The 230,686-nt window shown below is 38.4% G+C and carries 184 protein-coding genes, 3 tRNA genes and 1 pseudogene (2 of these 188 only partly in view); 113 read left to right on the forward strand and 75 right to left on the reverse strand.

Going from position 1 to position 230,686, the window contains the following annotated elements:
- The 3 genes from moeA to dbpA form a co-directional block, all read left to right on the forward strand.
- A protein-coding gene (gene moeA, locus A3Q33_RS11825; RefSeq protein WP_081180117.1) for a molybdopterin molybdotransferase MoeA crosses the window boundary here: on the forward strand, positions 1 to 386 show its end. 850 nt of this gene lie to the left of the window's left edge; the window shows 386 of its 1,236 coding nt (coding positions 851-1,236); its start codon lies beyond the left edge, outside the window; the stop codon is at positions 384 to 386.
- Between the two features lie 41 nt (positions 387 to 427).
- Complete coding sequence (locus tag A3Q33_RS11830; protein ID WP_155866763.1) at positions 428 to 1,177, forward strand: alpha/beta fold hydrolase; 750 nt, start codon at positions 428 to 430, stop codon at positions 1,175 to 1,177.
- Positions 1,178 to 1,284: 107 nt separating this feature from the next.
- Complete coding sequence (gene dbpA, locus A3Q33_RS11835) at positions 1,285 to 2,676, forward strand: ATP-dependent RNA helicase DbpA (protein ID WP_502687189.1); 1,392 nt, start codon at positions 1,285 to 1,287, stop codon at positions 2,674 to 2,676.
- 114 nt (positions 2,677 to 2,790) lie between these two features.
- Here dbpA and A3Q33_RS11840 read toward each other — a convergent pair whose 3' ends face one another.
- Positions 2,791 to 3,141 (reverse strand): DUF3718 domain-containing protein, encoded by a 351-nt coding sequence (locus tag A3Q33_RS11840; protein WP_081180120.1) that lies wholly within the window; start codon positions 3,139 to 3,141, stop codon positions 2,791 to 2,793.
- A gap of 463 nt (positions 3,142 to 3,604) precedes the next feature.
- On the opposite strand from A3Q33_RS11840, the gene A3Q33_RS11845 reads away from it, so the two are divergent.
- The 10 genes from A3Q33_RS11845 to A3Q33_RS11890 all read left to right on the forward strand — a co-directional run bounded on the left by A3Q33_RS11845 (position 3,605) and on the right by A3Q33_RS11890 (position 15,266).
- Positions 3,605 to 4,000 carry a YebG family protein gene (locus tag A3Q33_RS11845; RefSeq protein ID WP_081180121.1) on the forward strand — a complete coding sequence of 132 codons (396 nt, stop codon included), beginning with the start codon at positions 3,605 to 3,607 and terminating at the stop codon, positions 3,998 to 4,000.
- 111 nt (positions 4,001 to 4,111) lie between these two features.
- Entirely contained in the window at positions 4,112 to 4,840 is a 729-nt protein-coding gene (locus A3Q33_RS11850; RefSeq protein ID WP_196797950.1) for a M48 family metallopeptidase, read from the forward strand.
- An 800-nt stretch (positions 4,841 to 5,640) separates the two neighbouring features.
- Complete coding sequence (locus A3Q33_RS11855) at positions 5,641 to 6,006, forward strand: response regulator (protein WP_081180123.1); 366 nt, start codon at positions 5,641 to 5,643, stop codon at positions 6,004 to 6,006.
- Positions 6,003 to 6,611: a chemotaxis protein gene (locus A3Q33_RS11860; RefSeq protein WP_081180124.1), complete on the forward strand. Its 609-nt coding sequence runs from the start codon at positions 6,003 to 6,005 to the stop codon at positions 6,609 to 6,611. Before A3Q33_RS11855 ends, A3Q33_RS11860 begins: the two co-directional genes overlap by 4 nt.
- 2 nt (positions 6,612 to 6,613) lie before the next feature.
- Positions 6,614 to 7,558: a diguanylate cyclase gene (locus tag A3Q33_RS11865; RefSeq protein ID WP_081180125.1), complete on the forward strand. Its 945-nt coding sequence runs from the start codon at positions 6,614 to 6,616 to the stop codon at positions 7,556 to 7,558.
- A gap of 264 nt (positions 7,559 to 7,822) precedes the next feature.
- Positions 7,823 to 10,279, forward strand: a complete 2,457-nt coding sequence (gene thrA / locus A3Q33_RS11870; RefSeq protein WP_081180126.1) for a bifunctional aspartate kinase/homoserine dehydrogenase I — start codon at positions 7,823 to 7,825, stop codon at positions 10,277 to 10,279.
- Positions 10,279 to 11,253 (forward strand): homoserine kinase, encoded by a 975-nt coding sequence (gene thrB, locus A3Q33_RS11875; protein WP_081182552.1) that lies wholly within the window; start codon positions 10,279 to 10,281, stop codon positions 11,251 to 11,253. The genes thrA and thrB overlap by 1 nt, the downstream gene beginning before the upstream one ends.
- 39 nt (positions 11,254 to 11,292) lie before the next feature.
- Complete coding sequence (thrC, locus tag A3Q33_RS11880; protein WP_081180127.1) at positions 11,293 to 12,579, forward strand: threonine synthase; 1,287 nt, start codon at positions 11,293 to 11,295, stop codon at positions 12,577 to 12,579.
- A gap of 234 nt (positions 12,580 to 12,813) precedes the next feature.
- The gene (ung, locus tag A3Q33_RS11885; protein ID WP_081180128.1) at positions 12,814 to 13,506 is read left to right on the forward strand and encodes a uracil-DNA glycosylase; all 693 of its coding nucleotides are present in this window, start codon (positions 12,814 to 12,816) and stop codon (positions 13,504 to 13,506) included.
- A 227-nt stretch (positions 13,507 to 13,733) separates the two neighbouring features.
- A complete protein-coding gene (locus tag A3Q33_RS11890; RefSeq protein WP_081180129.1) occupies positions 13,734 to 15,266 on the forward strand; it encodes an aminotransferase class V-fold PLP-dependent enzyme in 1,533 nt (510 codons plus the stop codon).
- Positions 15,267 to 15,352: 86 nt separating this feature from the next.
- On the opposite strand, the gene A3Q33_RS11895 is transcribed toward A3Q33_RS11890, so the two are convergent.
- Complete coding sequence (locus A3Q33_RS11895; RefSeq protein WP_081180130.1) at positions 15,353 to 15,919, reverse strand: GNAT family N-acetyltransferase; 567 nt, start codon at positions 15,917 to 15,919, stop codon at positions 15,353 to 15,355.
- Positions 15,920 to 16,024: 105 nt separating this feature from the next.
- Between A3Q33_RS11895 and A3Q33_RS11900 the strand changes: the two genes are divergently transcribed.
- On the forward strand, positions 16,025 to 17,362 hold the full coding sequence (locus A3Q33_RS11900; RefSeq protein WP_081180131.1) for an NAD(P)/FAD-dependent oxidoreductase: 1,338 nt from the start codon (positions 16,025 to 16,027) through the stop codon (positions 17,360 to 17,362).
- Between the two features lie 64 nt (positions 17,363 to 17,426).
- On the opposite strand, the gene A3Q33_RS11905 is transcribed toward A3Q33_RS11900, so the two are convergent.
- The 3 genes from A3Q33_RS11905 to A3Q33_RS11915 all read right to left on the reverse strand — a co-directional run bounded on the left by A3Q33_RS11905 (position 17,427) and on the right by A3Q33_RS11915 (position 20,030).
- Complete coding sequence (locus A3Q33_RS11905; RefSeq protein WP_081180132.1) at positions 17,427 to 18,380, reverse strand: D-2-hydroxyacid dehydrogenase; 954 nt, start codon at positions 18,378 to 18,380, stop codon at positions 17,427 to 17,429.
- 91 nt (positions 18,381 to 18,471) lie between these two features.
- A complete protein-coding gene (locus A3Q33_RS11910) occupies positions 18,472 to 19,677 on the reverse strand; it encodes an NnrS family protein (protein WP_081180133.1) in 1,206 nt (401 codons plus the stop codon).
- Between the two features lie 107 nt (positions 19,678 to 19,784).
- Positions 19,785 to 20,030: a DUF2164 domain-containing protein gene (locus tag A3Q33_RS11915; protein ID WP_081180134.1), complete on the reverse strand. Its 246-nt coding sequence runs from the start codon at positions 20,028 to 20,030 to the stop codon at positions 19,785 to 19,787.
- Between the two features lie 233 nt (positions 20,031 to 20,263).
- Here A3Q33_RS11915 and iscX point away from each other — a divergent pair, with 233 nt between their 5' ends.
- The 12 genes from iscX (at position 20,264) to A3Q33_RS11975 (ending at position 33,888) form a co-directional block, all read left to right on the forward strand.
- Complete coding sequence (iscX, locus tag A3Q33_RS11920) at positions 20,264 to 20,464, forward strand: Fe-S cluster assembly protein IscX (protein ID WP_081180135.1); 201 nt, start codon at positions 20,264 to 20,266, stop codon at positions 20,462 to 20,464.
- Positions 20,465 to 20,615: 151 nt separating this feature from the next.
- On the forward strand, positions 20,616 to 22,310 hold the full coding sequence (locus A3Q33_RS11925; protein WP_081180136.1) for an NAD-dependent malic enzyme: 1,695 nt from the start codon (positions 20,616 to 20,618) through the stop codon (positions 22,308 to 22,310).
- A gap of 258 nt (positions 22,311 to 22,568) precedes the next feature.
- Positions 22,569 to 23,000 (forward strand): nucleoside-diphosphate kinase, encoded by a 432-nt coding sequence (gene ndk, locus A3Q33_RS11930; protein WP_081180137.1) that lies wholly within the window; start codon positions 22,569 to 22,571, stop codon positions 22,998 to 23,000.
- A gap of 277 nt (positions 23,001 to 23,277) precedes the next feature.
- Positions 23,278 to 24,423 (forward strand): dual-specificity RNA methyltransferase RlmN, encoded by a 1,146-nt coding sequence (rlmN, locus tag A3Q33_RS11935; protein WP_081180138.1) that lies wholly within the window; start codon positions 23,278 to 23,280, stop codon positions 24,421 to 24,423.
- 42 nt (positions 24,424 to 24,465) lie between these two features.
- Positions 24,466 to 25,818: a type IV pilus biogenesis/stability protein PilW gene (gene pilW / locus A3Q33_RS11940; protein ID WP_155866764.1), complete on the forward strand. Its 1,353-nt coding sequence runs from the start codon at positions 24,466 to 24,468 to the stop codon at positions 25,816 to 25,818.
- 12 nt (positions 25,819 to 25,830) lie between these two features.
- A complete protein-coding gene (locus A3Q33_RS11945; RefSeq protein WP_081180140.1) occupies positions 25,831 to 26,817 on the forward strand; it encodes a RodZ domain-containing protein in 987 nt (328 codons plus the stop codon).
- Positions 26,818 to 26,864: 47 nt separating this feature from the next.
- On the forward strand, positions 26,865 to 27,983 hold the full coding sequence (ispG, locus tag A3Q33_RS11950; RefSeq protein WP_081151774.1) for a flavodoxin-dependent (E)-4-hydroxy-3-methylbut-2-enyl-diphosphate synthase: 1,119 nt from the start codon (positions 26,865 to 26,867) through the stop codon (positions 27,981 to 27,983).
- Positions 27,984 to 28,145: 162 nt separating this feature from the next.
- Positions 28,146 to 29,420: a histidine--tRNA ligase gene (hisS, locus tag A3Q33_RS11955; protein ID WP_081180141.1), complete on the forward strand. Its 1,275-nt coding sequence runs from the start codon at positions 28,146 to 28,148 to the stop codon at positions 29,418 to 29,420.
- A gap of 9 nt (positions 29,421 to 29,429) precedes the next feature.
- Positions 29,430 to 30,068, forward strand: a complete 639-nt coding sequence (locus A3Q33_RS11960; RefSeq protein WP_081180142.1) for a YfgM family protein — start codon at positions 29,430 to 29,432, stop codon at positions 30,066 to 30,068.
- Positions 30,069 to 30,082: 14 nt separating this feature from the next.
- Positions 30,083 to 31,291, forward strand: coding sequence for an outer membrane protein assembly factor BamB (gene bamB / locus A3Q33_RS11965; RefSeq protein WP_081180143.1), 1,209 nt, complete (start codon positions 30,083 to 30,085; stop codon positions 31,289 to 31,291).
- A gap of 145 nt (positions 31,292 to 31,436) precedes the next feature.
- On the forward strand, positions 31,437 to 32,912 hold the full coding sequence (gene der, locus A3Q33_RS11970; protein ID WP_081180144.1) for a ribosome biogenesis GTPase Der: 1,476 nt from the start codon (positions 31,437 to 31,439) through the stop codon (positions 32,910 to 32,912).
- A gap of 292 nt (positions 32,913 to 33,204) precedes the next feature.
- Positions 33,205 to 33,888: a flagellar brake domain-containing protein gene (locus tag A3Q33_RS11975; protein ID WP_081180145.1), complete on the forward strand. Its 684-nt coding sequence runs from the start codon at positions 33,205 to 33,207 to the stop codon at positions 33,886 to 33,888.
- On the opposite strand, the gene xseA is transcribed toward A3Q33_RS11975, so the two are convergent.
- Positions 33,885 to 35,222: an exodeoxyribonuclease VII large subunit gene (xseA, locus tag A3Q33_RS11980; protein ID WP_081180146.1), complete on the reverse strand. Its 1,338-nt coding sequence runs from the start codon at positions 35,220 to 35,222 to the stop codon at positions 33,885 to 33,887. The genes A3Q33_RS11975 and xseA overlap by 4 nt on opposite strands.
- 190 nt (positions 35,223 to 35,412) lie before the next feature.
- On the opposite strand from xseA, the gene guaB reads away from it, so the two are divergent.
- The 4 genes from guaB to A3Q33_RS12000 all read left to right on the forward strand — a co-directional run bounded on the left by guaB (position 35,413) and on the right by A3Q33_RS12000 (position 41,388).
- Positions 35,413 to 36,885 carry an IMP dehydrogenase gene (gene guaB / locus A3Q33_RS11985; RefSeq protein WP_081180147.1) on the forward strand — a complete coding sequence of 491 codons (1,473 nt, stop codon included), beginning with the start codon at positions 35,413 to 35,415 and terminating at the stop codon, positions 36,883 to 36,885.
- Between the two features lie 339 nt (positions 36,886 to 37,224).
- A complete protein-coding gene (gene guaA / locus A3Q33_RS11990) occupies positions 37,225 to 38,802 on the forward strand; it encodes a glutamine-hydrolyzing GMP synthase (RefSeq protein WP_081180148.1) in 1,578 nt (525 codons plus the stop codon).
- A gap of 234 nt (positions 38,803 to 39,036) precedes the next feature.
- Positions 39,037 to 39,390, forward strand: a complete 354-nt coding sequence (locus tag A3Q33_RS11995; protein WP_081180149.1) for a RidA family protein — start codon at positions 39,037 to 39,039, stop codon at positions 39,388 to 39,390.
- A gap of 33 nt (positions 39,391 to 39,423) precedes the next feature.
- The gene (locus tag A3Q33_RS12000) at positions 39,424 to 41,388 is read left to right on the forward strand and encodes a RecQ family ATP-dependent DNA helicase (protein WP_081180150.1); all 1,965 of its coding nucleotides are present in this window, start codon (positions 39,424 to 39,426) and stop codon (positions 41,386 to 41,388) included.
- A 79-nt stretch (positions 41,389 to 41,467) separates the two neighbouring features.
- On the opposite strand, the gene A3Q33_RS12005 is transcribed toward A3Q33_RS12000, so the two are convergent.
- Together A3Q33_RS12005 and ygfZ are read right to left on the reverse strand one after the other, a co-directional pair.
- Positions 41,468 to 41,956, reverse strand: coding sequence for an FKBP-type peptidyl-prolyl cis-trans isomerase (locus A3Q33_RS12005; protein ID WP_081180151.1), 489 nt, complete (start codon positions 41,954 to 41,956; stop codon positions 41,468 to 41,470).
- Between the two features lie 8 nt (positions 41,957 to 41,964).
- A complete protein-coding gene (gene ygfZ / locus A3Q33_RS12010) occupies positions 41,965 to 42,930 on the reverse strand; it encodes a tRNA-modifying protein YgfZ (protein ID WP_231295654.1) in 966 nt (321 codons plus the stop codon).
- 197 nt (positions 42,931 to 43,127) lie between these two features.
- On the opposite strand from ygfZ, the gene A3Q33_RS12015 reads away from it, so the two are divergent.
- On the forward strand, positions 43,128 to 43,379 hold the full coding sequence (locus A3Q33_RS12015) for an FAD assembly factor SdhE (protein WP_081180153.1): 252 nt from the start codon (positions 43,128 to 43,130) through the stop codon (positions 43,377 to 43,379).
- Between the two features lie 133 nt (positions 43,380 to 43,512).
- Positions 43,513 to 43,812 (forward strand): hypothetical protein, encoded by a 300-nt coding sequence (locus A3Q33_RS12020; protein WP_081180154.1) that lies wholly within the window; start codon positions 43,513 to 43,515, stop codon positions 43,810 to 43,812.
- Positions 43,813 to 43,844: 32 nt separating this feature from the next.
- Here the strand turns inward: A3Q33_RS12020 and nadB are convergent, their stop codons facing one another.
- Entirely contained in the window at positions 43,845 to 45,443 is a 1,599-nt protein-coding gene (nadB, locus tag A3Q33_RS12025) for an L-aspartate oxidase (RefSeq protein ID WP_081180155.1), read from the reverse strand.
- A gap of 220 nt (positions 45,444 to 45,663) precedes the next feature.
- On the opposite strand from nadB, the gene rpoE reads away from it, so the two are divergent.
- The 12 genes from rpoE (at position 45,664) to A3Q33_RS12085 (ending at position 55,336) form a co-directional block, all read left to right on the forward strand.
- Positions 45,664 to 46,242 carry an RNA polymerase sigma factor RpoE gene (gene rpoE / locus A3Q33_RS12030; RefSeq protein WP_081180156.1) on the forward strand — a complete coding sequence of 193 codons (579 nt, stop codon included), beginning with the start codon at positions 45,664 to 45,666 and terminating at the stop codon, positions 46,240 to 46,242.
- A gap of 106 nt (positions 46,243 to 46,348) precedes the next feature.
- Positions 46,349 to 46,942 carry a sigma-E factor negative regulatory protein gene (locus A3Q33_RS12035; protein WP_081180157.1) on the forward strand — a complete coding sequence of 198 codons (594 nt, stop codon included), beginning with the start codon at positions 46,349 to 46,351 and terminating at the stop codon, positions 46,940 to 46,942.
- Entirely contained in the window at positions 46,939 to 47,901 is a 963-nt protein-coding gene (locus tag A3Q33_RS12040; protein ID WP_081180158.1) for a MucB/RseB C-terminal domain-containing protein, read from the forward strand. The genes A3Q33_RS12035 and A3Q33_RS12040 overlap by 4 nt, the downstream gene beginning before the upstream one ends.
- Positions 47,898 to 48,374 (forward strand): SoxR reducing system RseC family protein, encoded by a 477-nt coding sequence (locus A3Q33_RS12045; RefSeq protein ID WP_081180159.1) that lies wholly within the window; start codon positions 47,898 to 47,900, stop codon positions 48,372 to 48,374. The genes A3Q33_RS12040 and A3Q33_RS12045 overlap by 4 nt, the downstream gene beginning before the upstream one ends.
- A gap of 88 nt (positions 48,375 to 48,462) precedes the next feature.
- The gene (gene lepA, locus A3Q33_RS12050) at positions 48,463 to 50,253 is read left to right on the forward strand and encodes a translation elongation factor 4 (RefSeq protein ID WP_081180160.1); all 1,791 of its coding nucleotides are present in this window, start codon (positions 48,463 to 48,465) and stop codon (positions 50,251 to 50,253) included.
- Positions 50,254 to 50,327: 74 nt separating this feature from the next.
- Positions 50,328 to 51,248, forward strand: coding sequence for a signal peptidase I (gene lepB / locus A3Q33_RS12055; RefSeq protein WP_081180161.1), 921 nt, complete (start codon positions 50,328 to 50,330; stop codon positions 51,246 to 51,248).
- Between the two features lie 2 nt (positions 51,249 to 51,250).
- Entirely contained in the window at positions 51,251 to 51,940 is a 690-nt protein-coding gene (gene rnc, locus A3Q33_RS12060) for a ribonuclease III (RefSeq protein WP_196797951.1), read from the forward strand.
- A gap of 31 nt (positions 51,941 to 51,971) precedes the next feature.
- Positions 51,972 to 52,883: a GTPase Era gene (era, locus tag A3Q33_RS12065; protein ID WP_081180162.1), complete on the forward strand. Its 912-nt coding sequence runs from the start codon at positions 51,972 to 51,974 to the stop codon at positions 52,881 to 52,883.
- Positions 52,884 to 53,048: 165 nt separating this feature from the next.
- Complete coding sequence (recO, locus tag A3Q33_RS12070; RefSeq protein ID WP_081180163.1) at positions 53,049 to 53,735, forward strand: DNA repair protein RecO; 687 nt, start codon at positions 53,049 to 53,051, stop codon at positions 53,733 to 53,735.
- A gap of 78 nt (positions 53,736 to 53,813) precedes the next feature.
- Complete coding sequence (gene pdxJ, locus A3Q33_RS12075) at positions 53,814 to 54,551, forward strand: pyridoxine 5'-phosphate synthase (protein ID WP_081180164.1); 738 nt, start codon at positions 53,814 to 53,816, stop codon at positions 54,549 to 54,551.
- 24 nt (positions 54,552 to 54,575) lie between these two features.
- Positions 54,576 to 54,956, forward strand: a complete 381-nt coding sequence (gene acpS / locus A3Q33_RS12080) for a holo-ACP synthase (RefSeq protein WP_081180165.1) — start codon at positions 54,576 to 54,578, stop codon at positions 54,954 to 54,956.
- Between the two features lie 134 nt (positions 54,957 to 55,090).
- Positions 55,091 to 55,336, forward strand: coding sequence for a hypothetical protein (locus tag A3Q33_RS12085; protein ID WP_081180166.1), 246 nt, complete (start codon positions 55,091 to 55,093; stop codon positions 55,334 to 55,336).
- An 82-nt stretch (positions 55,337 to 55,418) separates the two neighbouring features.
- Here the strand turns inward: A3Q33_RS12085 and barA are convergent, their stop codons facing one another.
- Positions 55,419 to 58,280 (reverse strand): two-component sensor histidine kinase BarA, encoded by a 2,862-nt coding sequence (gene barA / locus A3Q33_RS12090; protein ID WP_231295656.1) that lies wholly within the window; start codon positions 58,278 to 58,280, stop codon positions 55,419 to 55,421.
- Positions 58,281 to 58,334: 54 nt separating this feature from the next.
- Between barA and rlmD the strand changes: the two genes are divergently transcribed.
- Positions 58,335 to 59,651 carry a 23S rRNA (uracil(1939)-C(5))-methyltransferase RlmD gene (rlmD, locus tag A3Q33_RS12095; RefSeq protein WP_081180167.1) on the forward strand — a complete coding sequence of 439 codons (1,317 nt, stop codon included), beginning with the start codon at positions 58,335 to 58,337 and terminating at the stop codon, positions 59,649 to 59,651.
- Positions 59,652 to 59,688: 37 nt separating this feature from the next.
- The gene (gene relA, locus A3Q33_RS12100; RefSeq protein ID WP_081180168.1) at positions 59,689 to 61,890 is read left to right on the forward strand and encodes a GTP diphosphokinase; all 2,202 of its coding nucleotides are present in this window, start codon (positions 59,689 to 59,691) and stop codon (positions 61,888 to 61,890) included.
- A gap of 199 nt (positions 61,891 to 62,089) precedes the next feature.
- Here the strand turns inward: relA and A3Q33_RS12105 are convergent, their stop codons facing one another.
- Positions 62,090 to 62,530, reverse strand: coding sequence for a hypothetical protein (locus tag A3Q33_RS12105; protein ID WP_081180169.1), 441 nt, complete (start codon positions 62,528 to 62,530; stop codon positions 62,090 to 62,092).
- A gap of 209 nt (positions 62,531 to 62,739) precedes the next feature.
- On the opposite strand from A3Q33_RS12105, the gene mazG reads away from it, so the two are divergent.
- Together mazG and A3Q33_RS12115 are read left to right on the forward strand one after the other, a co-directional pair.
- The gene (gene mazG, locus A3Q33_RS12110) at positions 62,740 to 63,546 is read left to right on the forward strand and encodes a nucleoside triphosphate pyrophosphohydrolase (protein ID WP_081180170.1); all 807 of its coding nucleotides are present in this window, start codon (positions 62,740 to 62,742) and stop codon (positions 63,544 to 63,546) included.
- A 67-nt stretch (positions 63,547 to 63,613) separates the two neighbouring features.
- Complete coding sequence (locus tag A3Q33_RS12115; RefSeq protein WP_081180171.1) at positions 63,614 to 64,414, forward strand: enoyl-CoA hydratase-related protein; 801 nt, start codon at positions 63,614 to 63,616, stop codon at positions 64,412 to 64,414.
- A gap of 148 nt (positions 64,415 to 64,562) precedes the next feature.
- Here A3Q33_RS12115 and ltaE read toward each other — a convergent pair whose 3' ends face one another.
- The gene (gene ltaE / locus A3Q33_RS12120; RefSeq protein WP_081180172.1) at positions 64,563 to 65,582 is read right to left on the reverse strand and encodes a low-specificity L-threonine aldolase; all 1,020 of its coding nucleotides are present in this window, start codon (positions 65,580 to 65,582) and stop codon (positions 64,563 to 64,565) included.
- Positions 65,583 to 65,749: 167 nt separating this feature from the next.
- Positions 65,750 to 66,481, reverse strand: a complete 732-nt coding sequence (locus A3Q33_RS12125) for a YebC/PmpR family DNA-binding transcriptional regulator (RefSeq protein WP_081180173.1) — start codon at positions 66,479 to 66,481, stop codon at positions 65,750 to 65,752.
- A 287-nt stretch (positions 66,482 to 66,768) separates the two neighbouring features.
- On the opposite strand from A3Q33_RS12125, the gene A3Q33_RS12130 reads away from it, so the two are divergent.
- Positions 66,769 to 67,464: a hypothetical protein gene (locus A3Q33_RS12130; RefSeq protein ID WP_081180174.1), complete on the forward strand. Its 696-nt coding sequence runs from the start codon at positions 66,769 to 66,771 to the stop codon at positions 67,462 to 67,464.
- Here the strand turns inward: A3Q33_RS12130 and glsB are convergent.
- The 3 genes from glsB to A3Q33_RS12145 all read right to left on the reverse strand — a co-directional run bounded on the left by glsB (position 67,451) and on the right by A3Q33_RS12145 (position 70,460).
- Entirely contained in the window at positions 67,451 to 68,362 is a 912-nt protein-coding gene (gene glsB / locus A3Q33_RS12135) for a glutaminase B (RefSeq protein ID WP_502687190.1), read from the reverse strand. The genes A3Q33_RS12130 and glsB overlap by 14 nt on opposite strands.
- 452 nt (positions 68,363 to 68,814) lie before the next feature.
- A complete protein-coding gene (locus A3Q33_RS12140) occupies positions 68,815 to 69,327 on the reverse strand; it encodes a hypothetical protein (RefSeq protein WP_081180176.1) in 513 nt (170 codons plus the stop codon).
- Positions 69,328 to 69,587: 260 nt separating this feature from the next.
- A complete protein-coding gene (locus A3Q33_RS12145) occupies positions 69,588 to 70,460 on the reverse strand; it encodes a LysR family transcriptional regulator (RefSeq protein ID WP_155866851.1) in 873 nt (290 codons plus the stop codon).
- Positions 70,461 to 70,949: 489 nt separating this feature from the next.
- Here A3Q33_RS12145 and A3Q33_RS12150 point away from each other — a divergent pair, with 489 nt between their 5' ends.
- The 8 genes from A3Q33_RS12150 (at position 70,950) to A3Q33_RS12185 (ending at position 83,520) form a co-directional block, all read left to right on the forward strand.
- A complete protein-coding gene (locus A3Q33_RS12150) occupies positions 70,950 to 73,415 on the forward strand; it encodes a S8 family peptidase (RefSeq protein WP_081180177.1) in 2,466 nt (821 codons plus the stop codon).
- A gap of 163 nt (positions 73,416 to 73,578) precedes the next feature.
- Complete coding sequence (locus tag A3Q33_RS12155) at positions 73,579 to 74,412, forward strand: DUF6689 family protein (protein WP_081180178.1); 834 nt, start codon at positions 73,579 to 73,581, stop codon at positions 74,410 to 74,412.
- 36 nt (positions 74,413 to 74,448) lie between these two features.
- Positions 74,449 to 75,351, forward strand: a complete 903-nt coding sequence (locus A3Q33_RS12160) for an FHA domain-containing protein (RefSeq protein WP_081180179.1) — start codon at positions 74,449 to 74,451, stop codon at positions 75,349 to 75,351.
- Between the two features lie 23 nt (positions 75,352 to 75,374).
- A complete protein-coding gene (locus A3Q33_RS12165; RefSeq protein ID WP_081180180.1) occupies positions 75,375 to 78,719 on the forward strand; it encodes a serine/threonine-protein kinase in 3,345 nt (1,114 codons plus the stop codon).
- On the forward strand, positions 78,709 to 79,431 hold the full coding sequence (locus tag A3Q33_RS12170; RefSeq protein WP_081180181.1) for a sensor histidine kinase: 723 nt from the start codon (positions 78,709 to 78,711) through the stop codon (positions 79,429 to 79,431). Before A3Q33_RS12165 ends, A3Q33_RS12170 begins: the two co-directional genes overlap by 11 nt.
- The gene (locus tag A3Q33_RS12175) at positions 79,428 to 80,066 is read left to right on the forward strand and encodes a response regulator transcription factor (protein ID WP_081180182.1); all 639 of its coding nucleotides are present in this window, start codon (positions 79,428 to 79,430) and stop codon (positions 80,064 to 80,066) included. The genes A3Q33_RS12170 and A3Q33_RS12175 overlap by 4 nt, the downstream gene beginning before the upstream one ends.
- Positions 80,067 to 80,221: 155 nt before the next feature.
- Positions 80,222 to 82,681 carry a S8 family serine peptidase gene (locus tag A3Q33_RS12180; protein ID WP_081180183.1) on the forward strand — a complete coding sequence of 820 codons (2,460 nt, stop codon included), beginning with the start codon at positions 80,222 to 80,224 and terminating at the stop codon, positions 82,679 to 82,681.
- Between the two features lie 167 nt (positions 82,682 to 82,848).
- Positions 82,849 to 83,520, forward strand: a complete 672-nt coding sequence (locus A3Q33_RS12185) for a PEP-CTERM sorting domain-containing protein (protein WP_081180184.1) — start codon at positions 82,849 to 82,851, stop codon at positions 83,518 to 83,520.
- Between the two features lie 338 nt (positions 83,521 to 83,858).
- Here A3Q33_RS12185 and A3Q33_RS12190 read toward each other — a convergent pair whose 3' ends face one another.
- The 5 genes from A3Q33_RS12190 to A3Q33_RS12210 all read right to left on the reverse strand — a co-directional run bounded on the left by A3Q33_RS12190 (position 83,859) and on the right by A3Q33_RS12210 (position 91,837).
- Entirely contained in the window at positions 83,859 to 85,487 is a 1,629-nt protein-coding gene (locus A3Q33_RS12190; RefSeq protein WP_081180185.1) for an AMP-binding protein, read from the reverse strand.
- A 144-nt stretch (positions 85,488 to 85,631) separates the two neighbouring features.
- Positions 85,632 to 87,047 carry a coniferyl aldehyde dehydrogenase gene (locus A3Q33_RS12195; protein WP_081180186.1) on the reverse strand — a complete coding sequence of 472 codons (1,416 nt, stop codon included), beginning with the start codon at positions 87,045 to 87,047 and terminating at the stop codon, positions 85,632 to 85,634.
- Positions 87,047 to 89,395: an efflux RND transporter permease subunit gene (locus A3Q33_RS12200; RefSeq protein ID WP_081180187.1), complete on the reverse strand. Its 2,349-nt coding sequence runs from the start codon at positions 89,393 to 89,395 to the stop codon at positions 87,047 to 87,049. The genes A3Q33_RS12195 and A3Q33_RS12200 overlap by 1 nt, the downstream gene beginning before the upstream one ends.
- Before the next feature lie 10 nt (positions 89,396 to 89,405).
- Positions 89,406 to 90,539 (reverse strand): WD40/YVTN/BNR-like repeat-containing protein, encoded by a 1,134-nt coding sequence (locus tag A3Q33_RS12205; RefSeq protein WP_081180188.1) that lies wholly within the window; start codon positions 90,537 to 90,539, stop codon positions 89,406 to 89,408.
- 269 nt (positions 90,540 to 90,808) lie between these two features.
- The gene (locus A3Q33_RS12210; protein WP_081180189.1) at positions 90,809 to 91,837 is read right to left on the reverse strand and encodes an AraC family transcriptional regulator; all 1,029 of its coding nucleotides are present in this window, start codon (positions 91,835 to 91,837) and stop codon (positions 90,809 to 90,811) included.
- A 160-nt stretch (positions 91,838 to 91,997) separates the two neighbouring features.
- Between A3Q33_RS12210 and A3Q33_RS12215 the strand changes: the two genes are divergently transcribed.
- From A3Q33_RS12215 to A3Q33_RS12235, 5 genes are all read left to right on the forward strand, one after another.
- Positions 91,998 to 93,839 (forward strand): DUF1302 domain-containing protein, encoded by a 1,842-nt coding sequence (locus tag A3Q33_RS12215; protein ID WP_081180190.1) that lies wholly within the window; start codon positions 91,998 to 92,000, stop codon positions 93,837 to 93,839.
- 53 nt (positions 93,840 to 93,892) lie between these two features.
- A complete protein-coding gene (locus A3Q33_RS12220; RefSeq protein WP_081180191.1) occupies positions 93,893 to 95,254 on the forward strand; it encodes a DUF1329 domain-containing protein in 1,362 nt (453 codons plus the stop codon).
- Positions 95,255 to 95,376: 122 nt separating this feature from the next.
- Positions 95,377 to 97,347, forward strand: a complete 1,971-nt coding sequence (locus tag A3Q33_RS12225) for an alkyl/aryl-sulfatase (RefSeq protein ID WP_081180192.1) — start codon at positions 95,377 to 95,379, stop codon at positions 97,345 to 97,347.
- Positions 97,348 to 97,387: 40 nt separating this feature from the next.
- Positions 97,388 to 99,013 (forward strand): GMC family oxidoreductase, encoded by a 1,626-nt coding sequence (locus A3Q33_RS12230; protein WP_081180193.1) that lies wholly within the window; start codon positions 97,388 to 97,390, stop codon positions 99,011 to 99,013.
- A gap of 15 nt (positions 99,014 to 99,028) precedes the next feature.
- Positions 99,029 to 99,319 carry a DUF1145 domain-containing protein gene (locus A3Q33_RS12235; protein ID WP_081180194.1) on the forward strand — a complete coding sequence of 97 codons (291 nt, stop codon included), beginning with the start codon at positions 99,029 to 99,031 and terminating at the stop codon, positions 99,317 to 99,319.
- Positions 99,320 to 99,531: 212 nt separating this feature from the next.
- Here the strand turns inward: A3Q33_RS12235 and A3Q33_RS12240 are convergent, their stop codons facing one another.
- Positions 99,532 to 101,673, reverse strand: a complete 2,142-nt coding sequence (locus A3Q33_RS12240) for a putative Ig domain-containing protein (protein ID WP_081180195.1) — start codon at positions 101,671 to 101,673, stop codon at positions 99,532 to 99,534.
- Between the two features lie 617 nt (positions 101,674 to 102,290).
- Here A3Q33_RS12240 and A3Q33_RS12245 point away from each other — a divergent pair.
- The gene (locus tag A3Q33_RS12245) at positions 102,291 to 103,052 is read left to right on the forward strand and encodes a substrate-binding periplasmic protein (protein WP_081180196.1); all 762 of its coding nucleotides are present in this window, start codon (positions 102,291 to 102,293) and stop codon (positions 103,050 to 103,052) included.
- A 131-nt stretch (positions 103,053 to 103,183) separates the two neighbouring features.
- Here the strand turns inward: A3Q33_RS12245 and A3Q33_RS12250 are convergent, their stop codons facing one another.
- From A3Q33_RS12250 to A3Q33_RS12275, 6 genes are all read right to left on the reverse strand, one after another.
- Positions 103,184 to 104,524, reverse strand: coding sequence for a M24 family metallopeptidase (locus A3Q33_RS12250; RefSeq protein ID WP_502687191.1), 1,341 nt, complete (start codon positions 104,522 to 104,524; stop codon positions 103,184 to 103,186).
- Positions 104,525 to 104,807: 283 nt separating this feature from the next.
- Entirely contained in the window at positions 104,808 to 105,998 is a 1,191-nt protein-coding gene (locus A3Q33_RS12255; RefSeq protein WP_081180197.1) for an alginate export family protein, read from the reverse strand.
- 334 nt (positions 105,999 to 106,332) lie between these two features.
- Positions 106,333 to 106,668, reverse strand: coding sequence for a nitrite reductase small subunit NirD (gene nirD, locus A3Q33_RS12260; RefSeq protein ID WP_081180198.1), 336 nt, complete (start codon positions 106,666 to 106,668; stop codon positions 106,333 to 106,335).
- Positions 106,669 to 106,697: 29 nt separating this feature from the next.
- Positions 106,698 to 109,241: a nitrite reductase large subunit NirB gene (gene nirB / locus A3Q33_RS12265; protein ID WP_081180199.1), complete on the reverse strand. Its 2,544-nt coding sequence runs from the start codon at positions 109,239 to 109,241 to the stop codon at positions 106,698 to 106,700.
- A gap of 224 nt (positions 109,242 to 109,465) precedes the next feature.
- Positions 109,466 to 111,238, reverse strand: coding sequence for a bifunctional protein-serine/threonine kinase/phosphatase (locus tag A3Q33_RS12270; protein ID WP_081180200.1), 1,773 nt, complete (start codon positions 111,236 to 111,238; stop codon positions 109,466 to 109,468).
- Positions 111,239 to 111,244: 6 nt separating this feature from the next.
- Positions 111,245 to 112,717 carry a NarK family nitrate/nitrite MFS transporter gene (locus A3Q33_RS12275; protein WP_081180201.1) on the reverse strand — a complete coding sequence of 491 codons (1,473 nt, stop codon included), beginning with the start codon at positions 112,715 to 112,717 and terminating at the stop codon, positions 111,245 to 111,247.
- Positions 112,718 to 113,759: 1,042 nt separating this feature from the next.
- On the opposite strand from A3Q33_RS12275, the gene A3Q33_RS12280 reads away from it, so the two are divergent.
- Positions 113,760 to 115,163 (forward strand): NAD(P)/FAD-dependent oxidoreductase, encoded by a 1,404-nt coding sequence (locus A3Q33_RS12280; RefSeq protein WP_155866765.1) that lies wholly within the window; start codon positions 113,760 to 113,762, stop codon positions 115,161 to 115,163.
- A 139-nt stretch (positions 115,164 to 115,302) separates the two neighbouring features.
- Entirely contained in the window at positions 115,303 to 118,017 is a 2,715-nt protein-coding gene (locus tag A3Q33_RS12285) for a nitrate reductase (RefSeq protein ID WP_081180202.1), read from the forward strand.
- Between the two features lie 215 nt (positions 118,018 to 118,232).
- On the opposite strand, the gene A3Q33_RS12290 is transcribed toward A3Q33_RS12285, so the two are convergent.
- On the reverse strand, positions 118,233 to 118,979 hold the full coding sequence (locus A3Q33_RS12290; protein ID WP_081180203.1) for a DUF4197 domain-containing protein: 747 nt from the start codon (positions 118,977 to 118,979) through the stop codon (positions 118,233 to 118,235).
- A 151-nt stretch (positions 118,980 to 119,130) separates the two neighbouring features.
- Positions 119,131 to 121,059, reverse strand: a complete 1,929-nt coding sequence (locus A3Q33_RS12295) for an AsmA family protein (protein WP_081180204.1) — start codon at positions 121,057 to 121,059, stop codon at positions 119,131 to 119,133.
- 304 nt (positions 121,060 to 121,363) lie between these two features.
- Between A3Q33_RS12295 and htpX the strand changes: the two genes are divergently transcribed.
- Together htpX and A3Q33_RS12305 are read left to right on the forward strand one after the other, a co-directional pair.
- Positions 121,364 to 122,236 (forward strand): protease HtpX, encoded by an 873-nt coding sequence (gene htpX / locus A3Q33_RS12300; RefSeq protein ID WP_081180205.1) that lies wholly within the window; start codon positions 121,364 to 121,366, stop codon positions 122,234 to 122,236.
- A 136-nt stretch (positions 122,237 to 122,372) separates the two neighbouring features.
- Positions 122,373 to 123,416 carry an oxidoreductase gene (locus A3Q33_RS12305; protein WP_081180206.1) on the forward strand — a complete coding sequence of 348 codons (1,044 nt, stop codon included), beginning with the start codon at positions 122,373 to 122,375 and terminating at the stop codon, positions 123,414 to 123,416.
- A gap of 57 nt (positions 123,417 to 123,473) precedes the next feature.
- Here the strand turns inward: A3Q33_RS12305 and speB are convergent, their stop codons facing one another.
- Both speB and speA read right to left on the reverse strand, forming a co-directional pair.
- Positions 123,474 to 124,400, reverse strand: a complete 927-nt coding sequence (gene speB, locus A3Q33_RS12310; RefSeq protein ID WP_081180207.1) for an agmatinase — start codon at positions 124,398 to 124,400, stop codon at positions 123,474 to 123,476.
- An 11-nt stretch (positions 124,401 to 124,411) separates the two neighbouring features.
- Positions 124,412 to 126,322 (reverse strand): biosynthetic arginine decarboxylase, encoded by a 1,911-nt coding sequence (speA, locus tag A3Q33_RS12315; RefSeq protein ID WP_081180208.1) that lies wholly within the window; start codon positions 126,320 to 126,322, stop codon positions 124,412 to 124,414.
- 723 nt (positions 126,323 to 127,045) lie between these two features.
- Here speA and A3Q33_RS12320 point away from each other — a divergent pair.
- Complete coding sequence (locus A3Q33_RS12320; RefSeq protein WP_231295658.1) at positions 127,046 to 127,855, forward strand: RMD1 family protein; 810 nt, start codon at positions 127,046 to 127,048, stop codon at positions 127,853 to 127,855.
- A gap of 535 nt (positions 127,856 to 128,390) precedes the next feature.
- Here the strand turns inward: A3Q33_RS12320 and A3Q33_RS12325 are convergent.
- Together A3Q33_RS12325 and A3Q33_RS12330 are read right to left on the reverse strand one after the other, a co-directional pair.
- A complete protein-coding gene (locus A3Q33_RS12325; RefSeq protein ID WP_081180209.1) occupies positions 128,391 to 129,425 on the reverse strand; it encodes a homoserine dehydrogenase in 1,035 nt (344 codons plus the stop codon).
- 51 nt (positions 129,426 to 129,476) lie between these two features.
- Positions 129,477 to 130,913: an aldehyde dehydrogenase family protein gene (locus A3Q33_RS12330; RefSeq protein ID WP_081180210.1), complete on the reverse strand. Its 1,437-nt coding sequence runs from the start codon at positions 130,911 to 130,913 to the stop codon at positions 129,477 to 129,479.
- A gap of 155 nt (positions 130,914 to 131,068) precedes the next feature.
- On the opposite strand from A3Q33_RS12330, the gene A3Q33_RS12335 reads away from it, so the two are divergent.
- The gene (locus A3Q33_RS12335) at positions 131,069 to 131,545 is read left to right on the forward strand and encodes an Lrp/AsnC family transcriptional regulator (protein WP_231295660.1); all 477 of its coding nucleotides are present in this window, start codon (positions 131,069 to 131,071) and stop codon (positions 131,543 to 131,545) included.
- A 284-nt stretch (positions 131,546 to 131,829) separates the two neighbouring features.
- Here A3Q33_RS12335 and A3Q33_RS12340 read toward each other — a convergent pair.
- From A3Q33_RS12340 to mutY, 4 genes are all read right to left on the reverse strand, one after another.
- Positions 131,830 to 131,905: transfer RNA gene (locus A3Q33_RS12340), tRNA-Thr, on the reverse strand.
- Between the two features lie 113 nt (positions 131,906 to 132,018).
- A tRNA-Phe gene (locus tag A3Q33_RS12345) sits at positions 132,019 to 132,094 on the reverse strand.
- 362 nt (positions 132,095 to 132,456) lie between these two features.
- Positions 132,457 to 132,729, reverse strand: a complete 273-nt coding sequence (locus A3Q33_RS12350; protein ID WP_081180211.1) for an oxidative damage protection protein — start codon at positions 132,727 to 132,729, stop codon at positions 132,457 to 132,459.
- Between the two features lie 44 nt (positions 132,730 to 132,773).
- On the reverse strand, positions 132,774 to 133,856 hold the full coding sequence (mutY, locus tag A3Q33_RS12355) for an A/G-specific adenine glycosylase (protein WP_081180212.1): 1,083 nt from the start codon (positions 133,854 to 133,856) through the stop codon (positions 132,774 to 132,776).
- A 129-nt stretch (positions 133,857 to 133,985) separates the two neighbouring features.
- Here mutY and A3Q33_RS12360 point away from each other — a divergent pair, with 129 nt between their 5' ends.
- Together A3Q33_RS12360 and trmB are read left to right on the forward strand one after the other, a co-directional pair.
- On the forward strand, positions 133,986 to 134,324 hold the full coding sequence (locus A3Q33_RS12360) for a YggL family protein (RefSeq protein WP_081180213.1): 339 nt from the start codon (positions 133,986 to 133,988) through the stop codon (positions 134,322 to 134,324).
- A gap of 150 nt (positions 134,325 to 134,474) precedes the next feature.
- Positions 134,475 to 135,200 (forward strand): tRNA (guanosine(46)-N7)-methyltransferase TrmB, encoded by a 726-nt coding sequence (gene trmB / locus A3Q33_RS12365; RefSeq protein WP_081180214.1) that lies wholly within the window; start codon positions 134,475 to 134,477, stop codon positions 135,198 to 135,200.
- Positions 135,201 to 135,494: 294 nt separating this feature from the next.
- Here trmB and A3Q33_RS12370 read toward each other — a convergent pair whose 3' ends face one another.
- The 3 genes from A3Q33_RS12370 to A3Q33_RS12380 form a co-directional block, all read right to left on the reverse strand.
- Positions 135,495 to 135,839: a hypothetical protein gene (locus A3Q33_RS12370; RefSeq protein WP_081180215.1), complete on the reverse strand. Its 345-nt coding sequence runs from the start codon at positions 135,837 to 135,839 to the stop codon at positions 135,495 to 135,497.
- A gap of 138 nt (positions 135,840 to 135,977) precedes the next feature.
- Positions 135,978 to 136,454 (reverse strand): methylated-DNA--[protein]-cysteine S-methyltransferase, encoded by a 477-nt coding sequence (locus A3Q33_RS12375; RefSeq protein WP_081180216.1) that lies wholly within the window; start codon positions 136,452 to 136,454, stop codon positions 135,978 to 135,980.
- 49 nt (positions 136,455 to 136,503) lie between these two features.
- A complete protein-coding gene (locus A3Q33_RS12380) occupies positions 136,504 to 137,940 on the reverse strand; it encodes a DNA-3-methyladenine glycosylase 2 family protein (protein WP_081180217.1) in 1,437 nt (478 codons plus the stop codon).
- 508 nt (positions 137,941 to 138,448) lie between these two features.
- Between A3Q33_RS12380 and A3Q33_RS12385 the strand changes: the two genes are divergently transcribed.
- Complete coding sequence (locus tag A3Q33_RS12385) at positions 138,449 to 139,948, forward strand: sensor histidine kinase (protein ID WP_081180218.1); 1,500 nt, start codon at positions 138,449 to 138,451, stop codon at positions 139,946 to 139,948.
- 345 nt (positions 139,949 to 140,293) lie between these two features.
- Here the strand turns inward: A3Q33_RS12385 and A3Q33_RS12390 are convergent, their stop codons facing one another.
- Positions 140,294 to 142,018 carry a Na+/H+ antiporter NhaC family protein gene (locus tag A3Q33_RS12390; protein WP_081180219.1) on the reverse strand — a complete coding sequence of 575 codons (1,725 nt, stop codon included), beginning with the start codon at positions 142,016 to 142,018 and terminating at the stop codon, positions 140,294 to 140,296.
- A gap of 328 nt (positions 142,019 to 142,346) precedes the next feature.
- On the opposite strand from A3Q33_RS12390, the gene A3Q33_RS12395 reads away from it, so the two are divergent.
- The 9 genes and pseudogenes from A3Q33_RS12395 (at position 142,347) to A3Q33_RS12435 (ending at position 154,740) form a co-directional block, all read left to right on the forward strand.
- Positions 142,347 to 143,024 (forward strand): GntR family transcriptional regulator, encoded by a 678-nt coding sequence (locus tag A3Q33_RS12395; protein WP_081180220.1) that lies wholly within the window; start codon positions 142,347 to 142,349, stop codon positions 143,022 to 143,024.
- 282 nt (positions 143,025 to 143,306) lie between these two features.
- Positions 143,307 to 144,863, forward strand: coding sequence for a SulP family inorganic anion transporter (locus A3Q33_RS12400; protein ID WP_081180221.1), 1,557 nt, complete (start codon positions 143,307 to 143,309; stop codon positions 144,861 to 144,863).
- A 92-nt stretch (positions 144,864 to 144,955) separates the two neighbouring features.
- A complete protein-coding gene (locus tag A3Q33_RS12405) occupies positions 144,956 to 145,261 on the forward strand; it encodes a DUF1289 domain-containing protein (protein ID WP_081180222.1) in 306 nt (101 codons plus the stop codon).
- A gap of 254 nt (positions 145,262 to 145,515) precedes the next feature.
- The gene (locus tag A3Q33_RS12410) at positions 145,516 to 146,898 is read left to right on the forward strand and encodes an amidohydrolase (protein ID WP_081180223.1); all 1,383 of its coding nucleotides are present in this window, start codon (positions 145,516 to 145,518) and stop codon (positions 146,896 to 146,898) included.
- Between the two features lie 10 nt (positions 146,899 to 146,908).
- Positions 146,909 to 148,168 carry an amidohydrolase family protein gene (locus A3Q33_RS12415; protein ID WP_081180224.1) on the forward strand — a complete coding sequence of 420 codons (1,260 nt, stop codon included), beginning with the start codon at positions 146,909 to 146,911 and terminating at the stop codon, positions 148,166 to 148,168.
- 823 nt (positions 148,169 to 148,991) lie between these two features.
- On the forward strand, positions 148,992 to 149,744 hold the full coding sequence (locus A3Q33_RS12420) for a gamma-glutamyl-gamma-aminobutyrate hydrolase family protein (RefSeq protein WP_081180225.1): 753 nt from the start codon (positions 148,992 to 148,994) through the stop codon (positions 149,742 to 149,744).
- Entirely contained in the window at positions 149,741 to 150,397 is a 657-nt protein-coding gene (locus A3Q33_RS12425; protein WP_196797952.1) for a TVP38/TMEM64 family protein, read from the forward strand. The genes A3Q33_RS12420 and A3Q33_RS12425 overlap by 4 nt, the downstream gene beginning before the upstream one ends.
- A 162-nt stretch (positions 150,398 to 150,559) precedes the next feature.
- Positions 150,560 to 153,270: pseudogene (gene acnA / locus A3Q33_RS12430) on the forward strand (aconitate hydratase AcnA).
- A 570-nt stretch (positions 153,271 to 153,840) separates the two neighbouring features.
- On the forward strand, positions 153,841 to 154,740 hold the full coding sequence (locus A3Q33_RS12435; protein ID WP_081180227.1) for a D-hexose-6-phosphate mutarotase: 900 nt from the start codon (positions 153,841 to 153,843) through the stop codon (positions 154,738 to 154,740).
- A gap of 237 nt (positions 154,741 to 154,977) precedes the next feature.
- On the opposite strand, the gene A3Q33_RS12440 is transcribed toward A3Q33_RS12435, so the two are convergent.
- Together A3Q33_RS12440 and mutH are read right to left on the reverse strand one after the other, a co-directional pair.
- Positions 154,978 to 156,414 carry a sensor domain-containing diguanylate cyclase gene (locus tag A3Q33_RS12440; protein ID WP_081180228.1) on the reverse strand — a complete coding sequence of 479 codons (1,437 nt, stop codon included), beginning with the start codon at positions 156,412 to 156,414 and terminating at the stop codon, positions 154,978 to 154,980.
- Positions 156,415 to 156,531: 117 nt separating this feature from the next.
- Positions 156,532 to 157,143 (reverse strand): DNA mismatch repair endonuclease MutH, encoded by a 612-nt coding sequence (gene mutH, locus A3Q33_RS12445; protein ID WP_231295857.1) that lies wholly within the window; start codon positions 157,141 to 157,143, stop codon positions 156,532 to 156,534.
- Positions 157,144 to 157,425: 282 nt separating this feature from the next.
- Here mutH and rppH point away from each other — a divergent pair, with 282 nt between their 5' ends.
- From rppH to A3Q33_RS12475, 5 genes are all read left to right on the forward strand, one after another.
- Complete coding sequence (gene rppH, locus A3Q33_RS12450) at positions 157,426 to 157,932, forward strand: RNA pyrophosphohydrolase (RefSeq protein ID WP_081182575.1); 507 nt, start codon at positions 157,426 to 157,428, stop codon at positions 157,930 to 157,932.
- Positions 157,933 to 158,141: 209 nt separating this feature from the next.
- On the forward strand, positions 158,142 to 160,421 hold the full coding sequence (gene ptsP / locus A3Q33_RS12455; RefSeq protein WP_081180230.1) for a phosphoenolpyruvate--protein phosphotransferase: 2,280 nt from the start codon (positions 158,142 to 158,144) through the stop codon (positions 160,419 to 160,421).
- A gap of 45 nt (positions 160,422 to 160,466) precedes the next feature.
- Complete coding sequence (locus A3Q33_RS12460) at positions 160,467 to 161,261, forward strand: sulfite exporter TauE/SafE family protein (protein WP_081180231.1); 795 nt, start codon at positions 160,467 to 160,469, stop codon at positions 161,259 to 161,261.
- Between the two features lie 200 nt (positions 161,262 to 161,461).
- Complete coding sequence (locus tag A3Q33_RS12470; RefSeq protein WP_081180233.1) at positions 161,462 to 162,295, forward strand: thymidylate synthase; 834 nt, start codon at positions 161,462 to 161,464, stop codon at positions 162,293 to 162,295.
- Positions 162,296 to 162,786: 491 nt separating this feature from the next.
- Positions 162,787 to 163,626 carry an HDOD domain-containing protein gene (locus A3Q33_RS12475; RefSeq protein WP_081180234.1) on the forward strand — a complete coding sequence of 280 codons (840 nt, stop codon included), beginning with the start codon at positions 162,787 to 162,789 and terminating at the stop codon, positions 163,624 to 163,626.
- Between the two features lie 89 nt (positions 163,627 to 163,715).
- Here the strand turns inward: A3Q33_RS12475 and rdgC are convergent, their stop codons facing one another.
- Together rdgC and A3Q33_RS12485 are read right to left on the reverse strand one after the other, a co-directional pair.
- Positions 163,716 to 164,636, reverse strand: a complete 921-nt coding sequence (gene rdgC, locus A3Q33_RS12480) for a recombination-associated protein RdgC (RefSeq protein WP_081180235.1) — start codon at positions 164,634 to 164,636, stop codon at positions 163,716 to 163,718.
- A gap of 114 nt (positions 164,637 to 164,750) precedes the next feature.
- A complete protein-coding gene (locus A3Q33_RS12485; RefSeq protein WP_081180236.1) occupies positions 164,751 to 166,502 on the reverse strand; it encodes a sensor histidine kinase in 1,752 nt (583 codons plus the stop codon).
- A 331-nt stretch (positions 166,503 to 166,833) separates the two neighbouring features.
- Here A3Q33_RS12485 and A3Q33_RS12490 point away from each other — a divergent pair, with 331 nt between their 5' ends.
- The 4 genes from A3Q33_RS12490 to A3Q33_RS12505 all read left to right on the forward strand — a co-directional run bounded on the left by A3Q33_RS12490 (position 166,834) and on the right by A3Q33_RS12505 (position 171,268).
- Positions 166,834 to 167,760: a porin gene (locus A3Q33_RS12490; protein WP_081180237.1), complete on the forward strand. Its 927-nt coding sequence runs from the start codon at positions 166,834 to 166,836 to the stop codon at positions 167,758 to 167,760.
- A gap of 263 nt (positions 167,761 to 168,023) precedes the next feature.
- Positions 168,024 to 168,725, forward strand: a complete 702-nt coding sequence (gene phoB / locus A3Q33_RS12495; RefSeq protein WP_081180238.1) for a phosphate regulon transcriptional regulator PhoB — start codon at positions 168,024 to 168,026, stop codon at positions 168,723 to 168,725.
- Positions 168,726 to 168,735: 10 nt separating this feature from the next.
- Complete coding sequence (gene phoR / locus A3Q33_RS12500; RefSeq protein ID WP_081180239.1) at positions 168,736 to 170,031, forward strand: phosphate regulon sensor histidine kinase PhoR; 1,296 nt, start codon at positions 168,736 to 168,738, stop codon at positions 170,029 to 170,031.
- A gap of 277 nt (positions 170,032 to 170,308) precedes the next feature.
- The gene (locus A3Q33_RS12505) at positions 170,309 to 171,268 is read left to right on the forward strand and encodes a PstS family phosphate ABC transporter substrate-binding protein (RefSeq protein ID WP_081180240.1); all 960 of its coding nucleotides are present in this window, start codon (positions 170,309 to 170,311) and stop codon (positions 171,266 to 171,268) included.
- 330 nt (positions 171,269 to 171,598) lie between these two features.
- On the opposite strand, the gene A3Q33_RS12510 is transcribed toward A3Q33_RS12505, so the two are convergent.
- The 5 genes from A3Q33_RS12510 to A3Q33_RS12530 form a co-directional block, all read right to left on the reverse strand.
- On the reverse strand, positions 171,599 to 172,096 hold the full coding sequence (locus A3Q33_RS12510) for a glycine cleavage system transcriptional repressor (RefSeq protein ID WP_081180241.1): 498 nt from the start codon (positions 172,094 to 172,096) through the stop codon (positions 171,599 to 171,601).
- Positions 172,097 to 172,132: 36 nt separating this feature from the next.
- Entirely contained in the window at positions 172,133 to 172,492 is a 360-nt protein-coding gene (locus A3Q33_RS12515; protein WP_081180242.1) for a PilZ domain-containing protein, read from the reverse strand.
- A gap of 106 nt (positions 172,493 to 172,598) precedes the next feature.
- Positions 172,599 to 174,278 carry an energy-dependent translational throttle protein EttA gene (gene ettA / locus A3Q33_RS12520; RefSeq protein ID WP_081180243.1) on the reverse strand — a complete coding sequence of 560 codons (1,680 nt, stop codon included), beginning with the start codon at positions 174,276 to 174,278 and terminating at the stop codon, positions 172,599 to 172,601.
- 128 nt (positions 174,279 to 174,406) lie between these two features.
- Positions 174,407 to 175,699 carry a sensor domain-containing diguanylate cyclase gene (locus A3Q33_RS12525; RefSeq protein ID WP_081180244.1) on the reverse strand — a complete coding sequence of 431 codons (1,293 nt, stop codon included), beginning with the start codon at positions 175,697 to 175,699 and terminating at the stop codon, positions 174,407 to 174,409.
- A gap of 462 nt (positions 175,700 to 176,161) precedes the next feature.
- On the reverse strand, positions 176,162 to 176,653 hold the full coding sequence (locus A3Q33_RS12530; protein WP_081180245.1) for a CBS domain-containing protein: 492 nt from the start codon (positions 176,651 to 176,653) through the stop codon (positions 176,162 to 176,164).
- A 346-nt stretch (positions 176,654 to 176,999) separates the two neighbouring features.
- Between A3Q33_RS12530 and A3Q33_RS12535 the strand changes: the two genes are divergently transcribed.
- The 6 genes from A3Q33_RS12535 (at position 177,000) to A3Q33_RS12560 (ending at position 184,638) form a co-directional block, all read left to right on the forward strand.
- Positions 177,000 to 179,129 carry an ABC transporter permease family protein gene (locus tag A3Q33_RS12535; RefSeq protein WP_081182577.1) on the forward strand — a complete coding sequence of 710 codons (2,130 nt, stop codon included), beginning with the start codon at positions 177,000 to 177,002 and terminating at the stop codon, positions 179,127 to 179,129.
- Between the two features lie 15 nt (positions 179,130 to 179,144).
- Entirely contained in the window at positions 179,145 to 180,782 is a 1,638-nt protein-coding gene (gene pstA, locus A3Q33_RS12540) for a phosphate ABC transporter permease PstA (protein WP_081180246.1), read from the forward strand.
- Positions 180,783 to 180,881: 99 nt separating this feature from the next.
- Entirely contained in the window at positions 180,882 to 181,718 is an 837-nt protein-coding gene (gene pstB, locus A3Q33_RS12545) for a phosphate ABC transporter ATP-binding protein PstB (RefSeq protein WP_081180247.1), read from the forward strand.
- Between the two features lie 44 nt (positions 181,719 to 181,762).
- The gene (phoU, locus tag A3Q33_RS12550; RefSeq protein ID WP_081180248.1) at positions 181,763 to 182,467 is read left to right on the forward strand and encodes a phosphate signaling complex protein PhoU; all 705 of its coding nucleotides are present in this window, start codon (positions 181,763 to 181,765) and stop codon (positions 182,465 to 182,467) included.
- A 185-nt stretch (positions 182,468 to 182,652) separates the two neighbouring features.
- Positions 182,653 to 183,333 carry a TIGR00153 family protein gene (locus tag A3Q33_RS12555; RefSeq protein WP_081180249.1) on the forward strand — a complete coding sequence of 227 codons (681 nt, stop codon included), beginning with the start codon at positions 182,653 to 182,655 and terminating at the stop codon, positions 183,331 to 183,333.
- Between the two features lie 9 nt (positions 183,334 to 183,342).
- Positions 183,343 to 184,638, forward strand: a complete 1,296-nt coding sequence (locus A3Q33_RS12560; protein ID WP_081180250.1) for an inorganic phosphate transporter — start codon at positions 183,343 to 183,345, stop codon at positions 184,636 to 184,638.
- Between the two features lie 455 nt (positions 184,639 to 185,093).
- Here A3Q33_RS12560 and A3Q33_RS12565 read toward each other — a convergent pair whose 3' ends face one another.
- A complete protein-coding gene (locus A3Q33_RS12565) occupies positions 185,094 to 186,110 on the reverse strand; it encodes an IS110 family RNA-guided transposase (protein ID WP_081178157.1) in 1,017 nt (338 codons plus the stop codon).
- Positions 186,111 to 186,558: 448 nt separating this feature from the next.
- Between A3Q33_RS12565 and A3Q33_RS12570 the strand changes: the two genes are divergently transcribed.
- The 6 genes from A3Q33_RS12570 (at position 186,559) to A3Q33_RS12595 (ending at position 190,971) form a co-directional block, all read left to right on the forward strand.
- A tRNA-Phe gene (locus A3Q33_RS12570) sits at positions 186,559 to 186,634 on the forward strand.
- 166 nt (positions 186,635 to 186,800) lie between these two features.
- A complete protein-coding gene (locus A3Q33_RS12575; protein ID WP_081180251.1) occupies positions 186,801 to 188,039 on the forward strand; it encodes an integrase domain-containing protein in 1,239 nt (412 codons plus the stop codon).
- 88 nt (positions 188,040 to 188,127) lie between these two features.
- Positions 188,128 to 189,252, forward strand: a complete 1,125-nt coding sequence (locus A3Q33_RS12580) for a hypothetical protein (protein ID WP_081180252.1) — start codon at positions 188,128 to 188,130, stop codon at positions 189,250 to 189,252.
- A gap of 131 nt (positions 189,253 to 189,383) precedes the next feature.
- On the forward strand, positions 189,384 to 189,647 hold the full coding sequence (locus tag A3Q33_RS12585; protein ID WP_081180253.1) for a helix-turn-helix transcriptional regulator: 264 nt from the start codon (positions 189,384 to 189,386) through the stop codon (positions 189,645 to 189,647).
- A gap of 1 nt (position 189,648) precedes the next feature.
- A complete protein-coding gene (locus A3Q33_RS12590) occupies positions 189,649 to 190,083 on the forward strand; it encodes a hypothetical protein (protein WP_081180254.1) in 435 nt (144 codons plus the stop codon).
- Positions 190,084 to 190,395: 312 nt separating this feature from the next.
- Positions 190,396 to 190,971 carry a YagK/YfjJ domain-containing protein gene (locus A3Q33_RS12595; protein ID WP_081180255.1) on the forward strand — a complete coding sequence of 192 codons (576 nt, stop codon included), beginning with the start codon at positions 190,396 to 190,398 and terminating at the stop codon, positions 190,969 to 190,971.
- A gap of 8 nt (positions 190,972 to 190,979) precedes the next feature.
- Here the strand turns inward: A3Q33_RS12595 and A3Q33_RS12600 are convergent, their stop codons facing one another.
- Both A3Q33_RS12600 and A3Q33_RS12610 read right to left on the reverse strand, forming a co-directional pair.
- Positions 190,980 to 191,492, reverse strand: coding sequence for a hypothetical protein (locus A3Q33_RS12600; protein WP_081180256.1), 513 nt, complete (start codon positions 191,490 to 191,492; stop codon positions 190,980 to 190,982).
- 474 nt (positions 191,493 to 191,966) lie between these two features.
- Complete coding sequence (locus A3Q33_RS12610; protein ID WP_081180258.1) at positions 191,967 to 192,524, reverse strand: superinfection immunity protein; 558 nt, start codon at positions 192,522 to 192,524, stop codon at positions 191,967 to 191,969.
- A gap of 162 nt (positions 192,525 to 192,686) precedes the next feature.
- Here A3Q33_RS12610 and A3Q33_RS12615 point away from each other — a divergent pair, with 162 nt between their 5' ends.
- A complete protein-coding gene (locus tag A3Q33_RS12615; RefSeq protein ID WP_081180259.1) occupies positions 192,687 to 192,929 on the forward strand; it encodes a hypothetical protein in 243 nt (80 codons plus the stop codon).
- 19 nt (positions 192,930 to 192,948) lie between these two features.
- Positions 192,949 to 193,560: a hypothetical protein gene (locus tag A3Q33_RS12620; protein ID WP_081180260.1), complete on the forward strand. Its 612-nt coding sequence runs from the start codon at positions 192,949 to 192,951 to the stop codon at positions 193,558 to 193,560.
- 404 nt (positions 193,561 to 193,964) lie between these two features.
- Here the strand turns inward: A3Q33_RS12620 and trhO are convergent, their stop codons facing one another.
- Positions 193,965 to 194,939, reverse strand: coding sequence for an oxygen-dependent tRNA uridine(34) hydroxylase TrhO (trhO, locus tag A3Q33_RS12625; protein ID WP_081180261.1), 975 nt, complete (start codon positions 194,937 to 194,939; stop codon positions 193,965 to 193,967).
- A gap of 344 nt (positions 194,940 to 195,283) precedes the next feature.
- Here trhO and fahA point away from each other — a divergent pair, with 344 nt between their 5' ends.
- A complete protein-coding gene (gene fahA, locus A3Q33_RS12635) occupies positions 195,284 to 196,606 on the forward strand; it encodes a fumarylacetoacetase (RefSeq protein ID WP_081180263.1) in 1,323 nt (440 codons plus the stop codon).
- 630 nt (positions 196,607 to 197,236) lie between these two features.
- On the forward strand, positions 197,237 to 199,804 hold the full coding sequence (locus A3Q33_RS12640; RefSeq protein ID WP_081180264.1) for a TonB-dependent receptor plug domain-containing protein: 2,568 nt from the start codon (positions 197,237 to 197,239) through the stop codon (positions 199,802 to 199,804).
- Positions 199,805 to 199,958: 154 nt separating this feature from the next.
- Here the strand turns inward: A3Q33_RS12640 and A3Q33_RS12645 are convergent, their stop codons facing one another.
- Positions 199,959 to 201,224 carry a multifunctional CCA addition/repair protein gene (locus A3Q33_RS12645; RefSeq protein WP_081180265.1) on the reverse strand — a complete coding sequence of 422 codons (1,266 nt, stop codon included), beginning with the start codon at positions 201,222 to 201,224 and terminating at the stop codon, positions 199,959 to 199,961.
- Between the two features lie 146 nt (positions 201,225 to 201,370).
- Between A3Q33_RS12645 and A3Q33_RS12650 the strand changes: the two genes are divergently transcribed.
- A complete protein-coding gene (locus tag A3Q33_RS12650; RefSeq protein WP_081180266.1) occupies positions 201,371 to 203,008 on the forward strand; it encodes an AAA family ATPase in 1,638 nt (545 codons plus the stop codon).
- Positions 203,009 to 203,172: 164 nt separating this feature from the next.
- Here A3Q33_RS12650 and leuD read toward each other — a convergent pair whose 3' ends face one another.
- The 4 genes from leuD to leuA all read right to left on the reverse strand — a co-directional run bounded on the left by leuD (position 203,173) and on the right by leuA (position 207,997).
- Entirely contained in the window at positions 203,173 to 203,769 is a 597-nt protein-coding gene (leuD, locus tag A3Q33_RS12655; RefSeq protein ID WP_081180267.1) for a 3-isopropylmalate dehydratase small subunit, read from the reverse strand.
- 1 nt (position 203,770) lies between these two features.
- Positions 203,771 to 205,189 (reverse strand): 3-isopropylmalate dehydratase large subunit, encoded by a 1,419-nt coding sequence (leuC, locus tag A3Q33_RS12660; protein WP_081180268.1) that lies wholly within the window; start codon positions 205,187 to 205,189, stop codon positions 203,771 to 203,773.
- A gap of 1 nt (position 205,190) precedes the next feature.
- Positions 205,191 to 206,303, reverse strand: coding sequence for a 3-isopropylmalate dehydrogenase (leuB, locus tag A3Q33_RS12665; RefSeq protein ID WP_081180269.1), 1,113 nt, complete (start codon positions 206,301 to 206,303; stop codon positions 205,191 to 205,193).
- 86 nt (positions 206,304 to 206,389) lie between these two features.
- Complete coding sequence (gene leuA, locus A3Q33_RS12670) at positions 206,390 to 207,997, reverse strand: 2-isopropylmalate synthase (RefSeq protein ID WP_081180270.1); 1,608 nt, start codon at positions 207,995 to 207,997, stop codon at positions 206,390 to 206,392.
- Between the two features lie 473 nt (positions 207,998 to 208,470).
- Between leuA and A3Q33_RS12675 the strand changes: the two genes are divergently transcribed.
- A complete protein-coding gene (locus A3Q33_RS12675) occupies positions 208,471 to 209,235 on the forward strand; it encodes a glycosyltransferase family 2 protein (protein ID WP_081180271.1) in 765 nt (254 codons plus the stop codon).
- A 61-nt stretch (positions 209,236 to 209,296) separates the two neighbouring features.
- The gene (locus A3Q33_RS12680) at positions 209,297 to 210,340 is read left to right on the forward strand and encodes a CDP-glycerol glycerophosphotransferase family protein (RefSeq protein ID WP_081180272.1); all 1,044 of its coding nucleotides are present in this window, start codon (positions 209,297 to 209,299) and stop codon (positions 210,338 to 210,340) included.
- Between the two features lie 42 nt (positions 210,341 to 210,382).
- Here A3Q33_RS12680 and A3Q33_RS12685 read toward each other — a convergent pair whose 3' ends face one another.
- From A3Q33_RS12685 to A3Q33_RS12700, 4 genes are all read right to left on the reverse strand, one after another.
- Positions 210,383 to 210,778 carry an FAD synthase family protein gene (locus tag A3Q33_RS12685; RefSeq protein ID WP_081180273.1) on the reverse strand — a complete coding sequence of 132 codons (396 nt, stop codon included), beginning with the start codon at positions 210,776 to 210,778 and terminating at the stop codon, positions 210,383 to 210,385.
- Positions 210,775 to 211,797 (reverse strand): CDP-glycerol glycerophosphotransferase family protein, encoded by a 1,023-nt coding sequence (locus tag A3Q33_RS12690; RefSeq protein ID WP_231295662.1) that lies wholly within the window; start codon positions 211,795 to 211,797, stop codon positions 210,775 to 210,777. Before A3Q33_RS12690 ends, A3Q33_RS12685 begins: the two co-directional genes overlap by 4 nt.
- Before the next feature lie 511 nt (positions 211,798 to 212,308).
- Complete coding sequence (locus tag A3Q33_RS12695; RefSeq protein ID WP_196797953.1) at positions 212,309 to 213,817, reverse strand: capsule assembly Wzi family protein; 1,509 nt, start codon at positions 213,815 to 213,817, stop codon at positions 212,309 to 212,311.
- 61 nt (positions 213,818 to 213,878) lie between these two features.
- Positions 213,879 to 214,478: a TIGR04211 family SH3 domain-containing protein gene (locus A3Q33_RS12700; RefSeq protein ID WP_081180276.1), complete on the reverse strand. Its 600-nt coding sequence runs from the start codon at positions 214,476 to 214,478 to the stop codon at positions 213,879 to 213,881.
- Between the two features lie 218 nt (positions 214,479 to 214,696).
- On the opposite strand from A3Q33_RS12700, the gene A3Q33_RS12705 reads away from it, so the two are divergent.
- Positions 214,697 to 216,220 (forward strand): CYTH domain-containing protein, encoded by a 1,524-nt coding sequence (locus tag A3Q33_RS12705; protein ID WP_081180277.1) that lies wholly within the window; start codon positions 214,697 to 214,699, stop codon positions 216,218 to 216,220.
- Between the two features lie 157 nt (positions 216,221 to 216,377).
- Entirely contained in the window at positions 216,378 to 217,262 is an 885-nt protein-coding gene (locus tag A3Q33_RS12710) for a L,D-transpeptidase family protein (protein WP_081182579.1), read from the forward strand.
- A gap of 96 nt (positions 217,263 to 217,358) precedes the next feature.
- Here A3Q33_RS12710 and A3Q33_RS12715 read toward each other — a convergent pair whose 3' ends face one another.
- The 9 genes from A3Q33_RS12715 to A3Q33_RS12755 all read right to left on the reverse strand — a co-directional run bounded on the left by A3Q33_RS12715 (position 217,359) and on the right by A3Q33_RS12755 (position 224,478).
- Positions 217,359 to 217,619: an Lpp/OprI family alanine-zipper lipoprotein gene (locus tag A3Q33_RS12715; protein WP_081151975.1), complete on the reverse strand. Its 261-nt coding sequence runs from the start codon at positions 217,617 to 217,619 to the stop codon at positions 217,359 to 217,361.
- Positions 217,620 to 217,837: 218 nt separating this feature from the next.
- A complete protein-coding gene (locus tag A3Q33_RS12720) occupies positions 217,838 to 218,326 on the reverse strand; it encodes an ion channel (protein WP_231295663.1) in 489 nt (162 codons plus the stop codon).
- Positions 218,327 to 218,382: 56 nt separating this feature from the next.
- Positions 218,383 to 218,712, reverse strand: coding sequence for a hypothetical protein (locus A3Q33_RS12725; protein ID WP_081180278.1), 330 nt, complete (start codon positions 218,710 to 218,712; stop codon positions 218,383 to 218,385).
- A 2-nt stretch (positions 218,713 to 218,714) separates the two neighbouring features.
- The gene (locus A3Q33_RS12730) at positions 218,715 to 219,353 is read right to left on the reverse strand and encodes a hypothetical protein (protein WP_081180279.1); all 639 of its coding nucleotides are present in this window, start codon (positions 219,351 to 219,353) and stop codon (positions 218,715 to 218,717) included.
- Positions 219,354 to 219,448: 95 nt separating this feature from the next.
- Positions 219,449 to 220,138 carry a PspA/IM30 family protein gene (locus tag A3Q33_RS12735; RefSeq protein WP_081180280.1) on the reverse strand — a complete coding sequence of 230 codons (690 nt, stop codon included), beginning with the start codon at positions 220,136 to 220,138 and terminating at the stop codon, positions 219,449 to 219,451.
- A gap of 23 nt (positions 220,139 to 220,161) precedes the next feature.
- On the reverse strand, positions 220,162 to 220,575 hold the full coding sequence (locus tag A3Q33_RS12740) for a YjfI family protein (RefSeq protein WP_081151981.1): 414 nt from the start codon (positions 220,573 to 220,575) through the stop codon (positions 220,162 to 220,164).
- Between the two features lie 177 nt (positions 220,576 to 220,752).
- On the reverse strand, positions 220,753 to 222,459 hold the full coding sequence (locus A3Q33_RS12745; protein WP_081180281.1) for a polyamine aminopropyltransferase: 1,707 nt from the start codon (positions 222,457 to 222,459) through the stop codon (positions 220,753 to 220,755).
- 97 nt (positions 222,460 to 222,556) lie between these two features.
- On the reverse strand, positions 222,557 to 223,459 hold the full coding sequence (locus A3Q33_RS12750; protein ID WP_081180282.1) for a DUF350 domain-containing protein: 903 nt from the start codon (positions 223,457 to 223,459) through the stop codon (positions 222,557 to 222,559).
- A gap of 8 nt (positions 223,460 to 223,467) precedes the next feature.
- Positions 223,468 to 224,478 carry a hypothetical protein gene (locus A3Q33_RS12755; protein ID WP_231295664.1) on the reverse strand — a complete coding sequence of 337 codons (1,011 nt, stop codon included), beginning with the start codon at positions 224,476 to 224,478 and terminating at the stop codon, positions 223,468 to 223,470.
- Between the two features lie 113 nt (positions 224,479 to 224,591).
- Here A3Q33_RS12755 and glnE point away from each other — a divergent pair, with 113 nt between their 5' ends.
- A complete protein-coding gene (gene glnE / locus A3Q33_RS12760) occupies positions 224,592 to 227,489 on the forward strand; it encodes a bifunctional [glutamate--ammonia ligase]-adenylyl-L-tyrosine phosphorylase/[glutamate--ammonia-ligase] adenylyltransferase (RefSeq protein ID WP_231295665.1) in 2,898 nt (965 codons plus the stop codon).
- 36 nt (positions 227,490 to 227,525) lie between these two features.
- Here the strand turns inward: glnE and A3Q33_RS12765 are convergent, their stop codons facing one another.
- Positions 227,526 to 228,224, reverse strand: coding sequence for a TcpQ domain-containing protein (locus tag A3Q33_RS12765; protein WP_081180284.1), 699 nt, complete (start codon positions 228,222 to 228,224; stop codon positions 227,526 to 227,528).
- Between the two features lie 53 nt (positions 228,225 to 228,277).
- Complete coding sequence (gene lpxL, locus A3Q33_RS12770) at positions 228,278 to 229,216, reverse strand: LpxL/LpxP family Kdo(2)-lipid IV(A) lauroyl/palmitoleoyl acyltransferase (protein ID WP_081180285.1); 939 nt, start codon at positions 229,214 to 229,216, stop codon at positions 228,278 to 228,280.
- Between the two features lie 69 nt (positions 229,217 to 229,285).
- On the opposite strand from lpxL, the gene hldE reads away from it, so the two are divergent.
- A protein-coding gene (hldE, locus tag A3Q33_RS12775) for a bifunctional D-glycero-beta-D-manno-heptose-7-phosphate kinase/D-glycero-beta-D-manno-heptose 1-phosphate adenylyltransferase HldE (RefSeq protein WP_081180286.1) crosses the window boundary here: on the forward strand, positions 229,286 to 230,686 show its 5' portion. The gene runs 27 nt beyond the window's last position; only the first 1,401 of its 1,428 coding nucleotides appear in the window; its start codon is at positions 229,286 to 229,288; the stop codon falls past the right edge of the window.

Raw genomic sequence — 230,686 nt, forward strand, 5'->3', positions numbered from 1 at the left:
GCAAGCCTTTTGCTTTTGGTAAACTGCCCAACAGTGTTTTTTTCGGCTTACCGGGCAATCCTGTCTCCGCTATGGTAACCGCCGATTTATTAGCCATACCCGCGTTGATAAAATTACAGAACTGCCTGGCAGTGCCCTTAATAAAGTTAAAAGCCAAAACGCTGACAGATTTAAGAAAGTCCCCCGGGCGCATGGACTTTCAACGCGGTGTAATTTCTTATGACAATAACGGCGAATTAATAGTTACTAGCACAGGTAGTCAAGGCTCTGGTATTTTAACCAGCATAGCGTCGGCAAATTGTTATATTGTTTTACCTGCTGAGCAAGGTAGAGTTCAGGCCGGAGAAATAGTTAACATTCGTTTGTTTGAGCGTTATTTTTCCTGATGATTCACCTAAAGTGGTTTGACAAAAAACAGGGATAACTGTTGTTGAAAACTATTTATTTTATTCCTGGCACTATGTGCACTCAAGATTTATGGCTGCCTGCTTGGCAGCTACTGCGTCAGCAATACTCTCAAGATTATCAGTTAATACCTTTGGTGATCCCAAGTAGTGGCAGTATGGATGAGGTTGTAAGTTCACTTTCAGACCAAGTTGTTGACCATGAAGCAATATTAGTCGGCTTTTCATTGGGCGGCTACATTGCTAGTGCCATCGCGTTAAAGCTTAAAAATAAACTAAAGCATTTATTGATCGTGTCTAATTTTCCGAAAAATTTGCCATTAGCGGAAATTAAACAGCGTAAACGTACCATTGATTGGATAAATCAGCGCGGTTATTTGGGTATTCCCAATAAGCGAATTGATGATTTACTGCACCCAAATATTAAGCAATTTAACCCCCAGTGTTATCAAGATATTAAGCAAGTCATTGTCGCCATGGATCGTGAGCTTGGCGTTGACATATTATTACACCAGCTAAGTGTTTCGATGCATCGGCCAAATTTATTACCCTTATTAACTCAGTTAACCTTACCTGTGACGTTGCTTGTGGGCGATGAAGATAACTTAGTTGATCTTGTTTCATTGAGACAAGAGTTGAAACAAGAGTTGAGACAAGAACTACATGGCGCAAATAACATTGTGCTAAAAGAGGTCACTAATACCGGGCATATGTTACCGTTAGAATCACCGCAAGCTTTAGCGACAATGCTGTTGTCTTTATTGGCTAGTTAACCCTACTTTTCCTTATTAAACTGCGGATAATAATATAATTGCGTAAAGCTGTGTTTGCGTGAGCGAAAGCGTGTAAAATAGCGACAATTATTTTTTACGTTAGGACTTTGACGTTGAGCGACAGCAAATTTTCATCACTTAGCTTACAACCCGCAATTTTAGATAACCTTTCATCACTTGGTTACCATGAGATGACAGAAATACAAGCTAAAAGCCTACCGGCTATTTTAGCGGGACAAGATGTCATTGCCCAAGGTAAGACCGGCTCAGGTAAAACAGCGGCATTTGGTCTTGGCCTTTTGAATAAACTACAAGTTAAAAAGTTTAGAATTCAAACCTTGGTACTATGCCCTACACGCGAGTTAGCCGACCAAGTAGCGAAAGAAATTAGAAAGCTTGCTAGAGCGGTTCATAACATAAAAGTGCTTACCTTATGTGGTGGTACACCGTTTGGACCACAAGTAGGTTCATTGGAGCATGGCGCGCATATTATTGTTGGCACACCAGGGCGAATAGAAGATCATTTAGGCCGTGGGACTTTATCATTAGAACACGTGGACACCCTGGTTTTAGATGAAGCTGACCGCATGCTGGATATGGGGTTTCAGGCAGCTTTAGATAACATCGTTGCTAAAATGCCAAAGCAACGACAAACGTTATTATTTAGCGCTACGTTCCCGCAACAAATTCAAAAAATAGCGAATAGTTATTTGCAAACACCTGCTGTGATTAAAGTAGAGTCAAGCCATGAAAGTAGCACTATTTCACAGCACTTTTATCAGGTAGAAAATGATGAAGATCGCCTAACCGCTATCCGATTACTGCTACTAACTCATCAACCCGAGTCGAGTGTAATCTTTTGTAATACCAAAATAGAAACGCAGAATGTGGCGAATAAATTGGCTGCTTATGGTTTTGGTGTCGTAGCATTGCATGGTGATTTGGAACAAAGAGATCGTGATCAAACATTAGTGCGCTTTTCTAACAAAAGCGCCTCAATACTGGTTGCTACTGATGTTGCCGCCCGTGGTTTAGATATTGAAGCGCTTGATGCGGTATTTAATTACCATATTGCGCATGACAGTGAAGTGCATATACACCGCATAGGTCGCACCGGTCGTGCAGGCAGCACAGGTTATGCATTTTCATTATTTAATAAAAAAGATAGCTATAAAATTGGCTTATTGGAAGATTATTTAGAGCGAACTATTGAAGGTGAAGAGTTACCGAGTAGTGAAGCTTTAGAGCGAAATGTATTTACGCCAAAAATGACCACGATTCAGATCGATGGTGGTAAAAAACAAAAAGTCAGACCAGGCGATATTGTTGGTGCACTTACGGGTGAAAATGGCATAACATTTGAACAAGTGGGTAAAATTCAATTAGGCGCTAATTGGGCATATGTAGCGGTAGAAAAATCGGTAGCGAGAAAAGCGTTAAACAAGTTAACGCATGGCAAGCTAAAAGGCCGTACTTTTAGGGTTAAAGAATTAAAGTAAGTAGTTACTAAGTTTAATGCCATAAGTTATAAAAAATAACATCACAGGTGCCCAGCTGAAAATTGAGCATCTGCGGTGTTACATTATTAATTTTAATACCAACCTCCTTAATTTTTACAACTGAAAATTAACCTGTATCTTTTCAATTTTAGCGACATCAATTATCTTAACGTTACCGATAACACTGCGTTGTAAGCGTGCCGCGGTTTTATTTGCGCCGTGTTTTTGTGCGAAACTGATAATATCTTCGCCGTTACACATCACCTTCATTGCGAGTATTTTGTTTCGTAAATTATAAGAGTCAGCTGTTTTTTGAAACTGATTAACGTTATTAGTTAATGTAGATTTACAGACGTCAATAAGGGCTGTTTCAATATATTTATCCATGGCATAGCTATTAAAACTGACAATTGATAAAACTGAACAGGTGATCGCGGTAGTAGTGAATAATTTGAATGTGTTCATTTGGCTCTCCGTATACAATTAAAAATTTATTTACGCTGTGTACACTTTTAATAGTGACGTATTCGCGATAAAAAGTTGTAAAGAAGAGCGGACTGAATGTAAAAGTTAATCACTAGCAATAGTGGCTAGTACCTATGGTAATATTTTGTTTTTATAACATAAAATTTTTATAGTAAACCGGTTTGATGACATTAACTCTTACATCTATGGGTGAACTTTGAAACATTATCGTATAGACATGTTATATATCGTAAGATGGAACACATGAAATTTATGTTGGCAGCTAACATTTTCTGGTAATTTTATAAAATCAGGGTATGATACTGGTAATATGTACAGTCTTTACTGGCCTGAATTGGCATACTTTTATAATTTAGAGCTTAGAGCTTAGAAATTAGAATAGGTCTGCTTTTAGTTGGGCAGTAACGAATTGAATTTGGTAAATAGTAAATAAGGGATAACAATGGCAGTAGAGAGTCGATTTGTCGTCATAAGACAAGGTGTGGAGGTAGAAACATTCATGGATAAAAAAGCCGCAGACGAATATGATAAAATGCTCGATATGGCAGATAATTTATCTGAAATGTTTGAACAAGCACCTGTCGAGCTTTCTGAAAGTATTCGTGAAGAACTCAGTGTTTATTTAGCCCAAAATCGTGATGACGTGCTGGTAGCTTTACAAGCTAAAAAAGCTAAAGCAACGAACACTAAAGCCGTTGTTAGTAGCCCGAAAAAGACTAAAGCAGAAGTGGCCGATGAGGTTGTTGAAGCCGACAGTGTGAATACAACTGAGAAAGTAAAAAAGGCCAAATCGCCTAGCGCTAAAGCAAGTAGTAAAACTAAACCTGTGGTAGCTTAAGCTTATATTTAGATGCTGGTCAGCGAAAAGTTAGCTAGTGTTTAACCTTGTTTATCCCTAATCGAGGTTGTTTTTTTCATTTGTTATTGGTTAATTTTTTATGGTGGTGTTTTGGAATATCAGCTAATACGAAGCGCGCGGAGAAAAACTATTGCCTTGCAAGTAAGCAATGCACAAATTATTGTTAGGGCACCAAAGTTTGTCAAAACAGCGTACGTTGAAAGCCTTATACAATCTAAATTGTTGTGGCTAAAACAAAAGGTTGCAGAACAACAGCACCATACCTTATTAAACCCTACTTTTACTCAACAACTTAGCAACGAGAATGCTCATAACAAACCATCAATCTATATTGATGGTTTGCCGCATAATATTGTCATTGCTTACGGGCCACAAAATGTTATTCATAATAAGCAGGATCAAAGCTTAACCGTGGTGCTCAATGCTCGTTATGCATCATACAGTTTGCACTCAGAACTTACGGTAACGAAAATTAAAACGCAAATTGAAGGCTGGTTTAAAGCGCATGTTGAAGATTATATTCAGCAAAATCTTATAGGTTTTTCTAATAAAATGTCGCTATATGCGTCATCGTTTAAAGTGAGAAAATATAAAGCACGCTGGGGAAGTTGTAATAGTCGTAGCGAATTAAGCTTTAATTACTTATTGAAAATGCTGCCAACCTGGGTGGTTGACTATGTCATCATCCATGAGTTATGTCATATCAAACACATGGACCATTCGACAAAATTTTGGCAACTAGTTGCCGTATATTGCCCTGAATATCAAAACGCCAAAAGTTGGATGCAAGAACACCAACCTGACCTGAAATGGTCGTAACCTTCCTCTTGCATAACAGGCATAACAGGCATAACAGGCATAACAAAAGCTATCTCTTTCATATTTAATCAATAATTATTATGTCTAAGCTAATTAATCAACTTTTTATAAACTAATTGGCACGAGACCTGCTTGGTATATTTACTGCTTTGTGACTTAAAAAAATAATAAAACGATTAATGTCCAATAGCATCAATATATATGCAAACTGCCTTTTGATAGCATTGGCATAAGGGGATAAATATGAAATTAACTCACTATAGTTGGAAGGCAATATGTATTTATTTATTGTCTGCTGCTATGTCTATAACCTTTATTGAGCTATTAATAAATTTATAGCCAGCAAATACCAATCTCACGCATTATTTAATCCTATATATGGGTTAAATAAGCCACTATTACGTTAGTCATTACCGTTATATGGATGCCGCTTATTCGACGCCGTAGGAGCCTACTGTCCTGAACCATATGTTATTAACATAAATATCTTATATTTGCCCATTACTCATGCGCATAAAATAGGCCACTTAACTTAACTTAACTTAACTTAATCTAATAAAATTAAATTGATCGGGGAATATCTCACTTTCTGATTAATCCGTGAATGTTGGTATATCAACACCGCCTCATTTATCGTGCTTATTTTTGCAATAAATTTAGGTTTAAAGATGCCCTTTAAGTCTACTTTCAAACCATTAAAATGGAAAAAAATGTTGGGTTATTAGCATTAGCAATTAACAGCAGAACAAATTTAAGGTAAATTAGTTGTTAATAAAAAAATAATTAAGGAATAGCGCCAAATGAGTACAAATGTTCTTATTTGTGATGACTCTAACTTAGCCCGAAAGCAAGTACTTAGAAGCCTTCCCGATAACCTATCAATAAATGCGCAATTAGCCAAAGACGGCCAAGAAGCACTAGATATTTTACGCAATCAACATATTGATATTCTATTTCTTGATTTGACCATGCCAATTATTGATGGCTTGGGCGTATTAAAAGCATTGAAAGATGAAAGTATTAATGTACCTGTGTTTGTTATTTCAGCAGATATTCAACCTGAAATGCAAAGTCGAGTATTGGAGTTAGGTGCAAAAGCATTTTTGCGTAAACCTATAGAATTAGATACATTAAATGAACACTTAAGAAATCATGGTTTCCTATGAATGCATCTGACTTAACTGAAGATCAACACGACTGTTTACAAGAGTTGATTAATGTCGCTATGGGTCAAGCAAGCGATCAACTCGCACGTTATTTAGATACCTTTGTGTATTTAAAAGTGCCGAGTATAGAACAAGTGCGCTCAGAGCATTTATTTGACAGTCTTAACCATGACTTAAAAGCAATGGCAATTGTTAGCCAAGGCTTTTTTGGTTATGAAGGTATTCGTGGTGAAGCACTATTGATGTATCAACCGCTAGATTCAAACCGTTTGGCTGACTTACTCGGTTATGAAGCCGATGAACTTTCATTTGACGAGCAAATTATAGATTTAAGTTCTATTTTAACCACCACATTTCTAAATGTGTTTGCCAGACAAATAGACAACCAGATGTCATACAGTGCCCCAAGGCTATTATCTACTAATTTGAACAAGGTAAATGAGCACTTACAACAGCAATCTTTTAATTGGGATTATGCATTAAAAGTTAAAATTAGTTATCAAGTAACTGACTACTCATTTAATTGCGATATGGTGCTGCTTATTCCTGAGGAAGCTATTATTAATATTAAAACTGTTATTGATCGAATACTGGCAGACTTTTAAAAATGTTAGATACCCTTTGTAGTGATATTTTAAATCGCTTAAATACAGGAATCTTAATTCTAGATAAAAATTTTAATATTCTAATGTGGAATCGATTTCTGGAAGTGCATGCCAACAAAAGCGACAAACAAGTTATCGGCAAAAGTATTTTTGTTGTTTTTCCAGAGTTACCTAGAAAGTGGTTTGAACGTAAATTATCGAGTGTTATCCAATTAAAAAACCAGTCTTTTTGCGGCTGGGAGCAACGCCATCACCTATTTGAACTTTCCCATTCTCGCCCTATAACAACAGACAGTGACTTTATGGCACAAAACTGTACTTTTTTACCTGTTGAGGTAGAAGGAGAAGTTGAGCGTATCTGTATTTTAATTGAAGATGTTACTGATGTTTGTCATTACCAAACTCAATTAAACAAGGTTTTGCAGGAGCTGGCTTTATCGAGTCGTATAGATGGTTTGACCCAAACCTTTAATCGTAAGCATTGGGAAGAGTGTTTTGCTGCTGAGTTTTCTCGAGCTCAGCGCTATAAACAAGAACTCGCCTTAGTGATGCTAGATTTAGATCAATTTAAATTATTGAACGACACCTATGGCCATCAAGGTGGTGATAAAGTGTTAATTGATACATCAAAAGCTATTAATGAAATGCTTCGGATGGGCGATTTGTTTGGCCGCTATGGTGGTGAAGAATTTGCGGTGATATTGCCAAACACCGACCTAAAAGGGGCTGAAGATGTTGCAGAGCGTATTCGTAAAACCATTGAAGGTAATGCTATTCATTATCAAGACCAAGTCATTACTGTTACTGTCAGTATTGGTGTTGCTGTTATGGATGAGAGTGACGCCCGTTATGAAAACCTGATAAGTCATGCCGATATAGCATTATATAAAGCGAAGGGGGCAGGGCGTAACCGAGTTTGTTTAGCGCAAAAACCGAGTGTTTCATGAATATTTTAATCAAATATTCAATCTTCCTAACTTTTATACATATATTAGTTTTTTTTATTCATAAAAAGCAGTTGACAGAAAAATTCATATCAGGCACTTTATACCTCATGAATATTCTACAACGTCGCAACATTATTATTATCACCACTACCACCCTCACCGGGATGGTGGTCATTGGCTGACGTGTAGAATTTAGCAATTTTATAAAGCCCGTGACCATTTAGGTTACGGGCTTTTTTTATATTTAGGGTTTAAGGGGTAAAAATGCGTGTATTAAAATTTGGTGGTTCGTCTTTGGCTTCGGGTCAGCGCTTTATTGAAGTGGCGAACATTATCAAAAATAAAAGTCAGTCTTCTCGACTTGCTATAGTCGTTTCTGCGCCACAAGGCGTGACTAATCATTTAGTGGCGATGGCAGAAAATATCTCTAATGAAGAAAAACTGCAAAGTGACTTGTTGCATTTTAAACACGCTATTGAAAACATTATCCAAGACTTGTCGGCGAGATTGCCGAGTTTTAGCTCGCAACACAGTGAGCAAGTACTTGCGACGTGGGAACATCAATTAAGCCGATACTTGCATGGTGCAACATTACTGTCATTTTGTCCTGAACATGTGCGTGCACGTATTATTAGCATAGGTGAGCGTTTGAGTGTGGCACTTTTGCAGTCAGTATTGTCAGCCGATGCAATCGAAGTGAGTGTTATTGAACCCGAAAAATTCCTTCGCACCAATGATGTTTCGATGAATGCCGTGGCAGACTTAGTGTTATGTAAAGAAAGATTTCAGCATGTTTATAACGAACTTAACACGATTGCCCTTATGCCAGGTTTTATCGGTGTTGATAGCCTTGGTAATGTTACAACATTAGGTCGCAATGGTTCAGATTACTCTGCTGCGGTATTAGCGGTTTGTAGTGAGGCTGAGTATTGCGAAATTTGGACGGACGTTGACGGTGTATATAACGCAGATCCTCGCCTAATAAAAGAAGCACAATTATTAGATTATTTATCTTACCAAGAAGCGATGGAGCTATCTTATTTTGGTGCGAGTGTTTTACATCCAAAAACAATCGGTCCTATTGCTCAGCATCACATTCCTTGTTTGATTAAAAATACCGGTAATCCTGAAGCAGCAGGAACGTTAATCGCTAATGAAAATGATCAGCAAAAGCGTGTTAAAGCGATTTCAAATTTAGATGACTTAACCATGGTGAATGTTTCTGGCCCTGGTATGAAAGGCATGGTTGGTATGGCGAGTCGTGTTTTTGCTACCATGAGTCGCGAAAACATCTCTTTAATTTTAATCAGCCAGTCTTCAAGTGAATATTGTATTAGTTTTTGTATTTATTCGTCTGATGCAGATAAAGCTGAGCAAAGCTTACAAGAAGAATTCGAATTAGAATTGTTAAACGGTTTATTAGAGCCGTTAACGTTAACGCATAAATTATCCATTGTGTCTTTAGTTGGCGATGGTATGCATCATCAACAAGGTGTTGCGGCTAAATTTTTCAGTTCACTTGCGCAAGCACGTGTGAATGTTGTTGCTATTGCTCAAGACTCGTCAGAGCGCAGTATTTCTGTGGTTATCGAAAGCAGAAAATGTACAGACGCTATGAAAGTTAGTCATCAAAACTTCTTTTCTCACAAGCCAACAATAGATGTATTCTTGGTTGGTTGTGGTGTTGTCGGTAGCGAGTTACTGGCTCAAATAGCCCGCCAGCAGGCAAAACTTACTACAGACAATATTTCACTGAAAGTTTATGGCTTGGCTAACAGTAAAGGCATGGTATTTAACAGTGAAGGTATCGATGTTGCTAATTGGCAAGAAAATTTAGGCCAAGAAGCTTTGCCGGTTACTGTTGAAAATATTAAAAACTTTGTTCGTGCAAACCATTTAATTAACCCGGTATTAGTTGATTGTACTTCTAACGAAGCACTTGCTTTGCAATATGTGGATTATTTAGAAGCCGGCTTTAATGTTGTAACGCCTAATAAGAAAGCGAACACAGATTCTTGGGAATATTATCAAGCATTACGAACGGCAGCTCAAAAAACTAACCGTCGATTTTTATACGAAACAACGGTTGGCGCTGGCTTACCGGTTATTGATACGTTGCAAAACTTGCTAAAAGCGGGTGATGAGCTGGTAAAATTTGAAGGGGTATTATCAGGTTCTTTATCGTATATATTCGGTAAACTTGATGAGGGTATGACTTTATCTCAAGCAACAACGTTAGCTAAAGAGCAGGGCTTTACAGAGCCTGATCCTCGTGATGACCTGAGCGGTATGGACGTAGCGCGTAAGCTGCTTATCATGGCTAGAGAAGCGGGTATGCCGTTAGAGTTAACTGACATCGAAATCGAACCGGTTTTAGCCGAGTCGTTCGATGCAAGCGGTGACGTAGCAACCTTTATGAGTAATTTACCATCGTTAGATCAGGCATTCGCTGAGCGCATCAATGTAGCTAAAGCAGAAGGTAAAGTGCTGAGATACATTGGTAATATTGTTGATGGAAAATGTCAGGTGGCTATTGAAGCTGTCGGCGTCGGTCATCCACTTTATAGCATTAAAGATGGCGAAAACGCGTTAGCGGTTCATAGTCGTTATTATCAACCGTTACCTTTTGTTTTACGTGGTTATGGCGCTGGTGCTGCAGTTACCGCAGCAGGTGTTTTTGGTGACGTATTAAGAACATTAGCATGGGAGCAACAGCACTAATGAGTGTTTCAGTATTTGCACCAGCATCAATTGGCAATGTTAATGTTGGTTTTGATGTTTTAGGTTTAGCAGTTAAGCCCGTCGACGGTACATTATTAGGTGATGTTATTACGGTTACCCATAGTAATGACGGCGACCAATTAGACGTTATCGGTAATTTTGCTAATAAATTACCAAGCGATGTTAAGCTAAATATTGTTTGGGATTGTTTACTTTTATTTAATAAAGAACTCCTTGCCAGTAAGCAAACTATTGCTGAAGTCAAAATTACCTTAGATAAGCGTATGCCGGTAGGTAGCGGATTAGGCTCTAGTGCTTGTTCTGTGGTGGCGGCAATTGCGGGTTTAAATGCTTTTTATGAAAAATACCATGAGTTTAGCTTTTCGGAGCAAGCACTGTTAAAAATGATGGGGCAAATGGAAGCAAAAATTAGTGGTAGTCTACACTATGATAATGTTGCACCATGTTTTCTAGGTGGTATGCAGTTAATGGTGCCAGACTCAGATATAATTGCGCGAGATTTACCACAATTTGATGATTGCTATTTTGTGATGGCATATCCAGGGATTGAAGTCTCAACCAAAGCGGCAAGAGATATATTGCCAACATCTTATTCGCGGGCAGATCTAATTAGCTTTGGACAGAATTTAGCGACCTTTGTCGATGCTTGTCATCGCGGTGATAAAACGCAGGCATTCTCGGTATTAACCGATGTAGTGGCTGAACCTTATCGCAAAACAATTTTACCTGGTTACAGCGATGCAGCGAGTTACTTAAGACAGGAAGGTTGCTTAGCTGTTGGTATTTCGGGTTCAGGTCCAACACTTTTTTGTGTTACTGACGATGAAGCGAAAGCTAAAAAGTTTGCCAACTGGTTAAGCGACAATTATTTACAAACATCATCGTCCGGCACAAGTGAAGGTTTTGTTCATATTTGTCAGGCTGATGCTCAAGGTGCAGTAAGTTTACCTTAGCGAAAAATTAATAGATTAAACCCTATATAGGAATTAAGTGTGAAATTTTATAATTTAAAAGAAAACGATGAACAAGTCAGTTTTGCTTGTGCGGTAAAGCAAGGTTTAGGGCGTAACCAAGGGTTGTTTTTCCCTGAAGAATTACCTCGTTTTGATAATATTGAAGCCTTACTTGCGCTGCCAATGGTTGAGCGCAGCGTTAAGGTATTATACCCGTTTGTGAGTGAAGATTTAACTGAAGACCAGTTAACTGAAATTGTAACTGATGCCTTCAATTTCCCAGCGCAAATACAGCCTATCAGTGAAAAACGTGCAATATTAGAATTATTCCACGGTCCAACACTGGCTTTTAAAGACTTTGGCGCTCGCTTTATGGCTAAATGTTTACAAGCGTTCAGTGAAAATAAAAAAGTCACTATTTTAACGGCAACATCGGGTGATACTGGCGCTGCGGTTGCCCATGCATTCCACGGTATTGATAACATCGATGTGGTTATTTTATATCCGAAAGGCAAAATCAGTTTACTGCAAGAAAAAATGTTTACTACCTTAGGTGGTAATATTCGAACTATCGCAGTAGAAGGCACGTTTGATGATTGTCAGTCGTTAGTTAAACAGTCTTTTGAAGATAAAGAACTGAAAGAAACTATCGGATTAAACTCTGCAAATTCAATAAACATTAGTCGTTTGTTAGCGCAAATTTGTTATTACTTTGAAGCAGTTGCTCAGCTTTATCGTCAAAAAGGTAATGATGCCTTAAAAGATATTGTTTTTTCAATTCCAAGTGGTAATTTTGGTAACTTAACCGCCGGACTATTTGCTAAAGCATTAGGTTTACCGATTAAGCGTTTTATTGCGGCAACGAATGCTAACGATACTGTACCTCGCTACTTACAAACTGGCGAATGGACACCTAATGACACGGTAGCAACTATTTCTAACGCTATGGATGTTAGTAACCCTAACAACTGGCCACGTGTTGAGCATATGCTACAAGCCGGCTTAGTTGAGCAAGATTGCGTTAGTTCAGTATCAATTGATGAAGAGCAAACTCAAATGGCTATGATCCAGTTGGCAAAACTTGGCTACATAAGTGAGCCTCATGCAGCAGTGGCTTACAGAGCATTGCAATATAATGCCACGGATACTGAATTCGGTGTATTTTTGGGTACCGCTCATCCAGCGAAATTTAAAGATATTGTTGAAAGTACTTTAGGCCAGCCAATAGGCTTACCAAAAGAGCTTGCCGATTGTGCTAGTGAAACTATTTTATCTACTACAAGTACAACTGATTTTGCCGAGCTTAGAGCTTACTTAATGGCATAGTAACTTCGCTCGTTAAAGGAATCTCAGGTTTATTATAAAAGGCAGTTTTTACTGCCTTTTTTTCGTTTGATTGTTCGCTGTAGGTCAACATTTAAGCCGTCATATAGTCAACCCAAGTTCATATGGCCGCTCAGCGCTTTGTTCCAGACAAATACTCAGTATCTACCCATGACATTCATGTATTTAATACCGCATAATATACCCACGATATTAAATACATGATCACTACAGAATATGACTCAGATAAAACCTCAATGGCAAAAAATAATTACCCATGAGCAACAACAAGATTACTTTCAACAATTATCTAAAGCAGTTGCTCAACAACGAACGGATGGCGAAGTAGTATTACCGCTTGAAGAAGATGTATTTACGGCATTTTCTACTGTTGATTTGTCAGATGTGAAAGTGGTTATACTTGGACAAGACCCATATCATGGTTTGGGTGCAAATGGTCAATCACAAGCGCATGGTCTAGCTTTTTCGGTCCGTAAAGGCATTAAAGTTCCGCCTTCGTTAGTCAATATATATAAAGAGCTTAGCCAAGATATAACGGACTTTGTTACACCAAAACATGGCTACTTAACGGAGTGGGCTGAGCAAGGAGTATTGCTGCTAAATACCGTGCTTACCGTTAAGCAAGGGCAAGCACATTCTCACGCGAAATTAGGCTGGGAAACATTTACCGATAAAATTATTGCTGAATTAAATCAGCATAATGGCGGTTGTGTATTTATGCTCTGGGGCAGCCATGCGCAGAAAAAAGGTAAAAATATTGATCAGCAAAAGCACCTTGTTTTAAGCGGTCCACACCCATCACCACTTTCTGCTTATCGCGGATTTTTCGGTTGTCGGCACTTTTCTAAAGCCAATACCTGGTTACAAACGCAAAATAAAACCATTATTAATTGGCAAATTAGCGATTAAAAAGTAGTGATTTTTGGTCACTTTAAAGAAAATCATTTCAATATAGCTAGATTACTAAAATTTATTTTCATATTTAGCTTTATATAAACTGTTATTGGTAAGTATGTTCATTATTATGTGATATTTTGGATTTATTTTGCTATTAATGCTGGTTTGTTGGTTTTATATTTTTCAAAAGTCGAATAATGCTAGTATGTTTTTATTATAGACGTTAAGAGCAAGCTAGTATGTCATTGGAAAGTTATTTTTTACCATTTCGGCACCATGTTATTGGGCAAAATCTTCAGCATAAAATTAATGGTCAAACGCTTGATATTATTTATGCCGATTGGACCGCCAGTGGTCGACTATATCAACCTATTGAAGATTACATTACCAATGAATTAGGGCCTTATGTCGCTAATACACATACTGAAACTAATTTAACCGGTAGTGCCATGACTCACGCCTATCACGATGCTCAACATGTCATTAAACGCCATGTAAATGCTTGCGATAATGATGTTTTGATCACTGCGGGTGCCGGTATGACCGCAGTGGTCAACAAATTCCAACGTATTTTAGGTTTGCGCATTCCTGAGCGCATGCAAGCGCAAGTTAGCTTTTTAGAAAATGATAGACCTGTAGTTTTTATAACGCATATGGAACATCACTCTAATCAAACATCTTGGTATGAATGCGATGTGACGCTTGAAATTGTTGATCCAGATAGCAATGGCTTACCTTCTTTAGAACACTTGGCGCAGTTGTTAGAAAAATACCAAGACCGGACAGTAAAAATAGGCTCATTTTCTGCCTGTTCAAATGTTACGGGTATAAAAACGCCTTATTATCAACTTGCTGAAATTATGCATCAACATGGCGGTTTATGTTTCGTCGATTTTGCTGCTTCTGCACCTTATGTTGATATTGACATGCACCCAAGTAACCCAAAACAAGCATTAGATGCTATCTATTTTTCACCTCATAAATTTTTAGGTGGTCCTGGCAGTTCTGGAGTGCTGGTATTTAATAAAGCGCTTTATAAAAACAAAGTGCCTGATCACCCCGGTGGCGGAACGGTTACTTGGACCAATCCTTGGGGTAAACATAGTTTCTTTAATAATATAGAGATGCGCGAAGATGGTGGCACACCAGGATTTTTACAATGCATAAAAGCCGCGTTAGCGATTAAAGTAAAAGATGCGATGGGGGTTGAAAATATACAGCAACGCGAAGCTGAAATAACTCATTATGTGATGGACAGTTTAGCTAAAAATGAACATGTTGTGATGCTTGAACCCAGTGTTCGTGACCGTCTCGCTATTGTTTCGTTTTATGTACCAGGCGCGCATTATAATTTAATTGTACGACTACTCAATGATAAGTTTGGCGTGCAAACTCGCGGTGGTTGTTCATGTGCGGGTACTTATGGCCATATTCTTTTAAATGTTGATCAAGATACTTCGTCAAAAATTACTCAACAAATAGATTTAGGTGATTACGCCGAAAAGCCAGGTTGGATACGAGCGTCATTTCACCCGACTACATCGGACAAGGAAGTTGCTTATGTGGTGGACGCGATAAATCAAGTGACTGAAAATATAACTGTCTGGAGCAAAGAATATCGCTTTAATCCAGCAACGGGTGATTATGAACACGGTAAACTCGATGTTGAATACCCAAGTTTATCTAGTTTTAAAGCCTTGCCAGAATGTTTACCAGTGGGTATTGATAATTTGATAGAGAAGCCTTCTATATTACGTAAAATATTTGGCTAATTGTCTGGGATATATCGGTTATTAGTGGCACTAATAACCGAGTTTTTTGCTAACAGCTGTCCGTTGCAATAAGAATGTATTAAGGCTTATTGAAAAATAATCATCATTTCTGCGGCTTCGCAATGACAGTCATGATGACATATCGGACAATCATAGCCAGCTAAGCTAATTTCATGCCAGCGGTCTGGGTGATCTTTAATTAAGATGCCACCGCATTTTGTAAAATATTTGACGGCACTATTGCCCGGGCTTGGTCTCCATAAATGGCTAACACCAGCCAGAGCTCCTTGTGCTTTAGTTGCGGAAATTGAGCGTTTTAAAAGTTCGCCACCAACGCCGTGGCCACGATAGTGCTCATCAACCGTATTACATTTGAAATAGCAAACTTGTTCAGCAGGTACTGGCCAGAGTTCAGTTGAGCACCATTTGTCTATCTGCCACTGTTGTGCAGCATAAGTAATTCTAAAACCGACCAATTTTTCATCATGATAAACAACAAAGCTAGCGTTAATGCCATTTTTAATGCCTTTATCATACCAAGCTTGCATACTGGTTTTATCAATATAACCCTCGCCATGTACCTCGGTAGCTAATTGAATAACAAGGTCAAAGTCAGCAGGTGTTAAGAGTTGATAGTTAAGCGTAATGGCCATAATGTTGTTTTTACTTAGTTAGTTATTACAGTATTGTACTGTTTTTTCTGAGATACTTTAAGCGCGCGTGTGCTTAAAAATAATTTAAAAATTTTGGAAGTGAAAATGTACGATCCTTTGCATGATTTATCACCGGGCTGTAATGAAGCCTACCCCGAAAGTTATTGGGCAAATGTATCAGGCATAGCGCCTGAACATGATGGCGCTGTTATTGCGGATCTTGATGTTGATGTTGCCATTATTGGCGCTGGCTATACCGGTTTATCTTGCGCATTACATTTAGCGCGTGAACACGGCATTAAAGCCCATGTCTTAGAAGCTAACCAAACGGCTTGGGGTTGTAGCGGTCGCAATGCCGGTTTTATTTTAAAGTCTTCTGGTCGAAAGTCCTATGGTCAAATGGCTAAACAATGGGGCGAAGAAGTTATGCGCGGCATTTACCAAGAGATGGCGGCGGGTGTTGATACCGTTAATTCATTGATTGGTGAAGGGATTGAATGCGATAAGCAAAGTGCAGGTTACATTAAGGTTGCACATAAACCGAACAAGTTAAAAGAATTGGTTGAGTTGGCAAAACTTCAGCAAAAAATGTTTGGTTATGATGTGGAAATACTTTCGCAAAACCAAGTGCGCGAACAATACATGGACGACCGTAATGCCTATGGCGCAATTCGTTATCAAGATGGTTTTGGTTTAAATCCGTTAAAACTTGCTTGGGGTTATCAAAAATTAGCACGCGAAGCTGGCGTTAAAGTACATTGTGCGTCCCCGGTTACTCAGTGGCAATCGCAAGATAACAAACAAAAACTGCATACTCCTAACGGCATTGTAAGCGCACAAAAAGTGGTGATAGCCACTAATGGATATACCCCAAAAAACTTTCACTCGTTAACAACCGACAGAACCTTACCGGTACTTTCGCAAATTATTGTTACAGAGCCATTAAGTGAAGCACAAATAGCCGCCTGTAATTTCTTAACCTCAAATGTTGTGATGGACACCCGAGCGCTTAAATACTATTACCGCAAGTTGCCAGACAATAGAATATTGTTTGGTGGTAGGGGCGCTATAACAGGTAAAAGTGCTGACGATCCCTATTATGCTCAACGCTTACTCTCAGTACTTAAAACAAGCTTCCCTGCACTGGCTAACATAAAATATAGTTATGCGTGGTCTGGCTGGATTTGTATGGCATTGGATGACTTGCCACACATATACCAAAATGATGAACAATCCGTATTTTATAGTATGGGCTATTGTGGCAGTGGCGTAGCATTCTCAGTACAAGCAGGCAAACGCTTAGCTGAGAAAGTGGCTGAAAAACCTGTGCCTAATTTACCTTTATACAATAAAGCGTTGCCAAAATTTCCCTTTGCGCCATTAAGACGCGTAGGGCAATGGGGCTATTTTCATTATGGCAAAGTTAAAGACCAATGGTTTTAGACCGAAGCTATAGCTCCACGCTTTAGCCCTTTGTACCAAGTTATATGGTTTTCGCTTAAAAGTATTAATCGATGCGATTAGTGCGATTGCCTTGCTTAAATGCCGTTATGTTGTTGGCGACTAAATTAAGTAAGGTTTGCTGTGCTTGTTGGCTGGCCCAAGCGATGTGCGCGGTTATTTTCAATTTAGTTGATTGAGCTTCTAAAAGAATATGATCTTTTGGCGGTGGCTCTTGCTCTAATACATCTAAAATTGCACACGCTAATTGGTTATTATTTAATGCATTTAATAAGTCATGGTTATTAATTAAAGCGCCTCTGGCGGTATTAATGAGTACAGCGCTACTTTTCATCGCTTTGAATACTTCTTCGTTGAAAAAACCTTCAGTTTCCGCGGTTTGTGGACAATGTAAGCTAATAATATCGGCTTGGGCAACGACTTGTTCAAAAGCGACTCTGTCTTTACGTATGTTCAGGGCATTAGGTCTTTCGGCTATTAATACTGTCATGTCAAAAGCGCGGGCAATGGTCGCCACTTTACTACCTAATGCACCATAACCAACAATACCAATGGTTTTACCGGTTAATTCATCGCTACCCACACCGTGTAAGCAAAATGTTTCACTCGTTTGCCATTGTCCATTACGGGTATTGTTATTGTGACTTTCGACTTGGCTGTAATAGGCCAATAGTTGGGCAAATACATATTGTGCAACGGAATTTTTTGCATATCCGCTGACGTTAGTTACCGCTATACCCAACTCACGTGCGGCAACAATATCAACATTATTATAGCCGGTAGCGGTTATACATATTAATTTTAAATGCGGTAATTTCTTTAGTGTGTCGCTATCAATAACTACCTTATTACTCAATATAATTTCAGCGTTTGCACAGTGTTGCAATATTTGGCTTGGTGCTGTTGTGGCATGTAAATCTAGTTTACTAACTACCTGATTAAGCGCAGATAAGTCAAGGGAAGGGCTAAAAGTTTGATAGTCTAAAAATACCGCGCGCATGTTGCTCACTCAAAATGAAAAATTTTGCTAAGTTTATATCACTTTATGCTGATGAGCGACCCAATAAATACTGATTTCTAATCAATATAGCCTAACCAGGGCGGCCATCAGTGCGCGCTTTTAATAGCATAGGCCCGTAAAAAACAATAAAAAGCGTAAAACTCACTATCCAAAGCGAAGCACTAATATCAATAAATAACAGGGTTTTTGTTGGCATTAGCCAAGGACCAAAACTGCGCAATATACTCGCTAGCACTATAGTTAAAAAAGCTAATGACATAAGCTTAGGGGCTTGTAATGGTCTGCCTGTATGGCCTAAAGACACCCGTGAGATCATCGCAAGAATTACACCACCAATACCACCAATAGTGAGTAAATGCCAAATATGATTAGAAGGAATTTTAGGGGTTAAATAACTCAGGCCAAGCAATATCAAACCAAAGGCTAAGACTTTGATTGTGAGGTGCAATGACCATAGTAATGGTATCTCTAGGGTGATCCAAGGGCGCCACCTGAACCAACGAATTGTTTGAAAAATGCCAGCAAAAATGAAAATTATACCGATATAAAAATTGTTCATACCAATAAAGGGGTGTAACAAGAGGAGAATAGTAATAAGAGCAAGTGAACCATTGGTCAGTTTATCAAGCCAAGGTAGTGCTGATGCTTTAGCTGTTTTAGTACCATTAGCGGTAAACATCGGGACTACACGGCCTGCCATAATTGAAATAAGCAATGTAACTAACATTACACTGGCGTAACCCGCAGTTTGTGGAGACACTGAACTTGGGTAATAAATACTGGCGTGCATTTGTACGTTAGCGATGGTAAAAAATGCCAATAAAGGCACGAAGAATAAATTCCGATATTGTTTAACTGCCAGTATTGGTTTCGCCAATATAAAAGCCACAGTGGGTAAAAATGCTAAATCGACTAGTGTGGTAAACGCTGTACCCAGTAAACCAGGGGACATAACAAGCACTCGTCCTATTAACCACAAAATAAATAAAGCGGTAAGCGTTTTTCCTTGCACAGCGGGTAATCCAGTCCATGTTTGTACTGCGGTTAAAAGAAAACCCGCAATAATCGCACAGCCAAAACCAAATATCATTTCGTGAATATGCCACCAGTAACCACCACCTAAAGGTTGAAAATTTAACACTCCGCTGTAAAGCAAAAGCCATATCAGCATGGTGAAAACACTAAATAAGGTGCCACCGAGAAAAAAAGGACGAAAGCCAAGCCTAAATAACGGCGCTATTTGTTGGGTCTTTTCTGTGTCGGGAACTTGCATCATAATGCAACCTTTACTATTTATGTTGTGGTGATAATAACGTCATAAAAAATAATAACTTTGCTTTAAATCAAATAATAGCGCGTTATTACACTCATTATTAATAGCGCTTAAGATACCGGTAATTCTAATTCAACAATTTGCTCTGAAATTAACTCAATTTTTTCTGCCATAAGGGCTTGAGCGTCATATAAACCACGATTGTAATATACTGCACCTAACTCTTCAGTAAAAAAGTCGAGTAAAAAATCAGCATCAAACTGCCCAAGCTCCTGATCTAATTCTTTAGTAAAATAACGTTGTAGTTTGTCGATCAATAGGGACTTTTCGGTATTAGTAAACTTTATCGGGGACATAAATGCACTTTCCTTGCATGAATCGTGTTCAATTAATTGGTAGTATACTCTGCATATGAAAACTTATTTAAGTAATAAACTGTGAATAAATCGTCGTTGAAACAATGGTGGCAAACCGACTGTCAATTTTGCCGTAAATCACGAATGATTATTTTGTGGTTGGTGTTGATGTTAATTGCTGATAGTTTGTGGTTTGGCTTGATTATTAATTAACAAAATTAAAAGGTAATACTATGACTTATCGTTGGACAGACTCACTTGAAATAGCACTTGATCTAATCGAAGAACATCCGGATGTAGACCCGCTGAAATTACACTTTCCTGAGTTAATGCAATGGGTACTAGCGTTAGAAAACTTTGACGATGACCCTAAACACTGTGGTGAACGCGTACTGGAAGCTATCCAGCTAGCCTGGATCTCTGAAGCTGATTAAGACACGGTCTAAACATCTTTAGCTGGCAATTAAAACTCAGCGATTGTGGGTTATCACTTTTCAAAAAGTGATATTTGGTTATACTGTGCGCATGATTATTATGATGATGAATATTCGTCATTCACTTAAAATATAAAGACCATACTTCACTATGACAACTGAAAAAAATCAACGTCCATTATATATTCCACACGCGGGCCCAAGTTTGCTCGAAACGCCATTATTAAATAAAGGCAGTGCTTTTAGTGAGGAAGAACGCTCTCATTTTAATTTAACTGGCTTATTGCCACCACGTTTTGAAACTATTGATGAACAAGTTGAACGTGCCTATATGCAGTATCGTAGTTTTGAAACTAATTTAAATAAGCATATTTATCTTCGCGCTATACATGACAATAATGAAACCTTGTTTTATAAGTTAGTTCAGGCGCATTTAGCTGAAATGATGCCCATTATTTATACGCCTACAGTTGGCGATGCTTGCGAACAGTTTTCAGATATTTATCGAAGCTCTCGGGGCTTGTTTGTGTCTTATGATCAACGCCACCAGCTTGATGATATTTTACGTAATGCGACAAAAAACAAAGTCAAAGTCATTGTTGTTACCGATGGCGAGCGAATTTTAGGTTTAGGTGACCAAGGTATTGGTGGTATGGGGATCCCAATTGGAAAACTATCACTTTATACTGCCTGTGGCGGCATTAGCCCAGCCTACACTTTACCTATGATGCTTGACGTTGGTACTAATAATGAAAAACTATTAAAAGATCCTATGTACATGGGGTGGCGTCATCCTCGTATTGCACAAGATAAATACGATGAGTTTTTAGATATGTTTATTAACGCGGTTAAGCGCCGTTGGCCAAATGTTTTATTACAGTTTGAAGATTTTGCACAACCCAATGCCACACCGCTGTTAACTCGTTATCGTGATGAAATTTGTTGTTTTAATGATGATATACAAGGTACTGCTTCAGTTACCGTTGGAACATTATTAGCAGCATGTCGTACTAAAAAAGAGCCGCTATCAGCACAGCGTGTCGCATTTGTTGGTGCTGGCTCCGCCGGTTGTGGTATTGCAGAGCAAATTATTTCACAAATGGTCAGTGAAGGTATTTCTGAGCAACAAGCACGTAGCCAAATATATATGGTCGATCGTTTTGGGTTATTAACAGATGGGATGCCTGGCTTACGAGATTTTCAAGAGCAACTTGTGCAGCAAAAGTCTGCAGTAGAACTCTGGAATACCGAAGGTGATTACGCTTCTTTACTTGAGGTAATGCATGGCGCTAAGCCGACTATTTTAATTGGCGTTTCCGGTGTGCCAGGTTTATTCACTGAAGCGGTAATTAAAGCGATGAAACTACACTGTAATACGCCGGTAATATTCCCGCTTAGTAACCCAAGCCGACAAGTAGAAGCTACGCCTGAACAAGTGATTAACTGGACGGAAGGTGAGGTTATTATTGCCACGGGTAGTCCGTTTGATCCTGTTGAATACAAAGGTGAAATTTTTCCTATTGCCCAGTGTAATAACAGCTATGTATTCCCAGGAATTGGTTTGGGTGTCGTGGCAGCAAACATTAATCGTATTACCGATGAAATGTTAATGGCAGCAAGCGCCATGCTAGCGCAAGCATCGCCATTAGCAAATACAGGTATGGGCGAATTACTACCTCCTTTAGTCGAAATTGCTAATTTGAGTAAGAAAATAGCTTTTGCGGTTGCTAAGGTCGCTTTTGAGCAAGGGTTAGCATTACCATTATCAGATGAACAACTGGTGGAAAATATAGATCGTAACTTTTGGACACCACAATATCGTCAATATCGTCGAGTGAGTATTTAACGGTTATTAATAACTAAAAAATTTAATGAGTTATAATTAGTTACCTTATAAACGCTCACATTGATGAGCGTTTTTTTATATTTTCTTATCACTCGTAAACTGGAACTAAAAGGTTAAACACTGACAAGTTTCGGTTGAAATATGCCTGCTAATAACTCTCAGACTAAAATGATAACCCTAGGCATTTGCTTTTAATTCGTCTATAATCGCGCCAAAATTTATACCGTATTTTAATTCTAATTTATTATAAGGGCTATCATGGCTATCGAACGTACTTTTTCTATCGTAAAACCAGACGCAGTTGCTAAAAACTTTATTGGTCAAATCTACAACCGTTTTGAAACTGCTGGTTTAAAAATCGTTGCTTCTAAAATGATTCATTTATCAAAAGAAAAAGCAGAAGGCTTTTACGCTGAGCACAGCGAACGTCCTTTCTTTGGTGCTTTGGTTGAATTCATGACTTCTGGTCCAGTAATGGTTCAAGTTTTAGAAGGCGAAAATGCTGTTCTTAAAAACCGTGAAATCATGGGTGCTACTAACCCAGCTGAAGCACTTGCTGGCACTATTCGTGCTGACCTTGCTGATTCAATTGACGAAAATGCAGCTCACGGTAGCGATGCTTTAGAATCTGCTGCACGTGAAATTGCTTATTTCTTCGCTGACGAAGAAATTTGTTCACGTACACGTTAATTTTAAATTTAACTATTAGGCTGTCTGATTAAGAACAGCCTCATGTAGTTTAAAAATTAATTTGAAGGATTTTACTGATTAATCGGTAAAATCCTTTTGTCTATTTTAAGACCATATAAAATTGAGTGTTTTTACCAGTGTACATACTACTGAGAACATTGACTTTTATTTAGTTTAAGTCCTTTAAAGATTTAAAATAGAGCCACTAAATTGTTTGTTTTGCACAAAAAGCGTACAATTTGTTCTGTAATTTTTGTAGTTTTGAGAAGCTTTTATCATGAGTGACGTAACCGAAGTAGTAACCCCAGTGAAGAAAAAAATTAACTTACTCAACCTAGATCATCAAGGTATGCGAGAGTATTTTGCTTCAATCGGCGAAAAGCCATTTCGTGCTGACCAAATTATGAAGTGGATGTATCATTTCGGCTACGATGATTTTGAGTTGATGACCAACTTAAATAAAAAATTACGTGAAAAACTGCAACGTGATACCGAAATTAAAGCACCTGAAATTTCAGAAAAACAAGTATCTAGCGACGGCACTATAAAGTACTCATTAAGCCTAGAAGGTGGTCAAGAAATTGAAACCGTATGGATCCCTGAAAATGGCAGAGCCACACTTTGTGTTTCGTCTCAAGTAGGTTGTGCATTGGAATGTACTTTTTGCTCAACAGCACAGCAAGGTTTTAACCGTAACCTTTCTATGGCAGAAATTATTGGTCAAGTATGGCGCGTAGCTAATGATATTGGTGCCACACGCATTGCAGGCACACGCCCTATAACTAATATAGTGATGATGGGCATGGGTGAGCCATTGCTTAACATGAAAAATTTGATCCCAGCATTAGATACCATGTTAAATGATTTAGGCTACGGTTTATCGAAACGTCGTGTAACGGTTAGTACCTCAGGTGTAGTACCGGCCTTAGATATGTTAAAAGAAAAAATTGACTGTGCATTGGCAATATCTATTCATGCGGGTAACAATACCTTACGTGACGAATTAGTACCGATTAACAAAAAATATCCATTAGAAGAGTTTATTGCAGCTGCCGGTCGTTATATCGACGGGTCAAAAGCTAATAAACAGGCGACAATCGAATATGTAATGCTTGATCATGTAAACGATAGTACAGATCAAGCACATGAATTAGCGCATGCTTTGAAAGATTTACCGAGTAAAATTAATCTTATTCCATTTAATCCTTACCCAGGTTCGCCATATAAACGTTCGAGTAATTCTCGTATTGACCGCTTCGATAAAGTGCTACAAAGCTATGGCCTGACAGTGATTACGCGTCGTACACGTGGTGACGATATTGATGCCGCATGTGGACAATTAGCAGGTGATGTTTTAGACAGAACCAAGCGGACAGGAAAAAAAGAGGTGAAAGCTGAGTCAATTTCAGTAAAGATGGTTTAATTGCTTTTAAATCAAAACTTACTAAGTGACAGCTCCTTAATTATGAAAAAATTATTACCGTTATTTATCGCGTTGCTAACGACAAGTATATTAACTGCCTGTGTGACGAAAAATTATGGCAATGATAAAGATACGCCGTTAATTGAAAATGAATCCAGTAATAATGAAATAGCCATGACCCGAATATCTCTCGGGTTAGGTTATTTAAAAATGGGTAATACCCAACAAGCTAAATTGAATTTAGAAAAAGCGAAGCGTTTTTCGCCTAACTTAGTACAAGTTCATACAGCGTTTGCTCATTATTACGACACCGTTGGTGAGCCAGTTTTAGCGACTAAAGCCTATGAACATGCACTAAGCATTAATGATCAAGATGCTGATACACTCAATAATTATGGTGTATTTTTATGTCGAAATGAAAAATATGCTGCGGCTGAAAAACAGATGCTGCGAGCGATAGCCATTCCTAGCTATATTTTAGTTGCACAAAGTTATGAAAACTTAGCTTTATGTCAACTCAAAGCCAATCAGTTCGATAAAGCCCAAACATATCTTGAAAAGGCGATAGCTCATAGTCCCAACAGAGCGAGTTCTCTGTTGCAAATGATGCGTTTGCAATATGCAAAAAGCGATTATAAATCAGCGCAAAGTTACCTTCACCGCTATGAAAAATCAACACGTCGATTTACTCCTGATGCCCTAGCCTTAGCGTTCAAAATCTTTGCTAACCAAGGTAATAAGCGTATTTCTGTAAATTATGGCAATATGCTCGTTAAAATGTTTCCAAACTCTTTTGAAGCAAAACAATATATTTTAAATGAACTTTATCAGATTGATGCGGACAAACTAGCTGAAGAATATCGCGCTTCACTTTCTGACAAAAGCACTAGAAAAAGTAAAAAGCGTGTGGTGGTATTATCTCCGAAAGTAACAACTTCGCCAGAGAAAGACAGTTTAAGTCGTCATGGTTTAAAGCCTATTATGGCTAATTCTGTTATGCCAACAACCGAGCAAGAAGCAGAATCGAAAGTAAAGTCGAACGTAAAGTCTGAAGAAATAAACGACGAAAGTAATGACACTGAAAGCTATAGACAACAAGTTGCGGCTAAAGAAGCGCCGATACAAAAACCGGCTATACAAACGCCAACTGATGAATTAATAAAGACTGAAAAATCGGCGGCAGAAGCAGCGGTTAAATCAGAAGTAAATAGAACACCTATGGTGTCATTACCTATACATGTTGTTATAAAAGGCGATAGCTTGTTCGCTATCTCTAAGCATTACAATATTGTAATGAGAAGTTTAGAGCGTTGGAATAAGTTACGCCGCCCTTATCTTTTAAAAATTGGTGATGTTCTCTATCTCGCAGATCCAAAGTCAGCGACTAAACGCTAAGAGAAACGCTTGATGAAGCAAGAGCTTAATACATTGAAAAATGAACATAATGACGCTGCAGAAATTGCAGAAGAGTTAGACGTAGTGGGTCCTGGGCTTATGCTCAAAGAAGCGCGAGAATTGCGCGGGTTAAGTGCAGAACAAGTTGCTGAAAAACTTAACTTTAGAACCCGCTTAGTACAAGATATTGAAATTAATAAATTTGACCGTAGTTTGCCTGAAGCTTTTAATCGTGGTTACCTTAAGAATTACGCTAAGTTGGTTCATATTGCAGAAGCCGATGTTTTAAACAGTTACGACCAATTAGCGGTAACACAGCGCGAATGTGCTGGCATGCAAAGCTTTTCTAAAGGCACTGCAAAACAAGCTGAACATAACATGCTAATGTGGATCACTTATCTGATTTTAGCGATATTATTTACAGCAACCGTAGTTTGGTGGCTTCAAACACCATCTGAGCAACCAGAGCCGATAGTGGTTGATGCCTTAGAGATGTCAGCGTTAGATAATAGTGCTATTGATCAAGTTAATGTAACTAATGAAAACAGTTCAACAGATGTAAGCACTGAGCAAAATGGCGAGTCCGTTCTTAGTGAAATTAACGCTATTAAAGCTGAAACAAGCGTAACTGCTGAAAATATCGGCAAAAAAGCTCTGGTTAAAGTTGAAGATATATTATCTAACAGTGACTTAAGCGACGCTAAAATTGGCTTGGAGAATGATAAAGTTGTTGAGCAGAGTGTATCTACTGTAGCGGCTAATGTGGTCTTTACTTTCTCTGGCGACTGTTGGGTTAATATATATGATGCTACAGGTGAAAGAATTGCTTGGGGCGTAAAAAAATCAGGCTATATAATGCGAATTTCAGGCCAAGCGCCTTTTTCGATTACTTTAGGAAAACCTGAATTAGTACAAATAGATTACAATGACGTCCCAGTTGATTTAGCTGTATATAATGCTGGGAATATTGCCAAATTTTCATTACCACTAGCGCCTTAATACGGTAAAGTTTTGTTTAATTAACGTAACAATATTGAAGTTTTATTATGTTTAAAGAATCTCCTATTATTCGTCGAAAGTCCCGCCAAATTATGGTCGGCAATGTTCCTGTTGGTGGCGATGCGCCTATTACGGTGCAGTCAATGACCAACACGCTAACCACTGATGTTGCAGCAACGGTTGCTCAAATTAATGCACTTGAAGCAGTAGGTGCCGATATTGTTCGTGTAAGTGTACCTACAATGGACGCTGCTGAAGCCTTTCGTGAAATAAAGCTACAAACTAATATTCCGTTAGTTGCTGATATTCATTTTGATTATCGTATTGCCTTAAAAGTTGCGGAATATGGTGTTGACTGTCTACGTATAAACCCAGGAAATATTGGCCGTGAAGACAGAGTTCGCTCTGTTGTTGAGTGTGCTCGTGATAATAACATCCCAATCCGCATTGGCGTTAACGGCGGTTCTTTAGAGAAAGATATTCAAGAAAGATATACCGAACCAACTCCAGAAGCCTTGTTAGAATCAGCCATGCGCCATGTCGATATTCTTGACCGCTTAAACTTTGATCAGTTTAAAGTTAGTGTAAAAGCTTCGGATGTTTTTCTTGCCGTTGGTGCTTATCGCTTATTAGCGAAACAAATAGATAATCCTTTGCATTTAGGCATTACAGAAGCCGGTGGTTTACGCTCAGGTTCAGTTAAATCATCTGTTGGGCTTGGATTGTTACTTGCCGAAGGCATTGGCGATACCTTGAGAGTTTCATTAGCGGCTGATCCTATAGAAGAAATTAAAGTCGGTTTTGATATATTAAAGTCACTTAAGCTGCGTAGTCGCGGCATAAACTTTATTGCTTGCCCAAGTTGCTCGCGTCAAGAGTTCGATGTTATCTCAACAGTAAATGCCTTAGAGCAACGAGTTGAAGACATTATGACGCCTATGGATGTTTCAATTATTGGTTGTATTGTTAATGGTCCAGGTGAGGCGCTAATCTCTGATTTAGGCTTAACCGGCAGCAGTAAAAAAAGTGGCTATTACCTTGATGGTATTCGCCAAAAAGAGCGCTTTGATAATAATAATCTCGTAGACCAGCTTGAACAACGAATTCGCGCAAAAGCTAAAATGCTCGATGCGAGTTATAAAATTGCGATACAAGAGATCGATTAATAAGGCTTAATTCATTACGCTATCGCACTGTTATTTACGTTTGATAGCAAACTGCCTATACTATGCGCGCGGTAAAATATGTTTGCGCGCGCGATAAAATTATTCTTTGTATAAGCAATGAATAGATAACTGAATAGATAAACACTAGCGAGAAAATGATACGTGAGTAAAGCACTACAAGCAATTAGAGGTATGAACGACTGTTTACCTAACGAAACAGGTATATGGCAAATGGTAGAAGCGGTATTGCGCCGAGTTGCCAGTAATTACGGCTTTGCTGAAATACGTATGCCGATTGTCGAGTCAACGGCTCTATTTAAACGCTCTATAGGCGAAGTTACCGATATTGTTGAAAAGGAAATGTATACCTTTGAAGATCGCAATGGTGACAGCTTAACATTACGACCAGAAGGTACTGCAAGTTGCGTGCGTGCTGGTAATCAACATGGATTACTGTATAACCAAGAGCAGCGCTTATGGTATATGGGACCGATGTTTCGTCATGAACGTCCGCAAAAAGGTCGTTATCGTCAATTTCACCAATTTGGCTTAGAGGCCTTTGGTATAGCAACACCAGATATTGATGCTGAAATCATTATGTTAACTTCTCGACTTTGGCGGGAACTTGGTATTAATGAATTTGTCACACTAGAACTAAATTCATTGGGTTCGAACGAAGAGCGTGGAAAGTATCGTGATGCGTTAGTGATATTCTTAACTGAAAAAGAACACCTTTTAGATGAAGATAGTAAGCGTCGTATGCACACCAATCCATTGCGCGTTCTGGACAGTAAAAATCCAGATGTGCAAGCCGCCTTGGTTGGCGCACCTAAATTAGCGGATTATTTTGGCGAAGAGTCTAGTGAACATTTTGCCTCTGTTTGTCAGCGTTTAGATGCGGCGGGCATAAAGTATGTGGTTAACGATCGTTTAGTGCGCGGATTAGATTATTATAATCGCACGGTTTTTGAATGGGTGACATCTAGCTTAGGCGCTCAAGGCACTATTTGTGCTGGTGGCCGATATGACGGTCTAGTTGAACAACTCGGTGGTAAATCAACACCAGGTTTTGGCTTTGCTTTAGGCATTGAACGTTTAGTGTTAATGCTGACCAGTTTAGAAAAAGCTAATAATATTAGAGCTCAAGTAGATGCTTACGTTATTATGCTAGGAAATGACGTTGAAATCACCGCTAACGGTTTAGCAGAACAATGGCGAGATTTAGTGCCAGATATTCGCTTACAATCTCACTGTGGTGGTGGCAATATGAAAAAACAAATGAAGCGTGCAGATAAATCGGGAGCCCAAATAGCATTGATTCTTGGTGAAGATGAAATAGCTCAAAAAACGGTAACCGTAAAATATTTGCGCGGACAACAAGAACAACAAAGTTTGCCACTTGATCAAGTGCCAAGTCTTTTAACAAATTTACTTTAAGGGTTAGTTTTGGATATACATCAAACAGAAGAACAACAAGTCGAAGCAATCAAAAGTTTTTGGAGTAACAATGGAAATGCAATTATTGCAGGTTTAGCCATTGGTTTTTCAGGGTTTATTGGCCTTAATTATTATAACGACCATAAATTGCAACAAGAGCTAAACACTTCAGAAGCTTATCAAACGATGATTGAAGCCGCGACTGAAGATAGCGCTGCCTTTGAAGCCGCGGGTAAAGCTTTTATTGCTGAGAATGACGCATCAAGTTACACCATGCTAACGGCGATTGCTTTAGCTAAAGAAGCTGCTGAAAAACAAGATTGGGAGCAAGCTCACACGTATTTAAGCACAGCTATCGACAAATCAGTTGATGACGGTATTAAAGCAATTGCTACCGTGCGTTTAGCTCGAGTGCAGTTACAGTTAGAGAAATATGAAGCAGCGCTAGCGACATTAACGCCAAAATTACCCGCTTCATTTGACGCTAGCGTTGAAGAAATTAAAGGTGATATTTACTTTAAACAAGGTAAAACAGAGCTAGCGCGTAATGCGTATCAAGCGGCGATTGATGATGCTACTGATGGCACTAACCCTGCTTTGCAAATGAAATTAGATAACTTAGCGCAAGTCATTAACTTAAACAAATAGAGAGTGGTGTAGGCATGTTTACCAGTAAACGCTTTAACAAAAGCCTTCTTGCTATCTGTTTTTTAGCGGTAGGTATTTCTGCGTGTTCATCAACCGATGATGAAGATGAAGATCTAAGGGTCGCCGAATTAACCGAAATCGAAGCATTGTTTGAACCCGTTGTAAAATGGGATGTAAGTGTAGGTGATGGTGTAGGGCGTTACTTCTCTCGCATACAACCTGTTGTTGCATACGGAAAAGTTTTTAGCGCAAGTCGTGATGGTGAAGCCTACGCATTTGATGAAAATACCGGTGAAAAAATTTGGTATGCCGACTTAAGCGACGTTGAAAATAAACGTGGTTTTTTCGACGATAAAGTACCAGCTTTAATTAGTGGTGGTGCTGTTGCTGGTATTAATAAAGTCTTTTACGGTAGTGAAAATGGTGATGTTATTGCCCTTGAAGCTGAAAGTGGCAAGTTGTCATGGCAAGGAAAAGTTAAAGGTGAAGTGATTGCTGCGCCAGCACTCGATTCAGGCAAGCTAGTCGTGAATACTGCTTCTGGTGTTATGAAGGCATTTAATGCTTCAAATGGCCAAGACGACTGGCAAGTTGAACAAGATGTACCGCCTCTGACTTTACGTGGTATTAGTGCGCCGACCATTGCGGGTGGCGGTGTTATTGTTGGCTCTGCTGACGGTTCATTGTCCGTATATTTACTTGAGCAAGGTCGTCAAGGCTGGACTGTAGATATTGGTGAAGCGGCTGGCTCTACAGAACTAGAACGTGTTATCGATGTTGATTCAACGCCATTGGTATACGGTGATAATATTTATACTGTATCTTCGCGTGGTAATTTAAGCGCAGTTGAATTACGTTCAGGCCGAGTGTTATGGCAGCGCCAATATTCATCATATAATGAAATATCGATCAGTGGTAATAGCTTGTTTTTAACCGATGTTAAAGGTCACGTATATGCTATAGATCGCAATAACGGTTTAGAGCTTTGGAGCCAATTATCGTTTACCAACCGTGGTGTAACGGGACCTGTTCCGTTTGGTAACTATGTTGTAATAGGTGATTTTGAAGGCTATTTGCATTGGTTAGATCAATCTACAGGTGAAGTAGTTGCTCGTCATCATGTCGACAGTAGTGGGATTCATGCTACACCAACGGTTGAAAATAACGTTTTGTATAGCCAAGCGCGTAACGGTGATTTAGAAGCGATTACTATTTCAAAATAAGATATTCGAGTAGCCAGTTAATAAATGTTGGCTAGTTAAATATTTAGGCTAAAATTATAAACGGCTCCAGTGCAAAATGTGCTGGAGCCGTTGTTTATTAATAAAACTAATATTATATTAGTTTAAAGAGAAATTTGAGGTGAACATGCTTCCTGTAGTAGCACTTGTTGGGCGACCTAATGTCGGCAAATCAACATTATTTAATAGACTAACGCGCAGTCGAGACGCCTTAGTTGCAGACTATCCAGGGTTAACTCGTGATCGCCAATACGGAAAAGCGGAAGTTGAAGAACATCCCTTTATCGTAATTGATACCGGTGGTATTGAAGGCAACGAGAAAGGTATAGATGCCCTAATGGCAGAACAATCATTAATTGCTATTGATGAAGCCGATGCCGTGCTGTTTATGGTTGATGCAAGAGCGGGTTTAACCTCTGCTGATGTAGGTATTGCTAGCCATTTACGTAAGCAAGATAAAAAAGTATTTTTAGTGGCTAATAAAGTTGATGGCATAGATGCTGACTCTGCGGTTGCTGACTTTTATTCTCTTGGTTTAGGCGATACTGTACATCAAATTGCAGCTGCACATGGCCGTGGTGTTACGCAACTATTAACGCTGGCTTTAACTCCTCATATTGAAGAACTTGGTAAACCCAAAGCTCAAGAAAATGATGAATTTGACGGTGATTATGACGAAACTGTTGATCACGAAGCGCTAGACCAAAAAAATATCGACGAAGCCCCAGAAGAAACTGACACCATCAAACTTGCTATTATTGGTAAGCCTAACGTTGGTAAGTCAACGTTAACTAACCGTATTTTGGGTGAAGATAGAGTTGTAGTATTTGACATGCCAGGTACAACACGTGACAGCGTTTACATTCCAATGGAACATAATGGCCGTCCTTACACCTTAATTGATACTGCAGGTATTCGTCGTCGTAAAAATGTTACTGATATTGTCGAGAAGTTTTCAGTTATTAAAACCTTACGTGCAATTGAAGATGCTAACGTTTGTTTATTAATTATTGATGCGCAAGAGGGTATTAGTGACCAAGATTTAAGTTTACTTGGTTTTATTCTAGAAGCAGGTCGCTCTTTAGTTTTAGCGGTAAATAAATGGGATGGTTTAGATGACCATGTTAAAGATCGTATAAAGTCTGAATTAGATCGTCGTTTAGGTTTTATCGATTTTGCCCGTATTCACTTTATATCGGCGTTGCACGGTACGGGTGTCGGTCATTTGTACGAATCTGTTGAAGAAGCTTTTGTTTCAGCGACTAAACGTATTTCGACTTCTATGGTGACTAAGATTTTAGATATGGCAGTGTTTGATCATCAGCCTCCTATGCATCACGGTCGTCGCATTAAACTGAAATATGCTCATGCTGGTGGCTATAACCCACCTATCATTGTAATTCATGGTAATTTAGCGAAAAATTTACCACTGTCTTACAAACGTTATTTGATGAACTACTACCGTAAATCATTAAAAATTATGGGTACGCCAATTAGAATAGAATTTAGAGAGACTTCGAATCCATTTGCAGGTAAGAAAAAACTAACCTACACCGAGCAAAAGAAAATGGCACGTGCAACACAAGGTTATAAGAAAGACTAAGTGGTTAATGTGTAATTGGTCGTAAGAATCTAAAATGAAAAAAGCTGATCATAATATCAGCTTTTTTTATATCTAAAACTTCCCTCTAACTTTTACTCATTCAATAGCTACTGATTGGATACTTTATATTCAGCGAAAGGGTTAAGTAATAATTGATAGTGGAATGATAATAGTGATAAATGATATTGCTTTAACCGTAATATTCCGCTAATGTTAAAATCGCTAAGCAGTTTATTTAACAGTATTATTTTGTATTTTTTCGTTTCATTTATGTTAAACCTTTTGGAAATTTATGTCTGATAATTCTACAAAAATGGATACGGTAGGCCGGTTAAATAACAATTTGGCTTTGTTGCACCCTGGATCTGTAGTGACACTAGATATGTCTACCCCCGCGGGCCAACGCGGTAAATTCAGGTCAACTTTTATTGGCTATTTGAAAAAAAACTATGTCTTAGTACAATATCCCGACAGCACAAAAATGGGCAGCTTTGCAAAATACATTGCACCAGGCATGGGTGTTACAGTGCGGGGATTAATTGAAGGTCATGAAGGTGCTGTAGTCGCGTTTGTGTCAAATGTTAAGCAATCAATTCAAATACCATCACGAATTTTAGTACTTGAATTTCCTAGAGAAGTTAGTTTACAAAATTTACGTGCTTCAATGCGTATTGAAACACATATTAAAGCTAAAACTAAGATAAAAGATGAATACTGGTCGTCAGTTATATCTGATATTTCTGTCTCAGGTTGCAAGCTAATGATTAATAACGGTGAAAAACTGACCTTAACAGATGATAAGCCAGTTGAAATTATCATTGAAGACTTTCAAAGTTTAAAAAACCTCAAGCTAGAAGCTGATATTTGTAACAGTAAAATCCAAGCGGGTGGTGTGATGCTTGGTGTTAAATTTAGTGACACATGTAAAGCTGAAGTAACTAAACTTTTACAGGAAGCGGTTATTTTACCAAGCTAATTTACTTCTACATCTATAACTTTAGCCTCTATTACCCCGTCTGAAACTTCCACTTTAATATGAGTGTCTATATTAATATCATTAATACTTTTAATCATTTTACCCTCAACATCACGGGTGATGCTGTAACCCCGAGCAATCGTGGCTAATGGACTAACCATATGAAGCTGTTCACATTGATGAGCAAAACTTTCTCGTTTAGCGCTTAATAAGCGCTGTTGTGCGCTAATAAGTTTCGCCTTGAGAATAATAGCTTGCTGTAGGTTTTGCTTTATTTGATTTGATGGTGAGGCATTGAGTAAACGTTGCTCAAGATATTTAGGCTTATGCTTAAGTTGGTTTAACTCCCGGTTAATAAGCCCATGTAACCGTATACTCAATTCATCAGATTTTTGCTGTTTATTTTGTAATTGCTGTTCTGGATGTACTTGGCTTAATCTATGGTTCAAACTGGTTAAGGTGTGAGTCGAACGTTTTAATTGTTGCTTTAGCGCTAAGTGCGCACGATTAAATAGCTCGACAATTTTATTGATACGCTCATCTACATCAGCAGAAACGAGTTCTGCCGCCGCAGATGGCGTAGGGGCTCTTAAATCAGCCACATAGTCAGATAACGTTGTATCTATCTCATGCCCAACGGCACTAATGGTGGGTAATATTGATTGGAAAATAGCGCGCGCAACTAACTCTTCGTTAAAAGCCCATAAATCTTCCAGTGAACCACCGCCACGACCTATTAATAATACGTCAACTTCATTGCGCTGATTAGCCAAGGCTATTGCATGTGCAATATCATATTTAGCTTGTTCACCTTGTACTAATACCGGATAAATAATAACTTTTAATAAAGGGTTTCTGCGGTTTAATACTGTGATGATGTCTTTTACTGCTGCACCGGTTGGAGAAGTGATAATACCAACCGTTTGAATAAATTTAGGTATAGCTTGCTTGTGATGAAGCTCAAATAAGCCCTCGTTATGCAGTTTGTCTTTTAATGCTTGGTATTGTTGTCGTAATAATCCTTCACCCGCTGAGTCCATTTGTTCGATAATCAGTTGGAAATCGCCTCTGGGTTCATATAATGAAACCTTTGCCCTTACTAATACTTGTTGGCCATTTTGTGGTTTTATTCTTACCCTACGATTATTACCTTTAAACATGGCACAGCGAACTTGTGATTTTTGATCTTTTAAGGATAAATACCAATGCCCGGAGCTTGCGGCAATAAAATTGGATATTTCTCCACATAACCAGACCGTATTTAACTCACTTTCTAAGATAAAACGTACTTTTTTGGTGAGTTCACTTACTTGTAGAATATGCTGTTGAGCCATAAATGCTTTACTTTTTCTATTGTTAAGAGGTACTAAAGGACTAATTACTACTTATTATATATTTGTTTAGACAATCATCGACAGTTTATTTTCGTTTAATTGCAATTTTAAGTTTACCTTAGCTGGGAAAGCGGTTAAAATTCTGCCGCAATATTTCCTCCCTAACCACTCATTTTAGAGAGATGTTGCGATGCTAAGAATTGCCCAAGAAGCGTTAACTTTTGACGATGTTTTACTAGTACCTGCTCATTCTACGGTACTGCCCCATACTGCCGATTTAAAAACCAAATTAACTCGAAAGATCAATTTAAATGTTCCTATGATCTCTGCGTCGATGGACACAGTAACTGAAGCGCGTTTAGCCATTACCTTAGCACAAGAAGGTGGCATAGGTTTTATTCATAAAAATATGACCATTGCTGAACAAGCCAAAAATGTTTCTCAAGTAAAGAAATATGAAAGTGGTATTGTTTCAGACCCAGTAACCGTTAACCCTAGTGCAAGTATCCTAGATACTATGCGTTTAGCGGATGAGCTTGGTTTTTCTGGTTTCCCTGTTGTTGATGAAAAAAATAAATTGGTCGGTATTATTACCGGTCGTGATTTACGTTTTGAAACTGACTTAACAAAACCAGTATCAGCATTGATGACCAAAAAAGATAAATTAGTCACCGTTAAAGAAGGTGCATCGCGTGAAGAGATTTTATGTTTGATGCATGAACACCGTATTGAAAAAATTCTCATGGTTGATGATGCCTTTACCCTTAAAGGCTTAATTACCGTAAAAGATTATCAAAAAGCGGAAAGTAAACCTAACGCCTGTAAAGATGAACTAGGTCGTTTACGTGTTGGTGCTGCGGTTGGTGTTGGTGCGGGTACAGATGAACGTATCGACGCGCTAGTGGCTGCAGGTGTTGATGTATTATTAATTGATACTTCTCATGGGCATTCCCAAGGTGTACTTGACCGTGTTGCAGAAACGCGCGCTAGGTATCCTGACTTACAAATTATAGCGGGTAATGTTGCTACTGGCGCCGGTGCTAAAGCACTGGCAGATGTTGGCGTTGACGCGGTAAAAGTTGGTATAGGTCCAGGTTCTATTTGTACTACTCGTATCGTTACGGGTGTAGGTGTACCACAGTTAACCGCTATTTCGAATGCGGTTGAAGCCTTAAAAGGTACAGGTATTCCGGTTATTGCCGATGGCGGCATTCGCTTTTCGGGCGATATTGCCAAAGCCTTAGTCGCTGGCGCACATTGTGTCATGGTTGGCAGCATGTTGGCGGGTACAGAAGAAGCACCCGGTGAAGTCGAGCTTTATCAAGGTCGCTACTACAAATCATATCGTGGTATGGGTTCTTTAGGTGCCATGAGTCAGAAAGAAGGCTCAAGTGACCGTTATTTCCAAAAATCAGATGGCGAAGCAGACAAGTTAGTGCCAGAAGGTATTGAGGGTCGTGTCGCTTATAAAGGTCCTGTTGCCGCTATTATCCATCAACAAATGGGTGGTTTGCGTTCATCAATGGGCTTAACGGGTTCAGCAACGATAGAAATTATGCGTACTAAACCAGAATTTATGAAGATTACTTCTGCAGGTATGGGTGAGTCGCACGTGCATGACGTCACCATTACAAAAGAAGCACCTAACTACAGAACAGGTTAGATACTGTTGAATTATTGCCGCCCATTTTAGTGTTGTAAGTGCTTAACGAGCAAATTAAGCTCGGCGCTACGGACTTGAATAAAACGGCAATACATTCAATTGCAATACATTCAATTGCAATACATTCAATTGCAATACATTCAATTGCAATACATTCAATTGCAATACATTCAATTGCAATACATTCAATTGCAATACTTTCAATTGAATGTTGATAGAAATTACAAAATAGATGAAAGAAAACCTTCATCTACAAAATTCAAATAGGCTGAGCTGTAACTCATCATGAGAAAAGCTCAGCCTGTTCATTTTATAGTTAAATAAAAGTAGGAAAACAACATGAGTAAAGACATTCATGATCACCGCATACTGATATTAGATTTCGGTTCGCAATATACACAACTTATCGCGCGTCGTGTTCGAGAAATTGGCGTATATTGTGAGTTATGGGCTTGGGATGTTACTCAAGAACAAATTGAAGGTTTTAACCCAACCGGTATTATATTAGCTGGCGGACCTGAGTCAGTTACTGAACATAATTCTCCTCGCGCACCTGAATATGTGTTTAATGCTGGAGTACCCGTATTAGGTATTTGTTACGGTATGCAAACCATGGCCGAGCAATTGGGCGGCGGTGTTGAAGGCTCTGAGCATAAAGAATTTGGTTATGCCGCGGTTGAAGTTATTGCCAAGTCAGCGCTCTTTAATGCTATTGAAGACAATGTTAGCCAAAACGGCAATGCTTTGTTAGATGTTTGGATGAGTCACGGCGATAAAGTATCAGCTATTCCTGAAGGTTTTGTTACCGTTGCACAAACCCCTAGCTGTAAATATGCGGCTATGGCGAATGAAGAAAAGCAATTTTACGGTGTGCAATTTCATCCAGAAGTTACGCATACTAAGCAAGGCTTGCGTATTCTTGAGCATTTTGTTGTTGATATTTGTCAATGTGAAAAGCTTTGGACGCCAGCGTCAATTATTGAAGACGCAATCGAGAAAATGAAAGTACAGGTTGGCGATGACGAAGTCGTGCTTGGCTTATCTGGTGGCGTTGACTCATCAGTTGTAGCTATGCTTCTACACCGCGCGATTGGTGATAAGTTAACTTGTGTATTTGTTGATAACGGCCTGTTGCGTTTAAACGAAGGACAGCAAGTTATGGATATGTTCGGTGACCATTTTGGTCTGAACATCATTCATGTTAATGCTGAGAATCGTTTCTTAGATCGTTTAGCTGATGAGAATGATCCTGAGAAAAAACGTAAAATTATTGGTAATGTTTTTGTTGAAATATTTGACGAAGAAGCCAATAAACTTAAGAATGCTAAATGGTTAGCGCAAGGTACTATCTACCCTGATGTGATTGAATCTGCGGCGTCAGCTACCGGTAAAGCGCATGTGATCAAGTCTCACCACAATGTTGGTGGTTTACCTGAGCATATGAAACTTGGTTTAGTCGAGCCATTACGTGAATTATTCAAAGATGAAGTACGTAAAATCGGTCTTGAATTAGGTTTGCCTTACGATATGTTATATCGTCATCCGTTCCCTGGTCCAGGTTTAGGCGTACGAATTTTAGGTGAAGTGAAAAAAGAATATGCTGACTTATTACGTCGCGCTGATCATATTTTCATTGAAGAATTACACAAGCATGACTTATACAAGAAAGTAAGCCAAGCATTCACGGTATTCTTACCCGTACGATCAGTAGGCGTAATGGGCGATGCACGTAAATATGACTGGGTTGTAAGCTTACGTTGTGTTGAAACTATCGACTTTATGACGGCTCGTTGGTCGCACTTACCTTACGATTTCTTAGGATTAGTATCTAATCGCATTATTAACGAAATTGATGGTATTTCTCGTGTGGTTTACGATATATCAGGGAAGCCGCCCGCGACGATCGAATGGGAGTAACTTTGTCTTAAACTGGTTATAACATTCAACTTCTGCGTTGGAAGTACTCACCTAGTAAACTAGGCTCCGTGCGACCGCCTTGAATTTGAATGTTCTTCCTGCGTTTAGAAGTTAAGTTTATTAGAATTTGAATGTTTATTTGTAGTTATGAACAAGTAATTTCTAAATGAAAATTATAAAACCCTGAGGCTTAAACCTTGGGGTTTTCTATTTAAAACTATCAAGGAAATCATGATGAATATTGAAAGATTAGAAACTAAACCTCGTATGAGTCGCATTGTTAAACACAATGGTACTATTTATTTGTGTGGACAGGTTTGTGCCGATGCTACTCAAGATATTACCGAGCAAACGCAAACCATGTTAGATAAGGTTGAAACCCTACTAATAACGGCGGGTAGTTCAAAGCAACATATGCTTTCTGCAACCATATATTTAAAAACTATGGCTGATTTTGCCCAAATGAATGCCGTTTGGGATGCTTGGGTTCCTGATGGTTATGCACCAGCGCGTGCTTGTGTCGAGGCGGCAATGGCAAGAGATGTGCTTTTAGTTGAAATAAGTGTGGTTGCTGCTGAAATACAGTAAGCTAATGATAGATTTAAATTAAATAGGCTCTATATGTCGACGTTACAGCAATCATTAAAAACTATCTTTGGCTTTGACGACTTTAGAATCGGCCAAGAGCAAACCATCACGCAATTGCTTAATGGCGATTCTTCATTAGCTATTTTTCCTACCGGTGCAGGTAAATCACTGTGCTATCAATTAGCTGCAATTAACTTACCGCATTTAACGTTAGTAGTGTCACCGTTATTGGCTTTAATGAAGGATCAATTGGCATTTTTGCATACTAAAGGCATTCCAGCGGCCAGTATCGATTCAACACAATCATTTGAAGAGAGCCAGCAAATTAACCGAGAGGTTCGCGCAGGTAAAATTAAAATTTTAATGGTGTCGGTTGAACGTTTCAAAAACGAACGCTTTCGTCAGTTTATTGAATCCATCGCTATCTCTATGTTGGTAGTCGACGAAGCCCATTGTATTTCAGAGTGGGGGCACAATTTTCGACCTGACTATTTAAAGTTACCGCGTTACCGACAAGAGCTTAATATTCCTTTGGTGCTTTTGCTTACGGCGACTGCTACTAAACAAGTTAAGCTTGATATGGCTAATAAGTTTGCCATAAATCAAGAGCACATAGTACAAACGGGTTTCTATCGCAGTAATTTAGACTTATCTGTCTTGCCGGTAGCGGAAGTCGCAAAAAATCAAACGCTAGTCGATTTAATTCGACAGCAAAATGGCTGCGGTATTATTTATGTTACCTTGCAACAAAGTGCTGAAAAAGTAGCTGACTTTTTACAGCAACAAGGCATATCAGCCAAGGCCTATCATGCCGGTTTTAAAGATGATGTGCGTAAGCAAATTCAGCAAGATTTTATGCAGGGGAAAACCCCAATAATCGTCGCGACTATCGCCTTTGGTATGGGAATTGATAAATCTGATATTCGCTTTGTTATACATTACGACTTACCAAAATCAATTGAAAATTACAGTCAAGAAATTGGTCGTTCAGGCCGAGATAAAGGCAATGCCGAGTGCTTTACCTTAGCTAACCTTGATGGGATTCACACGGTAGAAAACTTTGTTTATGCCGATACTCCTGAGCGTGCAAGTATCGAGTATGTTTTGCAAAACATACGAAGTGAGGTACAAAATAGCCAATGGGAATTACAAGTACTGAGTTTGTCAAATGCTAGTAATATTAAGCAACTACCGCTGAAAACCTTGCTGGTTCAGTTAGAGTTACTCGGTGTTATTGACGCTAAGTTTAGTTATTTTGCTGATTTTAAATTTAAATTTGTTACGCCAAAAGAGCAGGTTGTAAATTTATTTAATGCGGATCGAAATGAATTTTTAGCACAAGTATTCAGTTGTGCAAAAATGAAAAAAATCTGGGGTGAACCTGATTTCGAACTAATGCATTCTCGCTATAATGCACCAAGAAAAAGGATTGTTTCCGCCTTAGAATACTTAGCAGAACAGCAACATATTGTCCTGGAAACTAAGAAGGCCACTGAAGTCTTTAGTGTCAACATGGCAGCGTTAGACAATAGTGAGTTGGTCGACACGCTTACTCATTACTTTCTTGAAAAAGAACAAGCCGAGATAGCGCGAATAAGTAAGTTAGTTGCATTCTTTCAAAGTGATCGCTGTTTAACCCAACAACTCGCACAATACTTTGATGATCAACAAGCACCGATAAACTGTGGACATTGTTCGGTTTGCCGAGGGCAGGTGGCAACACTCCCTTATTCGAGTAAACATCAAGCAGTGAATCCAGACACTACTGGGCTTGCTATTTTGCAGCTGCAACAGCACTTTGCTGGGTTAAAATCTACTACAGCACAGCCTGCGGATATGTTATCTATTGACACTATTTGTCGATTTTTATCGGGTATGAGTGTACCGCTGTTTACCCGTGCTAAAGTACGGCAGCTAAGTTATTTTGGCGTTTGTCAGTATATGCGCTATGCAGAAATTAAAGCACAAGTCGTCAATTGCTTAAAAGTAAAAAGCTAGATCAAAAAAGGCACTTTCTCAGTGCCTTTCGTTTTTAATCTTGTGTCTAGTTTATAAAACTAAAACTAGAGTTCAAAAGTTAGTGACTATGGCCACAACCGCCTTCAGCATGAACATGACCGTGTTCTAATTCTTCTTCAGTCGCATCGCGAACTTCTAAAATTTCAACATCAAATTTTAAGTCAATACCTGCTAATGGGTGATTACCGTCAACCGTAATTTCGTCTTCTTGTGCGTCAATCACTATAACGGTTTGCTCACCATCGTCAGTAGTGGCTCGTAGTTGACTGCCGACTTCTAGATCTTCAATACCAGCAAACATAGCTTTTGGTACGGTTTGCACAAATCCATCTTCACGTTGACCATAAGCATTATCTGCACTAACTTCAACTTCGAATTTATCACCTGCCTCGTGATCAACTAACGCTTCTTCCAAGCCAGGAATAAGGTAGTTAGAGCCTTGAATAATGGCCAATGGGCTATGATCATATGAACTATCAATTAAGGTGTCTTCGCTATCAGATACCGCGTAATGCAGTACAACAACTTTGTTGTCGGTAATTTTCATATTATGTCCTATTCAATGTCTGTGTTTAATTTATAAGGTAAAGGTAATAAGGTTAAATTTGAGGTTTGTGCTTTAATTCTGAGTTCGGTAGCATCATCAATATCGTTCGCTAAAACGCCTTGAATATAGCTCTGTTGATCACTTGCTTGATAAGTGGCTAATACGTCACCGGCTTTTCGCCAATTTTCACCGAGTTTTTTCTCGATAATATCACCTACACTAGCCTCCATATCTTTGCCTGTAAGTGCAAATAGAGCGCGTTTGTTTTTACCTAGGTATTGCATACGCGCAACCGTTTCTTGACCTAAATAACAGCCTTTAGTAAAGCTAATACCATTAATTGCTTGCAGGTTTAGCATTTGTGGCACATATTCCGCAACATACTGCTGGGATAATAGTGGGAAACCGGCGGTTATCTCGAGTAAATTCCAAACTGCATCGTTATATACCGGGCAATCTAATGTGGCGGTAAAGGTCGATAATTTCGCCGCATTATCAATAACAAGGTAACGGTCAATATTGCCAGCAATGTAAACCAAGGTGGTATTATTTTCATGTATTACTGGCGATAGTGCGTCAGGTACTTGTTGAAATAACGCCGCCATTTTTACGGATGCTTGTTGGCCTGCAATCGCGAGATAAGCCAGTTCAGTGTCTTCTACAATTTCAACCTTTGCGAATACACCAAACTTTTTTAGCTCTGCTAATGATTGTGTGATTGAACTTATCGGCTGTATTAGGAAAAATTTATTGTCGCGCTCGAGTAAACGAAATGCAGAAAATACTTTTCCTTTCGCATTACAATGAGCACCATTGAGTAACTTTTCATTCGCCAGGCTAGCTACGTCACAGGTTACTTGACCTTGGAGATATTTAATTTGTTCTTCACCGGCTAACGTAATAGCGCCAATACTATTAAGGTTAATGGCAAATACTTCTGGTAATTCGTCATAACTTGGTAAGTTATTATTCATTATGTTCATCATCCGCAATAATGCTGAAAAAAGGCTATTAACTTCATAGGTGAGGACATTTATTCAAATTACAACCACATGTGCTATTTTTCTGCTACTTTAATACTACAAACCTAGCTAATTTTATGATCAATTCGTGGCTATTTTAACTTTGGTTTTGATAGAATACGACGATATTTTATTAATTAGGGTTATGTATGACATTAACAGACAATAAACCTCGACTTCGCTGGGCTTGTCGACGCGGTATGCTAGAGTTAGATGTACTTTTTATGCCATTTGTTGAAGAAGCGTACGATGAACTATCCATTGAAGATAAAGCGGCTTTTGAGCGTTTATTAGTGTGTCAAGATCCTGAATTATTTGCATGGTTTATGGGACACGAAACTTGTGAAGATAAAGAACTCAACGCCATGGTGCAGCTTATATTACAGCGAGTTAAGGTATAATATTAACATATCGCCTTCTGCGCATAGGGCGATATTTAACTTATTATTTTATGTTGGCTTTAGCTATATTGCTTTAACGATTTTTATTGGTTTTAAGCTCTGGCTTGGACTATTAATTACACTGGTATTAGTTTTGTTTATTTTTTTATTTCAGCAACTCCCTGTGCTAGTGATAAATAAATGGCTTAAGTTGTTTACCTCAAGTGAAGACAAAAACGCAACGAGTTTTGTTTTATCAGACACCGGCGAATGCCAATTTAGCGGGCAAGCAGCCCTGCAAATATCGGCGAATTCACAGATTAATTTGTGGGGTTATTGGTTAGTGTTCAGCGCGAATAATTTTGCTGATACTCAATACTTTATTTTTAAAGACAGCTTGTCTTGTGAAGATCAGGCGCGTTTGGCCCGCAGCATAATGCGGGCGCAAAGGTAACCTAAGCAAAAATCATCAAATAAACCTAAGGTTTATAAAGGATTAAGAATAGTTATTTCCGCTTTGGGTAATAGGTCCGGATAATCAAGCGTATAATGCAAACCTCGACTTTCTTTACGACTTAATGCTGACCTTATGATCAATTCAGCCACCTGCACTAAATTACGTAATTCTAATAAGTTATTACTGACTCTAAAATTACAATAATACTCTTCAATTTCACTTTGTAAGAGTTCAACTCGGTGCAAAGCTCGCTCTAATCGTTTTGTGGTTCTGACAATACCAACAAAATCCCACATAAATAATCGTAGCTCGTGCCAGTTATGTTGTATGACAACTTCTTCGTCAGAATCGGTTACACGGCTTTCATCCCAAGGCGGTAGCTGTATAGAGGGCTTTGTCAGGTCAAGATGTTTTTCGATATCAATGGCTGCAGCTCTTGCAAATACGAGACATTCTAGTAGTGAATTACTTGCCATACGATTAGCGCCATGAAGTCCGGTATAAGCAACTTCTCCGATAGCATATAAGTTTTCAATATCGGTTTGACCCTGTTGATTAATCATTACACCACCACAAGTATAATGAGCCGCTGGAACAACAGGCATAGGCTGTTTGGTAATGTCGATACCTAGGGCTAATGTGCGTTCATAAATTGTCGGGAAGTGCTGCTTAATAAAGTCACTTGATTTGTGACTGATATCTAAATACATGCAATCAGCACCAAGACGCTTCATTTCGAAATCAATCGCGCGGGCAACAATATCACGTGGGGCTAATTCAGCGCGCTCATCAAAGCTGGGCATAAATCGACTGCCATCAGGGCGAAGTAATATTGCGCCTTCGCCTCTTAGTGCTTCGGTTAATAAAAACGTACCGGCTTCAGGGTGAAATAAGCAAGTTGGATGAAACTGATTAAATTCCATATTGGCGACGCGACAACCGGCACGCCATGCCATGGCAATGCCATCGCCACTCGCAACATCTGGATTTGACGTATATTGATAGACTTTACTGGCACCGCCTGTTGCTAGAATAATCTTCTTAGCAAAAACGCGTTCGACATGTTCGTCATTACGGTTCCAAACATAAGCGCCTATGCATTCACGCTTGGCACTTATTTGGTTTTCTTGGTAAACCAAATCAATCGCGTTATATCGTTCAAACACCCGAATACGACTATGGTTCTTAACTTGTGATACGAGTGTCGTTTGTATCGCTTGACCCGTAGCATCAGCAGAGTGCAAAATTCTACGGTGACTATGACCGCCTTCTCGAGTTAAGTGATAGCGAATATCACCATTGGCAGCAGGAATATCTTTATCAAAATTAACGCCCTTATCAATCAACCACTCTAAACAATCTTTAGCGTTTTCAACCGTATATTGCACCGCAGCTTCGTCACATAAGCCTGCACCTGCTATTAAAGTATCGGTAACATGCGATGCAACACTGTCATTTTCATCGAAGACGGCTGCTATGCCGCCTTGTGCATAAAACGTTGAACCATCGTTAATTTGGCCTTTACTAAGGATGATCACGTCGGCATTTTTAGCAAGATGCAAGGCAAGTGTTAGTCCTGCTGCACCACTACCGATAATTAAAACGTCACAATTGTGTTGTTGATTCATATATTCTTGAAATTAATGTACAATAATTGATAACTCAATATTAGCTTTTATTGTAGTTACAGAACAGCATAAAACTATTTTTATAAATAAATTTTAATTTTTTTCAATATTTATCGAACTTTTTAACACAAGGCTAGTCCTACTTGTTGCGTTTGCTATGAGCCAGATGTAAACCAGATGTAGATAAGTTAAATAATGGTGAGTAGGAGATACGGCTCAAATGAGCGAACAGAACGTTGACCAAAAGTTGGTTGAGCGGGTGCAACGTGGTGATAAAAACGCATTCAACCTGCTGGTAATTAAATATCAACATAAATTAGCAAATTTGGTTTCACGCTATGTTAAAAACCATAGTGATGTACCTGATGTAGTGCAAGAAGCATTTATTAAAGCTTATCGAGCTTTACCAAATTTCAGAGGTGATAGTGCTTTTTATACCTGGTTATACCGCATAGCAGTCAATTGTGCGAAAAACCATTTAGTTGCCGGAGGTCGTAAACCTCCAGGCTCAGATATTGAAATTGAAGATGCAGAAATGTATGACTCTGGTGATGCCTTACGTGAAAATGCCTCACCAGAAAAGTTATTACTGACAAATGAAATAAAAGAAGTTGTGTTTAAGACTATAGAGCAATTGCCGGAAGATTTGCGTACAGCGATCAACCTAAGAGAGCTAGAAGGCTTAAGTTACGAAGAAATTGCAACGATTATGGAATGTCCTGTTGGTACGGTGCGTTCGAGAATATTTAGGGCACGTGATGCCGTAGATAAAAAAATCAGACCATTATTACAACAGTAACAAGTTAAATAGTCATTAACGTAGCAATAGTAAATAGTGTATTACCTGACAAAATTTTGTTTTTTGTTGAGTAATTAATGAAGTGTTAGAATTCTAAGGTGTCTTTATGAGTGAAAATAAGTTTGAGACAGTATCGTCGATTGTTGATAATTATCAGCAAAATGATGAATTATTTGAGGAAATGCTCAATGACTCACACTTGTCAGCGACATGGCAACGTTACCATTTAATGGGTGATGTAATGCGCGGTGAAACTTCTGATGTTATTAATCTTGATCTATCGTCGAAAATAGCCGAAGCGATTGCAGATGAACCAACGATTTTAGCACCTCGTGCTAGCAATAATTTTGCTGGTAAACTAAAAGCGAAAGTAGTGCAGTTTGCGAAACCATTTGGGCAAATGGCTATTGCAGCATCAGCGGCTGGTCTTATGGTCATGGGTGTACAACAAAATACTGCCGATACCGATACTTTGTTACCCGCAAGCCAAGTAGTTAAAACTATGCCGTTTGGTGGTATTGCAGAACCGGTAAGTTTAAACTTTCAGCAAACTAGCCGCACTAGCGAAAAACAAGCCTTTATTGAACAACAAAGACGTTTTCAAGCGCTATTATCCGATCATCAACTACAAGTAAAATTAAGTTCAGTTGATGTGAAAAACACTGCCCAACAAGATAAGGCTGAAGAATCAGCTAAATGAAATTAATATCTAGTCTGCTGCTATTGGTTACCATTAGCACATCAGTAGCGGCCAATGAAAACGAACCAGCCGAACCTTGGCTTGATCGTCTCGCCAAATCTCTACAAACACTTAACTTTAGCACTTCTTTTGTTGTCGTGAAAAATAACCAAGCTGAGCCTTATCACTGGTTTCATGGCGTCGATGACAGTGGCAACGAATTAGAAATTCTTTCTTTGCTAAATGGACCGCGAAGAGATGTCCTTCGAAAGCATGATGTTGTCAGCTATATTGAGCCAGAATTACCTCCTTATTCAGTCTCTTCACAACAAATAACCGGTCCTATTCCTGCTGTTTTACGTGAAGGTGCAACTCAACTTGCCCAAACCTACGATTTTCTTTCTGTCGGACGAAGTCGCGTTTTAGGGCGTCCTGCGCAATTAATTCGTATTGTATCTAAAGATGTCTATCGTTATGGACATTGGCTGTGGTTAGACCAAAAAACCGGTATGTTATTAAAACTTGCCTTGGCTAATCGTACCGGGCAATTATTAGAGCAAATACAGTTTACCCATTTAGATATTACAACTGATTTAAGTGAAAGTTTACTGCAATTGCAACAAACAACACTACCGGCCGTTATCGAAATTCCAGAAGGGTATCAAGAACAGGCCTTACAATGGCAAGTTAAATGGTTACCTGAGGGATTTCAACGACTAAATGCCAATCGTCATCGTATGTCTGCGACTAAAAAACCCGTTGAGTTTATGCTTTTTAATGATGGTTTAGTCGATGTTTCAGTCTATGTAAACCAGAGTGAAGAGCGGCAACGTGCAACAGATTATGTTATGGACGGTGCAACCGTTGTGTTGAATCAAGTGGTGAATGGTGTTGAAGTGAGCGTTGTGGGTAAAATACCAGCGAAAACTGCAAAAGCTATTGCTGACTCTGTTGTTTTAACGCCTAAGGCCACCCCATGATAGAAGAACAAGCCACCGTTGTCGCAATTGATCATGACAATGTCACCGTGACCAGTTTGATAAAATCGGCTTGTGGTGGTTGTCAGCAAGTAGATAACTGTGGCAGTGGTCAAGTCGCAAAAGCTTTTCCGCAAAAAAAATTGTCGTTAACCTTAAAATCATCATTAGCGTTAGAACTTGGCGACAAGGTTGTTTTAGGGTTAAATGAAAGCGCACTTTTACAATCAGCATGGCAAGTGTATTTATGGCCGATATTAGGTTTGCTCATTGCTTCTTGGTTTGGACAATGGCTTGTTATTAATACTATTCTGCCACATGAAATTTTCGCAATTATACTCGGAGTTATGGGTGGTTTCGGCGGTTTTACTTTAGCTAAAAGACAACAAATTAAAAGTGCAACATGCGCAAAACTCGCCCCTAAAATTATGCGTAGAGAAAACCAAAACATCATGATTACAGAAATCACTGATTGAATCGCAACAAAAGATAGCCCCAGAGCGCTAAATTAGCTAAAATCTCGCCATTATTGAATTAACTACAAGCTTATTTGACTTTCCATTTATGAAACATATTCGAAATTTTTCTATTATCGCCCATATTGATCACGGTAAATCAACGCTATCAGATCGCCTAATACAACATTGTGGTGGTCTACAAGAACGTGAGATGGAAGCCCAAGTACTTGATTCTATGGATATTGAGCGCGAACGTGGTATCACCATTAAAGCGCAAAGTGTTACCTTGGACTATAAAGCGAAAAACGGTGAAGTGTACCAACTCAACTTTATCGATACGCCTGGTCACGTTGATTTCTCTTATGAAGTGTCCCGTTCATTAGCTTCTTGTGAAGGTGCTTTGCTAGTGGTTGACGCTGGTCAAGGTGTTGAAGCACAAACAGTTGCAAACTGTTACACGGCTCTCGAAATGGACTTGGAAGTTATTCCAATTCTAAACAAAATTGATTTACCACAAGCTGATCCTGAACGTGTTAGTGAAGAAATTGAAGATATTATCGGTATCGATGCTACCGGTGCCGTTACATGTTCTGCGAAAACGGGTTTAGGTATTGAGGATGTTTTAGAAACTATTGTTGAAAATATTCCTGCGCCAGAAGGTGACCCCGATGCGCCGCTGCAAGCACTTATTATCGATTCGTGGTTTGATAATTACCAAGGCGTAGTGTCATTGGTTCGAATTATGAATGGCCAAGTTAAAAAAGGCGATAAAATGGTGGTTATGTCGACAGGACAAAACCATATAATCGACAAAGTTGGTATTTTTACGCCTAAACAAAAAGACACGGGCATATTAAAAGCTGGTGAAGTAGGCTTTATTATTGCGGGTATTAAAGAGATTCATGGTGCACCTGTAGGTGACACGATTACTATCTTTAAAAAAGAAGCTGACAAGGCTTTACCTGGCTTTAAAAAAGTGCAGCCACAAGTTTACGCCGGTATTTTCCCGATCAGCTCAGATGAGTACGAAAACTTCCGAGATGCTTTGAATAAACTTAGCCTAAATGATGCATCGCTATTTTTTGAACCTGAAAACTCATCTGCATTAGGTTTTGGTTTCCGTATTGGTTTCTTGGGCATGTTGCACATGGAAATTGTACAAGAGCGTCTTGCTCGTGAATACGACCTTGATCTAATCACGACAGCCCCGACCGTAAATTACGAAATTGCCTGTACCAACGGTGATGTTATCTCAATTGATAACCCTAGCGACTTACCGGCAACAAATAATATTGAAGAAATTCGTGAACCAATAGTACAAGCCAATATTTTGGTACCACAAGAGCATTTAGGTAATGTTATTACCTTGTGCATAGAAAAACGTGGTGTCCAAAAAGATATTATTTATCACGGTAACCAAGTCGCGGTAACGTATGAATTACCCATGGCTGAAGTGGTCATGGACTTCTTTGATAAATTAAAGTCGACCAGTAGAGGTTATGCTTCATTAGATTATCACTTTGTTCGTTTTGAAACAGCAGACATGGTACGTGTTGACGTTATGATCAACGGTGATAGAGTTGATGCTTTAGCCATGATCACGCATCGCGCAAACTCAGTTGCCCGTGGTCGTATGCTGGTTGAAAAACTAAAAGAACTGATTCATCGTCAAATGTTTGATATCGCTATTCAAGCGACCATTGGTAACAATGTTATCGCGCGTACTACGGTCAAACAGCTTCGTAAGAACGTAACCGCAAAATGTTATGGTGGTGATATTTCTCGTAAGAAAAAATTACTACAGAAACAAAAAGATGGTAAGAAACGTATGAAGCAAGTAGGTAATGTAGAAGTGCCACAAGAAGCGTTTTTAGCCGTGCTTAAGTTAGATAAATAATTATCCAATTTGACTCATTAAAAAAATAGTACACTTAATGAGTCAAATTAGTATTACTAAACAACAGGAATAATATGGCAGTTTACTTTTCAATATTTTTAGTCATTGTTACCGCGATTACCGGTATTATTTGGCTAGCTGATAAATTTTATTTAGCGCCGCAAAGGCAGTTAAAGCTGGCGGCTACGCAAGCACAATGCGAGGGAGAGTTAAGCGACGACGTTGTTGATAAAATTCTTGATGCACCTTACTTTATTGATACCCCCGTGCAAATTTTCCCCGTTATTGCTTTTGTATTGATATTACGTTCATTTATTTACGAACCTTTTCAAATACCGTCTGGCTCTATGATGCCAACATTACTTGACGGTGACTTTATTTTAGTTAATAAATTTAACTATGGTTTACGCGATCCTGTCGTACGTAACAAGTTTATTGAAGTTGGCCTGCCTGAACGTGGTGATGTTGTGGTATTCAAATATCCACAAAATCCACAAATTGATTACATTAAACGCGTGGTCGGTTTACCGGGTGATAGAATTATATATAAAAATAAAATTCTATATATCAAACCCGCGTGTTTAGCTTCAGACGAAAAATGCCCTGACTTTGAACAAGTAGAACAAACATTTAAAAATAAAACTGATTATAACGATCAAGGCATGCCTTTATCGCGTTACACCTCAACTATGGGTGAGAAAACCCATGACTTATTAGTTAATGAGCAAATACTGCCGCGTATACAGCATTATTTTAAGCAAGGTGGTACACAAGCGAATGAGTTTGCTGTCCCTAAAGGGCATTACTTTGTGATGGGTGATAATCGCGACAATAGCTTAGATGGTCGCTTTTGGGGCTTTGTTCCAGAAGAAAACTTAGTCGGTGAGGCGGTTGCGATCTGGATGAGTTTTGATTTTGATCGTGCACCTGATAGTTTCTTACCACGTTGGATACCAACAAGCGTACGTTTTTCTCGAATTGGCGGAATTGAATAACTGTGTTACATACTCCTGCCGCTATCGCACGGCTATCAAAAAAAATTGGCTATAGTTTTAAAGAGCCTAAGTTATTATTACAAGCGCTAACGCATCGAAGTGCTAAAGGTGCGCATAATGAACGTTTAGAGTTTTTAGGTGATTCTATTTTAGGCTTTGTTATTGCCGAATCCTTGTATCAAAAGTTCCCAAAACAAGCCGAAGGCGACTTAACACGCATGCGGTCAAGTCTGGTTAGAGGTGTTACTTTAGCAGAGGTTGGTCGCGCGTTTGATTTAGGACAATATTTGATTTTAGGGCCAGGTGAGCTTAAAAGTGGTGGGCATCGCAGAGATTCGATCCTGGAAGATGCCATAGAAGCTATCATAGGTGCCGTTTATTTAGACTCAGACTTGCCAACTTGTCAGGCACTTATTCTCAGCTGGTTTGAAAAACGCTTAACCGATATTAAACCCGGTAACGAACAAAAAGACCCAAAAACACGTTTACAAGAATACTTGCAAGGACGAAAAATTCCTTTGCCACAATATGATGTAATTAACACCACGGGGCAATCACATAATCAGCAGTTCACGGTACGTTGTACAACAAGCGTGCTTGAGAATGAAGTGATTACTAAAGGCAGTAGCCGACGTAAAGCTGAGCAATCAGCCGCTTTGCAGGTTTTAGCATTAATCGAACAAGTTAAATAGCTTGTTTGACAATTAAGTTGATAATTTAATCATGACTACAGAACAAACTCATTGCGGTCTTATTGCCATTGTTGGCCGTCCGAATGTTGGTAAATCAACATTACTGAATACTCTACTTGGCCAAAAAGTTAGTATTACGTCACGTAAGCCACAAACGACTCGACACCGTATATTAGGCATTTTAACTGAGGGTAATAATCAAGCTGTGTTAGTTGATACCCCAGGCCTTCATTCAGAAGAAAAACGTGCGATTAACCGCCTAATGAACCGTGCAGCCAGCAGTACCTTGGCAGAAGTTGAAACGGTAGTTTTTTTAGTGGAAGGTACTCATTGGACATCTGACGATGAAATGGTACTAACAAAAATAAAAAACAGTGGTGCGCCATGTGTATTAGTGGTCAATAAAATTGATAATATACAAGATAGAGACACTTTACTGCCACATTTACAGAAGCTAGGTGCAATGCATGACTTCGCTGATATTGTGCCAATTTCAGCCAGTAAAGGTGAAAATGTTGATGCTATCAAGAAGATTTGTTTCAATGCATTACCAGAAGGCGACTTTTGGTTTCCTGAAGACTATATAACCGATCGCTCAAGTCGATTTATGGCCTCTGAAATTGTCCGTGAAAAGTTAATTCGCTTTACGGGCGATGAATTACCTTATTCAACTACTGTGGAAATTGAACAGTTTAAGATTGACGATAAAGGTATCTTGCATATAAACGCGCTAATATTAGTAGAAAGAACAACTCAAAAGCGTATGGTTATTGGTAATAAAGGCGAGAAACTCAAGGTTATCGGCCAAGAAGCTAGACGAGATATGGAAAATCTATTTGAACGTAAAGTCTTTTTAGAAACGTGGGTTAAGGTTAAATCAGGCTGGGCAGATGACGAGCGCGCATTAAGAAGCTTAGGCTACGGCGATGATTATTCGGGTTAATTTTAAAATTTTCGACTCGTTACTTTTTTATATTATAGTTATTCAGGCTTAGCCCATACCAAAATAGGTGCTTGGTTCATTCATGAACTTGGCACCTATTGTTATTAATCTTCAAATTCTCGCTAAGTGATCAGTTCGTTATAATTGGACCAACTTGGATTGTAGATGCAAGAAATTACCCAGTCAGCTTTTGTTCTTCATACTCGACCTTATCGAGAAAACCAGCTGTTAGTTGACTTGTTAACTGAGCACGACGGTAAGCTGGCGGCGTTAAGCTATGTCGGCCACTCAACAAAATCGAGTCGTAAGGCGTTATTACAGCCTTTCTTACCGATTAGCGTTACTTTAAAAGGGCAGCAAAGCCTAAAAAGCTTGATTCGTGTAGAGCCGATTGGAAAATCTTTTCTTTTAAAAAAAAATGCTTTATTCAGTGCGTTTTATATTAATGAATTATTGGTTAAATTGCTGGGCGAAAATATTGCCTGTGGCGAGCTTTTTCAACAATATATAACTTGCTTAACGTCTTTAGCTGAGGCGAGTAATATTGAAATTTGTTTGCGAGAATTTGAATTGATGCTAATGGAAGAGTTGGGAATTTCTTTTGATTTTTCATTAGTATTTGAGCATAGTGCTCAGGGTTTCTATTATCTTCCAGATGAGGGCTTTATACCCGCTTACACACAGCTAAAGCAGCCTTGTTATGACCGACTGCATCTGCAAGCTATTGCACAGCAGGACTTATCGACACCCGAAGTACTCATCACATTTAAAAATTTGATGAGGCAGGTCATTAACCACTTACTCAATGGCGTGCCGTTGAATAGCCGTAAATTATTTAGTAAGAAAGCATAACCAAGCTTAAAGCTTAGCAGCATAGCTTTGAGAAATTTAAACGTTAAAATATAAACAAAAACATGATTAGGATTGAATATGAAAGATATTTTATTAGGCGTAAACGTAGATCATATTGCCACATTACGACAAGCGCGGGGTACTAATTATCCTGATCCTGTCTATGCAGCGTCTGTTGCAGAACATGCAGGAGCGGATGGTATTACCGTGCATTTACGTGAAGATCGTCGTCATATCCAAGACCGAGATATTTATGTATTAAAAGAAACGTTACATACACGTATGAACTTTGAAATGGCCGTTACCGATGAAATGTTGGATATTGCCTGTGATGTAAAACCGGTATTTTGTTGTTTGGTGCCAGAAAAACGTGAAGAACTAACCACTGAAGGTGGTTTAGATGTGGCTGGTCAACAAGATAAAGTTAATGCAGCAGTAGCTAGATTAGCTGGGGCAGGGATACAAACTAGTTTATTTATAGATGCTGATAAAAAGCAAATTGATGCTGCGCTGATCAGTAAAGCAACTTATATCGAAATTCATACTGGGCAATATGCTGAAGCAAAAAATGAAGAAGAGCAACAACTAGAGCTTGCTCGCTTAGTTGAAGGTATTGAGTATGCACATTCTTTAGGTTTAAAAGTTAATGCCGGTCATGGACTTAATTACTTCAACGTGAAGCCAATAGCAGCAATACCTGAAATAATTGAGCTTAATATTGGCCATGCCATTATCGCCCGTGCGGTAATTGATGGTTTAGATAAAGCCATTAGAGATATGAAACGTTTAATGCTTGAAGCTCGTGGCTTAGCGTAACTTAGCGTTTGAGAGGGTTAAAATTTGTCAGTTGTGGGAATTGGTACCGATATAGTTGATATTCGCCGTATTGCAAACATGGCTGACAATGCACAGCAACGTCTAGCGAAGCGAATTTTAACAACTAAAGAATACCAGCACTATTTAACGTTAAAACAGCCTGAACGTTTTCTTGCTAAGCGCTGGGCAGGTAAAGAAGCTGCGGCTAAAGCACTAGGTACCGGTATTGCTAACGGAGTGTCATTTCAACATTTTGATATCGTCTCGCTATCGTCTGGACAACCGACCCTTGAGCTCAGCGCAAAAGCGTTAACGCTAGCCGAAAGTTTAGGGGCAAGTACATGGCATATATCGCTTTCAGATGAAGTGAAATATGCAACAGCCTTTGTCGTGCTATCAAAGTAGTCCCCCTCAATAAGTATGATATTTAGCGTTATTTAATAACGCTAAAAAAATTATGACCTAGCAATAATATATGTTCTATACTTGAATGAAGCTGATTGAATGTATAATCCGCAGTTGTAGAGTTGGGAGTTGTAATGCAGACACAAAAATATCCTATTGTAGATAGGCGTCAAGAACCACCAGAGCAATCAATATGGTGGACTAAGCTCTCGTTGGCGCAAAAATTTTCTGCTAGCAGTTTAGGTAAATTTGGTTATGAATTAAGTTTTGTACGCAATGAACGTGGGCACAGTCTCGCGGTGTTAATGTGTGATTCAGGCGTTGCTGTGATCACTGAAGACGGTGATATTAATACCTCTCCAGATATAAAAATACGTTAATTTTTAATTACTGACAGCGTTAAAGGTTGGCTTTAAACTATACTGATTTCAGTTGTATTGACCTCAAGTACAACGGTTTATACTATATTTTTTTGATAAACTCTTCCGCATCCTTCAGTACTAAATCTATTTGCTCAAAAAACTCAAAAAATTCTGGCTGTAAGTCATCTAAGCCAATACCTCTTTTTAATTCCGTTTCAAGCTCATGCGTTACCTTGCCTAAGCTGGGTACACCAGAATAACAGCAAGCACCGTTTAGTTTGTGTATTAACACTTTTAGTTGTTCAATATCTTGCGAGATAAGTGCTTCAGAAATATTTGCTTTGGTTTCTGGTAAGCTATTAACTAAGCCAATAAACATGTCTTTGGCTAAGGTTTTTTTATGTCCTGCTCGTTGTAATGCAAGCTTCCAGTCAATAATTTGAGGTCTAGAACTGGTAACAGGTCCAGGCAGGGGTACAATCAGTTCAGGGCGATTAGCGAGCAATGTCGAGTCACAATACTCATAAATACTATGATGAAGCATACCTTCATCAATCGGCTTTGTAATAAATGAGTTAAAGCCATTGTCGAGTAATTTATCTTTTTCTTCTCCAAAGACGTGTGCGGTCACAGCAATTATTGGCGTGTGCTCATTAAGTGTTTGTTGACGAATAATAGACAAAGCAGAAATACCATCAAGTACAGGCATCTGTATATCCATAAAAATAAGTGCAAATTTTTCATTGCGGCATAAATCTACCGCTTTAGCGCCGTCAGTAGCTGTGGTGACATCATTTACTTGCTCAAGCAGTAATTCTTTTATTAATTTTAAATTGGCTTCATTATCATCTACTGCAAGGACCTTAATCGGAACTTTTTGCTCTGAAATTTCAATCAGGGTATTACGTTCTGGCGTTGCTGTTGGAACAAGTGTTTTACTTAAACGCTGTATTGTTATTGGTTTGCTGATACAAGTTTTAGCACCGCTTGAAATTAAGGCTTCATGTAAACTGGGTGAATTGCTGTTAATGGCTAAATGTATCGACGGAATAATATCTTTAAGGGTAAAAACAAATTTTTTCACGTCGTTTAGCGCTGATGGTGTCACATCGTGACCTATTAAGGCAAAGTCGAATGACGCTAGCATTTTTTTATTTGCTAGTAGATCGTCCATCTCACTTCGTTGACTAATACAAGTGAGTTTCATTTGCCAACTTGCCAGTATTTCACTTGTTGCTAAACGACTTGCGGGATTAGGCTCATAATACAATATTGATTTACCACTGAGGCTTTCTGGAATGGGTAACTGTACCGTTGGTATTGTGTTTAACTCACATTGGAATGTAAACCAAAAGGTGGAGCCTTCATTTTCAATACTTTCAAAGCCAATATTGCCTTGCATCTCAGATGCCAAGCGTTGTGAGATAACTAACCCTAAGCCTGTACCCCCATAAATGCGGGTAACACTTCTATCACCTTGACCAAAGGCTTCAAAGATTGAATTTTGTTGCTGACTTGGAATGCCAATACCCGTGTCTTGGACTGTGACTCTAATTTTGTAGAGGTTTTTGCCAATAAGGCTGCCTTCAAGGTTGATGTCTACGGAGCCCTTATCTGTAAACTTGATAGCATTACTGGCTAAGTTAACCATAACTTGTTTGATCCGCATGGCGTCACCGATGAGAGAATCAGGCAACTGAGGACTAACGCGTAATGATAATTCTATGTGCTTTTTATGGGCACTAGGTGCCAGTAAAGTTAAGGTTTCTTCAATGGATTCACGAATTGAAAATGGAATATTTTCAATAATCATTTTACCCGCGTCAAGTTTAGAGAAGTCTAAAATATCATTAATAATAGATAAAAGGCTGGCAGCAGAACGTTCGATAGTTTGTAAGTGATCGCGCTGTGAATCGCTTAAGGGGGTTTTTAATACTTGTCGAGTAAAGCCGATAACACCATTGAGCGGTGTCCGTAATTCATGACTCATATTGGCTAAAAATTCAGACTTTACTTTATTGGCATCCTGAGCTTTACGTTTAGCAATATCTAACTCGACGTTTTGTATCTCAAATTGCTCTAAACTTTCACGTAGATCTATCGTAGCCTGGTCAATGCTTCGTTGCATTTCATCTTGATAATCGCCCAAAGACTGCGCCATGGCATTTACACCATTTTTTAAAAAGTTTAATTCGCCAACAAGCTGACCACTGATACGGCTTTCTATTTTACCTTCTCTAATACGGTCAATGGCTAAGACCATTGATGATATCGGACGAGTGACGCTATTGATGAGCTTATAGGCAAAAAATGCGCTGATGATAAAGCCTGCAAGTAAAATGAAAAATACAGTAACTAGCAGATGTTGTTGAGCGTACTTAATCGTACTCTTATCAATTTGTATGGCGATATAACCAATAATATTCATGTCTAAGGCGGTATTATTAGTATGAGTTGTAAACTCGTCAATAATGGGCGCGCGATAGATGAGATAGTCACCGTGATCATCATACTGAATACGTTTGGGCAGACTTTGCCCTGCTTTGATTCGCATGGTGTGGGTATCACCGTGATAAGCACTGGTGACGAAAATTTGATTGTCGTTAGTAAAAATGGCTATGCTTTTGATAATGTCAGACTGACTACGATGGCTAAAGCCTATCAAGGTCCTTAAGCTATCTCTTTTTTTCGCTAATAAAGGCTCAGCACTACTAATGGCAAGGGGAGATATAATGCTAGTAGCACGTTGATAAATAAACTGATCGAGTTCGTTATAGCGACTATAAGATAAGTAGCCAGCTACAGTGAAGCTGATTAATGTGGTCGGAAAGATAGTAAGTAATATGACCCAATCTTTCAGGCTTTTTTTATGCATTTTTTGCTGAGCTTTAGTGTGAAATCTTTGGGTTAATAACGCTATAATGGCACAATTGAGACTAATACCAAATAGATAATCGTTCACCACAGCAGCTAATAAGTAATTTTTGCTGCTCTTTGATGGCAAACTAAGACAGTTATGGCAAATTTTTTTAAAGCAAGCCCCAAAAAAACGCAAATACAACAGCAGTTGACCGTTAATATTCGTCATCTTGATCAGCAAGGCTGTGGAGTCGCTTTTCAGGGGAAAAAACCAATTTTCATTGAAGGTGCGCTGCCCAATGAAACGGTTGAAGTTAAGCTGTATGAGCAAAAAAGTAAGTTTTCAAAAGCGAAGTTATTAAAGGTTATAACGGCTAGTCCTAATCGCGCAGAAGTTATGTGCCGTCATTATTTTCAGTGCGGTGGTTGCAACTTGCAGCACATGGACTATCAGTCGCAGTTAACTTATAAGCAAGATAAAATAACAAAGTTATTTTCTCGCCAAGCACTCAATGAGCTTATGCCTTGGCAGAACCCTATTGTTAGTGATCCATGGCACTATCGACGTAAAGCAAGAATTGGCGTGCAATATAATAAACGTGGGGAGCCCATTGTTGGCTTTCGCCAACGTGAGAGTAACCACTTAACTGAAATTAAATCTTGCCCTGTACTTGTTGAAGCATTTAATAATATATTTGCTGAACTAAAAGATATTCTAGCTAAAGTGTCAGGCAAAAATGCAATCGGTCATGTTGAGATTATTGCAGCCAATGAGAATGTGGTTTTGGTGCGTCAATTAGTCAAACTGACAGCGCAAGATAAGCAGTTGTGGCAAAGCTTTTCCAGTAAAAATGAATGGTTAGTTTACTTTGATGACGGTAAAAGCCTAACCCCATTAATGGAAGATAAAACATTATCTTATTCATTAACTGATGCAATAAAAATTGAATTCTCTGTCGATAACTTTATCCAAGTAAACCATCTCGTCAATAATAAAATGGTTGAGCAAGCCCAAACATGGCTTATGCTAAATGAAAACGATGTCGTATTAGACTTATTTTGTGGTTTAGGTAATTTCAGTTTACCTATTGCTCAAAAGGTATCTTCTGTTGTTGGCATCGAGGGAGTTATGTCTATGGTTAACAAAGCACAAGAAAATGCCCAAAAAAATGGCATAAGTAATTGTCAATTTTACCAAGCCGATTTGAACAGTGATTGGCAAAATGAACTTTGGGTGCAGCAGAAATATACTAAGGTATTACTTGATCCTGCTCGGGCTGGAGCCTATCAAGCATTAACGCAATTACTGACGTGTAAAGTTAGCAAAATTCTTTATGTTAGCTGCGATCCTGCATCTCTGGCTCGTGATGCAAAATTACTTATTGATCATGGTTATAAAATTGAAAAAATTGCCTTAATGGACATGTTTTCGCAAACAAAGCATGTTGAAACTATGGTAATGTTTAGCTTATAAGTGTTGGCAGGAAATTGAATCAGAGGTAGGGAGTTCCATGGTTTCTGTACGTAAGTCGCATCAAATGTCGCAAGCAAGTTTTGAACAATGGCTAGTTGCGCTTGAATTAGATGATGACAAAAAAGCGGCGTTAGAAAAGTTGTATCTAAAAGTCAGCGATTTATTTGATGACACAACGCCTTGCCGAATTAAATCTTTAGAGATGGTGGAAATTCTCTCCGCATTAAATCTTGATACCGACTCATTATGTGCAGCCTTCATCTGTCCTTTGTATGAATTCAAATGCATTAGTTTGGAATATATTGAAGAAAATTTCTCTAAGAAAATATACTTGCTTTGCAAGGGCGTAGGGCAAATGGAGGCAATTAAAGCCTTACATCAATCACAGTCGAGCCAAGTTAGCGCTAATCAAATTGATAATGTTCGCCGTATGTTATTGGCTATGGTAGAAGATGTTAGAGCGGTTGTTATCAAACTTGCAGAGCGCTTATGTCACTTACGTTTAGTGAAAAATAGCGATGAAGAAACTCGCGTATTAGCGGCTAAAGAAACCAGTAATATATACGCGCCTTTAGCTAACCGTTTAGGTATTGGGCAGCTAAAGTGGGAATTAGAGGATCTTTCGTTTCGCTATTTGCACCCCGATGTATACAAAAAAATTGCTAAGCAACTTGATGAAAAGCGTCTCGACAGAGAGCGTTACATGACCGATTTTGTTGATAATATCTCGCAGCAATTAAAGTCGTCGGGTATAAAAGGTTGTGTATATGGACGACCAAAACACATTTATAGTATTTGGAAAAAAATGCAACAAAAGTCGCTGGACTTTGAGCAGTTATTCGACGTGCGAGCGGTGCGCATTATTGTAGATGAACTTCAAGGTTGTTATGGCGCATTAGGTTTAGTTCATACCAGTTGGAAGCATTTATCGAAAGAATTTGATGACTATGTTGCTACGCCAAAAAGCAATGGCTATCAGTCAATTCATACGGTTGTTGTTGGACCAGAAGGTAAAACAATAGAGATACAAATTAGAACTCAGCAAATGCATGATGACGCTGAGCTCGGTGTCGCAGCGCACTGGCGTTACAAAGAAGGTAATGCTAGTGGTAAAACCTCAGGTTTTGATGAAAAAGTTAGCTGGTTAAGAAAAATTTTGCAGTGGCAAGAAGATGTCTCAGAAAGTGGCGAGCTACTTGATGAACTGCGCAGCCAAGTGTTTGAAGACCGTATTTATGTATTTACGCCTAATGGAGATGTGGTTGATTTACCAAGCGGTGCCACGCCACTCGATTTTGCCTATTATATTCATTCTAATGTCGGACATACTTGTATTGGTGCAAAAGTGTTTGGCCGAATTGTGCCCTTTACTCATACATTACAAACGGGTGATAAAGTTGAAGTACTGCGCAGTAAAACACTAAACCCAAGCAGAGATTGGTTAAACCCAAGCTTAAACTACCTTCATACATCTCGTGCGAGGGCTAAAGTTCAACACTTTTTTAGGCTACTTGATCGAGACAAAAACCTTGCTGCTGGCAAAGAAATGTTAGAAACAGCGCTAGGAAAATTACAGTTATCTTTAGCTAAGGTCGATTTGTCTGCGGCAATTGAGCGTTTTAACTTTACTACCAAGGATGATTTACTTGCTGCGATAGGCTCTGGAAATACTCGTTTGCTTCAAGTGGTTCATTGTTTACAACAAGAGAATGAAAAATCAAAACCTGAAGAAGAAATTGATCCACAAAGTTTAATCCGCCAACCTCAACAAGCTGACACACAAACCGGTGATAACAACGGCATTACTGTTTCAGGTGTTGGCAACTTATTGACCCACATGGCTAAATGTTGTCAACCTGTGCCAGGTGATGACATTTCAGGTTTTATTACTCAAGGACGGGGTATTTCGGTACACCGAGTTGACTGCGAGCAACTCGCAAACGCATTGAACCAACAACCAGAACGTGAAGTGGAAGTTCAGTGGGGCATAGATAACAAAAAAAGTTATCAAGTCAGTATCAACATTATTGGCGGTGATCGTCAGGGGCTTCTCAGAGATATCTCGACGATTATTTCCAATGAAAGAGTCAGCATTATTGGTATTGAAAGTAATACCGATAACGCCAAGCAAAGCATGAGCATGACAATTAAAGTAGAAATAGCCAATAACGAAGCCTTAACGCGATTATTAGCCAAATTAAAGCAGTTAGATGATGTTGCTGAAGTTAAACGATTATAGCTAGTAAGTTTAGCTATATTAATCATAAAAGTTGAAAAGATAGGCTTAGGTTTAATGATTGAGCAACGCAACCCTGAAATGGGTTGCTATTGCATTTTCAAGAAAATTTCTCGTCGATATACCCATCAAATCAAAGCAAAAAATGGGCTGATACCGCCACTATTTAACTATTTAACTATTTAACTATTTAACTATGTAACTATTTAATATCCATAGGGTGGTAACCTATTACGTGATTACTCCTTTGGATTAAACTATTAAATTCATCTCTAATTTCTTTCGATTTCTCTTCGCCTTCCTGTTTGTTGAATGCTTGCATCCACTTTATTCCTTCAGGAGATATTTCCCATTCCATCGATGAATAGCCTTCCTTTAAAGTCCATGCTGTCGCCATATCCCATTCACCACTTTGCAGCCTGACAATATAAGGAACTTGAGTGCCTGCAGTTTTAGACGCTGGGAAATAATGATCTTTAATTATTTCCATCGCGCGATCAGCTTTTCCGGGTTTAAAATCGGTATAAGTGATAGATAGATATTGAACGTTCTCTAGTTTTTTAGGTTTTTGTTCTGCTGCATCAATCATAAACGGCATTACAGTTAACAAAAAAGCTAAGCTAGAAATAATAGCCTTCTTCATAATTAATTTCCTTTTGTAAAGTTTATGTTTTTTACTGCATATTTAAATCACCCCACAAGCTTAGTACAAAAAACATACAATCACGAATAACCAATATCTTAAACAGAAGGAATGTAATATATTTGCCTACTATGATGAATAGGCTGTTACGTTAGTTTCACAAAGTAGTGAGTAGAGACGGCTAAGATAAATAGGTAAGATAATTAACAATGTTGAACGATAAACCCTCAATAGAAAAACTTCGTTGGATCATGTCTGAGTTGCGTAACCCTGAAACCGGTTGTCCTTGGGATTTAAAGCAAACTTTTACCTCTATCATTCCTCACACCATCGAAGAGGCTTACGAGGTAGTTGATGCGATTGAACAAGAAGATTTTACGGAGTTGGAAAAAGAGCTTGGTGATTTACTGTTTCAAGTGGTGTTTTATAGCCAACTTGGCGCGGAAGAAAAGCGGTTTGATTTTGACAGCGTGGTTAGCGCGATTTGTGAAAAATTAATCCGTCGTCATCCGCATGTTTTTTCCAGTAGTGATTTTCAATCTGACGCTGAAGTTAAAGCCAATTGGGAAAATGAAAAAGCTAAAGAACGTCAGCAGAAAAACAATGACAGCAATTTAAGTATTTTGGCTGATATTCCACGCAACTTGCCGGCATTGTCACAAGCAGCAAAAATTCAGAAACGCTGCGCGCATGTCGGCTTTGACTGGCACAATATTGATGATGTTTTTGCTAAAGTTGAAGAAGAAGTTTTAGAAGTTAAAGCAGAATTACATCGTGATGATACTGCATTAGCGGAAGAATTAGGTGATTTGATGTTCGCAGTGGTTAATTTATGTCGACACGCTAAGCAAGATCCTGAAGCGTTATTGCGCGAAGCTAACAATAAATTTACCAAAAGGTTTTATGGTGTTGAAGCACAAGTGAATAATAGTGATAAAAGCTTTGAGCAACATTCTTTAGACGAACTTGAAGCCTTTTGGCAACAAGTGAAAATTTCTGAAAAATCCAAATATTAATCCAAATATTAATTTAAATAAGAACCAATTATTAATAAAGTTTATTAAATAGCAACGTGAGGTAAAAATGAGTTCTCTACCTATATTAGTCGACAGCAAAATAACGCTCAGTAATAAAGTGGCTACCTTGACGTTTAATCGCCATGACGTCCGAAATGCGTTAACGGGCACGGCAATAGCCGATGATATTGTGAATACCGTCGAATGGATCAACCGAACACCTGAAATTGCAGTGCTGATTATTACCGGTGATGGTTCGGCGTTTTCTTCTGGCGGTAATATCAAAGACATGGCAGAGCGCGTGGGAGATTTTGCCGGTGACGTGCAAACCCTAGAAAGACGTTATCGAGAAGGTATTCAACGCATTCCATTAGCATTACATAAATTAGAAGTTCCGGTGATCGCTGCAGTAAACGGCCCTGCCATAGGCGCAGGTTTTGATATTGCCAATATGTGCGATATAAGAATAGCCTCAACAAAAGCTAAGTTTGGTGAAACCTTTGTTAACTTAGGTATTATTCCTGGTGATGGCGGGGCATGGTTTATGCAACGCTTAATTGGTTATCAAAAAGCGGCCGAGTTAACTTTTACGGGGCGTGTAATTGATGCTGCAGAAGCAAAAGAAATGGGTGTTGTATTGGATGTTGTTGAGCCTGAAAATTTAATCGAAAGAGTGAATGAACTTGCCAATGATATAGCGACCAAGCCTGTGGCTTCATTGCGATTAACAAAACGTTTAATGAAATTAGCACAACGTACTGAATTGCCTGATTTTCTTGATATTTGCGCGGTTTTTCAGGGCATGTGTCATAACAACCCTGAGCATTTAACCGCGGTAAATACCATGATTGAAAGACTGGCAAAATAAATGCCGCTAGTGATATTCAATGCGACTTATAAGGGTTAACTAAGACGATAACGCTTATTAATATCTAAGCGTTAAGCCAATGTTTTACATGTGTATTTACACTAGGTAATTAACCATGAAAAGCATTTATAAGCTTGCTTTAGTGGCATTATTTACCTTGTGTTAAAGCGCTGCTTAAGTGTTTAATGAAGTTATCGATATCCGCTTTATTAATATCTAGATGCGTAACTAGTCGCATAGGGTTGCCCATAGTTAGCAATATACCTTGGTGCTTAAGCTGTTCTACTATGTCTGTCACATCAACTTCTTCAGTGAACGTCGCGAATACCATATTGGTTTCAACTTGGGCTATGTTTACTGAAATGTTATCTAGCTGATTTAAAGCATTGGCTAAATACTTCGCATTATCATGATCTTGCTGTAGTTTTTCTGGATTTTGTTCTAGTGCTATTTTTGCTGCTGCGGCTATAATTCCGGCTTGGCGCATACCACCACCGACCACTTTTCGCCAACGCTTAGCACTTTTTATTAACGCTTCTGAGCCCAATAATATTGAACCTATCGGCGCACCAAGGCCTTTTGATAAGCAAATAGACATCGAATCTACGTGTTGGCAAATCTCTGTAATATCTACATTTAATGCACTGGCAGCATTGTAAACTCGTGCTCCGTCTAAATGTAATGCTAGGTTGTTTTGCTGAGTAAATTCTCGCGCTTGTGCCATATATTCCAACGAAAGCACTTTGCCGTTAATGGTATTTTCAATGCTCAGTAATGTAGTGCGAGCAAAGTGAGAGTCATCAGGCTTGATGGCTGCAGCCAGTTTTTTAAAACATAACGTTCCGTCTTTTTCGTTCTCAATCGGCTGAGGCTGAATGGAGCCTAAAATAGCTGCGCCACCACCTTCAAATTTATAGTTATGCGCTTGTTGACCGCAAAGGTATTCGTCGCCGCGTTGGCAGTGTGCCATTAGCGCTAATAAATTCGCTTGGGTGCCCGAACTACAAAACATGGCATTCGCAAAACCATGGCGTTTTGCCGCCCAAGACTCAAGTTCATTAACAGTAGGGTCGTCGCCATAGACATCGTCACCGACTTCGGCATTTGCCATCGCATTGCGCATTACTTTACTGGGGCGAGTTACTGTATCTGAGCGAAAATCAATCATGGTCAACCTTTTTAATTAACTTGGAATAAATAACTTGGAATAAACAAATTTTTAATAGCATGAAAATAACATTACTTCACACGCATGTGGTCATGGAAAAACCTTCATTCCAAATATAAAAAAGGCATCCAATAAGATGCCTTTAAGTCATAAGTGTTTAATGAATATTATTCTTCTTCAGGTAGTTCTGCGTTGTGATAAATATTTTGCACGTCATCACAATCTTCTAGCATATTGATGAATTTTTCGAAATTAGCCAAGTCATCTTCACCAGAAATTTCAGTATAGGTTTGTGGAACCCAAGTGATTTCTTCAACTTCTAGCTCAACATCAGCCATGTTTTCGGCAAACTCGGTTTTAAGTTTAAAAAATTCAGTATGAGGGGCATAAACTGTAATAATGCCGTCTTCTAGCTCAACCTCAGTAACATCGATGTCAGCCATCATTAAATTTTCTAATACCGTTTCATCGTCTTCACCTTTAAAGGCAAAAACAGCTTGATGATCAAACATGTGTGAAACTGTGCCAGATGAACCAATTTTTGAATAAGTTTTAGTAAAACATTGGCGGACATCTTTAATCGTACGATTACCGTTATCGGTTAAACAGTCAATAATTACCATACAGTTACCAGGGCCAAAGCCTTCGTAGCGTGACTCTACGTAATCTTCACCGCCGACACCTGTAGCTTTTTCTAATGCTTTTTCAATAACGTGTGTAGGAACTTGATCTTTTTTGGCTTTTTCAATGGTACGACGCAACGAAAGGTTGCCATCGGGGTCAACACCGCCATTTTTTGCTAGTACATAAATTTCTTTACCGTACTTTGAATAAACTTTAGTTTTTTGGCCCGCAGTTTTAGCCATTGATAACTTACGGTTTTGGTATGCTCTGCCCATCTGAATACGTCTCGTTGCTGATAATTAAAATTTCTATGCGCTAGATTCTAACGGGTAGCGCCGGCTATTTCTAGTACTTAGCCCATTTGAGCTTTCAAATTGTAAAAAAGCGTGCAAATATCTACCATAATTAAAGCTGTGATTTGCTAAAATTATTTTCCAGCTAGGCTATTAGTCATTATTTATTGGCATTGTGCTTATTGGCATAGCGCTTATTAGCACAGCGTTTATTGGCATAGCATTTATTAGCATAGCGCTTATTGGAATAGTATTAATGGAGTGGTGAGTTGAATATAATTTTTGTCGCTGATATTTTTGGCTTAACTGATGAGTTTGAACACTTTTGCCAGCAAACTATAACGCATGTTAAACAATTACTGACAGAAGCAGATTCACTTGCTGTTAAGTGCCATATGATTGGCCCGTATCAAAAACAACCTGCGCTATTTTCCTGTGAGCAAGATGCTTATCAATATTTTACTAAAAACATGACTTTAGACGGTTATGTTAAAAAGCTTGAACAAAAATTGTTGGCAGTAACTGGCAGTAAGCTATTAGTGGGTTTTAGTGTTGGCGGCAGTGCCATATGGCAATTGTACTCTCAAAATAATAATCAAAATAATAATCAAAATAATAATCAAAATAATAATCAAAATAATAATCAAAATAATATTGAAAAAAGTTTAGGTGCTATTTGTTTTTATAGCAGTCAAATTCGGCATATGACCCGATTAACTCCACATATACCAATAAGGTTGATTTTACCTAGTGAAGAGCAACATTTTTCAGTCCAGGAGCTACGAAAGTCGTTACAAAAAAATCCAGCTGTAACATTAGAACAAAGCGCCTACTTACATGGTTTTATGAATAAATTATCCGCTAACTTTCAGCCAAGTGGCTATCGTGACTATTGTAAAAAAATTGCTGAACTCTTGTCTCAGCAATGTTCAAAAAATATAAACGAACAGGTTAATGGTAAATAGATAATCCTAACTCTTGGGCTAGGCTAGCCACTAAATTTGTGCCAATAACTGAGTTACCAAAAGTATTTAAAGGAGGACTCCACGTACAAATAACGCCATAGTTTGGCACTATCGCAATAACACCACCGCCGACGCCACTTTTCGCTGGTAAGCCAATAGAAAAAGCAAATTGCCCCGACTGATCATACATACCGCTGGTTGATAATATCGCGTTAACGCGGTGAGCATCTCTTGGTGTACAAATTACTTTTTTAGTGAGTGGGTCAACACCTTTGTTGGCTAGAAATAATAAGCTGGTTGCCAACTGTTCACAACTCATTGCAACGGAACATTGGGTAAAGTAATGACTCAACAATTCGGGTATTTCTGACTGTATATTACCAAAACTTTTCATTAAATATGCTAAAGCAGCATTTCTATTGCCGTGGGCTAATTCTGACTGATAAACATGATTGTCGATGTATACAGTGTCATCATGTGCCAACTTACGTATAAAGCTTAAAAAAGCTAATTTACTTGAAGAAAAATGACTTGTTAATACGTCAGCAACCAACAATGCGCCGGCGTTTATAACCGGGTTTCGTGGAATACCTTTTTCCCATTCTAATTGGATAATAGAGTTAAATGGCTGCCCAGACGGTTCCATATTCACACGTTTCCACAAATCATCACCAATGCGCTTCATTGCCATGACCAAGCCAAATACTTTCGAGATGCTTTGAATGGAAAAAGGTTCTTGATAGTCGCCAGCGCCAGCAGTTTTACCGTCAATGGTCGTAACACAAACGCCCATTTTTTGAGCGCTAACTTCGGCTAAGGCAGGAATATAGTCGGCTACTTTACCTTGAGTATAAAAGCCTTGTTGCTCTGCTAGTAAGGTTTGTAATTTGACCTGCAAGTTGGAAATATCTTTTATCATATATAGCGGGCTTGTTTATCTGTAAAGTAGCTGCAATAAAGCATGAAGAGGCGTTCATTATGCATAAAAAATGATATATGCCCAGTGCTTTGTCTATCTAGATATGTTTGGTCCGGTAAAATTTTTACTGCAGAGTATGGTTACATTCGATTTTATAACAAAAAGGCACTTTATTTTAGTTGCTTACAACGTTAGCTAAATAGATTTATTGTAGATTTTATTTAGCTAAGTTGTTATTGAGTGAGGTGACATTATTCATAAAACTGCCAATATGCTCATAAGCTATCGTAATGAATAATGCCGTCTTGTTATTCAACGTCCCACTGACTAATTGAGATATGCTTAATTTCAAATATAAAGCTCATCGTTGAGTTGATTGTGCTGATAATATTAATAATCATGTCAAACTCCTGGCTTGAATAGTCAGCGGATTAATCAGATAACTCTATTGCAGTATCTACTTGTTCTGTAGGTAAAAGGCGTTTGAATTTTTGTAAATTTCCGACAGTAATGGGGTTATCATCAATTTCAACGGCAAATTCAAAATCTTTTAATGCTGCAGTTAGCTGACTTTTTCTAACTCTAGCAACACCACGGTTACTATAATTTAGAGCGGTTAAATAACGAACTTTACTACTTTGATGTTTTACAGATTCTAAACTGTCGATAGCTTCTGTACAGGCCAACTCAGATTTATCGCTATGCTCAGACTTAGATTGCAAATAAGCAACGCACAGATTCATTTTGTTGGCATAAAAACTTTTGCTTTTGTCACTAGCCGTTAATTTTTTTATGCCTGACTCTACTTTACCTTCAGTGAGGTCTAGCGTTCCAATTGCACCTTTGACAACGGCAACTTGAAAAATGGAATCGTCAGCTAAAGTAGCACAAGAAGTACTTAATAATGTGGCTAATAGTGTGCTTTTAAAAATTGATTTATTCATTTTGTTTTCTCTATATTAGTTTCGTATCAAGTTGATACAAGGCTAATATAGAGAGAACCCCGATAGCTGACAAACGATTAGAATACACCCATCAAGTGAATAAAATTCATTTATACTTCAATGATTTAAATTTTCAAGTTCAGGCATTGAGTTTGAGAAAAAATTAGAAACACTGATAAGACTCTTTGCTATAGCGAGCAGGTGAATAATGTCGATGTTTACCTTCACCATTAAATCATTAAGGATTAAATGGTGAAGGATTAAATAGTGAATGTCTCCTTTACCCATTTAGCGAATAAAGTTAGCTCTGCATGGTTGTCCATATTTTCATGTTGAATAAGATAATATTTATCGTTGGTATTTAATTCCTCGTCAAATAACTTGACCAAAAGTTGCTCACTGAACCAGGCTTTACTCATGGGTAATGGCACCAGTGCTATTCCCATACCTTGTTGTGCAGCTCTTGCGACACCAAACATGCTGTCAAATTGGATAATCTGCTTAGGGTCAAAATCATCAACACTATTCTTATCGGCCCACTGATGCCAAGACCATGGACGAGATCTGTGTAATATTAACGGCGTGGTTTTTAATGCCGAAAAACCTGAATTTTTTAACTTTTTATAAAGTTTTTTGTTACAAGCTGGCGCATAACGAATAGGAAATAGCTCTTGCACTATTTTTGCGTTCGGTTTGCCATTAGCCAGCACAATAGACAAGTCTGCCGATTGTGACGGCTCGCTACCGGATTTTACAGTTTCAAGCTGTAGGTTAATGGTTGGGTTATTTTCAGACCATTGAGATAAACGAGGAATAAATAATTCGCTGGCAAAAAACTCCGGCAAGCTAATGACAATAGTTTGGTTTTGTTGTTTATGCGTAAATTCGGATATGGTCGATTCTAACTGATTAATGAGTGGTTGAATTGACTGATAAAACTGTTTGCCTGCACTGGTAAGTTCAATGGTTCTGGTACCTCGATTGAATAAAACGATCCCTAATTGCGTTTCAAGTTGTTTTATTTGATGACTGACTGCTGAAGGAGTTAAGAATAATTGTGATGCTGCATGTTTAAAGCTTAAACATTTTGACGCTACGCAAAATGAGCGTAGGCCACGTATAGGTGTTTGTATTGACATAGTTAACATTTTTTAGTGAAGACAAGACTTAGTTGCAAAACTTAAGCCGTAATTTAACCTGTTGTTTTTATTTGTTTTATTTTAATTATTGGCCTTTTGGGGGATTTTGGGTGCACCATGGCAGTGTGTTTGCACCAAAATAATATGGCGGGTATAAAATAAAGAAAAAAAAGGACATCAAAAGATGTCCTTGAAATAAAACAAATTAACTATGTAAAAATGTTATGGAATCGGGGGAGATTCAAAACAAGTTCATCTTAAGGTCATTTTCTGTCGGCAGCAAACGAGATAAATTCATTTAATAGCTGAATTAATTTCATTTATTACATTTACTATATATGGAGAATATTTTAAATAAAAATTCTCTCTAGGGGTTTTCCCCTGCATGTACTAGGGACTGATCCTAATAGTAACTCGCATCCAAATCCCGTCCAATGAATGATGTAAATAAAACATTATTTCAGAGATGGGTGGATACAAAAGATGAAAACATTAATTAAAAATATGGCATTAACCATGTCAATCGCAGGTATCAGTCTAAACGCAACAGCCGCAGCTGTTATCGGCTCTCAATTAGAACAACAACTTCAAAATATGACTGCCTCAGATAGTGCAATGGTAGTGGTTTCTTATGATCAACTCGACGCACTAACTACGTCGCAATTACAAAACTTATTAAATATAGGCTTGGCGCAAGGCGTTCAATTTAAATCATTACCCATTATTGGTGTAATGGCGAGTCCTGTTCAGATTAATCAATTAGCCGCAATGCCAGGTGTGCGTTCAGTTTTTGCAAACCGTACACTTGAGTACTTTAACGCAGAAGCACGTGAGATAACTGGTGTGGAAAAGCTGCAATCAGACAGCTTTGTAGCTAAAAATGGTATTAAATTTACCGGGAAAGGCGTTACCGTTATTGTTAACGATTCAGGCATCGACGCGACATTAGATGATTTAGAATACGGCGCTAAAGTGGTTGAAAATGTACAAGGTGTTACCCACGCACAAGCTATTTCATTAACGGGTGTTGATGGTATGTGGATTGAAGGCCAACGAAATACCGATTTAAATGTCGGTCACGGGACGCATGTTGCCGGAACTGTTGGTGGTTGGGGCTCTCACTCAGACGGCAAATACAAAGGCGCTGCTACAGGTGCTGATATCATAGGTTACGGCTCTGGAGCTGGTCTTTCTATTTTAGACGCCTTGGGTGGTTATGACTATGCGATTACCCATATCTGGGATTTTAATTCTCCTATTCGTGTGATGAGTAACTCTTGGGGTTCAAGTGGTAAGTATGAGCCCGCAGGTCCTATTTCATTGGCGTCTTTTAAAGCCCATAAATTAGGTATGATTTCAGTATTTGCTGCTGGTAACAGTGGTGCAGGCGAAGACACACATAACCCTTATGCACAAATTCCATGGGGCATGTCAGTAGGTGCAGGTACTAAAGCTGGTGATTTAATCGACTTTTCATCTCGTGGGAAACGTGGCGAAACAGGTGACTTTACTATGCCAGACGGTTCACCTTGGACCTATAAAAACGAAGTGACAATTATTGCACCTGGTGTAGATATTATTTCGACTCGTGCTAAAACGAACATAGCCTCAAATGGTGGTGCAGCCGATGTTGGCGTGATAGAAAATGAGTACTTACCTTTTTATACTATGATTTCAGGTACTTCTATGGCAACACCGCATGTTGCCGGTATCGTAGCGCTTATGCTAGAAGCCAACCCGAATTTAACGCCTTTACAAATCAAGCAGATTATTCAAGAAACCGCCACCAATATGCCAGGTTACCAATCTTGGGAAGTAGGTGCAGGTCATGTTAATGCTTATGCTGCAGTAGCGGGAGCATTAGGCTATGACGAACAAAATAGTGCGACGGTAAACAATCTCAATGAATTTAATGCTAATGCCATCATTATTGATGATACTGCACCAGAAGCCTTTGAAGTGCTATTTTCACCAGTGGGTGAACCTGAAGTACATGTATTTAACGTTGCTGAAGATGCAGCTTGGATCAGCGCTTCGTCGGAAACACTGGCTAATTTAGTTAAGCTTAAATTAGAAGCGCCTGACGGCACGGTATATTTCGGTAACTTAACCACGCCAGTACTAAGCAGCACTATGCGTGTTTCTGCCCCTGCACAAGCTGGTGAATGGAAGCTATCTGCTTTCGGTATAACCTCACTTTCAGGTGTACAAGCAGACCCAACAGGAACCTCAAATGGCCCAGGTTTACCTGAGTATGTCAGTGGTGAAATTTCAATATTGACTTCTGGTGGTTATGAAGGCTTGGACGATATTGCCGGCCATCCAGCTGAAAAAGCGATTGAGTTTGCTGTAAGTGAACGTTTAGTTGATAGCAAAAACGACCGTGTTTATCGTCCAGATGCAAACTTAAAGCGTCAAGACTTAGCTAAATTCTTAGTAATGGGTCTGTCGATTAGACAACACCGTGATTTATTAAATGAACAAAAAACAGTGTTCACTGATGTAAGTAGTGAATATGCACCTTTGGTTGATGCGGTAACTACGCTTGGATCAGCACTAAAAGACCGAGTACAAAACCAATGGCCGGTAATGTTATCTCATGGTAGCGAGTTTGGTCCGCGCAACAATGTTAGTAAGCAAGAACTCGCTTATTCATTAGTGCAAGGTCTTGGTCTAGAAACGCAAGCATTAAGCTTCTCTGGTGAGTTAACGGTTGAGTTTAATGGTGAACGTGTTGCCGTAATGGACTCAGATTCTGTCACACCTGTGTTAAAAGGTTATGTGCAAGCAGCCATTGACATGTCATTGATGGGCGTACGTTTCGCACTAGAGCAAGGACCTTATGATTTAACACCGAAAGTTGTGGCTTACTTTGAGCCAGCTAATAATATTAAACGTGGTGATTATGCCGTGATTATTGGTAGAGCATATGACAACTACTTACGTTAATACCTAGCTATCGGAAGAAAAAACCAACCTGATAGCAGGTTGGTTTTCTCGCTACTAAATGAGTCTAAATACTTGCTAATTTTCTCATTTCAACGTAGTTTCTTGTAGAACGATGTATCAACGAACAGCGTAAATGAGTAGGTTCGTACCCAGAGGAAAAATCATGTTGCATATAAAAAATATAACGATCAAAGTGATGGCAGCAACTGCCATTTTGTTTAGTACCTTATCTTTCGCTTCTGAGCCTTTATCGGTTAATGTACAGGGTAACAAGGTAGAAGTTTTTATTCACTTGCCAGGTAATATCTCGGCTGACCTTACCTTACAGTTTGAAAATGCAGTCGGCCTCACAAAAGAAAGTTTAGGATTAACTGCTGAATTAATTGATGTTAGCTCTTTAGACATTATTGACCGCTTACCTAATGGGCTCAATATTTCTCCTGCAGCGGCCTTTCCAATGATGATTACTATTGAACCTAAGCCAAATACGGGCTTTTCATTTTCAGGTGTTGCGACAGTCGATCTGCATACTCATAACCTAGAATATACCGCAGGTACACCTTTACGTTTATTTAAAGCACCATTAAATGGTGAATTTAAAGATATAACTACAACTATGGGGTCTGGTAGTTATAGAGTGCGCGGTACAACTGGAAAATTCTCTCAATTCATTATTGTGGCAGATTTACGTGCACATTTAGTGGTGGTTCAACAAAAGCTTAATGATTTACAAATCGCGCTAAATGAATTTTCTCCGCAAATAAATGCCGCGGTTTATTCTGAGTTATTGCAAGATGTTAACGACATTAGTCAGTTGATATCTGCACAAGATTACACTATGGCAAGCAATAAGCTTAATGCGTTTAATCGCCGTATTAACGACAACCGTGGTATTAATATTCCAGATGTATGGCGCTCAAGTCGTGATATTCGTAATATTGCCGGCGAGTTGATGGCATTCTCAAAAACCTTGCGATTTAGTTTGCGTTTGATTTAGTACCGCGCATCCATTTGTACTACCAGGGGTATTGTCATGCCAGCAAGAATTACCGTTTGTTATCCTAACCAGCCAGCAGTAGAAAGTTTTCTATATGAAGATAGTGGTTACCGCTTAGGGCGCTCAAATGAATGTGAACTTTTATTAGATCACCCTACGGTTTCTCGTCAACATGCTAACGTTGCGCATACCAATAAAATTTGGCAACTTAAAGATGAACGTAGTCGAAACGGCACCAAAGTCAATGGTATTGCGATTACACAGTCGACATTACAAACTGATGCGTTAATTTCTATTGGTGAGTTAGATTGTTTATTTGAAACCAAATCATCTGAACAACTTGATGCAATTATTACCCATAATCAATGGCGTTTATCGAGTAGCCAATCACCCATTGAAATTCCTTTAACAGCGCATTTGCAACAGAACTTATCAGCACAATTGCAAAATATCATTATGTTAACCGGTACCCAGCGAGGCATAATTTTATTGGGTGACACTTTACAAAGCTTAAGTGTTAGCATTGCTCATGGTATGCAATTAGCCGATTTTAAATTAGCGAAATTTGAAGGTAGTGTTGGCGCTATAACACGCTGCTTTGAGTCTGGACAAGCAGTTATTGCAATGGATGTTACTCGCCATGAACTTTTAAGTGCACGTAAGAGTATCGAAACTAAACAAATTTCTTCGTTAGCTTGCATCCCCTTATTTTATGAAGATAAAGTTGTTGGGGTGGTTTATACTGACAGTAAAATATCTGATAAAGTATTAACTGAATTAGATATCGAAATTTTAAGTACGATGAGCCAGCAAATTCAAGCATCAGTTCAAGCAATCTTGCTACAGCAGTCGATTGATTCGTTGCAACGTATTCTTGATGTAAACGCGATACGGATATCAGGTAAAAAAGCTAATAATTTGCTTAATTTGTGCCATTAATTATTTATTAATAGCTAGGTTGTATGAGCACTCCTGAAAAACCAAAAATAACTAAATCTGTTGATGTATCGCAACAGACTACGCAAATTATTCAACCAGATAATTCACTCACAATAGGTGAGTGCCTAGTTGGACGTTTTATCATAAAAAAACTTCAAGGTAGGGGGCGTTACGGCTGTGTATACAGCGCGTATGATCAGCAACTCGATGCTGTTATTGCGATTAAAGTGCTTGATAAATCCTTTAGCCAGAATGCAAAAAATTTAACTGATTTTAAAAATGAACTGTTATTAGTTCGACAACTTAGCCACCCCAATATTATTCGTGTTCATGAGTATTACCAGCATCAAGATCTACATTTTTTAACCATGGATTGGATAGAGGGTAGTAGCTTAGAAGATGTTATCGCTAGTCAATCTCTGTCTGTCATGCAAGTTCAACGTATTATTGAGCAATTACTAAGTGGTTTAGCTTTTGCGCAGCAGGCTGGCGTAACTCATAAAGATATTAAGCCCGAAAATATCATGATAGACACCTCAGGCCGGCTCTTTATCGCTGATTTTGGCCTTTCGGTACTGAATAAAGAAAGTACCTCGGCAAGCGTGTTGGGTACACCGCACTATGCGCCGCCTGAATACCTTCAATCAGGTAAAATCAATGACAGCACAGATTTATATGCTGCTGGTATCGTTATTTTCCAACTTTGTTGCCAATGCTTACCGTACTCGGGGGATTCTATTGATGAAATTATACAGAATAAGTTACTCAATAAGCCTATTTTTACTCCAAAAAACACTGAACTTAATACGCTTAAATCCTGGCTGTTATCGTTAATTTCAGCTCATAGTGCATCACGCCCAGCAAATATCGCACAGGCAGAACAACAATATGTAGCGTTAACAAGTAACAAAAAGTCGTCCAGTAAAAAATCGCTATTTTATGGACTTTTTGCACTCTTGCTCGTTGGTGTTTTTATTACTCTTTGGTTTTATAATCTACCTAAGGCAATCAAGTCTTCGGCTAAAAGTCACTACGCTGTTGCCATCTTACCAACGTCGACCAAAGACAAAGATTTTGATGAAACATTTGCCAATTATTTAAATTATCAATTAAGTGAAATTACGAACTTACGAGTAATAGAACAGTCGAGACTTAAGCAATTATTAGCGCAACTCGGCATAAAATTGCCATTAGATGAAAACAAAATTGAGTTAGTTACTGACCTTCTGCAAGTAGATATGCTGATTAGCCCACAAACTTTTGTAGCGGGTTCGCAGGCGACAGAGATACAGTTTGAACTGATCTTTGTTGATGGCTTTAATATCCATCGTGAAACGATACTTAGGCAAAGTTTTGACGAGAATAACTGGCAAAGTACGTCGGTTAATTTTCTTGATAACTTTAAAAGTCGTTTGGCTTTAGAATCTAACGCCACACCTGTTTTGTCATATGATCCTAACCCGCTGATTGACTTGTTTGCCATTAAAAGTTTTATTGCACAAGGTGATTTTGACAGCGCACAACAAGCCCTCAGCCCAATATTGACTAAAAATCCTGAATCTGCGCAAACTTGGTTGCAACAAGGTGAACTTAATCTGGCCCAAAATTTAATAATTGAAGCGGAGCAAGCTTACGGTAAGGCTGCAGAGTTTAGCAGAGCTAATTCTTTTACGGCAAAACTAGCCAGTGCTCGGTTAAATGACTTAGCAGGTAAAGTTGAGCAAGCGCAAACCGACTACTTAACCTTAGTAAATGCCTTTCCTTATAACACTGAAATTAAAGTGATGTTGGCGGAGTTTTATTTTTTAATTGAGCAACATAAAAAAATGGAATCTCTATTACTCGACGTAGTGAACATTGATGCCAATCACCCTAAGGCATGGTTTATGTTAGGCAGAGCGGCATTTTTACAGGGAGATTTTGAAAAAGCATTAAATGAATATTTTGTTAAAGCACTTATAACAGCAAAGAAACTAAAAAATAAGTATAAAGAAGGTGAAGTATTAAATGCCTTTGGTGTAGTAAATGAGCAGTTAGGTGAAACCACATTAGCCTTTGATTATTATCAAGAAGCGTTAAAAATAAGAAAAATGGTCGGCGATTTGGCTGGCGCTGCTACGACGATGACCAATCTTGCCCCTATGCACCTTGCGATAGGCGAGTATCAAAAAGCCGAACAATACTTAAATCAAAGTTTAGATATTTATCAGCAGTTAAACGATCAAGAAGGACTCTCCAATACTTTCAATGAGCTAGGGAATTTGGCGGACGAGCAAGCTTTTTATCAAGTGGCTTTGGAAAATTATCGCCAAGCTTTAAATATTCGGGTCGATTTAGGTAATTTAATGCTGCAAGCAGAGAGTATGAATAATATAGGCTATAGCTATTTTATGTTGCTCGATCCTGAGCATGCTTTGGTTTATTGGCGACAAGCTGAGCAGTTATATCAACAGATTCAATTTCCAATCGGCATTATTCATGTTAGACAAAACTTAGGTCAATTAGAACTGGCAAAAGGTAATTGGCGTAATGCCTATCATCTTTTTAATAACAGCTTAGCTGATGCTAATCAGCTTAATAGTACCGAAGAATCTATAGTTGCACAAAGCTACTTAGCCAGATTGGCTTTTTTACAAGGTAACTTTCAATCGAGCATTACAGAATTATTGGCAGTTTATGAAGAGGCCGCTGATTTACATGACGTTAGAGCTATGGCGCAATTTGGACTTTGGTTAGCTGATTGGTCACTGCAGTTGGGTAATATTAAAAAAGCCGAACAATACTTGGTGAAAATTAGCACAATAATTTCGTCATCTGGTAATAAAGAATATAAAGCAACTTACCAGTTTTTAATCAGTCAAATTCAAACTAACGTTATACATTCAATACCAGTAGATGAGGAAGTTGTTGCCGACCACGCTCATCAAGTTATTTATATCCGTCAGTTAATACAACAAGCACGACAATCCTTGCGCGGTGGGAGTAAAGATATTCGTGTGAGTTTGAAACTGTTAGCTGAGATAGATTTTAGTCTTTATCAATATGAGTATATAGAGTATTTAGAGCTATTAGCTGTGCAACAGTATTATTCACAAGCCTGGACGGACTTAAAAAGTACCTTACGAGAAGCGGATCTTTTATTAAGAAAAATGGGCGACTATTGGCGCAGTTTTCAATTTGACCGTTTACGTGCGCAATTAGCGATTTCAGAGCAAAAAAATCCTGAAAGGTATCATGAAACTGTCCGTAAAAAGCTTAAAAACTTGATGACAAATTTACCCACAGAAATGTCCACAAGCTTTTTAAAAAAGCAAAATTATTATCAATTAACTGACTCGCTACAGGAATTACTGCGTTATGAGCAATAATACGGATATGACTAAGTTGGTGGCACAACTTAATGAAAAGCAGAAACAAATATCTCAACAGTTATATTTTGGCAATGAGCAAATGCGAGGTTTAGCCAAACGTGTTTGGCGAGTTCAAGAAGATGAACGCAAGCATATTGCCAGAGAATTGCATGATGGCGTGGGACAACTTTTAACGGCTTTGATCAATCAATTACAACAAGTGCAAAAGGGTGAGCCGACTATAGCACTGAGTGAAAGTATTGATTTAGCGCGCCAAGCCTTGTCTGATACTAGGGTGATTTCTCGCCTAATGCGGCCAAGAATTTTAGATGACCTTGGCCTAATTCCCGCTTTAGAGTGGTTAGTGAGAATAATGGGCGAGCCAGAAGAGGCCGAGATTGAATTTCATCATCAGATAAATGCCGATATAGATAGCGACACGCAAACCTTAGCTTTTCGTGTCATTCAAGAGGCCTTAACGAATGCTATTAAGCATGCCAAAGCGAAGACCATTATCTTAAATGTAATCGCAACAAGTAAACTGTTAATGATTAAAATAAAAGATGACGGTATCGGTATGCCTCAAGGTACAGAAGATAATCCTGATGGTTTTGGCTTAGGGGCTATGCGTGACAGAGTCAGTGCTTTTGGTGGCCAATTAACCATTAATTCATCACCTAATCAAGGTTGCGAAATCAAGGTTTTAGTGACAGGAAGAGAAATGTCATGATCAGCGTACTTATTGCCGATGACCATACTATATTACGCCAAGGTCTGGTCAGTTTATTAAGCAAGGATGAAAATATTCGCGTGGTGGCTGAGGCTGCAGACGGCGTAGAAGCGATTAAAAAGGCTTTGGATTTAAAGCCAACTGTGATTGTTATTGATATCAGCATGCCAGAAATGAATGGCATGGAAGCAGTTAAACGCTTGCATGAGCAATTGCCAGAGGTCAAAGTGTTAGTGCTTACTATGCATGAAGAGCAAGAGTATGTCATACATATGGTCAGAGCAGGGGCATCAGGTTACTTGTTAAAAGACAGTGCAAGTGATGAGTTAATTGATGCGGTTAAAGCCTTAGCAGAAGGTAAAACCTATTTTAGCCAATATGCCGCCAGTGTTTTAGCCACGCAATATAATAAACCCGCCGAAAGTTGGCAAGACCCTTATAAAAACCTAACTAATCGTGAACGTGAAGTATTTCATTTGATTATAGAAGGTAAAACGACAAAAGAAATCGCTCGTTCGTTAGATATTAGTGTTAAAACTGCTGAAAACCATAGAGGCAAAGTCTTAGACAAACTAGATGTCGCTAATGCTGCAGAATTAGTACGTTATGCCGCTAAACACCATTTACTCATGTAATACGATTTTACAGTTCTATAGCTAATTTTTTCCACATGAATCAAGTTATTATAAATCAGGTGTTTTACCTTATCCCTTCTAGGGGTTTATCCTGATTCTTTAGCGCCTTGTTGTTTGACATGCTAATGATGTCGAAACAACTTAGGTTACTCCCAATGCTTAAAACTACACTAAAAAATAAATTGCTGATCGCTGGCCTAATGGGGGCAGGTTTACTGTCTTCTAGTCTCTCTGCTAAATCTTTTGGACCTGAATTACAAGGCTTGATGTCAACAGCCGCAGTCCATGATGTCTTCGAAGTTATTGTTACATTTGAAGGTGAGGGTGCAATAAATACTGAACGTTTAAATATTATAGAATCTGCTGGTGTCATCGGCGGTGTTAGCTTTAAGCAATTACCAATTGTTGGTATTAACGCAACAAAAGCGCAAATTGAACAAATATATGCCTCAAATAAAGTGCGTTCTGTTTGGTATAACGCGCCACTTTCGTTAGAGAATGATGGCGCGACACAAATTACTGGCGTTGACCGTTTACGTGCTGACTCAACAATGAGAAACCAAGGTACGCCATTTTCTGGTCGTGGTATCGGTGTTGTCGTTAACGACTCAGGTGTTGATGGTACACACAGCGATATTAAATATCCAAACCACGTTGTACAAAACGTATTAGCGCAAACTAACTTACATTCATTGTCAGATATTTTACCGATTACTTATCAAGAAGACACAGCCAACACTGATATTGCTGGCGGCCACGGTTCACATGTTGCCGGTATTATTGGTGGCAATGGTGCGATGTCCATTGGTAAATACCAAGGTGTAGCTCCTGGTGCAAAAATCATTGGTTACGGTTCAGGTGCTGGTCTCTTCATTTTAGATACGATTGGTGGTTTTGATTATGCATTAACCCACCAATTTGATTATAACATTCGCGTTATATCGAACTCTTTCGGCAGTACCAGTGATACCGGTACTGATTTTAATCCTGATCATCCAACTAACGTCGCCACTAAAGCTTTATCAGATAATGGTGTCATTGTTGTTTTCTCTGCTGGTAACTCAGGTAGTGGTGAAGCGACTATCACAGGTAACTTTAAAAAAGCACCATGGGTGATCACCGTTGCAGCAGGCGATAAAGAAGGAAAATTGGCTGATTTTAGTTCACGTGGCGTCAAAGGCAAAGGCGGCGAAGTAATGGTTGACAATGAAATTTTTCATTGGGAAGACCGTCCAACGATTACAGGACCAGGTGTTGATATTATTTCTACACGTGCATCTTTATCGAGCTTAAGTGCGTTAAGTATTGGCGATGACAGTGAAGTCATGGCACCTAACCATGTACCTTATTACACTTCTATGAGCGGCACGTCTATGTCAGCACCTCATGTTGCGGGTATTGTTGCTTTGATGTTAGAAGCTAACCCGAACCTATCATGGCGTGAAGTAAAAGCAATTTTACAAGAAACAGCAACTAACATGCCGGGTCGTGAAACGTGGGAAGCCGGTGCTGGTTATGCGAACGCATATGCTGCAGTAAAATCTGTTGTAGATGAAAGCTTAAATTTTGGTAGTACAACAAAAGTTGAGCGAGATTTTAATGCTAAAGCACTAACGTCGGTTCAAGCAGAATACGGTGATACGGTTACCTTTAGTCCTGTAGGCGATAGTGAAGGGACTGTTATACCAGTGAAAGCTGATGCTTCTATGGTAATGGTACGTGCAAATATTGATGATAATACGGTTGGCTTATCATTAACTAGCCCAAGTGGTAAACGTTACGGTTCTAGTATTGCTTTACCTGTTTTAGGGCAAAATATTGCGGTAACGGCTCCTGCTGAGGCAGGAAACTGGATATTGAAAGCAAATGGTATTGGTGGTATTTCAGGTGTAACGCTTGACCCAGCGGGTGTTACTAACGGTTACGCGGTTCCAGGTGATATTGCAGTATCAATTAAAATTATTAAAACTGACGGCTATACAGGGCTTGGCGATGTGGAAAACCATCCTGCAAAATCATTTATTGAATATGCGGTAAGTGAAGAATTAGTTGATGCAAATGCCGATGGATTTGAACCTAATGAAACCTTAACACGTCAAGAATTAGCTGACTTTTTAACCTTAGGCGCAGGTATTCGTCAATCAAACTTAGCAACTACAAGTGCCTTTAACGATGTGAGTGGCCAATATAGTGCAGCGATTAATGCGGTTAATTCACAAGGTGCAGCATTACGGAATACGGCACAAAATCAAGCGCCGGTATTAACAGGCTCTGCAAGTAGTTTTAATCCTGAGCAAGCTGTTGATCGCACGCAAGTAGCGTACTCTTTGGTGCAATCACTGGCATTACAACCTTTAGCAGAAAGCTTTAGTGGTGATATAACAGCGATTTTTCAAGACCAACGCGTAGTACTAGCGGATCAAGCAGAAATTCCTGCTGAATTAAAAGGTTATGTTCAACTGGCATTAGATTTAGGGATATTAAATGCACACTTTGACATTCAACAAGGCCCCTATGATTTAGAGCCAACTATTATTGCTAACTTTAACGGTGACAATGTAGTAACTCGCGCAGATTATGCGGTAGCCGCGACAAGATTTTTTAATAACTATTAAGAGTTGTAGACCTCTGGAAGCAAAGCCCACCATTTTGTATTAGGTGGGCTTTTTATTAACAGCAATAACGTTAAAAGTATTTTAATAAAGATTAAGCATTATTTAATCTGATTGGTTTAACGATTCGCTGCCCAAGTTATAAGCAAATAAACAAAAGGTATAATCCCATGAAATTTAAATCTATAAACCGTTTACTTATTGGTTCAGTGTTGTCTTTAAGTTGTTTAGTGAGCTCGGCACAGGCTGGCTTGATCACTATTGGCGCGCTAACCAGTAATAATGATGGCTCTACTACCGTAATTAACGATACGCTAAATAATCTTGAATGGATGCGATGGAATGAATCAGCTAATTTTAATTATGCTGAAGCTTTATTGCAGAGTACGTCAGGTTGGACAATAGCTGGTGCAAACCAAGCTAATTTATTCCTCGATGCGTTATATAACGGTATTAGCCACGGATGCTCTGATAACACCCCAGATCTTTTATTTTGCACAGACAATGGTACTTTCACCAGTGCACAATACACCGCATTGTTGGGCGATTCTTCAACACGAGATTTAAGTAGTGCTGATGCAGCATGGTTCTATGATGACGAAATTACCGATGGTAAAGCCGGTTTTTTAAACTTAACCTCTGGAACAAGCAACCAAAAGTATAATACTTATGGCACTATTGCTACAACTGAAGAACATAGACTGTTGAGTGATGGGACGATTGGTTGGTTAATGTATAGAACAACGTCAGTGCCAGAGCCTACGACACTGGCTATATTTGCATTAGGCATTATCGCTTTAGCCTCACGTCGATTTAAGAAGCAAGTTTCACTGCAAGATTAACAAGCTTTGTTGTCTATAACTTTTATCTTAGATGATTAATCAAAGTTAATAGCTATCGAGCAGTTTTCATTAAGTTATTATATAAATAAAGAAAATAAAGAAAATAAAGAAAATAAAGAAAATAAAGAAAATAAAGAAAAAAAAGGACATCAAACGATGTCCTTAAAATGAAACAAATTAACTATGTAAAAACGTTGTGTGAATCGGGGAAGATCCAAAAACAAATCTATATTAGTGTCATTTAATAGCGCCGGCAAACGAGATAAATTCATTTAATAGATGAATTTTTTTCATTCGCTCAAGCAAGTTATGCGTTTTAATTTTTAATCAATATACGCTTACCTTAACTCTCTTCGCAATAATTTACCTACGGTTGATTTTGGAATTTCATCAAGAAAAACCACCTGTTTAGGTACTTTATAAGCAGTGAGTCCTTGGCGACAATAATCAATAATATCTTGCTCAGTGATACTTTGCTCTGCCTTAACAACAAAAAGCTTCACAGCTTCACCCGTTCTGTCGTCTGGCACGCCAATGCAAGCTGACTCTAATACACCTGGCATTTTGGCAACTTCAGCCTCAATTTCATTTGGGTAAACATTAAAGCCAGAAACATTAATCATGTCTTTTTTACGATCAACAATATGGAAAAATCCACCATCATCAAGCATGGCAACATCGCCCGTTTTAAAGTAACCGTCTGCTGTCATAGACTCGGCAGTTGCTGAGGGGTTATTCCAGTAGCCTTGCATTACTTGTGGACCCTTAACGCACAATTCACCAGATTGGCCTTGCTGCACTGTATTGCCACTATCATCTCGAATAGAGATATCAGTATTAGGTAAAGGTACACCTATACCTGAAATATACTCACTTTGATCACGATTACCAAAATTTAAGGTTACAACTGGTGAGGTTTCCGATAAACCATAGCCTTCATATAATCTAGCGCCGGTGACTTCTTGCCATTTATCTGCAACGGCTTGTTGCACTGCAGCACCACCACCAACACAAACTTTCAACGCTGAAAAGTCTACTTGATCAAATCCAGGTGTATGCAGTAAACCGTTGTATAAGGTGTTTACACCGGTGAAAGTTGTTGCACGCGTATTTTTCCAAACTTCAACAAAGCTTTCCATATCGCGTGGATTTGTTACTAAAACATTTTTAGCGCCAAAACAGAAATAAGCTAAGGTGTTCGCCATTAAAGCAAAGATGTGATACATCGGGATCGCAGTAATAATGATGTCATTACCATGGTCAATATGATTTTTAGTAAATTCTTGATATTGCAAAATATTGGCAATTAAATTGCCATGACTCAACATCGCACCTTTAGACAAGCCAGTAGTGCCACCTGTGTATTGTAGATACAATAAGTCATCGTGACTCAATGCCGGTTCAGACAACTTAAGCTTTTCACCTTGAGTTAAAGCATCGGTAAACTTAATCGTATCAGTCAAACGTTCGTCAACAGGTACACAAGGTAAACCTTTATTGACCAAGTCGTCTAAGTCGATAGTAATAATGTTTTTTACATCAGTTTTATCAAGTATGTCAGCGAGCATTTTGCTTGATTGAGCAAATATAATGATGGTATCAACTTGAGCGTCGTTAAGTTGATGTGTTAGCTCTCTTGCTGTGTACATGGGGTTTACGTTTACTTGCACCGCACCAACACGAATGATTCCCCACATAGCGACAGGGAAGCATAAAGTGTTAGGACACATTAGGGCTACACGCTCACCTTGAACAACATTGAGCTTATTTTGCAAGTAAGCGGCAAAGCATCTCGATAGCTCTTCAACTTGTTTGAAGGTAAGCTCGGCACCAAAATTACTAAAGGCGGTTTGCTGCTCATATTTAGTGGTCGTTTGATGAAATAAATCTATTAAAGAATCATAACGATTTAAATCGACTTCATGAGCCACGTTTTCTGGATAGTTTTTCATCCAAGGTTTAGTCATTTTATTTCCTTTAGCATTAGCTGCATTGATGCTTGAAAAATAGAGTCGTACAAGCAAAGTAGATTGAAACTCTACATTGAGTCAAATTTTTATTACTCATTAAGTCACTTAACAGGTCATTTAACAAATCACTTAACTAGCCAATTAACGAATAAATAATTTAAATAAAAGTTCATGTGTTTTATTACCAAAAGGTGGGAATAATAATGAGCCTAAGCTTATTTTTCCTCGTGACAATACTGATTTCCCATGCGAAAAAGTTTTAAAACCTTCACTGCCGTGATATTGCCCCATGCCAGAAGCACCAATACCTCCAAAAGGTAAATCATCAACAGCCACATGAAAAGCAGCGTCATTAATACAAACACCGCCAGCATGAGTATTTAATAAAACCTGCTGTTGAAATGACTTGTCAAAACTACAAATGTATAAAGCAAGCGGACGAGGTTTACTATTGATATAACTAATAGCTTCGTCAATGTTGTCATAGCCAATAATAGGCAATAACGGGCCAAAAATTTCTTGCTGCATAACGGTCATGTCATCATTTACATCAGTTAGCAGCGTTAAAGGCATTTTTCTCGACGCACTATTATCACGGTCTTTTGATAAAGGTATTATCGTTGCCCCTTTTGCTTGCGCATCGGCTAATAAACTATCAAGACGAGCTTTTTGTGCATCATTAATGATACAACTGCAGTCATCATTCTCTTCAATATTAGGATACATGCTTTGATAAGCGCTTTGAAAAGCTTGGGTTAACTCTGCTATTTTGCTTCGTGGGCAAAAAATATAATCAGGTGCAACGCAGGTTTGTCCGGCGTTAAGGGTTTTACCTAAAATTAAACGGCTAACGGCAGTTTTTATATCTATATCGTTATCAATAATAGTGGGTGATTTCCCGCCTAACTCTAACGTAACAGGCACTAAATTTTCTGCCGCCGCTTTCATTACTAATCTACCTACGCCCGTAGAGCCAGTAAAAAATAAGTGATCAAAAGTTAGCCCTGAAAATGCAGCCGCCATGTCAGACTCACCACAAATAATCGCCACTTTATTACGAGGGAAAATATCAGTAATTAACTTGGCTAATAAAGTGTTGGTATTAGGGGTGTACTCACTCATTTTTATCATCGCAGTATTACCTGCCGCTAATGCTGTAGTTAATGGCCCCAAAGTTAGAAAAATAGGATAATTCCACGGGGCAATAATACCGATAACCCCTTTTGGTTGAAAAACCACTTCTCCCTTTGCCGGTTGAAATAAAATTCCGATGTGCTTCTTTTCGGGTTTCATCCATTTTTTAAGTTTCTTTATCGCATAGTTAATGCCCATCACAGTGGTGAGAATATCGCCTATTCTCGAGTCTGTAGCACTACGATGGCCAAAATCTTGACTCATGGCCTCAATAAAAGCTTCTTGGTTATCAATAATAATAGCTTTTAACTTTACTAAGTCGCTTATGCGCTCTTGATAGCTAGGATAAGTATTACTCGCAAAATATTCTTTTTGTTGTAAAAAAGTATCAGTTAGTGCTGTTTTTGTTGTTATTTCGGTCATTACTTCTTATCCTTTTTAGAACCTATCTTGAGTAACCATGCAATAGCTGGAATCAGCGTTAGCGCACCTAGCATGTTAAAAATAAACATGAACGTGAGCAATATGCCCATATCAGCTTGGAATTTAATCGGTGAGAATACCCAAGTAGCAACACCAATGGCTAAGGTTATACCGGTAAAAGCAACGGCTTTACCTGTTTGATTTAATGCGTAGCGATAAGTCATATATAACGACTTACCTTGGGTAAGAGCCTCTTTAACTTTACTGAAAATATAAATACCGTAATCAACACCAATACCAACACCTAAGGCAATTACGGGTAAGGTGGCAACTTTTACGCCGATACCTAAAACGCCCATTAAACCTTGGCTCATAATACTGGTTAAGAGTAGTGGTGTAATAATACAAATAACAATGCGACCACTTCTAAAAGTGATTAAACAAATAATAATAACGATTGAATATACCCATACCAGCATTTCAGTTTGTGCGTCTTCAATTACCATGTTTGTGGCGGATTCTATACCTGCATTGCCTGCAGCCATGAGAAACTCTATATCATCAACCGGGTTTTCAGCTTTAAACTCTTCGACAGCTTTTACAACATTGTCGAGAGTTTGTGCTTTATGATCATTAAGAAAAACCAGTACGGGCACCATTGAGCAATCTTTGTTCATCAAGCCTTGTGGTGTTTTTGACAATGATGCGTTGGTCATTAATTGGTTGCGATTTAAGCCGTACCATTTAAGTGATCCTTCATTCATACCAAATAGACCAAATTTAGATACGTCTGCAACAGACTTAACCGCTTGCACACCCGCAACGTTACGTAAATGCCATTGAAATTGATCAACCCACACTAAGTTCTGATATTGAGCACATTGCTCAACGTTTGTTTTTACCATGATGACAAATAGGTCGGTACTGGTACTGTAATTATCAACAATATAAGCATTGTCTAAGTTATAGCGTGAATCAGGTCTTAGTTCCGGGGCACCGGCGTCTAAATCACCTATTTGCATAGCTTGAGAGAAGTAAAGCCCCAAGCCGAAAAGGATTATGCCAACCGCTATGGCAATTTTTGCTAGTGGTGGTTTGGCAAAGTTTTTAAACAAACGTTCAACAATACCTGTTTTATGAGCCGTCTTTTGTGCGTATTTTAAACCAGCAGGTGAAACACCGATGTAACTCATTAGAATAGGCAGTGCAATTAAATTAGTGACAATAATAATAGCAACACCAATGCTCGCGGCTATGGCTAATTCTCTAATGACTTCAATATCAATCACCATTAAAGTGGTAAAACCGATAGCATCGCTCACTAGCGCAGTAATACCAGCAATGTAGAGTGAGCGAAAAGCAAGTTTAGCTGAATCAATTTTATTCGCGCCAGTAACGCTATGGTGAATAATTGAATTAATAATTTGTACGCCATGGCTAACACCAATAGCGAAGACTAAAAAGGGCACTAGCATTGAATATGGATTAATACCAAAGCCAAGTAAGTTTAAGATACCGAGTTGACAACATACGGCAAAAATTGAAAAAACTAATACCGAAACTGTGCTGCGAATACAGCGAGAATAAAACCATAATAATATAAAGGTAATAACCACGGCTAAAACGAAGAATGCGACAACCTGTAGAGCGCCATCGATTAAATCACCGACCACTTTTGCAAAACCAACAATACGAATAGTCACCGTGTCACTGCTGTATTTATCGCGTATTTTTTCTTCTAAAATTGAAGACAACTCGCGATAATCAAGCGGCAAGCCTGTTTCAGGGTTTATATCTTGTAAAGGGGCTAAAATAATGGCAGATTGAAAATTATTAGCCACCAGTACACCAATTTGGCCTGATTTGAATATATTCGCTTTCACGCGTTCAATCATCTCGTCAGAGCCGTCGTAACCGTCAGGAATAACTGCACCACCAACAAAACCTTCTTCGGTGACTTCTTGCCAGCGAACATTGGGAGTCCATATTGATTTAAGCCCGTCGCGACTTACGCCGGGAATATAGAATACTTCGTCAGTAACTTGCTTTAAGGTTTGTTGAAAGTCGGCATTAAAAATATCACCCTGATTAACTTCAACCACTATACGAACAACATTACCTAAGTCAGCTAGTTCTTTTCGATAGGTTAAAAAATTGTTGACGAACGGATGGTCGCCGGGGATCATTTTAGTAAAGCTAGCCTCAGGCTGAACTTTAACGGCTTGTATGGTTAACAAAGCGATACAAATGACAACGATTGCCATCACTAATGCACGATGACCAAAAACAAAGTTTTCTATCAGTTGTTCTAATTTGGTCGGTGAATGAACGGTTTTATTCTCTGACATAAGCTTGCCCTTACTTCTTAAGTAACCAAGTTGAAATGCCGAATTGTCCGGCGAGAACTAATGAGTTTTCTTGTACTAAAACACTAGAGAGAGCTGCACCTGATGGGTGCTTATTGATTTTTAATGTTGCAAGGTTGTCAGGTGATAAATCAACAATTAATCCGCCATGACCTACTAGGTATGCTCGGCCTTGCTCAGAGAAGTCGCCACCTAGTAAGCTTGCACTAGTCGGCAGTTTTTTGTGTTGCCAATCTTCGCCACCATCAAGCGATACCATTAAATTACCTTGCAGACCAAAAGCTACAAGCTGCTCGGGTTTTTCAGCGTTTGCAATAATGCCAAATAAGCTGCCGTAATAAGGCATAGCCATCGTAGACCATGTTTCACCTTGGTCAACAGAGTGAAAGCCCATGCCATTTTCGCCAACAATATAAAGCTGCCCATTAGTCGTGGAGACAATAGAGTTGAGGTGGAAGTTATCAGGGTTGTCGAGTTTTTTACTGATTAAAGTCCAAGTTTCACCCTTGTCTTTACTGGTCAGTAATGTTCCGTATGCTCCAGTAGCAAAAATTGAGTCATTAGCGGTTTGGGTAACAGATAATAACGGTTTGTTCGGCCCCGATTTTAATTCTATTTGGTTATCTTCAAGAGCAAAGACAAAGTCTTCAAGTAGGAAGGTTAGCTCTTCTAGTACATCTTCATCTTGTGTTTCGCTTATCACAATTTTTAAAGCTGCATGCTGCTTAGTGAGTTGTGCTATTTTCAACTTTGTTAATTCAGCGCCGGTAAATACTTTACGCCATGTGTTGCTGTTATTTTCAGTTTTTAGAATAACGCCATCATGGCCAACCGCTATTTTACTGCCGTCAGATAAAACCGTGACATTGGTGAGAGAAACGCTAACCGGTGATTGTTGCTGCTGCCAATGGTCTTTATTTTCCCAACTTATAATATGCCCACGCTCGCCAACAGCTAACACCGTATCTTTCATGGGTGTTATCGCCATTAAAACACTTTTGCTTGCTAACGAGCTCTGTTTTGCCGGTAGCTCAAGTAAATCTAAGCTTCCGTTTGCTACGGCGAGATTGATATGGGTTAACAAAAACAAATTTATCACGCCGAACGTAATATGAGATAAGCGCATAAAAATCCTAATAAGTTGAATATGTCTACTTACTAGTATTGATGAAAAAAAAATAATTGAGAGGTGTTAAACGTGCCAAATGATTATCTTTGCGACACAGGGTATTTTAAAAGGGCTTTTTTTAAGCAGATTTAGTCAAAAACCATGTAAGTAAAATTAATTTAATTTTATTATCTTCAATGCTTTAAATGATTATGATGGATATATGGTTAACCTAAAATTTCAATACTTTATGCTTTAGGGCATCTCGGAATACCCTATTATTTATTTTAATTGCTATTACCACTTTGGCGATAATCGCCTGGTGTTTGCGTTGTCCAACGTTTAAATGCACGATTAAAATTACCTACGCTTGAAAAACCAACCAAGTAGCCAATTTCACTCAAGCTTAAATGTTTTTGCACAATGTAATTCATCGCTAACTTTTTACGTGTACTTTCTAAAATTTCTTTATAGCTTGTGCCTTGATCATGTAACTTGCGTTGTAAATTTCGCAAGCTCATACCTAGATATTCTGCAATTTCAGTTTGTGATGGTGCTCCAAGTGGCAGTAATTCAAAAATTTTGCTTTTAATAACATGGCTTAAATCATTCTTATCAACTCTGGCCATAAAATCATCGAGCATTTTTTCATGGCTGCTAGTAATTAAAGGGTTACCACACATTAGTTTTTCTTTGGTTTGTTTTAAATCAAATACAATTGATGTATGGCTGGCGTTAAACTCAACTTCACAATTAAAAAAATCACTTAAGTAAGTAACATCATGACTTGGGGTTGGATAAGCGAAGCAAACTTTTAATGGTGCAAAATCTGTTGAAACAAGTTCGCGAGAAAATCTGATTATAGTAGCTAAAAATGTTTCTACTGATTCTAAAGGCAAAATGGGACGATTGGTTGACTCATAAGTAAAAACGTTCATGTCAAACACTAAGTGTTCATTGCGCTCATAATTAATTAATTGGCATGTATTAGATACAACGCGTTTATAGTGAGCAATTCGCTCTAAAGCGTCATATAAGGTATTAGATGACATCATGGCATACCCTAAGGCGTGAAACATGCCTGGGTGAAATTGTTCTGCTACTAATACAGAAAAATCATGGCGATTTAGCGCTTTATTGCAATATTCGAGTAAATTGTTAAGTTTTTCGGCAGCAATGCGAGATTCTTGATCTTTCATTACATCTTGCGAAATTTCACATTCTTTTAACGCTTTAGAGATATCAATGCCATGGGCGTCCATAACCCTTGAAACGGGGATCATCCAACCAGTCAATGTTGAGTAATAATCTTGCACTGCATTACCTAAATTTTTGAGGGTTTCCCATTCTACGAGATTTGCACGAAATGACAATAGGTTGGCGCATTTAGCGAAATATTAATTAAATCATTGGCGTAATGTAATTGTAAGACTACTATTACATTACGTTTTACTAGACAATAAATAGGCGAATAATATGCTAAATAATAACTATAAAATCAAGCCAATAGCCATGGTGGTTGCCTTGGTTTTGGGGACGTCGTCAGTAAATGCTGTTGATTTTAACCTAGGTGAAAACGAAGACATTTTATTGCAAATAAACTCTCAACTAGACATTGGCTCTAGCTGGCGACTTGGCGATGCCGATCCTAGATTTATTGGTAAAAGCAATGGTGGCACAGGTGGCACATCAACAACCGATGATGGTAACTTAAACTATGATAAAGGAGATGCATACTCGCAAATTATTAAAGGTGTGCATGATATTCAATTAAGTAAAGATAATTTTGGTGCCTTTGTCCGAGTGAAATATTGGTATGACTATGCTCTTAAAGATAAAGACGTACCACACGGTAATTCTAACAATGGCTACACACCCAATACACCACTGAGCGATGATGGCTTTGAAGATAATACTAAGTTTTCAGGTATAACGTTATTAGATGCCTACGTTTATGCTTCATTTGATGTAGGTGACTCTCCTGTTGATGTTCGTTTAGGTCGACAAGTTGTGAGTTGGGGAGAAAGTACATTTATACAAGGTGGCATGAATTCATCAAACCCATTTGATGTTGCTGCTTTAAGACGCCCAGGTGCTGATTTAAAAGAAGGTATTCTTCCGGTTGGCATGTTGTACGTTAACGCTGGTTTAACCGAAAACCTCAGTGTCGAAGCTTTTTATCAATACGAGTGGGAAAAAACTCAAATTGATGGTTGTGGTACCTATTTTTCAGGGGCAGATTTTGCAGCAACAGGCTGTAATTTTGTTTCAGTTGGTCCATTGGGTGATCAAGCCGGTTTAGCCGCTGGTTTAGCTGCTGAGCGACAAGCCGATGTGGAACCCGATGATGGAGGCCAATATGGTTTAGCTGCACGTTATTATTCAGAAGCTTTAAATGATACTGAATTTGGTTTGTATTACTTGAACATTCATTCGCGCCTACCGTTAATTAATGCCATTCGAACCAGTATTCCACTTGCTACGGGTAGTGCTACCCCCGTTTTTGTTCCTAAAGCTTTTGACCCTACCGGTGGAGCATTAGCGGCATTAAACCCAGCGTATAATATTGAGTTCCCTGAAGATTTAAAGTTTTATGGTCTAAGTTTCGCGACTAATGTTTCTGGCGTTGCCTTATCAGGCGAGCTTTCGTACAAACCTGATACTCCTGTGCAAATCAGTGGTCCTGAAATCCTAAATGGCGTGTTATCTGAAGCACCATTTTTACGTTACACCTCAAGAGTAACAGGTGTAGGTTACGGACAAGAATCACAAGGTTGGGATGAATTTGATGTTACCCAATTCCAAATGACCGCAATTCAGTTCTTTGATAATGCTATGGGAGCCTCACGTGTTACTGTTATCGCTGAAGTTGGTGTAATTTTAACCGACGGTGTTGAAGACTCGAACCAACACTATGGCAGAAACTCTGTCTTTGGTTTAGGCGATTTTGATGCTGGAGGCGGCATAAACTGTACTAATTTAGTTGCTGGAGGGAACTTGTCTGGTGATTGTAGCGCCGATGGCTTTACCACTGATAGTGCTTGGGGATATCGTCTTCGCAGTGTTTGGGAATATTCTGATGTATTTGCCGGCGTTTCATTAAAACCTACTTTATCTTGGTCGCATGATGTTAGCGGTTATTCACCAGATCCAGGTCAGCAATTTCACGAAGGTCGTAAAAACTTAGGCTTTTCACTACAAGCTGCATATCAGCAAAAATATACAGTAACACTGGGTTATAACAATTACTCAGGTGGTAGCCACAATATTTTAGAAGATAAAGATTTAATCTCGTTGGCTTTAGGCATTTCATACTAATTTAAACCTGCTATTTATGAAGGTTTAATAAAAGTTACTAAAAGAGAATTATAATGAATAAATATATAACGACAGCAAGTTTACTGATGTTAACTATGGCATCAAGCTCAGTTTTAGCAAAAGTTAGCCCAGAAGAAGCAGCTAAGTTAGGTACTACGTTAACCCCTTTAGGTGCCGTAATGTCTGCTAATGCCAAAGGCACTATTCCGGCTTGGACCGGTGGGTTAAATAGTAAAAACTCAACTAAAAGTGAAGACTCTGGCCGACCTGCACATCCTTTTGCAGCAGATAAGCCAATGATGGTTATTACCTCTACAAATTATAGTGAATATAAAAACAATTTGAGCCCTGGCCAAATTGCTATGTTTGAAAAATATGCTGATTATAAAATGCCTATTTATAAAACAAAGCGCACCGCGGCATACTCAAGTGACTTATATGAGAAAGTAAAGAAAAATGCTACTACTGCCGAGTTAGTACAATCGGGCAATGGTATTATAAATTTTGATACTGCTATCCCTTTTCCAATTGCTAAAAATGGCTCAGAAGTCATTTGGAATCATATAACTCGCTATCGAGGAGGCACGGCTAAACGCTTTTTAACCACGATCCCTGTGCAATCAAATGGTTCATTTGTGCCAGTAAAAATGAATGACCAACTGGTTTGGCCTGAGTTTTTAAAAGAAGGCCGTGATGCAGATAAAGATGACAATATTTTATTCTATTATCTACAGGAAATTACCGCACCTGCACGCTTAACGGGTACCGCATTATTAGTTCATGAAACGATTGACCAAGTTAAAGAAGCACGTAAAGCTTGGGTTTATAATGCCGGTCAACGTCGTGTGCGTCGTGCACCCAATGTGGCTTATGACGGCCCAGGCGCAGGTACTGATGGTTTAAGAGCGACAGATAACTACGATATGTATAATGGTGCGCCAGATCGTTACGACTGGAAATTAATTGGTAAAAAAGAGCTTTATATTCCATATAACTCTTATAACTTACTTGATACCAACGCAAAATATGAAGACATAATACAAGAAGGTCATTTAAATGCTGATTACTTAAGATACGAGTTACACCGTGTTTGGGAAGTTGAAGCAACCTTAAAAGAAGGCGCGCGACATATTTATGCTAAGCGTACGTTCTTCATCGACGAAGATACTTGGGGCGCATCAGTGATTGATCAATACGACGGTCGCGGTGAGCTATGGAAATTATCAGAAGCCCACAACATTCAGTTTTATGACGTTGATACACCGTGGATGGTTGCTGAAACCTTACATGACTTAAACTCTGGCCGTTATTTGGTTACAGGCTTAAGTAATGAAGAGCCAACGTTTATGATCTTTGGTGAAAAAGTTAAGCGAACTGATTTTTCTACATCAGCACTTAGACGCTTAGGTCGTTAATCACAGTACAACATAGCAAAACTTAGCTGATTAATATTGTTGAATTTATTTCAATAGTTTTAATCAGCTTTTTTTGTCACTTTTTTTTGTCAATTTTTTTTGAAATTTCAGAGGGTAACTCTATGTTAAAACGTAGTTTATTATTAGGAATTTTAACGTGTTCAGTATTAGCTTTTACCGCTTTAGCTAATACTAATGTCGAGTTAAAATCTGCCAGTAAATATACCATTGCACATCAAACTGAGTTACTGAAAAACTTACCTTTTAGCGATAAACTTGATTTTTCTTTGGCTGAGAAAGGTTTAATTAAACGACCAGAAAAGCTCATTATTAAAGACAAAGCGGGCAATGTTGTGTGGGAGCTAGGCAATTATCAATTTTTACTTGATAACCAAAATATTGACAGCGTAAACCCAAGTTTATTGCGCCAAGCTAAGTTAAATATGACTTACGGTTTATATCAAGTAATCGATCGTATTTATCAGGTCAGAGGTTACGATCTGGCTAATATTACTTTTATTAAAGGTGATAGTGGTTGGATTATATTTGATCCCTTATTAACCGCCGCTACTTCTCGAGCCGCACTCGCCCTTGTAACTCAAGAGTTAGGCCAGTTCCCCGTAAAAGCTGTGGTATATAGTCACGCCCATGCCGACCATTTTGGTGGTGTAAAAGGTGTAATTAGCCAAGAACAAGTTGATGCAGGTGAAGTAGAAATTATTGCTCCACGTGGTTTTATGGAACACGCCATTAAAGAGAATGTATTAGCAGGTAATGCGATGACACGTCGCGCTACATATCAATACGGTAATGCGCTTGCAAAAGGTGCGAAAGGCCAAGTTGATGCTGCCATTGGTAAAGGCATATCTACCGGATTAATCAGTTTAATTGCACCCACTAGAGTAATTTCGGCTGACGAAGAAACCATTATTGTTGATGGCATTGAAATGGTCATGCAAAACACTCCAGGAACAGAGTCTCCTGCGGAAATGAATACTTATTTCCCACAATTTAAAACCCTTTGGTTAGCTGAAAATGTAACTGGCACACTACATAATATTTATACCCTACGTGGCGCTGAAGTACGTGATTCGCAAGCGTGGAGTAAGTTTATAAATAAAGTTATTTACCGTTTTGCTCATGACAGCGACGTGATGTTTGCCTCGCACTCTTGGCCGAGATGGGGCAAAGAATACATTATTGAAGTATTAGAAAAACAGCGAGATATGTACGGTTTCCTACATGACAAAACCTTAAATCTTGCTAATAAAGGTGTCACTGTTAATGAGATACACAATCAATTATCGGTGCCTGACGTTTTAGCACATCAATGGTACAACCGCGGTTATCATGGCTCTTATTCTCATAATGTTAGGGGGATTATAAATAAATACTTAGGTTTTTATGATTCCAACCCAGCCAACCTTAACAAGTTAAGTCCGACTGAATCATCGGTTAAATATGTTGAGTTAATGGGCGGCGCAAAAAATGTATTAACCCAGGCGAGCAAAGCATTTAATAAAGGCGAATATCGCTGGGTAGCTGAGTTATTAAATCACTTGGTTTTCGCACAGCCAGACAATGAGCAAGCAAAGAACCTTCAAGCTGACACCTTAGAGCAATTGGGCTATCAAGCTGAAAATGCTGGCTGGCGTAATAGTTATTTAGCTGCAGCGTTTGAATTGCGCCATGGTATACCAACCACAGCTAAAGCCACGAAAGGTGGCCCAGATATGATCAGAGCAATGAGCAGTGAGCTTATTTTCGATTACCTCGGCGTGCGGTTAAATACCGACAAAGCCTTGGCTCATCAGTTTAAAATTAATGTTATTTTCCCTGACCGCAATGAAAAATTCTTATTAGAATTGAAAAATGCCCATTTAAATAATATTGAAAATGTACAAGACAAACACGCTGATTTAACCGTAACGATCAACCGAAAAGATTTAAACCTTTTATTGTTAAAGCAATTGTCATTTGTGCAATTGGTTCAATCAGGAAAAATGCAGCTCGATGGGAATGGTCAAGTGTTCGGTCAATTATTAATGATGATGGATGAATTTCCATTCTGGTTTAATATCGTCACGCCGTAATCTAATGAATTGGTCGATTGTTATAATAGAGGTGGTTTTTATGCAAACTCAAGCAAGCACAAGTAATGAATATGATTACGTTATTGTCGGTGGCGGCTCTGCGGGCTGTGTGCTAGCCAATAGATTAAGTGAAAGTGGCAAACACAGTGTTTGTTTATTAGAAGCGGGCAGCGATAACAATAGTATGTTAGTTAATACGCCTAACGCTTTTCCAATCTTTATGTTTTTGAAGAAATTCAATTGGAGTTTTAATGCTAAACCTAAACGAGATATTCGTAATGGCGAAGCACTTTTTGTGCCTCGTGGTAGAGGATTAGGCGGTAGCTCTGCAACCAATGCCATGCTTTATCTTCGAGGACAAAAACAGGATTATGACCATTGGGCTGAACTAGGTAATGACGGTTGGTCGTTCGATGATGTTCTACCTTATTTTAAAAAATCAGAAACTAACGAACGTGGTAACACAGAATTTCATGGTGGTAGTGGACCATTACAAGTAACAGACCGTCCTGTTTTTTATGACATTAGTAAACGCTATATTGAGGCTAGTGAACAAGCCGGCTTTAAGTTTAACGATGACTTTAACGGTGGCGATCAAGAAGGTGTTGGTTATTATCAGTGTACGATAAAAGATGGTAAACGTTGTTCTGCTGCACATGCTTATTTATTGCCGATTCTTGCCAGAGAAAATTTAACCGTTTTGACCGATGCACAAGTCAGTAAAGTGCTAATTAAAGATCAGCAAGCTTATGGCGTTAATGTTTTTATTAAAGGTGAACAGCGCATCATAACCGCCAACAAAGAGGTGATTTTAAGTGGTGGTAGTATTGCTTCTCCTCAGTTATTAATGCTCTCTGGTATTGGTGATAAAACTGAACTTAACCAGCATGGAATTACTTGTGTACATGAACTTAAAGGTGTTGGAAAAAACCTACGAGAACATGTTGATGCCTGTGTATTAGTCAAGAGTAAAAAAACAGATGGCTTTACTGCATCAGTGTCAGGTTTACTGAAAATGCTACCAGATGTTATTAAATATATCAGTAGTAAAAAAGGCAAGCTTGCCAACAGTATTGCGGAAGCGGGTGGTTTTATTAAATCGCATGATGGTATAGAAAGGCCTGATATTCAATTACACATGTTGCCACTGTTATATGACGATAATGGCAGAGATTTAAAACTTTTATCACAGCATGGTTTTTCATGTCATGTTTGCGTGCTTCGCCCAGAAAGCACGGGTACGGTATCGCTAAAATCAGCTAATTATAAACATGCACCAGAGATCGATTTTAACTTTTTTTCTGATGCCGAAGGAAAAGACCAAGCAGTATTAACTAATGGTATGCGTCAGCTACGTAAAATATTAACCGCGCCAGCATTAGCACAATATTATGATAACGAAGTGCATCCAGGTAACGCTTTTGAAACTGATGAGCAAATTTTTGCTAAAGCAAAAGAGCGTTTAGGTACGGTATATCACCCGGTAGGTACTTGTAAAATGGGTCATGATGAAATGGCTGTGGTCGATAATCAGTTAAAAGTTCATGGTATTGAAAATCTTCGAGTGGTTGACGCTTCTATTATGCCAACACTTGTTAGTGGTAACACAAACGCGCCAACAATGGCGATTGCCGAAAAAGCTTCAGATATGATTTTGGCTCATTAATTTAGGAAGGTACAGATGTTAAACGTAGTTATATATAGTCTAAAAGCTTTACTGACGGGTTTATGGATTTTCGCAATATTAGGTCTATTGTCCTTGTCACCGTTGCCAACAGAAGTTCAATTTTATGTTTCACTGCTAGCTTGTGTTGCTCTTTTAGTTCACTTTATTGAGTTTTTTGCCATGAAAAATAAATTTAAAAACCAAAGTGGCTTAGCAATGAACTTTCTACAAACTATGCTTTGGGGATTTGGTTATTGGCTGCCGATATTGAAGCACGCGGCTAAAGACTTAGATCAGAGAAAATAACTACGGGTGTATCATCAATATTAATAACGACCACATTTAGGAAACTGACTGTGGTTTTTTCTTGTTGTTAAAATCAATACCAAGCAGGTCAATTATTTAATCTATTAGGTACTTTTCTCAATAGCTCGAAGTGAATATTACCGCTTAAAGAAAGGGGTACATATTGAATGTAACCCCTTCTATCAATTAAAACCTATGACAATAATCTAGCACTATTCGAAACGTCCAAAAGTTATATTGTCGAAGTAGTTCACGGTATCAGCAGCTCTGCCATCCATAAAGTCAGGGAAAACTATCACCGAATCAATATTAATTGTTTCCGCTGAGCCAATGCGGCTAGTGAAATCAAAAGTAAGCTCTTCCCATTCATTAATCTTAGTATTAGCTACTTTAATTTCAGGTTGTGCCGCTGCGCCAACAGAGAACTTCAAAGCCACATCGCTGATCACAGACTTATAGACCATGATTTTAACAATGCTATTTGTAGCATCCATAGTGAAAGGCGTAGTATTCGCCGCTGTGGTTTCAGTTCCTGCCCATGGTTGACCTGCCATTCTAGCGGTAAACATAGCAACTGTAGTTGAATCGTTAGCTGTTGATGGTGCTGGATTAGCAACAAATTCTAATGCAGGATTGTCTTCATTTTCAAAAACAGCCCAAGTAAAGTCACTACCTAGTCCGGCAACTTCGAAATTATACGGGGTACCTTCGGCTACAAAAGTTTGTTCTGGAGCTTCTTGGGCTGCGGGGGTAGTAAAGTCATCAAAATAGAAAGTCCAATTAGCCGCATCAGCTTCAGCATCACCCATGACACCATTATCAAAAATTAGGGTGAGTCTGGTCTCACTAGTACTCACGGCACCTGTGAAATCAAAGCTTAATTCTTCCCAGCCTGAGCCCGTATGAGAGACCGTTCTTTCTGCATTTACGTCGTCAAATTTAACCAATACTGGCACAGCGCGTGATGACCAAACTTTCATTGTAATCATACTGTTTGCTGGGATTGCCACTGGTGTAGGCAATGTAAGGGTAGAACCACCCCAGGTTTCGCCAGCAAATTTTTGCATTTGTCCAACTTGAGTACTTGTATTAATGCCGGTTGACTGTGGGTTAGCAACAACCATTGCCATGCCGCCATTAAAATCACCAAATGTATAAGTGTCAGAGGCTGCTTCAAAGTCATTTACAACGGTAGAACCTGGTGTAGTAACGACTTCTGGCGCAGCTGGGGTAGTGAAATCATCGAAATAGAAAGTCCAATTAGCCGCATCAGCTTCAGCATCGCCCATTATGCCATTATCAAAAATTAAGGTAAGTCTACTCTCTCCAGTACTCGTGGCACCTGTGAAGTCAAAACTTAACGCTTCCCAACCTGAACCAGAATGCGTAACTGTTCTTTCAGCGTTCATATCGTCAAACTTAACGAGTACATCGACCGAACGTGATGACCAAACTTTCAGGGTAACCATGCTGTCTGCGGGGATTGTTACGGGTGTAGCCAATGTTAGGGTAGAACCACCCCAGGTTTCGCCGGCAAATTTTTGCATTTGTCCCACTTGTAGACTGGTATTTATGCCAGTAGCTTCTGGGTTTGCAACAACCATTGCCATGCCGCCATTGAAGTCACCAAAGGTATATGTTTCAGGCGCATTTTCAAATGAAACAACATCTACTGTAGCTACCGTACCTGCATCCTCAACCATAATGTTGAAGGTTTGTGCTGTATCGTCAGTTCCATCAGAAACAGTTAAGGTAATCGCTGTAGTGGCAACATCACCAGATGCTGGCGTACCTGACAATATGCCGGTTGCTGCATCAAAGGTTAACCAAGAAAGCTCGCTAGGTATAGTGGTCGACATGGTTAACATATCATTGTCAGCATCGGTTGCTATCAATGTATAAGTGTAGACTTCGCCAACGGTTGCATTGGTTATTGCTGTGCTGGTGATTACAGGTGCATTATTTTCTGCAATTGGCAAGGTAACTGAAATGGTAAAAGATTGCGTTACCTCTAGCGTGCCATCACTCACCGTTAATGTTATTGCATGGTCACCTGAGTCGCCTTCTGCGGGTGTGCCGCTTAATATGCCCGTTGCACTATCAAATGAAAGCCACGTCGGTAAATTGGTCGCTGAAGATGTTAACGCGTCACCGTCCACATCACTTGATACCAATGTATATGAATATAGAAAACCCGCTACCACCGTATTCATTCCAGTGCTAGAAATTACTGGAGCTGAGTTTTCGACTGGATCTGGTGCTTTTTTTGAATCAGAGCCACCACAAGCACTCAGGGCTAAGCCTAAGCTTAGGGTAATAATTGTTTTGACAAATTTATTCTTAGATTTATTCATTTGCTTTCCCAAAAATGAATAGAAGCTTCTTTATTGTTATCATTTAATTATTTGTATATTTATATGATTTATATAAAGAATATCTGCTATTGTTAGTGTAATTATAATTATGAAATAGCGAAGTTTAAGGTGTTCACATTGCAGTATCACAAGCGTAAAACTCGAACTAGGGCTGAAATTCACAGTACAGTATTTGACCACTTAAACCATGAGGATTCGGTGAAGGGGTATATTTATCTAGATGAAAAGGTGAAGCGTTACATAAACAAGTTGAGATGATATATCAGTTTATTGATAAGAAATTTTAGGTGACTAATTCGAGCTGGAATTTAAAAAAATGGTGTAATGTGATCACATGAATACAATTAAACGCGAAGGTTAATTTTGCGTGTTGAGGATATAGCTGAGGCTATTGTTGGGGGGTATAAGAAGAGGGCATTACTATCTCTGTTCTATAAGCGATGCAGATTTATTTTGAGGTTAATTAACTAGCTGAATTAATTCAACTATGCTTTTAGAAGAGCAGTGTACTTTATCCCAATGCACAAGTAGCTTATGCCACTTGTGCATTGGGATAAGGTAATTCGACTGTTATTATTTGATTATAAGGCGGTTATTTGAATAACGTTAACGAAAGAGACTTATGCTATACATTCACGCTAAAGTTGTCGATATGGGCACTGTTTTTCGGCTTTTCTTTAAATGTACAAGCAGAAATAGCACACGCAAAAATTCGCATTGTCACCGAGCATTTAGCGCCGTTCCAAATCAGTGATAATCATGAGTTGGTCGGTGGTATTGTTGGCATCGAAATACAGCAACTATTAGATAAAATTTTACCTGAAAACATTATCGAAGTTTTACCTTGGGCACGTGCATATCAAATTGCATTAGAAAGGCCAAATACTATTATATTTTCTATGGTTAGAACGCCAGATCGAGAAGATAAGTTTATTTGGATCGGTAAAGTAGCCCAAGTATCCACAGAGCTGATAGCTTTGAAAACTAGTCAGTTAAAGCCTATTGAACTACTGTCAGAGCTTAGTGGTATTCAAATTGGGGTTAAACGTTACGATGCCATTGCTAACTTTCCTGTTGATAAAAGATTTGAATTTGATAAGAATTTAGTTGAAATTATGAATACTTTTTCGACGCTGAAGATGTTAGAAAAGCGCAGAATAGACGTCATTCCGTCTAACCAGCCGGTAATCGAATTTTATTGTAAACAAAGCGGATGTAAAAATTCAGACTTTAAAACGATTTACACCTTAAAAGAGCTCTCAGAAGAGTTCTATCTAGCAGTAAGCTTAGGCACAGAAGAAAGTTTAGTTAAACAACTCCGAGCTGAATTTCCTACGTTAGGCTTCCCTGTTCAATAACAATTATAACTGTAACTTTGAACCAACCAGCCAGTGTAAATACTCAGCGCTACTATTTCGAGACTTATACTAGACTCTAGCTACGCACTAAAATCCATTTCAGTGCGGCATTGATTTACCTTTCATTCTACTTACTTGGGTTTAATAAGTAATAATGCAGTTTGCCGACCATTGAGATACCAGACACCAGATTGATCAAATATTGCATCTTCCTCGAGCATTATTCTAATTTTTTTTTGCCATGGCTCGATGTACACCGCATTGTTCAACTCAATAGAATAGGCGGTATTTAAATGCAGAGGATAGTCACCAGTGCCCATTACACCACCTTGAGAATCCCACATACCCAATGTTGTGCCTGCCGCATGACCATGATAGCCAAGAGGGTGAGTGTAAATAGTAGGTTTTAAGCCTTGTGAAATTGCGCTTTTACGAGCACGTTTTAATACTTCATTTCCGGTGCGGCCCAGCAAAAACTGTTCAGTAAACAGATCTTGCAGTTGATTGCCTGAGGCGAATGCTTGTTGCAAAAATACCGGCGCTTTATTTTCGCCAGTTTTAAGTACATAAGCATGTTGTTGGGTATCAGTGTTAAGTCGTAAATAAGTAATACCAAAATCTACATGCAGAAGATCTCCAGGGGTAATAATTTGTTTATCATAGCCATTAGTAAAGCTAGATTCATGATCAAATACGACCGCATCACTACGTTGTATCGACACACTTGGGTGGAACCAAGTTTGTAGTTTTAGCTCTCTAACACGCTCTCTAAGCCACCAAGCTACATCATCTGTTGTGGTTTGATTCGGTGTTATTACTTTATTTGAAAACGCTTCTGCTATTATGTCATGGGCTATTTTTACAATGCCTTTGTATGCCGCAATTTCAGCAGGGATCCGCTGTTCTAGCCAAGCAACAGCTAACGGCTCAGCCGAAACCAGTTTTGTTTTATATTGGCTGGGTAAATGGGCGAGTAAATTTTCTTTGTCGGTTGCGACAAGTCCATCAGCATGCGCCCAATGCGTTGACTGGTTTATACCAATAGTGTTGGGATTATATTTAGCAATTAAATCGACCAGTGCTAACCATTGATTCGGTTGTTTTGCTTTATCCCAAGCTTTTTCGAAAACACTACCAACCTTGTAAGGGGCTATCGCATGTGCGCCAACGCTACCATCTTTCTTACGGGCAAAAACAAGTATGGTGGTACGACGAGCTGATATCCATGTCGCAGGTAATAGGGTTTTAATAATGGGGTCTTCATTGTATTCGCGGCTGATAATAAGCCACATATCGATATTATGTTCATTCATCAACTTTGGTAGCAGTTGTTCGACACGCTGACTAGTTATGTGGTCGATAAATTCAGCTCGTTCGCGCATCGGCAATATCGAATCTGCTAAATTTGATGCGTTAGCGGGTAGAGTAAAGCTGATTATATTGATTAAGAAAACTATAAAGAGATAGCGCAAAATTAACTCCTATTAATAATTAGGCTGATATTGGTAAGCGTTAAGTTACTTTTTTTATAGATAATTTACCAGTAAACCTAAAATGTTTATCAAGTGAGGCATGGTATAACTCAGTAGTATTATGGCCATTTTAGATTTCGAAATAACACGCTATACAAAGCCTGAATGATCTTAATTAATGATTGGTTTAGCAAATCTAGCTTGCTTTTTTCAGTTGTCTAAAAGTACTTAGCAAGGCCATGCTTGAAGTTAATCTAGCTTGGCCTAAGCCGTGACCGTTGCTTTAAAACTTAGCGCCAACCCAAAGCCAAACTTTATCCGTGTCAACTTTTCCTGCAGTTGAATCACCTGCTGAATAAGCCGCGTACTTTATACCCGCAGTATATTTTTTCGCAAACTTCTTCGTGTAAATCGCGTTAATTTCGGTCCCTAAATCATCAACGCTCTCTGTTGCTTCGTCAGCAGAAAAATCATGTACGGCAACTGTCCAGCCGCCGCCAAATGCTTTACCCGAAATTGAGGCATATAAATCGACCAAGCCTTCTTGCTGTGTGCCTAAAAACTGATCTGACCAACCATTGAATTTATGCAGTGTCGCTAGTGGTGTCGAAAAACCGTACATTGCATCATCACTACCCAGTATTTCAGCGCCTAATTTAAGCGTTACAGTGTCAAAATTGTATCCAGCTTCAACAGCTATATAGCTTGCAGAATAGTCAGTTGCTCCACTTTCAAAGTCTTGAGTGGCAAATTCAGCATAATATGAAAGCTTATCTTTTTTACCTTTAAAGCTGACACCAAAAGTGTCTAAACCGTTTGACGTGCCTTCATCAACTTCTAATAAATAGCTGTAGGCTGTTAGTTGGCCAACACTGGTTTTGTAGCTAATGTTAAGTAGGTGATCTTTAGCATGCAGATCTTTTACATCGGCAAATATACGATTACGTTTATTAATATAGCTATAGTTTACTTTTATATTTTCTGATGCGTTATAGAGCAGTGTTGCGGCATCAAAGGTTTGTCTGTCTTGACGCCAACCAACATGGCCGACATAGCGATGATTATCTAAAGTTAGCACTTGGCGACCAAGTTTAGCGATAAATTTACCTTGTTTGTATTGCACATAGGCTTGGTCTAATTCTGTGGTTTCTGGATCAGCAATTATCGAGTATTGCGTATTGCTACCTACAGTGTCGTTATAGTCGTTTACGCCTGCTATTTGTCGAGAATCTTCAAACTCTACTACACCCGAAAAACCATTATAATTTACACTGGTGTAATTTAACCGCGTTCGTAATGTTAAAGCTGAGGCATCTTTACTGCTATTATCTTGATCAACTGCTTCATAGCGTAAGTTCAGGTCTATATTGGTTCTAGCTTGGTTTTCAAGCTCATTGTATGCGTTGGCGTTAACACAAGTGCCTGCTAATAAAATCAGCGCAGTTCGCGTTGAAATCTTTACTACTGATTGCATGGTTTATCCCTTAATTTTTTATTCTCAATGTAGGCTAATGAATTAAATAAAATGGTACATGACCGTAAGGTAGCAGCATTCATGCCACTATATAAAAGCTATGCTTATCAGTTTATTATGAATTTTTTGCTGTTAAATTAAGGTGTGGATTGTAATGTTTTGATGCAAGGCTGCCCCAATATAAACACTGAGTTTATTTGGCCTTTTTAGGGCTAGTTAGTGCTTTATATAAAAATGAATGGAGAGTTAACTTTTTCATCTGATTTTTGTCATAAAAAAACCTCAACTCAGTCGCCCAAATTGAGGTGTTTAAAGCATTGTATCTGTTAAATACTTAACCAAATATTTCTAGCTTTCCATCAGCTATACGTGTTTCGTATGTCTGAATGGCGAAGTCATCGTTATCTAAACAGGCACCAGAGTGTAAAACAAAACGTTGTTTTAATAATGGTGAGGCTACGTAAATATCGCCTTTAGTTTCACCAATTAACCCACGATATAAAACATTTGCTTTACCGAAGGGGTCAAAGTTAGAAACGGCATATACTTTGTCATTGCCAACCTGAAATAAAGCGACTTGCTCTTGGTTTGCTAATAACGCACAAACGCCTGAATTTTTCACTAAATCGCTTGTTGGGCAGATGGTTTGCCAGCTATTTTCTGTTGTCATGGTATTTTCCTTTCTCGTTCGTAAACTTTTTATGCAAGCGTTAAGTCAACTGCTTGGATTTTAACACCGTATTTTTTCTCTTCATCCTTAGCCGGACGAATTTGCTCACGCTCAGTAACGAATTCAATATTGCCATCGATAGCATCTGAGTTTACAAATTGGCGGAAACGTTTTAATTGTTCTTCACTTTCAATGGTGGTTTTCCACTCACATTGATAGGTGTCGACAACATTTTGCATTTGCCTTTCTAACTCATCATTAATACCTAAATGGTCATCTTTAACAATTTTTTCCATATAAGGTAAACCACCCTCTAGGTTTTCTAACCAAACTGAAGTACGGGTTAATCGATCGGCTGTGCGTACGTAGAACATTAAGTAGCGGTCAATATATTTAATCAGTGTTTCATCATCTAAATCAGTGGCAAATAAGTCACCATGGCGAGGTTTCATACCACCATTACCACTAACGTATAAGTTCCAGCCATTTTCTGTCGCGATTATGCCAATATCTTTACTTTGCGCTTCAGCACACTCACGAGTACAACCCGAAACAGCAAACTTAATTTTGTGTGGTGAACGCAAGCCTTTATAACGATCTTCTAATCGAATAGCCATGGCCATGCTGTCTTGTTGGCCATATCTACACCAAGTGCTACCCACACAAGATTTAACCGTACGCAACGATTTACCATAGGCATGACCTGTTTCCATGCCTGCATCAATCAAGCGTTTCCATATAGCCGGTAGTTGGTCGACACGTGCACCAAATAAATCAATACGTTGGCCACCCGTTACCTTAGTGTAAAGGTTGTATTCTTTAGCTACTTCACCAATAACAATTAATTTATCTGGTGTTACTTCACCACCAGGCATGCGAGGAACAACAGAGTATGTGCCGTCTTTTTGCATGTTGCCTAGGAAGATATCGTTGGTGTCTTGTAGCGAAACATGGTCTGGTTTTAAAATGTAGTCGTTCCATACCGAAGCAAGAATAGAGGCAGCAGCCGGTTTACATATTTCACAACCTAAACCTGAACCGTGTTTTTCAACTAACACGCCAAAGTTTTTAATTTGTTCGGCTTGCACAATATGAAATAGCTCAACACGGCTGTAGGCAAAATGCTCACAAAGATCTGTGCTGATTTCAACGCCACGTTTTTCTAGCTCGTGATCGGTAACTTTCTTTAATAAGGCAGCACAACCACCACAACCTGTAGCGGCTTGTGTTGAAGACTTAACTTGACCAACATCAACTGCACCACAATCAATTGCAGCAATAATGTCGCCTTTAGTGACGTTTAAGCATGAACATATCGTTGCGGTATCGGGTAAGGCATCAACACCTAATGTAGGCTTTTCACCTGAACTTGGTAAAATTAACCCGTCTGGGTTTTCAGGTAGTTCAATACCATTTAAGGCGTATTGTAATAATGAGTCGTATTCACTGGTATCACCAACTAATACCGCACCGATTAATTCTTTACCGTCTGGGCTAACGACAATTTTTTTATAAATTTGGTCAGGTTGGTTAGAGTAAACATAGCTTTTACATCCTTCGGTTCGCGCATGAGCATCGCCAATTGACCCTACGTCCATCCCCATTAACTTCAACTTAGTGCTCATATCAGCACCGGTGAATTGTTGCACTCCGCCAATAATGTTATCGGCAGTAACCTTGGCCATGGTGTAACCTGGTGCAACTAAACCGAAAATGAAGTTATTCCATAAAGCACACTCACCAATGGCGTAAATGCTGTCGTCAGAGGTTTTACAGTTGTTATCAACAACAATACCGCCACGTTCGCCAACCGCTAAGTCAAATTCACGTGCTAAGTTGTCGTATGGGCGAATACCCGCAGAAAATAAAATAACGTCAGTTTCTAAATGCGTGCCATCAGCAAAATTCATCCGGTGAACACATTCTTCGCCGTCGACAATTTCGCTGGTTGCTTTTTGGGTATGCACCTGAACACCAATGCCTTCGATCATTGAACGAAGTAAAGCGCCGCCGTCTTGGTCTAATTGAACGCCCATCAGTTGTGGAGCAAATTCAACTACGTGTGTTTGTAAACCTAATTCTTTAAGTGCGTTAGCGGCTTCTAACCCTAATAAACCACCGCCAACCACAACACCGACTTTACCGGCTTTAGCTGACGCTTGAATATCGTCCAAATCTTGAATAGTACGATAAACCAAACAATGCTCACGTTCTTTCCCTGGAATAGGTGGAACAAAGGGATATGAACCCGTGGCCATTACTAGCTTGTCGTAAGCGTAAGTTTCGCCAGCTTCAGTGGTAACCGTTTTCGCTGCTTTATCAATGTTAATGACTTTCGCGTTAGTGAAAAATCTAACACCAATTTCGTTGTAATATGCAGGCGAGGTCATAGCTAAATCTTCAGCAGTTTTTCCAGAAAAATACTCTGATAAATGAACACGGTCATAAGCTAAACGATCTTCAGCTGATAATACTGTAATTTCATAGCCTTCATGTTTAGCCATTTCATCAACAAAGTGATGGCCAACCATGCCATTACCAACGACGACGATTTTTCGAGGTTGTGTGTTCATATTTTCCAATCCTATTGCTTTAAATTACCGCTGTATTAGCGGAACTAGATAATGACTTAGTGATTGCAATAAACGAACCAGATGTTTTTTATCAATATATTCAATGGAATAGGAGTTTTTGTTCTTTCCAGGGGAGAGGTTTTGCACTATCGTGAAGAAGTTAGCGCACCAAGGGTGTGCGCTATAAGTATAAGCAGTAAGGAGGTAAGTTAACGTGCGCTAGGTTAGTTGGTCAAAGCTATAATCAGCCCAATAAACAATAACGCTGATACAGATTGCCAAAACAATATGGGGTTACGTTGTAATAAAGGCTGATTTTTATATTCTTCAATAGCGTTAAGTCTTGGGTTACTTAAATCAGCAAAGAATTCTGAAAAGGCTTGATAACGCAATTTTGGATTTGCTTCTGTTGCTTTTTGTAAGCTTAAATCTAACCATAACGGTAACTCAGGTCGAAACTGTTTAATGCTGCGATATTGCATATCTTTATAATCTTTAATCGTTACTTCAGCCCGTTGCATTGGTTTGTATGGCAGTTCACCTGAAAGCATTTCATAACAAATAACGCCCAACGAGAATAGGTCACTTTGATTATCTGCTTGCATGTGTAATAAAGTTTCAGGCGCAATATAGTTTAACGATCCGAAGGGTACTTCTGCTTTAATTGTTTCTTGGTTTTCATCCAGTGACGCAACAAATACGGTGCCATAATCAATTAATTTAATGTGACCATATTGATCGATCATTATGTTGTCTGGTTTTAAATCTCGATGCACTAAATCTAAGCGTTGAAACGCTCGTAATGCGCTAATAACTTGTTTCATTATATCGCGTACTTGTGCAACGTTTGGTTTGGGGTTGTCATGCAACCATTCACCTAAGGTTTGCCCTTCAAGGTATTCACAGACATGATATAAAAATTGGCTATTTTGTCTGCCAGGTAGAACACGCATTACGTTACCATGCCTAATGCGCTCGCCAACCCATGCTTCACGCATAAAGCCTTGCAAATAAATAGCATCGTCTGAAAAATTAGCTGATGGCGCTTTTAAAACATAAGGTTTATCTGTTTCAACATCGACTACCAGATACAAATGTGAACGAATGCTAGCGTGGATCACTTTTTTAACTAAGTAGCCATCTAGCTTCTGGCCAACTTTTAATGCCGGAGGAATTGCTTTTGCACTAAAATCACGTTGAATTTCGGCCAGTTTACGGTTGGGCACTGCCTTAACGTATACTAATAAACAAGTGACATTGTCATTGCTTCCACGTTCAAGTGCAGTTTCAACAATTTTTTTAGACAGGGTTTCTAAATCAGACTTTTCGGGCGATAACGGCAATGTATCAAAGAGTGCTTTAAAAATAGGTTTTGTTATATAGTCATGAATACCATCACAACTTAGCATATATAAATCGTGCAACTGTAAATCAACTTGATGCACATCAACTTCTAATCGATTGTCGGCACCTAAAGCGCGTGTTAATAAAGCCTGTTGCCCCATTTGTTTACGATTATGATCACGTGTAATGACTTCCAACTGGCGATGACGATATTTTGTTATTCGGGTGTCACCAACATGAAAGATATAACCCGTGGTTGATTTGGCAATTAGCGCTGAAAATGTCGTTAACCATTGCGGAGATTTTTCATCGGCTAAACCTTCAACAAAGCCACTTTGTGAATATAACCAGTTATTTAAGCTGGTTAATACTTTTGCTGCAGATTTTTGTGTTGACCATGTTTCAGGCGTGGCGAGATACTCTTGAATAAATTGAGTTACGGCAAGTTGTGAGGCCTCTGCAGCTTTATTCGCGCTGGAGAGTCCGTCAGCAATGGCCGCAACTGCGCCTTTAGCCCGTAACTCATGACTTTCAGGAACAATAGCAGCGAAAGCGTCTTGGTTTTCTGCTTTCAAACCTTTAGTAGAAAAACCGCCGATGCACAATTGCAGATCTGCAACCGTGCTTTGGCATGTTTGAGCTTTACTGATCATGTTTTACTAATGACCTACATTAATTAATTCTACAGTGCCATCTTCACGTACTTCGGTAATAGTACCTTTTGGCTCTTGCATAAATAGTAATGTAGTAAAGCCTATCACAGCAGTACCTGCTATCACCATAAAGAAGGTTGAATAATCAACCATGGTTAATACGGTTAAGTAAACTACAGCGCCGACGTTACCGTAAGCACCAGTCATACCAGCAATTTGACCCGTTAAACGACGTTTAATGAGAGGCACAGCCGCAAATACGGCACCTTCACCTGCTTGCACGAAGAATGAACAAGCCATTGCCGTTACAACCGCTAATGCTAAAGGCCATTCACCGGTGATTTCAGACATGGCGAAATAACCAACAGCTAAACCTGCAGTTAAAATTAATAAGGTTTTCTTACGACCATATTTGTCTGATAACCAACCGCCACCCGGACGAGACATTAAGTTCATAAAGGCATACGTTGAGGCTAACATCGCTGCGTAAACCATGCTTAATTCGAAGGTTTCAGCGAAAAATAACGGTAACATTGAAACCACGGCTAATTCTGAACCAAAAGTCGCAAAGTAAAGAATGTTTAATACGGCCACTTGTCTGAATTTATAACGGTGAATTTCTTCTACTGGCTTTGAAAATAAATGACCGTTTACTTTAATGGTTTGCCTTACTTCAATAGCAAATAAAACCACTAAACTTAGATAAGCAATGATGGCACTTTGTGCTGATAATAAGCTTACGCCAGCAGGTGATAATTTCCAGGTAAGTAAAGCTAAAGCACCGTACATTGGCAGCTTCATAATTAGTAACAGAAAGAAGTCACCTGTTGAAGTAACTTCCATTGCACCTGTTTGTTTAGGCTTGAAGTAGGTTGAACCTTTAGGGGTATCTGTTACGTTTTTATACCAGATAACACTGAAAATTAAGCTTAATGCACCGGTAAAGGCAACCGCGTATCTCCAGCCGTCTTCACCACCAAATGCTAATGCAAGCGTTGGTAAGGTCATGGCAGCAGCAGCCGAACCAAAGTTACCCCAGCCACCATAAATACCTTCAGCCGTGCCTAATTCGTTAGCAGGGAACCATTCAGATACCATACGAATACCGATAACAAAACCCGCACCGATAAAGCCTATTAAGAAGCGAGATAATGCCGATTGTTCAAAGGTAGTGGCAAAAGCAAACATAAAACAAGGGATACTACATACGGCAAGTAATACCGCGAAGGTTAAGCGAGGGCCGTATTTATCGGTAAGCATACCAATGACAACACGCGCCGGAATGGTTAACGCTACATTTAATAGCATTAATGTTTTTATTTCAGCATTTGTTAACCCTAATGAGTCAGCAATTACTGACACTAAAGGTGCAAAGTTAAACCAAACAGCAAAAGTAATAAAAAACGCTATCCAACTCATATGTAAGGTTTTCATCTTACCTTTGAAAGAAAATATATTGAGACTATCTTGACCGCTCATGCGACAACTCCTAAAAATTAAATGTTTGTTTTTTTATTAACGGATGACATTTTTTTTGTCTGTTAATAATAAATAATGAGTTTTCTATTAAATTAGTCGTAGAAATAAGTTTATTGAACAGTGAGTTGCAAATGTAATGCCATTCGTATGGTCATTATCTATCTTTATGATTATATTGGTTTTAGTGTTTTTTTTATGCGAGAAAATAACTGCGGAATGTTTATTTATGCACAATAGAATAACGATTACGCACACATTGAGTGCATAAAAAAAATAAATAGTCATAGCATTATTTAAAAAAGCCTCACCTAAGCAAAAGTTAGTCGTAACGGATAAATGCAATACAGTTCGCTATAGGCAGGATGAAATAAACAAATTAGGGATGAGAGGGAAGAAGGGTATTAGTGCATCCAACCATCGATGTTTCTAAGATGATCAAACATCCAATATTTTCGCTATCTATGGGCGGCTCCTAGCCATTTTTGATATTTCTCCTGCATTACGTTAATAACAGCATCCTTTTAAAAAATATGCCCCTGTAGCATTAGTAATACCAATTTGATTCATCAACTTGGTATAAACCTTTTACGTCGATATAGGGATTTATATTTAGTCAGGAACCGTAAACATAAGTTATTGAGTATTTATGCTCATTTATAATACTTAGCTTACTTAATACAACAGGTCATAGGTGTTTCGAATCTTTGTTTAATTTGTCTGATTTGGAATTTGGAAAACACTCAAGGCTGAAATGCCCAGTAGTAAATGAAAGCATCATGAAACAAGCACCTCTTATGTATATAACACTGCAGCCAAGCACCAGAACAGTGCATAAATTTATCTAATACCAATGTTATTCATCATTAATTTCATTGTGTATTTACATTAATTTCTTTTAATACAAGGAAGTAAAAGTAAATATATTACCCAAAAGTACATGGCACATTACCTGCATTTAGCTGTATAGATAAAGTTAAGTAGCTATGTGGATAACATTTCCACATTCGCAAATAACATAACTCTCAACTATGTGAGCAGTACAATGGCCAATACCGAAAGCCCAACAGCAGATATGCAAAGAAATCAGCATTGTGAATCGATTACTCAGATCAAGCCCTCGTTGGTGATCATTGGTAACGGCATGGCAACTGGTCGGCTATTAGATGAAATAATTAAGCGCTCACCCAATAAATATCAAATTACCGTGATCGGTAAAGAACACTTTGGTAGTTACAATCGCATTATGTTATCTGCCGTTTTAGCGGGGGATGCCACTATCGATAGCATTATGCAAAAACCACCTGCATGGTATAAACAGCACAATATTAACTTCTTAAGTGGTAGCGAAGTTACTTATATAGACAAAGAAATTAAGCTCGTGAAATTAGCCTCAGAAGTGCAGGTTCATTACGACGAACTCATCATTGCTACGGGTTCACGTACCGCTAAAATACCCGCTAAAAATCAAAATATTGCAGGTATATTCAATTTTCGCGATATTGCAGACACAGAAAAAATTCAAGCCTTTGCTCAACAAGCCGGTTCAAGCGCAAAACAAGCCATTGTGATTGGTGGTGGTTTACTCGGGCTAGAAGCCGCATATGGTTTAGCCATTAGTGGTGTAGAAGTTACCTTAGTTCACCGCAACAAATGGTTACTTAACCGTCAGCTCGATAAAATATCAGCCAATATGTTGCAAAGTATCATGGCTCAAAAAAATATAAAGTTTGCTTTAGGCCATGAAGTGGCTGCTTTTGAAAGCATAATTGAGCCTAACGCCGAAATAAAATCAGAAGGTCACTCAAAAGAAAGCTTAGAAGAAAGCTTAGAAGTTAACTCAGAGAATAGCTCAGAAATCCTATCAGGTGTTACGTTAACCAGCGGTGAGTTTATCAGCGCACAAATGGCCGTTATCGCAACAGGCATTACACCCAACAAAGAGTTAGCCGAAACCGCTAATATTGACTTTAACCGTGCCATTTTAGTTAACGATTATATGCAAACGAGTGACGCCGCAATTAGCGCTTTAGGCGAGTGTTGTGAACATAAACAAGCCACTTTTGGTTTAGTTGACCCTATTTGGGCACAATGTATTTCGCTGGCTGAACGTTTATGTAACAACGTCCAAAAGCCATTTCAAAACGCGCCCGTACCCACTAAATTGAAAGTTTCAGGCGTACAGCTATTTTCAGCTGGCGATGTTGAAGTATCAGAAGGTAGCCAATGTTTTACCTTGTTGGATAACAAAGCACTTATTTACCGTAAGATCATGGTTAAAAACGGCAAAATAAGCGGTATTGTTTTATTTGGTGATGTGAGCTCAGGTATGGCTTACTTCGATTTAATGCAGCAAGAAGTAATCGTTAATACGATGATGCCAGAGCTACTCATGGGCGATGAATTTATAACAACCATAGAAGATGAGCAAAAAGTCAGTATTGCTTAGCGTTGTCTTTGTTCAACTTGAAAATGGCTACACTCGACTTTTTTCATTAAATAAATAGCTTTATTAAAAACTTTTATCAACCAGTACTTTCCTAATGAAAGTTAATATTAGCTAACGATAGTTAACCTTTGAGAATTTCATGAACGACATTATTTTTACCGATAAACAATCTCCAGCTACCAAAACAGGTCAAACAATCAGTAAAACCAATTGTCCATATTGTGGCGTTGGCTGCGGTATTGAAGCAACGGTCGAAAACAATAAAGTTATTGCGGTAAAAGGTAATGCAGAACACCCCGCTAACTTAGGACGTTTATGCGTAAAAGGGTCTTCGCTACATGAAACACAAGGTTTGCAAAATCGAATATTACACCCGCGAGTTAAGGGGAAGAACGTAAGTTGGGATGAAGCAACATCAACGATTGCTGGCCACTTTCAAGAAACAATAGCGCAATATGGCCCTGACTCCGTCGCCTTTTATTTATCAGGGCAGCTACTTACTGAAGATTATTATGTCGCCAATAAGTTAATGAAAGGCTTTATTGGCTCAGGCAACGTCGATACTAACTCTCGCTTATGTATGGCGTCGGCAACTGCAGCACACAAGCGTGCCTTTGGCGAAGATGTGGTTGCAGGCTGTTACGATGATTTAAGCTCAGCCGAAGCTATTTTTATTATTGGCGCTAACCCAGCGTACGCACATCCTATTGTTTATCAACGCATGATTAAAGCGCGAGAAGAAAACCCCGCCCGTAAAATAGTAGTGATTGACCCTCGCAGAACCGCGTCAGCGAAAGATGCTGATTTACATTTAGCGATAAAGCCCGGCAGCGATGCCTATTTTTATAACGGCTTATTAATCTATTTAGCCGAACAAGGCAAATTAGATAAAGCTTACATCGCAAAACATTGCCATGGCTTCGAACAAGCATTAGAAACGGCACAAAGCCAGTTTTCTGACATTTCAGACGTTGCAATCGCTTGTGATATTGAACTCTCATTATTGCTTGAGAGCTATCAAATTTTTGCTGAAACGGACAAAGTGGTGACTTTTTTCTCGCAAGGTATCAATCAATCATCAAGCGGTGTGGATAAAGCTAACGCGATTATTAACTGTCATTTAGCGACCGGAAAAATAGGACGAGAGGGCGCAGGTGCCTTTTCAATTACTGGCCAACCGAATGCCATGGGTGGCCGCGAAGTGGGGGGGTTATCAACACAACTTGCTGCGCATTTACACTTTGAAAACGCAAATGAAATAGACTTAGTTAAACGTTTTTGGCAAGCACCCAGTATTGCTACTAAGCAAGGCTTAAAAGCGGTTGAACTATTTGATGCGGTTGACTCAGGAAAAATTAAAGCTATTTGGATCATGGCGACAAACCCTGTGGTAAGTATGCCAAATGCTAACCTCGTAAAGCGAGCATTAGAAAAATGCCCAATGGTTGTGGTGAGTGAATGTTATGAAAATACCGATACGATAAATTATGCTGATGTCGTTTTACCCGCAAGTACATGGGGTGAAAAGCAAGGTTCTGTCACTAATTCAGATAGAACAATATCTGTGCATCAAAGTATGATAAAAGCTCCTGGTGAAGCAAAAAATGATTGGCAAATAATTACAGATGTTGCACACAAGTTAGGTTTCAAAGATGCTTTTAATTATCAGCACGCTGTTGACATATTTAGAGAGCATGCGACATTGTCAGGCTTTGAAAACAGTCATCCTTTTGCTGAAAAAAGAGCTAAAAATGATATTTATCGTATATTTGATATTTCAGCCTTAGCCAATATTTCACAAACAGATTACGAAAATTTTATACCCACTAAATGGCCAATTAATACGGCGAATCCAAACGGATTAAAGCGTATATTCACTGATGGTGTTTTTGCTACCAAAAACCAAAAAGCGAATTTTATTCCGATTATTGCACAGTTACCAAAAATATTACCTGATAAAACCCAAGTGGTAATGAACTCGGGCCGAATTCGTGATCAATGGCATACGATGTCGAGAACGGGCCGTGTCGCTAAGTTAATGACTCATTCTGACGAGCCATATATTGCCGTAAATCCTGATGACGCCCAACGTTTTCAATTAGCTGACAAACAACTCGCTGTACTTTCAAATTTGAGCGCTGACTATATTGGCCGAGTGAACATAACTAACGAACAACGCACCGGCGAAATTTTTGTACCTATCCATTGGAACGATAATTTTTCAGCTTCTGCTCGTGTTTCAGCTCTGGTGAACCCGATTACAGATGAACTGTGTGGGCAGCCCGAGCTTAAACACAGCCCGGTTAACATCAAGCCGTTTAATGCGGTATGGTCAGGCTACTTAATTTCTTCACAAACGGTAAATTGTCCAACCAGTTACTGGAGCAAAATTCAGCTTGAACAAGGCCATAAATATCTATTATCTGATAAGCAAGAATTAGGCGATGATGAAACTATTTTAGCCAATATATATCCACAAATTGATGATTGGATAGTATTAAAAGATGCTCAACAAAATGTATTACGTATTGCTGGATTTATTGATAACAAGTTGCATTGTTTCTTTGCTGCCAGCACTGATTTAAGCTTGAAATTTAATAGTCGATATATTGAAGGGCAATTAAATAAAACACTGCCAATAAAAACTCGCTTTACGTTAATGTCGGGTATTGATAGTGATGGCAAAGGCGATGTAGGCGACATGATTTGTTCTTGTTTTCAAGTGGGTGAAAACACCATAAAAGAAGCCATTGCATCACAGCAATGTAAATCGGTAACAAGCTTAGGTGAAAAATTGAAATGTGGTACCAACTGTGGTTCATGCATTCCTGAATTGAAAACATTTTTTACTTAAAAAATATCAATCAATTGTAAATAAGCGATTCAGAATAATAAGTAAGTTATTTATCAGCTGTTATCTTGATTTTCAAAATGACAGCTCGACGGCAAAATAAAAATAAAAACTTACTTAATTCCTCCTCATTCGTCAATTTTAGGATAATTGCCCAAGTTGTTTATTTTAATTTATTGCTGACACTTAAATACCCACACATACTTACCTTAACGCTGTTATTTAGAAAATACTTTCTTGAGTAGCTCAGTAGTTCGTTTTTCTGGATTCTCGCGTATAGCGGCTTCTTCTTTGGCTAAATATTCAAATATGCCTGACAAAGCTTGGGTTTTAACTAACTCAATTAAATCACTACTTATATCTGGAACAAATGGCAGCGATTGATATTTTGATATTATTTTATCGTATAAGGTTAATGCGCCGACATCAGCTAAGCTTTGTTTTATAATTGGATCCATGGCTTGTGCGATTGGCCCCGACATTTGCGCTTTAAAATATTGCGTTGCCGCATCGTTCTCACCGTTATAAATCGTCTGAATGTCGACCATTGTTAAGTTGTTTATCGCGCTTGATATAATAGGGCCCGCGGCTGGGATTGCTTGTTCTGCAGCCTCGTTCAACTTAGCTTCAAGCTCATCGGTCCATTGTCCCATGCCTATTTTATCTAATATTTTCCCGGCGCTGGCCAATGCTGGTGGTAAATCAATATGCAAATTAGGGTTGTCGGCAAAAGCACCACTTTGTTGTAAGGTTTTTATCACTGATTCTGAACCAACAGACAGTGCTTGTTTTAGTGCTTTAGCTATTTGCTCATCACTTAGCACTAGCTGTGAAACATTATCCTCGCCTGAGAGTAACTTTTTCGCCTTTTCCCACCAGCTATCTTGAGCAATAGCGGGTGCAATGAGCAAGATTGAACACAGGGCGATAACAGAGTATTTAATGCTTTTTTTAGTGTTTAGCATAATTTTATTTCCAAATTAATTCGTAAACATCAAATTAAATCAATAACTTAATTTTAGTAATTGTGCGGTTTGAGTATTAGCACCAAAAATAAAGATATTAGCGGTAGCAAAAATTAAGTTATTGATGATTCGTTTCTGACAAGTTGGCTGTTTAGCCAAAAAGTCCTTTTAGTTTGTCTTTGAGCTTATCTTTAACTTTGTCTTTTACTTTATCTTTGGCTCCTGAACTAACATCGGGGCGTATTTTAATGTTATGAAATGGCCCGGTAATTTTTATCGGGATCACAACGCCAGCGTCAGTACTTTCTGCCGCTTGCCCTTGAGTTGACGCCACTATTTTTGATTTAACCTGCAGATTAACTTTGGTTTCAGGCAAGTCTATAACACCGGTGCCTGATATTCTGATAAAAGGATTATTCAAAGACAAATTATCTGTATTAGCGACGCCGTTAGTTAGCGTAAATTTACCTGTTAAGGCCGCAAAATCTGTTTTATCAGCGTTGCTAAAGTCACTGTCCAAACTGACCGCAGATAAGTTACCTTGCATAATACTGCTGGCGCTCTTGGCAATTGCAGCTAAATTAACGCCTTTAACAGCGCCATCAATAAAGCTAATGTCGAGATGGCCATTGAGTTGCTGAATAAAATCACGTTGGCTAATGCCTTTGGTTGAGAGATCCCACGCTAATTGGCCTTTACCCAATAATTTGTCAAAGCCAACCGCATCGTTAAGTAGCGGCTCGGCATTAATATTCGCTAAATCAAATTTAGTCGTGATTTGATAAGGTTTTTTATTGGCATTAACCTTAATCGCGCCACTGCCATTGCCTTCATAACCTTGAAAGCTTTTCAATTGCACATTCGCAACGCTATTGTTTAATACAACGGCTATCTCATTCTTACCCAATTTAATATCGCGGACAAATAACTGACTCGACTTAATTGTAATATCGGCATTTAATGACGCCAAAGCGGATAAATCAAGCGCAGTATCATCCCAAACAATGGGCTGACTAGCCGTATCATCTGCTGGTGTTGCTTCTGTGGTTGGCTCAGGTAAATAAGGGTTAAGGTCAAGTATGCCCAAATCGATATTGCTGGCAAGTTTGAGCGGCGTTGACAAGGTAATGGTTGTTGAACCTTTAAATGCTAACGCGTCTAAATTAACCATTAACGCATTAAGCGTGAGTTTATTGTTAGCAAAGCCCATATTGGTACTAAATGAGAATTTATTAAAAGCTTCATCTTTAGCGGTCAATGGAATGTTCTGCCAGTTTAATAACTGCTTAACAGAATCTCCTGAAACCGATAATTTACCACTTAGCTCTTTGCCTTGTTGTACCACTTCACCTTTATAATTTAATTTTACTAAGGCAGATGTTAAGTCTAATTCGACTGAAAAGGGCTGATTATTGATAGCCTTTGCAGGTGTGGTAATACTTGATTCAAGTTCAAGTACTTGTGTCATATATCTAACACTACCAGAGAGATTAAGGGGTTCGCGTAGCGAGGGCAGTTTTACCGCTAAATTGAGCTGATCAATGACTTTAGTTTCTTTACTTTGGTGATCGATAAAAGTGAGCTTACCACCATTAATTTCTACTTGACCCAGACTAATATCAAAAGCATCAGGTAAATTAATTGATTTATCATCAGCGGGTGATTTTTCCGTGCTGCTTTCTGCGCCAGACAAAGTTGAGAACTGCCAGTTCACCGTACCATCAATACTTTTTTCTAGCAGTATGTCGGGATTATTGATAACGAACTTTTCAATGGTCAACTCACCAGAAAAAACTGAAAGCCAAGGGATATGGATCATTAATTCACTAATACTTGCCATATCAGGTTTAGAGCCGCCTTTTACATTGGAAAAGTGCACATCGTTTAGCACCAAAGATAATGAAGGAAATACACTTAAACTCTGTTCACCAGCAACCGTTAACGTTCGACCTGTCGATTGTTCTACTTTAGTGCTGACTTGGTTAAATATATCCTCAGTTGATATTAATTGCGTCGCAACCACTATCAATAAAACAATGATAAAAATAATTACAGCGAAGGATTTTAAGAATAATTTCATAATGGCTCTTAATTAACGGAAGTTAATGTCTACTATAGTAAATAAGTAGATTAAATTCATTGAATTGGCAAAAAATACTCTGTCGAATATTATTTTACCTGAGTATTTAAATATATTGTTATTAATGAAGCCAAGCATGTTTTTTTTCGACGATTGAAAACGCGTTGAAATCACAGTTTTTTTGTGTCGTGATGTAGATAAATATTAAGCCAAAAATGTATACAAATAAAAACAAAAAAAGTATTGATTAAATGCCAATTAGACATATTATGTCGTAGTTGCGTTCACTTACTTGGAGTTTATTATGCAGCGTATTGTATTATTTTTATTAACTAACTTAGCCATTATGGTTGTGCTAAGTATTACCATGAGTATTTTAATGTCAGTATTTGGCATTGATCGCCAAGGCATGGGCGGCTTACTTGTTATGGCGAGTGTTTTTGGTTTCGGTGGCTCTTTTATTTCATTGCTTATGTCGAAGTGGATGGCGAAGCGCTCAGTGGGGGCTTATGTTATTGAACAGCCGAAAAACAACACTGAAACGTGGTTACTTGAAACCGTTAAACGTTATGCCCAACAAGCTAAAATTGGCATGCCTGAAGTGGCGATCTTTGAATCACCCGACATGAACGCTTTTGCAACCGGTGCCAATAAAAACAATGCCTTAGTGGCAGTTAGCACTGGTTTGCTAGCCCATATGACGCAAGAAGAAGCGGAAGCGGTTATAGGTCACGAAATTAGCCATGTGGCTAATGGTGACATGGTAACGTTAACCTTAGTACAAGGTGTAGTGAATACGTTTGTTATTTTCTTAGCTCGCGTAATTGCAGGGCTTATTGATAACGCCACCCGAAGTAACAATTCAAATGGCGCTGGGTTAGGTGGTTTTGCATATTTCGGCATAGTGTTTGTTTTAGAAATGCTCTTGGGTGTGCTTGCCAGCACGATTGTAGCTTGGTTTTCTAGAAAAAGAGAATTCCGTGCAGATATTGGTGGCGCTAAGTTAGCTGGTACTGCGGCAATGATTGGCGCATTGGAGCGACTTAAACGCAGCCAAGAGAGCCATTTAGAAGGTTCTATGATGGCGTTTGGTATAAATACCAAATCATCTTTTAGTCAACTTTTTGCTACGCATCCGCCATTAGATGATCGTATAAAAGCGTTGAAAGCAATGTAACCGATTTAAAATCTGCGTGGGCAGGGTAGGTATTCTATCTAATTAGTTACTGCCCGAATGCAGGGCACTTATCTTATAAATGCTGACCTCGCAGATACTCTTTTTTATAGTTTACAGTTTAAATTTTGGATTTTTAATGATCAACGTTGGCGTTATTGGGTATGGCATGTCAGCCAATATCTTTCATTTACCTTTTATTGAATCAAATGATAATTTTACTTTTACCGCGATAAGTACTCGCCAAAAAGAAACGGTTCAAGCAAAGTATAAAAAGGTGCGTATTTTCGATAGCCCTGATGACTTAATTCACAGTGGATTGGTTAACTTAGTTGTTATAACCGCGCCAAATGATGTGCATTACAAGATAGCCAAAAGTTGCTTAGAAAATGGCTTACATGTTGTTATTGAAAAGCCGATGGTGACCTCATCTATTCAAGCAGAAGAATTAATCGTACTCGCTAATAAAAATAACTGTTTATTATCGGTTTATCATAATCGCAGGTGGGATGGTGACTTTTTAACGGTTAAAAAGTTGCTAGCAAGTAATCGTTTAGGAGAGCTTAAAGTTTTTCAGTCTTGTTTTGACCGTTTCCGTCCTCAAGTGAGAACTAAATGGAAAGAGCAAGCGGGTGAGGGCACAGGTATATTATTTGATTTAGGCTCACACCTTATTGATCAAGCATTAACATTATTTGGCTTACCTACCGCTATCACAGCACGTTGCTTAGCATTACGTGAAACAGCTAAGACGACAGATTATTTTGATATTCAATTACATTACGCAAACGTGGAAATTAAATTAAGTTCTAGCCCATTTATGGCCGGCCCTATTAAACGTTTTCAACTGGAGGGTACTTTGGGGAGTTTTATTAAGTTTGGACTTGATCCCCAAGAGCAACAACTTAATGACGGTATGAGTGTTAATGCTGATGAATTTGCATATGATGACGAAATAAATGATGGCACTTTATACCTTGGCGATCATAGTGAGATAGTTCCAACTGAGCGCGGTTGTTATCAAGCTTATTATCATAGTATTGCTAACGCGATTAATAACAGGAGTTTGACAGATGACTCGTTAGTAAGCGCCACTGAAGCGATGCAAGTGATTAAATTAATTGAATTAGCGCAATTGAGTAGCGATCAAGGGAAAACACTTTCACTACCGTGGAATAAGTAGCAAGTTCGTAAGTTATTTTCGATAACTTACGAACACTAAGGTGGATATTTGCGTAGTTTAGGTTAGCTTATGTTTGACAGTCCAAAGGTGGGCTAGTTCTAAAGCAATAGTTGCAGCTGCTAGGGCGGTAACTTCACTATTGTCGTACGCCGGGGCTACTTCAACTACATCCATACCAACGATATTAATGCCAGCTAAAGCGCGTAAAATCTTTAGTACCTTATCTGTAGATAAACCGCCACATACCGGAGTACCTGTCCCCGGCGCAAAGGCAGGGTCTAAGCAATCAATATCAAATGTTAAGTAAACCGGCATATCACCGACTCTATTTTTAATTAAAGTACATATCTCATCAACACTCATATCATTGGCTTGCATGGCGTTGATTACAGAAAAACCATGATCTTTTTCTTGGTAATTCGTCCGAATTCCCACTTGAACAGACTTATCTCTATCAATCAGGTTTTCTTTCGGCGCATGATAAAACATTGTGCCGTGGTCATAACAACTGCCGTCATGGTATGTATCGGTATGCGCATCGAAGTGAATCAATGCCATTGTGCCGAATTTTTTCGCATGCGCTCGCAGTATCGGCAAGGTAACAAAATGATCACCACCCAAAGATAAAACGGTTTTACCTGACGAAAGTAATTGGCCAACCGCTGTTTCAACCTGTTGACAAAAGTGTGCAGCATCGCCCGGTGAAAAAACCAAGTCTCCAGCATCAATTATTTTACAGTTCTTTAGCAAGTTAAAAGGCCACGGAAATCGCTTGCCTTCCCACGCTAAATTCACTGAGGCCTGTCTAATCGCTGTAGGGCCCATTCGGGCGCCTGAACGCCCGGTTGTAGCCATATCAAAAGGCAAACCTAATACTACGATGTCTGCTGATGACTCAACTGGATTTTTCTCTAAAGGTTGACGTAAAAATGTCATCGCATTAGAGTAAAGAGAATCATCAACTTGATTGAATATGTTTTGCATCATAACTTCCTTTAAATATCTTCAAGGTAGGTATAGCCCTTAAGGCCATCAACTAGCTCTTTATAAACTACTTCACCTTCATCTTTAGGTAATCTAGCTGCTATAAGCTCGGCATAAGTTTGTTGAAACAGTTTTGCATCTAAATGCACATAATTCAACATATCTTCAACCGTATCACCTTCATTAATTTCAGTTATTTCTGCTTCACCATCATCATTTATAAAGACTACCGCGCTGTGGGTATCGCCGAATAAGTTATGCATATCGCCTAAAATTTCTTGATAAGCGCCCACTAAGAAAAAGCCGATTAAATAAGGTTCATCTTCGGTCCATGCCGGCACTGGCAATGTGCTTTCAATACCTTGGCCATCAACGTAATGGTTAATAATTCCATCTGAATCACAAGTAATGTCTAATAATACGGCTCTTTTTTCATGTGATTTATGCAAGTTATTCAACGGTAAAATCGGAAAAACCTGATCTATACCCCACGAATCAGGTAAAGATTGAAATAAAGAAAAATTCACAAAAAATTTATCTGCCAGTTTTTCAGCTAAATCATCAATTATAGGTCGATGAAAACGATTTTTACTGTCCATCAATTGATTTAATTCATAACAAATACGCAAGTTAACTTGCTCTGACCAAGCGCGTTGAGTTAAATCTAATAACCCCATAGAAAATTGGCCATGTACTTCAGCTAAGTCACTTTGAGTGTCATGATAAATTTCAATAAGAGCGCGGTCATCTTGACGATCTTTTAACTGCTCTAACGAACGCCACATGTTATTTAAAAGCACAGACTCATCACTTAAAGGTGCGGTTATGTTTTCTGGCTGATAAGATTCCGCGCCAATAACATTAGAAATAAGTACAGCATGATGTGCTGTTAATGCTCGACCAGACTCTGAAATAATCATCGGCATAGGTTGATCATAGCTCTTACAGATATCACCAATGGTATTAACAATATTATTAGCGTACTCCGCTAGGCTGTAGTTCATGGAGTTATGAGACTGGCTACGTGTACCGTCATAGTCTATGGCCAAACCGCCACCAACATCCATGCATGAAATACCTGCACCAAGACGGCGAAGCTCACAATAAAAACGCGCGGCTTCACTAACGCCCAATCTCACATCTCTTATATTAGCTATTTGGGAGCCTAAGTGAAAATGCACTAATTTTAATGTATCAAGCATGTTTTCTTCTTTAAGTACTTTAACAACGTTAAGTACTTGTGAGGCTGATAAACCAAACTTTGATTTTTCACCACCACTTGCTTGCCACTTTCCTTTACCTTGAGATGCCAAACGCACACGTATGCCTAAACGAGGCTCAACATTCAACTTTTTCGCTTCGGTTAAAATCATCGCCAGTTCAGACATTTTCTCTAAAACAATATGAACTTTATGTCCTAATTTTTCGCCGATTAACGCTAAACGGACATACTCGCGGTCTTTGTAACCATTACAAACGATAACAGATGAAACCTTTTGAGCCATTGCCAAAACAGCGAGTAACTCAGCTTTACTACCAGCTTCAAGACCTAGTTGAGTATATTCTTTGTTATGTTGACTAGCTAAAATTTCATCCACAACTTCGCGCTGTTGATTAACCTTAATAGGGTAAACCAGTAAATATTTTTGCTGATAATCATATGCCTCAATCGCATTATTAAAAGCTTCACATAAACTGTGAATGCGATGATGAATTATTTGCGGAAATCGCACTAAAGCTGGCAAAGTTAAGCCTTTAGCTTCAATCATTTTAGCAATAGTAGTTAAATCTACCGTGTGATTTTGATTATCAAACTTAGGCGCAACATATACGTTACCTGTATCGTTGATACCGAAATAGCCCTGACTCCAATGACGTACATTGTAATGTGTACGTGCGTGATCAAGATTATCTTTATTCATTGGTGTTCCTTTAGCCTTTTTATTTAATAACAGAAAGGGAATTTATTGTGGGTAATGGGGCGCGAATTAGAATTTAACAGCGCCTTAATGTCCAACAAAAAAAATATTATTTGATGACAATTATTATTGATTAGTCACTGGTATTTAAACTGTCATTGAAAACTACAGGTTATCTTTTATTTTTCATGATGGATTTTGGGCAAAGTACAGACAATCGGCAGACGAGATAAGCGAGCCATAATGTCTTCCTTTACATTTATTTAGTATTAAATGTGAAATTGATAATTTCATTTCTATAACTTAACTGCTTTCGACGAACCTGACCCCATTCCATTGATCCCATTAGTCTCTTGCTTTTTAAACATGAATAACTTCTTCAATATTTTTTGTTAAGTTAATTAAAAAATTGATGTTGTACTTTGTTAATAAAAGTGCAAAATCAGGCGGATTTTTTACTTGGGCTAGAATTTTATTGTTACTAGATAACGTTTATGAACAGTTAACACAAAATAACGATGCTATAAATCGTATTTTGTAGTGATATAAAAACCACCACGTGGATAAGACGGTTGAAATTAATAATTAATTAGGAATTGAAAGCAGAGTAAAAAATAATACTAAGGCAATTTATTGAATAAGTCATACAAGCTCGCGTAGCTTGTCTTAAAACATATTAATACAGTCATAATACAGAAATTTAAATGAGTAACCATGGAACAATTAATGACAGATAATAACATCGCATTTAGTGATAATAAGTTATCTATTTACAATTTTGGTGATGATTTTTCATCAGAAAATTCGAATATCGACAAGCGTTTTTTTGAAGGCGGCACTCGTTACAGAGATGCTGTGCAAATAGTTGTGCCATCTGGAGAATATTGGATATTTGACTACGGAGTTGTGGTGTTTTGGGCCGTTGATAAAGCTGAGCGCCAAGCATTAATCAATAGCCTTAAAAAAGACAATACAACGCATTTTGAAAAAATTGAAGAGCATTTATGTTTTGCATTCGCTGATGAATTAATGATTAAAAAAGACGTTATTACCTTACCAGATCATGATCCTTTAACGCGCTTAGCAATAAGTCATGCATTAGCACAATCGAGCAAACTTATGGAGTATGAGGTGCAAGCGCAAAATTCGATAAAAGACTATGCCCATATTCCAGAAGAGTTAGCTAAGTTTGGTAAAATATCGATTAGCTCGAAAGAAATCGCTAAAATTAGAGGCACGTTATTAAGTACTAAAAGCGACATTATTTTGCATTATGGCTTACTAGACACTCCTGACTTTTTTTGGGAATATCCGGAATATGAAGCGGCTTATGAACGTATGGCGCGCTATATGGATGTGCACCAGCGTGTTGATTTATTGTCGAAAAAACTCTCAACCATTAATGAACTATTTGAAGTGCTAGCGGAAGAGCAAAAACATCAACATTCATCATTTTTAGAATGGATTATTATTGTGTTGATCGCCATTGAAATTGCTATATTTTTTGTCGAAGAGTTTAAAAGCTTAATGGCCTAATTTACCAGGAATTCCCTCTTTGTGTAATCAAGCAATATACCCCAATAATTCTTTTTTGTTTTGCTTGATAACAGGGGAACTAAGTATTTTTAAAGTCTGTGGGCAGGTTCGTTGAAACATATTGAGCTTATGTCGACTACTGAATTTGGTCACTAGCTCAACACTTATCGATAGCACCTAAACAATAAAATCCAGACGAAAAAAACCTTAACATTGCTGTTAAGGTTTCGTTTCTTCTCGCTAGAGAATGAATGGTGCCGACTGCCAGAGTCGAACTGCTAGTCTAATATGAGCTATTGATTCAATCAGTGTCAGTTTTATTTAGGCAAATAAAAAAGCCTCAACATTGCTGTTGAGGCTTCGTTATAAATGGTGCCGACTGCCGGAGTCGAACTGGCGACCTACTGATTACAAGGTATCGGCTTGGTCTAGCTAAAGTCATTAATTATGCGGCTTAACCATATGAATAATGTATTAAAATATAACAATGATCCTATCTATTTTATTTGTTGAATATTGACATGTTAGTGATTTTTTAGCGTGAATTTTTATGTATTGAAAGTATATCTTCAATAACAGCGTATCCTGTTTCTAAGCGGCCTGCACCTGGACCAATTAAGGTAATATCACCTAGTAACTCTGTTGAATAGGTAATGGCATTTGTCGCACCTTTAATTGATGCTAACGGGTGTTCGCTCGATACCATCTCAGGTTTAACTGATGCCAAGAACCCATCGTTGTGCTTTTCAACTGTGCCAATTAATTTCCAATGCTTATTTAAAGCAGTCGCGTTAGCAATATCATTATTTGTGATCTGGCTAATGCCTTTGCGATCTATATCATCTAATGTAAGAGATAAATCCATTAAAAGGTTGCCCAGGATAACGACTTTTGCAGCAGCGTCATAACCCTCAACATCACCGGTGGGGTCTGCTTCAGCATAACCAAGTTCTTGAGCTTGTTTAAGAGCATCTTCATATCCAATTCCTGAAGACATCTCACCTAATATATAATTTGTCGTGCCATTAAGAATTCCTTGAATTTTTGTTATACCGGCGGCTAACAACATTTCATTACCTAAGTTTATTGAAGGAGTTCCGCTCATTACCGTACCTTCAATGCCAATTTGAACATTTTTGCTTAATGCTAATTTACGAAGTTCAGGAAAGTGTAAAGCAACGGGTCCTTTATTCGTCATAGAAACATGCATACCATTATTTAATGCCTGTTTAATATGACTTACTGCGGGTTCACCTGTTTGTAGATCCGTAAAAGCAAGTTCTACTAGAATATCAGCGCCACTGTTATCGATTGTTTCAGTCGCATTCCAACCTGTGATTGGAGCAATAGTACTTTTTAGATCGCCATGTTTTTCTAGATCAGATAATAAAACTTCAGGGTCCAAACCGTTAGGGTTAGAAACACTGCCTTTATATAGGTCACATACCGCTACTATGCTTAAATTAATACCAAACTTTTTTATTAAAAGGTTTTTTTTGTCACTAATAATTTTAGTTAGGCCTTGACCAACATTCCCAAAACCGATTATTGCTAATTTATATGTTTTCATTACGTTCTTCCTAAATATATATTTCAAATGTTGAATTATTGATTGATAGCGTTATTTTCGTAAATTAAAACAATAAGTTTTTATGTCGGTCATCTCTTTAACTGCATTCATAACACCCTCTCGACCAACACCTGACCCTTTAACTCCGCCAAATGGCATCGCATCAATACGATAATCACTGCTGTCATTTATCATTACGCCACCACAGTCCATTGAGTCTGCAAGTTCAAAAGCCAGTTCAAGGTCATTGGTAAATATTCCAGCTTGTAAGCCAAATTCGACATCATTTGCTTGAGTTATTGCTGCTTCTTTATCAGAAAATCGATACAACACAGTCACAGGTCCGAACACTTCTTCCTTGGCAATTAAGCAGTCATTACTTACATTTTCAAAAACAGTAGGTTGAAAAAAGTTTCCCTGTCTTTTCCCACCACAGAGTAATGTTGAATTTTTTTCAAGCGCATCTTTTACCATGGCTTCAACTTTAAGCGCCGCGCGACTATTAATCATTGGGCCCATTTGTGTAGATTCAGAGAGTTTGTCTCCCATAGAAATTTTGCTTGCACGAAGACAAAATTCTGAAGCAAACTGATCATAGAGTTCATCTTGAATATAAATTCTTTGAACATGTAAACAGTTTTGGCCTGCAGCCCAGAAAGCACCACTCACACATGCTTCCATTGCCAGCTCAGCATTTGCATCATTCATGACTATTACCGGGCAATTACTGCCAAGCTCCATAGACATTTTCTTTAAACCGGCGAGACTTAGAATTCTTTCTCCTACACTTTTTCCGCCAGTAAATGAAACCATATTAATACGAGGATCTGATACGATCATATCGCCTATATCTATGCCATAGCCGGTAACCAAATTTAAAATACCTTTAGGTAAATTTGTTTTATTAAATAGTTCTACCAGTAGTTTTGCGACAAGAGGCGTCTCATGGTGAGGCAGAATAATTACTGAATTTCCTGCCGCTATAGCGGGACCTATTTTATGAGCGACTAAATTTAAAGGGTCATTAAAAGGAGTAATAGCAGCAACAACACCAAGCGGTATCCTGCGATAATAGCCAAATCGATTTTCTGAGCCAGGAGCTTGATCAAAAGCAATAGTTTCTCCAGTTAAGCGCCTAGCTTCTTCCGCGCTGATCCGTATAGTTTCAACACACCTAGAAACTTCTTTTCTGGCTTCATTAATTGTTTTAATACCTTCACGTGCAATCATTTGAGCAAACAATTCTTTTTGATTACTTAAATTATCAGCAACTTCATTAAGTACAGACATGCGTACATTTGAAGAAAGTTTTTTAGCTTTCTGGGCTCCTATTACCGCTGCCTCAATAATAGCGTCAACTTCACTTACAGAGTTATTCACAACTGTACCGACTAAACTACCATCTTCAGGGTTTAATACTTGTATCTGTGGTTGTGAGTTTTTTATATCTATAGTCGTTGGAGCAGACAAACTTTGTATTGTAGGCATGGATATATTCCTTTGTTAATGATTTAGTGAACTACAGATAGTTTACCTACCACTTATGGTTTACATCGTGCGTAATTTTATAATAAATGCAATTATATTCGTTATTTTTAAAATATATTGATAGAATTATATCAATAATGATTTGGGTGTATTAAATGATGAAATTAAGTAAGCAAGATCTAAAAATATTGGAATTGTTGCAAATAGATGTAAAAACATCTGTTGAGCAGCTTTCTGAAGAAGTAGGATTATCGACGGCAAGTATACAGCGACACTTAAAGCGCTTAAGAGATAATAAAGTTATCGCTCAGGAAGTAGCGATAATATCGCCTAACGCTGTAAACCAATCAATGACTTTTATTATTTCGGTACAACTCAATAGAAGTTATAACGATTGTTTCAATTATTTTAAAAACAAAGTAAAAAACAATAATAATATTCAGCAGTGTTATTACATTACAGGTGAAGCGGATTTTGTACTGATAGTGACAGCTAAAGATATGGAAAACTTTGAAGAATTTACTCAATTATTTTTTTTTAGTGATATTGCCGTTCTTCACTTTAAAACATCTGTTGTTATGGGCAGAACAAAAGTTAGCTTAGCATTACCGCTTAATTGTGTAGATGTATGAAACATGACCTGCGGGGTCAGGTTAGTTGAAACGTAATGGATTTATGTCGACTGCTGAATTTGGTCGCTAGTTCAATCCTTCTTGAACGCACCTAAACAACAAAATCCAGACGAAAAAAACCTCAACATTGCTGTTAAGGTTTCGTTTCTTCTCGCTAGAGAATGAATGGTGCCGACTGCCAGAGTCGAACTGCTGGTCTAATATGAGCTACTGATTCAATCAGTGTCAGTTTTATTTAGGCAAATAAAAAAGCCTCAACATTGCTGTTGAGGCTTCGTTATAAATGGTGCCGACTGCCGGAGTCGAACTGGCGACCTACTGATTACAAGTCAGTTGCTCTACCAACTGAGCTAAGTCGGCACACGAAGAACGTGTGCGATAATTATGTTCTAGGAACAAACTATCTTGGCACCGAATCAACATCGGAACTTGTTGATTCTACAGTTAACTTAATTAAAAGCTAAAAGTGTAAATGGTGCCTCGACCCGGAATCGAACCAGGGACACGAGGATTTTCAATCCTCTGCTCTACCGACTGAGCTATCGAGGCACATTAACAATCAATTTGATTGCACTGCACATTGTCTTCTTGGCTGTGCCTTGAAGACGGGGCGTATTAAACTGTTTTTCGTTTACCCCGTCAACCCTTTTTTTTAAATAAATGTTTGTTTGCCGTTTTTTTCTACGTATTGTGCTTTTATGGAGCAGTTTTGTGGTTTTATTTCTTGTTTAAGCTGTTGGGTGATGGTTTTAAGGATAAAAAAATCGAGGATAAATTATATTAATTGTTTCGCTGAGTAATTAAAAGTTAACCATGAAAGGCGTAATTTAATTATTTTTAATAAAATAAATGCAAAAAAGCAGGTAAATAATATTTATTTACCTGCTTTTTTAAAGTTTATTACGCTGCAATTATTTTTTCTCTGGTGTATAACCTTCGATTTCAGGTTCTTTGCCGTCAAATAAATACCCAACCATGGCTGTTTCTAAAAATGCACGGTCGTCGGGGTTCATCATGTTCATTTTCTTTTCGTTAATTAGCATGGTTTGCTTCTTTTGCCAAATTCCCCAAGCTTCTTTAGATATGTTATCAAAAATACGTTTGCCAATTTCGCCCGGATAAAGTTGATAGCCAAGACCTTCGGCTTCTTTTTGTAAGTTTTGGCAAAAAACGGTACGACTCATAATAAATTCTCTTTTTGTATGATGTATTTGTATGTATAAATTAATTAAACAGGTAATTGCTCAAGCTGTTTAATTAACTTTTGCGTTGATGCGGCTAAACCCACCGACGCGACTGTGGCTAAATTGTACCATTGCAATGTGCTATTTTCGCTAATTTCTTTTGCCGGAAGCATTTCACAATCGATAACAATTGCTTCTATGTCGAGATGAAAATGGCTAAAGGTGTGGCGAAATTTGTCTAAAGCGAATGTGGTGGTTTGTTTAAGATTTAATTTTGTTAACAATTCCGGTAATTCGCTAATATCTGATATCTCTAAAAAACACCATAAACCGCCCCAAATTCCAGCAGGAGGACGTTTTTCCATCAGCACTTGTTGCTCAATACGAGGAATGATCATGATGGTGTGTTTTTCGGGAATAGTTTTTTTCGGTTTTTTCTGTGGATAATTTGCTTGTTCATCGCTGGCATTTGCCAAACAGCTGGTATTAAGTGGGCAAATTTCACATTTAGGTTTAGAGCGCGTACAAACCATCGCGCCTAAGTCCATCATAGCTTGGTTAAACTGTGCTACGCCAACTTCTGGCGTTAGTGCGTCAGTAATCGGCCATAAGGTTTTTTCATAAATAGCTTGGCCTGCATGACCTTGCACTTTATAACAGCGCGCTAAAACGCGTTTTACGTTTCCGTCTAAAATCGCATGATGTTTATTTAGTGCTAAGCTCAATATTGCTCCAGCGGTCGAGCGACCAATGCCAGCAAGTGCGATAACATCGTCAATATTTTCAGGGAATTTCCCTTGATAGTCGTCACGAATTATTTTTGCGGTTTTGTGCAAGTTACGCGCTCTTGCGTAATAACCCAGGCCGGTCCAATGATGAAGTACGGTATCTTCATCGGCATTGGCTAACTCGATAATGTTAGGAAAGCTTTCCATAAATCTTAAATAGTAGGGAATAACCGTTGCTACTTGCGTTTGCTGTAGCATAATTTCGGAGATCCAAACTCGATAAGGGGTTTTGTCTTGCTGCCAAGGCAAGTGCTTTCTGCCTTGCAACTGAAACCATGATAATACTTGGTCGCTAAATTGTTGCGCAGATTTGGCTGATATAGTGGTTTTATTTGTCATAATGGCGACAGTGTAGCGAATAAAGCTGAAATTTTCATTGCAAAAATTTCTATTGCCACTATCCTCTCGCAGATAGTTAGTATTACTAAAAATAGTGTTTGGTTAAAGCCAAGCTGTAAGGAATTGAATATGAAAATAGATGCAAAAAATCGTAGTAATCGTTTACGTAAAAAATTACGCGTTGATGAGTTCCAAGAATTAGGTTTTGATATTGCTTGGAAACTTGATGATGGTACTGACAATGAGTCAGTAGATGCATTTTTAACTAAGTTTTTCGACGAAGCTATTGATCCAAATAATTTAGGCTTTGGTGGTGAAGGTGATACTTTATGGCATGGCTTAATTTGTACTCAACAGTTAGGTAAGTGTACTGAAGAACATCGCCAATTAGTAGAAAAGTGGTTAACGGATAATGGCGCAAGCTCAGTTGCCGTTGGTCCATTATATGATGTTTGGTGGGCAGAGTAGCCTTTAGCAAACTCGTGTTAAGCCAATAAGTTAATATGCGGGCGTAAAATTAGATCTTGATAGGCACTATGCCGTGATTGAATTTCAGTCATTAAACAAGGATAATACGCGCCCTAATTTCGATGACGCAACTAACCAATAGATAGCATTATGACAGACAGAAACCACAAAACCGTTGAACAAGCAGAGCAAGAAGGCAAGTACATTAGAAAGGTACGAAGCTTTGTTAAGCGTGAAGGCCGCCTTACTAATGGCCAAGCAAAAGCTTTAGAGCAGTTTTGGGATACTATGGGATTGAACCATCAAGATGGTTTAATTGATCCGAGTGTTTTGTTTGGCAATAATAACCCTGTTGTGCTCGAAATTGGCTTTGGCATGGGTAAGTCATTAGTTGAAATGGCTAAAAATGCCCCTGAGCTTAACTTTATTGGTGTTGAAGTTCACCGACCAGGTGTTGGCGCTTGTATTGGTTTAGCACAAGAAGAAGGTGTTAATAACCTTAAAGTATACGAGCACGATGCTATCGAAGTGTTAGCCGATTGTCTTCCTGCTGAGTGTTTAACAACGGTTCAGTTGTTTTTCCCTGATCCTTGGCATAAAAAGAAGCATCACAAACGTCGTATCGTACAAGCTAGTTTTGTTGAAGCTATTCGTGAAAAACTGAAAGTTGGTGGCGTATTCCACATGGCAACTGACTGGGAAAACTACGCTGAATGTATGTTAGAAGATATGACCTCTGCACCAGGCTTTAAAAACTTATCTGCAAACAATGATTATGTGCCGCGTCCTGATTCTCGTCCGTTAACTAAGTTTGAAGACCGTGGTCAAAACTTAGGACATGGCGTTTGGGATTTACAGTTTGAAAAATTAGCTTAATGTTTTTTCGATTGGTTATTGCATTGAGTTAGTTATGCAGCATAAGTGAAAAAAGAGCGAAGTCGCTCTTTTTTTTTGCCTTGAATAAATTATGGTCGGTTTGTTAAGGTTTAAGTGTTTGAAAATATTAATTTAAAACCTGACGGACTAAAGTCCGACCTACATAGTGCCTACGGCCGATAATGTAGTGTGGGGCAATTGTTTTGTAGGTCGGATTTCAGGCCGTCAACAGTTGAGCGAATACTTAACGCGATGATCAAAAGCCAATCAGGCAAGTAAACGTTAAACTAATAACTAGCGATGTAACTTATCTCGCTCAACATGAAATAAATGCTGACTATTACGTAAATTTCCCGTTTCTTTTAGCCATTGTTCGTCAACAATTTCTCGCATTAATGCTGCTTGTAAAATTCGACCAGCTGAAGCGCTCCAATAAGTAATGGTAGCTTCTTGATGGGCTGGCGTATTTGGCAATTGCTCTGTGCGTGTTTGTGCCATTTCGTCAATTATACTTGCAATAACCTTTGGTTTTAGCTCTTGTATTATTTGACGTTTAAATTGTGTGAAGTGCTTGGCACGCATAAGCTGCCAAATTAACCATGCTAAAAATAAAACCGCGATAACTGCAATAATTTCCAAAACTATACTCTAGTCATTCTATTAAATATCGTCGCCATCATAACAGGATTTATGGTAATTTGAATCATGAATTAACCTGCTTTTTGAGCGAGTGATTAATTTTTTTATTATGAGCAAGTTTACAGTTTTTCGGGTTAATTAAGGCTTAAACTGTGCACCTTCGTGCATTAATAACTTCGCCTTTAATGCTAACCCTCCGGCATAGCCGGTTAACTTGCCATTACTTCCAATAACGCGATGACACGGCACTATGAGTGCAATAGGATTTGCTCCATTTGCAGTGCCGACAGCGCGAACCGCTTTTTCATTCTTAATGCTTTTAGCGATCCAGCCATAGCTTTTGGTTTCACCGCAGGGTATTTCAAGTAAGGCTTGCCAAACTTGTTTTTGAAAGTTCGTGCCCTCCGGCGCTAACGGTAGTTCAAAGTGCTTTCGGTCTCCGTCAAAATATTGGGTAAGTTGTTGAATCACTTGCGTGAACTTACTCGTATCTTCAATTAGGCCAGCATAAGTTATAGGTGACTTTCCTGTTTGAAAAGCAAGTGCGCTTAAGCCTTTGTCGTTAGCCGTTAAGGCAATTTCACCCAGTGGTGATTGATAAGTGCAGTAATACATAGAAAAATTCCTTAAAATTTGGCTGGCATACAATGTGGATGTTTGCGTTTTAGGTCTTCGTTGCCAGCGATTGCCATAAATATATAGCCGCGTAGGCACGCCAAGGTCGCCAGCTTTCGGCTAACGCTAATATGTCTTTATTTTTGGGTTTTATTTCATCAATTGTTAACGCTTTTATAATACCTAAATCTGCACTAGGAAACGCATCTGGATCGCTTAAACCCCTCATGCCAATATAGTTTACTGTCCATGGCCCAATTCCTTTAAGTTTTGTTAATGTAGCTTCTAATTCTTCTATTGTTAGGCCTTTGGTAAATATGTAGTCATGTTGTTGAAAGTAAGAAACCCAAGTTTGCAAAGTGGCAATGCGAGAGCGGGCTAAGCCTATCTCTTGATAGTCAGCATTTATTAATGTAGTAATACTTGGGAAATACTTTGAAACACTGATATTTTCAGGCTGTTCAATATCGACAACATTATCGCCATATTTTTCCGCGATGCGCTGTGCCAAAGTTGTTGCACCTTTTACTGATATTTGTTGCCCGAGAATTGCTCGAATTGAAAATTCAAAAATATCCCAACAGCCAGGTAAACGTAAACCGGGAAATTGTTCAATAACTAAGGCTAATTTTGGGTGCGATATTAAATGTTGATGAATTAATTGCATGTCGGCATCTAAGTCGAACATGCGACGAACACGAGCGATAATCTGATTTAAGTAACTATAATCAGTTAACTTAACCGTTAAATTTAAGGCGCTTTTGTCTTGATGATGGGTAACTTTTATCCAGCCTTTACAATTTTCAAGTTCAACCGTTCTAAAATAATGTTCAGTACTAATATCTTCTATGTTGCTCATTTTTCTTGAACGGAAAAAGCTTAGCATTAAGGACCAATCAAATGGTGCCTTATACGGCAATAGAATAGCTACTTGGGTATCAGATGCTTTTACTTTATTGCCTCTGATTTCACTTGGCGAGGTTTTATAGGTTTGCAAAATAACTTCATTAAAACGACGTATGCTATTAAAACCTGCAGCAAAGGCAACGTCTGTAATACTTAAAGATGTTGAAATAAGCAGTTTATGGGCAAGTAATAATCGTTGCTGATGAAAAAACTCACTCGGCGATAAACCGTAATATTGCATAAATAAACGACGAATTTGTCTATCGCTGATATCAAGCTGCTCAGCACATGCCTGCAAACTGTAATTGTTCTCGTAGTATGTTTGCGTTATTTGCTTAATTTTTCTGGGTAATGGTAAGTTTGGCGCAAGTTCAGGGAAGCAGCGTTTGCATGGGCGAAAACCTGACTTTTGGGCAAGCTCTGCACTCTCATAATAGGTAACATTTTCTGGCTTTGGTGGTCTGGCAGGACAAATAGGCCGACAGAATATACCTGTCGTGATCACGGCGGTAAAAAATTTGCCATCAAAGCGAGCGTCACGACTTAAGCGTGCATTTTCGCAAACCTCTATACTGAACATACACTTCCTATAATTATGATTAAACGTTTAGCCGTTTTTTGAACATGCCAATTTTTGAATTTGGTGCTCTGTTAACTGCGCACGGAAAATGGCCGAATATAAAGCATTTATTTTAATAACTCGTTCTTCTCGACAATAGGCTTCTGCATTGTCTAATTAGCTGTATCCATGCCGCGATAATTATTAAATAAATAGCGCAATAGTTGGTTTTTTTAACCAGTAGAAATGATCAGATAATTAGTTAAATTGTTATGATACGTTAGGTAAGATAAATCGCTAGCGATAATCGGACAAGACCTAAAAAATAATTCTCAGAGTAAAAGAATTCATTTTGATACTATAATACTGAAACATAGCGCACTATATTTGCTTAAATTAATTCTTTTACTTTTCACTTTCAGATACTTTTTTGCGGTAGTATTGTTGAAGCAAAGAGTAATGTTTGAATAATTTTTGTAGAAGTTCTCGTAATTATTATAAAAGTGGCAAAATATGCATGAGTTAAGTAATGGATAATAAAGGTGCTTTTAATAGTAAATTAAGTCGACGCGTCTTTATTTATATTTTACTGTGTAGCGCTTTTTTATCTGTATGCTCGACGATGATTCAATTGTATGTCGATTTTCAGGATGGCGTTTCCAAGCTTGATGAACGTTTTGATAATATTGAATTAAGCTATAACCAGTCAATATCGACTAGTTTATGGGATTTCAATGAGGACTTAGTTGAACAACAAATTGTTGGTATTCAACGGCTTCCTGACATTCGTCATGTTAAAATAACCACCAGTTTTGGGAAGGTTTACCAAGCAGGTGACGTTATCTCCGATGCTAAAAAAATTGAAATACACCCTATTGCTTTTGAAGGTAATGTTATTGGCAATATGGTTATTTCTGCAGATTACCAAGATATTTATCAGCACTTGTGGCAAAAAGCCGGTTTTATTATTTTCTCTGAGTTTATCAAAATATTTATTGTCGCGTTTTGTACTTTTTTTATCGTTCATTGGTTAATTACCCGTCATTTATATCGTATTACCTTATATTCACAAGCCATGACTGGCGAAAGTTTAGATACACCACTCATGTTGGAACGTAGTCGCCAAAAAACTGATGAATTGGATGAGTTGGTATCAGCAATCAATATTATGCGATTGACGCTAAAAAATGACATTATTAAGTTAGAAGATGCAGAGAATGCATTGATTAATCTCAATGGCGACTTAGAAATTAAAGTTTATGAGCGCACATCAAAATTAGCGGAAAGTAACCAACAGTTACAACATTCACTCAATGAATTGACCTTAGCTAAAGATCAACTCGTACAATCGGAAAAAATGGCCTCTCTTGGGCAATTAGTCGCTGGCGTTGCCCATGAAGTTAATACGCCACTAGGTATTTGCATCACTTCATTAAGTGCACTAAAAGAAAAGGTTGTGGAGTTGAATGATGCGCTTAATGATAAAACCTTAACTAAAAGGCAGTTAACTTCAATTTTAAATTTGTTTGTTGAATATGAGCAGATTATCGAACGCAGCCTAAATAAAGCGGTGGACTTAATTCGCGGCTTTAAATCGGTTGCAGTTGAACATCATACAGATCCGAAAATAAATATTAATTTAGCGCAGCACGTTAATGATGTTGTGAATACGGTGAAAACGTTATTTAAACAGAAAAATTACACGATTAAGATCCAAGTTGATAAAACGTTAAACTTAGTCACTTTTCCAAGTGCTTGGAATCAAATATTAACTAATTTTTTAACTAACTCTCACATTCACGGTTTTGAAGATCGTATGGACGGTGAGATTTCTATCGAATTTCAAGCTTCTGATGAAAGTCTTGTGCTGATATATCAAGACAACGGCAAAGGTTTAGATGATAAAATAAAAGATAAAGTATATGACCCCTTTGTTACCACAAAGCGTGGTTCAGGTGGTTCAGGACTAGGCATGAATATTGTTTACAACCTAGTTAATACTAAGCTGGGGGAACGATTGAAATTGTAGCAATTGAGCACGGTTGTTGTTTTGTTGTTAAGGTTCCTCTGGAAAAAAATCAAGAAAAAACTTCGACTAAATCTACTCCTGACTTTAAGTTGATCTCTTAATAATATTGCTATTATTGATGCTTTAGCTTGCAGGTTACAGTCTGCTTAAGCTGCAATGTTAATGGTGATACTGTCGAATACTGTCGAATACAGTCTAATACTCTTATAACGATATTGTTTACGATATTGTCTATTAATATACTGCAACGCATATCGTATTATTTCATTTATATTTTTATTTCCATATGGTTTAAATATTATTCAATTGACCACTGTATCTGCATACGTTTCACTTACCTACGGGTTAAACAAAAAAATAAGCGGTTAGGGTCCAAAGTATACCTGCTAGAGAGGCTGCTAATGCGGCGGGTGCTAATTGCGACTTTACATGATCCATTAAATCACACCCTGTGGTCATCGCACTTAAAATGGTGGTATCAGATATTGGTGAGCATTGATCACCAAAAACACTACCATTTAACACCGTGGCAAAACATAACATCATAAACAGCTCCGGATTTGCTACTCCTTGGCTTTGACAAATTGCCCACGCTAATGGCATGGCTAGAGGGAAGGCAATTGCATAGGTCCCCCAGCTTGTTCCGGTAGAGAAAGCTATTATCATAGTGATCAGTTGTAATATCACGGGTAAGCACCAGAAGGGTAGTTGCTCTCCCAGTAAAGAGACTAAAAATAAGCCACCACCAGTTTCTTTACTGATGCTGCCAATAATCACCGCTAGCATTAAAATAACAGACGCAAATACCACCCCTTTTAAGCCGTTACCAAAACCATCAACCACATGGTTTAAAGACATACCTTTGATTAAGGCAATAACTGCAGAAAGAATCAATGCGGCGCCAAACGCCCAATTAATCTTTGGTGAACCGAGCATTACAAAGCTGCCAATAGCTATGGCGGTTAACGTGACTAAAGGCAATATAAATTCAAGCACATGGGGTTTATAGCCTTCAGGTATATCTGTACTTTGCAATTCTTTTGCGCTTAAAGGCTTAGCGTCAGGAGCATCAAGTTGATGATGAGTTTCTGCGCGTAGCTTTGCAGCTCGTATACGTTTACCTGAAAACGTGGTGATATTAAGACTTAATAGCAATGTACCCGTAATAGCAAACATGCTGTAAAAGCTGAATGGAATACTCTGGAAGAAGAAACTGATCCGGTCTGCTTCTGTGGCTAAAAAAGACACGCCAGGTATAAATATTAAGGCTTGAACGTATGCGGGCCAAGCATTAAAAGCTAATATTGATGCTATAGGAGATGCCGTTGAATCTACAATGTAACTCATTTCTTCGTGACTGACTTTCGCTTTATCTGCCAAGGGGCGCACGGTAGTGCCAACTAAAACTGTACTCATAGTGCCACCTTGGAAAAACAATATGCCCAGTAACCAGGAAACCAGCTTTGCCGATTTTCGTCCTTTGACAAAATGCTTGGTCATGTAATTAGCAAAAGCCTGTGCTGCACCCGTTTTAGACCATATGCCTAATAAACCTCCTAGCAACCATAAATACAATAACAGCAGTGCGGCAGTACCTTCTTTTGCTAGATTTGGAATAATAACTTTGTCGGTTAAGTCGTAACGCCCTAGCATTATGGAGCCAACAACTACACCGCCCAGTAAAGCTGTCAGTGGTTCACGGGTTAATAAACATAATACGATTGTTATAAACGCAGGCAGTAGTGACCAAATACCAAAGTGAAAGGCTGGTTTTAGTAGTTTTAATTGCTGCTTTTTGTCTTTCACCCATTGCTGTTCAAGCGCTGGTGAGCTGGTTAAGTTACTGAGGTTTTGCTGGTTAAGCGGTGACTTTTGGTAATCCACCACAGTTTCAATAATAACTTTTTGGTCTTTATAGGTATAACTCGAAATACCTTTAGGGCTGGTACTGACATCATACACATAGCTTTGCTCAACCCAATGCGGTGCGATAAATTGTTTTATATAAATTGCTGATAATATAGCAAAAACAAAGGCGGCTAAGGCGATACTATTGTGTTTTGTTGGCATACAGAAACTCTTTTGTTTTTATTTATTTGAGACTTATGTGCTTAGCCTATTTGCTAAGAGGAACCAAAACTTAGTTATTTAACGATAACAGAATTAAGATCAATTGAAATGCTATCGTATGAAAGAAAATTAGCCGCGAAGTTAACAGCGAAGTTAACCGCTTAATTCAGTGGCATGCCAACCCCATTGCAATCTACTACTTAATAAATGAAATAGGACAGAGGTTTTAGATCAAATAAATTATTTTATTAAGCTGGCTATATCGCTAATGTTTTGTGTTTAGCGCGTGGTTCTCTATAATGGCGGTAATATTTTTAGGAAGCCCAGTATGAGCATTGTATATAAAACTAGAACTCAATTAGTTGTTGAAACACTTAGAGAAAAAATATTAAGTGGTGAGATTAAAGCGGGCCAGCCATTAAGACAAGCAGCGCTAGCGAGTGAGTTAAATGTTAGTCGAATACCTGTGAGAGAAGCATTGTTGCAGCTTGAAGGTGAAGGCTTAGTTGCTTTTGAACCTCATAAAGGTGCGACCGCAACAGAGCTTAACGCAGACCAAGTGGATGAACTGTTTGAATTGCGCGCATTGCTGGAATCTGATTTATTAGCTAATTCGTTGCCCAATATTAGCGCTGAGAAGTTGGAAGAAGCAACACAACTACTTAAAAAACTAGATACAGCTTTAGGTAAAGAGAACGCAGCAAATACCTGGAGTGAGCTAAATTCTGATTACCATAATTGTTTGTACTCTGGCGCAAATCGGCCTCAAACACTTGAACTGGTGAATATGCTAAATAAAAGCGCAGACCGTTATATACGAATGCACTTACTTTGGGCTGGTGGTATTTCTAAAGCAGAATCGGAGCACAATGAAATTTTAGCCTTGAGTAAGGCACGTAATGTCGAAAAGGCAGTGGCATTACTGAAACAACATATTTTGGGTTCTCGCGATGAAATTAAAGCATTTTTAGAAGCACGTGAAGCAAAAATTAATAGTGAACGTTAGTGCTGAAATCCTGAAATATTACCCCTAATAGGCAAACTACTTTTTTGATTAATATTTGCTTGAAAACCTTGATGTTATTTTGAGCAAATATTGACTTTTTAAAGATATATCTATAGTATTCCCGCGCCTTCAAGCCCCGAAAATAACTATTGTCGTTTAACTTACTAGGGTCAAATCACCTTGCAGTAAGATATTTTCGGGACTACGCCAAATGTATTTAAATTCAAGCGAGTTTTAAACTGTGCTTGTTTTTTTGATGTTCTAATCAAAGTAGAGAAAAAAATGTTTGAATTACACGCCAGTAAAGTGGCAAATTTAAAAAATGATGTCTTGTCGGGCTTCACTGTCGCCTTAGCATTAGTACCCGAAGCCGTAGCATTTGCTTTTGTTGCTGGTGTTGAACCCCTTGTTGGCCTTTATGCTGCGTTTATGGTTGGTTTAATAACCTCTATATTTGGTGGTCGCCCAGGTATGATCTCTGGTGCTACTGGCGCTATGGCAGTTGTGATGGTGAGTTTAGTCGCTATTCATGGCGTTGAATACTTATTTGCCACGGTCGTATTAACCGGGGTACTGCAAATACTGGCTGGGCTATTTAAACTGGGTAAGTTTATTCGCTTGGTACCTCATCCCGTTATGCTTGGCTTTGTAAATGGCTTAGCTATTGTTATTTTCCTTGCTCAGTTAGGGCAATTTAAGGTGACTAATGAAGATGGCGTATTAGCGTGGATGCAAGGTAGCCAAATGTTAACGATGGTTGGCCTTATCGTGTTAACGATGGGTATTATCCACTTCTTACCTAAGTTAACTAAAGCGGTACCGTCATCACTAGTGGCGATTGTCGTTGTAACATTGCTAGCGCAAAGCCTTGATTTAGATGCACGCACAGTCGTAGATTTTGTTCGTGATATGACCAATGACCCTATGGCTTCTATTGCCGGTGGATTACCACAATTTAGTATCCCAAGCGTGCCATTTAGCTTGGAAACACTGCAAGTTATTTTACCTTTTGCGTTGATTCTAGCGGCGATTGGTTTAATCGAATCATTACTGACGTTAACATTAATTGATGAGTTAACTGGTACACGTGGCCATGGTAACAAAGAATGTGTTGCACAAGGCGCGGCAAATACTGTTACTGGATTTTTTGGTGGTATGGGTGGTTGTGCGATGATTGGTCAGTCTATGATCAATGTTAACTCAGGTGGTCGTGGTCGTATGTCTGGCGTAACAGCCGCATTAGCGTTACTTGGTTTTATCTTATTTGGTTCTAATTTAATTGAACAAATACCATTAGCCGCATTAGTGGGTGTAATGTTTATCGTGGTAATTGGTACGTTTGAATGGTCGAGTTTCCGTATTTTAGGTAAAGTGCCAAAAGCTGACGCCTTTGTAATTATATTAGTATCAGCAGTCACTGTTGCCACAGATTTAGCCATAGCGGTTGTTGTTGGTGTTATTGTTTCTGCGTTGGTATTTGCTTGGGAACATGCTAAACATGTAATTGTTCATCGTTCAGTAAATGCTAATGGCTCAACGGTTTATGACGTTTCTGGTCCTTTATTCTTTGGTTCGGTCTCTAGCTTTTTAGAGCAATTCGACATGGAAGGTGACAGCGATGATGTTATTGTTGAATTTAAAAATTCACGCGTTGCTGATCATTCAGCGATTGAAGCTATTGATACATTAGCCGAACGATACATTAGTCGTGGCAAGCAAATGCACTTAAGACATTTAAGTAAAGAATGTACGCAATTGCTAACTAAAGCCGGTAGCTTAGTGGAAATAAACGTTATAGAAGACCCTGATTATCATATCGCTACAGATAAGCTGGGTTAATAAAACGCTAAAATAAAATTGGGTATATACTTAATAGTATCTGCCCAATGGCTTATTCAAAGTAAACCAATTGATTACACGAAGTATATTAGATGCAGTTAGAATTTTTTGATGTTCCTAGCCCTTGTATTGGTATTTGTCAGTCAGATGACAAAGGCCAATGTTCGGGTTGCTTTCGTACGCGAGACGAGCGCTTAAATTGGATAGCATTTGATTCTAACGAGCGTCAAAAAGTCATTAAACGTTGTCAGCAACGTAAAAAGCGTAAAACTAAACCCACAACAGTTAAAGTCGCTGAAATTACTGTTGAAAATAAGCAAGCCTCTTTACTTGACCCACCAAGTAAATTACGCATTGATAACAGCAGTGATATCGACTTTGGTGACTTTGAACTGTAAATTTTTAAGTCCCCATCACCCCATTTATCGCAGATAGTTAGCCGTTCAACGCAATTGCTCAACTCCCCTATATGTCTGACTTGTTGTCAGCGACAATTCATAATATTGTAGATATTAATACCTTGTTAACAATAATCTGTTAACCGTAATATTTATGTTAAATATTTTAACTTGAATAATAATAAGCTCATACAAACTGGCCTGAAATACATGATATTTTTATGCAGTGTGTGGAGTAACACAGGAACAAATTTATGCAAAAATTTCTCCCATCGTTAGTGACTACAGCACTTGCTGTTGCCTTAACTGGTTGTTTGCAAAGCGAACAGCAAGACGAAAAAGTGGTGATAAATAAAAACCCATACCCGAGTACCTATAAAGTCTTACCGTTGCAAACTACATTAATAAAAAATGCCACGGTATTAACGGGTACGGGCACACGTATGGATAATGCCGATGTTTTGATGGTAGACGGTAAAATCAATAAAATTGGCAAAAACTTAATCGCCGATGGCGCGGTTGAAATTGACGCAAATGGTAAATGGATAACGCCAGGTATTATCGACGTACATTCACATTTAGGTGTTTATCCAAGCCCTTCTGTTGAATCGCATTCTGACGGTAATGAAATGAGTTCACCTAATACTTCTGAAGTGTGGGCTGAACACAGTATATGGCCACAAGACCCCGGTTTTGAAGCAGCGCGTGCTGGTGGCATTACAACACTACAAATTTTACCCGGCTCAGCAAACTTATTTGGCGGTCGCGGTGTAACACTGCGCAATGCCCCTAGCCATACTATGCAAGGTATGAAGTATCCAGATGCGCCTTATGGTTTAAAAATGGCTTGTGGTGAGAATCCAAAACGAGTTTACGGTAGTCGTAAAGTGTTACCTTCAACACGCATGGGTAATATGGCTGGTTATCGCATGGCTTGGGCCGATGCAACTGAATATAAACGAGCTTGGGAAAAGTATGACGCTGATTACGATGCAGGCAAGAACCCGTTGGCTCCTGAGCGTGATATAGAACTCGACACCTTGAAAGGTGTGCTTGATGGAGATATTTTAATTCATAACCATTGTTATAAAGCTGAAGAAATGGCGATGATGATCGATCTAGGTAAAGAATTTAATTACCACTCAGGTACTTTTCATCATGCGATTGAAGCATACAAAATAGCAGATACCTTGGCTGAAAATGGCAACTGTGCAGCCATGTGGCCAGATTGGTGGGGCTTTAAAATGGAAGCTTACGACATGGTGCATGAAAACGTAGCAATTGTAGATGCGATGAAAAATTCTTGTGCGGTAGTGCATTCTGATTCTGCCAGTACAATCCAACGCTTAAACCAAGAAGCAGGCAAAGTTATGTATCGTGCCAACGAAAATGGCTTTGAAATAACACCTGAACTGGCGATAACTTGGATCACCGCGAATGCAGCAAAATCATTAGGTGTAGCGGAAGATACGGGTAGCTTAGAAAATGGTAAAAAAGCTGATGTGGTGATTTGGAATCAAAACCCATTTAGTGTTTATGCGCAAGCTGAACAAGTGTTTGTTGATGGTGCGAAAGTTTACGATCGTTTTGATGAAAAATACCAAGCGAAAAGCGATTTTCTGTTAGGTCAAAGGTAAGGTGAAAATTATGAAGCATTTTAAAGTATTTAAATCATCGCTAATTGCCTTGGCACTGGCAAGTTCGTCTGCAAGTTTTGCTCAAAGCTTTGCTATTACTAATGCGACAGTGCATACGGTAACTGAGCAAGGCGTACTGGAAAACGCCACGGTAGTGGTTGAAGATGGTAAAGTCATTGCCATCAATCCAGAAACACTTAGCGCCGAGATCATTATTGATGCTAAAGGGAGAATTTTAACACCAGGTTTAATAGGCTCAATGAACCAATTAGGCTTAGTGGAAGTTGGCGCTGTTTCAAAAAGTCGTGATGCTGGCGATAAAAAAGCTGATATTACCTTTGATGCAAGCTTAGCGTTTAATCCACGCTCTTCTGTGATTCCCTATAGCCGAAAGGGCGGTATTACCAGTAATGTTGTCAGCCCTCATGGCGGTGAAGACATGTTTAAGGGGCAAACTTTTGTCGCAGACCTTTCTGGTGAGTTTGATAGTGTTCGTGCTAGTAGCAATAGTGTTGTTATTGACTTAGGCGCTAAAAGCAAAGGTTCTCGTGCACTAAGCTTACAAAACTTACAATTTAAGCTCGAAGATACTGTTAAGGAATTAGCAAAAGCGAAAAATAAAACTAATGATGCAAAAGACAAAAAAGAAGCAAAAGAGCCAAGTCGTGAAGCGCAAGTTATTAACGCGCTACTTACTGGTGAAAAAGCCTTAGTAGCTCATGCTGACCGCGCTACTGATCTGCTATTTTTGTTAAAACTTAAAAAGCAATTTTCACTTGATTTAGTCTTTGTTGGCGCCGCTGATGCGGTGTTAATTGCCGATAAAATTGCTGAAGCTAAAGTACCGGTTGTGATGGCGGCGTTAGATAATTTACCTGGCAGTTTTGATTCTCTGCATGCTTCGCTTGAGAATGCAGCAAAATTAGCTAAAGCTGGCGTTATAGTTGCCTTAACAGTTAATGGTGATACCCATAACCTTTATCAACTGCGTTTTCATGCCGGTAATGCTATAGCGAATGGTTTATCACCCGATGCCGCACTTGCCTCAGTAACGGCTAACGTTGCACAAGCATTTAACCTTGATAGTGGCACTATTGCGGTCGGTAAAACGGCAGATTTAGTGTTGTGGAGTGCTGATCCATTTGAGCTCAGCACAAAGGTAAGTCAGATGTGGATTAACGGTAAAGAATACTCGACTCGCAGTCGTCAAGATGCTTTACGTGACCGTTATACAACGTCGAGTGATATGCCGAAAGCTTACGTGAAGTAATGTCAGAATCAATAGTTATACCCGCTTCTAAAGCCTCGTGTTAAATCTTAATGCCCGTCAGTGGATAACTGATGGGCCTTCCTCTTTTATTCTTCACCTAACAACCCTTAATATTAAGTAATACCATTAAGTTGATTAATTAGCTGCTCATTTTTAATGGTTAAAATGAATAACTACTGACTAAATTTTATGCCTTGTAATTATCCATTTTCCACATGACAAAATTGATCACTTTATTAACCAAATTGGCTATGTCGTAGTTAATTGAGGCTACGCCCGTAAGTTACTACGTTACTCATATTATTTATCGGCAGGTTAATCGTTTAAAGCCATTATAAACGGGTGTTTATGAGCAATAATTTTTCTCAGCAACACTCAACTGGTACATAGCCAATCAAGTTGGTATAAATTATCTGCTAATGTTGATTCGTTAACATGAAGTGTCCGTATTATTAATTTTATCAGTAGCATACATAATGACATCCTATGACTAATATTTTTTTATTTGGAGGAATAGAACGCTTCATTAATCAAATGAGTAAAACTAAGAAGGTAAATACTACGATTAATGCGTAAACTTTACATACTATTGATTTTAAATAAGAACAGTTATTTTTTAAAGTTATGTTTTACATGGTTTTTATTTTTTTTACCGTTGGTCTAATATTTGCAAAATGATTATTTACTCAATATAGGCACTATCAAATGTAATAGGATAGATATTTGAATTACCCCTATGATTAAATTTTGGTAAAACATTGGTAGCAGCAATAGTAAAGCAGAGCGGTTACAAATAGTATTACAAAATGCTTAAGGAGTTCACTTGACCCGCGTAGCAAAACCTAAAATCGCCATAACTGGACCTAATAAATCAGGCACCATAGCTTGGCTTTTTACTGCTTTGAATATAAGGATTACCGGAGGAAAACCAGTTAGGGTAACTCCTGAAACTTTTGATGGAACGCTTGATTACGACGGCGTTATTATAGGTGGTGGTTCAGATATCCATCCTGAGCATTTCATTAAAGAAGACTCTCCTTCAGTGACACGCTCATTCTGGACCCAACTAAAAGAGTGTTTATTATATCCTATGGAGCTAATGAGCCATTTTAGTTCACACCAATATGACAAAGACCGTGACGATATGGAAATCCAATTCATTCGTTATGCTTTAGACAATAACCTACCACTTCTAGGTATTTGTCGTGGACATCAATTACTAAATGCAGAGTTGGGCGGCTCAATGTATGAATCGACCTTACCGCTTTTGAAAGAAAACGCTAGGATCCGCAGCCCTTTCCCGCGTAAAACTGTGCTCTACACGACTAACGACTCATTAATTTCTAGAATAGCTGGAGACGACCCTTTAAAAGTCAATGCAATACATTCTCAAGCCGTAGCTAAGCCAGCAGAAACTCTTAAAGTTACCGCTAAAGAAGAAGCGGGCATTAACCAAGTTATTGAAAGCAAAAATAGTGACAAGGTATTAGGGGTTCAATGGCATCCAGAATATTTATTTTATATGAAAGCTCACAGAAAAATTTTCAGCTGGCTAATACGAGAGGCTATAAAATGAAGAAGGCAAATATTATCAAGTTATGCGTATTTATCGGTGTTGTGATCGGGCTTTTAGCTCTGTATTTTCTAACACCGCTTAGTGACTACCTTGAAATAGATAAAATTAGCCAGTTAGCTAGCGATATACCTGATAATACCTTGACCGCTTTAATTTTCTTAGGTGTTTTCTTTATCGGAGGCTCTCTCCTCATCCCAATTCCATTAATGGCGTTTACGGTTAGCTTGGTATTTAATATCTGGATTAGCGTACTAATTTGCATCCCTGGTTTCCTTTTAGCAAGTTTAAGCGGCTACGGAATAGGACGTGCTATTGGGGGAGACTCTTTTGGCGAAGGGGTAAAAAAGCATACAGAGACATTAAAAGAAAAAATGGATGATAAAGGCGCTTGGGCTATCTTCGCATTGCGCCTAGCTCCCACTCCACCTTTTACCGTAACAAGCATTTTGGCAGGCTCACTTGAAATAAATATTTTCAAATTTATACTAGGCTCGACAATAGGCATTGCCCCTTTGGGCTTAAGCGCAATATTTTTTGGTAAAGGTGCGATAGAACTTATGAAAGAGCCCTCGGGTTTAGCAATAACATCGATTATAGCGGCCATTATTCTATTTGTTGTCTTTTTGTTATTAAGGAAGAAACAGGCAGAATAAGCATTCGAACAGCTATATTAAGGCGCAGGGCAAAGGCTCTATCCTTATATTTTATTAACAGAAGCGTATTTCTTGTAGTAAATATAGTTTTAATGATGATGAGTAAATACGGAAAATAATTTACCTTAAAAAATACCTGATTAAGGCTAAAAGGAGAGTAATGTGACAGCTTTAAATAAACATATATCGACATTAACCGTGCAAGGCAAAAACTATAAGTACTTTGACCTAACAACATTGCAAACAAATACAAAACGCTTGCCGTTAACGGCTAAAATATTACTAGAAAACTTGCTCCGCCACAGCGATGAAAAGTATGTGCAAGAAGAGGATATTCAAAATCTAGCTAAATGGGACACCGGCTCCTCTTCTAATACCGAAATAGCATTTGTGCCCTCTAGAGTTATTCTGCAAGATTTTACCGGCGTGCCTGCAGTGGTTGATTTAGCCGCTATGCGCAACGCGATGTTGGACCTAGGTGGCGATCCTAATAAAATTAATCCGCTTAAACCGGTAGATTTAGTGATTGATCATTCAATAATGGTAGATGAATTCGGCAAGGCTGACTCGTTTAAGCGTAATACTGAAATTGAGGTTGAGCGTAATAAAGAACGCTATCAGTTTTTAAAGTGGGGTCAGAGCGCATTCGATAATTTCAAAGTAGTGCCGCCAGGAAAAGGCATTGTACACCAAGTCAATTTGGAGTATTTGGCAAGAGTAACCTTTGTCGATGAACAGCAAGATACACCGTTACTTTACCCAGATACATTAGTCGGTACCGATTCACATACAACAATGATCAATGGCTTAGGTGTGCTTGGTTGGGGGTAGGTGGTATTGAAGCCGAAGCGGCCATGTTAGGTCAGCCTGTCACTATGCTAATACCTGAAGTGATTGGCATGGAATTAAAAGGTAAGTTACCTCCAGGAGCAACCGCGACCGACTTAGTGTTAGCGGTTACAGAGCAACTGCGAGCATTTGGCGTAGTGGGTAAATTTGTCGAATTTTTTGGTGCTGGCGTAAAACACTTAACTGTAGCCGATAGGGCGACACTGGCTAATATGTCGCCTGAGTATGGTGCCACCTGTGGCTTATTTCCTATTGACGAACAAACAACTAAATACCTAGCGTTAACCGGACGCAGTGAGCTACAAATTGAGATTATTGAAGCTTATTCAAAAGCACAAGGTATGTGGGGCAGTGAAGCACAAGAACATGCTGAGTATCATGCAACTCTCGCCATGGATTTAGACACTATTGTTCCTGCTATCGCTGGGCCGAAACGCCCGCAAGACAGAATTAATCTTGACCAAGCATCGACGGCGTTTCAGCGTTGGATAACCGAACAAAATGAATTGGCTATCGCGCCTAACGACAAGCAGAAAGCGAACTTTGATAGTGAAGGCGGTGTAGAAAATATTGGTTCAAAAACCAGCGTATCTTATCGTCATAATGAACAAGATTATGATCTTCATGAAGGCGCGGTAGTGATTGCTGCGATCACCAGTTGTACTAATACATCGAACCCATCTGTGTTGGTTGCTGCTGCGCTGTTAGCAAAAAAAGCCAATGAATTAGGACTTACCGTTAAACCCTGGGTTAAAACTAGTTTTGCCCCAGGCTCACAAGTAGTGACTGAATATCTCAATAAAGCAGGGCTATCTAAAGAGCTGGATAAAATGGGATTTAACTTGGTAGGTTACGGCTGTACCACCTGTATTGGTAATTCAGGACCATTACCCGAAGCTATTACTCATGCGATTAGGGAGGGTGATTTAACCGTAACATCGGTATTATCAGGTAATCGAAACTTTGAAGGGCGAATACACTCAGATGTTAAAGCAAACTACTTAGCATCACCACCGCTAGTGGTAGCCTATGCATTGGCGGGTAATATGAAAATTGATATTACCAAAGAGCCACTGGGTACTAGCAGTGCTGGCAAGCCAGTTTATTTGAAAGACTTATGGCCAAGCCAGCAAGAAATACAAGAGATTGTGACTCGAGTGGTCAATAAATCTATGTTCTCAGAGAAGTATGGCTCTGTTTATGACGGTGGCGATATATGGGAAAACCTTGATACTGTTGACGCCGATATTTATAACTGGCCAGAGAGTTCTTATGTTAAAAAACCGACATTTTTTGAAAATATGCCTCGGGAGCCTGAGCCAACTAAAGCGATTGAAAATGCGCGTTGTTTATTGAAATTGGCCGACAGTGTAACCACGGATCATATTTCACCCGCAGGCGCCATAGGCAAAGAAACTCCCGCTGCAGATTACCTTCGAGCTAATCAAGTTGAGCAAAAAGACTTTAACTCTTATGGCTCTAGACGAGGTAACCATGAAGTTATGATGCGCGGTACTTTTGCAAACGTTCGATTGAAAAATCAACTTGCTCCTGGCACTGAGGGTGGTTTTACACGTAAACAACCTAACGGTGAACAGATGACGGTGTTTGAGGCCGCGCATCAATATATTGCTGAGAATATTCCCACTATTGTTATTGCGGGCAAAGAATATGGTACGGGTAGTTCTCGAGATTGGGCCGCTAAAGGGCCGCTTTTATTGGGTGTAAAATCGGTTATCGCTGAGACCTATGAGCGGATCCATCGCTCTAACCTTATCGGCATGGGCATATTACCACTGCAGTTTAAGCAAGGCGAAGGTGCCAGCACTTACAATTTAGACGGTACAGAAAAGTTTTCTATTCAAGCGGTTGATGCTGGCCAGAAACAAGTGAAAGTAGAAGTTTTAAGAGCTAACGGCGAAAGCGTTATCTTTGAAACAGACATACGAATCGACACCCCAAATGAGTTCGAATATTTTCGCCATGGAGGTATCCTTCAATATGTCATCAGATCACTGCTTTAGGATAAACTAAGTAGATAAGGAGATTAGCCAGATAGGTCTAGTATGACTATCTGACTAATCACAAATAAGCTGTGAATTATATGATGAATATGTCGAAGTTGTAATGTTCAAACATGGTTTCATAAGTTTAATTTTAGTTAAGTTTAATGTTAATTAATTCAACTATTCCACCAAAGCTTTAGTCGCTAAGCCTAGTTCAAGTAAAGCCTTAAGGCAGCGTTTAGTCATAGTTTTTTACTATATTTTATAATTTTTTTGTGCATTAATTGCGGCTCAACACCAAGGCCAATTTATAGCTTTAATAGTATGATTGATTTCAAAAGGCTTCTACATAGAAGTAGAGCTTTGGTTTATTCTTAAGGTAATTGTGCTTTAAATAAAGACCTTCCTTGTGTGAATTTAATTGTCACTTATTGGTCTATTTATAATTTTAATTGGTATGACGCTTTACCATTGGTGCATTGAAAGCTGATCGGAATACTTTAACTCTTTCATCCACTCGTATAATTATCTAAAATGATATTATAAAAGTGCAGTTATCCATATACGCACTATAGAGTTAAGAGATAAATGAAAATGCTAGAAGTATTGTTAGAAAATGAATTTGGCCGTATTGAGTTATATGAGCTTGCCAAAGGTTTGCAAGCTTTGCGCTTTGTTCATCAAAAAGGTCAAGGTTCGGTAAGTTTATATGGTGGTCAAGTGCTTAGTTGGCAGCCTAATGAACAACAACCGGTATTTTGGCTCAGCGATACGAGTCATTATAGCTTAGGCAAGGCTATTCGTGGCGGTGTGCCGTTATGCTGGCCTTGGTTTGGTGGCGAAGTAAAGTTACCCAACGGTGAATTAAGTAAAGTAAGTAATCATGGCTTTGCTAGACAAAGTCAATGGCAAATTGCTGATATAAACATGTCAGATACAGCGGTTGAAATAACGCTGTCATTAATAGGTAAAGAGTTTTCTCCACATTGGCCAACCGCATGTGAATTAAGCCAAACACTGGTGTTTGACGAATCATTTCACCAAACGTTAACCATGACAAATTTATCAGATCAAGCGGTAGAATATACTGGCGCTTTGCACAGTTATTTTTGCGTTGGTAATTCACAGGAAACCGAAATTCCGGCCTTAAACGACGCGCTTTATGATGACAAAATTAGTGGTGAGAACGAACAAAAATCAACACTAAAAAATTGTTTGGGCCCAATTGATCGCATTTATCATAACTGCGATAAGATGGTTATTGTTGATAACAAGTGGCAACGTGAGATTGAAATACTGAGTAAAGGTTGTCAGCAGTGGGTGTTATGGAACCCGGGTAAAGATGGACGAAACATGATCGATCTACATGTCCAAGGTGAACACGAATTTGTTTGTCTAGAAGCGGCAAATACTGACTGGCAAGAGATAGCGAGTCAAAGCAGTGTCAGCATAAGCCAAACCATTAACTTGCATAATATAACCAGTTGATTAATTCTTTGCTCATTTTTAATGGTTAAAATAAAAAGCTACGACGTTATAAAATTTATAAGTAGAATAACTACTTATAAATTTATGACTTGTATTTATTCATTTTAACTCTTAAAAAAGTAGAGCATTTAAGTAGTCAAATTGATATTAATCGATAAACTTTCTTAGGCTGTTGTTAACAAAAAATATCGATAAATAAGTGAGATAGCGCAATTATTTATCGATAGCACAATTTATTTAGTTAAAAATAACACTTTTATTTCTGCCATCACTTTTTGCTTGGTACAGGGCTTTATCGGCGCCTTCGATATAATCTATGATGGTTTTATTTTCTAATGGTAATTCACAAATACCAAAGCTAATGGTGGTATTAAAGGTACCACTAGTGGTGGATATAGGAAAAGAAATGTCGGCAATGTTTTTTCTAATACGCTCAACAATAACATGTGCTTGTTTAGCGGTTGTTTCAGGTAATAACATCACGAATTCTTCGCCACCCCATCGGCCTACCACATCAACTTTTCTCAACGTTTGTGACAGCTGTTCAGAGATAATACGTAATACATCGTCACCCACTAAATGTCCGTAGGTGTCATTTATACTTTTAAAACTGTCAATGTCAGCTAGTACGAGACAAAGATTATCATTGCGGATAGCAATATCATCAAAGCGTGAATGTATATGGCTACGATTTGGAAGTTGGGTTAGGTGGTCGGTTTCAGCATGTTTAATTAATCGCGATTTTAAATAATTAATAATATTTAACAGCATCATATAAAAAATTATAGCGACGATAAAAAATAGTATGAAACGGCCGATAAATATTTTCCAATATTCACTTTGCTGCGCTGCAGGTGGTGAGACAATAAACATACGCCATTTAAGCTCTTGTATTGGCATTTGCGATATCAGCAAGCCATCATCTGAGGTGTACATGACCTCTGAGCTTAAGTTTTTATCTGCGGCGTTATTTTTGATCAGCGATTGATGCCATGGTAAGTCACTTAAGCGAGTCATTAAGTCTTTGCGATGATGGCTTTCAGATTTTATGATGCTATTTGAAGATAAGGTAATAATATTGTTGTGATCAACAAAATATAATTCAAAGCCAAAGCGTTCGTTGTATTCTTGAAATTTGCTGGCAAAATAATTTAGATCAAGAGCTACACCAGTAAAGCCAATGAATTCACCTTTAGAATTGCGAATTTTATTATCAAAATATAAATGTGGATTTTGTGCATTACCTATGTCGGTAAATTGTTCACCGGGTAAATCTTTAAGGCGGTTATACCACTCGGTATCTGAACTATTTAGTGTCGATTCTTTGCCATTAGAATCGACCATGAGGTTGTGTTTTTCTAAGGCGATAAAGGCAATCATATTATAGGATTTTGCTACCTTATCTAGATAAGAGACTAAATAGTTTGTATCTATTTCATCTTGACCAGCATAATCGATAACAAATTGATTTTTAGCCATGAAATTTGCAACATTCAAAGGCCGAAGTATTTCACTCGTTACTAAAGAAAATAACGGCGTTGTAGCACTTTGTACTTGTTTGTTGTGGCTATTTATAACGTCTTTTAGGGTGAAATAAGATGTTAAAATAACCGTAACTATTGTTACAAAAAATATTACTGCTATATAGCGATCAAATTTATTGCCTAACTTCATGGGGAATTAACATTACCGAGTTTTAATATTTACCAATTTATAACGCGGTTAGTAAATTTTAGCTACGGTTTTTATTAATATATTTATATTTCAATGGGATTAGAGAAAGGGTTTCAATCAGTCTATACGTAAATACTTATTTAATAGCCCTTGTGTAAAACTTGTTTTTAAATAAAAACCGCGAGGTAAGGTCATGAAAGGTTGCCCGTGGCGATTAAAAGCCTGAGTTTTTGCTTGGCTATTTGCTGCTTTTGGTCGCAGTTGCAATACTTGACCATGCTTGCCGTGAATATTTTCCACATCACCTAGCACTATCATGTCAGTAAGTTCTTGCCAGTCGAGAGCGAGTAAATGTTCTTCTTCTTGTGAAGGTGACCAAATAAAGGCTGTGCCGACAATACGTTCTGCAATCGGAATATTTCGCTCAGATATAACAGGTACCCATAAGACACGTGCAATTTTATTACGAATATGGCTTGTTTGCCATTGGGCGCCGACTAAGCCTGTTAATGGGGCAACGCAGACAAAGGTCGTTTCTAGAGGTTTACCTTGATAATTAATCGGTAATGATTTTAGTTCAATGCCTAAATGTGGAAAGTCGGGTTCTGGTCGAGAACCAGCGCTAGCACCTAATACTTGCTCTAACAGCAACCCAATCCAGCCTTTTTCGCGTTTAAGGTCTTTAGGCACTTGAACATTAATTGTTGCCGCAATTTCTCCTAACGACATACCGGCAAGGTTTTGTGCTCGCGTTAGTAATTCTGCTTCGTTTTTAGGGCTTTTTCCGCTATTCAATTTTTAATCTGCAGTCAATTTTGTATAGCTTATTATCATTCAGCTCTTAGGCTTTGAGCAAGGCAATTATTTTTAGTAATGTTTAAAACTTTGAATTGTTATGAGGTAACAATCGCTAATACCGGCATATTGTGATGATTTCTGTTAATAAAAGTTTGCCCAAAAGTGCAGAGTGTGGAAGAATCAAAGCATTATTAAATGCTGTCAGGAGTTCCTGTGATAGATGCCGAAGGCTATCGAGCTAACGTCGGCATAGTAATAATCAATGACAGGGGACAAGTATTTTGGGCAAGGCGTTTTGGTCAGCATTCTTGGCAATATCCACAAGGTGGGGTTGACGAGGGTGAGTCTGCAGAACAAACAATGTATCGGGAATTGGACGAAGAAGTTGGTTTAAAACCTGAGCATGTTAAAATTGTAGCGACTACTAAGCATTGGTTAAGATATAAATTACCGAAAAGGTTAATTAGGCACGAAAGCTTACCCGTATGTATTGGTCAAAAGCAGAAATGGTTTTTACTGCAATTGACAGCACCAGAATCAGCGGTTGATTTATTACATTCAAATCATCCTGAATTTGACGACTGGCGTTGGGTTTCATACTGGTATCCGGTCAGGCAAGTGGTGTCATTTAAACGCGAAGTTTATCGCAAGGTGATGAAAGAATTTGCTTTAGCGGCGATGCCTAGTTATCGCCAAGAACGTCGCCGACGCCGTGCTTAATTATTGTCTTAGATTATTATTATGACTTGTAAAATAGCTCACTTCGGTGAGCTATTTAGTTTAAAGTTATTTAGTTTAAAGTTATTTAGTTTGCAACGATAATATAACTAACATCATTAAGTTGTGCTTTATAAGCACAAGCCAATTCAATCATACTAGTTTGTATGATATCAATATGCATAAAAAAGAACTAATTTAAAGGGACGGTAATGCTCACTATTTTACGTCGAATTGTTCTAGAGTTTAGTCAAGCTTCGGAGCTTGATGAGGCATTATTACGCTTAGTTAGTCAGGTTAAATCTGCGCTTTCCACTCAATGTTGTTCGGTATACTTAGCCGATCACCAAAAACAACACTTCATTTTAATGGCCTCTAATGGCTTAGCCGAGAATGCTTTTGGTCGAACGAGTATTGGTTTCACTGAAGGGCTTGTTGGTTTAGTCGGACAACGTGAAGAACCAATCAATATTGCCAACGCCTGTTTACATCCAAATTTTATTCATGCTCCAGAAGTTGAAGAAGAAAATTTTAAGGCATTTTTAGGAACGCCGATTATTCATCAACGCAAAGTTTTGGGCATATTAACAGTACAACAAGAACAAGCCCGCGTTTTTAATGAAGATGAAGAAGCCTTTTTGGTTACTCTGTCTGCACAACTTGCAACGGTATTAGCCAGTGTTGAAGCGCAAGGTATGATAGATTTATACCATAGTAATCAAAGTGTAGGTAAAAGCATTGTTGGAATAGGCGGTTCTCCAGGCGTTGCTATTGGTGAGATGGTTGTTGTGTATCCCAAAGCTGATCTATCTACTGTAGCGGTTGAGAAAGTCAGTAATAGTGAGCAGCAGTTAACTATTTTTAATGACGGAGTAAGTCGGACAATCGCTGAGTTTTCTCAGATGAGTGAGAAGTTAAAAGCAATAATAACAGATAGCAGCCTCGATATCTTTGATGTTTATAAACAGTTGATTGAAGGCGATAATTTTAAAATTGAAGTGATTGCTAAAATTCAGTCAGGCTGGAATGCTCAAAGTGCACTCAAACTGGTCGTTGACCACTATGTTATGCAGTTTGAAGCTTTAGACGATGAATATTTACGTGAGCGTGCTTATGATATTAAAGATTTAGGTAATCGCTTATTAAATAACATTAAAAATATGGACGGGCTTGAACAACAGCTACCTAAACAATTCATATTAGTCGCAGAAGATGTCAGTGCGTCGATGCTTGCTGAATATCAACATCTTGGTTTATTAGGTATTGTTTCAATAACCGGCTCAAATAATTCTCATACCGCCATTCTTGCGAAAGCGCTGAATATCCCTGCGATTATGGGGGTTGATTACCTCGCCATTCGTCAGTTACATAAAAAAAATGCGGTTTTAGACGGTTACGCTTATCAACTATATGTTAACCCCGGTGATGCGCTGATTAAAGAGTATCGTCATATTTTAGCCGCAGAAGATTTACTGAACGCACAAGTAAAAGAGGCTGAGCATTTACCTGCGTCGACAAAAGACGGTCATAGCGTGAGCTTACTGATAAATGCAGGGTTATCTGCGGGATTTGAATACTCACAAAATGTTGGTGCTGACGGTGTCGGTTTGTATCGCACTGAAATCCCATTTATGAACCGTAGCTGTTTTCCGTCTGAGGCGGAGCAAACTGCATTGTATAGAGAAGTGTTAGCGTCATTTGCAGGCAAGCCTGTCACTATGCGTACTCTAGATGTTGGTGGTGATAAATCGTTACCTTATTTCCCCATTATTGAAGCGAATCCTTTTTTAGGTTGGCGTGGAATTCGTATTACCTTAGATCACCCGGAAATATTTTTAGTACAAATACGTGCGATGATGAAAGCTAATCATGGTTTGGGTAACTTAGCTATAATGTTACCCATGATCTCAAGTATTACTGAAGTAGATGAAGCGATTAGGCTTATTAATCAAGCGTATTATGAACTAACAACGGAATTGTTTTGTAATGAAAGTGACGTCTTAGTTAGGCCAAAAGTTGGTGTGATGATCGAAGTGCCTGGCATTATTTTTCAACTTGAAGATTTAGCCGATAAAGTTGATTTTTTCTCGGTCGGTAGTAATGATTTAACGCAGTATTTATTAGCTGTAGACCGTAATAATAGCCGTGTAGCGAGTTTATATGATTTTTACCATCCTGCCGTCCTTCGTTCGCTGTACTATATTGCACAAAAAAGCAAAAAGCGAAATGTACCTCTAAGTATCTGTGGAGAGTTGGCAAATGAACCTACAGGGGCGCTTATACTTATAGCAATGGGGTATACAAATTTAAGTATGAGTGCACACAGTCTAGCAAAAGTTAAATGGGTGATTCGTCATGTTGAGTATCACGATTTAAAACAAATTTTAGCGCAAGTATTGAGCTTTACAACTACCGCCAGTGTTCACAGTTACATGCATGAGCAGTTAGTTAAATTAGGTTTAGGAGACTTTGTTCATGCGAGATTACAGTAAATTTCCCAAGGCTTTTGTTGTGCCACTTTACATTGAGTAATTTTGATGTTTATTAGTGTTTTCTTAGCTTGTGCCTTGTTGGGCGCTATTGTTGGTTTCTTTGCCGGCCTACTCGGTATTGGTGGCGGGCTAATTATAGTGCCCGTTTTAGTCTATTTATTACCATTATTGGGCATAAGTGCTGAACTTGCCTTTCCTATGGCGCTTGCAACATCATTAGCTTCTATAATATTTACTTCTACGTCGGCTGCATTTGCCCATCATAAAAATGGTAATATTCCATGGCCACTAGCAAAAAGCCTTGTGATAACGGTGGCAATTGGTGCTGTACTGGGTGCTGTTCTTGCAGGGTTGCTGTCATTAAAGGCGTTAACAATTATATTTTCTAGTGCGGTACTTATTTTAGCGCTGTACATGTTTTTGTCTATTAAAGTCGAGCGCAGCGTGCCGTTACCCTCAAAATGGTGGTTACAGTTCATTGGCTTGTTTACTGGCGTGCTAGCAAGCTTAATGGGGATTGCAGGCGGGGCAATATTGGTACCTATTTTAATGTATTGCTCATTGTCTATGCGACAAGCTATAGGTGTTGCGACAGCTTGTGGCATTATTGTCGCTTTATTTGGTACTTTGGGTTACATCTTTATTGGTTTAGGGCAAAGCGACCTGCCGCCATGGAGTATCGGTTATATCTACTTGCCGGCTTTATTAGGGATTGTTTTAACTTCGTCTTTATTCGCGCCAATTGGTGTAAAGGCGGGGGCTAAATTGACTTTACCTTATTTGAAAAAAGGCTTCGCAATATTTTTGATGTTAGTTGCCATTAAAATGATGTGGTATTAGCGAAAAAAACACACACGTCCATTCGAATAATTTTGCCTAGCTGCCAATAAGCAGACATAACTTTTCCGACAAATTCATGCCAAATAATGCCAAGTACTGATAAACTGCAAGTATTGTAGATCCGTAGTAAATATTTTTGTTCTAATGTTACGATTGGCATCAACTATCTATTCTTATAAATAACGTTAAAGGAAAACCTAGTGAAAGCATATCTTGATTTAATGCGCCATGTTAGAGACGAAGGGGTTGAAAAATCTGATCGTACGGGCACTGGCACTAAAAGTATATTTGGTCATCAAATGCGTTTTGATCTTTCGAAAGGTTTTCCGTTAGTAACGACGAAAAAATGTCATCTTAAATCGATAATTCATGAATTATTATGGTTTATTAAAGGTGAGTCTAATATTGCCTATTTAAAGCAAAATGGCGTAAAAATTTGGGATGCTTGGGCAACCGAAGAAGGTGAACTTGGTCCTGTATATGGCGTACAATGGCGTAATTGGCCAGCGCAGAACGGCGAAACAATTGACCAATTAGCACAACTTATAGATGATTTAAAAAATAATCCAGACTCACGTCGACATATTATTACCGCGTGGAACCCCGCGTTATTGCCTGATACATCAATAAGCCCTGATGCTAATGCTGCAATAGGTAAACAAGCTTTGCCGCCGTGCCATACCTTGTTTCAGTTTTATGTCTTAAATGGCAAGTTAAGCTGTCAGTTATATCAAAGAAGTGCTGATATTTTTCTTGGAGTACCCTTTAATATCGCAAGTTATGCCTTGTTTACCATGATGATTGCGCAAGTTTGTGATTTGCAGTTAGGAGATTTTGTACATACCTTTGGTGATGCGCATTTGTATTTAAACCATCTTGAACAAGTTGATGAGCAATTATCACGCGAGCCTTTACCATTGCCAAATATGTGGATTAATCCTGAAGTTAAAAGTATTTTTGATTTTACTTTTGAAGATTTTGAGCTACAAAACTATCAAGCTCATCCGCATATTAAAGCTGCTATTTCAGTATAGACTTTTGTCATAATCGAGTTTCAACAACATTTTCAGTAAAAGAGTGTATTGCGCGCTCTTTTTTTTGCTAAAAAATCAGACGAAAATCATTAATTCTCTATATACAACTTTATGTTCACCATGTTTATCGTATCAATTGATATAAGTAATCCATCATTTCAAAATGGCCTACATATCTGCGAAGCCTACAAGGCTGCTCCTAGCCATCTCGGTAATTGCTTCTGTGTGACCTATAATGACTTAAATCCATGTAAGTGTAAGGCTCCACGGCATCGGTAAATATTTTGGTCTATGCTGGTGTGTATGTTTTGTTTAGAGCAGTAAATAGGTGTACTTAAATATTTATCCTCATTTACAATAGATCAATTATATATTTGTGTTAATAGCATTTAGATGAAAATAGAGGGATGAAAATTATACTTCTAATTGCTTAAATTTCAATGTACTGTATTAATCGCTGTATTTGTAAACGCTAATATTAAGGAAAGTTTATGGGCGCTGAAAACGCACTTTATATCATACTCGTCGAAAAAATTAGACAAGATGCTTTAGTGCTACCTACCTTACCAGAAGTTGCTTTGAAAGTTAGACAAGCCGCAGATGATCCAGAAATTAGCTTAGGAAAAATGAGTGAAATTATTAGCCACGATGCAGCATTATCATTAGGTATGTTGAAGGTGGCGAACAGTGTTGCATATGGGCGAGAAGTTAAGACTGAGTCGGTTAGCAAAGCTGTTACTCGTATTGGCCTAAGACAAATTAAAAGCATAGCTACGGCGATGGCCGTTGAACAAATGTTTGTCTCTGACAACCCTGTTATTGACGAGTATATGCGAAGTTCGTGGCAAAAAACCGTAGCTGTTTCCTCGGTTGCAATCGCACTTATGACGATATATTTACAAAAGAATAAACAAACACCACTTACCCTAGAAACTTTAACTTTATCCGCACTTATACATAATATTGGTGTTTTGCCAATATTAACTGAAGCGGAAGGTCATCCAACGGTATTTGCTAAACCGGCATTTTTAAATAAAGCGATTGTTAAGTTTTCCCATATCATTGGTGCTGAAATGACAAAAGCTTGGGGATTTTCAGAAGACTATACTGAATTAGTGTTGTCATGGAACGATTTGAGCTTTTTGCCAAAAGATGTGCATTATATCGACTTCATTCGAGCGGGAGCTGTGTATCATGAAATTTTTAAAAATGAATCTACAAGAGACTTTTTACTTAGAAGCTATGTTGATAAAGGTATTTTACCCAAGCTAAATTTTATGGCATCAGCAGAATTTAGTGACGTGTTAGTAAAAGCTAGAGCGATGTTTTAAAATTATAACCGGCGAAAGCGACATGTAAATATATACTAAAAAGGCGCTATTCAGCGCCTTTTTTAACAACTAACTTTATTCATTTATAGTTATGCTTCTAAATAATCGCTTGCTTTAAGTGAAAATTCAGCCAATAAATTGTCTATAAATCGGTTTAATTCGCCTGCCATCAAGGCAAAGTCAGCATCAAGTTTGGCGACTACGTCGTCACTATCAATGTCGTCATTTTGCTCTTGAATAACGTCATAAAACTTAAGACGTTTCACTGCCAAGTCGTCACATAATATAAACGACAACGATTCATCCCACTCTAGGGCCACTTTTACAACATATTTGTCGGCATCTAAATGTGCTTTAATTTCTTCGCTAGTGAGGTCTTGGTTTTTAACTCTTACTACAGCACCGTCATCGCCTAAGGCGTTGAACTCTGCCTCCATACCTAATTGAAAGTTAGCACCCAAGTTACTTTCTACTAACCATTCAGTCATTAATTCATCAGGGGCTTTTTCTGGTGACGGCGTTGTTACGGGTAAAGTGCCAAGTGATTTACGTAACAGCGCTAAAAAGTCTTCAGCTTTGCCGCGACTACTGGTATCGATAACAATAATGTTATGAACAGAGTTGATATAAGCACGAGTATCACTATAGCGAGAAAATGCTCGCGGTAGTAATTCAAAAATAATATCTTCTTTAAACTGTTCTTTCTCTTTTTTAGTGGCGCCGCGTGATTGTTCTGCTTCTAATTGCGCTACTTTTTGCTCGATCATGTCTTTTACAACAGGAGCGGGAAGAATTTTTTCTTCCTTACGTGCGCATAACAAGTAGTTACCGTTTACCGCGTGAACAGTTGTATCGCCATGCTTACCTAATGCATTTACCCAGCCAAAATGAGATTGCTCAGTAGAGGCACAAGGAGTAAATAAATGCTCAGATAATTGTTTCTCTAAATCTTCTTCAGAACATTCAAAAGGGCGAGTAAAGGCAAAAAAGTATAGGTTTTTAAACCACATTAAAATAATCCTATGCCCTTAAAAGTGGGCGAATAATTGAAAAACGAGGGCTATATTACCGTATTTACTTGCATCACGCACGCCTTAAACTAATAGAGGTAACTTATTGTCCACTCATCGCAGATTATCAAACTTGATATCGTAAATTAGGCCTTTTTCTAGTGTCGAACTGGCACTGACACTACCATTTAAGGTGTCGTTTACTAAGTTATGAACTATGTGCGTACCTAAGCCTGTACCGCCTCTATTTCCTGCTGTGGTGTAAAATGGGTCAAAGAGATGTATTAATTGTTCGTCAGATACACCATGACCGTTGTCTTGATATATTACATGAACATGTTGACCGTTTATTTTAACTAATATGGTGATTTCACCGTGATTTATGTCTTTAAAGCCATGAATGACTGAATTTATGATCAGATTGGTGAAAATTTGAGAAATAGCGCCAGCATGGCAATATATTTCAGCGTCATCAGGGCAATCTACCTTAATGCTATGATTAGTTTTTTTTAGTTTTGGCTGCAATGAATGAATGATTTCATCAATATACTTGGCCAGATTGATCTGTCGAATTTTTTCACTGATTTGGTCTGCCGCAACTTGCTTATAGCTAGAAACTAATTCAGATGCACGTTCTAGGTTATTTAACACTAAATTAAGCCCTTGCTCAGAATGCTCGGTAAAGTCATTAAGCACTCGTTTGGAGAGTTTATTTTGTTCTATGTCGAGTTTTAGCTTAGTCAGTAAATCTGCCAGATAAGACGTGGACGTTATACTGACACCTATTGGGGTATTTATTTCATGAGTAACTTCTGCTGACATACTACCAAGTACCGCCATCTTTTCGGCGTCAAGCAAACGCTCTTGGGCTTTTTTTAATGCGATAATAGAGCTTTTTAATTCGTGATTTGTTTCTAGCAGGGTTTTTTCTGTCATGCTTCTGCGGCTATTTTCTGCTTGCAGTTTAGCTTGTTGATCTAACAACTCGCGTTGCTGCATTTCCATTTTCAGCATGGTGGTACTAAGTGAAGACGTTTTACGGGCCACTTCTTGTTCAAGCATCAAGTTTTGTTCATCAAGTTTACTGTTAGCGGTTATAACTTTGGTTTGTGCTAAAGCGAGCTTTTCTTTATAAGCGACCAGTTCATCAATTAAATTATTGTAAGCATTTTGCAGAATATTTAATTCGTTATTTTCATAGTTAATTACATGCAGTTTAGAGGCTTCAGGATCATCGATGTCAAATTGATTGATTTGTTCTGTCAGTTCATTCAGTGGATTAGTTAAAAGGCTTGAAAAGGCTAAAGAAAACAATAATACCAAGGCGGCTGTTTTAACCATTGCATTACCGATAAGAAAATATATACCGACTTGTATGCGGTTAAAAATAACCTCGTTGCTAGATAATAGAGTGACTGAACCAACTCTAGTAGTACGACCTGAAAATTCAAATATCAATGGGAAACCATGACCAAATAAACCTGAGCCATGTGAGGTAACGTTAAAATATTTACGGTTATTGTCCTCGTCGTCAATCGACTCTAGGAAAAGGGTTTCTTTATCGGCTGATATGCCCAGTTGGGCGATAAGCTGATTATTTTCATCGGTAATCGTAATACCTTTAATCATGGGAATAGCAACTAAACCTTCTGCTATTGTGACTGCTTGCTGGGTATTAAGCTCCCATACCGCTCGGGTTAAACTGCCACTAAAGGTTTTTTCAAGCGTTAATAGCTCATTAGCAATGTGATTTTTGGTATTGATGTACTCAGCACCAATCTGCACGCAAGTTACGATAAATGTCAGGACAAAGTAAAATGACAATACGCGTGTTAGTAATTTCCGTGACAGGCTAGTTGCTTTCATTAAATATTTCTTTTATTTAGTGTTTCTTGATTCTAGCGGTTTTCAATCGGGTTAAAAGTTTTTTTTAAAATACAGCTGCTTTTAATCAATAAATTGATAATTAGAGATATACTATCTTCTTAGTATTAAACATCAAATATACGGGAATGCCGGTAATTTAGCCATGTTTCAGATTGAAATCTTGCTGTAGTTGTGAACAAAAATCAATATTAATTATATTTTTGGTAAAATGGTGAGAAATTTTTCTTTGGTGTCACAATAGTGTCATAAAGCTTTGGCAATATAGCCGCAATTAATTTTTAGCCATACTTAAATTTATAAAGGTAACAACATGAAACATACTTACAACAAAATCGCTGTCGTTTTATTGTCTTCTTTATCATTGTCGGCATTTGCAGCTGATGTTGAAGTTTACGGTAAAGCAAATCTTTCTCTGCAATCTTCTGATGAAGGTGAAGGATCGTTCACAGAAGTTAAAAGCAATGCTTCTCGCATTGGTCTAAAAGGCTCACATGATTTAGGCGATGGCCTAACGGTTTTATATAAAGCTGAGTTCCAGGTTGATTTAGATGGCGATAGTGCTAAAGGCGATAGTATTACAGATCGTAACCAATATGTAGGTTTGGCGGGCAGTTTTGGTGAAGTTTTACTGGGTAAAAATGACACTATGCTTAAACAGTCACAAGGCAAAGTTGATGTGTTCAGCGATTTAAACGGTGATATTAAAAGCTTATGGAAAGGTGAAAACCGTATGGCAGATACGCTTTCTTATAAATCGCCTAAATTTAGTGATTTTCAAGTAGGTGTAACTTATATCGCAGAAGACGCTGTTGATGCCGAAGATGGTGTTTCAGTTGCGGTATTTTACGGTGACGCTAAATTGAAAAAAACAAATTTATTTGCTTCTGTTGCTGTTGATTCAGATGTAAACGGTTACGACATTACGCGTGCAACAGTGCAAGGTAAAGTGTCAGGTGTTGTACTAGGTGCAATGCTGCAAACCCAAGAAAAAGTAGACGGTAGCGATGAAATGGATGGTTTCATGGTATCGGCTAAATACAAAATGGATAAGCTAACTTTTAAAGGCCAATATCAAGCTGCTGACTTTAAAAATGGCGACGATAAATCAGGTATTACTGTTGGCGCAGATTATTCATTAGCGAAAAGTACTAAGTTATACACTTTCTATACTACTTTTGATATGGACAGTGGCGAAGATCAAGATTACTTGGCTGCGGGTATTGAATACAACTTTTAATATTAACGCTGAAGCTACGCAAGTAATCGATATTAGTAGCGATTACGTTTAAGTTAATATGTTATTAAAGCCGCATTGAGCGGCTTTTTTCTTGCCTAATTGTTTGCTATCGTCGATCATGATGTTGGCCAATTTCTAGCTGGCCAATTTCTAGTTGAATTAAGGGATTTTAAGTATATTTCTGCCGTTGTCATGAAACTGTCATATTTATTTATCACAATGTTCATTATGCGATTATGCGATTAGGCTATTAGGACGGATTCATGAATAGACAAATTTTGGTTGTAGAAGACGATACGGCAATAAGAGAAATGATCACCTTCGTTTTAGAGCAAAATGGTTTCAATGCCATAGAGGCTGAAACAATAGAACAAGCACAAGCAAAAATTAAAGAACCTTATCCCGATTTGATTTTACTTGATTGGATGCTACCGGGTGGTACGGGCGTTAAGTTAGCAATATCGTTAAAACAGAATGAGTATACACGCTCTATTCCCATTATTATGTTAACGGCCAGAGCCGATGAAGATGATAAGGTAAAAGGCTTTGACGCTGGTATTGATGACTATGTTACTAAACCTTTTTCCCCGAAAGAATTAATTGCACGTATTAAAGCCGTTATTCGACGCGTTGCACCAACCGCGTTGGAGGAGTCAATCGACTTTCATGGCATTACGTTAGACCCCGTAGCGCATCGTGTGTCAATTAACGATAAAGCCCTTGAGCTTGGGCCAACAGAGTTTCGTTTGTTACATTTTTTTCTCACCCATACTGAGCGTGTTTATAGCCGAGAGCAATTACTAGATAATGTATGGGGCACTAATGTTTATGTTGAGGATAGAACGGTTGATGTTCATATTCGACGTTTACGTAAAGCTATTTCAGGCGAAGGGCATGAAGAATTCATTCAGACCGTTCGTGGTTCTGGTTACCGCTTTTCGGGCAAAATTAAAACCTCAGGTTAATGGCTAATTTATGTATTTTCGTATTTCAGCTCGCGCGCTTATAACTCGTATTTTTGGTTTACTTTTTGCCAGCGCCATTATTGGTTATTTGCTCGGTCAAACCTTTCTTGTTGTTTGTCTAGTTTCACTAGGTTTGCTTGCTTGGCATTACAGTCATTTATTTAAATTAATTCAGTGGCTGTGGCAAGGTAAATCAATTTCACCCCCGCAAGCCAATGGGGTTTGGGGCAGAATATACGATGGTCTTTACCGCCGAATTCGTAAGCAACGTTTAAAGCAAAAGCAATTAAATGAGCGAATTAGAAAATTTCGCGATGGTGCCGAAGCATTGCCCGATGGGGCGTTAGTGCTGTCAAATGAACTCATTATTTTATGGGGAAATAAAAAATCCTCTCAACTTTTAGGTGTACGTTGGCCTGGAGATGTTGGTCAACGTATTGATAATTTGATTCGATTTCCAGAATTTTCTAAATATTTAGAAGACGGCGATTACGATAGCCCATGCCTTATTGTTTCCCCAATTAATAACGAATTACAGCTAGAACTGCGCATGATGACTTACGGCAGTGATCAAATTTTATTATTGGCGCGTGACATCAGTAATATTCAACGACTAGAAGAAATGCGTCGCGATTTTGTCGCGAATGTCTCTCATGAGTTAAAAACGCCATTAACCGTGGTACGAGGTTATGTTGAAATGGTGCAAGCAAGTGAAACTGCACTGGATCCACATTGGAAAAAAGCCTTTACCACGATTGAAACACAAGTGTCTCGAATGGACAGGTTAGTCGAGCAATTGTTGGTGCTATCTAGGGTCGAGAATAATGTCGATGCCAACAATCATCAGCAAGTCGACTTGTCGCGTTTAATTATATCAATACTCGAAGAGGTGCAGTGGCTAAACCAAGATAAAAATCACAGTATTAACAATGATATTTCGCCGAATTTAAGTATTAATGGCAATGAACACGAATTAAAAAGCGCGTGCTTGAATTTAATTGCTAATGCTATCGCCTATACCCCAGACAATGGTGTTATAGATATTTCGCTTCGAAACGACGGTAATAAAATACGCTTTAGTGTTAAAGATAATGGCTCAGGTATTAAACCTGAGCATGTTAATCGTTTAACAGAGCGCTTTTTCCGTGTCGATAAGTCTAGGTCGCGTGATACTGGTGGTTCTGGCTTAGGTTTGGCAATAGTTAAACATGTGTTGAATCATCATCATGGTGAGCTTTCTATCGAAAGTGAGTGGCAAAACGGTAGTGAATTTATTATTTACTTTACCCCTGAAATATCTGAATAATTGGCCAGTGCAACCGCATTGGCTATTCATCCTAAAACGCATCTTTTTTAAAGTTGAATCTTAAAAATAAACCTATCAACAGGCACTAAATCATCACTGTTGGCCGTTTACTTTAGCTAAATTTGGCCGTGTTACTTTAGTTAAATATGATTGGAATGTTCTAAACTACGAGCAATTTTTAGTGCTGTCATACAAGTGTCACAAACTTTACTTATTATTGTCATATTCACTTTCTATAGTGTTCTCAAATTAATTATATTCCTCACCGGAGAGTAACATGAGTTTAAAACGGACATTAGGCGTTATTGGTTTATCTAGCCTTATCAATTTTTCTGCATTAGCAGTCGATAATGATTTACCAACCTATAAGAAAGTTAGCGGAGTTTCAGGCAATGTTTCGTCTGTAGGCTCTGACACGCTAGCCAATATGATGACATTTTGGGCCGAAGAGTTTAAGCGCACGTATCCCAATGTTAATGTACAAATTCAAGCTGCAGGTTCTTCAACAGCGCCACCTGCTTTAACGGAAGCTACGTCTAACCTTGGGCCTATGAGCCGTAAGATGAAGTCACGTGAGATTGAAGCCTTCGAGAAACGTTACGGTTACAAACCCACGGCTGTTCGTGTAGCAATTGATGCTTTAGCGGTATTTGTACACAAAGATAACCCAATTAAAGGTCTGCGCATTGACCAGGTTGATGCGATTTTTTCTAATAATCGTAAATGTGGCGCGCTTAAAGATGTTGATCGCTGGGGCGATTTAGGTTTAACCGGTGACTGGACGGGTAAAGATGTGCAGTTATACGGTCGTAATTCCGTATCAGGTACTTACGGTTACTTTAAAAAGAAAGCGTTATGTAAAGGTGATTTTAAAAATAGCGTAAACGAGCAACCGGGTTCAGCCTCGGTTGTTCAGTCAGTTTCTGCATCGTTAAACGGCATTGGTTACTCAGGTATTGGCTATAAAACATCGGGTGTACGAGCATTACCACTGGCTAAAAAAGGTGAAAACTATATTGAAGCTAATATGGAAAATGCCATTTCTAAAAAGTATCCATTATCACGATTTTTATATGTTTATGTAAATAAACACCCAAACAAACCTTTAGCGCCTATGGAAGCTGAGTTTTTGAAAATGGTTTTATCAAAATCAGGACAAAGCATAGTTGAGAAAGATGGCTATATTCCTTTACCTGCTTCAGTTGTAGCCAAAGAGTTTACAAAGTTAGGTTTATAAAGTCTGTAGATTAAACCTCGAGCAACAAAATAAAAAGTCCGCAATCAGTAATAATTGCGGACTTTTTATGTTCAGGACGAACGGTATGCTGCGGTCACATGGATGTGAAAAGAGCAGCGATGTTCAGGACGAACGGTATGCTGCGGTCACATGGATGTGAAAAGAGCAGCGATGTTCAGGACGAACGGTATGCTGCGGTCACATGGATGTGAAAGAGCAGCGATGTTCAGGACGAACGGTATGCTGCGGTCACATGGATGTGAAAGAGCAGCGATGTTCAATCAAAAGCTAAGTACCTAGTTCCATTTAGGCAATGCAGGGGCCTTGAAATTATCGAGAAATATCTACCATCAGGTCATCAGCTAAATTTTCAAGCGCATCAATCATGGGTTCGATATTGTTTTTTTCAGCCGAAATAGTCACTTTTGCTTTGAATAATTCATGACCCGCATGCGGGGCACTTTCCTGTGTGCTTACTAATTTAAGTAAGTTACCACCATGATGATGAATAGTTGAAGATATCTCTTGTACGATACCCGCTCTATCATTTGCTGTTAACTCTAAAACTAGCAAAGTTTCAGGTGTTGATGCTTGCTGTTGCACATGCTCTATTTGCATTTTAAAGCCAGGTAGCTCAGCAAGTTTTTCAGCTAAATTTTCTGCGTTTTCAGCGGGCACTGCAATTTCGATTACACCGGCAAAAACTCCTGACATTTGATGCAAGCTAGATTTCTTCCAATTAGCTTTATGTTCAGAAATCAGATCGGACAAAACTTTTACTATGCCTGGGCGGTCAGCGGTGATAAAAGAAATAATAAGGTGATTCATGTTAAATCCTTTGAAATTTAGTTAGAGTTGAGAGTATTAAGTATGGGTTAGCTGGGATAGCTCTTTATGAAATTGCTCATCGTCTGCGAGATTAAGCTCAATTAAACGCCGTAATAAACTAACACTGTCAATATCAATCCCATTACATCGAAGACCTATAACATCAACTTCTTGGTGAGCTACAGTGACGTTCATCACGATTTTGGCGTCGGTATCGTTTAATTGAAATGACAAGACACCGCGCATACCTTTTAGGGTTAGCCCTTTAGTGTCTAAGGAAAGCAAAGCGCCATTTAATGAGATATCAGTAATCTTCACATTAAATACGTGCTGCTCTATTGCTAATTCGGCCTGCAGAGAGAAAAGTATTCGAGTAAATTGACGTCTATTCTGCATAGTGTTTAATTATGGCAAAGTGATTTATTCAGCATAGCTCGCTTTTAGTAAAAAGGCACCTTAATTAATAGATTAAGATGCCTTTTTCTTGTTGTTAACTAATTAGTTAACCTATTTTTTTATATTTGATTCTGTGTGGTTCAGCCGCTGCTGGGCCATAAGTTTTCTTCAACCATTCTTCGTAGTCGGTATAGTTACCTTCATAGAAGTTGATTTGACCTTCGTCACGGTAATCCAAAATATGAGTAGCGATGCGGTCAAGGAACCAGCGATCATGCGAAATAACCATGGCACAGCCCGGGAATTCTAATAATGCTTCTTCTAGTGCACGCAACGTTTCAACATCTAGATCGTTGGTTGGTTCATCAAGCAGTAATACGTTACCACCGGTTTGCACAAGTTTAGCTAAATGAACACGGTTACGTTCACCACCAGATAAATCACCAATAATTTTTTGTTGATCATTACCTTTAAAGTTAAAGCGGCTAACGTAAGCACGACTTGGAATTTCAAAGGTACCAATTTGTAAAATTTCATGGCCTTGAGATATTTCTTGGTAAACCGTTTTGCTGTTATCCATGTCATCACGGAACTGATCAACACTGGCAAGCTTAACGGTATCACCCAATTCTACCTGACCAGAGTCTGGCTGTTCAGCACCTGACATTATTTTGAATAAGGTAGATTTACCGGCACCGTTTGGCCCGATAATACCAACAATAGCACCTTTAGGAACGCTAAAACTTAAGTTATCAATGAGTACTCTATCGCCAAAAGATTTGGTTAAGTTATTCACATCTAATACTTTATCACCCAAACGCGGTCCCGGTGGAATGTACAACTCATTTGTTTCATTACGCTTTTGATGATCTTGACTATTAAGCTCTTCAAAGCGTGCCATACGGGCTTTGCTTTTTGATTGACGTGCTTTAGGATTTGAACGCACCCACTCAAGTTCTTGCTTGATAGTTTTTTGTAGCGCACTTTCACTTTTACTTTCTTGCTCAAGACGAGCATTTTTTTGCTCTAACCATGAAGAGTAGTTGCCTTCATAAGGAATACCATGTCCTCTATCAAGCTCTAAAATCCAGCCAGCCACATTGTCTAAGAAATATCTATCATGGGTAATCGCCACAACGGTGCCGGGGTAATCATGTAAGAAACGCTCTAACCAAGCTACAGACTCAGCATCTAAATGGTTGGTTGGCTCATCAAGTAGCAACATGTCAGGTTTTTGCAATAACAAACGACAAAGTGCGACACGGCGACGTTCACCACCACTCAGTACGCCAATTTTTTGTTCCCAATCAGGCAAGCGCAAAGCATCGGCGGCACGTTCTAATACGTTATCGATATTATGGCCATCTTGGCTATTGATAATATCTTCTAATTGGCCTTGTTCTTTTGCTAAGGCGTCAAAGTCGGCTTCAGGTTCAGCGTATTCAGCATAAACTTGATCCAAACGTGCCATGGCATTTTTAACTTCAGAAACTGCCTCTTCAACAATTTCACGGACGGTTTTGGCTTCATCTAAAATTGGCTCCTGTGGCAAGTAACCTATTTTAGTACCAGCAAGTGCTTTTGCTTCACCTTCAAACTCAGTGTCAAGGCCAGCCATAATGCGAAGCAAGGTTGATTTACCAGAGCCATTGAGACCTAGCACACCAATTTTTGCACCAGGGAAAAAGGACAGTGAAATATCTTTTAATATTGTGCGTTTCGGAGGAACCACTTTTGAAACGCGGTTCATCGACATAATGAATTTATCTGGTAATGGTTGTGCCATGGAGAGCCTTTTTGAAACAATATTGGAATGGTAGCTATTCTAGGTTAATAGCTACCTTGTTGGCAATGAGGTTTTGTTGGCTTGGGCTTAATGTAGTGACAATTTATGCTGTTATTGCTTCGGTGCGATTAATCCATCAGATAAACATGATTTCTACCATGAGATTTCGCTTTATATAAAGCACTATCAGAGCGGGCATAGAGATCTTGAAAACAACTGTCGCAGGCCTTTATTACAGATACGCCAAGGCTTATTTTTATCGGTAACTTTATATTATTGTTAATTAATATCGGGCTTGTATCTAATAATTCACGTAACCTTTCCGCTGCTTGAAGACTCTTAGGTTTAGTGATGTTTGGTAGTAATATTGAAAACTCTTCTCCGCCAATGCGAGCAAAAATATCTTCTGCTCTGATGGTAGTGGAAATTAATTGTGAAATTTTTATTAACACTTGATCGCCGATTGGGTGGCCATATTGATCATTAACGGCCTTGAAATGGTCAACATCTAACGAGATAACAGCCATTGGCTGTTGGTGCCTTTTCGCTCGTTTGAATTCACGATTGGCATTTTCAAAAAAGTAACGACGATTATAAATCGCGGTGAGTTCATCTGTATTAGCAAGTTGTTCAAATTTTTCTTTTAGTTGATATAGCTCAGTCACATCAGTAGAAAAGGCGACCATCGTTTGCATGTCACCATTTAATTGAAAAGGCACTTTTGTACTGAGGTAATGATGAACTTTTTTGTCAGCATCTTCTAATGTTTCGTTCATCACCACTTTTTTATTGAGTTCAAAAACAACTTTGTCATTTTTCCAAAAGTGTTCGGCATACTTTGGAGGAACAACGTCGTGATCGAATTTGCCAATAATTTCTTCTGCAGGAAGACCAATAAGTTCAGCAACACGGCTATTAACATAGCGATAGCGGCGTTGGGCATCTTTCATATAAATGTAGGCATCAACATTATTTAGCACTACGTCGAGTAAATGCTTTTGATTCTGATTATCAGTTTCTAGCTTTTTTTGCAGAGTAATATCGGTTGATATCCCAGAAATACCAATAACTTCACCAATAGCATTGAATATCGGGGTTTTAATGACTTTGTAGGTGAGGATTTTTCCGGAAGATTTAATGACATTGGTTTCTTCTTTTGTTAGGGAAACCTTTTCATTGATCACTTTACGATCGTTTTCTAATAATTCATCAAGTATATCTAAATCAAAAAAATGACTGTCGTTTTTACCTATAATATCTTTCGCAGGTCTCTGAAACAAAGCTTCAACGTTGGCATTTACATAAGTATAATTACCGGCTAAATCTTTACTAAAAACATATGAACCGATGTTATTCAGTACACTAGACATTACTGATATTTGCTGCAATAACGACTCTGTATTATTAATTTTATCTGTCATTTGTGCATCCTATCACTGCTTTTTGAACCTAATTTCGATTTTCCATTCGACACTTAATTTACAGACGGCTATAACAATCAGTGACTTGTCATGAAAAAACCTTCCCCTGAAGTTTTCATAACAATGATTTAATATCTGCTTTATGAAATTAAATTGCAAATAAAATTTACTGTTTGGGAGCTAAACACAGCTAAAAATAGAGCTTCTGGGCTTTAAAATATATTGATTGAAATGTAACCATTGAAAATTTTAGTATGTAGAGTTGAAGTATTAAGCATGCCAATTTAACTTCAAAGCAATTTTTTAGTATTGTATTAATTAAAATTTATAAAGCTCAATTTATCAAGTACCATTTATGAAGCTTATTGTTGAATTCGAGTTTTATCGTCGATATTAGCTTGCTTTACTCGAGAGAACTTAGCTGCTCGTTCAATATTATCTTGTAGCGCTTAAACTGTTTAATTACTTATCGATATTATCTTGGTTGTCGGTGTTAAACTCATTTTTGCTGTCGCTTTGCGTTGGTATGTGGTCATTATTTTTGCGGCGATATTGCACTGCAATGACCTTAATAATGTCGCGCCAAGTAATAATGCCAACAGCTTGTTGATTTTTATTCACGATAGGAAGGCAAGATATTTTATGGTCATGAAATAACAGTATTGCATCAGTTAAGCTAACATCTTCTGTTGCGGTGATAAGATCCCGAGCCATGATCAAATGCACTTTTTTATTCAGTATAAAACTGTCTTGTGGCGTTTCATTTCGCGTACCAACGGTGGGGCTTAAGTTTTGCCATAAATCACGGTCGGTAATAACCCCCGCTAAGGTCGACTTATTATTGATTAATATGTGATGCATATTATGTTGCTCAAACAGCTTTTTAGCATTCGCTAAAGTGTCATCCATATCTAAGGTTATTAATTTACGCTGCATTATTTGACTAATATTCATGCTTCACCCTCCTAAAATGCACTGTTGTTGACAGAGTCTTACTGAATTAATCATACCATAAGCAATAATCAGCCGATTGCTACTTACCTATTGCTACTTATTACCTATTGCTACTTAGCGATTGCAGCAGCCTGAGTGATGATTTTAGCTAATTTCGGCTTGTCACAAAACTGTCATGTTAGTGCCTTATAATCGCTGCAGTTATAAAAATTATCATAGTTAAAGGTATTTTTAAGTGGCCATTGCTTCTAAATCTGCAAACTATCGCAAGGTGAAAAATTCATTAGCAAAATGGATTATTACTTTAGGCGGTATCAGTGTTTTATTTACTTTAGTGTTAATATTCATGTATTTACTTTACGTGATAAAACCTATTTTTGAATCTGCAAAAGTTGAACCTAGCGCACAATTTGTTATTAACGAAGAATATAAAGTGCTAGCAACCGGAGTTGATGAGTTAAAGGAGGTTGCCTACAGCATTACAGAGCAGGGCAATATTAACTTTTATCAATTAGTTAATGGTGGTGGTTATAAAGCCGGCGATAAAATACTTTCCAAGCAGCTAGTAGCTTACGGTGAAAGTATCAAGCAGCTAGTTAATGTCGGCCAAGAGAATAAGTTATTGCTTGATAGTGCCGGTAACGTGCAGCTTGTTGCCCCCAGTTTTTCTGCTAATTTTGACAGTGGTCAAAGGGTCATAATTCCAAGTCTTCGTTACCCATTAGGTGAGGATTATTTGCCTATCGATGAAAATAGCGCTGCATTGACCAAACTTTCATTCGCTATGAATGATGAAAAGGCAGTTTTCGTTGGTTTTACTGATGATAATCGCTTGATTAAAACTACTTTACTTGCCGAAGACGATTTCAGTTATGACACGGCCTTTGAAGTGCAATATGAAGAAATTGATTACTCGGCAAAGTTTATTAATGATATTTTGGTCTCGCCGGATTTAGCCATGGTATTTGTTCGCCAAGGAGATCAAGTCGCTGTGTTTTCATTAGATGACGATGAAGCTGAGCTAAAAGCGACCATTATCCCGCAACTCGCACAAAACAAATCAACACCAAATCACATTACCGCTATGGCGTTACTTTCCGGTGGTAGCTCAATTCTCCTAGGTGACGACAAGGGGTCTGTGAGTCAGTGGTTTGAAGTGGCAACCGAGCAAGGACGTGAATTTAAAGAAATTCGACGTTTTAATGTCAGCGACCATGAACCTGTAGTCGCGATATATACTGAGCAATTTCGTAAAAGTTTTTATACCGTAACACCGTCAGGTGAAATGGGCATGTTTTATACCACCAGTGAAGCAGATTTATGGCGAGGTAAATTACATCAAGGTAATGCTCAAGCTTTTGCTATTGCACCTCGTGCCGATGGTTTAGTGATGTTTTCTGACAATGAATTAGCGCTTTTCTCTGTTGAAAATGAACATCCGGAAGTTACCTGGCAAGCACTTTGGGAAGAAGTTTGGTATGAAGGTTACCCAGAACCTGAGTTTATTTGGCAATCGACTTCAGGCTCTGATGATTTTGAAGCAAAATTCTCTTTAGTGCCTATTTCATTCGGTACTATTAAAGCAGCAACATACGCGATGATGTTTGCCGTACCTATCGCTTTAACTGCAGCCATATATACCGCTTATTTTATGACGCCAGGTATGCGACGAAAAGTTAAGCCAACCATTGAAATGATGGAAGCGTTGCCAACCGTAATTTTAGGTTTCTTGGCTGGGCTGTGGCTTGCGCCAATTATCGAAATTTACTTACCTGCTATCTGCTTATTGCTGATATTTATTCCGTCATCGGTATTTATTACTGCTTTTGCGTGGCATAAATTACCGCGAGAATACAAAACCCATATTCCTGAAACATGGGCGCCAATTATTTTAATTCCCGCCATTTTAGTGGCAGCTTATGCGGCATTCGCGTTTTCCCCCATATTGGAATTACATTTATTTGGCGGTGATGTTAGACAGTTTATTACCAATGATTTAGGCATTGATTTTGACCAACGAAATGCCTTAGTTGTAGGCATAGCAATGGGTTTTGCGGTTATTCCAACCATATTTTCTATGGCTGAAGATGCCATATTTAGTGTGCCTAAACATTTAACCAGTGGCTCATTGGCCTTAGGTGCTACGCAATGGCAAACCCTTATCAAAGTGGTATTGCTAACAGCAAGCCCAGGTATTTTCTCCGCCGTTATGATGGGGCTAGGACGCGCCGTGGGTGAAACTATGATTGTCTTAATGGCGACCGGTAATACGCCAATTCTTGACTGGAGTATTTTCCAAGGTATGAGAACGCTCGCTGCCAATATTGCGGTTGAAATGCCAGAGTCGGAAGTGGGCAGCTCTCATTATCGAATTCTGTTCTTGGCAGCATTTGTTTTATTTGTATTTACTTTTGTATTCAACACGCTTGCTGAGTTTATTCGTCAGCGTTTGCGTGAAAAATACAGCTCAATGTAGGGAAGGCGATATAGCATGAATAATTGGTTTAAGTCTGGCTCGCCTTGGGTGTGGTTGTCAGCAGGTGGTGTAAGTATCAGTCTGATATCGGTTTTAGGTCTGCTGTGGTTAATTGCCTCACGCGGTTTAAGTTATTTTTGGCCAGCAGATATTTATCAGTTCGATATGACCGATGAACAAGGTAAAAACTTAACCGTGATCGGTGAAATTTACGATAGAGAAAGTATTCCGACATCGCAGTTAGTCCATCTAAATCTTAATATTGATAAGTCAAAAGAGACAATTGAGCGATTATTAATTAAAACCGGTAACCGCGAATTGGTCAGCTTAGATTTTCGTTGGATTTTAGTGCCACAAATTAATAAAACCTCGTTACCTGAAGAGCTTGTGGTAATTGAACGCCGCACCAATGGTAACTTCTATGGTTATATTGAAGAGATCATTCTCGATGGTAATGCTGTTGGCCAAGATAAAATGGCAGAACTGGTGCAGCGAGTTAGTGACTTTCAAGCTGAAATGGAAGCACTGCAAAAGTCAGACATCGGCGCTATAAACTATCAAATTGAGCGTACACGATTAAAAGAGCGCAAGCATATACTTGATGACACGCTTACGACTGAATTAAAACAAGTATTTAGAGATAAAGTTGCGGGTTTAAAAGCTGAATATCAGGTGCTTGAAAAACAGTTAATGGCTTTACGTGAGAAAATATCTCGTGACCAAATTGTTATGCGTGCTATGGATGGGCAGCGGGTTACTATTAATTTTGAAGATGTATTACACGTTACTTTTAATAACAAACTTAGCGTATTTGGCAAACTAAAGCTGTTTTTCAGCCAAATAGCCGCTTTTGTTAGTGATGACCCACGTGAAGCAAATACCGAAGGCGGCGTATTTCCGGCGATATTCGGTACGGTACTTATGGTGTTATTGATGACGGTGATTGTTTCGCCACTGGGTGTGGTTGCCGCGATTTATTTACATGAATATGCTGGAAATAATGCCCTGACAAAACTATTACGCATTGCGGTTATAAACCTTGCCGGTGTGCCATCGATTGTTTATGGCGTATTTGGCTTAGGATTTTTTGTTTATATGGTAGGCGGTAGTTTAGACCAATTATTTTATGCTGAAACCTTGCCAAGCCCAACATTTGGCACCCCAGGCGTGATGTGGTCAGCGCTTACTTTAGCTATTTTAACTTTGCCGGTGGTTATTGTATCAACCGAAGAAGGGTTATCACGTATTCCTTCGGCTATGCGACATGGTAGCTTGGCGTTAGGTGCCACTAAAGCTGAAACTTTATGGCGTATTATTCTACCCATTGCCAGTCCGGCAATTATGACCGGTATAATTTTAGCCATAGCACGTGCTGCCGGTGAAGTTGCGCCATTGATGTTAGTGGGCGTTGTAAAAATGGCACCGAATTTACCGCTTGATGGTAACTTCCCATTTTTGCATTTAGACCGTAAATTTATGCACTTAGGCTTTCATATTTACGATGTAGGCTTTCAAAGCCCAAATGTTGAAGCAGCAAGACCTTTGGTTTACGCCACGGCATTGTTATTAGTAACTATTATTGTTGCTTTGAATATGACCGCGGTGTCTATCCGTAATCGTCTGCGCGAAAAGTATCGTATGTTAGAGCATTAATATGTGCTGATAAAACAAAGCGATATAAAGATGATTTAAAAAGTTAAAAATGATTGGGAAGAAACTCCCCTCTATTGAATAAGATTTAAAGAGAACATTATGATTTCTGTTACGCCAAAAAATTTATCAGATCCACTTTCACAGCAGAGAGTTAAACTCGATCTTAATAACCTTTTGCCAGAGCAAGTAGCGTTAGAGATTAAGAACTTAGATTTATATTATGGTGACAAGCAGGCATTGCAAAATATTTCAATGTCGATCCCTAAAGGTCAAGTAACGGCGTTTATCGGCCCAAGTGGTTGTGGTAAATCGACATTGCTACGTTGCATTAACCGGATGAATGATTTGGTTGATATTTGTAAAATTACCGGTCAGATAAACCTCAATGGCGAAAATATTTATGACCGCCATACCGATGTAGCGGCATTGCGTCGTAAAGTGGGTATGGTGTTTCAACGTCCGAATCCATTTCCTAAATCAATTTATGAAAATGTTGTCTATGGTTTACGTATTACCGGTGAAAATAATCGCCGTGTATTAGACGAAGCCGCAGAAAATGCACTGCGCAGTGCCGCATTGTGGAATGAAGTAAAAGATAGGTTACATGAAAGTGCTTTAGGACTTTCTGGTGGTCAGCAGCAGCGTTTGGTCATTGCCCGTGCAATAGCTATTCAGCCTGAGGTGTTACTGCTTGATGAGCCAACATCGGCACTAGATCCTATTTCAACATTAACCATTGAAGAGTTAATTAATGATTTAAAGAAACAATTTACTGTGGTTATTGTTACCCATAATATGCAACAAGCGGCACGTGTTTCAGACCAAACGGCCTTTATGTATATGGGCGACCTTATTGAGTATAGTGACACTAATACCTTGTTCACTACGCCAATGAAGAAGAAAACAGAAGACTACATTACTGGCCGTTACGGTTAACTCATTGGTATAAGCTACATTGACGATAAACAGAGGATTTTACCGTGGATAATTTAAATATTGGTCGTCATATTTCTGGCCAGTTTAACGAAGACTTAGAACGCATTATCAATCATGTTATGCATATGGGTGGTTTAGTTGAAAAGCAGTTAACTGACGCACTAACATCGGTATGTGATGCTGATGAAGCTTTAGCAAAACAAGTGCTCAGTAATGACTATCTTATTAATAACGCAGAAGTCAGCATTGATGATGAATGTACACGCATTATTGCTAAGCGTCAGCCGGCAGCGGGCGATTTACGTTTAGTCATGGCAATTGTAAAAACCATTACAGACCTAGAACGTATTGGTGATGAAGCAGGTAAAATTGCTAACGTTACCTTAGAAAGTTTATCAGGTAAGCACAAAGACCTGTTGTCCAACTTAGATAACTTGGGTCGTCATGTGTTAACTTTTTTACAAGCGACTTTAGACGCATTTACCCGCATGGATTTTGATGCAGCGGTAAAAATACATAAAAGTGACGATAAAATTGATCGTGAATATGAAGCTCTGATGCGCCAATTGATGACTTATATGATGGAAGACCCGCGCTCTATCCCACAAATAATGAGCGTTATTTGGTCGGCGAGAGCATTAGAGCGTATCGGTGATCGTTGTCAAAATATTTGTGAATACATTATTTATTTTGTTAAAGGTAAAGACGTTCGCCATACAACAGCAGAAAACTTCGAATCATTATCTTAAAACTAAATTCCTTACTAAATTAGCTTTTACTTAGCTAATAAGGTATATACTTTTAAGTGAACTGATAATAACTAATCATTCTATAAACAGTCGTTATCTTGTTATAAAGCCTTTGAAATAATTTTCAAATGCTTTAATATCCGCGGCGAATAAAAACAAAGAGCATAAGCTCCTGGAAATTAATTATGGCCAGAAACTCAATCATTGGCATATTTGCAAAGTCGCCAATTAAACCTTTAGAAAAACACATTCGAATAGTACATAAATGTTGTAGTCAACTTGTACCTTTCTTCGCAGCAGTTACTGAAGAAGATTGGAGTGCCGCAGGAAAGATGCGTACTAAAATCTCTAAATTAGAACGTGATGCTGATGACCTAAAACGTCAAATTCGTTTAGAACTTCCGGGTGGTTTATTTATGCCGGTTGATCGCGCTGATTTATTAGAGTTATTATCTCAACAAGATAAAATTGCCAACCGCGCAAAAGATATCGCAGGTCGTATCTTTGGCCGCAAATTAACTATTCCCATCGAACTGCAAGAACAGTTCATCGCATATGTAGCTCGTAGTATCGATGCTGCTGAAAAAGCTGCAGATGCAATTAATGAATTGGATGACCTACTAGAAACTGGATTTCGTGGTCGTGAAGTTGAATTGGTTTCTAAAATGATCAGTCAACTTGACGAAATTGAAGATGAAACTGATGGTATGCAAGTTAAACTTCGTAAAGATCTTTTAAATATTGAAAAAGATTTAAATTGCGTAGATGTAATGTTTTTATATCAGATCATCGATTGGGTTGGCGACTTAGCTGATCTTGCCGAACGTGTTGGTGCACGTTTAGAAATTCTTTTGGCTAGAAAATAAGGCTCACTCATGGAAATTTTACTCTCTCATGGCTCTACGTTAGTCATGATCGCCGCTGTCGTCGGTTTTTTTATGGCATGGGGCATAGGTGCCAACGATGTTGCTAATGCAATGGGTACATCGGTTGGTTCAAAAGCGTTAACAATTAAGCAAGCTATTATCATTGCAATGATTTTTGAATTTGCAGGCGCATATTTAGCGGGTGGTGAAGTTACATCAACCATACGTAAGGGCATTATTGACCCCGCGTTGTTTGTCGATATACCTGAACTCTTAGTCTTCGGTATGATTTCAGCGCTATTAGCTGCAGCAACTTGGTTGTTAGTGGCGTCTGTATTAGGCTGGCCAGTATCAACTACTCACTCTATTGTTGGTGCTATAATTGGCTTTGCTGCAATCGGCATAAGCCCAGATACAGTAGCTTGGGGCAAAGTAGGTGGTATTGTTGGTAGTTGGGTTATCACGCCGTTAATTTCTGGTGTTATTGCTTTTATTATATTTAATAGCGCACAAAAACTTATTTTTGATACTGAAAAACCATTAGAACAAGCGAAACGATACGTACCGTTTTACATGTTTTTAGCTGGTTTTGTCTTGTCATTAGTGACAATTAAAAAAGGTTTAAAGCACATTGGTTTAGAGAATATCGATGTCGGTTTTTATAACTTTGAAATTGCTGGTGCTGGTGGTTATTATCTTGCCATTATTGTTGCAATCGTTGTGGCTATTGTTGGTAAGTACTTTGTTTCACGACTTAAGTTTGACGATAAAGCTGATAAAACTACACATTACGCAAACGTAGAAAAAGTGTTTGCTGTTTTAATGGTTGTAACGGCTTGTTGTATGGCATTTGCTCACGGTTCAAATGATGTAGCCAACGCTATTGGGCCGTTAGCCGCAGTCGTCAGTATTGTTGATAACGGTGGTGAAATAGCGAAAAAAGCTAGCCTTGTATGGTGGATATTACCACTAGGTGGTTTTGGTATTGTTGCAGGTCTTGCATTGTTTGGTCATCGTGTTATTGCCACAATTGGTAAAGGTATTACACACTTAACACCCAGTCGTGGTTTTGCCGCTGAGTTAGCTGCGGCATGTACCGTTGTTATTGCTTCAGGTGCTGGCTTACCAATCTCAACTACACAAACCTTAGTAGGTGCTGTGCTAGGTGTGGGAATGGCGCGTGGTATTGCCGCAATCAACTTAGGTGTTGTACGTAATATTGTTATCTCTTGGGTGATTACATTACCAATAGGTGCAGGTCTTTCAATTATCTTCTTCTGGATAATGAAAGCGATATTTAGTTAATACACTCGCTAAACAGACCTTAAACAAAGCCAGTATTTATACTGGCTTTTTTGTGTACAGGATGTACGGTATATCGCGGGTGCATGGATGCACAGGAGCGTGTGTGTACAGGATGTACGGTCAGTTTTTTTGTTCCAGACAAAAACTAAGTACCTGCATATATGGACCCACTCCGTTTGCAAGACATTTAATCGTTATGTAAGAGAAAATCATTGCTCTCATATATCCGGCCTGTTTATGAAGGATTTTTACCTTCTGGCCCCGATGGTTGTTTGCGCTCACACTCCTCATCATCCCTCCGGCTTTTTATTAGCCAATGCAGGTACCAGGTTTTGTGCAAGCCAGTCTGACTATCTTACCATCCGATTAATTTATCTTTTGCAACTGAAGTAAAAGGGTTTTACTGTTATCTCATCACTGAAACCAATCTAACTTGCTTCAGTTTTGAGCTTTATTTATATAGCCGGGCGATAACTTTCCCCCTTCGCCATTATTACCCAAGCCATTCTTGCTATTTTATTCGCCACAGCAACGCATGCTTTGTTGTGTCCTCGTCGGGATTTTAACGCTTGTGCCCACAAACTAAATCGGTCAGTTTTGTTTTCACTGTGCCTTAATACTGCCCGGGCCCCGTGGATGTATAGTGTTCTTAAATAACTATTACCGCGTTTACTTATACCGAGTAAGGTGGCCTTTCCACCCGTTGAATGCTGCCCAGGAACAAGCCCAAGCCATGCCGAAAAATGTCGACCATTTACAAAGTCTTTTCCATCTCCTGCAGCTGCATAAGTAGCGCTAGCTGTGATTGCTCCAATACCTAATATTTCATCTAAGCGAACACATATTTCATTTTCTTTATTCATCGTGTTTAAGCGAACTTCACACGCTTTAAACTTCACTTCTGTGACTTGAAATTCAAGCCATAACTCATTAAATATCTCCCGACTTAAATACGTTAACTCATTTGTCGCATCCTCTAAAATATCCGGCAGTTCATTGCGAATTGCAGAAATACCTTTATTGATGACAATGCCATATTCTCCTAACAAGCCTCGTATCTGACTTGCTAATGCTTTACGTTCTTTCTTTATGCGTTCACGTTGTCGATGGAAGTTTTGAATATCTTGTTGTTCTATCGATTTAATTGGCACAAACCTCATGGTCGGGCGTTGCGCTGCCTCTGCAATACCTTCGGCATCGTTATAATCATTTTTATTGCCTTTAACGAAGGGTTTTACATATTGAGGCGCAATAAGTTTTACTTGGTGCCCCAATTCAATAAATTTTCTAGCCCAGTAGTTCGCACTGCCACAAGCTTCCATTACAATTAGGCAAGGCTCTAATGTTGCCATGAAACTCAACACTTGTTTTCTTCTTAATTGTTTCTTTTTTACAAATCGCCCATTTTTATTCACAGCGAACATGTGAAAAATTGATTTTGCAATGTCTAAACCGATTGTAGTAATCTTCATGTTGATCCACTCCGCTTTTATAAATGATTGTTATCACTTTCATTTTGGCCCTAAAGAGGCCGGAAATAAAGTTGGAGTGGGTCCATACCATTATCCATGCAGGCAATATCGCGGGTGCATGGATGCACAAGAGCGTGTGTACAGGCCGTTCCTAGCCATCCATGGCTTCACGGCATTAGTGCATCCATGCACGTCGATGTACGGTATAATGGAGCTCAATATCAGCGATAACCTGCGCTCACATAGCACTATAACCGCAATGATACGTGTTAAATAAGAGGTGTAATTTCAGGTGGCAGTATTATAATTGTCGGTTTTTTATGCGAACTGCAGTAATTATCAATGTAGGTAGATAAAATGCCTTGCGAGCGAGATTAATTCCCGATATTATGTCGCCTCTTTCGAAATGAATTCGTTACTGAATTGGTTTATTTCATTGAAAGACAGTGCCTTGATAGCTCAGTCGGTAGAGCAGAGGATTGAAAATCCTCGTGTCCCTGGTTCGATTCCGGGTCAAGGCACCATATTATAGTTTAGTAACACCCACTAAAAACTAATTTGTTCATATAAAACAAGCCTCTTAGCCGATATAGAGGTTTATAACGAACAATAACAGTTTATTAAAACCACACTTTTTAGTAACATCTATAGTAACACCAGCGCAATGTTACTAAAGGTAGTGTTACTAAAATGGCTAGAATAACTAATCCCCTTACTAATACCGAAGTAAAACAAGCTAAACCTAAAGACAAAGAATATAACCTTGCTGATGGTAATGGTTTAATGCTGCGCGTTAAACCTAATGGCTCAAAGCTATGGTTATTTAACTACTTTCGACCTTTCACTAAAAAAAGAGCTAATTTAAGTTTTGGCTCATATCCTGATTTATCATTATCTGATGCTCGCTTAATGCGACAAAGCTCAAGAGAACTACTCGCCAAAGATATTGATCCTAAAAGCCAAAAAGAAAAAGAACACACCACAAAAAGAAAAGAGCTTAATAATACTTTTGAAAAAATAGCCTTGTCTTGGTTTGAGCTATACAAGAATAAAGTAAAAGAGAAAACAGCATTTAATACATGGAGCGCGTTAGAGAATTATATTCTGCCGCATATAGGTAAAAAACCAATCGGTGAAATAGAAGCGTTTTATGTTATCGAAATTATTCAGCCATTAGCTAAAGCTGGTAAATCAGAAGTCGTTAAAAAGTTATGCCAAAAGCTAAATAAAATAATGACCTTTGCGGTAAATACTGGCCTAACAAATACCAACCCGTTAGTAGGTATAAAAGATGCCTTTTCTGCGCCTGCCGTAGTTAACCTACCAGCATTAAAACCCGAAGAACTTCCAAGCTTATTGAAAATAATCAGTGCTGCCAATTTAAAAATTCAGACTAGGCTATTAATTGAATGGCAGTTACATACTATGTGTAGACCAGGCGAAGCTGCTGGCGCAATGTGGCAAGAAATAGACTTTAAAAACAAGTTATGGAATATACCTGCTGAACGCATGAAAAAGAGCAAGCCACACACCATACCGCTTACTGATTATACTTTATCTATTTTAGAGAAAATAAAGCCATTGAGTGAGCATAAAGCCTACATATTCCCTAGTCATGTAAGCTCTAAAGGGCATATCAATAAAGAAGCGGTAAATAACGCATTAAAGCGGATGGGCTATAAAGATAAGTTAGTGGCTCATGGCTTTAGAACTATTGCTAGTTCAACGCTAAATGAACAAGGTTTTGATCCTGATGTTATTGAGGCGGCACTTTCACACGTTGATAAAAATGAAGTGCGAAGAACATATAACCGAACGGATTATTTAGAGCGTAGGCGAGTAATGATGACATGGTGGTCTGAGCATATAGAATGCGCTCAATTAGGAAAATTAAATAAATCAAATAAAGGCTTAAAAGCCGTTATATAGTTTTACTAAGCCTAGGGTAGCTCCCGAAAGAAGTTGATTACCTACCAACTTTTGGTTTAGTGAATTTAAGTAGGGATGCGAGGGCGTAATGGAAAACATAAATTCACTTGGGTTTTTTACAAAAAAACAACTAGGACAATTAATAGATTTAAACATTGATGATGTTATAGGTGATATGGATATTTACTGTAAATTCAAAGGCCTTTTATTATCTCGTGATAACAGTCCTTTTTATGCTAACGGTTTTTTTATTATTGAAGAATCTAAATGGGGATTATCAAGCAGTATTGATCCAATAACAGGGGAAGATAGCCCACCAATTGATACTTGTTTTATAACAGCCATAACCGGCACTAAATATAGTGACAATAATGAATTACTAAATAACACCTACAATCTCAAAACAACTTTTGAAAAAGAAGAGCTTCTCTATAGTTACGATGAATTTAAAGTTGCTCTATTAAAACTAGGCGCTCCCCAAACAAAAGATATAACGGAATTAAATAAAAAATCATTCAATTATGATGTCGGGCTAATTAACCAAAAAAGTAATTTTACTTTAGAAGAAGCAAGTAGGATTGCGGCTAATGCTCCCTTGAAAGATCAACAGAGTATTTTTTATTCAATCTCTCTAGTCCAGCATTACCAAGAAATTATCGCTGAATGTGTTAAAGGTCAAAATCAGCATGGTTGTCATTTGATTACAAAGGAGCTTTGGGTTCATTCTTATAGTGATTATGAGCCGTGTAGTAGAAAGTATGACAATGGAACACCGTTAGTTATCAGTGCCAACATTGATTTAGAACTTACTATAATTTCTAAAAATGAGTTTTTAAGATGGTGTAAATATATGGATATTGAGACAGGACTGTATTACCAACAAAAAAGTATTGATGAATCAGTCGAAGCTTTAAAAATAAAGCTTAGTGAGTCTGAGGAAGAAGCCTCACGGATCCTAGGGTTATATTTAAATCAGCCAGAAAACACATCATCAAAAGAAAGTTCCTACCCTCCTGAATTACAACTTGCTATAGATGCTTATGAGCAACTTTGTTTAAATCAAGAACCACTCCCTACCAGCAAAGTTATACAAGACTGGTTACAAAATGAAAGTAAAGAACGAGGTATAACTCATAGAGATGGCGCTAAGGAATTGAAAGGGTTAAGCGATACAAAATTAAAAAGAATTTCTTCAATTATAAAATCTCAGTAATTTCGGTAGTTATAGCAGGGGTTACCTAGGTAACCCCTTACTTATAAATAGGTAATCCCACTTGCCTAACCCCTAGCACAATAGTTTTTAATTGACCTGAATCGTTCAACAACTGACTAAGGCAATTAAATATGACTACTAATAAGTTTTATCAACTAATCCGCAGACCAGCCGTTTTAACACAAACTGCTAGATCAAAATCCGCATTACAACTAGACGAGAAAGCAGGGCTTTTCTGTCCACCTATCTCTATAGGTGATCGCGCTGTTGCTTACATTAAGTATGAAGTAGATACCATCATCCAAGCTCGTATTGAGGGGCAGGCTCCTGAGCAAATTAAAAGTCTTGTTCAAAAGCTTATCGATAATAGAGCAGCTAATAAGGGAGGTATTTAATATGGATAAATTATTATTTACTGCCCCTGATGGCGCATTACCAGAGATCACTAGTCCAGCTTATGAATTATTATCTATCTTTGATGATGGTAATAAACACGCAAGGGATCACCTATGTCTTGAGTTAGGAGGAGGCTTTAGGGCTTACCTACAACAATTAACAGGTGAGTATTATCAACATTGGTTAATTCATACAGAACAAGGCGAGTATAACGGGAAGAAACAAACATTTTACTGGCTAGATGAAAGGCACTTTTCTTGTGACTGGGAGCAAGACAAAGACGCACGAACCATTGCCCGAAAGCAATATAAAGACAGGTCATACTATGGCACTAAAAACGCCGTAAAAAGAATGGAACAAGCAAGGCAAGAAAAAGCCGAAGCTGATAAGGAATATCACCAACGTATAGAAAGTAAAAAGCCCACAGAGGATTAACAAAGTAGGCTTTCTTTTAAACTGGCTAGTGGTTGAAGTTTGACGGCTAAACCACTAGCCAATAACTATAATATAACGAGAAAATAACGAGATAAATAGCTTTTAATTGGTTAGTAGTTACAAACTTGTTAAGTATTGTCCTGTATATGTTGATTGTTAATAACCGTTATTTATAGGTTTTTGACTCTTAAAATTTTAACGTTTAAAAGTTAAGGCAATATAACTACTAGTAGTAGACGGGTAAGCAGTAACTAACATTGAACTAGGTAATTAATAATATCCTTAGCGTTATCTTAGTTATTAAACTATCTAATGGCATACATAACCAAAGACGAAGCAATAACGGTAAACGATCAAACTTGGTGGGTAAACTCTCAGAAAAGTGGGTTAATCACTCATGCGGTTAAAGCGATGATTAATCAAGTCGATGCCATGTTAAGCCACCATAGTAAAATACATATAATACGGTTTGATCTTAGAGTTTATGAATATACCGAAAATAACGGGCTTATGACGGCCTTTAATCGCAGACTACATAAATGGCTAAAGCGTAAATACAATTTAAAACGTGTAGGCTTTATCTGGTGTAGAGAGCTAGAAACAGCTAAACAGCAGCATTATCACTATGCGCTAATAATAGACGGGCATAAGGTTAACTATCCTCATGAAATAACAAACAGAGTAAAAGAGCTATGGCGTCAATTAGATGGCTCTGAATACTTTCCTGATAACTGCTATTACAATGTTAAAAGAGATGACTATGACTCGATACAGGCGGCAATTTGGCGTATATCTTACTTAGCTAAAGCGCGTGGGAAAGGATACAAGCCAGATCAAACAAAGAATTATGGAACAAGTAGAATTATGTGTTCATCAAAGAGTTGCTAGTTTAGAACTTAGAAACCAAGTTCTTCTTTGGATACCTTGGGCTTATCTAATCCAAAATATTGGATCATAAACGATGTCTTTATCCCAAAACCTGAGGGTATCATCAGTAGGCTAATTTCAATTTCTTTATCTTTAGGCCATTTTATAAAAGCATAATTATTGTTTGGATCGGGAGGTGAGTTTCTACCAAATAAAGTATTTAGTTTTACCAGTAAATGACTATATCCATTAGAGTCAAAATTTGCTGCTATTGCGTTTAATCTACCTTCTGAATCAAACGTAAATCTAATAAGTGAATTTTTATCTCTTTCGTATCCTAGGATTTTTCTACCATCTTTCACTTCATAATTAACAATGCCTACATACTTTTTAACTTTTCCGTCAGGAAATATATGTTTTATATCAGATAGAGAATCACCCCATTTAGCGTTAAATGCGCCATTACCAAATATGTCTGAAATTTGTGTTGATTTACTAGGTAGAGATAAAAGTAGAAATAAAGATAAAACAATGAATTTCATAAACTATCCTTAGTCATTTAAGTATGATTATTTACAAATAATCACACGCAATTAACCATTTGTCCATCAGCTATTTTAGGCACCATGGACTCAATAGTGAATTAGGCTTTAAGCACTCTTGGAGTATTTATACGTCGAAAATGTTTCTAAATACATTTCAGCGACTACGATATTGCCAAAGGTTTTAATTATATTATTCATTGCTAAGACTCTGGCAGTTTCATATTCATATTGAGTTGATAGGGCTATAAATAACCATGTTTCTGTTAATACTCGAGGTGGGTAAATATTCATAATCATCCTTAATTACTTATTGTGTAATTAAAGATAGATGATATTGGAGTAAATACAAATCTACATATTGATGAGGTTAAACCAAACTATATTCTACTTAAAGATGGAGTACGGTGAATGTCAATGTCTCATGCCCAACCTAACTTATGCTATAGGGTGGCTGGTCAAATAATTGAAAAGCTATTGATTACTAATTTCATTACTTACTTCTTTGGTGCTTAAAATTTCTTTATCTTTAACTTGTTTTTTTAATTCAATTAATGCCAATTCTGATTCCCTTTTTTTTATGTCCTCTTCATCTTTAATTTTTTGAATTATCGTATTGATTACGTGTGAATCTATTTGATTTTCACCTAAGTTAAGGAATACATCCTTTAAGTAATATTCGGCTAGATTATGTGAACGTTTATCTACATTTAATACGATCTCATTTAAAGCATTTTTTACTTCTTTTTTGTATTCTTTGGCGATTTCCCATTTTTTTGATTCGGCTTCTTCTTCAACTTTTAATTGATGAGAAGTGAAAGCGTCAGTGTTTAAAGTCGCATTGTAATCGTTACCATCTTTTTTTGATTCTATAAACACCCAGATAAAAGCAACTACCCAACCCAAGAAAGTCCAGCCTAAAAATAGGTTTACTATAACAATAGCGTTTGCTTGAGGGTGTTTTTTATCGTAAGCAACTATACTTGGCAAAAAATATAAAATAGGGATTAAAAGAAAGGTAATTAGTTCCATTAGTAACATTCCATTTTATTAATGATTTTTAAATGTGAGCTGGTTAGATGTGTTTATTTGTAAATATTAAAGGAATGAAAGCCCTAAAGATAGCCCTATAATTCGCACAAGATAAAATGATACAATGTAAACTTATCGTTACGATTTTTATTGAGTTATAAGATGACAACAAAGAAACAAGCAGTTACCAGCAAATATATGGCTGGCGATATAAGACATTTAATCAATAAAGCCATTCAAGACGAATTAACCAACTTACCAAATACGCTCGCAGAAATTAAAGATCCAGTTCAAAGGTTAAACTTTTTAACTAAGCTTATGCCGTTTGTATGCGCCCCTATTAAACAAGTTGGTGTTATTACAGCACGTAGAGAAACAGGCGAAGATAATATGTTTTCACTATAGTTTTACGGAGTAGTTATCCATGACTAAAGGCCATCTTTACGGTAGAACACAAACAAGGGCTTACACAGGTGAATATCACAGTGTAAAAGCTAATGTGTTTAAGTCATTATTAGAAATGCCACTAGGTAACTATTCACTCGATGCTGAGTTTCTTAATGATGAACATAAAAAGTTCACGTTAAAAGAAAGTGGTAACGGTATTCGTTATGTAACATTCACCATAAACGAGAAGCCACACCAAATAGCTTTAAAGCTCGATAATAGCAGCGCAAGCAATAAGCTATACATTACTTGCCCATACTGCCACAAACAACGCCAAAGCCTTTACGTTATCAAATACGCCTATGGTTGTCGGCAATGTATTGGCTTACATTACGCCAGCCAGAGTGAAAGACCAAACGAACGGCTAATGAGGCGCATTAGAAAGCTTAGAAAAGAGTTATGGGGCTATGACTGGCCTGATGTAAATAATATGTTTGAGCAAGTCATTTATTGGCCTAAGCCTAAATGGATGCGCTGGAAAGCTTTCGAGCAAAGACGAAATAAGATAATCGAGTTAGAAAAAAAGTATTGGCCTATGGTTGATGCTCAAATGAAAACTACATTTGGCAGTAACTTCATGACTGAGTAATAGAGCCAAAATCATAGAAGTCGTTATTTGTTAACTTTTGTGTAGTTATTGGCGAGTTTTAGGCTAGGTTATTAATAATTTTTTTATAAGGTGACTTTTCTTTTTAGTAACATGGTTAGTAACACTGTTTTGTTGTTTGTTTTTATAAGTTCTTATATATCAAGTGTTTCGTTCTCTTGTTCGACGCAGGGTCAAGGCACCATATATATAATTGAATATAATTGAAATCAATACCTAAAGCCTTAACAGTCATATGTTAAGGCTTTTTTGTTGGCTTATTATAACTTTACACTTTAGGGATAACTTGCCGCAGAGTAATTAGCAGATATATATTGCTGGTGGTAAAAAAAAGCCCACTATTAAGCAGGCGTTTTGTTTAACTCATAGGTATATAAATCAAAGGGCTATTTTTTCTGAGCCTGCTTGTTAGCGCTTTTAGTGGCTCTTCGTTCAGCAATAACTTGTTTTATGTCACCGCCGATATGTTCTTCACCACGAGCTTTAGCAAGGTTGATTTGTTTTTCACGCTCTTGAAAACTGCTTTTTTGCTCGTCAGTGTATTTGTCAAAACAACGCGGGCAACTTACGCCTTGAATATAATGCTCGCTGGTTTTTTCTTCGTCAGTGATAGGGTAACGACAGGCAAAGCATTGGTCATATTTACCACGCTCTAAACTATGATTAACGGCGACTCTAGCGTCAAAGACAAAGCATTCGCCTTGCCACATTGTTTCTTGCTCTGGCACTTCTTCAAGATATTTTAAAACCCCACCTTCTAAATGATATACCTCGTCAAAGCCTTGTTCTTTTAGATAAGCAGTGGATTTTTCACAGCGAATACCACCGGTACAGAACATAGCGATTTTTTTATGTTTGTTTTTATCTAAATTTTTCTCAACATACTCAGGAAATTCGCGGAAGGTTTCGGTGTTTGGGTTGATCGCATTTTTAAAGGTACCAATTTCTACCTCGTAATCATTACGGGTATCTATTAGTAGTACTTCTGGATCAGAGATTAGCGCATTCCAATCTTTAGGCTTTACATAGGTGCCAACAGTCAGTGTTGGATCGATACCTTCGACACCCATAGTAACAATTTCTTTTTTTAATTTAACTTTAGTACGCTGAAAAGGGTTTTCTTGATGGAACGAGCATTTAGATGAAACGCCTGAGAGTCGACTGTCGCTATTTATAAAAGCGAGTACGGCGTCTATGCCAACTTGTGAACCCGCAATTGTGCCATTGATACCTTCAAGTGCTAAAAGTAAGGTGCCTTTTACCGCATTGTCTTCCATTACTTTTTGTAACTGTGGTTTAATGGCTTCGAAATTTTCTAAACGTACAAATTTATATAATGCGCAAACGGAAATGTTATTCATATTTTATTGACCCATTGAGCGAGCCTGATAGTAAGTCAGGAGCTATAGATTGAATGTAGACCTACCACTTAAGGTAAGAGTGTTAGTTTATCATCTATTGATAAAACGGCAGCATTCTAGCAAATGTCGCTGGTGCCTAATAGTAATAAGCTAAATTTTTTTAAATTGATGAGCCAAGGCGGCTGTAAACTAGTCCCTGCAACATATTGTTGACAGTTGTTTATCAAGTATATTTTCTTAGCATAGCCTTTATCGGATCGCTTGTTATAATATTGCATTATTGCAACGTTATTAACGTGTGTCTTAAACACGTATTTCACCTATTTTCTGGAGTTTTTTAGCCCATGTCGAACACCAATTTACTTAATGAAACGCATAACCCGGCTTTAGTCAGTTGGGTTGAATCTGCTAATGTAGAAAATTGTGATTTTCCAATTCAAAACTTACCTTTTGCGAGCTTCAAGCTAAAGAGCAGCGAAGAGGACTTTCGAGCAGGTGTTGCTATTGGTGATCAGGTTGTAGATTTAAAAGCACTATTTGCCTTAAATGTATTTACTGGTGATGCACAATTAGCCTTAGCACAATGTTGTCATTCTCAGCTGAATAACTTTATGTCGATGGGTAAACGTTTTTGGAGTGCTTTACGTCAAGCTTTGTCACAATCATTAACACAAGGTTCAGATCTACAAGCGACATTAGCATCATGTTTGGTCGCACAAGCGGATGTTGAATACGCCTTGCCATGTCAAATTGGTGATTACACAGATTTTTATACGTCGATTCATCATGCCACTTCGGTGGGCAGCAAGTTTCGCCCTGATAACCCTTTATTACCTAATTATAAATGGGTTCCTATTGGTTATCATGGTCGCTCTTCTTCAATTGAAGTTTCTGGTAGTGATTTTAAGCGGCCTAAAGGACAAACTAAGGCACCAACAGCAACAGAACCTTCTTTTGGCCCGTGTAAGCGTTTAGATTATGAAATGGAAGTGGGCATATTTATTGGTAACGGCAACGATTTAGGTGAGCCTATTAGTATTGAAAACGCTGAAAACCACGTTTTTGGTATGTGCTTATTTAACGATTGGTCGGCACGCGACATTCAAGGTTGGGAATATCAACCCTTAGGGCCATTTTTGTCAAAAAGTTTTGCTTCTACGGTATCGCCTTGGATTGTTACTTCAGAAGCCCTAGCGCCTTATCGTGCAACCTGGACACGTGACGTAGCCGATCCTCAGCCTATGCCTTACCTCGAATCACAACAGAATCGTGATCTTGGTTCTTTAGATTTAAACTTACAAGTATTAATTGAAACTGAAGCTATGCGTAATGCAGGTCAAGAGGCGGTGCAACTGTCACAATCCAACTTTAAAGACTCATACTGGACAGTGGCGCAAATGGTGGCGCATCATACGGTTAATGGTTGTAACCTGCGTTCAGGTGATATGTTTGGCAGCGGTACGCAATCGGGTCCTAATCCTGAAGAAGCCGGTTCAATGCTTGAGTTGTCAAATGCTGGTTCAGAGCCTATTAAATTGCCTAACGGTGAAACACGTACTTTCTTAGAAGATGGTGATTGTGTGATCATGAAAGGCTGGTGTAAAAAATCAGGCGCTGCACGCATTGGTTTTGGTGAAGTTAGCGCGACTATTTTAGCTGCTGATTAAAAATATCACTGTTTGAACTTAAAAAAGCTCCACATTGTTGGAGCTTTTTTTTAACTTTAATTCATCCGATTATATTGATTTGTCCTGATGACCGGCTCGTCTGTAGTCACCGCCATTAACAAGGTGTTAACTTTTTTGGCTTATATTTAACCATGCTTTACGTTAAGGTAAACACAGGTTTTTGAAAAAGTTCATTTTTTTTTACATTTTTTTATATTCATTTAACTGAGTAAATATGCAAAGACAGTTAAGTTTAATGCGAAATATCTCGTATGTTGTTTGTTTTAATTTTTTCTTGTAAGGCATGTAGAATGTGGGTTACAGATTGGTTACATATGTTAATCAGCTTTTTGACGGCTTGTGTATACTCTTGCATATCAATTCTTTTTATACATTTACTGTCGAAGGGCCAATAAAATCACTACTTGTAATGTTTTTCTAGCTGTTTTATAAAAGAATCAAGCCTTTTGGGTTATCCGCACGAATAATAATAACATCGTGGTTTGGTGATAAGCGCAAAAGGCAAAATAAATTATAAAAATAGATAACTATAAAATAGATAACTATAAAATAGATAACTATAAAATAGATAACTATAAAAAACATATTCATATATTAGGAAGAAATAAAATGTCTACAACATTCCGTATTGGTACTTTAGCTATTGCTGTTGGCTTAGCACTTGGAACAGCTCCAAGTTTCGCCGCTGGTTTTGCAGAAAAAGCAGCAAAAAAAGAAAGTGTTGAACGTATCGCCGTTATTGGTTCACGTTCAGCGCCACGTTCAGTAGCCGAATCACCGGTACCAATTGATATTATTGGTGGCGATGAGCTAGGTAAAAATGCGTCAAGTGACATGCTAGATATGTTAGTTGGTGCTATTCCATCATTGAACGCACGTGCACAACCTATTAGTGATGCTGCATCACTAATTCGCCCAGTTAACTTACGTGGTTTACCATCTGATTCAACGTTAGTACTTTTAAACGGCAAACGTCGTCACCGTGCATCAGTTATTGCTTTCCAAGGTGGCGGTATTAATGATGGTGCACAAGGTCCTGATATTTCAGTTATCCCAAGTGTTGCTATAAAGCAAGTTGAAGTATTACGAGATGGTGCTGCAGCGCAATATGGTTCTGATGCCATTGCTGGTGTAATGAACTTTGTATTGAAAGATGATTCAGATGGCGGTTCAATGTCAGTGAAACATGGTTCATATTATGAAGGTGATGGTGATCAAATGATCGTAGACGGTAACGTTGGTTTACCATTTACGAAAGATGGTTTTGTAAACTTAAGCTTTCAATTAAAAAATGCTGATGCTACTAGCCGAAGTGTACAACGTCCTGATGCACAAGGCATTGCAGACGCAGGTAACACTTCAATTCAAGATCCAGCACAAATTTGGGGTAATCCTGAAGTTAAAGATGACATTACTTTATTCGCTAATGTTGGTCTAGATTTAGGTGATGATAAAGAATTTTATATGTTTGGTAACTATTCTGAACGTGATGTAACCGGTGGTTTCTACTACCGTAACCCACATAACCGTGGCAACGTTTACTCTATTGATGGTGGCGAAACACTACTTGTTGGTGATATCGCACAATCACAGGGCGCAGCTCGCACGTGTGATGTTGTACCTGCTAATGTTGGTAATGTTCTAAATACTCCTGAATATCAAGCAATGGTTGCCGATCCTAACTGTTTCTCAATGAACCAAATATTCCCAGGTGGTTATACTCCGCAATTTGGTGGCAATATTACTGATACTTCATTAACTGTTGGTACTAAAGGTGACATTAACAGTGGCATGCTTGAAGGTTGGTACTATGATGTAAGTGGTTCAGTAGGTCGTAACGAATCTAAATTTAATTTAAAAAACACCTTAAACCCATCACTTGGTTTAGAAACCCCTGTTGATTTTCAAACAGGTAGCTATATTCAAATGGAAAAAACCTTTAACTTTGATTTAGTTAAAGGTATTGATATGGGGCTTGATGAACTGGTCAATGTTGCGACAGGTTTAGAGTGGCGAGAAGAAAGCTTTGAAATAGTTTCAGGCGAAAAAGCGTCTTGGGAAGCGGGTGCTTTTGCAGACCAAGGTTTCAACATTGGTTCTCATGGCTTTAAAGGTTTTGGTCCTGAAACTCAAGGCCGTAACGACCGTCGTAATATTGCGGCTTATGTTGATGTTGAAGCACAATTAACTGAAGACTTTTTACTTGGTGCTGCAGTACGTTATGAAGATTTCAATACCTTTGGTAGCACAACTAACTATAAGCTAACGGCTCAATACTCACTTAATGATGAAATTTCATTACGTGCTTCTCATAGCACAGGTTTTAGAGCACCAACGGTTGGCCAAGCAAACGTAGTAAATACTCAAACATCATTAGTGATGGGTGAATTAATTCAAACCTTCCTTGCGCCACCAACTAACCCGTTGTCTGCGTTTTACGGTGGTAAAGAATTAACGCCAGAAGAATCAAAAAGCTTTGCTTTTGGTGGTGTTTATCAATACGACGATTTCTTCTTTACACTTGATTACTACAATATTGAAGTAACAGATCGTTTAGCACAGTCTAGCCAAATTGACGTTTTAGCGGCAGATTATGCTCAACTTGAAGCGCTTGGTGTTGTGAATCCGGAACTGATTTCAGCGGTAACTTACTTTTCTAATGATTTTGATACCACTACTCAAGGTGTTGATATTGTTGCTAACTATTCAATGGCATTAATGGACGGTGATACGTTACTATCATTAGCCTATAACTGGAATGAAACGACAGTTGATAAATTTAATCCAGCCACTACCGATGAAGGTAAAGTACATCGTTTAGAAGAAGGTATGCCTGATCATCGCGCAACTTTCACTATTTCTCAATCATGGGAAGATGTATCGGCATTTGTTCGTGTTAACTACTTTGGTGAGTACTTTGCAACACACGCTGATGATACTTGTGCAGTTGGCTGTTGGAATGAAACTGCTGATTCAGCCGTTACTATTGATGCAGAAGTAAGTTACTACCTAAATGACAGCATTACATTATCTGCTGGTGCTAATAACTTGTTCGACCAAGAAGCTCATAAGTTACCTGAAGAATCTTACGGTGTACTAGGTGCTCAATATTACGAAAGTGGCCCGTTTGATTACAACGGTGGTTTCTACTACGTAAAAGCAACTTATAACTTTTAAATTAAAAGTAAGTTAAAGCTAAAAAACCATATCAATTGATATGGTTTTTTTTTATGCCTGAGGTTTTAAATTGAATCAAGGCTTACAATTGGCTAGTGTTTAATCTAAAGGGTTAAATCAAGTCATAGCAAGTTGATCACATAATTAATCAAACTTATATGATATTGTTTTGTTGCAAATAGTCGACTTTGAATTGTGTTAGAACTTTTAATCTCTGCTGCGATATCGCTTCTTTTATCTGTAGGCCCTTTAAACCTTGCTCAACAAAAGGTTTAGCTGTGATCATATTTAACATTTCAAATGCGCGATAAAGAAAGTCTTTTTGCAGATATTCGCGTGTTTCAAACCCTAAACGTCCGGTAAAGTCAGCTTGGCAACACAGTAAAAAGTCTTCAAATTCTGCTGGTTTTCGCCAAACGTCGAGTTGTTCAAATAGTTTTAACGTAGTGCTAGGCTTTAATTCAAACGCTTTATGTACATGCAAATGGAACTGGCAAACTTTTAAGGCTAAGTTTTTATGTGCTGTTGGCACCCTTAAACGAGTACATAATGCCTCAATTAGTGGTAAGCCAGCAGTTTCGTGGCCAGGATGTGATGGTAACGTTTCATCTTCTGTTAACGACTTGCCTAAATCATGGCAAACACTGGCGAATCTTACGGTGGTTTTTGTCGATAATAATACCGCTTGTTTTAATACCATCATGGTATGCAAACCTGAACAGATTTCAGGGTGCCATTTAGCTGGATTTGGAATGCCCCATAAATTATGTAAATCAGGCCAAATTGATTTTAATGCCTGGCATTGATACAAAACATTAAAGAAAACTTCAGGGTTAGCGTCGGCTAAACTGCGCTCCATTTCTTGCCATATCCGCTCCCCAGAAAGGCTTAACAACTCACCGCTCTCACTCAGTTGTGTCATTAAAGATATTGTCTCAGGCGCGACAGTAAAACCATAGGCATGATAACGAGCAGCAAACCGGGCAACCCTTAAAACGCGTAGAGGGTCTTCAATAAATGCGGATGAAACATGGCGAAGCACTCGATTTTTTAGATCTACTTGACCATGATAAGGATCAACAATTTTGCCATTTATATCCATCGCCATGGCGTTAATGGTTAAATCTCTGCGCATTAGGTCTTCTTCAAGGGTAACATCAGAAGAGGCATTACAGTTAAAGCCAGTATAGCCTTGGCCTGCTTTTTTCTCTGTACGCGCTAACGCATATTCTTGTTTACTTTTGGGGTGAAGAAATACCGGAAAGTCTTTACCTACTTGGATAAAACCGAGTTTACGCATTTCATCAACACTTGAGCCGACAACGACATAGTCGTTATCTACAACGGCACGATTAAGCAGCGAGTCACGAACGGCGCCACCGACTAAAAACGTGTTAAGTAGTTGGGTTATATCTGCCATTTAAGCGCTTTAAGCCTCTGAAAATAAATAAGTAAATAATAAGGGGTTATTATACCAATAAACTCTAACACAAATGCAGCTGATTTTTGACATATGCCTGCGTTCAAGGTAATTTCACAGGGTCGATTCATTAGTTAAGATTTTCTATGTATACAAGCTATTTTGGTTTAGAAGAAAAGCCATTTTCAATTGCACCGAACCCTGATTATTTGTTTATGAGTGATCGTCACCGCGAAGCACTTAATCACTTAACCTATGGTTTAGGTGATACCGGTGGTTTCGTGCTACTTACCGGCGAAGTAGGTACTGGAAAAACTACGCTCAGCCGTCGTTTAATGGAAAATTTACCCGAGAATACCCAAGCAGCTTTTATTCTTAACCCAACACTTTCTAGTCAAGAGTTACTCGCCACCCTGTGCGATGAATTAAAAATTCGTTATCGCAAAACAGGTGCCACGTTAAAAACATTGACCGATAAAATACAACAAAAATTACTTAAGAATCACAGTGACAATATAAATACACTGCTAATTATTGATGAAGCTCAGCATTTACAGCCTGAAGTGCTTGAGCAATTAAGGTTATTAACCAATTTAGAAACCAATACCAAAAAGCTTTTACAAGTTATTTTGATTGGGCAACCTGAACTGCAACAATTGTTACAGCGTCGAGATTTACGCCAATTAGCGCAACGAATTACCGCGAGATACCATTTATTACCGCTAAACAAACAAGAAGTGGCTCAATATCTTAAACATCGTTTATCGGTGGCTAAGTGTTTTCGAAATATTTTCGACAAAAGTGCTGTCAGCGCAATTCATAAAACCTGTAACGGCATACCTCGCTTAATGAACCTGTTAGCAGAGCGCTCTTTAATGAACGCTTATAACAGTAACAATGCCGTGGTTAATCGTAAAATAGTCTTACAAGCAGCGCATGATGCCTTAGGTGATGAATTTGAAGTTAAAGCTTGGTGGAAAAGTAGCTTTGTTAAAGTGGGTGGGGTAATTTCAGCATTAACTGTTGTGCTTGTAATTGGAATTTGGTGGGGAACTTATCAACTGCAGGGTTTTCAATCAAAGCCCAGTTTAATGGCTACAGATAATGAGACTAGCATTAAGGTGGCTCAACCAGTAATGCAGAGCAACAGCATTTCCCCAGCTGATAATAATGAGAATGCATTAGTACAAAATACGCTTACTGACACACAAACCCTGATTAATGAAAAAATAGTATCTGACAAAGAAACCGTTATTTCTAATAACAATATAGATAGCACAACGTTAGTTAATGCAGCTGAGGAGCAGTTATTAGCGACTAATAAAAAGATACTTGCTGCTGAAAAAAAATTAGCTAACCTACAAATTGCACAGCAACAAAGCGCAGACGACTTTACCCAACCAGAAAAAAAAGTAACGCCAAATAACTTTGTTGTTGAAGCAGAAGAAGGGGTGTCAGACGCATTATTAGCAAGTTTTAAATCGGCTATTGAAGAAACCAAGCAAAATAAACAAGGCGTTGAAAATCCGACCGTAGATAACAGCGACCTTTTATCCCTAACGCAAATGCCTGTTTGGGTGCAAGATGGTGTGCCGTCGATAGCTTTTGAAATGCATATTTATGCCAGTGATGGTCAAGGCTGGGTCAGAGTTAATGGCCGAGATCGTTATGAAGGTGATTATATTGGCCGTGAATTACTGCTCAATGAAATTTTACCGCAGAAAGTGATACTGAGCTTTCGAGGGGAGAAATTTACCATGGACGCACTAACGTCCTGGAATTAATTGAGTTTAGCTGATTTGGTTGGATGGTTATTCAGTTGATTTAGTTGATTTAGTTGATTTAGTTGGCTTAGTTGGTTTAGCTGATAATTAATGAGTCTTACGTTTTTAATTTAAATACAGTGTTTAAGCCATCAGCATTATGACTGATGGCTTAAATTATTAACTTACTGCCAAGCGGGCATTTTTGCTTCGTAACTTTCTATTTTTGCAATTTTATTTAACGTCCAACCGACACTATCAACACCATTTTCAAGACAGTACTTATGAAAAGGCGTCATGGTGAAACTATATTCCTTATCGCCAGAACTAACTGTGCTATTGATTAAATCAACGGTTAAATGTTGTAAGCTATCTTTAGATTGTTTAAATAGCTCAGTTATTTCTGCCGCTGTTAACGTAATTGGCAATACACCAATATTAATACAGTTAGCGTAAAAAATATCAGCAAAGCTCGGTGCTATAATTACTTTAAAACCATACTCTTGCAAAGCCCAAGGCGCATGTTCGCGACTTGAACCACAACCAAAATTTTCGCCAGTTAGCAAAATACTTGCGTCTTTATACTCGGGCTTATTTAGAATAAATTCTGGGTTATTCTCTTTACCGTCATTATCTAAATAGCGCCAATCGTTAAATAAGTGTTGGCCAAACCCTGTACGAGTAGTTTTTTGTAAAAATTGTTTCGGGATTATTTGGTCGGTATCAACATTTGCTGCGTCCAATGGCACAACTAAACCATAATGTTGGGTAAAATTTTCCATGTTATGCTCCTTGAACTTGTTTGTTTATAGTGGTTAAGTCGACAAAATGTCCTGCAATAGCAGAAGCTGCAGCTAACTCTGGACTGACTAAATGAGTTCGGCTACCACGGCCTTGGCGGCCTTCAAAGTTACGGTTGCTGGTAGAAGCACAACGATCGCCTTCAGTTAAAATATCATCATTCATACCTAAACACATTGAGCAGCCTGGTAAGCGCCATTCAAAACCTGCATCAATAAATGTTTGTGCTAAGCCTTCAGCTTCGGCTTGTTCTTTAACACGGTAAGAGCCTGGTACAACAATCGCATCAACTGTAGGTGACACTTTTTTACCTTTGGCGATAGCGGCGGCGGCGCGTAAATCTTCAATTCTTGAGTTTGTACACGAACCGATAAAGACTTTATTAATCGCAATGTCAGTAATTTTAGTGCCGGCAGTTAACCCCATATATTTTAATGCAGCAACACAAGAGTCGCGCTCAACAGGATCCGTGAAATCTTCAGGTGATGGTACAACGCTATCAACTTGAGTTACTTGCCCTGGTGTTGTTCCCCAAGTCACTTGGGTTTTAATATCTTTGGCTTCAAGTGTTAAGTAGCTATCGAAAGTGGCGTCGGTGTCTGATTTTAGTTTCTGCCAATCTTCAACGGCTTGTTGCCACACTTCGCCTTTTGGCGCGTAATCTTTGCCGTTTAAATAGTCAAAAGTGGTGGCGTCCGGCGCTATAAGTCCTGCTTTGGCACCAAACTCGATGCTCATATTACAGACCGTCATACGCTCTTCCATCGTTAAGCGTTCAATGGCATCACCACAATATTCAACCACATAACCCGTTGCGCCCGCACTGCCTGTTTTACCAATAATAGCTAAAATAATGTCCTTAGCACTAATGCCAGGGGCAACTTGGCCTTTAACTTCAATTTTCATGGTTTTAGCTTTAGTCTGACGTAATGTTTGCGTTGCGAAAACGTGTTCAACTTCAGATGTGCCAATACCAAATGCCAAAGCGCCAAAAGCACCATGAGTAGAAGTGTGCGAATCGCCACAAACAATTACAGTACCGGGTAACGTTAAGCCTAATTCTGGGCCGATAACATGGACAACACCTTGGTTTTTATGACCCATGTTAAATAACTCAATACCAAACTCTTTACAGTTTTTCTCAAGCGTTCTCAATTGATTTGCTGCACCTTCTCCTGCGGCATTAATTTCAATAGAGCGAGTAGAAACATTATGATCCATTGTCGCAATCGTACGCTCAGGATGGCGCAATACACGATTATGGAATTTTAAATTGGCGAAAGCTTGTGGAGATGTAACTTCGTGAATTAGGTGACGATCAACAAAGATTAACGGTGTTTCACCCGTCTTTTCTTCAATGATATGACTCTGCCATAATTTTTCGTATAAAGTGGTCGCCATTTTAGTGTGCTCCTGAAGTTTTTTGGTTGTTAACTATATATTGACAGATAATGTCGCCCATTTCGTTGGTTGATTTAGCGTTATGGCGCTGGTCTTCACTTAATAGATCGCCGGTAAAGTTACCCGCGTTAAGTGCGTCTGCCACTGCATTTTCGATAGCATCAGCTGCTTCAACTTGATTTAAACTGTGACGCAGCATTAATGCTACTGAAAGAATTTGAGCGATAGGGTTAGCAATACCTTTTCCTGCTATATCTGGCGCCGTGCCACCAGCGGGTTCATACATACCAAAGCCTTGCTCATTTAAGCTTGCTGAAGGTAATAATCCCATAGAGCCTGTTATCATGGCGCAGATGTCAGATAAAATATCACCAAAAAGATTAGAACATAACATAACGTCGAACTGACCAGGGTTACGCACTAATTGCATTGCGGCGTTATCAACATACATGTGTTCAACAGCTACGTTAGGGTAGTCTTTTGACACTTCAATAACCACTTCTCGCCATAATTGTGACGAAGCTAATACATTGGCCTTATCGATAGAAATAACCTTGTTACGACGTTTTTGAGCAGACTGAAAGGCAAGGTGTGCTATGCGGCTTATCTCTTTGCGAGAGTAAATCATGGTATCAAAGGCGGCTTCATCTTCTTGCCCTTGGTTTTTTCGCCCTTTAGGCTCGCCAAAATAAATACCACCGGTTAATTCTCGAATCACTAAAATATCAAAACCTGCTTGAGAAATATCAGCGCGAAGTGGTGAAAGATGGGACATAGCGCTTTGTAGCTTTGCAGGACGCATGTTGCAAAATAGTCCGAAATGGCTACGTAAATCTAGTAAAGAAGCTCTTTCAGGTTGCTCAGTTGGAGGCAAATGACTCCATTTTGGGCCACCGACCGAACCAAATAAAATAGCGTCGGCTTGTTCGCAGCCTTTGATAGTGCTAGCTGGTAGTGCTTTACCGTGATTGTCGATAGCACAGCCGCCAACGTCGTAATGCTGAGTAGTTATTTCAAAATCATATTGTTGGGCAACTGTTTGTAAAACTTTTTCTGCTTGGGCCATAACTTCTGGTCCGATACCGTCACCGGCTAATACTGCAATCTTCGACATAGTGTTTTAAACCTATAAATTTATAAATTGAATTTAATTTAAACTAGCTAAGTTTAGCGAGTTTTTATCTGTTTATATTGAATTGGCTATATTTGGTTTTGACCATCAATAGCCGCTTCTTTTACAAACTCGATATTTTGTTCTGTTTTTAGCTCAGTTTTAAGCTCGGCAATCGTAATAGCACGATGAATACCATTAAGTGCATTGACTAAGGCATGTCCTGACGCTTTAATAACATCAGTATCTAGGCCGTAGCCATGAAAATTTCTGCCTTGCCATGAGACAACAATATCAGCCTTACCTAAACCATCTTCACCTTCACCTTTGTTTGAAATTTTGTAATCGCTTACTTCAAATTCAATATCAATGGCTTTTTTAATTGCGCGATAAAGTGCATCTACGGGACCATTACCGGTTGCAGAAACAATTTTATGTTCATCGCCAATGGCAAGTTTGATGCTCGAAGTAGCAAATTCACTACCGCCGCTTTGTACGTTTACTGTTTGTAAGCGATAAAAGTCTTGCTGGTCTTGTTGTTTAATATTAAAAAGTAAAGCTTCTAAGTCATCATCGAAGACTTGGCCTTTTTTATCCGCTAAGGCTAAAAAGTCAGCATAAAGCGTTTCTATTTCATAATCAGACTCTTGATAACCTAAGCTTTCCATGCGGTGCTTAATAACGTGTCGACCACTGCGCGAAGTTAAATTCAATTTAGTTTTACTGATACCGACACTTTCTGGTGTCATAATCTCATAAGTATTACTGGCTTTTAACATGCCATCTTGATGAATACCTGATGAATGGCTAAAAGCGTTGCCACCTACAATGGCTTTATTCAATTGCACGGGCATATTACAAAGTTGGCTGACTAATTTTGAGGTACGGGCAATTTCTTGATGATTAATTTGAGTATGCACGCCCAACAATTCATGGCGAGTTTTCATGATCATGGCAACTTCTTCAAGTGAACAATTACCTGCACGCTCACCAATGCCGTTAATGGTACATTCAATTTGCCTTGCGCCTGCTTGCACTGCTGACATAGAGTTAGCGACAGCTAAACCTAAATCGTTATGACAATGTACGGAGATAACCGCTTTGTCGATATTAGGTACGCGATTGAATAAGGTTTCAATGATACCGCCGAATTCGTTCGGTAAAGTATAACCAACCGTGTCAGGAATATTGACTGTTGTAGCACCCGCTATAATAGCTTGTTCAACCATACGGCATAAGTTGTCTATTGGGGTTCTACCCGCATCTTCACACGAGAACTCGACATCATCTGTAAAGCGGCGAGCATATTTAATGGCGTGTATTGCCATGGCTTGCACATCAGCAAAGCTTTTTTTCAATTTTTGCTGAACATGTACATCAGACGTAGAAATAAAGGTATGGATACGAAATTGGTCTGCAGGCTTTAAGGCATCTGCACAGGCTTTAATATCGGCTTCAACCGCGCGAGCTAACGCACAAACTCGCGCATTTTTCACTGTCCGTGCTATCTCTTGCACAGACTGGAAATCACCCGGTGAAGATACTGGAAAACCCACTTCCATAATATCGACACCAAGGCGTTCAATTGCGTGCGCTATTTGCAGTTTCTCATGTACCGATAAACTTGCGTTTAGTGCCTGTTCGCCGTCACGTAATGTTGTGTCAAAAATAATTACTTTATCGTTAGAAGTGCCCATGTTTGTCCCTGATTTAAAAGTGTTTACGCTAAATAACGAGCATAAAAAAACCCGCGTTGAATAGCGCGGGTTTAGTGTTTTATTATGTTATCTATTTATTTTTAAGCAATAAAACCTAGCCGCGCGTGGATAATACGAGGAGGAGGTTAATAAGAATGTTGTTGTTGAAATTTTTCATTTATGTTTTTTTATTAAGAGAATAAATATTTAGTACCCTATTTTTAACTTAATTAGTGTTTGGTTGTCAATAAAAAAATAGATATAAATGAAAATATGATCTTTACAGTAAAAATGTGCATTGAATAGCCATAAATTGATGGAAAATCATTCTTAATTAATAATTAGAACTAAAATCAGCTAAAGGCATTATAAACATTTGTTTTTATTAGTGTATTGTTGTTATTATTGCGCGAAAATCACTTTGAACACTTTGGAGATTAATAACTCCTGGTTTTTACACATATAGGTACGTTATGCGCACAATTTCGGCATTGATAATTAGTAAAGATGAAGAAGATAGAATTATACCCTGTTTGGAGTCATTAAAAGGCTTTGCTGATGAAATAATACTTTTTGATTCAGGTAGCACCGATAAAACAGTTGAAATTGCAAAAGCATACACTGATAAAATATGGATCACTGACGATTGGCCAGGAGATGGCTTTCAAAAACATCGTGCATTACAGCAGGCAACCTGCGAATGGGTTTTGATTATTGATGCAGATGAATATCTTGATTATGAAATGAAAGCGGAAATTACTAGTCAGCTATCTAATCCAAATTTACAAGAAGTTGCGTTTAAACTACCATGGGGTAATATTATCCTAGGTAAATTAATGAAATTTGGTCGTTCTTCCAGAGCACCTAAAAGACTTTTTAAACGTGATGGTGCAGATATAACGAAAGTTGTCGTACATGCGAATGTAGTGACTAAAGGTAAAGTATCCACTTTGAAAAAAGGACTCTTAATGCATAATTCACTCCGGAATTTTGAACATTTAATGAGTAAAACTCGACTTTATGCATGGGAAACAACACTTAAGTACCGTAAGAATAAAAAACCAAGCTTAGGTATTTATTTTGCCTTGATTCGCTCAATTTGGACATTTTTCCTAATTTATATTCTTCGCTTAGGTTTTTTAGATGGCAGTAGAGGATTGATGATGGCAATGGTTTTCGCGCAATCCTCTTTTAATAAGTATGCAGGACTTTGGTATTTGGAGCAGGAAGAAAGCTAAAAGAACCACCCATTTTCGTCTTTTGCTAACCCGTTAATAATTAAATGAAGATATATCATTGATGACAAACAAAAAATACCTGTTTTTTATTAGTCAAAACTATAGTTTTGCTATTCTTAGGCCGCTGCAAAAAGCGATCCTAGCAAGAGGCGGCGAAGTACGTTGGTTTTTGTATGGTTCCGAAATTAGACATGAATTTTTACGCAGTAATGAGACAAAAATTGAATCAATAAGTGATATAAATAGATACGGGCCAATTGCAGTATTTGTTCCAGGTAATACGGTGCCGGCATTTATTCCTGGACTTAAAGTTGCCGTATTTCATGGCTTTAACTCAGGAAAACTTAACAGGAAAGGGCGTGAAGATCATTTTAACATTAGAGGGTGTTTTGATCTTTATTGTACGCAAGGGCCAAACACCACAAAAACATTTCAAGCGCTAGCTAATAAGCATCAGCATTTTTTAGTTTGTGAGACTGGCTGGCCAGCAATAGATCCTCTATTTGAACCTTTAGTCGACAACAAAAGTAACATTCCGACTGTGTTGATGTGTTCAACCTTTTCTCGCAATTTAACTTGTGCTCCAATTTTGTTGGATACAATTAAGCGCTTAAGTCAAACAGGTAAGTGGCAATGGAAAATCCAATTTCATCCTAAAATGGATCCTAAAATAGTTGCACAATATAAAGCTATTCAAAGTGAATATTTAACCTTTGTAGAAACAGATAATGTTATTCCGTTGCTGCAAGAGGCAGATGTAATGCTTTGTGATACTTCATCAGTTTTAATTATGTTTTTATTACAAGGTAAGCCGGTGGTAACATTTAATAATATTTCCCCCAACGATTATCTTATTAATATCAAAGATGCTAATAAACTTGAAGAATCGTTAGCGCTTGCTTTAGAGAAGCCAGAATGGTTGATGAAAAACATACAAGAATTTATTAGTCAAACTCACCCTGCTCAAGATGGTTTGGCATCAGTTAGGATTCTAGATAAAGTTGAAAATATGATTAACTCGGCTGAGCGGGCAGCTAAATCTAAGCCAATGAACTTAATTCGGGCATTTAAAATGCGGAAAGAGCTAAGCTACTGGAAATTTTAATAAGAAAAATTAGCGCTAGCAAAGCTGCTTAATCATTTAACTTTAATGTCGCTTTGTTTTCACAACTTCAATAATTTCTGTTGTGGAAACTGATGGAGTTCTTGGTAAATAAATAACTTTGCAAAGATCTTTCAAATGATCAAATTTACCTTGCCAATCATCACCCATCACGAGAATGTCGGCATTGTATTTTTTGATGTACTCCGCTTTGAGTTCTAAAGATTGCTCAAGAAACACTTCGTCTACGCAGCGCAATGAACTGATAATGTGCTGTCTGTCCTCTTCTGAATATATAGGATATCTAGTTTTCTTTTCCATATTCAAATTATCTGACGAAACACCGACAATAAGATGCACACCCTGACGTTTAGCGCGCTCTAAAATATTAACGTGGCCGACGTGAAATACATCAAAAGTGCCAAAAGTTATCACTCTCATGCACATTCCCCTACAATAAATTTGGCAATTCTTTCACTGCATTTACCGTCAACCTTACCGGTTAAATATTCAGACATTTCGAGTCTGTTTACTTCGTTTAATTGTGGCTCATTTAGATGCAGCTTTGTATTTTCAATAAGCTCCTTTATATTTGTTACTCTTGCGGCAACTTGTCCAAAGTACTTTAAGTCATTATCTAATCTTTTATTTAATCTAAACTTAAATATGCCGCGGTAAGACCATCGTAGTTTATAAAAGTCACACCAAATAGCGGGCTTATTGAGCGCGGTAAATTCGAAGAGAGTTGACGATGCATCACTGATCATTATTGAGGCAAGTTGCATAAATGGCAGGATAGAAACATCATCCACGTCACAAGCATATACATTTGTATAACGGCTCCAATTAATTAGTTTTTCTTTCTGCGATTTATATTTACTTTTGATTAAAGAAAAAAAATGGGGCTTGATAATAATATTGTATTCTTTGAAAAGATCAGGAAAATTTTGTGGTAAACATTCAATAGAGCTAGGGTAAAAAGTAGGGGCATACAGTATCGTTTTCTTGCTTGGATCTAATGCTAAACTTTCAAGGGTTATTTTAGCTTCAGTATTATTGATAATAGGATCAAGCTTCGCATAGCCAGTATCAATAAATATTTTTTTCGGAAAAGTTTTCTGTAATCTTTCTAGTCTGTGTTTTCCTTCAACAAATCGATACATTATTGGGGAATAAGAGACATCGTAGTAGCATGATTTTGGACCTATACCGTGCTGCATTAATGCTGTTTTTGAAAAACAATGTATTTCATTTAAGTCATCGGTGGCGTTACCAAAAATTATCCATTCAGGCTTAGCTTCTAAGTATATTTTTTTAGCCTCTTTTCTGTCGTTTACCCAAACATAATTTAAATTATGATTTTTTACATAACTCTCTAAAGTATTATTTAAATGCTCTTGCTGATATAGAATAAAAACACATTCAATATTTTTGGCTTCTAATGCATTTTTTACTGGCAAATATTGTGGTACATAATAAAGGTGCAAAATGTCGAAATAAACACGCATTAGTATCTCTCTTAAAACTAATAGTAATGCTGGTGAGTTAATCCTTTAAAACCAGTTGATTATTAAGTATGCATTATTTGTTACAATATGTAACGCTAAGTTAGATATGAATTGATTTAAGAGAATTTTTTGATGATTTTACGTCTAATTAGCTAAATTATTTATTGGCAGGTAGCTATCAAATCGACAGCTTAGATATTTTATTTATCGAGGGGGATTTTTCTTTAATAGTAGAGTTAATAAATTGCTGACAGATGATATAACAATTATATTCAGTAAGAAGCTAAGTTATTTGATTGAAGTATTATCAAACTGATTAATTAATTTATCATTTTTTCAGAGGTAAAATGAACAGTACAACGATATAAAATTGATAAACAGAATAACTACTGTTTATGTTTTATATCTCGTATTTATCCATTTTCCCCATGAAATGTAGACTACTTAATTAGTCAAATCGATTTTATAAGTTATATTCCACTTTTAAAAATAAGTTTGTTTGACTCTTATCTTTAACATCATTATCAAATGTAGAATTACTTAGGTCTAAACCTAACGTATAGCGCCAGTTTTTATAGCTATGCTGAACTTTAGTCGAGATCATGATCATGTCTTCTGCTATTTCTGTCAGCGGATTCCCAATAGTAAGATTACCCGGTGCTCTGTCGTTGTTATCTTTATTGAGTTGTAAATGACGAATTTTACTCGTTACATTTGTATTTTGGCTTATGGTAGTAATAAAGCCTAAAACCACGCTGGTTGCATCGTTATCGTATAAATTACCTAAGGTTCTTTGTTGATAACGCATACCTGTTTGGTAAATATGATGTTCATAAAAGCAGTTACCAACACTGCTATCATCTGTATCAGAGCAGTCAGCGTAGGTATCGGTGTATTCTAAGTAAATAGTTGTTGGCGCAGAAAAAAGCCTTAAATGGGTATCTATACCTACTTGCACTTGTGGTTCTGTTAAAAAGCTTAATGAAGAGCCGCTATTATCACCATCTTCCGCAAAATATTGACCATATAGACCCACAGGAGTGTTGAGTACGTTGAATGAATAGCGTAAGTCGTATCCGGCTTGCTGATTACCGGGTTCGTTTTCTTTATTTACGCCACAATCGAGTCCTGAAGCGCCACAGTTATCTTTGCCTAATAAGACATTCCAGAAAGTACCGAAGCTTTTTGAACGGCCTTTGCCGCCAAATTGTGCTAATCGAGTGAGGCCAACTTCTAAGCCATCGAATGGCTGGAAATTTAGCCTAAAGCCCCAAAGCAGGGTGTCGTCAATAACGCGATTATCGTCCATAACGCCCATAAAAGAAGTTACGGTCCAAGGAATTTCAATTTCAGTGAATGGAATTTCTAATGGCGTTGCTGATCTTCGTGATAATGAAATCGCTGAAATAGGCCTAGCGTTATTGGTTAAGCTTAAATTGCTGTCCCAACCAGGTCCCCACCATCGGTCTTGTTTACCTAACGAAACCACCCAGTTGCCGATAAAACCTGCAACATAACTACCGTCAAAACGCGTTTTGTCGTTATCTTGTGGTGAGAAGGTGTAACTTGTTGATAAACCGAAGGCAAAAGAGTCTGTCATATGACTCGTTTGGATTTTTATATTATTTTTGTCTCTAAAGTCCTCACCAAAACTCGTGAAACGTTTGTCTTTATTTGCGGTGTTAAACTCTAATTTTTTACTGTTTTGTTTAGCCATTCTAAATTGATGATTTACATAATCAAAAGCTTGTTTTTCAGCACTATTTAAAGCGGAATATTCGACATGCTTTAAATCACGCCCTATATCTAGCCACATTAATGGAAATGTTGTTACGGGTGTTTTTATATGGCCAGCGTCAGCGAGTTGTTGAATACTCGCTCTGAGGTATATATTTGATGTGTCGATCCAAGGTTCAGCGGACGTTAAAAAGCTAAAAAAAGATAACGTGTAAAATAATTTATGTAATTTCAAAATATGAGTTTCAATTCTATGAGTAATATATAGCGTAACTTTTTAAATTATAATTAAAAAGTTAACCCCAATTTTCCATGCTTGCTTTACGCTTTGAAAATAAGCGCGGTAAGATCAAACCAAATAATAAACCAATACCTAAGACGATTGCGCCATTAAAAAACCATTGTTTTTTAATACTAGTATCTTGATTTTTCAATTGTGATTTAGTTTGTGTTAAATCCATATTGAGGGCTGATATGCTATTTTGTAAATCACTACGTTCAGATTTTAATGAGTCAATTTCGCTAATAGCTTCGTTTAGTTGCTGAGTAATGTCACTTTTCCCTGCTTGAAAACTAGCTAGTTTTTCATTGAGATCAGCAATAACGTAACGCATGCCTGGTTTCGTTGAAACATGCTTGCTTTCAATCCAACCGGTACGATCTTTATCTGTAATGATTTCGCTGTAATCATTGTTAGATTTACCCGTTAGTACGACTTTTTCACCTGAATTTACCGTACCTTGTATACGATAATTTTTGCCAGCACCGGTGTGCATATAAACAATTAAATCTTCAGAGATATATCCAGCAGTAGTCGACGAATTCGCCTCTTCAGCGAAAGAAAATAAGGGAGTTAATAACAGTAGAGTAACGAATGTTTGTTTTATGTTCATCATGAAATAACCAATAGCGCCATTTTAAACAGGAATGGCAAAGATAGTAGGACTTTGCAGGTATGATAGCAAGTGATGTCGCTTAGATTTCTAAGATTTTTGCTATAAAATATCAATCATGTAATATTGAGGTTATTATTTGCTGCCATTGTACGAAAAATATTCTCAAAAGATTGTCGTTGCAGCTAATGAGCTTGATTTATAACTAATATTGGAAAAGTATGACGACCGAAATAGAGCTTAAATATTTAGTTTTAGGCGATAACACTATAGAAAAAATAACCAACACATTAAGCCGTGAAAATATTCACTTTAGCTATCAAGAAAAGCAGCTCGCAAATTGCTATTTTGATACCCCTGAGTTGAATTTACGACAACATGATATGGGATTAAGAGTTCGCCGCAGCAATAGCCATACTGAACAAACGATTAAAACCGCAGGGCAGGTTGTGGGCGGTTTGCATAGTCGTCCTGAATATAATGTTAATATTGAAAGTGACCTCCCAATTTTAACACTTTTTCCAGATGAAATTTGGCAACCGGGACAATCGGTAGCAAATATTCAACAAGCACTAGTCGCTTTATTCAATACCGATTTTAAACGCTGCACTTGGCTGATTACCGATGTTAATGGCAATGTGGTTGAATTGGCTTATGACCAAGGTGAGATTGCCAGCTCAGATAAAACAGAAACTATTCATGAACTTGAATTTGAGCTAGTGCAAGGCGATACGACAGCATTGTTTAACTTAGCCTCGTTACTTTTTCAAGAGCTAGCACTGCGCCCTGGCATTAAAAGTAAAGCGGCACGAGGTTATGCACTTTGGCGTTCTGAGCCACTTACTGAGCAAAGTACTAAGCAAGTTCAGCAAACAAGTTATATTTGTGAAAATCGTAGCAGCTCCATTTCACAAGCCTTTACCTATGGGCTAGGTCACGGTCTTACTTTGCTACAAAAAAGTATTGAGGGTTATTTAGGCACTCAAACCTTAGATGAGTTAGTGAAAGTAAAAGCAAACTTAGCGGTTATACGCCATGGTTTTTGGTTGTTCGCAGATTATTTATCTGAAGAAGAATTGCTGATCAGAAATGAATTAAGCCACTTTATTCATTTACTTGCTTGGGTTGATAACGCGATACATTTGCGTGAGCTGACCAATAAAACGGGTAATTACCGTAAAAAACTTGATTTTAGTAAGCAACTTATCACGCAACTTAAAATAGAAAAACGTCGATTTCCTAACAGTGAAGACATTAGCCAACTGTTACACAGTAGCCGTTTTAATCAACTGCAACTTTCGATATTACAACTGTATTTATTACGCAATGAAAATAAATCTGTAGAGGCTAATGAAGGCAGCGATACCCTTATTAAATTTGCTCAAGAAAAAATTCAACTTAGCTTAAGTGAAATTAGTACGCAGATGAAAAATATGGCGAGCTCGCACTGTCAACGTTACATTGCGCAAAGCAAGCCCTTATATCGCAGCTCATTAACTGGCACTTGGCTTGCGGGATTATTTAATAACGAATTACGTGATAAATTTCGTCGCCCTTGGTTAGACTTGCAGCAAGGCATAAGTGAATTGCAATCGCTTTGGATTATTCAGCTGCAATTAGAGAAACTTTCTGAGCCGCCTAAAAAAATCGTTCAATGGCAACAAAGTAAAGTAGAAGGTTTGTTAATAGCACTAGACAATACTAAGGCTATAGCAATCGCCATGCCGCCATATTGGCTTGAGTAACATCAGTATCTATTTTTAATAAGCTGCTGATGTTCATTGTTAATTTATTCAAACTTAATAATAAACTAAGCTAGTTTATGATGTTTATTTAACCCGTAGAGTGACCGCCGTTATTTTTATTAAACGTTTTTTATCAGCCAAGCTTATAGTTATCGCTATGAGTTATATTTTATTACTGTCTAGTTTTATGACGACGGTAAGCTTTGCAAAAATATATTCGCTACCTGAGGCAGGTTCAAGATTAATTGGTGAGCCGCAATACCATGAAGTTGCCAAGGGAGATTATTTTCAACTAATTGCTGAACAATATGATGTGGGTTTTCTCGCGCTAATGGCCGCTAATCCTGGCGTTGATCCTTTTTTACCTACTGTCGGCCAAAAACTGGTTATACCAAGCCAAATGCTGCTGCCGTTTGGCAAGCGTGAAGGTATTATTATAAATTTGCCCGAGTTACGCTTGTACTATTTTCCCGAAAATAGCGACAAGGTTCATGTTTTCCCTGTTGGCATTGGCAGACAAGGGTTAGAAACGCCTAAAACGGTGAGTTACATAGGTGAAAAACGTAAAGATCCTGTTTGGCGCCCAACAAGTGAAATGAAAGCGCGCTATTTCGCTGAACATGGCAGAAAATTAGCTGATGAAGTACCTGCAGGGCCGAAAAATCCATTTGGTAAATATGCCTTACGTTTAGGTACAAGTGTCTATTTATTGCATGGGTCAAATCAGCGTTTTGGTATTGGTATGCGAGCTAGCTCAGGCTGTATTCGTTTATATGATGATGATATCGAGTGGCTATATCAGCATGTTGAAATCAACACACCGGTACGCATTGTTGATCAGACAATAAAACTATCCTATGAACCAAATAAAAGGTTAATAGAAGTACATAGCCCACTAACAAGTGATGATGGTGTTGTAAGTAAAGCTGAAATCACTCGTGCAGTAACCGAATTTGTTGGCGACTCACCTGACGATAAAATGCTATTACTACAGCAAGTCGAAAACCCAAAAGGTTTAGTCACGCAATTACATGTGCGTTAAAATTTTAGCGCCATTAAAAATAAAAAAAAACACTAAACAAAGGTTTAGTGTTTATTATCAATTCAACCGAGCGGATTTAAGCTCGCTGCAGGTAGCTTACTTTTTATAGCTAGCAACAACATTATCAATACGTTCGTTGGTATCTTTTACAGCTTGGTTTGTTTGCTCTTGTGCCATTCCCAATTCGTTTACTTCAGCTGAAACGGCTTTAGTTTGAGAAGATAAGCTATTCACTTTTTCTGTTAAATTATCAACTTTTTGGTTTAATTGTGAAATATTTGCTTCTAGTGCTGAGTTATTTGCACAACCGCTAATAATGGCAACTAAGGCTACAAGCGTTAATTTTTTTAATAACATAATAGGATCCCTGTGTTTTTTATTAAGTTTAGTGTTCTAAGCTAGTATGGCACAAAATTATCACACGCCCAAAAGCTATTAATTAGTAAGATTACATTAGCGGAAAGTGTCGTTTAATAAGGTGTTTTTGTGGATATTGATCATTGAATACAGCTGAAGTAATCAACTTGGTAAAATAACTGTATTCTGGCTTATTTTTTGAATTGACTAAGCTAAGGCTATTTATTAAGTGATTTGGTTAAAGCTTCTAATTTTTCTTCTAAGGCTAAAAGTTTTTTATTAATTTCTGTATTTTGAGCAATAATTTGTGAGTTTTGCATTCTTAACTCTCGATTTTTAATATTGGTATCAGCAAAGCCAAATATTTTATTAACAAATACCGCCCCCATGCCGCCAAGTAAACCGATGCCTAAAATAAACATAATAAAAACAGACGCTCGACCAACAAAACTTATGGGATATACATCGCCAAAACCAATGGTAGTAGAAGACATGACCATAAGCCAAATGGCATCTGCATAGCTTTTAACTGGTGAATCAACCAGCCCGAGTTCAGCTTGATAGGTGATGTAACCTAATGATAAATTTAAGGTCAAAAATAAAAATAAAGAGATAGTGCCTATAAAACCGTAGTTGTAATTTTTTACCCCGAAGTCATCAACACGGTATAAATTAGTTTTTTCCATAGCTTTTTGAACGACTATCATTTGAATCTCTTACTTGCTTTGTCTAATGGTTGCATCTAATTAAATAAAGCTCAGCGTTAATCAATTAGGGTGTTATCAACGTAATTGATTAAATCATCCATTAATTTCTTCTTAATTTCAAGTTGTTGTTCTGCACGCAAGTCATACTTTTCGCCAAGCAAAGTATAATCATCAGCAGATAAGCTGACGGTTAATCTTGGGCGTTTTGGACGTTTATTAGTTGGTAGCCCTAAAATATCTCTAATTTGCTCCGAAGGGCTAATACCTGCCTCTAAAGCTTGCTTTCTAATGGCAAGCTGAATTTTTTCATCCATATCAAAGGCAACTTGTACTGCTTTTACTGCTTTGATTGATGATTGCCATTTCTCGGGGATTTTTCGCGACACAATTAACTCCCTGGATACATATCAACAATATCTGTCGTGGGTCTAAATAAGGTTAAAAATACTTCGGTGTCACCGTCTTGCCACACCTCAATATCTAAGCCTTTGTCTTGATCTTCATTAAACAGTGTATATAGCTCAAACTGTTCGCCGCTGTCTTTCCCTTCATAAGCTGAAAGTTCATCCTTGCGATAATCCTTACGATGAAAGTAACCCACTTGTGCATAGCTACTTTGCTGGTATATTTCGCTGCTCCAGCCGGAAGTATTGTTGCTATCTTTTATGCGTGTTAATTGAGCTTGGCCGGGTTCATCGAAAACTTCAGCAAACTGCTCAAGATCAAACAGTGTTTCGACGTCTTGGTGTAATATTTTCAAGGAAAACTTTAAGTAGGTTTTATCGTCAACGTCCAATGTTAAGTATAATTCTAAGTCATTATTGCCTTGTAAAACCCACTCAGCTTGAGTTTTATGCTCAAATTCATAACTGTTAACCGCACTGACTTGAAATTCTTGTGCTCGCAGTGCCGTGGGTAAACCAAAACTGTCTGACATTACAATAATATCACCAAGGGTGAGTTCTTTGACATTATTGAGTTTGCGCTCTTGTGTTGGTTTTTTGAATATGTTTTTAAAAAAACTCACAGTTTACTCCGAATATCATGGCGAATAATCGACCTAAATTAAGCTAAAAAACCGCTTTGCATCAATGATACAAAGCGGTAATAGCAATTTGTTATTTACTTTTGTTTAGCTTTTAAACGCTCTAAAACTGAATTCGCGTTATTGTCACTTGCACCAATGCCTGCTTCTTTTAGCTTAGCTTCAAGTGAAGTATCTGAGTTTTCAGACTCTAGTACTTCTGCGGCTTTCATGCGATCATCAAACTTTTGTTGCTTAGCTTTAATGCGCTCTAAAGAGTCTTTAGCATTTAATAGCTTAGAATTACTTGATGAAAAGTTATCAGTAATTGCTGAAGTAGCTTTTTGCACGCTTTCTGTGGTTTTCACCATAGATAATTGACGCTTATATTCAGCCACTTGACGTTCACTCTTTTTCACTAAATCTTTTAAGCGTTCAGCATTTCCTTGAAAGCTATCAAGTGCTTGCTGTTGTGTAGTTAGTTCATTTTCAAGCGTTGATATTTTCTCAGCGACAGCTAAAGCAAGTTCGTCATCACCTTTATCAAGAGCTTGAACGGCATAACCTTCATGCTCTACTACTTCACGTTTTATGCGCTCAACGTCACGGCTAGACGACATTTGCTGTGCCATAACACCGGTTAAATCTCGTTTAGCTTTGGTTAAGTGGTTTTCTGCGTCACGAATTTCTTGTTCAAAAATACGGGTAGCATTTGAGTCAATAATTGATTCGCCCACTTCAGTTGCACCGCCGCGAATAGCGGTCATAATTTTTTTGAAAATACTCATAATAATACTCCTAAGGTGGCTGCTTAAATTAAGTAATCACTCATGTCGTCAATAATTTCTAGTGCATTGTTACTCAATACCGCTAGTTCGTGTTCGATATCATCAAAGGTAGAGCTAATAGCCAGCGCGCCAAAAATGACATATTTATCACCAATTTTTGAAAATGAAGATAGCGGCATTGGAATGTTCATTTCCAACATACTTACGTGCATCTCATTCAATTTGTTTGCTTTAACTTCTTCTTCACCCCAGAGGTAAGTGATACAAAGAATTTGATCATCGGTTACCGAGACAAAAATGGGTAACTCTTCACGGCCAAATACTGTTATTTGTAATACATCAACTTCACCTGAAATAGGTTGGCAATCAAAAACCATGCCCGTGTCAGAATCATCTGCTAAGGTATTTAAGTAGTCAGCTATCTTATGAATATTCATGTTCATCCTCATGTTCTAATAAGTAGCGTAAAATCAGTAAAACTGCTTTTACTAACGACATATTATGTCGTACTGGGTTAATTTAGCATTATGACATATTATGTCAAGCGCTAATTCATTTTATTTCTTAACTTAACTTATATTAATTTATATTAACTTATCTTAATTTAATTCATTTTACTGTAAATGGGCATTATTTAGCCCTTGTTGATCTTGCCAAGCTTGTTGATGTAATTGATAAATGGCATGACTGCCAAGGTAATTTATTGGCACCGAATCACTATCTAGATAAAAATCACGCGAAAACTCAAAAGCATTGGTCACCATAGGTAATGTTAGCCAATGATGTAAAACAGGTAATTCTGACAAACTATTTAGCCTGGTTAAAGGACCTGCGCCCATTTTACTTGCAATAGTCCAACCCCATTCACCAAAGCTAGGCACGTTGTCATGATATTGCTGAACAGTGGAGTAACCAGCTGCTTGAACGGTCTTGCCAATAGCAATAAAGGCATTTTTAGCGTGGTAAGGACTCGCTGATTGAATACCAATTAAGCCATCTCCAGCCAATAATTGCTTTAAGCGGGCATAAAAGTTTACCGAATAAAGTTTATTTAGATCAGGATGGCTAGGGTCGGGTAAATCAACAATAATAGCGTCGAATATTTGTCCACTTTGTAAAAGTTTATCGATAGCGATAAAGGCATCAGCAGAAATAATGTCAACCCTTTTGTCACGTAGGCTAGCGGCATTTAAGTCTTCAATTGCGTTAGCCAGTGAAAGCGGTAATTTCTCATGTGGATGCTTAAACAGTTCAATAAGCTCAGTGTCTAAATCCACTAAAGTAACTTTTTTAGGCTGCCATTGTAAAACATCTCTGAGTGCTAAGCCGTCACCACCACCAATAATGAGAATGTTCTCATGGCGTGCTGACCCCGCTAATACAGGGCTAACTAAATAGCTGTGATAAATAAACTCATCTGAAGATGAAAACTGCAAGCGACCGTTTAAATAAAAGTTAATAATATTGCCATCATTTGGCCCCATATTTCTTTGGGTAAAAGTCAGTTGTTGAAAACGGGTTTTATCGCTGTAAACGACTTTATCGAGGTACAGTAAGTTGCTCATTTGGCTCAACCAACTATTGCCATATTGATATATAGCTAAAATAAAGACTAGCAAAATACCATGTGCTGCAATTAAGGTTTTTCGCCAGGTAAGTTTTTGCCAGTAATAAAGTATAAATACGATACCTGCGGTTAGGTTTAATGCAGCCGTTAATGCGCTTGCTTTACTTATGTCTATTGATAAGAGAAAGATAACCCAAATCGCCGCGCCGATCCCTGCGCCGATATAATCCGCACCGTAAATAGTGCCTAAGTTATTTTTAAGATGCTTTTGATGTATTTCTTCTCGAATACGCGCAATCAGAGGGATTTCCATGCCTATAAAAAAGCCTAAAATGAAGCCGAAAAAGTAAGGACTATTGAAGGCAATAAAGCTCAGTTGTTTAAATAGGCCTCCGCGCGGGTATGCGTCTGGCGGCAAGTTAAACATTGAGCCTAATATTTCAGGAAAAGTTTGCGTTAGTGCTATCAGAGCGCCAATGATCAATATTGAGCTACTACCGAGGAAGGCAATGGTAAGTTCTAACCAAACAAAACCATTGAAAGCGCATTGAATCTTTCGCGCTGCAAATGCCCCTAAACCCATAGCTACAATCATCAGGCCGATCATGGCGTAGATGGTGCTTTCCATTATACCAAGCACACGTCCGGCATAATGCGATAGTAGGTATTCGTATATCAGCCCACAACCTGCTAAAACCGCCATGGTTAAAATCAGGAGAACATCGTCCCAAAGCCGATTTCTGTTGATGGTCATGGATATTCCTAGCTTGAGTTATTTACTTTTAAGTGACAGGAAAATAATCAAGCGCATAAGAGCGCTTGATTATTTAAATAGAGAAGGTGCGATAAAGTTATGACATTAACGCTGTTAAAATAAGTGCGATAGAAATACTAATCGCCATTTCAACACTGGCAACACCAATATTGTGCTGTTGGTCTACTTCTTCAACTAAGTTGATACCCATTAGTACTAAGCGTTTAGCAATGGAGGTGAGTAGGGCAACCAATAGGGTCATAAGCATACCAAAGACTAACCAACCGACTAAGTTTACCAATAAAGTATCTGGGCTATAAGTTAAAAAGTGGCTGGCAGCTGTTACGGCTAAAGCGGTACTTATAGCTTGGCCCGCGTAGCGAATAGCTAACGCGACGTGCCCTTCAGCAAAAGCTTTTTGCATGCTGTGATTCTGATTGTTTTTCGCGTACTGACGTTCTTTAAGTCGAGTAACTAGCACTAACATAGCTTGTGAAACAATAAAGCCGGCAATAATGGCCGTAAATGTGCTGATGTCTAAACCATAAACCCATAATAATACAGCGCGAATAACAATGGCCGTGGCAATAGCACCTGACGCATCGACGATTCCAACAGCAATATTACGAGACTTAATTTCGGCGTTTTTGTCTATTTTATTTAAGGCAAAGCGGTCATGAAAAATTCGGCCAATTTTAATTAAAATTAAGCCTAAAATTCCGTAACTTGCCATACCGATAATTTCCATCAAATAACTTTCAGCATTTTCACCTGTAATGGCACCGGTTAATACAATGCCTAATGCGGCAACACTGCCGGCAACACTGATACCAAAGGCAAAGTTATCTTCTTTGGCAAGCTCGTCGGTTGAGTTAACTTTGGCCGATAAACCGCTGATGAAGCGCATTGCGCCAAGTAATATAATAGCAATGGTTATATCGATAGCTAAGAAAATTAATAGCTCTATATTTAGGCCTGTTATTTCAATAAAGGTATTCATATTTATCCCTACTTTCCACGTCTAAAGCTACGTGACGTTGTACTCTTACTATTTCTAAAACTAGCATTTTTGGCACTTTTACTTGATTTTGCATAAGCGCTTTTATTGGTCGTTTTGCTAGCAAATCGATTGGCACTGGTTTGTGCACTTTTACTTTGACTAGAGATACTTGACGCGCCCGTTCTATTTTTACTGTAAGCGCTAGTATATTTTTGGCCACGGCTTTGAAACGATTTTTTAGTGCGAGTATCCAAATCAGATTGTTTTCGCAGCTGATCAGGTGAACTATAACGTTTACGGCCATAATCATTGTAATAACTATAATTTCGGCCACGCCCCCAATCACTATAACTCGTTCGTCTCGAACCAAATAGGTCACCCATCATCGAGTACATACCATACCAAGCCCAAAATGACATGCCATTAGAGCCAGACGTCCAACTTCCGTATGAAGGATTGCCGATGAGTTGCTCGCCAGTGCCGAAGTCTTGCGCCTTATTGGCCGCCATACTTTGTGCTTTGGACATGGCATTAACGCGCGGCAAAGTTCCGTCAGACATATCAGCTAACACATTGAGGGGGTCGCTTAAGGCATCAGAATACAAAACTGGATCGGCCGCTTGATAAAGGTTTAAAAGTTCATCATAAATTGCTTGAGAGTTCTCAAACATTTGTGGTTGATTTTTAACTGTGTTTAAACGATCAACTAGGGCAACAAACATTGGACCTTTTGTGCCAGTATCTTTTAAAAATTCGTCAATTAACGGTTTATAACTTGGTTTACTTTGTAATAATCGTTCTCCGTACTGGCTAATTAAATTAGCATTGCGAACTTGTCCATTCGCCAGTGCTTGAGCAAGTAAGTCAATACGTTGTTCAGTGAGTGGAATTTGCTGGGTGATTTGCTCTTTTACTGGATCTGTACAAGCGAAGAGCAATAACGTCAGCAAGAGTATCATTAATTTTAGTGGCTGCATTCCTGCCATACTGTCCTCAAAAATGCTATGGTTATCATTCATTAATACCATTTATGACATATTATGTCTATTATTTTAGGTATATCAATGAAATTAATTTATTGTCCATTATTAATTATTGCTCATTTACCATTGTAGCTTTTATCGAGGATAACGTGTCTAATTCATCTGCTTTGCCTTTTCCGCCATTGCTTGTAGACCAGCAAGTTAAAAGTTGGCTCCAGTTTTCGCAACAATATCCTAATGTTACCGACAATTTATCACCAGAGCGGTTAGTGCTTTTTAAAAATGCATTAGCGCTAAGTGACTTTATTTTACGCAGTGCTTTACAAGCACCAGAGTTGCTTGTTGAACTTTTTAACAGTGAGCAGTTACTCTCGACTCAAACACCTAACTATAAAGTTATGCTCGCTGAAGATGTAGATAAGTGCTCAACAGAAGAACAACTGCAACATTGCCTTAGAATGTTCCGTTTAGAGCAAATGGTGCATATTGCCGTTGGTGATTTTCTGTTAGATATAACGCTTGATGAATCGTTAAAAAGGCTGTCGTCGTTAGCCGATAACATGATAATTGCAGCCAATGATTGGTTATCAACACTGTGCCAAGAAAAATGGGGTATACCGGTTAATTCTGCCGGAGAAGCACAAAGTTTATTGGTTTATGGCATGGGAAAATTAGGCGGCCAAGAGCTTAACTTCTCATCTGATATAGATTTGATTTTTGTTTACCCTGAAGCCGGTGAAACACAAGGACTTAGACGTAGTATCGACAATCAGTTATTTTTTACCCGTTTAGGACAAAAATTAATTACCGCGTTAAACCAGCAAACAGCCGATGGTTTTGTTTATCGTGTTGATATGCGCTTGCGACCTTTTGGCGAAAGTGGGCCTTTAGTATTGTCGTTTAATGCGATGGAAAATTATTATCAAGATCAGGGGCGTGATTGGGAGCGCTATGCGATGTTAAAGGCGCGTTTGATTGGCGAGAGTGATTATCACGGGCAATTGTCTAATATGTTGCGACCTTTTGTTTATCGGCGCTATATCGATTTTAGTGTTATTGATAGCCTGCGAAGAATGAAAGCTATGATTGCTCAAGAAGTTAGACGCAAGCAGCTCAACAATAATATTAAATTGGGTGCTGGTGGTATCCGGGAAGTAGAGTTTATTGTGCAAGTTTTTCAGATGATCAGAGGGGGTCGAGAAAGCGAATTACAGCACCGTAATTTACTGACCGTTTTACCTTTATTAGTCACGCACGGTGAGCTTACACAACAGAGCGCGAAAGTTTTAACCGATAGCTATCGCTTTTTGCGTCGTGTTGAAAACATTATTCAAGCGTTAAATGATCAACAAACGCAAACTTTACCAGATATTGAATTAGACCAGCAACGCTTAGTCACTATTCTTGCAGATGAAAACTGTACCAATTGGACGACTTTTCTAGAACACCTTACTTTTCATATGCAGGGCATTCATCAACAGTTTGGAGAATTAATTGGTGAGGAAAGTCCAAATCGTCAAGCGGTTGATCAATACTGGACCACACTTTGGGATAGCCAATGGAGTGATGAAGAATCAATTACTTGGATTGAGCAGTCGCCTCAGTTACTAGACAATACCGATGGTGTTAAGTTTTCACATAGCGAATCGTTATGGCTAACCTTAAGAGATTTTCGTCGTGAAATGATTAAACGCAGTATGGGTAGTCGTGGCAGACATGTGCTGGATAAATTGATCCCAACCGTATTATGGCATCTTGCCGAATTAAAACTTACCGACCAAACCTTAGCACGGGTATTAGGCGTATTAACGACCGTTGCAACACGTACCGCCTATCTTGAATTACTCTTTGAGAATGAAGGCGCATTAAAACAATTAATTCATTTGTGTCGTAACAGTAGTTGGGTAGCAGAGCACATTGCTAAATTCCCAATATTACTTGATGAATTGATAGATCCTAAATTATTTCATCAACCACCGCTGTTGTCTTCGTATGTGGCTGAATTACGTGAAACTATGTTACGTGTTCCAGAGGAAGATCAAGAAGCGCAAATGATCACTTTACGCCAGTTTAAACAAGCTAAACAATTGCGCATTGCCGCGGCAGATATCACTGATATTTTACCGCTCACTAAAGTCAGTGATCATTTAACCGCCTTAGCAGAAGCGCTTGTAGAAGAAGTCGCCAACTTAGCATGGCAACAAATGGCGCTTCGTTTTGGTGTACCTAACAGTAAATTAGACGGCCAAGATAAAGGTTTTGCTGTTATAGGTTATGGAAAGTTAGGTGGTATTGAGCTGGGTTATAGTTCAGATTTAGATTTGGTGTTTGTTCACGATGCCGACATCGCTGAAATGACCTCAGGTGAAAAATCTATTTCTGCTGGTCAATTTTATTTAAAACTTGCTCAAAGAATGATGCACTTATTCAATACCCGCATGGCAAACGGCATTTTATATGAACTAGATATGCGCTTGAGACCTTCAGGTAATGCTGGGCTTTTAATGGTGCATATCGATACTTTTGGTCATTACCAGTCTAATGATGCTTGGACATGGGAGCATCAAGCGTTGGTTCGTACAAGAGTCATATATGGCCATGCAGCTTTAGCGGCAAGATTCAAAGAAATTAAACGTGATATTTTAATGAGAACGCGTGATAAGGCCTTGTTACGCGAAGATGTTATAAAGATGCGTGATAAAATGCGTCAGCACTTGGATAAGTCAACTACGAGTGAAGTCGATATTAAACAAGGGCTTGGTGGTTTGGTTGATATTGAGTTTCTTGTACAATATTTGGTTTTAGCGCATGCTGCCCAACACCCTAAATTGAGCGACTATTCAGACAATATTAACCTACTTGAATATTTAGCTAATGTAGGCGTAATAACGGCACATCAGCAGCAGGCTTTGATCGATAATTACTGTAAATTACGAGACGTTAGCCATCATGCGACCCTGCAAAATAGCTTGGCAATGATCCCCGCAGACGAATTTTCAGCAGAGCATAGTGAGGTTATGGTTATTGTTAAAGCGCTACTGAAATAATTAACTTACTTCACTTACTTCACTTACTTAGCTTTATCAGCTACTGCCTTTGGGCAATAACATGCATTCTTTAGCTAAGTAAGGAATGCTATTTTCAATCAAAACAATAGCGCGCTGCTGGTAACAAAAATAGATTGAAAGGCCATTTTCAAAATGTCCTTCAATCGCTTTACCTACTTGATAAGAGGTAGTGATGATATTTTCATTAATTCTAAAAGCGTCTTTAACCAAAAAGTCTCGATTAAGCCACCAAATCATCTCAAGATCATTTTCATTAGCGTATTCGGATAGCTTTTGATATAAAGTTTCGCCAAGGCGGAATGGGTGACTGTCAGTGTTGCCGGTCCAATTTTTTCGCAAAGGTCGAGTGATCAAACGCCTTGCTTCTAAGATTTTTTCTAAATCACCTTCGGGATCTGGCAGGTAGACAATATTGTTGCGAATTTTTGGGCCTTTTCCATCCATCTCACCGTGCAAGTTGGCGTAATAGCGAGAAAGCCCATCAGCAGCAGCATTTGTCTTTTTCTTAGCTTTAATAACTTCTTCTTTCGCTACGGGGTCTGCTTCACCATCTGTTTCTGCTTTATCATCGTGATGACGGTCAACTTTTGTTGCTACAGTTTCATCAGCAACATCTTGGCTGAATGAAAATAGTAGCTCTTGGTTAAGCCATAAAGCTAACGCCAAGCCAATTAGCATTAAACCTGAAACAATACTTAGTAGCCAAAATTTCATAAATTATTTACAGCTTATTTTTACAATATGAACAACACAATAGCTAACAATAGCTATTTATACAATGATGGATCATCTTCGTTAGGGCGAGTCTTAAATCGGCGGTGCAACCACATATACTGTTCAGGTTTCACCATAATAGCTTTTTCTAACTCTTGATTTATTCTCAATACATCTGCTGTGTCATCACCGGTTGGAAAATTTTCCAACATAGGTTTTATTTCTAGCGTATAGCCGCTGCCGTCGTCGTTACGCGTGGGTATCAACATGTGGGTTTGAGTATTTTTTTGTCGAGCAAAAATTAATGTACCCGTAGTCGATGCTGCTTCTGGTACCGCGAAAAAGGGTACAAAAACACTTCGATTGCGACCGTAATCTTGATCCGGTAAATAAATACAGGCTTCACCTTCCTTTAATGCTCGAAGTAAGCCCTTAACATCACGTTTACCCAGCATATATTTGTTTGAACGACCACGACCTCGGAACTGAAAGTATTCCATTAGCGGGTTGTTATGCGGTCGGTAAAATACCACCATAGGATGGCCGTAACCAATGCCTCGACAGTTAATTTCGACGCTAAGATAATGCATAGCAAGTAGCAGTATGCCTTTACCTTGTTTCTGTGCTTCTTCTATATGCTCTAGGCCAATAACTTTGGTTTTGCGTTTTACACGCCAATTCGGCCACCACCAACCCATGCCTGTTTCTAATAAGGCAATACCCGTATTCTCAAAATTACGTTTCAGCATAACTTGGCGTTCAGCGTCAGGCATATCTGGAAAACAAAGCTCTAAATTACGTAAAGCAACTTTCTTACGGCTTGAGCCTATTTTATAGAGCAAACGACCGATCATTTTACCGAGAAATAGCTGGAACCTATAAGGTAGCCAAGAAATGCTATAAAGAATAAATACCCCAAGCCAAGTTAGCCAATACTTTGGTAATAGGTAAGAGATTTTAAAATTTGGTTGTAAAACTTTGTTTTTACTCACGGGATGATTTCAACTCATTGAATTGCTTGTGATACAATATTGCTTATTATATCTGTTATAGGGTACAGGATGAAAGTAGATATTCCCGCTTTTGAAAAAGCGCGTGTTTTAGTCGTTGGTGATATCATGTTAGATCGCTATTGGTCTGGGCCAACACAACGTATTTCTCCCGAGGCACCTGTGCCGATTGTAAAAATACATCAAGACGAAGATCGCCCAGGAGGCGCGGCCAACGTGGCGTTGAATATTGCATCGCTAAATGGACACGTAACTTTATTAGGGATTACGGGTAAAGATGAAGCGTCGACAACATTGCAAACACAGTTGTCAGCAATGAATATAAATTGTCAATTTATTCAATCTACCGATCACCCAACTATTACTAAATTGCGTATTTTAAGCCGAAATCAGCAATTATTGCGCTTAGATTTTGAAGAATCATTTGCTGAACTTGATAAACAACCGCTTATTGAACAAACAAAAGCCTTAGTCGGACAGCATGATCTTTTGTTATTGTCGGATTACGACAAAGGCACATTATCTGAAGTTCAGGCACTTATTCAAGTAGCTAAAGCACAAAATATTCCGGTATTGGTAGATCCCAAAGGCACTGACTTTTCACGTTATCGAGGCGCGACACTTATTACGCCTAATCTTGCAGAATTTGAAGCCGTAGTGGGACATTGTAAAAGTGAAGCTGAAATTGTTAGCAAAGGACAGGCATTACTAAAAGAACTAGACTTAACGGCCATGCTAGTGACGCGAAGTGAACAAGGCATGACTTTGTTACGACATGACCAAGAAGAATTTCATTTACCTACGCAAGCGAAAGAAGTTTATGACGTAACTGGTGCTGGAGATACGGTTATTGCCACACTAGCCCTTGCTATAGCGGCAAAAGCTGAATTTACCCAAGCAAGTGCTTTAGCTAATATTGCTGCCGGTATTGTGGTTGGTAAATTGGGTACGTCGACGGTAAGTGAAGCAGAATTGAGCGCTGAATTGTCATCAGGCCAAGAAAGTGGTTTTGGTGTTATGTCTGAAGGGCAGCTAAAAATTGCTGTTGAATTAGCCCAAGCACGTGGAGAGACTATCGTGATGACCAATGGTTGTTTTGATATTCTACATGCGGGGCATGTTTCCTATTTAACTACCGCGAATACCTTAGGTACCCGCTTAATTGTTGCCGTTAATGACGACGCTTCAGTGACAAGATTGAAAGGCCCTGGTCGTCCGGTTAACCCAGTAGATCGTAGAATGGCAGTACTGGCTGGTTTAGGCGCAGTCGATTGGGTAGTGCCTTTTAGTGAAGATACACCGCAGCGGTTAATTGCCAATATATTGCCTAATGTCTTAGTTAAAGGTGGTGATTATAAAGTGGAAGATATCGCCGGTGGTAAGGAAGTGATCGCGGCAGGTGGTGAAGTAAAAGTACTGAACTTTGAAGATGGCATTTCGACAACCAAAATT

The organism is Colwellia sp. PAMC 21821, from assembly GCF_002077175.1.
In the GTDB taxonomy this organism is placed as follows: domain Bacteria; phylum Pseudomonadota; class Gammaproteobacteria; order Enterobacterales; family Alteromonadaceae; genus Cognaticolwellia.

What these genes read in the sequence shown, in the direction of transcription:
- A3Q33_RS11840 (WP_081180120.1), bottom strand. Translation starts at nt 3,141, where the DNA reads ATGAACACATTCAAATTATTCACTACTACCGCGATCACCTGTTCAGTT.
- A3Q33_RS11845 (WP_081180121.1), top strand. Translation starts at nt 3,605, where the DNA reads ATGGCAGTAGAGAGTCGATTTGTCGTCATAAGACAAGGTGTGGAGGTA.
- A3Q33_RS11855 (WP_081180123.1), top strand. Translation starts at nt 5,641, where the DNA reads ATGAGTACAAATGTTCTTATTTGTGATGACTCTAACTTAGCCCGAAAG.
- A3Q33_RS11860 (WP_081180124.1), top strand. Translation starts at nt 6,003, where the DNA reads ATGAATGCATCTGACTTAACTGAAGATCAACACGACTGTTTACAAGAG.
- A3Q33_RS11865 (WP_081180125.1), top strand. Translation starts at nt 6,614, where the DNA reads ATGTTAGATACCCTTTGTAGTGATATTTTAAATCGCTTAAATACAGGA.
- thrA (WP_081180126.1), top strand. Translation starts at nt 7,823, where the DNA reads ATGCGTGTATTAAAATTTGGTGGTTCGTCTTTGGCTTCGGGTCAGCGC.
- thrB (WP_081182552.1), top strand. Translation starts at nt 10,279, where the DNA reads ATGAGTGTTTCAGTATTTGCACCAGCATCAATTGGCAATGTTAATGTT.
- ung (WP_081180128.1), top strand. Translation starts at nt 12,814, where the DNA reads ATGACTCAGATAAAACCTCAATGGCAAAAAATAATTACCCATGAGCAA.
- A3Q33_RS11890 (WP_081180129.1), top strand. Translation starts at nt 13,734, where the DNA reads ATGTCATTGGAAAGTTATTTTTTACCATTTCGGCACCATGTTATTGGG.
- A3Q33_RS11895 (WP_081180130.1), bottom strand. Translation starts at nt 15,919, where the DNA reads ATGGCCATTACGCTTAACTATCAACTCTTAACACCTGCTGACTTTGAC.
- A3Q33_RS11900 (WP_081180131.1), top strand. Translation starts at nt 16,025, where the DNA reads ATGTACGATCCTTTGCATGATTTATCACCGGGCTGTAATGAAGCCTAC.
- A3Q33_RS11905 (WP_081180132.1), bottom strand. Translation starts at nt 18,380, where the DNA reads ATGCGCGCGGTATTTTTAGACTATCAAACTTTTAGCCCTTCCCTTGAC.
- A3Q33_RS11910 (WP_081180133.1), bottom strand. Translation starts at nt 19,677, where the DNA reads ATGATGCAAGTTCCCGACACAGAAAAGACCCAACAAATAGCGCCGTTA.
- A3Q33_RS11915 (WP_081180134.1), bottom strand. Translation starts at nt 20,030, where the DNA reads ATGTCCCCGATAAAGTTTACTAATACCGAAAAGTCCCTATTGATCGAC.
- iscX (WP_081180135.1), top strand. Translation starts at nt 20,264, where the DNA reads ATGACTTATCGTTGGACAGACTCACTTGAAATAGCACTTGATCTAATC.
- A3Q33_RS11925 (WP_081180136.1), top strand. Translation starts at nt 20,616, where the DNA reads ATGACAACTGAAAAAAATCAACGTCCATTATATATTCCACACGCGGGC.
- ndk (WP_081180137.1), top strand. Translation starts at nt 22,569, where the DNA reads ATGGCTATCGAACGTACTTTTTCTATCGTAAAACCAGACGCAGTTGCT.
- rlmN (WP_081180138.1), top strand. Translation starts at nt 23,278, where the DNA reads ATGAGTGACGTAACCGAAGTAGTAACCCCAGTGAAGAAAAAAATTAAC.
- pilW (WP_155866764.1), top strand. Translation starts at nt 24,466, where the DNA reads ATGAAAAAATTATTACCGTTATTTATCGCGTTGCTAACGACAAGTATA.
- A3Q33_RS11945 (WP_081180140.1), top strand. Translation starts at nt 25,831, where the DNA reads ATGAAGCAAGAGCTTAATACATTGAAAAATGAACATAATGACGCTGCA.
- ispG (WP_081151774.1), top strand. Translation starts at nt 26,865, where the DNA reads ATGTTTAAAGAATCTCCTATTATTCGTCGAAAGTCCCGCCAAATTATG.
- bamB (WP_081180143.1), top strand. Translation starts at nt 30,083, where the DNA reads ATGTTTACCAGTAAACGCTTTAACAAAAGCCTTCTTGCTATCTGTTTT.
- der (WP_081180144.1), top strand. Translation starts at nt 31,437, where the DNA reads ATGCTTCCTGTAGTAGCACTTGTTGGGCGACCTAATGTCGGCAAATCA.
- A3Q33_RS11975 (WP_081180145.1), top strand. Translation starts at nt 33,205, where the DNA reads ATGTCTGATAATTCTACAAAAATGGATACGGTAGGCCGGTTAAATAAC.
- xseA (WP_081180146.1), bottom strand. Translation starts at nt 35,222, where the DNA reads ATGGCTCAACAGCATATTCTACAAGTAAGTGAACTCACCAAAAAAGTA.
- guaB (WP_081180147.1), top strand. Translation starts at nt 35,413, where the DNA reads ATGCTAAGAATTGCCCAAGAAGCGTTAACTTTTGACGATGTTTTACTA.
- guaA (WP_081180148.1), top strand. Translation starts at nt 37,225, where the DNA reads ATGAGTAAAGACATTCATGATCACCGCATACTGATATTAGATTTCGGT.
- A3Q33_RS11995 (WP_081180149.1), top strand. Translation starts at nt 39,037, where the DNA reads ATGAATATTGAAAGATTAGAAACTAAACCTCGTATGAGTCGCATTGTT.
- A3Q33_RS12000 (WP_081180150.1), top strand. Translation starts at nt 39,424, where the DNA reads ATGTCGACGTTACAGCAATCATTAAAAACTATCTTTGGCTTTGACGAC.
- A3Q33_RS12005 (WP_081180151.1), bottom strand. Translation starts at nt 41,956, where the DNA reads ATGAAAATTACCGACAACAAAGTTGTTGTACTGCATTACGCGGTATCT.
- ygfZ (WP_231295654.1), bottom strand. Translation starts at nt 42,930, where the DNA reads ATGAATAATAACTTACCAAGTTATGACGAATTACCAGAAGTATTTGCC.
- A3Q33_RS12015 (WP_081180153.1), top strand. Translation starts at nt 43,128, where the DNA reads ATGACATTAACAGACAATAAACCTCGACTTCGCTGGGCTTGTCGACGC.
- nadB (WP_081180155.1), bottom strand. Translation starts at nt 45,443, where the DNA reads ATGAATCAACAACACAATTGTGACGTTTTAATTATCGGTAGTGGTGCA.
- rpoE (WP_081180156.1), top strand. Translation starts at nt 45,664, where the DNA reads ATGAGCGAACAGAACGTTGACCAAAAGTTGGTTGAGCGGGTGCAACGT.
- A3Q33_RS12035 (WP_081180157.1), top strand. Translation starts at nt 46,349, where the DNA reads ATGAGTGAAAATAAGTTTGAGACAGTATCGTCGATTGTTGATAATTAT.
- A3Q33_RS12040 (WP_081180158.1), top strand. Translation starts at nt 46,939, where the DNA reads ATGAAATTAATATCTAGTCTGCTGCTATTGGTTACCATTAGCACATCA.
- A3Q33_RS12045 (WP_081180159.1), top strand. Translation starts at nt 47,898, where the DNA reads ATGATAGAAGAACAAGCCACCGTTGTCGCAATTGATCATGACAATGTC.
- lepA (WP_081180160.1), top strand. Translation starts at nt 48,463, where the DNA reads ATGAAACATATTCGAAATTTTTCTATTATCGCCCATATTGATCACGGT.
- lepB (WP_081180161.1), top strand. Translation starts at nt 50,328, where the DNA reads ATGGCAGTTTACTTTTCAATATTTTTAGTCATTGTTACCGCGATTACC.
- era (WP_081180162.1), top strand. Translation starts at nt 51,972, where the DNA reads ATGACTACAGAACAAACTCATTGCGGTCTTATTGCCATTGTTGGCCGT.
- recO (WP_081180163.1), top strand. Translation starts at nt 53,049, where the DNA reads ATGCAAGAAATTACCCAGTCAGCTTTTGTTCTTCATACTCGACCTTAT.
- pdxJ (WP_081180164.1), top strand. Translation starts at nt 53,814, where the DNA reads ATGAAAGATATTTTATTAGGCGTAAACGTAGATCATATTGCCACATTA.
- A3Q33_RS12085 (WP_081180166.1), top strand. Translation starts at nt 55,091, where the DNA reads ATGCAGACACAAAAATATCCTATTGTAGATAGGCGTCAAGAACCACCA.
- rlmD (WP_081180167.1), top strand. Translation starts at nt 58,335, where the DNA reads ATGGCAAATTTTTTTAAAGCAAGCCCCAAAAAAACGCAAATACAACAG.
- relA (WP_081180168.1), top strand. Translation starts at nt 59,689, where the DNA reads ATGGTTTCTGTACGTAAGTCGCATCAAATGTCGCAAGCAAGTTTTGAA.
- A3Q33_RS12105 (WP_081180169.1), bottom strand. Translation starts at nt 62,530, where the DNA reads ATGAAGAAGGCTATTATTTCTAGCTTAGCTTTTTTGTTAACTGTAATG.
- mazG (WP_081180170.1), top strand. Translation starts at nt 62,740, where the DNA reads ATGTTGAACGATAAACCCTCAATAGAAAAACTTCGTTGGATCATGTCT.
- A3Q33_RS12115 (WP_081180171.1), top strand. Translation starts at nt 63,614, where the DNA reads ATGAGTTCTCTACCTATATTAGTCGACAGCAAAATAACGCTCAGTAAT.
- ltaE (WP_081180172.1), bottom strand. Translation starts at nt 65,582, where the DNA reads ATGATTGATTTTCGCTCAGATACAGTAACTCGCCCCAGTAAAGTAATG.
- A3Q33_RS12125 (WP_081180173.1), bottom strand. Translation starts at nt 66,481, where the DNA reads ATGGGCAGAGCATACCAAAACCGTAAGTTATCAATGGCTAAAACTGCG.
- A3Q33_RS12140 (WP_081180176.1), bottom strand. Translation starts at nt 69,327, where the DNA reads ATGAATAAATCAATTTTTAAAAGCACACTATTAGCCACATTATTAAGT.
- A3Q33_RS12150 (WP_081180177.1), top strand. Translation starts at nt 70,950, where the DNA reads ATGAAAACATTAATTAAAAATATGGCATTAACCATGTCAATCGCAGGT.
- A3Q33_RS12155 (WP_081180178.1), top strand. Translation starts at nt 73,579, where the DNA reads ATGTTGCATATAAAAAATATAACGATCAAAGTGATGGCAGCAACTGCC.
- A3Q33_RS12160 (WP_081180179.1), top strand. Translation starts at nt 74,449, where the DNA reads ATGCCAGCAAGAATTACCGTTTGTTATCCTAACCAGCCAGCAGTAGAA.
- A3Q33_RS12165 (WP_081180180.1), top strand. Translation starts at nt 75,375, where the DNA reads ATGAGCACTCCTGAAAAACCAAAAATAACTAAATCTGTTGATGTATCG.
- A3Q33_RS12170 (WP_081180181.1), top strand. Translation starts at nt 78,709, where the DNA reads ATGAGCAATAATACGGATATGACTAAGTTGGTGGCACAACTTAATGAA.
- A3Q33_RS12175 (WP_081180182.1), top strand. Translation starts at nt 79,428, where the DNA reads ATGATCAGCGTACTTATTGCCGATGACCATACTATATTACGCCAAGGT.
- A3Q33_RS12180 (WP_081180183.1), top strand. Translation starts at nt 80,222, where the DNA reads ATGCTTAAAACTACACTAAAAAATAAATTGCTGATCGCTGGCCTAATG.
- A3Q33_RS12185 (WP_081180184.1), top strand. Translation starts at nt 82,849, where the DNA reads ATGAAATTTAAATCTATAAACCGTTTACTTATTGGTTCAGTGTTGTCT.
- A3Q33_RS12190 (WP_081180185.1), bottom strand. Translation starts at nt 85,487, where the DNA reads ATGACTAAACCTTGGATGAAAAACTATCCAGAAAACGTGGCTCATGAA.
- A3Q33_RS12195 (WP_081180186.1), bottom strand. Translation starts at nt 87,047, where the DNA reads ATGACCGAAATAACAACAAAAACAGCACTAACTGATACTTTTTTACAA.
- A3Q33_RS12200 (WP_081180187.1), bottom strand. Translation starts at nt 89,395, where the DNA reads ATGTCAGAGAATAAAACCGTTCATTCACCGACCAAATTAGAACAACTG.
- A3Q33_RS12205 (WP_081180188.1), bottom strand. Translation starts at nt 90,539, where the DNA reads ATGCGCTTATCTCATATTACGTTCGGCGTGATAAATTTGTTTTTGTTA.
- A3Q33_RS12215 (WP_081180190.1), top strand. Translation starts at nt 91,998, where the DNA reads ATGCTAAATAATAACTATAAAATCAAGCCAATAGCCATGGTGGTTGCC.
- A3Q33_RS12220 (WP_081180191.1), top strand. Translation starts at nt 93,893, where the DNA reads ATGAATAAATATATAACGACAGCAAGTTTACTGATGTTAACTATGGCA.
- A3Q33_RS12225 (WP_081180192.1), top strand. Translation starts at nt 95,377, where the DNA reads ATGTTAAAACGTAGTTTATTATTAGGAATTTTAACGTGTTCAGTATTA.
- A3Q33_RS12230 (WP_081180193.1), top strand. Translation starts at nt 97,388, where the DNA reads ATGCAAACTCAAGCAAGCACAAGTAATGAATATGATTACGTTATTGTC.
- A3Q33_RS12235 (WP_081180194.1), top strand. Translation starts at nt 99,029, where the DNA reads ATGTTAAACGTAGTTATATATAGTCTAAAAGCTTTACTGACGGGTTTA.
- A3Q33_RS12240 (WP_081180195.1), bottom strand. Translation starts at nt 101,673, where the DNA reads ATGAATAAATCTAAGAATAAATTTGTCAAAACAATTATTACCCTAAGC.
- A3Q33_RS12255 (WP_081180197.1), bottom strand. Translation starts at nt 105,998, where the DNA reads ATGCAATCAGTAGTAAAGATTTCAACGCGAACTGCGCTGATTTTATTA.
- nirD (WP_081180198.1), bottom strand. Translation starts at nt 106,668, where the DNA reads ATGACAACAGAAAATAGCTGGCAAACCATCTGCCCAACAAGCGATTTA.
- nirB (WP_081180199.1), bottom strand. Translation starts at nt 109,241, where the DNA reads ATGAACACACAACCTCGAAAAATCGTCGTCGTTGGTAATGGCATGGTT.
- A3Q33_RS12270 (WP_081180200.1), bottom strand. Translation starts at nt 111,238, where the DNA reads ATGATCAGTAAAGCTCAAACATGCCAAAGCACGGTTGCAGATCTGCAA.
- A3Q33_RS12275 (WP_081180201.1), bottom strand. Translation starts at nt 112,717, where the DNA reads ATGAGCGGTCAAGATAGTCTCAATATATTTTCTTTCAAAGGTAAGATG.
- A3Q33_RS12280 (WP_155866765.1), top strand. Translation starts at nt 113,760, where the DNA reads ATGGCCAATACCGAAAGCCCAACAGCAGATATGCAAAGAAATCAGCAT.
- A3Q33_RS12285 (WP_081180202.1), top strand. Translation starts at nt 115,303, where the DNA reads ATGAACGACATTATTTTTACCGATAAACAATCTCCAGCTACCAAAACA.
- A3Q33_RS12290 (WP_081180203.1), bottom strand. Translation starts at nt 118,979, where the DNA reads ATGCTAAACACTAAAAAAAGCATTAAATACTCTGTTATCGCCCTGTGT.
- A3Q33_RS12295 (WP_081180204.1), bottom strand. Translation starts at nt 121,059, where the DNA reads ATGAAATTATTCTTAAAATCCTTCGCTGTAATTATTTTTATCATTGTT.
- htpX (WP_081180205.1), top strand. Translation starts at nt 121,364, where the DNA reads ATGCAGCGTATTGTATTATTTTTATTAACTAACTTAGCCATTATGGTT.
- A3Q33_RS12305 (WP_081180206.1), top strand. Translation starts at nt 122,373, where the DNA reads ATGATCAACGTTGGCGTTATTGGGTATGGCATGTCAGCCAATATCTTT.
- speB (WP_081180207.1), bottom strand. Translation starts at nt 124,400, where the DNA reads ATGCAAAACATATTCAATCAAGTTGATGATTCTCTTTACTCTAATGCG.
- speA (WP_081180208.1), bottom strand. Translation starts at nt 126,322, where the DNA reads ATGAATAAAGATAATCTTGATCACGCACGTACACATTACAATGTACGT.
- A3Q33_RS12320 (WP_231295658.1), top strand. Translation starts at nt 127,046, where the DNA reads ATGACAGATAATAACATCGCATTTAGTGATAATAAGTTATCTATTTAC.
- A3Q33_RS12325 (WP_081180209.1), bottom strand. Translation starts at nt 129,425, where the DNA reads ATGAAAACATATAAATTAGCAATAATCGGTTTTGGGAATGTTGGTCAA.
- A3Q33_RS12330 (WP_081180210.1), bottom strand. Translation starts at nt 130,913, where the DNA reads ATGCCTACAATACAAAGTTTGTCTGCTCCAACGACTATAGATATAAAA.
- A3Q33_RS12335 (WP_231295660.1), top strand. Translation starts at nt 131,069, where the DNA reads ATGATGAAATTAAGTAAGCAAGATCTAAAAATATTGGAATTGTTGCAA.
- A3Q33_RS12350 (WP_081180211.1), bottom strand. Translation starts at nt 132,729, where the DNA reads ATGAGTCGTACCGTTTTTTGCCAAAACTTACAAAAAGAAGCCGAAGGT.
- mutY (WP_081180212.1), bottom strand. Translation starts at nt 133,856, where the DNA reads ATGACAAATAAAACCACTATATCAGCCAAATCTGCGCAACAATTTAGC.
- A3Q33_RS12360 (WP_081180213.1), top strand. Translation starts at nt 133,986, where the DNA reads ATGAAAATAGATGCAAAAAATCGTAGTAATCGTTTACGTAAAAAATTA.
- trmB (WP_081180214.1), top strand. Translation starts at nt 134,475, where the DNA reads ATGACAGACAGAAACCACAAAACCGTTGAACAAGCAGAGCAAGAAGGC.
- A3Q33_RS12375 (WP_081180216.1), bottom strand. Translation starts at nt 136,454, where the DNA reads ATGTATTACTGCACTTATCAATCACCACTGGGTGAAATTGCCTTAACG.
- A3Q33_RS12380 (WP_081180217.1), bottom strand. Translation starts at nt 137,940, where the DNA reads ATGTTCAGTATAGAGGTTTGCGAAAATGCACGCTTAAGTCGTGACGCT.
- A3Q33_RS12385 (WP_081180218.1), top strand. Translation starts at nt 138,449, where the DNA reads ATGGATAATAAAGGTGCTTTTAATAGTAAATTAAGTCGACGCGTCTTT.
- A3Q33_RS12390 (WP_081180219.1), bottom strand. Translation starts at nt 142,018, where the DNA reads ATGCCAACAAAACACAATAGTATCGCCTTAGCCGCCTTTGTTTTTGCT.
- A3Q33_RS12395 (WP_081180220.1), top strand. Translation starts at nt 142,347, where the DNA reads ATGAGCATTGTATATAAAACTAGAACTCAATTAGTTGTTGAAACACTT.
- A3Q33_RS12400 (WP_081180221.1), top strand. Translation starts at nt 143,307, where the DNA reads ATGTTTGAATTACACGCCAGTAAAGTGGCAAATTTAAAAAATGATGTC.
- A3Q33_RS12405 (WP_081180222.1), top strand. Translation starts at nt 144,956, where the DNA reads ATGCAGTTAGAATTTTTTGATGTTCCTAGCCCTTGTATTGGTATTTGT.
- A3Q33_RS12410 (WP_081180223.1), top strand. Translation starts at nt 145,516, where the DNA reads ATGCAAAAATTTCTCCCATCGTTAGTGACTACAGCACTTGCTGTTGCC.
- A3Q33_RS12415 (WP_081180224.1), top strand. Translation starts at nt 146,909, where the DNA reads ATGAAGCATTTTAAAGTATTTAAATCATCGCTAATTGCCTTGGCACTG.
- A3Q33_RS12425 (WP_196797952.1), top strand. Translation starts at nt 149,741, where the DNA reads ATGAAGAAGGCAAATATTATCAAGTTATGCGTATTTATCGGTGTTGTG.
- A3Q33_RS12435 (WP_081180227.1), top strand. Translation starts at nt 153,841, where the DNA reads ATGAAAATGCTAGAAGTATTGTTAGAAAATGAATTTGGCCGTATTGAG.
- A3Q33_RS12440 (WP_081180228.1), bottom strand. Translation starts at nt 156,414, where the DNA reads ATGAAGTTAGGCAATAAATTTGATCGCTATATAGCAGTAATATTTTTT.
- mutH (WP_231295857.1), bottom strand. Translation starts at nt 157,143, where the DNA reads ATGTCGTTAGGAGAAATTGCGGCAACAATTAATGTTCAAGTGCCTAAA.
- ptsP (WP_081180230.1), top strand. Translation starts at nt 158,142, where the DNA reads ATGCTCACTATTTTACGTCGAATTGTTCTAGAGTTTAGTCAAGCTTCG.
- A3Q33_RS12460 (WP_081180231.1), top strand. Translation starts at nt 160,467, where the DNA reads ATGTTTATTAGTGTTTTCTTAGCTTGTGCCTTGTTGGGCGCTATTGTT.
- A3Q33_RS12475 (WP_081180234.1), top strand. Translation starts at nt 162,787, where the DNA reads ATGGGCGCTGAAAACGCACTTTATATCATACTCGTCGAAAAAATTAGA.
- rdgC (WP_081180235.1), bottom strand. Translation starts at nt 164,636, where the DNA reads ATGTGGTTTAAAAACCTATACTTTTTTGCCTTTACTCGCCCTTTTGAA.
- A3Q33_RS12485 (WP_081180236.1), bottom strand. Translation starts at nt 166,502, where the DNA reads ATGAAAGCAACTAGCCTGTCACGGAAATTACTAACACGCGTATTGTCA.
- A3Q33_RS12490 (WP_081180237.1), top strand. Translation starts at nt 166,834, where the DNA reads ATGAAACATACTTACAACAAAATCGCTGTCGTTTTATTGTCTTCTTTA.
- phoB (WP_081180238.1), top strand. Translation starts at nt 168,024, where the DNA reads ATGAATAGACAAATTTTGGTTGTAGAAGACGATACGGCAATAAGAGAA.
- phoR (WP_081180239.1), top strand. Translation starts at nt 168,736, where the DNA reads ATGTATTTTCGTATTTCAGCTCGCGCGCTTATAACTCGTATTTTTGGT.
- A3Q33_RS12505 (WP_081180240.1), top strand. Translation starts at nt 170,309, where the DNA reads ATGAGTTTAAAACGGACATTAGGCGTTATTGGTTTATCTAGCCTTATC.
- A3Q33_RS12510 (WP_081180241.1), bottom strand. Translation starts at nt 172,096, where the DNA reads ATGAATCACCTTATTATTTCTTTTATCACCGCTGACCGCCCAGGCATA.
- A3Q33_RS12515 (WP_081180242.1), bottom strand. Translation starts at nt 172,492, where the DNA reads ATGCAGAATAGACGTCAATTTACTCGAATACTTTTCTCTCTGCAGGCC.
- ettA (WP_081180243.1), bottom strand. Translation starts at nt 174,278, where the DNA reads ATGGCACAACCATTACCAGATAAATTCATTATGTCGATGAACCGCGTT.
- A3Q33_RS12525 (WP_081180244.1), bottom strand. Translation starts at nt 175,699, where the DNA reads ATGACAGATAAAATTAATAATACAGAGTCGTTATTGCAGCAAATATCA.
- A3Q33_RS12530 (WP_081180245.1), bottom strand. Translation starts at nt 176,653, where the DNA reads ATGAATATTAGTCAAATAATGCAGCGTAAATTAATAACCTTAGATATG.
- A3Q33_RS12535 (WP_081182577.1), top strand. Translation starts at nt 177,000, where the DNA reads ATGTATTTACTTTACGTGATAAAACCTATTTTTGAATCTGCAAAAGTT.
- pstA (WP_081180246.1), top strand. Translation starts at nt 179,145, where the DNA reads ATGAATAATTGGTTTAAGTCTGGCTCGCCTTGGGTGTGGTTGTCAGCA.
- pstB (WP_081180247.1), top strand. Translation starts at nt 180,882, where the DNA reads ATGATTTCTGTTACGCCAAAAAATTTATCAGATCCACTTTCACAGCAG.
- A3Q33_RS12555 (WP_081180249.1), top strand. Translation starts at nt 182,653, where the DNA reads ATGGCCAGAAACTCAATCATTGGCATATTTGCAAAGTCGCCAATTAAA.
- A3Q33_RS12560 (WP_081180250.1), top strand. Translation starts at nt 183,343, where the DNA reads ATGGAAATTTTACTCTCTCATGGCTCTACGTTAGTCATGATCGCCGCT.
- A3Q33_RS12565 (WP_081178157.1), bottom strand. Translation starts at nt 186,110, where the DNA reads ATGAAGATTACTACAATCGGTTTAGACATTGCAAAATCAATTTTTCAC.
- A3Q33_RS12575 (WP_081180251.1), top strand. Translation starts at nt 186,801, where the DNA reads ATGGCTAGAATAACTAATCCCCTTACTAATACCGAAGTAAAACAAGCT.
- A3Q33_RS12580 (WP_081180252.1), top strand. Translation starts at nt 188,128, where the DNA reads ATGGAAAACATAAATTCACTTGGGTTTTTTACAAAAAAACAACTAGGA.
- A3Q33_RS12585 (WP_081180253.1), top strand. Translation starts at nt 189,384, where the DNA reads ATGACTACTAATAAGTTTTATCAACTAATCCGCAGACCAGCCGTTTTA.
- A3Q33_RS12590 (WP_081180254.1), top strand. Translation starts at nt 189,649, where the DNA reads ATGGATAAATTATTATTTACTGCCCCTGATGGCGCATTACCAGAGATC.
- A3Q33_RS12595 (WP_081180255.1), top strand. Translation starts at nt 190,396, where the DNA reads ATGGCATACATAACCAAAGACGAAGCAATAACGGTAAACGATCAAACT.
- A3Q33_RS12600 (WP_081180256.1), bottom strand. Translation starts at nt 191,492, where the DNA reads ATGAAATTCATTGTTTTATCTTTATTTCTACTTTTATCTCTACCTAGT.
- A3Q33_RS12610 (WP_081180258.1), bottom strand. Translation starts at nt 192,524, where the DNA reads ATGGAACTAATTACCTTTCTTTTAATCCCTATTTTATATTTTTTGCCA.
- A3Q33_RS12615 (WP_081180259.1), top strand. Translation starts at nt 192,687, where the DNA reads ATGACAACAAAGAAACAAGCAGTTACCAGCAAATATATGGCTGGCGAT.
- A3Q33_RS12620 (WP_081180260.1), top strand. Translation starts at nt 192,949, where the DNA reads ATGACTAAAGGCCATCTTTACGGTAGAACACAAACAAGGGCTTACACA.
- trhO (WP_081180261.1), bottom strand. Translation starts at nt 194,939, where the DNA reads ATGAATAACATTTCCGTTTGCGCATTATATAAATTTGTACGTTTAGAA.
- fahA (WP_081180263.1), top strand. Translation starts at nt 195,284, where the DNA reads ATGTCGAACACCAATTTACTTAATGAAACGCATAACCCGGCTTTAGTC.
- A3Q33_RS12640 (WP_081180264.1), top strand. Translation starts at nt 197,237, where the DNA reads ATGTCTACAACATTCCGTATTGGTACTTTAGCTATTGCTGTTGGCTTA.
- A3Q33_RS12645 (WP_081180265.1), bottom strand. Translation starts at nt 201,224, where the DNA reads ATGGCAGATATAACCCAACTACTTAACACGTTTTTAGTCGGTGGCGCC.
- A3Q33_RS12650 (WP_081180266.1), top strand. Translation starts at nt 201,371, where the DNA reads ATGTATACAAGCTATTTTGGTTTAGAAGAAAAGCCATTTTCAATTGCA.
- leuD (WP_081180267.1), bottom strand. Translation starts at nt 203,769, where the DNA reads ATGGAAAATTTTACCCAACATTATGGTTTAGTTGTGCCATTGGACGCA.
- leuC (WP_081180268.1), bottom strand. Translation starts at nt 205,189, where the DNA reads ATGGCGACCACTTTATACGAAAAATTATGGCAGAGTCATATCATTGAA.
- leuB (WP_081180269.1), bottom strand. Translation starts at nt 206,303, where the DNA reads ATGTCGAAGATTGCAGTATTAGCCGGTGACGGTATCGGACCAGAAGTT.
- leuA (WP_081180270.1), bottom strand. Translation starts at nt 207,997, where the DNA reads ATGGGCACTTCTAACGATAAAGTAATTATTTTTGACACAACATTACGT.
- A3Q33_RS12675 (WP_081180271.1), top strand. Translation starts at nt 208,471, where the DNA reads ATGCGCACAATTTCGGCATTGATAATTAGTAAAGATGAAGAAGATAGA.
- A3Q33_RS12680 (WP_081180272.1), top strand. Translation starts at nt 209,297, where the DNA reads ATGACAAACAAAAAATACCTGTTTTTTATTAGTCAAAACTATAGTTTT.
- A3Q33_RS12685 (WP_081180273.1), bottom strand. Translation starts at nt 210,778, where the DNA reads ATGAGAGTGATAACTTTTGGCACTTTTGATGTATTTCACGTCGGCCAC.
- A3Q33_RS12700 (WP_081180276.1), bottom strand. Translation starts at nt 214,478, where the DNA reads ATGATGAACATAAAACAAACATTCGTTACTCTACTGTTATTAACTCCC.
- A3Q33_RS12705 (WP_081180277.1), top strand. Translation starts at nt 214,697, where the DNA reads ATGACGACCGAAATAGAGCTTAAATATTTAGTTTTAGGCGATAACACT.
- A3Q33_RS12710 (WP_081182579.1), top strand. Translation starts at nt 216,378, where the DNA reads ATGAGTTATATTTTATTACTGTCTAGTTTTATGACGACGGTAAGCTTT.
- A3Q33_RS12715 (WP_081151975.1), bottom strand. Translation starts at nt 217,619, where the DNA reads ATGTTATTAAAAAAATTAACGCTTGTAGCCTTAGTTGCCATTATTAGC.
- A3Q33_RS12720 (WP_231295663.1), bottom strand. Translation starts at nt 218,326, where the DNA reads ATGATAGTCGTTCAAAAAGCTATGGAAAAAACTAATTTATACCGTGTT.
- A3Q33_RS12735 (WP_081180280.1), bottom strand. Translation starts at nt 220,138, where the DNA reads ATGAGTATTTTCAAAAAAATTATGACCGCTATTCGCGGCGGTGCAACT.
- A3Q33_RS12740 (WP_081151981.1), bottom strand. Translation starts at nt 220,575, where the DNA reads ATGAATATTCATAAGATAGCTGACTACTTAAATACCTTAGCAGATGAT.
- A3Q33_RS12745 (WP_081180281.1), bottom strand. Translation starts at nt 222,459, where the DNA reads ATGACCATCAACAGAAATCGGCTTTGGGACGATGTTCTCCTGATTTTA.
- A3Q33_RS12750 (WP_081180282.1), bottom strand. Translation starts at nt 223,459, where the DNA reads ATGAATACCTTTATTGAAATAACAGGCCTAAATATAGAGCTATTAATT.
- A3Q33_RS12755 (WP_231295664.1), bottom strand. Translation starts at nt 224,478, where the DNA reads ATGAATGATAACCATAGCATTTTTGAGGACAGTATGGCAGGAATGCAG.
- A3Q33_RS12765 (WP_081180284.1), bottom strand. Translation starts at nt 228,224, where the DNA reads ATGAAATTTTGGCTACTAAGTATTGTTTCAGGTTTAATGCTAATTGGC.